This is a genomic window from Tahibacter soli (genome assembly GCF_025717065.2).
GTDB lineage: Bacteria > Pseudomonadota > Gammaproteobacteria > Xanthomonadales > Rhodanobacteraceae > Tahibacter > Tahibacter soli.
In genome coordinates, this window is sequence record NZ_JAOVZO020000003.1 from 742,706 (window position 1) to 972,767 (window position 230,062).

Consider the following 230,062-nt stretch of genomic DNA (forward strand, 5'->3'; position numbering starts at 1 on the left):
GGCGACGCGGCGCGACGCCACCACAGCGGCAGCGCTAGCACGGCGAGAAACGCGAACGGCACGCGCAGGTCGAGAAACCATTCTTCGGACACGATGCGCGGCGTATCCGCCCATGCGAGCGGATAGAACAGCCACTGCAGTGTGCCGCGCGGCAGGAAGCGATAGTCGCGCAGGTCGCCCGGCGGCGCGTACTCGCCGCCGAACCACGCGCCGAACAGCGGAAACACCGGATTGCCGTAGCGCTGCGCGAGTTCGAACATCCAGAAGCCGCCCGTCGCGAGAAAACCCGCGAGCGCCGCGAGCGCGGCACAGGCGAACAGCGCGATCGCGTCGCGGCGTCCGCTCGCCAGCAGCGGCAGCGCGATTACGATGCCGGCCGCGAACGGCGCGACGGTCAGCTTGATCCCGACCGCCGCGCCGGCGACGAGCCCGACGGCGATCGCGCGCGGGCGGTCGACGCGGCCCACGGCGAGGGCTATCGCACCGAGCAGCAACAATGTCAGAAGGTTGTCGCCGAACGTCGCGCCGAGTTCGCCGAGCTGCGTGGCACCGGTCGTGCCGACGCACGCGATGGCGACGACGAGCACGCGCGACCGCTCGGGCAGCAGCGCACGGGCGATGACGTAAATCAGCGCGAGGTTGAGCCCCTGCACGGCGCCGAGCGCGAACGTGCCGAGCGCCGGCGGCAGCGTCGACAGCAGCGCGTACTGCGCGGCCGGGAGCAGCGGATTGAAGTACGTCTGCAACTGCGCCGCGGCGAGGTCGGCGTCGCCGCGGCCGGTCAGCCATGCCCAGCCGTCGTACCAGTGGTAGTTGGCAAGATCCCAGTTGTCGCTTTGTCCCAGAAGATACGCCGCGAGACCGAACGCGAACGCGCCGATCGCGGCGAGCGCGACCGGCAGGCGATCGGCGATCGGCGGCGCCGCGTTTTCCACTCAGCGCGTCAGACGGCGGACGAGCCGTCTGGCGTACTGCATGACGTTCTGCAGCACCGGGCCGTTCGCGGTTTCGATCTGCTCGGTCAGCGCGGTGATGTCGCGGTACAGGCGCTGGTTGTGCTGGTCGCGGCGCGCCAGCAGGATGCGCAGCTCCTGCACGTCGTCGCCGCTCAGCGTGTAGCCGGGGCGGAATCGCTCGGGCAGCGGTCGGTCGACGTAGATCGTCGAGTGCGTCGGCGCGAGTTCGTCGGCGGGGCGCTCGACCGAATAGAAGTACAGCGCGATCGAGCGGCGCGTCAGGTCGGTACGGTCGGCCGGCAGCTGGATCGGCGGAAAGCCGTGCCAGCTCCATTCCGTCGTTTCGAAGATCACCGCGCGGTTGAACAGTGGCAGCACGTCGATTGTGCGATTGTCCGGCGACCGCGGATCGGAATGCAGCTGCAGCGTGCCGCCCCAGTCGAGTTCCCATTCGTGGTTGAAGTACACGATGAGGTTGAGGCGGCGATGCCACGGTTCGATCGGATGGCGGTTGAAGTCGACATGCGCGTCGAGATCCTGCCCGTTGCGGCTCTCGTGCGTGCCGCCGCCGAAGTACCACGGGTCGTACAAGAGGTTCGGAATGCCGGTGATGCGCGAAATCGTCTTGAGGAACGCGTCGGACTTGATTAGATCGTCGAGCGCGGCGTAGGCGCCGCCGAGCTCGCGGATCTTTTCAATCGTGGATTTGTTGCCGAGCGTCCCGTTTTCGGATCGCGCGTTGCCGCGCTCGAAATCGGGAAACTGCGCCAGCAGGCTGTCGGCGCTCTCGGGCGCGAAGAAGTTTTCGATGACGATGTGGCGAAACGGGTCGCGTTGCTTGAATTGCGCGGCGTATTCATCCGCGCGGGCGACTACGGTGGGGTCGAGCATGGCGGCGGTCGTCTCCGGTTTGCGGCGCGATGATGCCACAGGACCTCTGCGGCTCGGCGCGGCGTTTTACGACGACGCGCGACTGCGCAAGTTCCCCCGGTTCGCGCCGGCGAGCAGCGCGGCGATCTCGTCGTGGCTTTCGGCCTTGAGCAGGCGCGGGGCGAGCCGGCGCAGGCGCGTACGGTCGCAGCGCGCGAGCGCGTCGCGCACTTCGAGGATCGCGCCCGAATGCATGCTGAAATCGGTCAGGCCGAGCGCGACGAGCAGCGGCGTGAACGTCGTGTCCGAGGCCATCTCGCCGCACAGGCAGACCGGCTTGCCGGCCTTTTCGCCGCAGCGGATCGTGTCGGAGAGCAGTCTGAGCACCGCCGGATGCAGCGGGTCGTACAGGTCCGACACCGCGTCGTTGTTGCGGTCGGCCGCGAGCGTGTACTGCACGAGGTCGTTCGTGCCGATCGAGACGAAATCGACGAGGCGGATCAGCGCCGGCAGCGCGATCGCGGCGGCCGGCACTTCGACCATCGCGCCGAGTTCGAAGTGGTCGGCGATTTCGTGGCCTTCGCTGCGCAGGTCGCGCGCGCAGATTTCCATCAGCCGGCGCGTCGCGCGGATTTCCTCGGCGCGCGACACCATCGGCACGAGCACGCGGATCGGCCCGTAGGCCGAGGCGCGCAGGATCGCGCGCATCTGCGTCGCGAACAGCGCCGGCCGGCGTATCGACAGTCGTACGCCGCGCATGCCGAGCGCGGGATTCGGCTCGCGCGTGAGTGCAAGGCCGGTCGTGTCGGCCTTGTCGGCGCCCAGGTCGAGCGTGCGCACCGTGACCGGCAGGCCGCCCATGCCGAGCACGAGGTCGCGGTACGCGTGGAACTGCTCGTCCTCGTCCGGCAGATGATGGCGTTGTAGAAAAAGAAACTCGGTCCGGTACAGGCCGATACCGGCCGCGCCGTGCGCGCGCGCCTGCGCGACCTCGGCCGGCAGCTCGGCGTTCGCGTACAGGCGCATCGACGTGCCGCAGGCGGTGAGCGTCTGCGCGTGCGCGAGCTGCGCGAGGCGCTGGCCTTCGCGCTGCATGTCGCGCGCGTGCTGGCGGTAGCGCGCGAGATCCTGCGCGGTCGGATGCACGACGACTTCGCCGTGTTCGCCGTCGATCATGACGAGGTCGTCGTCGTGGATCTGCGCGAGCGCGTCGTGCGCGCCGACGACCATCGGCAGCCGCATGCTGCGCGAGAGGATCGCGCTGTGCGACAGCGGACTCGACCCGGTGCAGACGGTGCCGAGCACGCCCTGTTCGGCCAGGTGCGTCATTTCGGCCGGCGCGATCTGGTCGCTGACGAGGATCGTGCCGACGCGCGCGGCGATCTGGCGTTCGGCCGGACTCGTTTCGCGCGACAGCGCGGCCTGCACGCGGCCGATGACGTGGTCGATGTCTTCGCGGCGGCTGCGCAGGTACGGATCGTCCATCGCCTCGAACACCGCGGCGAGGCGGTCGCGCTGCATCTTGAGCGCCGCGCTGGCGCGGTAGCGTCCGCGCCGCACGAGGTCGAACAGCCCCGAGACGAGTTCGGGGTCGGACAGCAGCAGGCTGTGCGCGTCGATGAATTCGCCGATTTCGCGGGCGAGCGCGCCGTGCAGCTTCGCGCGGATCACCTTCAGTTCGGCGCGCGCGGTTTCCAGCGCGCCTTCCAGGCGGGTGGCCTCGGCGTCGATCTCGTTCGGTTCGAGCCGCGTCTCGTCGACCAGGAACTGGCTGGGCTGAACGAGGCGCGCGCGTCCCAAGGTCATGCCGCGCGAGGCGCCGATGCCTTTGAGGACGATGCGCATGCTCACCGGGGCCTGGCTCCTTGGTCTCTACGAGGGATGCGACGCGATTACTGGCCCTCGTCGAACTTGCGGTTGAAGAGGTCCGCGACCGCGTCGAGCGCGGCCGCTTCGTCGGGGCCTTCGGCCTTGAGTGTAACCGCAGTGCCGAGGCCTGCCGCGAGCATCATCACACCCATGATGCTCTTGGCGTTCACTTCGCGTCCGCGGCAGCGCAGCCAGACGGTCGACTGGTAGCTCTGCAGGAGGTGCACCAGCTTGGCGGAGGCGCGGGCGTGCAGCCCGAGCTTGTTGCTGATGACGACGTCGCGCTCAAGCATGATCGATGCAGATGCCGCCGCGGCCGCCGCTCGCGGCGGTCTGGGCGAGCTCGTCGAGATCCTGGTTCGGGTAGTTGAGCACGCGCAGCAGCATCGGCAGGTTCAGGCCCGACACGCAGTGCGTGCGAAAGCCCAGGCCCGACAGGCGTTGCGCGATATTGCACGGCGTCGCGCCGTACAGGTCGGACAGCACCAGCACGCCTTCGCCCTGGTCGAGCTCGCGCGCGCATTGCGACGCGTTGCCGAGCGCGGCGTCCGGGTCGGCGCTGGCCGGCACCTCGAGCACTTCGAGCGGCAGCGCGAACTGGCCCATCACATGGTGCGCCGCCGTGACCAGCGCGTCGCCCATCGCCTCGTGAGTCAACAGCAGGATGCCGACGCTCATGACAGTTTCACCGCCTTCCAGGGCTTACCGATCCCTACGCGACCTGCGCCGCGCTGGTCCCCCTCGTCGGTGTCGCGCTCGCTGCGCGAACCCATGTCAAACAGTGCCATCGCGTTACTCACGATAAAAAACGGAAACTGAAACTTCCCTGCAAGAAAGCTGCCGGGAAACCGCGGCTTCGTGCCGTCATTCTAACTCTCTGTGAAACGTCAGTACCTGTTCCCGCGTGCTGCGGAAATGTTCGGCCAGACGCTCGGCCAGATATACGGATCGATGTCGTCCGCCGCTGCAGCCGATACAAATCGTCACATAGGAACGGTTGTCGGCTTCGAAGCGCGGCAGCCATTCCTCGAGAAACCCCTTCAACTGCTCCAGAAAGCGCTCGACTTCCGGCTTGCCTTCGAGCCAGGCGCGCACGGCGGCGTCCTTGCCCGACAGCGGCCGCAGCGGCGCGTCCCAGTGCGGATTCGGCAGGCAGCGCGCGTCGAACACGAAATCGGCGTCGATCGGCAGGCCGCGCTTGTACGCGAACGATTCGAACAGCAGCGACAGCTCGCCGCCGACCATGCCGAGTTCGGTCGCGATCAGGCGGCGCAGCTGATGCACGTTCAACTCGCTCGAATCGACCACGCGGTCGGCGATCGCCGCGAGCGGGCGCAACAGCTTGCGTTCGAGCGCGATCGCGTCGTTCAGCGGCAGCCCGTCGGCCGACAGCGGGTGGCGCCGGCGCGTGTCGGAAAACCGCTTCACCAGCACGTCGTCGCGCGTGTCGAGAAAAATCAGCTGATAGTCGATGCCCAGGCGCGCGAGATCGGCCAGCACTTCGGGCAGGCGGTTCAGGTCTTCGGCGCGGTTGCGCACGTCGACGCCGACCGCGATGCGGCGATGCCCGCCGAGGCTCACCGCGTCGACCAGCGACGGCATCAGCGCCGCCGGCAGGTTGTCGACGCAGTAGAAATCGAAATCTTCCAATGTGCGCAAAGCGATCGTCTTGCCGGCGCCCGAAAGGCCGGAAAGCACGACGAGCCGGGTCTGCGCCGGCGCCGGATGGCCGGCCGCTTCGTCGCCGACTTTGATCACCATGGCGCTGTGCGTCTCAATTGATGGGCCTGCCGGTCCATGAACGTCTGGGCCGGGTCGATACCCTTGCTTTTCAGCATATGGCTGCGCACCGCGGCTTCCACAAGTACCGCCAGGTTGCGGCCCGGCGCGACCGGTATCGCGATCTGCGGAATGCGCACGTCGAGAATCTCGCGGTAGCCGACGTCGCCGGTCAGGCGCTTCATGCCGTCGAGGTCGTCAGCGGCGTTGAGCGGACGCAGGTGCACGACGAGGCGCAGGTATTTGGACGGCTTTACGGCCGTGTGGCCGAACATCTCGCGCACGTTGAGCACGCCCAGGCCGCGCACTTCGAGCAGATCCTGCAGCAGTTCCGGACAGTGGCCGTCGATGACGTCGGGTGCGATCTGCGTGAATTCCGGCGCGTCGTCGGCGACGAGGCGGTGACCGCGCGTCAGGAGTTCGAGCGCGAGCTCGCTCTTGCCCGAGCCCGACTCGCCGGTGATCAGCACGCCGATCGAATACACCTCCATGAACACGCCGTGCAGGGTTTCCTTGCGCGCCAGCAGCCGCGCGAGGTGGTACTGCAGATAGGTGAAGATCTCGTGGCCGCGCTTGGGGCTGTGCCACAGCGGCGTATCGGATTCGTTGGCGGCGTCGCGCAGGTCGCTCGGAATCGGCTGGTCTTTCGTGACGATCAGCGCGGTCGGGCGGTAGTTGATGATCTTCTGGACCGTTTCCCAGCGCTGGCGCGAATCGAGGCTGTCGAGGTAGTTCAGTTCCTCGGTGCCGATGATCTGCACCTTGTTCGGGTAGATCACGTTGAGATAGCCGACCAGCGACGGGCGCCGCGCGTGGTTGTCGCCGGGCTCGATCGCGCGTTCGTCGCCGCGCACGCCGGCGACCCAGCGCATGGCCATGCGTTCGCTCAGGCTTTCGTACAGCTGGCGGGCGGTGAGTCGGTCCATCGGACGGCTAATGGCGGCCTTTCGCTGCAAAATCGTTCGAACGTTCGCGTCCCGCGGCCGGCAGGTGCCGGGCCGGCGCGAGCGCGATAGTACCCACTATCGGGCGCGACAGGGTCATCGTGCGTTCATCGACGTTCCGAAGTCTCATCAGTTCGCGTGCCCCCAGCGGGCGAGTTCGGCGCGCAGCGCGGCGGCGTCGGGCGCGCGGCGCAGCCGCTCGACGCTCGCGGCGTCGGACGCGCGCGTGGCGATGTCGGCCAGCAGCGACAGGTGCGCGGCGGTGAAATGCGTCGGCGTGACGATCGCGGCGACGAGATCGACGGGCGGGCCGCCGTCGCCGAACGGAATCGGCCGGGCAAGTCGCACGAACGCGCCGGCGGGTTCGGCCAGCTCCGCGCAGCGGCCGTGCGGCAGTGCGATGCCGTTGCCGAGCGCGGTGGAGCCGAGCGACTCGCGTTCGGTCAGCGCTTCGAGCACGGCGAGATCGGCGCCGGCCGGCGCCACGAGGCGCGCCAGTGCTTCGAGCAGCGCATGACGCGACGTGACGCGCAGGTCCGCGACGATGCTGTCCGGGCGCAGGAGGTCGGTAAAACGCATGCCGCCGGGTATCGGGTAGCCGAAAGGCGGCGATTCTACAGCGGGGAAAGTGGAGCGGGGCGACTAAATGTTGCTTTGCAACACCCGACCAAGGTCCAGGGGCGCTTTGCGGTGCCGCGGCGCGCGATCGGTGCGGGTTTTGCAACACCCCGGCGAAGGTCCGGGAGCGGATCGTTCGCCGGGGTGCCTGAATCTCGAAGGGACTTGGACTGCCGGCGATCAGCCCGCCATGCGCGCGGCCTGGAGGACGGCGTCGCTCTTGTGGTGGTCGGTCAGCTTTTCCTTGTGCTTGCGGATCTGGCCGTCGAGCTTGTCGGCGAGCGCGTCGATCGCGGCATACATGTCCTCGGCGATCGCCTCGGCATGGATTACCTTGCCCGCGGCGGCGTGCAGGTTGGCATCGGCCTTGTGCGTCAGCTTCTCGACGCTGAGCGTGACGCTCACGCCGTGAAGATGGTCGAAGTGGCGCAGGATGCGTTCGAACTTGCTTTCAACATAGCTCCTGAGTGCCGGGGTGACGTCGACCTTGAGCCCGCTGACGTTGATCTGCATGGTGCTTCTCCTCGTTGTTGCCGGACCGTCAAGCCTGCGGCTCCTGCCGCGGGCTCGAGAATCGCGCAGGGATGCTGCGCTACCGCGTTCCCTCCCTGGACCGCACCGCCGCGTCGCCGACGCGGCGGCCGCGCTCGCCGTGGGGAGGCGGCGCGAAATTCGATGGTGAAGGCATGGACATGGTCTGATCGTGAGGGTTCCCCGGCCGGATGCAAGACCTCAACTGATGCGACAACGCTCGTTCGACGCGGCGATGTTCATCGCCTCGCGGTACTTCGCGACCGTACGGCGCGCCACGTTGATGCCGCGGCGATTGAGCTCCTCGGCGAGCACCTGGTCGGACAGCGGCTTGTGCGACGGCTCGCCCTCGATCAGCTTCTTGATCATGGCCTGGATCGCCGTCGCCGACGCGCTGCCGCCGTCGACCGTCGAGACGCCGCTCGAGAAGAAGTGCTTGAACTCGAACGTGCCGCGCGGCGTGTACAGGAACTTGCGCGTGGTGACGCGCGAAACCGTCGATTCGTGCATGCCGATCTCCTCGGCCACGTCCTTGAGCACCAGCGGGCGCATCGCTTCGGGGCCGTAGTCGAGGAACGCGCTCTGCGCCTGCACGATCGCCTGGGCCACCTTGAGGATCGTCTCCGCGCGCGTCTTCAGGCTCTTGATCAGCCAGCGGGCCTCCTGCAGCTGCCCGCGCAGGTACGACGCGTCGTCGCGCTGCGCGCGCGCGATCAGCGATTCGTAGTGCCGGTTGATCGCCAGGTGCGGCTGGCAGCCGGGCGCGAGGCTGACCTGCCAGCGGCCCTGCGAGCGGAACGCGTACGCGTCGGGCGCGACGTACTCGGGCGCGGCGCTCGACACGCTGGCGCCCGGTTTCGGGTCGAGCGCGCGGATCAGTTGCACCGCGGTGTCGATCTGCTCCGGCGACGCCTTGACCGCCCGCGCGAGCTTGGCGCGGTCGTTCTTGGCGAGGCTTTCCAGGTGGTCGGCGACGATCGCGCGGGCGATCGCGAGGCAGTCGACGTCGGGCTCGAACGCGTCGAGCTGCACGAGCAGGCATTCGCGCAGGTTGCGGCTGGCGACGCCGATCGGATCGAACCGCTGGATGCGATGGCGCACCGCCTCGATTTCGTCGGCCTCGACCGCGTACAGCATGGCCAGGCCCTGCTGGATCGCCTCGACCGGTTCGTGGAAGTAGCCGTCGTCGTCGATCGCCTCGATCAGCGCGACCGCGATCGCGCCGTCGCGCGCCGACATCGGGGTCAGGTTCAGCTGCCACAGCAGGTGATCGCGCAGATCCTGGCGTTCGGGCTCCTGCGGTTCGAAATCGTCGTCCGAAGCCGGGCCGCGCGGCATGCTGTCGAACGAGCCGTCGAGCGCCTCGTAGCGATCTTCCTCGCGGTCGCGATCGGGCGCCTCGGTCGTCGGGGCTTCGGATTCGCCGGTCGCGCGCGGCGGCTCGTATTCGGTACTGCCGTTGCCGTCGGCGCTGCCGTTTGCCGGCGCGTCGCCGTTCGGGGCGGATTCCTGCTGCTCATCCGGCAGCTCCAACAGCGGGTTGGATTCGAGCGCTTCGCGCAATTCCATTTCCAGCTCGACGCTGGACAGCTGCAACAGGCGAATCGCCTGTTGCAATTGCGGCGTCAGCGCGAGCTGCTGATTCAGACGAAGGTTTAACGCAGGCTTCATGTTCTTCCCAAGTCTGAGCGCGTGTGAACCCGCCCCCGTAGGCATTCACACCCGACTCACGCCCCCATCCTAATGCGGAAATCGCCGCGCGGGAACCGGGCGACCGAACCGCGTGTTGCGCAACGCGTCGCATAACGCACGACGCCCGGCATCGGCCGGGCGTCCTGGGGCTCAAACGAACGTTCGCGCGGTGCCGCGCTACATGCGAAATTCCTTGCCGAGGTATACTTCGCGAACTTTTTCATTCGCCAGCACCGTGGCCGGCGCGCCTTTGGCAAGAACGCCGCCTTCGCTCAAGATATACGCGCGGTCGCAGATGCCGAGCGTTTCGCGCACGTTGTGATCGGTGATCAGCACGCCGATCTTGCGTTCCTTCAGATGCCGGACGATGCGCTGGATTTCGCCGACCGAGATCGGATCGACGCCGGCGAACGGCTCGTCGAGCAGCATGAAGCGCGGCTCGGCCGCGAGCGCGCGCGCGATTTCGACACGGCGGCGCTCGCCGCCCGACAGGCTCTGGCCGCGCTGGCCCGCGATGTGCGAAATCTGCAGTTCGTCGAGCAGCTTTTCGAGTTCGGCCTCGCGCTGCCGCGGCGTCAGCGCCGCGCGCAGTTCGAGGATCGCCAGGATGTTGTCGGCGACGGTCAGGCGGCGGAACACCGACGCCTCCTGCGGCAGGTAGCCGACGCCCAGGCGCGCGCGCGCGTGCATCGGCAGGCCGGTGATGTCGGTTTCGTCGATGCGGATCGCGCCGGCGTCGGCCGCGACGAGGCCGACGATCATGTAGAAGCAGGTCGTCTTGCCGGCGCCGTTCGGACCGAGCAGGCCGACCACTTCGCCCTGTTCGACCTTGCAGCTGAAGTCGCGCACGACTTCGCGCTGCTTGTAGCGCTTCTTGAGGCCGGTGGCGGACAGCATCAGGGTTTCTTGTCGGGCGCCGCGGCGGGCTTGTCGGCGGCGGGCTTGTCGGCCGCCGGCTTCTTCGGCTGCGGCAGCGCCTGCATCGTCACGCGGCCGCCGCCTTCGACGCCGCCGGTGATCTCGCCCGATTCGGTGTTGTAGACGATCCGCTCGGCGCGGAACGTGCCGCGGCCTTCCTGGATGACGACCGCGTTGCCGGTGAGGATCGCCGTGCTCGTGCCGTTGTTGTAGTCGATGGTCGCGGCCGACGAGCGCATCATGCCGCCGTCGCCATCGAGCTTCTGGTCGAGCTTCGCCGGCTTGCCGTCGAGCACGACGCGGGTGATTTCGTTGTTCTCGTTCTGGTGCACCGTGCCCTTGTCGGCCTCGCCCTTGATCGAGCCCTGGTCGAGCTTGACCGCGCCGGTGAGCACCGTGACGTGCTTGGTCTGGTCGGTCTGGAACGTGTTCGACGAGACGTTGAGCGGCTGGTCGCGGTCGGTTTTCAGCGCGTGCGCGGCTGGCGCGGCCAGCGCGGCAGCCAGGATCAGACTAAGGCTTGCGCTTGGGCGCGAACGTGGCGTGGACATCGGCGAGCAGCTCCAGTTGGTGCGTGTTGAGATCGGCCTTCATGCCGGTGCCGCGCAGTATAGAGCCCGGCTGCGTGATCGTGGCAGGCGCTTGGGTTTCGAGCTTGTTCTGTTTCGGCCAGGCGGTGACGTCGTGCGTGTCGACCTGCGCCTGGCGCTTGGGATCTTCGGTGTCGCGGTGCATCTGCACCTTGCCCGCGAGCAGCATCTTCGTGCCGTCCTTGGTCACCCAGGCGGAATCGGAAACGCCTTTCCAGTTCTCGCTGCCGTCGTTGCTCGTGATCGTGAAGTTCGGCGCGTCGACCCACAGCGAGCCGTCGTCGTTGCGGCGCGCGAGCGCGGGCGCGACGATCGTGAACGACAGGCGGCCCTGGTCGTCGAGACTGTTCAACGTGAAATCGGCGAGCGAGTAGTTCGAGCGCGGCGGACCGACGAACGCCGGCGGCTCGGGCGTCGGACGCACGAGCCAGACGAGCGCCTGCGTCGCGATCGCACCGAGCGCGAGCAGCGCGACGAGAAGGACCGGACGTTCCGTCAAAGCCATTGCGCGAGCTCGGCCTCCGCCTTGCCTTGCGCGGCGATCACGAGGTCGCAGACCTCGCGCACGGCGCCATGGCCGCCGTCGCGGCGGGTGCGCCAGTGCGCATGCTCGCGCACCCACGGATGCGCGTCGGCGACCGCGATCGACAGGCCGACGTGGCGCATCGCGCGCAGGTCGGGCAGGTCGTCGCCGGTGTAGCTGACGGCGTCGAGCGCGAGTCCCAGCGCTTCGCACAATTGCCGCAAACACGCCAGTTTGTCTTTTTGACCCTGGTATACATGCGCGACGCCGAGCTCGGCCATGCGCTCGGTGACGAGATGGCTCATGCGCGCGGTGATGATCGCTACCTCCACGCCGTTCTCGAGCAGGCGCTTCAGGCCGAAGCCGTCGTGCACGTGGAACGCCTTGATCTGCCGCTGGTCCTCGGCGTACAGCAGCGTGCCGTCGGTCAGCACGCCGTCGACGTCGAACACGGCGAGCTTCACGCGCGCGGCGCGTTCGCGGATGTCTTGCGGCAGATCGTTCAGTGGCGAATAGGGCATGGCGCGGTCGGGACGCGGCGAAGGACGCGCCAGTGTAACGGCGATTGGGTGAACGGCGCCGCCCGTGAGGCGGCGCGATCGGTCAGACGACCCGGGCGCGCAGCAGGTCGTGAATGTTCAGCGCGCCGACGAGCGCGCCGGAAGCGTCGACGACGAGCAGCGCGTGGATCTTGAAGTCTTCCATCAGCCGGGCCGCCTCGATCGCGAGCTTGTCGGGCTGGATCGTCTTGGCGCGCGTCGTCATGAGATCGCCGAGCTTCGCGGCGCGCAGGTCGACCTCGTGGTCGTCGAGCGCACGGCGCAAGTCGCCGTCGGTGAACACGCCGAGCAGACGGTCGTCGGCGTCGACCACGGCGGTCATGCCCAGGCCCTTGCGCGTCATTTCCACGAGCGCCTCGGACAGGCTCGCGCCGATGCCGACCTTCGGAATCTTGTCGCCGGTGTGCATCACGTCGCTGATGTGCAGCAGCAGGCGGCGGCCGAGGCTGCCGGCCGGATGCGAGCGGGCGAAGTCTTCGGCGGTGAAGCCGCGCGCTTCGAGCAGCGCGATGGCGAGCGCGTCGCCCATGACGAGCGCGGCGGTCGTCGAGGCGGTGGGCGCAAGGCCCAGCGGGCACGCTTCGGCCGGCACGCTGACGTCGAGGTGCACGTCGGCGAGGCGCGCGAGCGACGACGAATCGTTGCCGCTCATGGCGATGAGCGGGATGCCCTGGCGCCGGATGACCGGCAGGATCATCAGAAGCTCGTCGGTTTCGCCGGAATTGGACAGCGCGATCACGACGTCCTTCTGCGTGATCATGCCGAGATCGCCGTGGCTGGCTTCGCCCGGGTGCACGAAGAACGCCGGCGTGCCGGTCGAGGCCAGGGTCGCGGCGATCTTGCGGCCGATGTGGCCCGACTTGCCCATGCCCGACACGACCACGCGGCCGGGACATTCGAACATCAGCTGGCAGGCGCGCAGAAAATTGTCGTCGATGCGCGATTTGAGCAGTTCGATCGCGCGGGCCTCGGTATCGACGACCTGCAGGGCGCTCGCGACGAGCGCGGCAGTATCGAGCAGGGGATGACTGATCGCGGAGCTGGTCAAGGGCAGGATTTGGGCGTTCATGAGCAGGGCGGGGTGGAGCAGGGAAACCGGACGGTCGTCGTCCGGCACGTTTTGGCGCCAGCGGATTTTCGGTACCATGCGCGACCCCTATTGTAGCCGGTTATGCCTTCCAGTCCGCTCTGGACGGGCGAAACCCGGCGATCGTCGCGCCCGCGCCCCGATCCGGATCGCGACTGCCCTCAAACCGCCATGGTTCCCGCCCCCTATGGATAGCCAGACCATCAAGAATCTGATCGAACAAGGCCTGCCGGGCGCTCGCGCCGAGGTCAACGGCGCCGACGGCGTGCATTTCGACGCGGTCGTCGTCGCCGCCGATTTCGCCGGCAAGCTGCCGCTCGCGCGCCATCGCATGGTCTATGCGACGCTGGGCGATCTCATGGGCGGCGCGATCCACGCGCTGGCGCTCAAGACCCTGACGCCGGGCGAAGCCGCCAAGGCGGGCTGAGCGGTTGATTTTCCGTTTCGCGAACCCGAACTGCGCGGAACCCTGACGGGACACAAGAAAAGATGGCCAAGATCGTAATTTCCGGCGGCGACGCCCTGAACGGCGACGTCTGGATTTCCGGCGCCAAGAACGCGGTGCTGCCGATCCTCGCCGCGACGCTGCTCGCCGACGAGCCGGTCAGCATCAGCAACGTGCCGCACCTGCACGACGTGACGACCACGATGGAGCTGCTCGGCCAGATGGGCGTGCAGCTCGTGCTCGACGAGCGCATGAAGATCCACGTCGACCCGCGCTCGACGAACAACCTGTCGGCGCCGTACGACCTCGTCAAGACGATGCGCGCGTCGATCCTCGTGCTCGGCCCGCTCGTGGCGCGCTACGGCGAGGCGAACGTGTCGCTGCCGGGCGGCTGCGCGATCGGTTCGCGCCCGGTCGACCTGCACATCAAGGGCCTGCAGGCGCTCGGCGCCGACGTCACGGTCGAAAACGGCTACATCCGCGCGCGCGCCAAGCGGCTCAAGGGCGCGCGGATCAACATGGACATCGTCACCGTCACCGGCACCGAAAACATCATGATGGCCGCGGCGCTCGCCTCGGGCACCACGGTCATCGAGAACGCGGCGCAGGAGCCCGAGGTCGTCGACCTCGCCAACTGCCTGAATGCGATGGGCGCGAAGGTCGAAGGCGCCGGCACGGCGACGATCACGATCGAAGGCGTCGAGCGCCTGCACGGCACCGACTACGAAGTGCTGCCGGACCGCATCGAAACCGGCACGTTCCTCGTGGCCGGCGCGATCACCGGCGGGCGCGTGCTGGCGAAGAAGGCGCGGCCCAAGACGCTCGACGCGGTGCTGGCGAAGCTCGAGGATGCCGGCGCGCACATCAACACGGGCGACGACTGGATCGAACTCGACATGCGCGGCAACCGACCGCGCGCGGTGAACATCACGACGGCGCCGTACCCGGCGTTCCCGACCGACATGCAGGCGCAGTTCACCGCGCTCAACTGCGTGGCCGAGGGTGTCGGCATCATCACCGAGACGGTGTTCGAAAACCGCTTCATGCACGCGCACGAACTGCAGCGGCTCGGCGCGGACATCCGGCTCGAAGGCAATACGGCGATCATCAAGGGCGTCAACAAGATGACCGGTGCGCCGCTGATGGCGACCGACCTGCGCGCATCGGCGTGCCTCGTGCTCGCCGGGCTCGTGGCCGACGGCGATACGACGGTGGACCGCGTCTACCATATAGACCGAGGCTACGAGTGCATCGAGGAAAAGCTCGGGACGCTCGGGGCTAAGATTCGGCGGTTGCCCTCGTAACGCTGCGCTGGGTTTTTTCTTCTGCTGTCGCCTCAGCGGACGCTGGGGTCCAGCTTGTGACTGTCGCTTTGTAGTTTTTGCCTGGCTTTGGACAAAGCGTTCCGCCCGCCTGCCGGCGGCCGTCCTGTTTTCTTTGTGATCGCCTCGCGTTGAACAAAGCGTTCCGCTCGCTGCCGCGAGCGGGCAGGGAGAGGTTGCTTGCCCAACCCCTCCCTGCACCCTCCAAGGGCACCCCGACGGCCGCGGTTTGCGGGCATCCGTGCCCGCAAACTCCGCGAGATCGCTCCGGGGTTCGTTGATGGGCCATCCATGGCCCGTCAACGAACTGCGCACATCCTGTGCGCACCCGCTGCGCGGGCTTTTCCTCCGCGATCTCGCCGCGACCGACGGGGCCCCGGGTGAAGCGGGCGGCTTCCTGCCGCCAGAAGCAACGGCCGATGCTCGGCGATTCCTGAGCTCGTCATTCCAGCGCAAGCTGGAATCCAGCTTTTGGGGCGTCAAGAACAACAGCAAAGGCTGGATCCCAGCTTTCGCTGGGATGACGAACGTGGGGATCGCCGCTTCTTGCTGTTGCCGTTGCTTCTGGCGGCAGGAAGCCGCCCGCTTTCCCCGGGGCCCCATCTGCCGCGAGCAAGTGCCCGGCGATCAGGCCCGACAGGGGACGCACAGGGATGTGCGTCGTCCGTCGTGGTCCATGGATGGACCATCGGCGGACCCCGCCGGGCGCTTGCGGTCCCCGCAGGGCAGTATGCCCGGAGGGGCGCGGCAGCTGGGGTGGCCTTCTTTGGTTACTTTCTTCGGCCAGTCGAAGAAAGTGACTCGGCCGCCGGCAGGCGGGCGAAACGCTTTGTCGAAAGCCGGGCGAAAACTACAAAGCGACGACAAGGTCAAAATTACCGGAACGAAAGAAGAACACCGGCGAGAGCCCGAGCGCAGCGACTACCTGATAGAAACCAACTCCATCACGATAGTCCCGCCGTCCCCCTGCACCTGCTCGATCTTCACCGGCGCCGGCACATCCGCCGAAATCCACGAACGCCCCTTGTTCGCGACGTCGACGCGATCGATGCGCCGCGCCGCATAGCTGCCCGCCGGCACCTTCACGTTCTCGTTCGCGGCGACCGTGAAGCGCTGGTCTTCCAGGTGGTCCTTCGTCGCGACGATCAGCGTCGTTTCCTTCGCCTCGCCCGCGAGCGCCTGCACCAGCGCGACGCCGACGGCGTGCCGGTCCATCGTGCCCGGCCGGATCGGATAGCGGAACTGTTCCTTGTTGTCGACGACGCGCACTTCGCCGGCCTTCCAGTCGAAATCGGTGTGGCGCTGCTTCGACTTGAACGTCGCATCCTGCTTGAAGTCGTATGCGACGCCTTCGGGTTTGCCGTCCTTCCAGCGGAAGTTCGACTCCTCCTTCACGTCGAGCCCGAGCATGCGCGCCATGCCGGCCGTGCCCTTCGTCTGGCTCGTCAGCGTCCACGTGCCGTCGCCGCGATCGGAGAGCGTCATCGTCGTTTCGCCGACGGGCTTACCGTTGCGTATGACGTTGTAGGTGGCCGCGAACGGTTTCGGCGCGGCATGGGCCGCGAGCGGCAGCAGGGCGGCCAGCAGCAGGGCGTATCGATCCAGGCGCATGAGGGTCTCCGAACGAATGGCGCGAGTCTGAACGTACTCGCCTGAACGTTTGCCGGAGCCCGCGGGTTTACACGACGAGCGGCGGAACGTCCCGCGCGACGCCGTCGACGTGCACGCGTTCGCCCGCGAGCGCGACCTTGCCGTCCGCGATCCACGCGACGCACTGCCGCAGCAGCCGATGCTCCAGCGGCAGCAGCCGCGTCGCGAGCGAGTCGGGCGTGTCGCCGGGTTCGATCGCGAGGTCGACCTGCGCGATCACCGGACCGCCGTCGAGTTCGGCGGTGACGTAGTGCACGCTCGCGCCGTGCCGCGCGTCGCCGGCCGCGAGTGCGCGCGCATGCGTCTTCAAGCCGGCATATTTCGGCAAAAGGGAAGGGTGGATATTGATGACGCGGCCGATCCACGGCGCCAGCGCGGCCGGATCGATCACGCGCATGAAGCCGGCGAGCACCACGAGATCCGGCGCGTACTCGCCCAATCGTTCGAAGAATTCGCGATCGTAGCCCGCGCGATCGGCGTAGCCCGCCGGATCGAGCGCGAATGTCGCGATGCCGGCCGCTTCGGCGCGGCGCAGTCCTTCGGCCGCGACCTTGTTGCTGCCGACGACGACGATGTCGACGGCCAGTTCCTTCGCCGCGACCGCGTCGATCAGCGCCTGCAGGTTCGAGCCGCGGCCCGATACGAGCACCGCGACGCGCAGCATGGTCAAGCGATCGACACGCGCTCGTCGCCGCTCGCCGCGACGATTTCGCCGATCTGGCGCGACGCAAGGCCCAGCGCCGCGAGCGCGGCGATCGTCGACTCGGCGTCGTCGCGCGCGACGATCACCGTATAGCCGATGCCGCAGTTGAACGTGCGCCACATTTCGTCCTGCGGCACCGCGCCTTCGCGCATGAGCCAGTCGAACAGCGGCGGCAGCGTCCAGCTCTTGGCGTCGAGCGCGATGCCGAGCGCCTCGGGCACCACGCGGATGATGTTTTCCTTCAGGCCGCCGCCGGTGATGTGCGCCATGCCCTTGATCGGGTGCGCCGCGAGCAGTTCGAGAATGGGTTTGACGTAGATCGTCGTCGGCGCGAGCAGCGCGTCGGCCAGTTTCACGCCGCCGACGTCGAGATCGAACGGGTTGCCGGCGCGCGCCACGATGCGGCGGATCAGCGAATAGCCGTTCGAATGCGCGCCCGACGAGTCGATGCCGATGATCGCGTCGCCGGCCACGAGCGAATCGCCGCTGACGAGCCTGGATTTTTCGACCGCGCCGACCGTGAAGCCGGCCAGATCGTATTCGCCGGGCGGATACATGTCGGGCATTTCCGCCGTTTCGCCGCCGATCAGCGCGCAGCCGGCGAGTTCGCAGCCCTTGGCGATGCCGCCGACGACCGCGACCGTGGTGTCGACGTGGAGCTTGCCGGTGGCGAAATAATCGAGGAAGAACAGCGGCTCGGCGCCCTGCACCAGCACGTCGTTGACGCACATGCCGACGAGGTCGATGCCGATCGTGTCGTGGCGGTCGAGCGTCTGCGCGAGCTTGAGCTTCGTGCCGACGCCGTCGGTGCCGGAGACGAGCACGGGCTCCTTGTAGCGCCCCGCCAGCTCGAACAGCGCGCCGAAACCGCCGAGGCCGGCCATCACTTCCTTGCGGAACGTGCGCGCGACCAGGGGTTTGATGCGCTCGACGACTTCGTTGCCGGCGTCGATGTCGACGCCCGCGTCGCGGTAGGTCAGGGCTTGCTTGTCGGCGGTCATTGCGTAGGGAAGGTCGCACAAAAGGGGCGCAATGATAGCAGCCGCGACGGCCTCGGGTTGGACGCCGCCCGGCGGTTTCGGCAGACTTGGCCCGCCCGCCCGCCGACCAGGGACTGTCCGTGCGTTATTTTCGACCGCTCGTTTTCGCCTTCGTCCTGCTCGCGCTCGGCCAGGGACTCGTGTTCGCGCAAGGCGCGACGAGCCTCTACGCCGGCGAGGTGCCGGTGACGGACCAGTCCGACGGGCAGCGCGTCGAGGCGCTCAAGAACGCGCTGGCGCAGGTCGTCGTGAAGCTCACCGGCGACAAGGGCGTGCTCGCGAACGAGGCCGTCGCGAAGGCCGTCGGCGAGGCCGAACGCTACGTGCAGCAGTACCAGTATCGCCAGGAAGTGGTCACCGAGAACGGTGCGCCGGCGATCCGCCTCTCCCTCATCGCGCAGTTCGATCGCGGCGCGGTCGACCGTCTCGTGCGCGAACGCGGCCTGAAAGTGTGGGCCACGGCCGCGCGCGCGCCGATACTCACCTGGATCGCGCTCGACGACGGCAACGGTCCGCGTCTCGTCGCCGACGCGAACGACGCCGGCGCCCGCGCGATGGCGCAGGCCGGCGAACGCCGCGGCGTAGCGCTCGCGTGGCCCGCGCTCGCCGACGACGCGCAGAACGCGCTCGCGACGCAGTCGGTCTGGGACGGCGACGTCGCCGGACTTTCCGCCAGCGCGTCGCGCTATCAGACCGACAGCATCCTGATCGGCCAGTTGCGCCGCGTCGGCGACACCTGGGTCGCACGCTGGACGCTCGCGATCGGCGGCGTGGCGCAGCCCTCGTGGGAGTCGCGCGACGCCGATCTTGCGACCGCGCTCGCCGTCGGCGCCGACGGCGCGGCCGACCGCGTCGGCGGCCGCAGCGCCGCGGTGCCGGAAGAACGCCGCATCACGTCGGCGCGCGTGTGGATCAGCGGCCTGCATTCGGCCCAGGACTACGCGCGCATGTACGAGGCGCTCGGCCGCAACGACCTCGTGCGCGAATTCGTGCCCGAGCAGGCGCGCGGCGACGGCCTGCTCGTCAAGATGACGCTGAACCTCTCGCTCGACCGCTGGATTTCATATCTGCCGCCCGACGGCGCGCTGCGCCTCGTCAGCGCGCAGCCGCCGGTCGATGGCGTGGAGGCCACCCTGGCGCTGAATCCGTAGGCATGCGTCACCTGCCCAACATTCTGACGTTCCTGCGCATACTGCTGACGGTGCCGCTCGCGTGGCTGTTGCGCGACGGGCGTTACGACGCGGCGCTCGCCGTCGCGCTCGTGGCGGGCCTGACCGACGCCCTCGACGGGTTTCTCGCCAAGCGCTTCGGCTGGCAGAGCTGGCTCGGCGGCGTGCTCGATCCGATCGCCGACAAGCTCCTGCTGTTCGTCTGCTTCATCGGCCTGGCGCACGTCGGCGCGCTGCCCGTGTGGCTCGCGTGGCTCGTCGTCGGCCGCGATGTCGTCATCGTCGCGGGCGCCGTTGCGTATCACAATCTGATCGGCCCGCTCACCGCGCAGCCGAGTTCGCTCTCCAAGCTCACCACCTGCCTGCAGATCGCGCTCGTGCTCGCGTGCCTCCTGCACCTGTCGCGTTTCGGCGACTGGCCGGCGTGGGTCAACACGGCGATGTTCTGGACGGTCGCCGCGGCGACCGTCGTCAGCGGCCTCGACTATGTCGTGCACTGGGGCACCAAGGCGTGGCGCGAAGGCCGCGCGTCTTCCGGAGACAAGCGATGAACGCTACCGAACGCTGGCAATGGATCTTCCTCGTTCTCGTGCTCGGCGGGCTCGTCTACCTGCTCGCGCCGGCGCTCACGCCGTTCGCGATCGCCGCATTGTTCGCCTACCTGTGGGACCCTGTCGTCGATCGCCTGGAGCGCCTGCGCGTATCGCGCGACTTCGCGGTGACGCTCGTGTTTCTTCTGATCATCGTGCTCGTCGTGCTGATCGTGCTGCTGCTGATTCCGTACCTCGAGCGGCAGGTCGCCAAGCTGATCGAACAGCTGCCGCGTTGGCTCGCGTGGGTGCAGGCCGAGGCCGCGCCGTGGGTCGAGCAGCGGTTCGGCGTGACGCTCGATTTCGCCGATCCGCAGAAGCTCATCGACATGCTGAGCGGCCATTGGCGCGAAGCCGGCGGTCTCGCCGCGACCGTGCTCGCGAAGGTGTCGAAGTCGGGCTTCACGGTGATCGGCTGGGTCGCGCAGCTCGTGCTGATTCCCGTCGTGACGTTCTACCTGCTGCGCGACTGGGACGTGCTCGTCTCGCGCGTGCACGAACTCTTGCCGCGCAAGGTCGAACCGACCATCGCGAAGCTCGCGCGCGAATCGGACGAAGTGCTCGGCGCGTTCCTGCGCGGGCAGCTGAGCGTGATGGTCGCGCTCGGCGTGCTGTACGGCGTCGGGCTGTGGCTCGTAGGCCTCGATGTTGGTCCGCTGATCGGCATGATCGCGGGTCTCATCAGCTTCGTGCCGTACCTGGGCGCGATCGTCGGCGTGGCGATGGCCCTCATCGCCGCGCTCGTGCAGTTCGGCGACTGGCAGCACGTCGTGATGGTGCTCGCCGTGTTCGGCGTCGGCCAGACGATCGAAGGCTACGTCCTCGTGCCCAAGCTCGTCGGCGACAAGATCGGCCTGCATCCGGTCGCCGTGATCTTCGCGATCCTCGCCGGCGGCGAACTGTTCGGCTTCCTCGGCGTGCTGCTCGCGCTGCCGGTCGCGGCGGTCGTCATGGTCGTGCTGCGCTACCTGCACGAACGCTACACCGCGAGCCACCTGTACAACGCGGGCGCCGCGCCGCCGGGCGAACTCGTGCCGACCGTGATCGTCGCCGGCCACGAAGCCGACGCGGCGCCCGCGCCGGCCGACATCGCGCTGATCACTGCCGATGCGCCGCCGCCCGCGGAAACCAGGCCGGTCGATTGACGTGCAGCAGTTACCGTTAGGCTGGCGCTGGCCGGCGCAACAGCGATTCGAGACGTTTCATGTCGGCGCGAACGGCATCGCCGTCGCGGCGATGACGCGCGCGGCGACCGAACCCGACGCACCGTGGCTGTTCCTGCACGGCCCGGAAGGCAGCGGTCGCACGCATCTGTTGATCGCCGCGTGCCAGGCCGCGAGCGAGGCCGGATCGAGCGCGCAATACCTGCCGCTCGCGGCGCTGCCCGCGCCGCGCGCCGACGCGATCCGCGGCTTCGGCGGCAGCGACCTGCTCGTGCTCGACGACGTCGACGCGATCGCCGGCGAACGCGAGGCCGAGCACGCGCTGTTCGATCTGTACAACCGCTGCCGCGCCGAACGCTCGACGCTCGTGTTCGCCGCGACCGCGCCGCCGGCGCAGATCGGCATCACGCTGCCCGATCTCGTTTCGCGGCTGTCCAGTTGTACCCAATTGCCATTGAAGACGCTCGACGACGCCGAGCGCCGCGACGTGCTGCGCGCGCGCGCCGAAGCGCGCGGCATTGCGCTCGACGAGGCGGTGCTCGATTTCCTGTTCACGCGCTACGCGCGCGACCTCGGCAGCCTTGGCGCGCTGCTCGACCGCGTCGACCGCGAATCGCTCGCGGCGCAGCGGCGCGTGACCGTGCCGTTTCTGCGGCAGCTGCTCAGGTCGTAGTTCAGGCTTCCGCGCGCGGCGCGGGACGGCTCAGCACGTACGCCGCGCACAGCACGAACACCGCGGTGCCGCCGATGCCGAGCCACAGGCCCGGCCGTGCGAAGAACCAGAACGAGGCGACGCCCAGTGCCATGCCGGCGCACGCGAGCGTCTTGCCGCGCGCACTGATCGCGCCTTGTTCGCGCCATTGCCGTATCGTGGGACCGAAGTGCGGATGCGCGAGCATCTTCGCTTCGAGGCGCGGCGAGCTGCGGCCGAAACACGCGGCCGCGAGGATCAGAAAAATCGTGGTCGGCATCAGCGGCAGTACGAGACCGATCACGCCGAGCGCGAGCAGGACGCAGCCGAGTACGAGATAGCCGATGCGCACCGCGCGGGCCGAATAAGACATGCGCGGCAGTGTATACGAACGGCCGCCGGGCTCCACCCGCCTTGCGGCGGGCGAGCCCGGGCCTCGCTCGACGATCAGCCCGCCTTGTCCTTCGCCGCCGGCTTCGGCGCGCCTTCGACGAGGATGAACTCGCGGTTGAGTTCGACCGTCTTTTCGCCGATGCCCTTGACGTTGACCAGGTCGTCGGCGGACTTGAACGCGCCGTTCGCTTCGCGGTACGCGACGATCGCCTCGGCCTTCGATTCGCCGACGCCGCGCAGCGCGGTGGCGAGCGTCGGCGCGTCGGCCGTGTTGATGTTGACCGGCTGCGCGGCGAAGGCCGGGAACGCGGCGGCGAGGGCGAGGGCGAGCGACGAGATCAGCTTGAACATGACGTTTCTCCTTGGGTTGGGTTGGTGTCGCACCGGGTTCGGTGCCGACGTGAACAGGTTAGTTTTCGCAGCTCCTTCGCGCGTCGGGCGAATGCCGCTTCGTTGCCTGCGAAACCGCCGCGACGTCGCCTCGGATTTCTCCGAAAGCCGCGCCGGGACTACAATCGCGGCCTTTGCTTCGGTACGGATGGAAACCGCATGAACCACGAACAGCTCGCCGCCTTCGTTTCGGCCAAGTGGGACGACGACATCGTTCCGCGTCTCGTCGACTACATCCGCATCCCGAACAAGTCGCCGATGTTCGACGCCGACTGGCAAAAGCACGGCTACATGGACCAGGCGGTGGAACTGCTCGCCGGCTGGGCGAAGGCGCAGAGCGTGCCGGGCATGACCGTCGACGTCGTGCGCCTGGAAGGCCGCACGCCGCTGATCTTCATCGACGTGCCGGGGCAGGGCGACGACTGCGTCGTGCTGTACGGCCACCTCGACAAGCAGCCGGAAATGACCGGCTGGGCCGACGACCTCGGCCCGTGGAAGCCGGTGATCAAGGGCGACAAGCTGTACGGCCGCGGCGGCGCCGACGACGGCTACGCGATCTTCGGCTCGCTCGCGGCGATCCTCGCGCTGCAGGCGCAGGGCATCCCGCACGCGCGCTGCGTCGTCATGATCGAGGCGTGCGAAGAATCGGGCAGCTACGACCTGCCGTACTACGTCGACCATCTGGCCGACCGCATCGGCAAGCCGTCGCTCGTCGTGTGCCTCGACTCGGGCTGCGGCAACTACGACCAGTTGTGGCTCACCACGAGCCTGCGCGGCCTCACCGGCGGCAACCTCACGGTGCAGGTGCTGACCGAGGGCGTGCATTCGGGCGACGCGTCCGGCGTCGTCGCCTCGAGCTTCCGCGTGTTGCGCAAGCTGCTCACGCGCCTGGAAGACGAAACCAGCGGCAAGATCCGCGTCGACGATTTCTACGTCGACATTCCCGCGCAGCGCGTGGAACAGGCGAAGGCCTCGGCCGGCGTGCTCGGCGATGCGGTGTATTCCAAATTTCCGTTCGTGGACGGCATGCATCCGATGAACGACGATCTTGCCGAACTCGTGCTCAATCGCACGTGGCGGCCGGCGCTGTCGGTCACCGGCATCGGCGGCATGCCGGCGCTCGACTCGGCCGGCAACGTGCTGCGCCCGTTCACCGCGGTGAAGCTGTCGTTGCGCATTCCGCCGACGCTCGAAGGTCATGCGGCCGGCGAGGCATTGAAGGCGCTGCTCGAACGCGATCCGCCGTACGGCTGCAAGGTGACGTTCGATCTGGAAAAAGCATCGACCGGCTGGAACGCGCCGCAGCTGTCGCCGTGGCTCGAGGCGTCGGTCGACGGCGCGTCGAAGGCGTTCTTCGGTCCGGCGCCGGCGTACATGGGCGAAGGCGGCACGATTCCGTTCATGGGCATGCTCGGCGAGAAGTTCCCGGGCGCGCAGTTCCTCATCACCGGCGTGCTCGGCCCGCACTCGAACGCGCACGGCCCGAACGAGTTCCTGCACATTCCGACCGGCAAGCGCGTGACGCAGTGCGTGGCGAAGGTCATCGCCGATCACTATGTGGCGAGCGGTCAGGGACTGACGACCGGCGTCGCGGCGAGCGCGGCGCATACGCAGCACGGCGATCACGGCTGCTGTTGAGATGAATCGCGCCGTCGTCACCGACAACTGGTCGCGCCGCCTCGTTGTCGGTGTCGCGGCGCTCGCGCTGCTGGGGCTCGCCGTCTCGTCGCTGCTCGCCGAGGGCGGCGGCCATGCGTTCGACCGCGCGATCATGCTCGCGCTGCGCACGCCGGGCGCGATCGACGATCCGATCGGGCCGAACTGGTTCGAAGACGTGATGCGCGACATGACGGCGCTCGGCGGCATCGCGGTGGTCGTCGGCGCGGGGCTGGTGTTCGCGGGCTATCTCGCGTTGCGGCGGCGACTCGCCGACGTCGCGATACTCGCGGCGAGTCTCGCCGGCGCGCAGGCGATCAGCGCGATCGCGAAGTTTCTGATCTCGCGGCCGCGGCCCGATCTCGTATCGCACGAGGCGGAGATCTACAGCGCGAGTTTTCCGAGCGGGCATACGCTGATGGCGACGGTGGCTTATGTCACGTTCGCGATGTTGATCGCTGCGGATTTTTCCGATCGTCGCGTTCGCGATTATCTGCTCGTTGTCGCTTGGGTGGTCGCCTTGGCGGTTGGCGCGAGCCGTATTTATCTTGGCGTGCATTGGCCCAGCGATGTTTTGGCGGGGTGGGCTGTCGGCGCTTTGTGGATGATTGCGCTCCGCTCCTGGGTGCCGCGGTTGCGGGGGACGTTTGCGCACGCTCGCGCGTAGTTGTTGCTCGTCACCCCAGCGCAAGCTGGGGTCCAGCTTTTTCTTTGTCGCTTTGTAGCTAACGCATCGTGTTGAACAAAGCGTTCCGCTCGCTGCCGCGAGCGGGCAAGGAGAGGTTGCTTGCCCAACCCCTCCCTGCACCCTCCAAGGGCACCCCGACGGCCGCGGTCTTAAGGGCATCCTGCCCTCCGACTCCGCGAGCTTGCTCCGGGGTTCGTTGATGGGCCATCCATGGCCCGTCAACGAACTGCGCGCATCCCTGCGCGCACCCGCTACGCGGGCTGATCCTCCGCAATCTCGCCGCGGCCGACGGGGCCCCGGTGAAGCGGGCGGCTTCCTGCCGCCAGAAGCGACGGCAACGGCCGAAGCGTGGCATTTCTACTCCAGAAGCGACGGCAACGGCCGAAGCGCGGCATTTCTACAAAGCCGTCATACCGGCGAAGGCCGGTATCCAGCTTTTTGTGCAAAGTAAACACGTGGACGACAAGCTGCGCCGTGCATAGCCCTCTCCCCCAAAAGCTTTTGGGGGAGAGGGTTGGGTGAGGGGGCGACGCGTCGGTCTTCGTTGTCGTTTCGTCCGGCGAGAAGCCGAAGCTCGCGACGTTGAGCTCAATACAAAGCTCGCTGCGGTCGTCTCAGCCTGGCACCGTGCTCAGGCCGTCAAGGACTGCGCAAGTTCGATAAGACCGAATCCTTGACGGCCTTCCGCGCGGTGCTCTCTGAAAGTCGCCCGCAGCGACCAATTGCTCAAAGGCAAAGCGCGAACGGCGTGTCTCACCACGCCGTTCGCTAACCACAACCCACTTCTCTACAGGTGGATCATGGTCAAGCGCCAGCATAAATCATCCGCATCTTCCACAAAGCGCATCCGCATCGGTACGTCACTCTATTCCACCAACGGCGGCTTCACCGAACGTCTCGTCCCCTACATCCGATTGCGTGGCGACTGGTTGTCGAACGCCGGCTTCGAACCGAATGAAGACGTCGTCATCCGCATCACGCGCGGCCGCCTCGTCATCACTCCCGCCTGACGCATTTCCAGCGGAAGCCTCGGCTTCGAGGCTTCCGCCGGCCACCCGAATCGACACCGCTACACCCCCTTCAATATTTCTTCGACGAACTCCACGAACGCCCGCACCTTCGCCGCGCGATGCAGCCGCGACGGCGTCACCGCGTACAGCGGAAACCGCTCGTCCGACCACTCCGGCAACAGCTCGATCAGCCGACCGCTGCGCAACAAGTGCTTGCAGCCGATCTCCAGGATCTGCGCGATGCCGGCACCCGCTTCGCACGCGGCGATGAGCGTCGCCGAATCGGCCGTCATCAATCGCCCGCGTACGCGCAGCGGCACTACGTGTTTGCCGCGCCGCATCTCCCACGCGTACGGCTGTCCGTGGGCCGCGTCGTAGAAGTCGATGCAGTCGAATCGCTCGATGTCCTTCGGGTTTTTCGGCCGGCCGTGTTTCTTGACGAAGCCCGGCGACGCGACCGTGATCACGCGCGTCTCGCTGAGCTTGCGCGCGACGAGCGAACCGACCGGCGGCTCGTCGAAGCGCACCGCGAGATCGAAGCCGTCGGCCACGAGGTCGCCGACCGACGCGCGCATGATGAGTTCGAGCGACAGTTCCGGATGCCGCGCGAGAAACGTGCCCAGATGCGGTGCGAGCACCGCGCGCGAGAAGTGCGCGTCGAGATTGACGCGCAGCCGCCCGCGCACCTTGCTCGTCGACCCGGCGACGTCGATCGTCGCTTCCTCGATGCCGGCCAGATGCGGACCGACCTGTTCGTAGAAGCGCCGCCCTTCGTCGGTCAGCGACAGCGAACGCGTCGTGCGCGCGAGCAGTCTTGCGCCGACGCGCGCTTCGAGACGCGCGAGCGCGCGGCTCACGCCCGACGGCGACACGCCGAGCGCTTCGGCCGCCCGCGCGATCGTGCCGGCTTCGACGACCGCGAAGAACACCGAAACGCCGGAAAGCAGCCTGCTGTCGAAGGTCATCGCGATTCCTGCCGATTTGTCATGATTGTAAGCACAGAAGCGCTGTTGAAGCACGAATGCGTCGCGCCGAAGATGCCGCCACGCCGCCGCCCGGCGGCACCTTCGGAGATTTGCGATGAATCGTCCTTTTGCGATTACCGGCATCACCGGCAAGGTTGGCGGTGCTGTTGCGCGCACGCTGCTCGACACAGGACTTCGTGTACGCGCAGTCGTGCGCGACGCCGCGAAAGCGCACGACTGGGCCGCGCGCGGCTGCGACGTCGCGGTCGCCGACATGACCGACGCCGCCGCGCTGGCGGCCGCGTTCGACGGCACGGCCGGCGTATTCGTGCTGCCGCCGCCGGAATTCGATCCGGCGCCGGGCTTTCCCGAAGCGCGCGCGACGATCGACGCGCTCGTCGCAGCGATCGAGCGCGCACGGCCGCCGAAGGTGGTCTGCCTCTCGACGATCGGCGCGCAGGCGGGCGAGACGAACCTCCTGACCCAGCGCACGCTGCTCGAACGCGCGCTGTCCGCACTCGATCTGCCGGTCGCGTTCCTGCGTCCGGCGTGGTTCCTCGAGAACTATGCGTGGGACGTCGCGTCGGCGCGCGGCGGCGTCATCGACAGCTTTCTGCAGCCGCTCGACCGGCAGATTCCGATGGTCGCGACCGTCGACGTCGGTCGCGTCGCCGCGGAACTCCTGCAACAGACGTGGACCAGCGTGCGCGTCGTCGAACTCGAAGGCCCGCAACGCGTCGCGCCGCGCGATGCCGCCGCGGCGTTCGCGCGCGTGCTCGGCCATGCGGTCGACGTGCGCGCGGTGCCGCGCACGTCGTGGGAGGCGCTGTTCGTCGCGCAGGGCATGCGCCATCCGCAGCCGCGCCTGCGCATGCTCGACGGCTTCAACGAAGGCTGGATCGCGTTCGAGGGCGATGCGTCGACGGTGCGCAAAGGCTCGACCGGCCTCGAATCGGTGCTGCGCGATCTCGTCGCGCGCGCCACGTGAAGCGAGCGCATCGGCCGATGCAGGAGCCGATTCATGGACCTCGTGCACAATGCTCCCGCGACCCGCCGCCCGCGTTCGCTCCGCACGAACCGCATCGAAGGAAACCGCATGGCCCTGTTCGAAAGCCTCCTGCTTCTGCTGCTGCTCGCGATCGTCTCGCTGCAGCTGTCGCGCCGCCTGCGCGTTCCGTATCCGGCGATGCTCGCGGTCGCCGGCATCGGCGTCGCGATGCTGCCGGGGGCGCCGCATATCGCACTCGATCCGCATCTCGTGATGGCCCTCTTCATCGCGCCGGCGATCCTCAACGCCGCGTTCGATTTTCCGCCGCGCACGCTGCGCCGGCACTGGCTGCCGCTCGTCGCGCTCGCGGTCGTCGCGGTGCTGCTGACGACGGCGGCGGTCGCCTGGGTCGGCGTCGCGTTCGCCGGACTGCCGCTCGCCGCGGCCGTCGCGCTCGGTGCGATCGTTGCGCCGCCCGATGCGGCCGCCGCCGCGGCGATGCTCGACCGCGACGGCATGCCGCGAACGACCGCGACCGTGCTCAAGGGCGAAAGTCTTCTCAACGATGCCGTCGCACTGCTCGTGTTCAGCGCTGCGCTGCGCTTCGTCGAGGCCGGCGACGAGGTGCTCGCCGTCGTGCCGCAGATCGCGCTCGCCATTCCCGGCGGCCTCGTCTTCGGCATCGCGATGGGGCGCATCGCCGCCGTGGTGCAGCCGCTGCTCGCCGGCACGCTCGGCGGCATCGCGCTGCAGTTCGTGTGGACTTTCGCGACCTGGATATTCGCCGAACGCCTCGGGCTGTCGGCGATTCTCGCGATCGTCGCCGCCGCGATGACGGTCGCGCACTACGACCGCCAGTCGGCGCGCGACCGCGTGCACGCGTTCGTCGCGTGGGATTTCGTCGTGTTCGTGCTGAACGTGCTCGCGTTCCTGTTCATCGGCCTCGAGGCGCGCACGATCGTGCTCGCGCTCGACGGTCCGCAGCTGCGCCATGCGGCGGCTTTCGCGGGGCTCGTGCTCGCGACCGTCATCGGGGTGCGCATCGTGTGGACGCTGATCTACAACCGCCTCGTGCAGCCGGTGTACCGGCGGCTCGGACGCGGCGACGCACCGACGCTCAAGCAGGGCATCGTCGCATCGTGGTGCGGCATGCGCGGCATGGTGACGCTCGGCGTCGCGCTCGCGCTGCCGGCGTCGTTTCCGCAGCGCGACCTCGTCGTGCTCGCCGCGCTCGCGGTCGTGCTCGGCACGCTCGTGATCCAGGGGGCGACGCTCGAACCGCTGATCCGGCTGCTGCGCTTTCCGCCGGACGATTCGCACGGCGAGGCGCTGATGCGCACGCGCGAACGGCTCGCCGACGTCGCGTGCGCGGTGCTCGCCGATCGCGACGACCGCGCGGCGCGGACGGTACGCGACGAACTCGACGCCGAGCGCCGCGAAGCGCATGCCGATCCGGCGAGGCTCGCCGACATCGACAAGCTGCGCCTCGCGACGATCCGCGCGCGACGCGAAGCGCTCGAAACGCTGCGGCGCGACGGCGACGTCGACGACGACGTGTACATCGAACTGCAGCAGGAACTCGATCTGAGCGAGATCGCCGCGCTGCGGCGCAAGGCGTTCGATCTCGCGAACGGCTGATCGCGCCGCTCAGCGCGGCGCGTCGACGATCGAGAACCCGTTCGCGGTTGCCGCGATCCACGCGACGCGCGCCGGCGGCTCGCCGCGCGGCGCGAGGTTCGCCGTATAGACGGTGTCGGTCGGGCGTCGTTCGGCATCGACGAACGGCAGTTGCCGGATCGCATCGATTTTCAACGGTTCCGCGCGGTCGGCGCCGAGGTTCAACGCCCAGTCGTCGGGTTCGTGCACCGCCTCGGGCGGCTGCGGAATGCCGAGCAGCACGCGTTGCTCGCCGTCGCGGCGCACGATGAACGACGTGTTGTGCCGGTCGCCGGTAAACGTCAGTTCGCCCGTCAGCGCGATGCTGTCGCCGTCGGCATGGATCAGCATCGCGTGCACCGCCATCATGCCGCCGCCCCACGACGACCAGCCGAGCAGCACGACGTCGTGCTCGCCGACCGGATGCTGCGGCCCCGGCACCGGCCGCAGCACGCCTTCGGCCGCGTTCGACGTCAGCACGAGTTCGGCGCCGCCGTAGCGCAGGCCGAGCCGGTCGACGTAGTGCATCGTCCCGGTGTTCTGGTCCGTCATCTGCGTTTCGACCCGCAGCTCCGGTGGCGCGGCCGTCGCACCGACGCAAAAGCCACACAACCACAGCGCGAGTCGACGCATCGCAGATGTCCGTCCGGTGAGCCGTGACGATCAACGCCGCAAGGCACGGCGGCCGAACACGCTCAGTCTCGCCGCCCGAACCGCGCCATGCTGCCGAACACGCCGTCGCGCCGCACCCATGCGTGAAACAGCGCCGCGGCAACGTGCAGCAGCACCGTCGCGAACAGCAGCCGCGCGGCCCAGCCGTGCGCGTCGCGCAACCATGCGTACAGCGCGGGGTCCTGCGGCGCGATCGCCGGCAGGTGCACGCCGCCGAACAGCACGATGGGATAGCCGCCGGCCGACAGCATCGCCCAGCCGGCGAGCGGCATCGCGAGCATCAGCGCGTACAGCAGCCAGTGCGACGCGAGCGCGGCGAGCACCTGCCAGCGCGGCAGGTCGGCCGGCAGCGGCGGCGGCCGGTGACGCAGACGGTTGACGAGCCGCACGACGACGAGCACGAGGATCGCGATGCCGAGCGGGCGGTGAAGGTCGATCAGCCACGGCCGGTTCGCGACCGACGCCACCATGCCGACGCCGACGAACAGCATCGCGACGATCAGCGGCGCCATCGTCCAGTGCAGCACGCGCGCGGTCAGGTTGAAACGCTCGTGGCCGTTCATTGCGCACCTCCCCGGCCGGTCGCTTCCGGCGCGCGGCCGTGCGCGATCTCGCGCTCGCGGCGGTTGAACGACTGCGAATAGACGGCCGAACGTGCGGCGAGGATCGGGTCGTCAGATCCGGCGATACCGGTCGGCAGTATCAGTGGGTCGTAGTTCACATCGCGGCATCGCCCGCTCGCCTGCGGTTCGGCGCGCGTGAGTTCCAGCGTGCCGGCGACGACGCGCTCGCGATCGTCGGGCCACGCCTGCGAGGCGTCGTTCACCGCGTCGCCGGGCGCGGCGATCGTCAGCACCATGTCCCAGGCGAGCGGCGCCGCGATCAGCCGCGCGTTGAGATCGTCCGCGAGAAAATCGGCGTCGGCCTGGTCGCGCTGCGCGGATTCGAGCGGCGCGAACGGCAGCTGCGGGCGCATCGACCAGCGCACGTAGCGCGCGCTGCCGTCGGCCGCGGTGAAGACAAACGCGTTGACGCCGTTGTACTCGGTATTGCCCCAGCTGTTCGACCACGGCGCCGACGCGGCCCATGCCTGGAATTTTTTCACTTCGGGATATTGCGCAACGAACGCGGCGAGCTTCGCCGGGTCGGGCTTGCCGGTCTTGGGGTCGGGCGCGGACGCGAGCGACTGCGCGTGGAAGCCTTCCGGCGTCGCGACCGGAAAGAACGGAAAACTGTTCATCGCCGTGCGCCATTCCTGCCCGTCGTCGGTGCGCAGGAGCAGCGCGAGGCTGCGCACGCGCGCCTTCGCGTCGGCGCCGTGCGGATCGCCGCCGGCGATCGAGAATCGGCCGAGCACCGGCGTTTCCTTCTGCGCGAACACGCGCGCCGACGACAGCGCGACGGCCGCGCCATTCGCGCGAAACGTGCCGTACACGCACACGCCTTTCGCATGCGCGCGGCGAAAACCCGGGTGCGGCGCGCCGATCGCTTCGATCGCGTCGGTCATGCGCTGCGCGGTGAGGCCGCCGCCGATCCAGCCGGCCGTCCAGGCGAGCGCGCCGGCCGCGGCGAGCACGATCGCGCCGATGCCGAGCAGGGCGGGAGCGGGATTCGGCGAACCCGGCGGCGCGCTTTCGTCGGGCACGGCCGCGGGCGAGGCGTCGACGGGCGGCGGGGCTGCGGGCACATCGGGATCGGTCGGCAACGACGGCGGATCGGGCTCGTGCATGGCGGATTCCTCTCGCGGGCGGTGGCAGATAGACCCTGGCGGAACGTGATGTCTTTCAGGAAGCCATCGTAGCGCGCGGCCGCGCTTCAGGGGCGAGCTATGTCTGCTCCGGCATCCATGTCTACGGAAGTCCGGCTTCGCTGGAAAGACGTTCGCGAGCGCGGCCTTTCAACCAAGCCGTCATACCGGCGAAGGCCGGTATGACGGGCAAGAGCGAAGCCAAAGTTCTTCGAACGCAACTTCAACTTCAGACGATCGCGTTGGCGGCGCACCCGGAACGAAACCAAGAGTTCAAACCCGGCTACGAGAAGTTGCGACACCCAAGGATGCTCAGCTCCCGCTTTATGACCTGGCGTACCGTTTCACCGCTTATCGAGTCGATGACGGCATGATCGACGACCGGGAGGCGCTGACGGTCCGCAGATTTTCAAACAATCTTCTCAATGTAAAGATGGAGACATTATTGCGATTCAGGGGCTGGCGATTGCATGACCTGGTAGCGGTCAGTGCTTCTTCTGTTTCTACGTTACGACGCAGTACCGAAATCTTGCTTCGATGCCCCTCCGTCTCCTCCATTCTCGGCCTCAGACCACTGCGCCGTCGCCACCAGCCCATTCGCCAGCAAGAACTCCCGAAAGTCCGTCTCGGCATGATCCCCGACGAGCTGCCGTTCCCAATGCTGCACCAGCGCAGGCAGTTCCGCCTCGCGTCCAAGCAGCGTCGCCAGGGCCACGACCTTCATCGCGCGAACGCCGAGCGACGGTGCGTGCAGCGAAACGGTCGGATGGTCGAACGACAGCAGATCGAACGCCGCTTGCGGGTCCGAATAGGTCGCCCAGTACGACAATGCGTAGCGTTCGACGCCGTCGACGATCGCCTCGACGGTCGGCGTGACGTCGGCGGCTTCGAACACCGGATGGCTGGCCCAGGCTCCGAGCGCGAGATTGCCGAGTTCGATGCCCAGCGTCGATGTCTCCTTGCTGCGCGCATCGATCAGTCGCGTGGGATGCGCGGCGATGTACTGCATCACCGCGTCGAGCCGGATCGACGCCGCGACGTTGACGGTGAAGTAGCCCGCGTAGTTGGCGATCAGGATATGCAGCACCTGCCTGCCGCCTGGCGTCTTGCGATAGCACGCGCGTGACTTCGGCCGGAGCACGAATCCGTACGGCGCGACGCCACGGCCGATGCCTTCGACGACGGCATCGCGCAGTTCCTTCAGCGACACGGGCGGCTCCTCGCTTCGACGTTTGGTGTTTACCCCGATCGACTCAGTGCGCGAAGAACCCGAGCAGCAACATGACGGGCACGATAGCCGCGATCAACGCGAAGAGTGCGAAAAGCACCAGTACGACGGTCTGCATCGACGAGCGTTCCAGCGCCGTACGAACTATTCGCTCGAAGAGGTATTCAATCATGGTTGTGCAGGTGCGCAGTCGTCGGCATGGCGGGCACAGTGCCAGTCCGGGACGACTGCAGCAAGCCTCGTCGCTGCCGATGCCGCGAGCCTTGGCTTCGCGCAAATTGGAGTTGCAACGACGACGCAGGCGGCGGATCGCGCCCTGGCGTTCCGCCGGGCCGGCAAGCAGAATCGTCCGCAGCCGATCTACGCCACGAGCCTTCGCCATGTCCCGCGCCATCGCCCCCGCACAAATTGCCGATTCCCTCACCGAGCTGTGGTCGCCGCGCGTGGTCGCGGAACTCGACGACTCGTACGTCAAGGTCGCCAAGGTCCACGGCGCGATCGGGTGGCACAGCCACGAGCACGAGGACGAATTGTTCGTCGTGCTCAAGGGCCATCTGCGCATCGACATGGAAGACGGGCCGGTGGATCTGCGCGACGGTGAGCTGTTCGTCGTGCCCAAAGGCGTGCGCCACAATCCGAGCGCGCAGGAGATATGCCTCGTCATGCTGATCGAGCGCAAGACGACGCTGCATACGGGCGATGTCGTCAACGACAAGACGCGCTCGCTCGCAGAGCAGTTGCGGCCGGTGTAGACGCGGGATTGCGGCGAATGCCGCGCATGCGCATGGCCGTCATGTAGCGCCGCGATGATGGCGCCCGACATGACGGCGCGCGGGGGGCGCATGAAACCGGCAAAGTATCGATGGTTCGCGGCGTCGGCGTTCGCGCTGGCCGGTTCTGTGGCGACGGCCGCCGACCACATCGTCGAAGTCGGCCGCGACGGGCTGACGTTTACGCCGGGGCTGCTGACGATTCGCCGCGGCGACACGGTGACCTTCGTCAACATCATCGGCAACCACAACGTGGTCGCGTCGAGCGGCGCGTTCCGCTGCGCGAACGGCTGCGACGGCGCCGGCGGCAACGGCAATCTGTCGGTTGACCTATGGCGCGCGACGGTGCAGTTCGATCGCGTCGGCACGTTCGGCTATTACTGCCAGGCGCACGGCGATCCCGACGGCGGCGGCATGTACGGTTCGATCACCGTGGTCGACGACGCCCCGGCGTTCGCGATCACGCCGGCGATCACCGGCAACTGGTACGACCCGGCGCAGAACGGCCACGGCTTCCAGCTGGAGATGATCTCGCCGACGCTGGTCACGGCGTTCTGGTTCACGTTCGACAACGCGGGCAATCCCGCGTGGCTCGTCGGCAGCGGCACGGTGGACGGCGATCGCATCGTCATGGCCGTGAACCGTTCGACGGGCGGCCGTTTTCCGCCGAACTTCGACGCGGCGGCGATCGTGAATCGGCCTTGGGGCACGTGGACGTTGACGTTCGGCGGGTGCGACGCGGGAAGGGTGGAGTGGGTGACGAGCGATCCGTCGTTTACGACGCCGGGGGTGTTGTCGTTGAAGCGGCTGACGCAAATTCAAGGGGTGGGTTGTTTGTAGTCGTCTCGCCGGTATGACGAGCCGGGCAAATGCACGATCGAGCGCTGGATTCCGGCGTTCAAGACCAAGGCGTCACGGTAGCGACGAAAACCAAAACTCGACGAGATCATGCGCGCCGCCCCCTCATCCCAACCTTCTCCCCCAACGCGGTTGGGGGAGAAGGCGCCGAGGATTCAGGCGTCGCGGTGCTTTAGCCCTCTCCTCCAAGCTTGCTTGGGGGAGAGGGTTGGGACAGGGGGCGACGCCGAAGTCTTCGTTGCTCTGACGGAAAAATACACTCGCCGCCACTGTGAACATTTATTCCGGACGGCAGTGGGTTTTTGCCGGGATGACGAGCTAAGAAAAGTCGATTTAAAAAAGGCGATATGGATTCCTCCATATCGCCTCATTGTTTACCCGGATAAAGCGACGGCCTGGATCGCTCGCCTCCTGCGCTGCCGCACCCCGCCTGCAACCACCAGCCCCAGCACCAGCATCATCAACCCGAACGTTCCGAGCCCCGGCACCGCCGTGACGTTGTTCGCCGGAATCATCGGGGTCGTGTCGGTCGCGCTGTTGTCGGTCGGGTCCGGGTCCGGCGTGTCGCTGGTCGCCGTCGCCGTGTTCGTGACCGTGAGGCCGCCCGTGTAGCTCATCGGCACTTCGTACACCGCGCTGATCGTGGCGGTGGCGCCCGCCGCCAGCGTGCCGAGCGTGCATGGGAATCCGGCATTGCACGGCGCGCTCGCCGAGACGAACGTCAGGCCCGCCGGCGTCGGGTCGGCGATGCGCGCGTTCAGCGCGTCCGACGGTCCCGCGTTCGACACCGTCACCGTGTACGTCACACGACCGCCCTGCCGCACCGTCACGCCGCCGTCCGATTTGGTCACCGTGAGGTTCGCCGAACCCGTGCCGAGCGGCGTCGGAATCGTGCCGCTGTTGTTGTTCGGGTTCGGGTCGGTCGTCGGGCTCGTGACGTTCGCCGTGTTCACGATCGGGTTCGGGCCCGTGTACGACGCCGGCACCCCGAGCACGAGGGCGATCGTGCTGCTCGCGCCGTTCGCGAACGTCGCCCGCGTGCACGTCAGCGTCGTGCCCGCGACGCCGCACGACCAGCCCGCGCCCGTCGCGCTGACGTAGGTGAGCCCGGCCGGGAACGGATCGACGACGCTCACGTTCGACGCGTCGCTCGGTCCCGCGTTCGACACGGTCAGCGTGTACGCGATCGTGCCGCCGGGGCCTGCCACGCCGTTGCCGTCGTCCTTGACGATCGAGAGGTCGGCCGCTTCGCCCACCGGCACGTCGACCGTGCCGCTGCAGTGCGTCGCCTGCGGACAGCTCGCGTCGCCGCCGCCGGTGACGGTCGCGGTGTTCGTCACCACGCCGACGGCCGAGGCGATCGGCGTCACCGGAATCGTGAAGCTCACGCTCGCGCCGGCGGCGAGGCCGGCCGGTATCACGCACGTCACGCTCTGGCCGGTCGCGGTGCAGCCTTGCGGCGTCGCGCCGATCGCGAGCGACGCCGGCACCGGATCGGTCACGCTCGCCGCGGCCGTGGTCGCGGCGCTGCCGGCGTTCGTCACGACGATCGTGTAGCTCGCCGCTTCGCCGACGGTGAAGTTCGCCACGCTCGCGGTCTTGACGATGTTGAGCAGCGGCGCGTCGACCGGTGTCGCCGTGTCGCTCGCGCAGTGCGCTTCCTGCGGGCAGCTCGGATCGCCGCCGCCCGACACCTGCGCGACGTTGACGAGCACGCTGCCGCTCGCGGCCGGCGTCGGCGTCACCGGGATGACGAACGCGACCGGCGCATTCGGCGCGAGGCCGGCGGCGATCGTGCACGTCACCTGCTGGCCGCTCGCGCCGCAGCCGGCCGGTATCGCGCCGAGCGCGAGGCTGCTCGGGACGTTGTCGGTCACCGTGGCGATCTGCGTCGTCGGCGCGCTGCCGGTGTTCGTCACGGTCAGCGTGTAGCTCGCGGGCGTGCCGACGACGAAGACGCCGGCGCTCGCGGTCTTGACGATCGTGAGCTGCGCCGCGTCGACCGGCACCGTGACCGAACCGGAGCAGTGCGCCGCGGCAGGGCAGGTGGGATCGCCGCCGCCCGACACGCTCGCGACGTTGACGACGCTCGTGCCGCTCGCCGCGGCCGTCGGCGTCACCGTCAGCGTGAAGCTCGCGCTCGCGTTGGGCACGAGGCCCGCCGCGATCGTGCACGTCACCTGCTGGCCGCTCGCGCCGCAGCCGGCCGGCACGTTGCCGATCGTCAGCGTGCCCGGCACGTTGTCGGTGACCGTCGCCGCCGCGGTGGTCGCCGCGGAGCCGACGTTCGTCACGACGATCGTGTAGCTCGCGCCCTGGCCGACGACGAACGCGTTGGCGCTCGCGGTCTTCGTCACGTTCAACTGCGGCGCGTCGACCGGCACGTCGATGCTGCCGCTGCAATGCGCCGCGGCCGGGCACGTCGGATCGCCGCCGCCCGAAACCGTCGCGGTGTTCGCCACCGTCGTACCGCTCGCGGCGGCCGTCGGCGTCACCGGTATCACGAAGCTCACCGGGCTGTTCGTCGCCAGGCCCGCGGCGATCGTACAGGTGACCGTCTGGCCCGCGGCGGTGCAGCCGGTCGGCAGCGTGCCGATCGCGAGCGACGCGGCGATCGTGTCGCTGATCGTCGCGGGCGCGGTGGTCGCGGCGCTGCCGGTGTTGGTCACGGTCAGCGTGTAGCTCGCCGCCGCGCCGACGACGAACACGCCGCCGCTCGCGGTCTTGACGAGCGTCAGCTGCGGCGCGTCGACCGGCGTGTCGACCGTGCTCGAACACGTCGCCGCGCCCGGGCACGTCGGATCGCCGCCGCCGGTCACCGTCGCGGTGTTCGTCAGCGTCGAACCGCTCGCGGCGGCCGTCGCGGTCACGGGGATCGTGAACACCACCGGCGTGTTCGTCGGCAGGCCCGCGGCGATCGTGCAGGTAACCTGCGAACCCGTCGCCGTGCAGTTGGACGGCAAAGTACCCAATGTCAAATTGGCAGGAATATTGTCGCCGACCGTGATCGCCGTCGTGGTCGCGGCGGTGCCGGTGTTCGTCACCGTGAGGCTGTAGCTCGCCGGCACGCCGACCACGAAATTGTTGCTGCTCGCGGTCTTCACGATCGTCACGCGCGGCGCGTTGACCGGCGCGACGACCGTGCTCGAACAGCGCGCGGCGGCCGGGCAGCCCGGATCGCCGCCGCCGTTGACCGTGGCGGTGTTCGAGAGCGTCGAGCCGCTCGCGGCGGCCGTCGGCGTCACGGCGATCGTGAACGCGACCGGCGAGCCCGTCGCGAGACCCGCGGCGATCGTGCACGTGACCGTCTGACCCGCGACCGCGCAATCGGGCGACACCGCGCCGATCGTCAGGTTGCCCGGCACCGTGTCGCTGACCGTCGCGGCCTGCGTCGTCGCGGCGCTGCCGGTGTTCGTCACCGTCAGCGTGTACGAGGCCGGTACGCCGACGACGAAGCTCGGTGCGCTCGCGGTCTTGACGATCGTGAGCGCCGGCGCGTTGACCGGCGTCGTGACCGTGCTCGTGCAGTGCGACGCGCCCGGACAGCTCGGATCGCCGCCGCCGTTGACGGTCGCGGTGTTGACGAGCTGCTGGCCGTTCGCGGCGGCGGTCGGCGTGACCGGAATCGTGAAGCTCGCCGGCGTGCCGGTCGCGAAGCCCGCGGCGATCGTGCACGTCACGGTCTGGCCCGACGCGGTGCAGCCGGCCGGCAGCGTGCCGATGACGAGGTCTGCCGGAATCGTGTCGCTGACGGTGGCCGCGCTCGTCGTCGCCGCCGAACCGGTGTTCGTCACCGTGAGGATGTAGTCGCCGGGCACGCCGACGACGAAGTTCGTCGGATTCGCGGTTTTCACGAGCGTCAGTTGCGCGGCGTTGACCGGCGTCGTCACCGTGCCCTGGCAGCGCGTCGCGAGCGGACCGCCGGTCGGGCAGCCCGGATCGCCGCCGCCGGACACGGTCGCATCGTTCGTCACCGACAGGCCGTTCAAGCTCGCCTGCGGCGTGACCGGAATGTCGAACGTCACCGGCGCACCGCTCGCCAGGCCCGCGGCGATGGTGCACGTCACGGTCTGCGCGACCGCGCTGCAGGCGGCCGGCAGCGTGCCGATCGTCAGGCCGCCCGGCAGCGTGTCGCCGATCGTCGCGACGGTCGTGGTCGCCGCCGTGCCGTTGTTCGTCACGGTGAGGCGGTACGCAGCCGGCACGCCGACGACGAACGTCGACGGCAGTGCGGTCTTGACGATCGCGAGCTGCGGCGCCGACACGGTGTTCGACGTCGTGCCGGTGCAATGCGCGTCGATCGGACACGTCGCGTCGCCGCCGCCGTTCGCGACGGCGCTGTTGGTCAGGTTCTGACCGTCGACGCTCGCCTGCGGCGTGACCGGAATCGTGTACGTCAGTGCGTTGCCCGGCGAGACGCCGGCCGGAATCGCGCACGTCACGACCTGGCCGATGCTCGTGCATTCGGCCGGCAGGATGCCGAGCGTGAGGCCGGTCGGAATCGTGTCGGTCACGGTGCCCGCGAGCGTGTCGGCCTGGCCGTTGTTCGTCACGGTGATGACGTACGTCGTCTGCACGCCGACGACGAAGCTGCCGGTGAGCGTCTTCGTCACGTCGAGACGCGGCGCGTTGACCGGCGTCGTGACGGACGCCGAACAGTGCGCGGCGGCCGGGCAGGTGGCGTCGCCGCCGCCCGAGGCCGTGGCCGTGTTGACGGCCGGCGAAGGCGTGCCCGGCGCGATGGCCACCGGCACGCCGATCGGTTGCGCGTTCGAACCCGGCAGCAGCACCACGTTCGACGTGCACGACACATTCGTCGTCGTGCTCGCCGCGCAGTTCCAGCCGGCGCCCGTCGGCGTGCCGCTCGCGGTGATGCCGGCCGGCAGCGGATCGTCGATCGTTATCGCGCCGCTCGTGCTCGACGTGCCGGCGTTGCGCACCTGCAGCGTGTAGCTCGCCGGCTGGCCGACGGCGAACGTCGTCGGCGTGGTCGTCTTGGTCACGGCGAGCTGCGGTGCGCCGCTGTCGCTGTTCGTGACGGTCGAGCTGCGCGTGCACGGCGGCGCGGTGCATGTCGCCGTCGCCGGCGGCGTGACCGTCGCGGTGTTCGCGATCGTGCCGGTGGCCGACAGGTCGACCGTGCCGTTGATCGCGATGGCGAGGCTGTCGCCCGCGCCGAGCGCGACGTTCGCCAGCGCGATGGCGTTGCCGGTACCGGTCGCGCCGGTGCCGCTCGCCGTCGTGTCGCAGTCGGCGCCCGTGCCGGTCGCCGTGCACGTCCAGCCGCTGACCGCGACGATGCCGGGCACCGTGTCGACGACGCCGACGCCCGCGAGCGGACTCGGCCCGTTGTTCACGACGCTGATCGTGTACGAGATCGCCTGGCCCGGCAGGTACGTGCCGTTCGGCGTCGCGGTCTTGGTGATGACGAGATCGGCGACGACCGTCACCGGCACGTCGACGCTCGAGCCGCAGTGCGCCGCGCCGGGGCACGACGGATCGCCGCCGCCGGCGACGGTCGCGCTGTTCGTCAGCGTCGTGTTGCCGGCAGCCGCGGTCGCGGTGACCGGCAGCGTGAAGCTGGCCGACGCACCGACGGCGAGGCCTGCCGGAATCGTGCACGTCACGGTCGCGCCGGCGTTCGTGCAGCCGGCCGGCAGCGTGCCGAGCGTGAGGTTCGCCGGCAGCGTGTCGGTGACCGTCGCGGCGGCGTTCGTCGCGGCCGTGCCGTTGTTCGTCGCGGTCAGCACGTAGCTCGCCGGCACGCCGACGACGAACGTCGTCGGGTTCGCGGTCTTGACGAGGTCGAGGCGCGGCGCGACGACCGGTGTCGTGGTCGTGCTCGTGCAGTGCGCGGCGGCCGGGCAGCCCGGATCGCCGCCGCCGGAGACCGTCGCGGTGTTGCTGAGCGACTGGCCGTTCGCGGCGGCGGTCGGCGTGACCGGGATGACGAATGCCGTGTTCGCACCGGCCGCGAAGCCGCTCGCGATCGTGCAGGTGACGACGTTGCCGGCGTTGCTGCAACCCGCGGGCATCGCGCCGAGCAGAAGCGTGCCGGGAACGGTGTCGCTGATCGTCGCGGCCTGCGTCGTGGCGGCCGTGCCGCTGTTCGTGACGGTCAGCGTGTAGCTCGCCGGTACGCCGACGACAAAAGTTCCACTACTGGCGGTTTTGACGATATCCAGTTGTGGCGCATTGGTCGGTGTCGTCGTGGTGCTGGTGCAGTGGCCGGCGCCGGGGCAGGTCGGATCGCCGCCGCCGGAGACGGTCGCGGTGTTGGTCAGCGTCGTGCCGTTGGCGGCGGGCGTCGGCGTGACCGGGATGACGAAGCTCGTGTTCGCGCCGGCGGCGAAGCCCGCGGCGATCGTGCAGGTGACGGTCTGTCCCGCGGCAGAGCAGCCGGCCGGCATCGTGCCGAGCGTGAGCGAACCGGGAACGGTGTCGCTGACGGTCACTGTCGCAGTGGTCGCGGCGGTGCCGGTGTTCGTTACCGACAAGGTGTACGACGCCGGCACGCCGACGACGAAGTTCGCCGCGCTCGCGGTCTTGACGATCGTGAGCTGCGCGGCCTGCACCGGCGTGTTGACGGTGCTGGTGCAGCGCGTCGCGGCGGGGCAGGTCGGATCGCCGCCGCCCGAAGCGGTTGCGGTGTTGGTCAGCGTCGTACCGTTCGCGGCGGCGGTCGGCGTCACGGGAATCACGAAGCTCGTGCTCGCACCGGTGGCGAGACCCGCGGCGATCGTGCAGGTGACGTTCTGGCCGGCATTGGTGCAGCCGGCCGGGATCGCGCCGAGCGTGAGGTTCGTCGGGATCGTGTCGCTGACCGTCGTCGCGGCAGTCGTCGCCGCGGTGCCGTTGTTCGTGACGGTCAACGTGTAACTCGCCGGCACGCCGACGACGAAGTTCGGCGCGCTCGCGGTCTTGGTGATCGTCAGCGCAGGCGAGTTGACGGGGGTATTGGTCGTGCTGGTGCAGCTCGGGTCGCCGGGGCAACCCGGATCGCCGCCGCCGGAGACCGTCGCGGTGTTCGACAGCGACTGGTTGTTGGCCGCGGGCGTCGGCGTGACCGGGATGACGAAGCTGACCGGCGTGCCGGTCGCAAGGCCCGCGGGGATCGTGCAGGTGACGAGATTGCCGGTGGCCGTGCAGCCGGCCGGTAGCGTGCCGAGCGTCAGCGACGCCGGCACGTTGTCGGTGATCGTCGTCGCGGCGGTCGTCGGCGCGGTGCCGTTGTTGGTGACGGTCAGCGTGTAGCTGCCCGGCACGCCGACGACGAAGTTGCCGCTCGCGGTTTTGACGAGGGTCAGTCGCGGCGCCTGGACCGGCGTGTTGGTGGTGTCGGTGCAGCGCGCGTCGGCCGGGCAGGTCGGATCGCCGCCACCGTTCACCGTCGCGGTGTTCGTCAGCGTCGTGCCGTTCGCGGCGGCGGTCGGCGTGACCGGAATGACGAAGCTGACCGGCGTGCCGGTCGCGAGACCCGCCGGGATCGTGCAGGTGACGACGTTACCGGCGGCGGTACAGCCGGCGGGCAGCGTGCCGAGCGTGAGCGTGGCCGGGACGTTGTCGGTGACCGTCGTGGCGGCCGTGGTCGCGGCCGTACCCGTGTTCGTGACGGTCAGCGTGTAGCTCGCCGGCACACCGACGACGAAGTTCGAACCGCTGGCCGACTTGTCGATCGAGAGCGCGGGTGCGTCGACCGGCGTCGTCGTGGTGCTCGAGCAATGCGGCTGGCCCGGGCAGCTCGGATCGCCGCCGCCCGACACCGATGCGGTGTTCGACAGGTTCTGGCCGATCGCGGCAGCGGTCGGCGTCACCGGAATCACGAACGACGTGCTCGCACCGTTCGCAAGACCCGCGGCGATCGTGCACGTCACGGTCTGGCCGGTGCGCGTGCAGCCGGCCGGCAAGGTGCCGATGACGAGATCGCCGGGGACGACGTCGCTGACGGTCGCGGCCGAGGTCGTCGGTGCCGTGCCGTTATTCGTGACGGTCAGCGTGTAGGTGCCTTGCACGCCGACGACGAAGTTGCCGCTGGCGGTCTTGACGATGTCGAGGCGCGGCGCGTTGACCGGCGTGGTGACGCTCGGCGTGCAGCGCGACGCGAACGGACCGCCGGTCGGACAGCTCGGATCGCCGCCGCCGGACGCCGTCGCGGTGTTGTTGACCGACAGGCCGTTGACGCTCGCGTCCGGCGTGACCGGGATCGCGAACGCGACCGGCGCGCCGGTGGCGAGACCCGCAGGCACGGTGCACGTGACGACCTGGCCCGCAGCGCTACAGCCGGCCGGCAGCGTGCCGATCGAAAGACCGGTCGGGATCGTGTCGGTGATCGTCGTGATCGCGGTGGTTGCCGCGGTACCCGTGTTCGTCAGCGTCAGCGTGTAGTTCGCCTGGACGCCGACGACGAAGGTGCTCGGCGCGCTCTTGGCGAGCGTGAGCTGCGGCGCGTCGACGGTGTCGGTCGTCGTGCCGTGGCAGTGCGCCGCGGCCGGGCAGGACGGATCGCCGCCGCCGTTGACGACGGCGTTGTTCGACACGCTCTGGCCGGTGATCGAGGTCTGCGGCGTGATCGGAATCGTGTACGACACCGAACCGCCGACCGAGATGCCGGCCGGGATCTGGCAGGTGACGACTTGTCCCGCACTCGTGCAGCCGGCCGGCAACACACCGAGCGTCAGGCCGTTCGGCACGGTATCGGTGATCGTGCCGGCAAGCGTGTCGGCGAGACCGTTGTTGGTGACGGTCAGCACATAGTTCGTTGGTACACCGACGATCAGGTTGCCTTGCAGGGTCTTCACGAGATCCAGGCGCGGCGCGTTGATCGGCGTCGTGACGGAGCCTTGGCAATGTGCAGCAGCCGGGCACGTCGCATCGCCGCCGCCCGACGCGGTCGCGGTGTTGACCGACGGTTGCGCGGCGCCGGCGTTGACCATGACCGGCACGCTGATGACCGGCGCGCTCGACCCCGGCGGCAGCACGGCCGTCGTGGAGCACGAGACGGTGGTCGTGGTGCTCGCGGCGCAGTTCCAGCCGGTGCCGCTCGGCGTCGCGGTGATCACGATGCTCGCGGGCATCGGATCGTTCACGCTGATGGTGCCCGACGTGCTCGACGTGCCGGTGTTGGACACCTGGATCGAGTACGTGCCGGCCTGGCCGATGGCGAAGGTCGTCGGCGTCGCGGTCTTGACCAGCGACAACTGCGGCGTGCCGCCGTCGCTGTTCGTCGTCGTGGACGTGCGCGTGCAGGGTGGCGTCGTGCAGCTCGCCCCCGCCGGCGGCGTCGCGGTCGCGGTGTTGACGATATTGCCGGTCGTCGTCAGCGCGACGGTGCCGTTGACGGTGATCGTCGCGGCGGCGCCGGCGGCGAGTGCCACATTGTTCAAAGCGATGCCGTTGCCGGAACCGCTCGCGCCGGTGCCGGCCGCGGTCGTGTCGCAGTCGGAACCCGCCGGGGCCGCGCAGGTCCACGTCGTGCCGGTGACCGACGCCGGCACGGTGTCGGCGATCGATACGCCGCTCACGGCCGCCGCGCCGGTGTTCGTCACGACGATCGACCAACTGATCGGCTGACCGGCGAGATAGGTGCCGCTCGGCGTCGCGGTCTTCGTGATGGACAAATCCACGAGTGCGGTATTGGTAAACGTACACGCGATGGTCGCGCCGGCCGCGATCGCGGCGGCGTTCAGCGCGACGCTGCGCGTACCGAGGTTCGGCGTCGCGGTGCCGCCGCCGAGGCCGGTGCAGCTGATGCCCGACAGCGTGAAGCCCGGCGTCGCCGTTTCGGTGATCGTCGTCGCCGTGCCGACCGCGGCGAGCGTCTGCGTCGCGCCGGCGACGCCGGTGCCCGGCGTCACGGTCGTGATCGTCTGCGTCGCAAAGCCGTTGGTGCCGGTGAAGGGGAACGCGCCGACGCCGCCGTTGCTCACTTTCGTGATCGTCACGCGCGGCAGGCGCGTATTCGTGAACGTGCAGGTGACGTTCGAGCCCGGCATCGTGAACGAACCCGACGCGCTGGTACCCGACCCCGCGCCGCCGGTGCACGACCAGCTCGACGCGTAGTCGGCGAGCGAGGTCGCGGTGCCGGCGACCTCGGCGATCGTCACGGTCGCGCCGGCCGGGATGTTGTTGAGCGTGCCGGTGCCGCTGTTGCCGACGTTCGTGGCTACCGTCGTGCCGTTGACCGACAGTGTGAACACGCCGGTGTCGGTGGTCGGCGCGAGCGTCTTGACGAGCGTGACGTTGCCGACGCGGCCGTTGGTGTAGGTACAGGTGTAGTCGGTGCCGGGCGTGACGCTGCCGGCCGGAATCGTGTACGTCGTGCCGCTGAGCGAACCGACCGTCGCGACGCCGTCGCTGCACGTCGCGGTCGCGAGCAGGAAGCCCGCCGGAATCGCCGTTTCGTTGATCGTGATCGCGGTGCCCGGCGCGCTGACGCCGTAGGGCTGCGTGCCGGCCGCAGCGTTGCCGTCGACCTGCACCGGCGTGCCGGCGGTCGCGGTCGTCGCGGTGCCGGCGGCCTGCGCGGTGTTCGTCAGTGCAAAAGTGAACGGGCCGCCGGTGCCGCCGACGGTGGTCTTGCTCAGCGTCAGGCAGCCGGGGTCGATCGCCACGCTCGCGCTGTTGTTCGCGCTGCCGCCCGGGGCCGGCGTGGTGAAGCCGGCCTGCGCCGAGTTGCCTTCGGCGAAGACGCCGGTCAGCGTCGCCGATGCGGTGTTGGTGGTCGCCGCGCACGCCGACGTGCCGACGGTACCGGTGATCGTATAGGTCAGCGTGCCGCCGGCCGCGCCGGCGTTGCCGGCCGGCAGGATCGCGGCCGCGCCGATCGCGCCGGTGCCGCTCGCCGCGGGGCAGGTGGGCGCGGGCGTGCCGGTCGCGGCGCACGTCCACGAGAATGCGGTGAAGCCGGCCGGCAGCGCGTCGGCGAGCGTGACCGTCGCGTCGTGCGCGGTGAGGTCGCCGGTGGTCGGGCGCGCGGTGTGGTTGCGGTACGTCACGGTGAACGTCGTGGTGCCGCCCGGCGCCGGGTTTGCGTTCGACGCGCTCTTGGTCGTGCGCACGTCGACGTCGTTGTCGAGGATGACGACCGTGGCGGTCGCCTGCGCCGCCGCGTTGCACGTCGTCGTCGAGCTGAGCACGTAGCCCGGCGAGGTGCCGACCGTGAGGTTGATCGTTTCGTTGTCTTCGACGACGTCGTCGTCGAGCACGTCGAGCACGCCGGTCAGCGGGATCGCGGTCGGCGTCGAATAGCTGCCGGCCGGGATCGTGAACGCGGTGTTCGCGGTGAAGTCGGTGCCGAGCGTCGCGGTGCCCGCGGCGACGTTGATCACGAGCGGCAGTCCGCCGGCCGGTACGGTGCCGACGATCGTGATCGTCGGCTGGGTCGTCGGCTGGCCTTCGCGCGTCGTGAACGTCGACGACGTGAGCTGCAGCACGGGTTTGAGCGTGATGTCGATGTCGTCGAGGAAGTTGCCGACGGTGACGTCGCCGCTGCCGGTGCTGATCGATTCGAAACCGACGCTGTGGTTGCCGGTCGTGCCGGTGAACGTGAACGTGCCGGTGTAGCGGCGCCAGCCGTTGCCGGCGGTCGCCGACGAGCACGACGGCGACGCGATGGTGCCGTCATTCGCCCCGCTGACCGGCCCGTTCGTCGCGGCCATCGTCGTGCCGCCGCACTGCGTGACGCCGCCGGTGCCGTTGGACGTCGTGCTCGCGCGCAGCACCGAGTTGGCGTTGCTGTCGATGTTGAACTCGGCGACGTCGACGACGGAGGTGCTGCCGCGACCGCGGTGGCCGAGCGTGAAGCCGACCGATTCGCCGTTGATCATGCAGACGGTCTGGAACAGGCGCGAACTCGCGCTGGCGTTCAGTTCCGCGTGCTGCAGGCCGGCCAGCGAGGTGACGCCGTTGAAGCCGCCGGACCAGACTTCGATCTGGCCGCCGGTCGTGACGCCCGGCGTCGCGGCCGTGATGTTCGGCGCGCAATAGTTGTTCGTGCCCGGCGCCGGATGCGTCGACGACCAGCCGTTGATCGCGTCGCCGCCGACGATGAAGAAGCAGCTCGTCGCGGCGGCGGGCTGTTCGAAGCTCAGGTTGACGAAGCTGCGTTGGATCTGGGCCGAGGCCGGCAACGCCAGCGCGAGCGCGGCGAATGCGGCCAGGCATCGTGCCGAGCGGGATCGCAGGGCGTGACGCGGGGTTCCCGAAAAAAACGCAAAACCCCACCGAGCCGCCGGCTTTGCGCCGGAGCTGTTGCAAGAATCCAACATTGGTCACCCCTGATTTGACCAGTCCGTCCGTGTCGACGTGCCACCCGCCATGGCGGATTGCGTGCCAACCGTGCGCACAGGTTTGTATTGCCCGCGTGGCGCGGAGCCTACCGAATGGGCAGACAGGAGCGAATGGATTTGAGGTAACACATTGCGCCGGATCTGTGACTTTTTGTGAACTGGATCACAGCATGAGCCGTTTCACAGAATTTGCACGCTGAGCGTCACGATTCGATGTCGCAAAGTGACCGGGGCGGGCTCGCCCCGGTCAAAAACGGTCACGCGGCGACCGCTACGATTTCACGCCGGAGCGCCAGGCGAACACGGCGGCCTGCGTGCGGTCGTCGAGGTCGAGTTTCGCCAGCACGTTGCTGACGTGCGTCTTGACGGTTTTCTCGCCGATGCCCATGCGCGTGGCGATGACCTGGTTCGACAGGCCGTCGGCCATCAGCTCGAGCACTTCGCGTTCGCGCTGCGACAGGCGGTCGAGCGCGGTCGGCTGGGCGTCGCCGCCGGGCGAGCGTACGGCCTGGATCAGGCGGGTGGCCACGCGCGGATGCAGGATCGACTCGCCGCGGGCGGTGCGCCGGATCGCGTCGACGAGCGTATCGGCGTCGGCGTCCTTGAGGAGGTACGACAGTGCGCCGGCCTGGATCGCCTGCACGATCTGGCCGTCGTCCTCGTAGCTCGTCAGCACGAGTACCTGCGTCGCCGGGCTTTGCGCGCGGATCAGGCGCGTGGCTTCGACGCCGCCGCCGGGCATGACGAGATCGACGAGCGCGACGTCGGGCGAGAGCTCGACGCAGGTGGCGGCGGCCGACTCGGCACTGTCGGCCTCGCCGACGATGGCGAGGTCTTCGCAGGTGTCGAGGAAGGCGCGGATGCCGCGTCGGACCAGAACGTGATCGTCAGCCACGATGACACGGATCGGGGAGTTCATGTAGGCAACCTGAGCATAGGGGGAGATCAACGAAGACGCGGCGCCGCGCTGTGCGGACCCGTGCCTTCCCCGTGCGGCGCGCATCCTCGATGCGCTGCTGCATTGACCCGTCGCGGCCTGCGGCCCCGCGGGCGTCCGCCGCGCGGCGACGCCGCGCGTACGTCTGCGCATGCCGCCGTCGGCATGCTAACCATTGCACCGTACTTGCACGACGGTACCGACACCGGGCGCGCTGTCGAGTTCAAAACGGCCGCCCGGGAGGCGCTCGGCGCGCTCGCGCATGTTCGCAAGGCCCATGCCGCCGCTCGAATCGGCGCCGCCGACGCCGTTGTCGGACAGGCGAAACGCGATCTTGTCGTCGCGCCGCTGCAGCGAAATGGTCACCTTGCCGGCACCGCTGTGGCGCAACACGTTGGCGAGCGCCTCCTCGGCGATCAGCATCAGCGCCTCGCCGTAGACCGCGCCGTCGGGCACGTGTTCGTCGAGGTCGAGCTCGACGTCGAGCCCGTTCGAGCGCGCCCAGCGCTCGGCGAGTTCGCGCAGACGCGGCGCGAGAAAGCCGCGCGGCGCGTTCGGCGTGCGCAGCTCGTCGAGCACGAGCGCCAGCTCGCGCTGGATTTCGCTGATCAGGCGCGCCGACTCGTCGAGCCGCGCCGACGCCGGATGCGGACTCGCGCCGTTGCCGAGCAGGCGCCGCGCCGCGCCGATCTGCAGGTTCAGCGCGAACGCCTTCTGCTTGACGGTGTCGTGCAGATCGCGCGCCAGGCGCTGGCGCTCCTGCAAGGTGGCGAGGTCGGCGCGCGAGCGCATCAGGCTTTTGAGTTCCTGCGCCATGCGGTTGAGGTCGCGCGACAACAGGCCGAGCTCGTCCTGCGTATCGTCCGGTATCAGCGTCGAAAAATCGCCGCGGCTCCAGGCGGTGGCCGCATCGGCGATCGTATTGAGCCGGCGCGTGACCCAGCGCACCAGAAACAGCGCCGATGCGATGCTGAAGACGATGAGATACAAGAGCAGGATCGGCCACTCGAAGCTGGCTTCGCCGAGCATGCGCCGAAGCGGTGTCGGCACGCGGATTTCCGCGAGCAGGTAGCCGCGCGCCTGGCCGTTCGCATCGTGGATCGCCGCGAGCGAGCGACGTACTTTCTGCGGCGAATCGGCGCCGGGCAGGTCGATCGCGCCTTCGATGATCGCGTTGCGCCAGACCGCGTCGCCGGGCGCCGGCGCCTGCGCGCGCCAGCCTTCTTCGGGCGCCTGCGCCATCAGCTTGCCGTCGGCGTCGAACACGCTGATCGCGACCGGCGCGAGCGCCAGCTCCAGCAGCACGTACGACGAACCCGGCGAAAGTCCGTCCTGCGGCCGCTCCAGCTGCAGGACGAGCGCTTCGGCGCGCGTGGCGAGTTCGGTGTGGCTCGGCGGCTCGGCGTCCTGCCAGCGCCGGCCGATGCCGTCGGCGGCGCTTTTCGTCATCTGCGCCAGGCGGCCGCGATCGACCGCGGCGAACAGCTCATGGAATTCGAACGCGACGATGCTCCATTCGACCAGAACCAGGGCCGGCAGCGACAGCGCGACGTAGAACAGCGCGAGCTTGAACGTGAGGCCCTGAAGCGGGTGACGGCGTTGGGTCATCGAGCGGACTGCGGCGGACGGTACCGGAAGCGGCCAAGTGTGCCGCGAGACGGCGGCTGGCGGTAGTCCGGCCCGTTGCGCCGTACGGATCGCCTCAAGGCGGAGCCGCGATCGGTCCCGGGGCGCAGCGGTAGCGCGGCCTCCGCCCGTCGAGCTTTTGTACGAAGCGCAAGAATTTCATCGCGATCAGCGCGTCTGCGCGTCGGCGTCGGCCGGCGGCAGCGCGTTCGCGTGCTCCGGCAGGTTGTCGACGAGGCGCACGCCTGCGCTGCGCAGCGCGCCGTTGCCGACGTTGACGACCGCGTAGGCGTCGCGCATGTCGTCGGGTTCGGCACGCGCGCTGTTGCCTTCGATCGTCACGTCCGACAGCTGCGCGTCGCCGAGATTGAGCAGCGCCGAGGCCGTGACCACCGACGCGCGGCGGCCGGTGACGGTGTTGCCCGCAAGGCGCGTGCGCGCAAGGTCGATGCGGCCGTAGTTGAGCACGATGCCGGCGTCGCGCGCGGCGGCGAGCACGGCGTTGTGGCTGATTTCGCTGTCGACGCCGCGCAGCGTGCCGTAGTTGACGACGATCGCGTTGGCGCCGTCCGCGGTCGAATCGGTGACGCGCACGCGGTCGACGTGCAGCACGCCGCGATTGACGATCGCGCCTTGCGCCGCTTCGGCCAGCGCGAGGTTTTCGAGCGCGAGCTTGCCGCCGCGCGCGATGCCGACCAGCGCGAACTCGGCGTCGGAATAGCGGCGTATCTCGGCGCCGTTGCCGGCGATCGTGATCGCGGTGCGCACGAGCGGCAGCGCGTAGCGGCCCTCGCCGCCGGCCGCGTCGCGCATGAGGTACATGCCGTGCGGCGCAAGTTCGATGCGATCGGGCTCGGGCGTCGCCTCCGCCTGTTCGATCGCGCGGACGAGTCCGGCGGCGTCGTGGTCGGCGACGACGAACGTCGCGGCGGACGCGGTGCCGGCGAGCGCGGCGGTCAGGGCGAGGACGGTGTGTGCGAGTCGAAGCATGGTGTTCCCCCGGTGCGGCGCCGCGGTTACGCTGCGCTCGCGAAATAGAGCAGTCGATCTACGGCCTCGGCGGACGTGCGTACGTCCAACCCGTTGAGCGGCCGGGATTTGCTACTCGGCCCGGCGGGCGCGAGCAGGTCGGCGCCGGGCGAACGAGCCGACGAACGGCGCAAACGGCCGCGCGAACGCGCGACAGCAAGGGAGCAGACCGCATGTATACGTTGTACGGCGCGCGCGGCTGCGGTTCGGCCGCGGTCGAAGCGGTGCTGGCGTTGGCCGGCATCGACTACGCACTCGTCGAGGCGTCGCCATGGGAACGCGGCCCCGGCTTCGAGGCGCTGTGCCGCGTCAGCCCGCTGCCGCGCATTCCGACGCTCGTGCTCGACGACGGCACGGTGCTGACGGAGAGTGCCGCGATACTCGCCTGGCTGGTCGAACGCGGCGGCGCCCGTGCGCTCGGCGCCACCGGCGACGCGGCGCGCGCGGCCGAGCTGCGCTGGACCGTGCATCTCGCCTGCAATGTTTACAACGCAATAAGTATTCGCGATTTTCCGGAGCGCTGGATCGGCGATCCCGCGCGGCACGAGGATCTGCGCGAGCACGGCCTCGCTCGCCTGCGCGAAGCGTGGAGCGCGATGGCGGGCCAGCTGACGCCGGCGCCGTATCTCGTCGGCGAGCGCCTGGGCGTGCTCGACGTCTACGCCGCGATGATGAGCCGCTGGTCCGACACGCGCGCGTGGCTGCGGCAGGCGCATCCGCACGTCGAGGCGTCGCTCGCGCTGACCGAGCGCGACGCGACCGTCGCACGCGTGTGGGCGCGACATTTCGATTGAGGCGCGGCGCGCACGGCGGCACAATCGACGGATTGCCACGCAAGAGCAAGCCATGTCCCGCCGTATCGTCTCCCGCCGCTCGCCGATCCACGGCAACGGCGTTTTCGCCGCCGTCGATATTCCCGCCTTCACCACGCTGATCGAATACAAAGGGCGTCTCCTGACGCACGTGCAGGCCGACCGCCTGTATCCGGACAACGCCGATTCCGGCCACACGTTCCTGTTCACGCTCAACGAGCGCTACGTGCTCGACGCGAACGTCGACGGCAACATCGCGCGCTGGATCAACCACAGCTGCGATCCGAACTGCCGCGCGCTCGTCGCCGAGGATGCGCAGGGCCGCGCGAAGCGCGACCGCATCCTCATCGAATCGATCCGCGACATCCGCGCGGGCGAGGAGCTCGCCTACGACTACGGCATCGTGCTGGCGCAGCCGCATACGAAAAAGCTCAAGGCGATCTGGCAATGCCGCTGCGGCAGCCCGCATTGCACCGGCACGATGCTCAAGCCGAAGAACGGCCGCGGCGGCTGAGTCCGCCCCCTCGTCGCTGCGGCGGGCGCGCCGCGTGATCGTTCGCGGCGCCGCTTGACGCTACGAAAAGCGATGGGCGCCGCGTTGCCGTGATACGGCGGCGGCGCCGCAGGAGTAAGATCGCTGCGCGGGGACGCATCGGCCGACCGGCCGGCAGACGAGAGGAACGGGGGAAGCCATGCCAGTCGACAAGAATCTGGTAGTCATCGGTGCGTCCGATGAAGAAACCGCGCACTTGCGCCTCCTGATCCGCAAGGCCGGCGGAAAGCTGACGCACCGCTGGCGCTGGGGCAGCGAGGCGGGCGCCGATCTCGTCGTGGTCGATCCCGAGGCGTTCGCCGGGCAGATGGCGCGTACCCGCGCGCTGGCCGGCGGCCTGCGCTGCGCCGTGATCGTCGATGAAATGCCGCCGTCGAGCGAGCTGGTGCTGCGCCGACCGCTGCGCGAGGAAAACGTCGTCGACGTGCTCAACCGCGCCGGCGGGGCGATGTCGATGGCGCCGCCGCTCGAAAAGGGGCGGGGCCACCTGTACCTCGACGACGACGCGCACGACGGTGCCGACATCGTCACGCGCATGTTCGAAGACGGCATCGCGTCGCATCCGCCGCTGACGCCGCGCTCGACCGAGCCGCCGGCGCTCGGCTTCGACGAAGTGTTCAGGCGCGACGAAGCGGCCGAAAAGCCGATGTTCCGCGTGCCTTTGAGTCTCGACGGCGACACGCGACTGGAAGTGACCGACGCGCCGAGCGCGCGCAGCGAGGCGCGCTGGGGCGAATCGGTCGACGCGCTCGCGCCGCAGCCGCGCGGGGCGGGGCCGAACGTCGCGTTGCCGGGCGTCAAGCGTGCCGCCGCCGACGGCAGCCGGCATGCGCTGCGCGCGTTCGTCGACCAGCCGCTGCTCGGCGGTCCGGCGCAGATCGTGCTCGAAGGCGTGCCGGCGCTCACGCTCGACCCGAAGCATGCGACGTTCTACACGGTCGCGACGCTCGCCGAACTCGAACGTTACCTGCGCGAACCGCTCGCGCGCGCCGACTGGCGTGCGCTGACGACGGCGGAACTCGGCCAGGTGCGCGATACGCAGCCGGGTTGGCCGTACCGGCGGCTGGTGTGGCTCGACGTGCTGGTCAACTCCGACGGGAGGCTTGCATCGCAGCTCGATCCGGGCGGCACGTACCGGCTCAAGCAGCGCCTGGAGGTCGGCGCCGACCACCGCGGCCACGAACGCATCGTCCGCGCGATGGCCGAGCCCGCGCGGCTCAACGAGATCGCCGCGAAAGCCGGCGTGCCGATGGGCGCGGTGTTCGACGTCGTCAACGCGTATCACGCGATCGGCGAGGTCGAGTGGCAGTCGCGCGCGTCGCTGCGGGTGCCGGTGAAGCCGGAGGACAAGGGCGGGTTGTTGTCGCGGTTGAAGCGACCGTTCGGGCTGTAGCGCGGCGGTGGCGTTGCCGGACGCCGAGCAGGCGCGCGCGATCGCGCTGCGGATCGTGCGAGAGTTGTCCGGCCCGGACCAGAAACCGTTCGAGCTGATGCCGGAACGCACCCAAAGTCTCGACGACGGCTGGGTGTTCTTCTACCAGTCGGCGGAATTCGTGCGAACCGGCGATCCGCTGTCGGCGCTCGCCGGCAACTGCCCGATCTTCGTCATGCGTGACGGAACGGTGCATCTGTTGCCGACGTATTGGACATGGGAGCGGGGCGTCGAAAGCGTTCGTCGCGGCGGATGACGCTGCCTGTTGCGTCAAAAGATCCAGCCGTCCGGCTTCTTGCCGATGTGCTTTGTAACATAATGAATAGTATGGATAAGAATACTTGTTCCTGAGGATGCCGAATCGCATGCTTGGGCGCGCCTCGCTCAACCGCAGTTTTCGCGAGGTACAGCGTCAATTCGATTGCGTGCGGTATGGCTTTCTTTTGGAGCAAGGAATCCAACGATGAAAAGCTTTTTTTCGATTGCGACTTTGGCTGCTTTTTTGTTTGCGTTCAGTTCCGCCACAGCGGTGCCAAGCAGCGCTTCCTTTAGCGAGACCGCCGAGTTCGTCGCTGAAAAGGAGCGTGATGCGAGAGTTGGCGAGAGCCTGCTCTCGCCGATCCGCACGAGCGCGGAATTAAGTGCGTATTTGCAATTGCACAAGACAAGCCCGTTCAATGCGCTCAGCAAGCGTTCGCAGCAACTCTTCGTTGAAAGCTTGGTTTTTACCGAGAATGGATTGGCGAGCTACCGCTATCGCGAACTCGAGTCCGAACTCACTCCTCGGCAGGCGTTCGAATTGTTGAGTTTGTTCGGTGCACAGAAAACGCTCGGTTATCTTCAGTTCGCGCAAGCCTCAAGCGAAGAGAGCAACGCGGCGGCGAAGTTGGCGCCAGTCCTCCTGGACGACCACAAAGGCTACAGGTGCGTGCCGCCGGCGACGTGCCAGTCTTCGATGGACCACATTTGTATCGGCGCAAATTGCGGCATGTATCCGTGGTAGACGCTGGGTAGTGGAATCCTGCGCACTGCCGGTTGAGTAGTGCGCTTTCGCAGGAGGCCGAATGCATCTCTCTGTTCTATTTGCGCTGGTTGCCGCAATCGCATCTTCGCCGCCATGTCTGTCGGCCGAAGTGTTCGAAGCGCCGCTCCGACAAATGAGACGGATAGACGCCGAGTTCGCCGAACCGTCGCAGAAAGCGCCGCTGCTCGAAAAAGAACTGACGTCGATCGTCGCGACCGCGGAAAGCAAAGGACTCGCAGCGCTCGGCGACGACGACGCGCGCGATCTCTACGACGCGGCGCGGATGGCCGCGTACTACGGCTACGGAGCGCGCGCGGCATCGACGATGCGCCGCGCGTGGGACGAACTCGCTCGCCGGCGCATCGCGCCCCCGGGCTCGGCCGACGAGGTCGTCGAGACGCATGTCGCGGCCCGTCTGTTCGACGACGCGAGCGTCTTTCATCGTCGGCATACCCAAGCGGTGACGATTCCGCTGCCGGCGTTCGTCGACCTGCGCGCCCGACCTCGCGGGCCGACACTGCTCGAAGTGGCAGACGACGGTTCGACCTTGCGTCGACGAGAGTTTCCCGGCGCGGCGGTCGTCGTCGTGGGATCGCCGTGGTGCGGGTTTTCGCGTGCGGCCACTACGGCGATCGAAGACGACCGCGAACTCGCGACGGTCATGGCCGGGCATGCCAGATGGCTGATCCCGCAGCAGATCGTTCGCGACGTACGCGCCGTCGCGCGCTGGAACCGCGAACACCCGACGGCTGCCATGGCGATGATCTATCGTCGGAGCGAATGGCCTTACATCCGGTCGAGCGCGACGCCGGCGTTCTATTTTTTCCGCGACGGACAACTCGTCTCGTCGTTCAGCGGCTGGGCCGGTGCGGAGCAGAAGGCCGCGCTGCTCGCGGGGTTGCGGGCGGCGGGCGTCGTCTCAGGCGCGGAGTCGACGCAAGCCGACTGACGCGGCCGCCGCCTACCGCTTCGCGAACCGATAATGCGCCACCTTCCACTCTTCCCCGTTGCGATAACCGAACAATTCGGCGCACGACATCCAGAACATGCGCCAGCGCTGCGCCCATAGCGCGGCGCCCGCGCGGCCGTACGCCGCTTCGAGCACCTTGAGCACCTCGCCGCGGTGCGCGTCCTGGTTCGCGAGCCAGTGGTTCGCCGTGTTGCGGTAGTGCAGCCCCGACAGTTCCCATTGCGCGTCGAGCGCCAGGTCGTGCTGGAACCGCGACAGCGTCGCGACCGACGGCATCAGGCCGCCGGTGAAGAAATGGCGGCCCATCCAGTTGTCGTCGCCCGCCGTCTCGAACGGATACATCAGGTCGCGGTGGCAGAAGATGTGCACGAACAGGTTGCCGCCAGGCGCCAGCCACGACGCGATGCGCGCCAGCAGCGTCCGGTAGTTGCGCATGTGCTCGAACATCTCGATCGACACGGCGCGGTCGTAGCGTGCGGCGTCGAGGGTCAGCCGGTTGACGTCCTGCGTGATCACCGCGACGTTGTCGATGCCGAGCGCGCGGCAGCGCGCCTCGATGAATTCGCGCTGCGGCCGCGAGTTGGATACCGCCGTGATGCGCGCATACGGATGGCGCTGCGCCATCCACAGCGTCAGCGAGCCCCAGCCGCAGCCGAGCTCGAGAATCTCCTGGCCGTCGGCGAGTCCCGCGCGCTCGCCGTACAGCGCGAGCATCGCGTCTTCGGCCTGCGCGAGCGTCTCATCGCCGCGCGGGTAGTACGCGCTCGAGTATTTCAGGCGCGGCCCGAGGCACAGCTCGAAGAACCGGGCCGGCAGTTCGTAGTGCTGCTCGTTCGCCGCATCGGTGTGCAGCGCGAGCGGGCTGCGGTCGAGTTCGGCCAGTCGCGCCTCGAAGCGCGCGCGCACCGCCTCGTCGCCGCCTTCGCGCTCTTCGCGCAGGCGCTGCGCGCAGCGGCGGCGGATGCCCAGGCGCGTCATCGCGTCGGGCAGGTAGCCGCGTTCGCACAGGCCGAGCAGTCCCGCCGCCGGCCGGTCTTTCGCCAGTTGCCGCAATGCCGCGTTCGCGCTGTGCGTCATGACGCCCTCCGCTTCGGAAACCAGGGAACGAAGATGCTGGTGCGGCGCTGGTAATCGCGGTAGTCGTCGCCGCGCGAACGCAGCGCCTGCGCCTCGACGAACGGTATCCCCGTGATCCAGCATAGCGCGACGAGCATCAGCGCGGGGCCGAGCCACGCCAGCCACGCGTGCGGCGCCCCGACCGCGAGGCAGACGTACGCGAACCAGTGCAGCCACTCGAAGAAGTAGTTCGGGTGCCGCGAATAGCGCCACAGGCCGGCGCGGCACGTTCTGCCGCGGTTGCGCGGATCGCGGCGGAACTGCGCCAGCTGCATGTCGGCGACGGTTTCGCCGCTGACCGCGAGCGCCCACACGACGACGCCGGCGGCGATCCACGGCGTGACGTACGCGTCCGGGTTGCCGGCGGCGGCGAGAAACGGCAGCGAGAACAGCGCGACGAGCACCGCCTGGAACTGAAAAAAGAAAAAGAACTTCAGCTGATCGTCGCGCCAGTGCCGGCGCAGGTGGCGGTAGCGGCCGTCCTCGTGTTCCGTGAGCACGCGCGCGAGCACGTGCATGCACAGGCGAAAGCCCCAGAAGCCGCCGAGCACGGCGACCGCGAAGCGCGCGACGACGCCGCCCTCGGCGACGCCGGCGTAGAACAGCGCGGCGAAGCTCATGCACGCGGCCCACACCGCGTCGACGACGCCGGCGTTGCGCGTGCGCCGCTGCAGCAGCCAGGCCGCGAGCATCGCGACGGCCGACACGGCCCAGACGACGGCGACGGGCTCGAAGTTCACGCGCGCGCCAGCCCCGGTACGAACGCCTCGCGCCGGTTGCCCGGCCGCGCGAGCAGCATCTGCGCCGTGCCGATCGAACGTTCGCGAAAACCGCCCTCGCAGTACGCGAGGTAGTACTCCCACAACCGGATGAAGCGCTCGTCGAAGCCTTGCGCGCGCACGTCGGCCAGACGCGACATGAAACGCTCCCGCCACGCCTTGAGCGTCAGCGCGTAGCTGGTGCCGATGTCCTCGAGGTTGACGAGCCGCAGGTCGCCGGTGCGCGAGAGCGCGCCGACGATCGCGCCGACCGACGGGATGAAGCTGCCGGGAAACACATAGCGCTTGATGAAATCGACCGACCTCAACGCCTGCGCGTAGCGGTGCTCTTCGATCGTGATCGCCTGGATCAGCGCGAGGCCGTGCGGTTCGAGCCGGTCGACGAGGCGGCGGCAGTAGGTATCGAGATACTGGTGGCCGATCGCTTCGATCATTTCGATCGACACGAGCTTGTCGTAGCGGCCTTCGAGTTCGCGATAGTCGCGATTGAGCACGGTCACGCGATCGGCGAGGCCGGCCGCGGCGACGCGCGCGACGGCGAGCTCGTACTGCTCGCGCGAGATCGTCGTCGTCGTGACGTGGCAGCCGTGGCGCGCCGCCGCGTGCAGGGCGAAGCCGCCCCAGCCGGTGCCGATCTCGAGCACGCGGTCGCCGGGTTTCAGGTCGAGCTTGGCGCAGATGCGGTCGAGCTTGCGCGTCGACGCGGTGTCGATCGATTCGTCTTCGTGCGCGAACAGCGCCGATGAATACATGAGATCGTCGGACAGGAACAGCCGGAAGAACGCGTTGCCGAGGTCGTAGTGCGCCGCGATGTTGCGCCGGCTGCCGGCGTGCGTGTTGCGCCTGAGCGCGTTCCACGCGCGCATCATGAGGCCGCCCCAGCGTGCGAGCCCCGTTTCCATCGCGTCGAGATGGTCGCGGTTGCGCACGAGCATGCGCACGAGCGCGACGAGATCGTCGCACTCCCACAGCCCGTCGATGTACGCCTCGGCGGCGCCGACGCTGCCGTTCGCGGCGACGCAACGATAGAACGCCGGGTCGTGCACGCGGACGCGCGCCCGCAGCGTGTCGGCGCCGGCCGGCGCGTCCACGCCGAGTTCGGCGACGCCGAGCGCGTCGGTCATCGTCAGTCGCGATTGCGAGAGCGTACCCATCTGTTGCAGCAGCCGGTGGCGGAGCGAGCGGTCGAATGCGCCGTAGCGCGTCGAAAATGCAACGGCGGCGACCTTCGTGGTGTCGTTCATGCACGCTCCTGCGATTTGGCGGGGTGAGGGTAAACCGGATTGCGTCGTAGAAAGATCAAGAGCGCCTGCCAGTGGATCGCCGCGACCACGCGCAGCGTCATCGCCGGAAACCGCCACAGCACGCGGCGCAGGTTCGCCGCGGTCCACGGGCGGCGCTCGAGCACGAGCGTCGCGTCGAATTCGCGTTCGCCGCCGTCGGTCACGTTCATGTGCACGCGCAGCATCTCGCCAGGCTCGGTGAAGCGCCATGCGTAGTCGCGTGCGAGCGGAAGGAACGGCGAGACGTGGAACGCCTTGCCGAAATCCCAGCGCAGCGCGCTGCCGCGGCGATCGGCCGCGTCGACCGCGAGCACGTAGCTGTGACGTTCGCGCCACGGCGTGTTCGTGATTTCGGCGACGATGCAGCGCAGCAAACCGGCCTTGTCATAGCAATAGTAGAAAGTCACCGGATTGAAGCAATGTCCCAAATAGCGCAGATGCGTGAGCATTCGAATCACGCCGTCGGGCCGCGCGCCGGTCGCTTCAAAAACGCGCTGCCGCACGGCTTCGTCCAGCGGCACGGCCGGGTCGCCGAGGTAGTCGGCGCGGCGAAACTCGACGACGTTGCGCCGGCCGACCGAGAACAACCGGCGCTGCGCGAACAGCGCGTCGATTTCGGCGAGGTCGAGGTACATCAGGCACAGGCGATAGCGGAACGCGTGCGGGTGCGGCGCGTAGCGGCGATGGCGCACCCAGCCTTCGTAGACGGCGCTGGCGGGCGTCTTGCCGGCGTCGCTGCGATCGTTGCGGCTGTTCTCGTTCACGGTCATCGCCCGCTCGCGAACTCCTCGGCGACGGCGTGCGCGCTGCGCATGCCGTCTTCGTGAAAGCCCCAGCCCCAGTATGCGCCCGCGAACCACGTGCGGCGGCGCCCCTGGATCTCGTGCAGGCGCGCCTGCGCCGCGACCGCGCCGGCGTCGAACACCGGATGCGCGTAGCGCATGCGCGCGATGACCTGCGCCGGATCGATCGCGTCGGTGCGGTTGAGCGTGACGACGAGCGGACGCGGCGAGTCGATGCCTTGCAGGAGGTTCATGCAGTAGCTGACGGTGCAGTGTTCGCCCGGCCGCGCCGGCACGAACGCGTTCCAGGCGGCCCAGGCGCGACGGCGACGCGGCAGCAGGCGCGCGTCGGTGTGCAGCACCGTGTCGTTCGTCTGCCAGCCGATCGCGCCGAGAATCTCGCGCTCGCGCGCGTCCGCGTCGGCGAGCAGCGCGAGCGCCTCGTCGCTGTGGCAGGCGAGCACGACGCGGTCGTAGCGCTCGTCGCCGGCCGCGCTGGCGACCGTGACACCGGCGTCGTCGCGGCGCACCGCGCGGACCGGACAGCCGACGCGTTCGGCCACGCGCCAGCGCGCGCGCAGCGCGCGCACGTAGGTCGACGAACCGCCGCGCACGACGCGCCACTGCGGCCGCTCGTCGACCTGCAGCATGCGGTGGTTGGCCATGAACGCGACGAGATGGCGCATCGGAAATTCGAGGATGCGCGAGGCCGGCGACGACCACAGCGCGCTCGCCATCGGCACGAGGTGATCGTCGCGGAACGCCGCGCCGTAGCGGCGCGCGACGAGCCAGTCGCCGAGCGACGGTCCCGGGCCGGCGCCGTTGGCGCCGAGCAGCACCGGCGCTTCGCGGTAGAAGCGCAGGATGTCGCGCACCATGCCCCAGAAGCGCGGGCTGACGAGGTTGCGCCGCTGCACGAACAACCGGTTCATGTCGGTCGCGTTGTATTCGAGCCCGCTCGCCTCGTTGCGCACGGCGAAGCTCATCGTCGTGGGCTGCGAGGCGACGCCCAGTTCGTCGAACCAGCGGCACAGCAGCGGATAGTTTTCGGGGTTGAACACGATGAAGCCGGTGTCGACCGCGTAGCGCATGCCGTCGAGTTCGACGTCGTGCGTGTGCGTGTGGCCGCCGAGACGGTCGTTCGCCTCGAACAGCGTGACGTCGTGTTCGCGCGAGAGCAGCCACGCGCTCGCCATGCCCGCGACGCCGCCGCCGACGACGGCGATCTTCATCGCGTCACCCGGCGCAGGCCGGCCGGCACGGGCTTGAGATCCCACACGAGGCCCATCGCCGCGAGCGCGCGCAGGCCGCAGTAGGTGAGGTCGAACTCCCACCACGCGAAACCCTGGCGCGCCGAACCGGGAAAGTGGTGGTGATTGTTGTGCCAGCCTTCGCCGAACGTGATCAGCGCGAGCCACACGTTGTTGCGGCTGTCGTCGTCCGTGTCGAAGCGGCGCGTGCCGTAGCGGTGGGCGAGCGAGTTGATCGTCACCGTGGCATGGAACAGCACGACGGTCGAGACGAAGAAACCCCAGATCAGCAGCTGCGCGGCGCTCGTGCCCGACGCCGGATGATGCCGTTCGAGCCAGCCGCCGAGGACGAACAGCCCGGTTGCGAGCGCGATCGGCACGAATACGTCGTAGCGGTCGAGCAGGCGCAGTTCGGGATAGCGCGCGAGGTCGGGGATGCGGTCGAAATCGGTGCGAAAACCGCGACGCGTCAGGAACCAGCCGACGTGGCTGCGCCAGAAGCCGAGCCGGCGCGGCGAATGCGGATCGTGCTCGGTATCGGCGTGGCGATGGTGGTTGCGGTGGTGCGCGGCCCACCACAGCGGCCCGCGCTGCACGCTCGCGGCGCCGACGAGCGCGAACGCGAACTGCAGCGCGCGCGACGTGCGAAACGCGCGGTGCGAGAAATAGCGGTGGTAGAAGCCGGTGATCGCGAACATGCGCACCGCGTACAGCGCGAGCGCCGTCCACAGCGCGAACGGCGAGACGCCGACGAAGAACACGCCCAGGCACATGACGTGCATGCCGAGAAACGGCACGACGCGCAGCCAGTCGATCGCGCGGTCGTCGCCGCCGGCGGCGTCGGCGCCGGTCGTGTCGGTACCCGTGGTGTCGAACCAGCGCGAAAGCGCGAGCGCGGCGCGGCGCCACCAGGGACTTTCCGTTGTACGTTCGACAGACGACATGCGTTGCTCCCCGGGTGCTTGAACCCTCTCCCCCAAGCTTGCTTGGGGGAGAGGGCAGGGTGAGGGGGAAGCGCCTGGCGCCGCCGTGAGCCCGACGTAGCGCCACGCGCTTCCCCTCACCCTGCCCTCTCCCCCGCGCGAGCGCGGGGGAGAGGGAGTCGTCAGGCTTACGCGTGTCGCGGGCGTTTCGGATGCACCATTCCCCGTTGGTCGCAATGGGCAACTGCACTTCTTTACTTGTCGAATTTACAGTTTCAGCTCGACCTTCGTCGTTACCGAGTTCGCGATAAAGCACGCCGCGTGCGCGCGCTCGTGGAACTTCGCGTAGTCGTCGGCGCCCGGCTGCTTGTCGCCCGCGAACGTCACCGTCGGCGCGAGCACCGCGCGCGTCACGGCCATCTTGCCGTCGGCGTTCTTGTCGAGGATCGCCACGGCGTCGTCGGCATAGCTGTCGACGACATAGCCGCGATTGGCCACGACCGCGAGAAACGTCAGCATGTGGCAGGTCGACAGCGCGGCGAGCAGCAGCTCCTCGGGATTGCTCGCGGCCGCGTCGCCGCCGTATTCGGGCGCGGCGGAGTTGCGCACGGCCTGGCCGCCCTCGAAGCGCACTTCGTGTTCGCGCGGATAGTTGCCGCGTTCGAACGCGGCGTCGTTGCGCCGCCAGCGGACGCTGACGCGATGGTCGGACATGGATCGATCCTCTTTGACTGCGAGCGACGGATGCGGCAGCGTTCGCCGATGCCCCGAAAGTATCCCGATTCGCGTTCCGCCCCAAGACTTGACGAGCCGCGCCACGGCGTGGCCCGCGCGATTTCCCGGCGAGGCTGGTGCTCGCGCAGCGCCGCGGCCGAACTCGTGCGCGCCGGCCGCGTCGCCGTGAACGGTCGCGCCGTGCGCGATCCGGAACATCCGACGTCGCCGCGCGACCGCATCGCCGTCGACGGCGTCGAGGTCGCCGCCGCGCCAACCGTCTGGCTGATGCTCAACAAGCCGCGCGGCTACGTCACGACGGCATCGGACGAGCGCGGCCGCGACACCGTCTACGCGCTGATCGACGACCCGGCGCTGCCGTGGCTCGCGCCGGTCGGCCGGCTCGATCAGGCGAGCGAGGGATTGCTGCTGTTCACGAACGACAGCGCCGCCGCGGCGCGGCTCGCGGCGCCGGAAAGCCACGTCGACAAGACCTACCACGTGCAGGTCGACCGCATCCCCGACGAGGCGCTCCTCGCGCGCCTGACCGACCGCGCGACCGACGGCGCGGCGAAGACATGCCGCGTGCTGCGCGCCGGCGAGAAGAACGCGTGGCTCGAAATCGTGCTCGACGAGGGCCGCAACCGGCAGATCCGGCGCCTGCTCGGCGCGCACGGCGTGGCCGTGCTGCGGCTCGTGCGCGTCGCGATCGGCGGCCTCGCACTCGGCGATCTGCCGAAGGCGCGGTGGCGCGCGCTTGACGACGCCGACCTCGCGTTACTGAAATAAGCCGGAGGAAATCGCGCCGCGTTGCGTATCCCGTCGTCGCCACCGGTCCGGTGGCGTCAACGGAAGGCGGCAATGAAAAGGATGCGGGTCATTTTCTGCGCGGCGCTGGCCGCGCTCGGGCTGAGCACGGCGGCGTTCGCGCGCAGCGAAATCGACGAGACGTTCGGCTACGTCGGATTCATCCGCTATGGCTTCGGCGCGGTACCGGGCGGCACGCTCGACGACCGCGGCGTCGTCGCGTGTCCGGGACCGCTCGGCAGTCTCTACGTCGCGGGCACGGCGTCGGGCGACCGGCGCATCGTCAGCGCCTGGCTCGACGAGAGCGGCGGCCTCGATACGCGCTTCTCGGACGATGGCAAGGAGTCGTTCGACCTGCCGCCCGCGGTGCGCACCGCGTACGGCGAAACGGGGCTGTGCCAGAGCGACGGCAAGGTCGTCGTCGCGATGGAATTCGCCGACGCGAACGACGTCGGCACGCTGATGCTCGTCAAGCTCGACCCGGCCACGGGCAAGCCCGACCCGGCGTTCGGCGCGGCCGGCTGGGTGTCGTTCGACGTCAGCGCGCAGGTCGGCGGGCTGAACAAGATCGAAGTGCCGACGCTCGTCAGTCCCGGCCGCGACGGCGACATCCTCGTCGGGGGCTGGTACGACGACGTGCGCGGCCTGCGGCACGGCTATCTCGTGCGCGTGACGCGCAACGGCGTCGTCGCGGCGTTCGCGTCGGCCGCGGCGTTCGACGTCACCGCGTCGATGTTCGGCGCGGCGGTCGCGTCGCCGGACGGCGCGATCTGGGCGGCGACCGTGCATGCATCGTACCCGGGCATGCCGTCGACGCTCGTCAGGCTCGACTACGCGACGTTGAAGTTTCAGGAAAAACTGCAGGCGTCGCTCGGCGCGGGTTTCGTGCCGCGCAGCGGCCGGCTCGTCGACGACGCGCTGGTGCTCGCCGGCGCGACCGGTACGACGCCGGTCGTGTCGATCGTGCGCGAGCGCGGCTACACGCAGACGCCGCTGCCGGCGATTCCGGGCGCGAACGCCGTACGGTCGGCGCAGGTCGTGCCGCGCGCGAACGGCAATCTCCTCGTTGCCGCGCACGTGCTCGACGCGCGCGATTTCGGCTTCGGCTACTACTTCGCCTCGCTCGTGCGCGCACCCGACGACGCGCTGGCGCCCGATCCTGCGTTCGGCGTCGGCGGCGTGTCGTTCACGACGCCGACGATCGTGACCGGCTGCACGCCGGTCGGTCCGCAGTTCGCGCGCATGACGCTGTGGAACGACCGCCCGGTATGGGTCGGTTCGGCCACCGTGTGCGATCCGGGCCGTCCGGCGCACCTCGACTATCTCGTCCTGCGCCTGAAGGCGCCGGGGGCCTGACGCTGCGCGCCGCCGCCGTTCGCGGCGGCGGCGCCTGGGAGACGAACATGCAAAAGTTCATCGTATACCTGTGGCTTCTCGCCGCCGGCACCGCGGGCGCCGCGAGCGACCCCGACCTGTCGTTCGGCAGTTCCGGCGTGATGCGCTACGGCTTCGACGCCGTCGGCGGCGGTCGCAACGATCGCGCCGGTGTCGCGTGCCCCGGACCGCGCGGCAGCCTGTTCGCGGTCGGCACGGCGTCGAGCGACCGCCGCGTCGTCAGCGTCTGGCTCGCCGAGAACGGCGCGCTCGACCCGAGCTTCTCGGACGACGGCAAGCAGTCGTTCGACCTGCCGGCCGCCTGGCCTACTCTCTACGGCGAAACGGGCCTGTGCGGCAGCGACGGCAAGGTGACGTTCGCGTTCGAAAGCGCCGATGCGAACGACGAGGGCCGGCTGACCCTGCTGCGCATCAATCCGGCCGACGGCCTGCCCGACGCGTCGTTCGGCACCGGCGGTCGCGTCGACGTCGATCTCGACGCGTACGCGACGGGGCTCGGCGAGATCGAATCGATCGTCGCGGTGAACCCGGGCCGCGACGGCGATCTGATCGTCACGGGCTGGTACGACCGGCCGGGTGACGCGTCGAGCGGTTTCGTCGTGCGGATCACGGCGACCGGCGGCGTCGCGGCGGTCGCGTTCGCCGAAGCGTTCGATGCGACGAGCCACCAGTTCGTCGCGGCGATGCCGTCGCCCGACGGCGCGCTGTGGGTCGCCGGCACCACCGACGGCGCGCCGCGCGGCGGGCGCGTGTACCGGCTCGACTACGCGACGCTCGCCTGGCTCGGCACGGCCGCGACGCTGCCCGCGGGTTTCGAACCGCGCAGCGGGCGCGCGCTCGACGCCGGCGCGTTCGCGCTCGCCGGCCGCATCGACGAGGCGGTGCCGGCCGTCGCGCTGTTGACCGCGTCCGGGGCGAGCGCGTTGGCGCTGCCGCCGGTGCCGAGCGCGCACCTCGTGGTCGACGCGCAGATCGTGCCGTTGTCGAACGGCACCTACGCGGTGGCGGCCGACGTCGTCAACGCCTCGAATCTGCGCTTCGGCTTCTACTTCGCCGGCGTGCGCCGCGCCGGCGGCGCGTTCGCGCTCGAGACGACGTTCGGCGAGGACGGCTCGCGGCTCGTACCCGCGGGCTTCGGCACGGGCTGCGGGTTCGCGGCGTTCGATCTCGGACGCGTGACGGTCTGGCGCGACCGGCCGGTCTGGTTCGGCACCGCGCAGGTGTGCGACACGATCTCGCAGCACAACGACTATCTGTTCTTGCGCCTGACGCGTTCGGACCTGATTTTCCGCGACGGTTTTCAATGAGCGGCGCGCGCGTCGCGCCGACGCGCGGTGTCGTATGCTGGAGCGATGAACCATGACGACATCACCGGAATGCTCAAGGCGTGGTCCGCCGGCGATGCCGCCGCGCGCGACGCGGTGTTCGAACGCATGTACGCGCAGTTGAAGCGCCTCGCGGTCGGCGCGCTGCGCGCGCAGGCGGGGCAGGCGACGTTCGAGCCGACCGTGCTGCTCAACGACGCGCTGCTCAAGCTCGTCGGCAGCGAGGCGCCGCGGGCGCACGATCGCGGCCATTTCGCCGGCATCGTCGCGCGCGCGATGCGGCAGGTGCTCGTCGACCGCAGCCGCCGCCGCCTCGCCGACAAGCGCGGCGCCGGCCAGCGCCCGCTGTCGCTCGACGAGGCGCACGACCTGCCGGCCGCGACGCCCGAGTCGGTGCTCGGCTTCGACCGCGTGCTCGACGAATTCGCCGACCTCGATCCGCAGGCCGCCGAAGTCGTGCACCTGCGCGTGTTCGCGGGCCTGACGATCGACGAAACCGCGCAGGCGCTCGGCCTGCACCCCTCGTCGGTCAATCGCGAATGGGCGCATGCGCGCGCGTGGCTCAAGGAGCGTCTCGACCATGGCGGCGGATGACGCGGCGCGCGCCGCGTACCGCGCGCAAAAAGAGGCGCTGCAGGCACTGCTCGCGCTGACCGGCGAGGAACGCGCCGCCGCGCTCGCGGCGCTCGCGGCGCGCGACGCGGCGCTCGCGCGCATCGTCGAGGCGCGGCTCGCCGCGGCCGGCGAACCCGAGCCTGCGAACGATCGCGAACGCGAAGCGGCGCCGCCGTCGATCGCGCGCTACCGCGTGCACGGAGAGATCGGCCGCGGCGGCATGGGCCGCGTCTGGCTCGCGCAGCGCGCCGACGACGCCGACGCGCAGAAGCTCGCGATCAAGCAGGTGCGCGCCGACCTGTCGGATGCCGAAACGCAGCGGCGCTTCGAGGCCGAGCGGCGCATCCTGTCGCGCCTGGATCATCCGCACATCGTGCCGCTCGTCGATGCGGGCCGCGACGCCGACGGACGGCCGTTTCTCGTCACGCCGTACGTCGAAGGCACGACGATCGACGCGTACGCCGATGCGCACGCGCTCGACGTGCGCGCACGCGTCGCGCTCGTGCGCGACGTCGTGGCGGCGCTCGCGCACGCACACGAACATCTCATCGTGCATCGCGATCTGAAACCGGCCAACGTGCTCGTCGACACGACGGGCCGCGTGCGCCTGCTCGACTTCGGCATCGCCAAGATGCTCGACGCCGCGACCGAGCCGACCGCGGCCGGGCATTCGCTGATGACGCTGCGCTACGCGGCGCCCGAGCAGATCGCGGGCGACCGGCTCGGCGTCGGCTGCGACCTGTACGCGGCCGGCGTGCTGCTGTACGAACTCCTCGCCGGCCATTCGCCTTATGCGCAGCATCGCGAGCCGGCCGCGCTGATCCACGCGATCGCGAACACGCCGGCGCCGCCGCTGCCGCGGCGCGACCGGCGCGGCGAACGCCTGCCGCGCGATCTTGCCGCGATCGTCGAAAAACTCCTGCGCAAGCGGCCCGAGGAACGCTACCGCTCGGCCGAATCGCTCGCCGACGAACTCGATCGCTGGCTCGCGGGGCAACCGGTACAGGCGCTCGCGGGCGAGCGCGGCTACCGCGCGCAGCGCTGGCTGCGGCGGCGCTGGCCGTGGGTCGCCGCGGCGGCGATTCTGCTCGGCCTCGGCATTTTCCACACGGTGCGGCTCGACCGGCAGCTCGCCGTGACGCAGCGCGAGCGCGACAAGGCGAACGCGATCGCCGAGTTCTTCTATTCGCTGTTCAAGGATGCCGCGCCGAAGGCCGCGCGCGACGGCGAGATCACCGCGCGCGCGCTGCTCGATGTCGGCGACGCGCGTCTCGACGCATTGGAACGCGAATCGAAATCGCCGCAGGCCGTTGCCGCGCTGATGGTCGAAGTGGCGCGCGCGCGCAACCATCTCGGGCAGCCGGCGCGGACGGTCGACCTCGGCGAGCGCGCCGCGGCGATCCTGCGCCGCGAGGACGCGCCGGTCGCGCTCGCCGACGCGCTGCGCGCCGCGGCGGTGGGCCACTACAAGCTGGACCACAAGCGCGAATACCTCGAACGCTCGCGCGAGGCGCTGGCCGTGCTCGAAGGCGCCGGCGCCACCGACGACAAGTTGTACGCCGGGCTGCTCGGCAACGTCGGGCTCGCGCACTTCATGCTCGGCGAGTACGACGCCGCCTGGCGCTATGCCGACCGCACGGTCGCGCTCGCGGGCGAGAAGCTGCCGGAGGGCCGTTCGGCGTACGTCAACGCGCTGGCGAACGCCGGCGGCATGGCGATGGTGGCCGGCGATCAGGCGCGCGCGTATCGCCTGCTCGAAGTGGCCGAGCGAGAGGCGCGCCTGATCGAGCCGCGCGCGCCCGACCAGGAGCTGTTCGTCGCGCGCAATCTCGCGGCGGTCGCGCGCGAATCGGGAAAGCTCGACGAGGCGCGCGAGCGCTACGACACGCTGGTCGCCGGTTCGCGTGCGTTTCACGGCGAAGGCCACGCGGATCTCATCAGCGCGCTGATGGGCCGCGGCGAGACGGCGCTCGCGCAGGCGCGCCACGACGATGCCGCGCGCGATCTCGACGACGCGCGCGCGCAAGGCGCGCGCGCGTACCCGGCCGGGCACGGGCAGCTGCTCGACATCGACGGGCTGCGCGCGTTCGTGCTGCTCGAACGCGGCGACCTCGCGGCGGCGCGCGCGCTGCTCGAGGCGAATGCGACGGCGCGCGCGGGCGAGGCGATCGTCGAGGCGCAGCCGCGGCTCGAAGCGGTGGCGCTGGCGCGCACGCGGTGCGCAAGTGCGTCGAACGAGGAGATGAAGGCGGCGTTCGCCGGACTGGAGGCGGCGAAGAATATTTCGGCGTGGCAGAAGGCGATGGCGCAGCGGTGGCGCGATGCCTGCGTCCCGAACCCTCTCCCCCGAGCTCGCCTTGGGGAGAGGGCAGGGTGAGAGGGCGACGCCTCCGACCGTGATGCGTTCCGATTGTCGCGCGGGCGTCTTGCGATAAACGAATCACGCGGGAAACCGACGCGTCGCCCCCTCACCCCGACCCTCTCCCCCGACGGCGTCGGGGGAGAGGGAGTCCGTCGTCGAACGTCGCGTCAATCCTTCAACACGCCGAGCTTCTTCCCGACCTTCACGAACGCCTCCACCGCGCGATCGATCTGCTCGAACGTATGCGCCGCGCTCATCTGCGTGCGGATGCGCGCCTGGCCCTGCGGCACCACCGGGTAGAAGAAGCCGATCACGTAGATGCCCTCGTCGAGCAGCTCCTTCGCGAACGCCTGCGCGAGCTTCGCGTCGTACAGCATCACCGGCACGATCGCATGCTGGCCGGGCCGCAGATCGAAGCCCGCCGCCGTCATGCGCTCGCGGAAACGCGCGGCGTTCGCTTCGACGCGGTCGCGCAGCTCGGTCGAGCGCGTCAGCATTTCGAACACCTTGAGCGACGCGGCCACCAGCGGCGGCGGCAGCGTGTTCGAGAACAGATACGGGCGCGAGCGCTGGCGCAGCAGATCGACGATTTCGCGCCGGCCGGTCGTGAAGCCGCCCGAGCCGCCGCCGAGCGCCTTGCCGAGCGTCGAGGTGAACACGTCCACCTTGTCCATCACGCCGTGCAGCTCGGCCGAACCGCGGCCGGTCCGGCCGACGAAGCCGGTCGCGTGCGAGTCGTCGACCATCAGCAGCGCGCCGTACTTTTCCTTGAGGCGCACGATCTCGTCGAGCTTGGCGATATAGCCGTCCATCGAGAACACGCCGTCGGTGGCGATCAGGCGCGTGCGCTTTTCTTGCGTTTCAGCGAGGTGCTTTTCGAGTTCGGCCATGTCGCCGTTCGCGTAGCGGCGGCGCTCGGCCTTGCACAGCCGGATGCCGTCGATGATCGAGGCGTGGTTGAGCGCGTCGGAGATGACGGCGTCTTCGTCGGAGAGGATCGTCTCGAACAGCCCGCCGTTCGCGTCGAAGCAGCTCGTGTAGAGAATGGTGTCGTCGGTGCCGAAGAACTCGCTGATGCGCGCTTCGAGCGACTTGTGCAGGTCCTGCGTGCCGCAGATGAAGCGCACCGAGGCGAGGCCGAAGCCGTGCGTGTCGAGCGCTTCTTTCGCCGCGTCGATGATCTCACGGTTGTCGGCGAGACCGAGGTAATTGTTCGCGCAGAAGTTCAGCACTTCGCGGCCGTCGCCGGTCTTGATCGCGGCCGACTGCGGCGTGGTGATGATGCGTTCGGTCTTGTACAGGCCTTGATCGCGGATCGCGTCGAGTTCGGTCGCGATTCGCTCGCGGGCGGCGTAGTCCATGGCGGTGTCTCGGCAGGCGGGAAGAACGCGATTGTGCGCCATGACGTACGCCGCGGGCCACCCGTCGGCTATGCTGCGCGCTTTGCCGGGACCGGGGACGACCCATGCGCAAGTACTGCCTCGTATTGCTGATCGCCGCCTTCGGCGTCGCGCATGCCGCGCCGCGCACCGTGCCGCCCGAAGTGCTCGCGACGATCGTCGACGACGTGCCGTATCCGCTGCCGCGCGGCCTGTCGGCCGACGAGGTGCGCGGGTTCGTGCTGCCCGACGCGCTCGCGACGCCGTTCGCGCCGCCCGCGGGCGCGGTCCGCGCGCAGGCCGAGTACGAGGACAACAGCGGCATCCTCGTGCGCTGGGGCTCGTTCAACGCGCTGCTGACGCAGATGACCGTGGCGATCACGACCGGCGATCCCGACGCCCGCGTCTACGTCGTCGTCACCGGCACGACGCAGCAGGCGAGCGCGACATCGACGCTCGCCGGCGCCGGCGCCGACATGACGCGCGTCGCGTTCATCACGCAAAACTGCACCGGTTCGACGTGCAGTACGTGGATGCGCGACTACGGTCCTCGCTTCATCGACGACGCCGGCCGCCGCGCCGCGGTCGACCACGTCTACAACCGTCCGGGGCGCACGGCCGACGATGCGTTTCCGGGCGTCTGGCGCACCTACTCGGGCGAGCCGAAGTACGACATCCCGCTCGTGCACGGCGGTGGCAATTTCCACTTGTTTCGCAATCGCGACGCGTTCATGACGCGTCTCATCGTCAACGAAAATCCGAGCCTGAGCGAGCAGCAGATCAAGGACTACTACCTCGCGTACCAGGGCCTCGACGTCACGCTCGTCGATCCGTTTCCGACGAGCTACGACTCGACCCAGCACATCGACATGTGGATGCTGCCGCTCGCCGACGGCAAGGTGCTCGTGAGCAGGCATGCCTCGACCGACGGCGTGCCGTACACCGTTACCGAAAGCACCGCGACGCTGCTCGCCGGCCGCGGCTACGACGTCGTACGCACGCCGGCGTGGCGCGCCGGCGGCGCGCACTACACGTACGCGAACGCGGTGCTGCTCAACAAGGTCGCGCTCGTGTGCCAGTTCAACGGATACGCGACGCAGAACGCGGAAGCGCTCGCGACGTTCACCGCCGCGCTGCCCGAGCGCAGCGTGGTCGGCGTCGACTGCTCGGACATCATCGGCCTCGCCGGCGCGATCCACTGCATCGTGATGCACGTGCCCGACCTTCTGTTCCGGTCGGGCAACGACTGACGCGTCAGCAGCCCTGCGGCGGCTGCGAGCCGCTGCACAGCTCCACCGGCAGCACGATGTCCTCCTGCGACGTGCGGAAGATCACGTCGTCGTCGACGAACACCGGTGTTTCGAGATAGCCGACGACGGCGATCGCGGGGTTCAGGCGCCAGCGGATCTTCTGGTCGCCGTTCTGCACGACGCTCGACTTGAGCGGCACGAAGATCTCCATCCACGAGCCTTGCCGCATCGCCCATCCGCCGCCGCCGGCACCGCCGCGCGGCGCGCGTACGGCGAGGCCTTCCAGGCCCTGGGGCAGCGTCTGCGGGCAGCCGTACGTCGCCTCGTTCGCGTAGTTGAACAGCACGTTGTTCGGCGTGATGCCGAAGCAGAACACCGGATCGGTCGTCGAGATCGCGGTCTGGATGCCGGGCGGCAGGATCAGCTCGAGGCCGACGACGCTGCCGCCGCACGGATTGCCGGGGTGGCTCACCAGCACGTGCGTGTAGAACACTTCGCCGACGCCCGGCGGATTGCTCGGCGGCAGGTACGAAAAGCCCGCGTAGCCGGACGTGCGCACCTGGAAGATCGGCGGATCGGAAATGCACGCGGTGTTGGTGCCGACGTTGACGAGGCCGCCGTTGAACCAGCGCACGACGACGTTGGGGGTCACCGCCGAATCGGCGGCGGGTATCGAGGAATCGACGCTCGCGCCGGTCGCGAGCAGGGCGGCGAACAACAGGGTTTGCATGAGGCGCTCCGCAGGTTTCATCTGCGCGCCAAGGACGTAAAGCGGCGACGCAAACCCTCGCGGGGCGGCGCGATGCGCAACGAGCGCTACTCGAGACCGCTGCCGAACACGTGATCCGACTCGTACGCGCCGACGTCGCAGCGGCCGTGCGTTCGACGCGACGGACGCGTCAACAGCCCTGCGCGATCGGCGTGACCGTGCAGATATCGAGCGTCAGCAGGTTGTTTTCGTTCGACGTGCGAAACAGCACGTCGCCGTTGACCTGCGGGCCGACCGACGCGTACGCGACGACGCCGACGTCCGGATTGATGCGCCAGCGGATCTGGCCGGTGCCGTTCTGCGGCGAGGTCGCGCGCAGCGGTACGAGAAACTCCTGGAAGAAGCCGCGCGCCGCGCCCCAGAGGCCGGCGCCGATGCCGCCGCGCGGTGCCGCGAAGCGCAAGCCTTCGAGGCCCTGCGAGAACGTCTGCGGGCAGCCGTAGTCGATGTCGGTGCCGAGGTCGATCAGGCGCGGGCCGTTCGGCAGACGCGCGAAGCAGAACACCGGGTCGGCCGCCGACACGGCGGTCTGCACGCCCGGCGGCAGGATCAGCTCGAGGCTGATCGCGCTGCCGACGCACGGATTGCCGGGGTGGCTCATGACGAGATGCGTGTAGAACACCTCGCCGACGGCCGGCGTCAGGTTCGGCGGCAGGTACGAGAAGCCGGCGTAGCCCTGCACGCGGATCTCGACGATCGGCGGATCGGTCAGGCACGCGATGTTCGTGCCGGCGTTCGTGATCGCGCCGTTGAACCACGGCAGCACGAGGTCGGGCGAGACGGGCGAGTCTACGGTGGGGACGACCGCCGCCGAGGCGGACGTGGCGGCGAACACGGCGAGAGCGAGCATCAGGTGTTTCATGGTTTTCCCCGCGGCCTTCATGGCCTCGTGCTTCCTTACGCAGAAGCGCGGCGAAAACCCGAAGCGTCGTTCAATCGCAGATCGCGGCGCTCTCCTGGAACCCGCGTTTGTCGCCGGGGCCGACACGCGGGTCGGCGACGAGTTCGGACAACGCCTTGCGCATCAACGCTGCGCCCTCGTCGCGCTGCCCGTGCGCGCACAGCGCGCGCGCGAGCGCGTGACGCGCGGCGGCCTGCGCGCGCGCGGTGGGCTCCTTGTCGGCGTCGCGCAGCGCGACGGCCTCGCGCAACAGCGCGATACCGCGTTTCGCGTCGCCATGCGCGGCTTCGCGTTCACCGGCCGTCTGTACGGTCAGCGGACACGACGTGCGGTCGCCGCCGAAGCTCGCGTCGCAGCGTGCGAGCGCCGAATCGAGCAAGGGCTTGGCCTTCGCGGGTTCGCCCAGGCGCAGCCAGGCGCGCGCGAGCGACGTTTCGGTGTTCGTCAGGCGCCGGTCGTTCGCGGCGAGCAGGCCGCGCTGTCCGTCGAGCACGGCGACGTACGCGTCGCGCGCGGCGTCGGGGTGTCCGCGCATCAGTTGCAGCGACGCCGCGTACGCGCCGACCGACAGCGTCGTCGGATGCCGCTCGCCGTTGAGCGCCGCGAACGCCGCGCGCGCCTGCCCGGCCGTCTGCTGCGCCTCGTCCCAGCGGCCCTGCGCTTCGCGCACGTGCGCGAGGTTGTCGAGCGCGTAGGCGCGGTGTTCGGTTTCGCGCGCGCCGGTGCGCGGCAGCAGCGCGAGCACGCGTTCGAGCGCGGCGGCGGCCTCGTCGGTGCGGTCGAGCCATTTGAGCGCCATCGCGCGCGTGTTTTCGAGATCGACGCGCAGGTCGGGATCGTCGTCGGCGATCGCGTCGAGTTCGGCGATGGCGCGGTCGCTCGCGGCGAGCGACGCGGTGCGGTCGCCGCGCCGCGCGCGGATGCTCGCGAGCAGCGACAGGCGTTCCGCGCGCAGCCGCACCGTCGCGCGGTCGGTGCCGGTCGTCGCGTCGAGCGAGGCCTGCATCAAGGGTTCGGCACGCTCGTACTCGGCGAGGCCGCGCATCGCGTCGGCGAGCGTCGCGAGCATGGCGGCGCGGAGGTCGGGCTGGTCTTTCAGTTCGGTATCCACGCGTGCCGCGCCGCGTTCGAGCAGCGCGCGCGCGTCGAGCTGTTCGCCGCGGTTGACGTTCGGGTCGGCGAGCCGGAACAGCGATACGAGAAACCCGTTGATCGCGTCGGCGCGCGCGTTTTCGCGCCGCGCGTCGGCGAGCGCCTGGGCGGCTGCGGTCTCGGCCGCGAGCGCGCGCCGGCGCTCGGCGTCGAGCTGCCAGACGAACGCCGCAGCGAGCGCGAGCGCGAGCATGGCGAGCGAGGCGGCGATGCGGTGGCGTTGTATAAATTTGCTCAAGCGATAGCGCCGCGTGTCCGCGGCCGCGCGCACCGGCCGGCCTTCGCGATAGCGCGCGAGATCGTCGGCGAACGCCTCGGCGCTCGCGTAGCGCGCGGTCGGATCGGTCGCGGTGGCCTTCGCGACGATGCCGCGCAGCTCGGCGTCGAGCGGCGGCGCGTCGCCGGCCAGCAGCACCTCGTGCAGCAGCACACCGGCGCTGTACAGGTCGCTCGCGGTCGTGATCGGACGGCCGGCCTGCTGTTCGGGGCTCGCGTAGGCCGGCGTCATCACGCGCGTCGACGTCTCGCGCGCGTCGCCGGTTTCGATCAGCTTGGCGATGCCGAAATCGAGCAGCTTCGGCGTGCAGTCGTCGCGCACGAGAATGTTCGCGGGCTTCAGATCGCGATGCACCACGAGCCGCTGGTGCGCGTGCTGGATCGCCTCGAGCAGACGTTCGGCGAACGCGAGGCGCGCCGCGCGACTCGGCGCGCGCGCCTTGATCCAGGCCGCGAGCGGCAGGCCGTCGACGTGTTCGAGCACGAGATACGGCTGGCCGTGCGTCGTCTCGCCGCCGTCGATCAGGCGCGCGATGCCGGGATGGTCGAGCGTCGCTAGAATCTGCCGCTCGCGGCGCAGGCGGCGCATACCGTCGGCGGTCGGAAAGCCGCGCAAGAGCTTGATCGCGACGTGCTGCGTATACGCGCCGTCGGCGCGCTCGGCGAGAAACACGGTGCCCATGCCGCCGCTGCCCAGTTCGCGCAGCAGGCGGTACGGGCCGAGCGCCTCGATCTCGCGTTCGGGTTCGACGAGCCGGTGCATCGCGGCGTCGACCGCACCGGCGACGGGATCGTGGCGCGTCGCGTCGGCGTCGACGAGCCGTTCGACGAGCACGCGAAAATCGCGGCCGGATTCGTTTTCGTAGCGGTCGAGCAGGGCGGCGCGCGCGGCGGGATCGGCGTCGGCGAGCGCCGCGAACGCGTCGGCGACGCGATCGGGGTCGTGTCGGTTCATGCGGTTGGCGTCACGCGGTCAGCGCTTGCTTGAGCCAGGCGCGCGCCAGGCGCAGGTCGCGATCGACGGTGCCTTCGGACACCGCGAGCGCCGCGGCGATTTCCTCGCGCGAGAAGCCGCCGAAGTAGGCGAGTTCGACGGTGCGCGCGCGGCGCTCGTCGCTGCGCGCGAGTTCGGACAGCGCGGCGTCGACGCGCAAGAGGTCGGCGTCGGAATCGTTCGCGGCGACGTGCGCGGCGGCTTCGATCGCGATGTGTTCGGCCGCGCCGCCGCGCTTGTCGGCATGGCGCCGGCGCGCGGCGTCGACGAGCACCTGGCGCGTGGCCTGCGCGACGACGTGAAAGAAATGCCGGCGGTCGTGCCAGTTGCCGTCGCCGCCGATGAGGCGCAACAGGGCTTCGTGTGCGATCTCGGTGGGCGTCAATGTCGCGCCCGGCGCGTGGCGCAGCGAACTGGCCGCGATCGCGCGCACGTTGCTGTAGACGAGCGTGAGCAGCGCTTCGCGCGCGCCGCCGTCGCCGCCGCGCCATGCGTGCAGCAGTTGCGTGATGTCGTGGTTTTCCAGCGCCGCAGCCATATCGCCCCCCGATCCGCCGGGTCGCAGTATGCCGCCGCGGCGGGCGACGTTGCCTCGACGGGGCGGCAGACGGGGTGTGACGGGCGTCACAGAGTGGGGTTTGGGCGGAGGTTTCGGGTGTGGCGGCTGGGGTCGGTCGGTGCGGCGGGGCGAAACGCGGGGGCGGCCGGCCGGAAGCGCGGGTGAAGGGCAGTCGCGTTGCAGTGACGGAGTGGAGCGTCGCGCCGGCAGGTTCCGTGCGCCGCCGGAAAATCTGGACACCCCGCCGGAAAATCCAAAGAAAATCTGGACACCCAGAATTCAGCAGACCGAAAAACTGGACACCAGAAAATCTGGACACCCGGAAAACTGGACACCCCAATTTCAGTAGCAAAAGACTGCGAAAAACTGGACACCCGAATTCCAGTAGACAGCCACGAGAAACGCCGAGCGTCGATCGAGTCGCGGCTCTTCCTGAAGTTTCGTTGCGGCTGCTCCGGGCTACGCGATGATTTCGCCGGCAAGCGGAACCTGGAGCCGGCGCGGAAAGGAAGTCGTAGACACCGGGGAAGGGAAAACGCCGGCAGCATCTGTCGCTTGCGGGCTAGGCGACTTTCAACTGCCTCGCAAACATCACGCCTTTGAGCCACCGCTGCTGCAGCTCCTCTGCCTTGTCGACCAGCGCCTCGACCAACCCGATCGCCCGCCGGTAGCGCGATTGCGTGCCTTGCACTTGCAACAGCCACGCGTTTTCTGACAGGCCTATCCGTCGAACGATCGACGGCAACGCGCGATCGATGACGCCGGGTTTGCTGGCATGAAGCAGGCGACCCGTTTCGTCGACGAGCGTGAGATATTCGCGTTCGCTGACGCCGAGCACCGAGCCCGGTCCGGCAATCGGTGCGAGCGGCTCAACCGCTTCGCGGCGCACTCTTGCCCGATCGACTCGCCGCCGGAACGACACGTGTTCGGCCGTTTCCGGCGCGGTCACGACCTTGGCGCGCACGGGATTGAGGTCCACGTACGTCATTGCGCTGAGCACCGCCGCGTCGTCGAGCAGTGCCTGGCAACGGAACCGTCCCTCCCAGAAGCGTCCCTTGCAGCCGTCTTCCGCATTGGCGGTGCGCGCGATCGATTCGTTGAGAAACCGCATGAACCAGCTCAGGTTGCTCAGGCGCAGGCGGTACTCGGCAACCAGCGCGGTGTTGCCGGACGAGGCAAGTACGCGCTGCTCGATCGACGCGTCGTTATCGGCCTTGCGGCGCGATACCGAGAACCAACGGCGCAGGACGTCGAGATCGCTCCAGGCTTCGGTGAGCTCCGGTGCGGTTCTAACGACCAGATGAACGTGATTGCTCATCACCGCATACGCGTAGACGCCGATCGCAAACTGGGTTGCGAGTGCAGCGATACGGTCCTCTATCCGGCGCTTGCGGTGCGAGAAGTCGCGGCCGGTGACCGGATCACGGCCGCACAGCCAAGCCTGCCGAACGCATCGCGAAACGACATGAAAGGTGCCGCTGGCACACGGATCGACGGTATGGAAGCGGGGGATGGTCATGACGGCAAGCATCGGCCTGCGAGGCGCCGATTGCTTCAGTCGTACGCCGGGAAACATGTCGGAATTGGCTGATCGTTTCGTTGACGCTACGAAAGTCGGGTGTCCGAATTTGAGAAGTTGGATGACTTAAGTTGGGTGTCCAAGTTTGAGAGGCTGGATGACCCGGCGCTTCCGCAGTTCGGCCTTCGGTCCGTTCGCTGCTCGGATGTTTGCTTCGGCATCCATGCCTGCGCAGGCCGACCTCTGCCGCGATGACGTGCAAAAGAGAAAAGCAGAAAAATAAAAAAATGGATCTCAGCGTTCGCTGGGACAACGAGCTAAGACCGAGGCGAGAATAGAGCGGAGATTGGGCCAAAATTCCGGCGTCGCCTCAAAGACACCCCGAAGTCTCCGCCACATCGCCGACGCATAGTTGCACTGCCGGTTCGTCGGCCGCGCGACGCAATCCTTGCGAGATATCTTCCGCATACGCCGGCGCGCCGTCGTACGCCGCGCGCACATCGGTCGTCCAGCCGCGCGCCGTGAGTTCGCGCAGCGCAGTCATCGACGCGTCGCCGCCGATCAGGAGCGTCTTGTCCTTCTCGCGCCACTGCGGCAGCTCGAAGAACGCGTCGATCGCGTCGGTCCAGCTCAGCCAGTCGACCGGCAGCGGCAGGTACAGCTGTCCGTCCGGCGCGCGCCACGCGATCGCCGCGCCCGCGACGACGAGCTTGCCGCCCGGCGCGCCGGCGTGGCGGCGGATCAGTTTCAGCGCGTTGACGAGAAAGCGCGCTTCGAGTTCGGTGCGCGTGCCGGCGCCGATCTCGACGAGGTCGTTGCAGCCGGCCGCGGGTTTGAGCGCATCGAGTTCGTCGGCGAGGCTCGTGCGCAGGCTGTCGTTGAAGCCGCCGCGGCGCAGGAACTGCCGCAGCGCGAAATCGTCGCTGCACCAGTTCGCGATGCGCACGCGGTTTTTCTCGCGCAGGTTTTCCGGATCGAGCTGCCACACCATCGCGTTGAGCTGCCCGGTGGTTTCGATCACCGTTTCGGCCGTGCCGCCGATCGCGTCGAGCGCCATGCCGGCCGAGAAGTTGCCCCACACCGCGGCCCACGCGAGCGCGTCGAGCCGCGCGTTGACGTACGGGTTGCTCGTGTACGGATCGATGCCGAGGTGGCGCGCCATTTCGCGGCGCATCTTGTTGTAGTCGAGCTGCCGGCGCACTTCGCGGCCCACTTCCTTGCCGACGCGCTCGTACCACGCCTTGCTCTCTTTCGGCGGCACGGGTTCGCCCGGCACCGGCTCGCGCGTCGCGCCGAGCGGCGCCTGCGGCGTTTTGAACGGGTCGCCATCGGCGCCGAACGTGCGCGCGGCGCGGTCGGACGCCGACTGCGCGCGGCTGCCCCAGCTGTCGAGCTTCTTGCCGAAGTAGCGCGCGACGCCTTCGGGCAGGCCGATCAGCGTGTCGACCGGATTCGTCACCACTTGCCACACCGCGTTGCCCGTTTTCTTCGCGCGCTCCGCGAGTGCGTGCGCGAACGCCTCGGATTTCGCCGCGCGTTCGAGCGCTTCGATCGCCGGCAGTTCGGCCGCGCGCACCGCGAGCATTTCGACGCTCGGCGCCGTCAGCGCGCCGAACGGCGTGGTCACCTCGAAGCGCGCCATGAAGCCGTGCACCTGCGCCTGCGGCGCGACCGAGTAGCCCGGGCCGGACAACAGCGACGGCTGCACGATCGCGGCGGCGTCGAGCACCGGTTCGGTTTCGCCCGCGGCGGCATGGCCTGCGAGCGCGGCGAGGAGGAGGGCGTAAAGCGGACGCAACGGCGGGACTCTTTCGGCGGTGTGCCTGGGATGCGCGAACGCGCGCGGCGGTTTGAAGACCGGCGATTATCCCCAAAAATCCCGCCGGCGCCGAATTGGCCGCTATTCGTTCAGTTCGGCGCCACGCGCGCGGTACCGATTCGCGGGCGGTCGCGTCCGGCAGCCGTTGCGAGGCCATCGGGGCGCGCGTTAGCGCAGGCTCGTCGCGTGCGGCTCTGTCGCGTGAAATTCATCAGAATTGCCATTGTGGCAATGGCTGCTTTTTTGCGTGGCGCCAGCCGCCGGGCCCGCCCGTTCGCGTCGAACCGGCGCGCGCGTCGGTCGCGCGCCGGCTTGATCGAGGTCAGTTCCAGCTGCAGACCACCTTGCCGCAGTTGCCCTGATCCATGAGGTCGAAACCCTTCTGAAAGTCGTCGATGTGAATCTGGTGCGTGAGCACCTTGGCGAGCGGGAAGCCCGTCAGCACCATCTGCGTCATCTTGTACCAGGTCTCGTACATGCGACGGCCGTAGATGCCCTGCAGCGTGAGGCCCTTGAAGATGACCTTGTCCCAGTCGATGCCGGCGCCCTTGGGCAGGATGCCGAGCAGCGCGATCTTGCCGCCGTGGTACATGCAGTCGAGCATGTCGCTGAACGCGCGCTGGTTGCCGCTCATTTCCAGGCCCACGTCGAAGCCTTCGATGTGCAGTTCGCTGACGACTTCCTTGAGCGACTGCTTGGAGACGTTGACGACGCGCGTCGCGCCCATTTCGGCGGCGAGCTTCAGGCGGTAGTCGTTGACGTCGGTGACGACCACGTTGCGCGCGCCGACGTGCTTGCAGATGCCGGCGGCGATGATGCCGATCGGGCCGGCGCCGGTGATCAGCACGTCTTCGCCGATCACGTCGAATTCGAGCGCGCAGTGCGCGGCGTTGCCGTACGGGTCGAAGAACGCGGCGAGTTCGGACGGAATCTGGTCGGGAATCGGCCACAGGTTGGAGGCCGGCATCGCGATGTACTCGGCGAACGCGCCGGCGCGATTGACGCCGATGCCGACCGTGTTCGGGCACAGGTGCTGGCGGCCGGCGCGGCAGTTGCGGCAGACGCCGCAGACGATGTGGCCTTCGGCCGACACGCGCTGGCCGATCGTGTAGCCGCGCACGCCCGGGCCCATGTCGACGATGCGGCCAACGAATTCGTGGCCGATCACGAGACCGGGCTTGATCACGCGCTGCGACCACTCGTCCCACTTGTAGATGTGCAGGTCGGTGCCGCAGATCGCGGTCTTTTCGAGCTTGACCAGGACGTCGTTCGGGCCGATTTCCGGCACCGGCACTTCCTCCATCCAGATTCCCTTGGCCGCTTCGCGTTTGACCAGGGCTTTCATCGTCTTCGACATGGCTTACCTCGGTGGTGAAGCCGCGATTATAAGTGCAGTCGCGTCACCGGACGGTGTCCGCAAGACAAGGCCGGTGCTGTGCCTGACGACGGATTGTGAGCCAGTTCGTGCCCGTATAGTATCGAGCGTTCTATGCGACGGGGGGCCGTTCGCAGTCATAGCAGTACGGGGGTATAAGTGAAAAAGTTTTTAGTATTGGCCGCGGGTATCGCGGTTGCGTTGGCGGGTACGGCGCAGGCGGCCAAGCCGTCCGGCGACGGTTTCATGTTCAAGAACGCCAGGGGCCAGCACGTGGTTTCCGCGCGCGGCAGCTTCGTTCCTTCGGGCAGCGTTCCCTGCCTGAGCGCCGCCGGCAAGACGTCGAACGGTGCGTTCGCGTCGGGTGATGCCAACAACTCGGTGGTCCAGCTGAACATCGGCGCGGGCAACTCGCTGACCGGCGTCGCCGTCGACGCGAGCGTCACCGCGAACGATCCGAGCTGGCTCGCCGAAGCGCAGATCACGTTCTCGAGCTCGGACACGAAGGATCCGAACGCGATCACCTTCACCGCGTCGCAGACCGAAGATCCGGGCACCGAGGAAGTGACGACCGACGGCGTCATCATGTTCGCCGACGTTCCGCTCGGCGACATCCCGGTCGGCGCGGACGGCATCCTGCGCATCGAATGGCACGAGGATTTCGACGACACGTCTGTCGATCCCGACGCCAACTGGGCGGCCGCGGCCGCGCCGACCGTGTGCCAGGGCCTGCGCCTGATCTGCACGAACCAGTCCGCGTGCGACGTCACCGTGCCGGTGTCGCTGCAGCAGTTCAGCATCGACTGATACCCGGTAGGGTTTCGCGTGACGAAGACGCCGGCATTGCCGGCGTCTTTTTTTATGCACTAGTTTTTATGCACCAGACAGCGCCGCGACGATCGCCGGCAGTACGCGTGCCGCCGTGTCGGCGACGACGAGGTCGGCGCCGTCCGACAATGCCGTGCGCTGAGGATTGATCTCGGCGAACCACGCGCCGTTGCGCTGCGCCTCGCCGGGCAGTCCGGCGGCCGGATGCACCATGCCCGACGTGCCGATCGACAGCACCACGTCGCAGCGCCGCGCCGCGGCGAGCGCGGCATCGAGCGCATCCTGCGGCAGGTTTTCGCCGAACCAAACGACGCCGGGCCGCGCGTAGCCGTCCGGATGATGCGGCGACGGCGGCGGTTCCTCGTCGCCGTGCGCGGCGATCCATTCCGGCTCGATCGCAAGCCGCGTGATCGAACAGATGTTGCGGAACAGATCGCCGTGCAGGCAGATCGTGCCGGGCGAGCCCGCGCGTTGGTGCATGCCGTCGACGTTCTGCGTCACGAGCGTCAGCGACACCCGCCGCGCCAGATCCGCCAACGCGCGATGGCCGGCGTTCGGCGCGGCCGCGGCGACGAGACCGCGCCGCCATTCGTACCAGCGCCAGATCAGCGCCGGATCGCGGCGAAACGCTTCGGGCGTGGCGAGGTCTTCGGGGCGGTAGCGCGACCACAGGCCGGTCTGGGCATCGCGGAACGTCGGTACGCCCGATTCGGCCGAGATGCCGGCGCCGGTCAGAACGAGGGTGTGGCGCGCGCGTGCGATGCGCGCGGCGACAATGGCGGCGGATTGCATGCGCGCAGTGTCGCACAGGCGTTCCGTAAGCCGGCGGCCGGGATGCGCCATGACTTTCGGGGCTGGCCCCGGCGTGCACCGCTCAGGCATAAGCGCCGTTTCTTCTGTCTCATGGGGAGACATCGATCGTGCGCAGAATCCTCTTTACCGCTGTCGTTTGCGCCCTGGCCGGCGCCGCCCACGCCGACGAGGGCATGTGGCAGCCGGCCCAACTGCCGTCGATCGCCGGACAGCTCAAGGAGCGCGGGCTCGAACTCGACCCGTCGCAGCTGACCGATCTCGCCGGCCCGACCATGGGCGCCATCGTCAGTCTGGGCTTCTGCACGGCGTCGTTCGTCTCGCCGCAGGGTCTCGTCGTGACGAACCACCACTGCGCGTACGGCGCGATCCAGTACAACTCGACCGCCGAGCGCAATCTGATCGAGCAGGGCTTTCTCGCCAAGTCGATCGCCGAGGAGCTGCCGGGCGATCCGAACCTGCGCGTCTACGTGACCGAGGAAATCCGCGACGTCACGCGCGAAATCGTCGGCAAGATCAAGCCCGACGTCGGCGGCCTCGCGCGCTACGACGCGATCGACGCGGCCGAGAAGGCGCTCGTCAAGAAATGCGAAAAACCGGGCATCCGCTGCGATGTGTACAACTTCCACGGCGGCTACAGCTTCCAGCTCGTGCGCCAGCGCGAAATCAAGGACGTGCGCCTCGTCTACGCGCCGCCCGACGCGATCGGCAAGTTCGGCGGCGACGTCGACAACTGGATGTGGCCGCGCCACACCGGCGATTTTTCGTTCCTGCGCGCGTACGTCGCCAAAGACGGCAGCTCCAAGCCGTATTCGAAGGACAACGTGCCGTACAAGCCCAAGCACTTCCTGCCGGTGAACGCCGACGGCGTGAACGCGGGCGACTACGTGATGGTGACGGGCTATCCCGGCCGCACGAACCGCTATCGCCTCGCCGAGGAGACGAACGACGCGATCGCCTGGTCGTATCCGACGAACATCGCGTGGTACACCGAGATTCTCGACATCGTCAACGCGGCCGGCGCGAAGGATCCGGGCGTCGCGGTGAAGTACGCGAGCGCCGTCGCGAGCTACAACAATTATCTGAAGAACTTCCGCGGCCAGCTCGAAGGCCTCGCGAAGGCCGACGCCGTGGTCTACAAGACGGCGAAGGAGAAAGCGCTGACCGACTGGCTCGCGCAGGCGGGCGGCACCAACGCGGCGCTCGCCGGCGACATCGACGCGCTGCGCGGCGTGCTGGCGAGACAGCGCGCGACGCGCGACCGCGACCTCACGCTCGGCTATCTCGCGCGCACCGGCCTGTACAGCGCCGCGTACACGATCTACCGCACGGCGAGCGAACGCACCAAGCCCGATATGCAGCGCGAGGCGGGGTTCCAGCAACGCGACGAGGCGAAGCTCGAAGGCAACCTCAAGCAGCTCGAACGCCGGATGGACCCGAAGGTCGACCAGCAGCTGCTCACGCGCTTCGCGCAGCACTACGTGAAGCTGCCGGCCGCGCAGCGCGTGGCCGGTCTCGACGCGTGGCTCGGCACCGGCGAAGTCGCCGACGACGCCGTCGCGCAGAAAGTGGCCGCGCTCTATGCCGGCACGAAGCTGACCGATACGACCGAACGCCTGACGTGGTTCAAGGCGTCGAAGAAGGACGTGGAAGCCTCGAACGACACGGCGCTCAGGTTCATGGTCGCGCTGATGCCCGACCTTCTCGCGCTCGAGCGGGCCAAGAAGGAGCGCCAGGGCGACGAGCTGCGTCTGCGCCCGCGCTTCATGCAGGCGATGATCGCGTACAACCAGGCGCAGGGGCAGCCGGTCTATCCCGACGCGAACAGCTCGCTGCGCGTGACGTTCGGCAAGGTGCAGGGGTTCAAGAAGGACGGCGTGGAATTCCTGCCGTTCACGACCGGCGAGGGCATCGTCGCCAAGACGACCGGCGAGGATCCGTTCAACACGCCGAAATCGGAATACGATGCGCTCAAGTCGCGCGACTACGGCCGCTACGCGGCGAAGTCGATCGGCACGCTGCCGGTCAACTTCCTCGCCGACCTCGACATCACCGGCGGCAATTCCGGTTCGCCGACGCTCGATGCGAAGGGCCGTCTGGTCGGTCTTGCGTTCGACGGCAACTGGGACAGCGTCAGCGCGGACTGGATTTTCGACAAGGGGCTGACGCGCTCGATCCAGGTCGACGTGCGCTACATGCTGTGGATCATGGATAAGATCGACCACGCCCGGAATCTGCTCGACGAGATGGGCGTCGCGCCGTAGGCGCCGGCCGGCCCGGCGCGCCTGCGCGCCGGGCCGGATCTGGTCGATCCGAGGTGTCACGATCGGTGCTCGACATGTTGCGATTGGGTTTGCTGCTCGCGTTGCTGTGGTGCGCGATACCGGCCGAGGCCGGCGAACTGCGGGGATTCCTGCAGTCGCCGGGCAGCCGTGCGTGGGGCGACCTGCGCCGCACGACCGACGTGCAGGCGCAGCCGTGCGACTGCCGGTGCGCGCTGTTCAAGTTCGGCCCGGCGTGGACGGTGTACCGCCGACCGAAGCTCGACGATCTGCGTCCCGAGGTCGACGCCGACACGTACCTGCGCAACCTCGCGCGCAATCTCGAACTGCGCCAGGCCGAACTGTCGAGCTGCGACCTCGCCGAGCTGCGCGCGGTGCACGACGTGCTCGAAGCGAACGCGATCGATCCGGAGATGACCGAGGCGATCGGCGCCTATCTCGACGGGCGCACGCCGACCGACCTTGCGACCGCCGACGGCGTGGTGCGCGGTTTCTACGCGTTCGTGCTGACGCAGAAGCCGAGCGGCCTTCTCAATCCCGCCGAGCAGGAAATCGTCAAGAAATACCTGTCGCCGACGCTCGCGGACCTGCTCGCGCGCGCCTGGACCATCGAAACGGCCTGTGCGGCAAAGACGCCGCGCGATCTGAAGCCGCCATTGTTCGAAGGCAGCCAGCTCGTCGGCAACTACGAAGGCGCGACGGAGGTGGTCGTCGGCCCGATCAAGACGCGTTCGGGCCGGGCGACGGTCGAATCGCGCCTGTTCGACATCAATCCGGACTATCCGAAAGGCCACGAATACCGCGCGTACACCTGGACCGACGAACTCAAGCTCAGCATGGAAAGCGGACACTGGGCGATCGACGACGTGCTGCGCGGTTCGGTGCACGACGACGGCAGCACTTCGCTCGCGCGCGGCCTGCGCAAGTTCATTCGCGAGACGACGGCATGCGCGGAAGGACGCCAATAGCTCGCCGGCCTTAACGACATCGCGCGGCCCGCTACAATCGCGCGATGCCTGCCGACCGCCGACCGCTCGCGATTCTCCTGATGGGCCCGACCGCGTCGGGCAAGACCGCGCTCGCGTGCGCGCTGGCCGACAGGTTCGCGGTCGATCTCGTCAGCGTCGATTCGGCGCTCGTCTATCGCGGACTCGACATCGGCAGCGCGAAACCCGACGCGGCGACGCTCGCGCGCTGGCCGCACCGCCTGATCGACATCCGCGAACCGGACGCGCCTTATTCGGCCGGCGATTTTCGCGAAGACGCGCTGCGCGAAATGGCGGACATCGTCGCCGCGGGCCGCACGCCGCTGCTCGTCGGCGGCACGGGTCTGTATTTCCGCGCGCTGACGACGGGATTTTCCGACCTGCCGCCGGCCGACCCCGACGTGCGTGCGCGCCTGGCTGGCGAGCTCGACCGCGACGGCCTCGCGGCGCTGCACGCGCGGCTAGCGGCGCGCGATCCGGCCGCCGCCTTGCGCATCCGGGCCAGCGACACGCAGCGCGTGCTGCGCGCGCTCGAAGTGATCGCCGTGTCGGGCCGGCCGCTGTCGGAACTGCACGGTACGCGCGGCGAGCGGCCGCCGTACCGGTTTCTCAAGCTCGCGCTGATGCCGCGCGACCGGGCGCCGCTGCATGCGCGCATTGCGCAGCGCTTCGAGGCGATGCTGGCAATGGGATTTCTGGACGAAGTAAAAAAGCTGCGTTCCCGCGGCGACCTGCACGCCGACCTGCCGGCGATGCGCGCCGTGGGCTACCGGCAGGCGTGGCAGCATCTGGACGGCGAGCTCGACGCGCGCGAATTCGCCGAGCGCGGGGTTTTCGCGACGCGCCAGCTCGCCAAGCGGCAGATCACCATGCTGCGCGCCGAGATCGACGCGCTGGCGCTTGATCCGGAACGAACCGACCTCATTGATCAGGCCGTGCGAGCCGTTGCGGCGTTTCTTCCCGAGTGAATCGAGTCGGGAAACGCGATGGTTGCGACGCGTCGCCGGCCACCCTTCGGCGGCGATGCGCGCGTCTACGTCGGTTTCATGACGCAACCGACATTCTCGCAACGTTCAAGACCGGTTAATATTGATTTCGTTTGGACCGGGGCGCCGGGTTGGCGATTCGTCGCAAAGGATGCGACGGCTTTCACCGACGGTTCCCAGCGGCTTTTTTTCCGGTTCGCTTTCAGGAGAACACCAATGTCAAAAGGGCAGTCCTTGCAAGACCCGTTTCTGAACGCGCTGCGCCGCGAACGCGTGCCGGTGTCGATCTATCTCGTCAACGGCATCAAGCTGCAGGGCACGATCGAATCGTTCGACCAGTTCGTCGTGCTGTTGCGCAACACCGTCAGTCAGATGGTCTACAAGCACGCGATCTCGACCGTCGTGCCGAGCCGCAACGTGCGCATCACCGACAACGGCCATCACGGCCACGGCCACGCGACGCCGGCTGACAGCACCGAAGCCGAGCACGCGGACCATACGGAAGGCTAAATCTCCTGTTCGAACGATCTAAGAAAGGCGAGCGCGCGGTCATCGTCCAGCCGGCGTGGGTCGGCGAGGGCGATGCCGCCGCGGCGCTCGATGAATTCGCCGAGCTTGCGCGTTCGGCCGGCGCCACCGTCGTCGGCACGCTCAACGCGCGCATCGAAAAACCCAACCCGCGTTTCTTCATCGGCACCGGCAAGGCCGAGGAGCTCAAAACGCTCAAGACGGTGAACGAGGCCGACCTCATTCTCGTCAATCACGCGCTGAGTCCTGTACAAGAGCGCAATCTGGAAAAATTCTGCGAATGTCGCGTGGTCGGCCGCACCGGCCTGATCCTCGACATCTTCGCGCAGCGCGCGCGCTCGCACGAAGGCAAACTGCAGGTCGAGCTCGCGCAGTTGAAGCACATGTCCACGCGCCTCGTGCGCGGCTGGACGCATCTCGAGCGGCAGCGCGGCGGCGCGATCGGCCTGCGCGGTCCCGGCGAAACGCAGCTCGAAATCGACCGTCGCCTGCTCGCCGACAAGGTGAAGGTGCTCGAGCAGCGCCTGGAAAAGGTCAACGTGCAGCGCGAGCAGGCGCGCCGCGGCCGGCTGCGCAACGCGGTGCCGCTCGTGTCGCTCGTGGGCTATACCAACGCGGGCAAGTCGACTTTGTTCAATCGCATCACCGGCGCGGGCGTCTACGCGGCCGACCAGCTGTTCGCGACGCTCGACCCGACGCTGCGCCGCATCGAAGGGCTGCCTTGCGGCCCGTTCGTGCTGGCCGACACGGTCGGCTTCATCCGCGATCTGCCGCACGACCTGATCGCCGCGTTCAAGTCGACGCTCGCCGAGACGCGCGACGCCGACCTGCTGCTGCACGTCATCGACGTATCCGATCCCGAGCGCGACCAGCGCGTCGCCGACGTCGAAGCGGTGCTGGCGGAGATCGGCGCGCAGGACGTGCCGCAGGTCGTCGTGTTCAACAAGCTCGATCGCGTCGAAGGTGCGGCGCCGCGGCTCGAATGGATCGACGGCGGGCGCGTGGCGCGCGTGTGGGTGTCGGCGGCCGAAGGCATCGGCATCGACCTGCTCGGCCAGGCGATCGCCGACTCGCTCGGCCGCGAACGCGTGCAGACGCGGCTCGACCTGTCGACGGCGCAGGGACGGCTGCGTTCGCGGCTGTTCGCCGCGGGCGTCGTGTCCGGCGAAACGAGCGACGAGGACGGCTGGCACCTCGACATCGACGCGCCGATGTCCCGGTTGCAGCCGTTGTTCGGTCTGCCGGACGGGGACGGCTCGTTCTTGAAGTCCGCCCTCGGCGACGCCAGCTAAGGCTGACTGCCGTGGCGGCGGAGAGAAAAAACGCGAATGGCCCCTGTACAATCCGGTCGCAACCCGCCTTCGACGACGCAACGCGTCCGTCCTTCGCGGTTGCCGGAAACGACAACCGCGCAATATTTGCTTCAGTGCTCTCCATGTACGTACGGCGCACGCGGCAAGCGCGATAACAACGAGGTTAAAACCCATGGCGTGGAATGAGCCGGGCAAGCGTGACCCCTGGCGCGGCAACCAGAAAGGCCCCGATCTCGACGAGACGTTGCGCCGGCTGAAAGAACGCTTCGGCGGCCTGTTCGGCGGCGGCGGATCCGACAGCGGCAGCAGCAGTGGCGGCAGCGGCGGTTTTGCGATCGTCGTCATCGCGCTCGTGCTCGCGTGGGTCGCGCTCGACAGCTGGAGCGTCATCAACGCGCGCGAGGTCGGCGTCGTGCAGCGCTTCGGCCAGAAGACGCGCGTGCTGCCGCCGGGCTTCAACCTGAAGTGGCCGCGCCCGATCGAGACCGTCACCAAGGTCGAGATCACCAAGATCCGCGCGCTCGAAGACAAGGTGCGCATGCTGACGATGGACGAGAACATCGTCGAGATCAGCTTCAACGTGCAGTACCAGGTCGGCGACGCCGAGAAGTATTTGTTCCGCGTCAAGGAGCCGGAGGCCACGCTCAAGCAGGCGGCCGAAAGCGCCGTGCGTCAGGTGATCGGCGGCAGCGAGATGGACACGATCCTCTCGGGCCAGGGCTCCGAACTCGTCAGCGAGACGAAGAAGGTGCTGCAGGAAACGCTCGAATCGTACGAGACGGGCCTGCTCGTCACCGAAGTGAATTTCCAGGTCGTCGCGCCGCCGCACGAAGTGAAAGAGGCGTTCGACGACGTGACCAACGCGCGCGAGAACAAGCAGCAGATCGAGAACGAGGCGCAGGCCTACGCGAACCAGGTGATTCCTGAAGCGCGCGGCCAGGCCGCGCGCATCAAGGCGCAGGCCGAAGGCTTTCGCGCCGAGCGCATCGCGATCGCGCAGGGCGAGGCCGAGCGCTTCAACCTGCTGGTGGCGCAGTACAAGGCGTCGCCCGAACTGATGCGCCGCCGCCTGTACCTCGAAACGATGCAGCAGGTGCTCGCCGACAGCGTGAAAGTGCTCGACGGCAGCAACGGCCGCAACATCCTCAACCTGCCGCTCGACCGCTTCAATACGCCGACCGGCACGCTGCAGCCGGGTACCGGCGTGCTGCTGCAGGCGCTGCCGGACGACGCGCGCGCCAAACGGGAGATCGCTCGATGAAAACCGTGATCGCCCTGATTGTCGCGCTCGCGCTGCTGGTCGGCGTCAATTCGGCGTTCGTCGTGCGCGAAGGCCAGACCGCGCTGCTGCTGCAGTTCGGCCGCATCGTGCAGACCGACTACAAGCCCGGCCTGCACTGGAAGCTGCCGTTCATCCAGCAGGTGCTGCCGTTCGACAAGCGCATCCTCGGCCTCGATTCGCAGCCCGAGCGGTACCTCACGTCCGAGAAGAAGAGCGTGCTCGTCGACTTCTACGTGAAGTGGCGCATCGACGACCTGTCGAAGTACTACGGCGCGTCGGCCGGCGAGGAAGCGCAGGCGAACCAGCGACTGACGCCGATCGTGAAGGACGCGCTGCGATTCGAGTTCAACGCGCGCCCGCTGCACGAGCTGATCGCCGACGGCCGCGTCGACATCACCAAGCACGTGCGCGACCAGGCGAACCGCGCGACCAAGTCGTCGCTCGGCATCGAAATCGTCGACGTGCGCATCAGCGGCATCAACTTCCCCGAGGAAGGCACGGTGCTCGGGTCGGTGTACGACCGCATGCGCGCCGAGCGCAAGCAGGTGGCCAACGACCTGCGCGCGCGCGGCAAGGAAGCCGGCGAAACGATCCAGGCCGACGCCGACCGCCAGCGCCAGGTGCTGCTCGCCGAAGCGAACAAGACCGCGCAGCAGGTACGCGGCGAGGGCGACGCGAAGGCGGCCGAGATCTACGCGCAGGCGTACAGCAAGGATCCGGAGTTCTACGCGTTCTCGCGCAGCCTCGATGCGTACCGCGAGTCGTTCCGTGAGCGCAACGGCGTGCTCGTGCTCGATCCGAAGTCGGAGTTCTTCCGGTACTTCAACGAAAGCAAGTGACCCGCCGCGCGGCATGCGACTCGCATGCCGCGCCGCTGCCGCCGCGCCGGCGAGCCGATCCGCGGTCTACGGCGAACGTCGATTAGGCCGACGGCAACAGTTCCCGTACAATTTCGCACCGGTCGTGTCAGCCAGCGCCGCCATCCTCGATGGCCGGCGCGCTGTCGCGTGCGTCGTCGGCCAGCGGGCCGGCGATCCATCGGTTTTTTTCCGGAGCGATATCCACATGGGCAAGTCAGTAGTCATTCTCGGCGCGCAGTGGGGCGACGAAGGCAAGGGCAAGATCGTCGACCTTCTGACCGAGCAGGTGGGCGCCGTCGTGCGCTTCCAGGGCGGCCACAACGCCGGCCACACGCTCGTGATCGGCGGCAAGAAGACCGTGCTGCACCTGATTCCGTCCGGCATCCTGCGCGACGACGCGCTGTGCCTGATCGGCAACGGCGTGGTGCTGTCCCCGGCCGCGCTGCGCACCGAAATCGGCGAACTCGAAGCGCAGGGCGTCGACGTGCGCTCGCGCCTGAAGATCTCGCCGGCGACGCCGCTGATCATGCCGTACCACATCGCCGTCGATCAGGCGCGCGAGAAGGCGTCGGGCGCCAAGGCGATCGGCACGACCGGCCGCGGCATCGGCCCCGCCTACGAGGACAAGGTCGCCCGCCGCGGCGTGCGCGTCGCGGATCTCTTCTATCCCGACCAGCTCGCCGAAAAGCTGCGCGACGCGATGGACTATCACAACTTCGTGCTCGAGCACTGGCTCAAGGCGCCGACGGTCGATTGCCAGCAGGTGCTCGACGAAGCGCTCGAATTCGGCGCGTACGTCAAGCCGATGGTCGACGACGTCTCGACCGTGCTGTACGACCTGCGCCGCGCCGGCAAGCGCATCCTGTTCGAAGGCGCGCAGGGTTCGCTGCTCGACATCGATCACGGCACGTATCCGTACGTCACCTCGTCGAACACCACGGTCGGCGGCGCGTACGCCGGCAGCGGCGTCGGCGCGAGCGACATCGACTACGTGCTCGGCATCGCCAAGGCCTACGCGACGCGCGTCGGCGGCGGCCCGTTCCCGACCGAGCTCGACGACGACATGGGCGAGCTCCTGCGCAAGCGCGGCAACGAATTCGGCGCGACCACCGGCCGTCCGCGCCGCTGCGGCTGGATCGACCTCGTGGCGCTCAAGCGCGCCGTGCAGGTGAGCGGCATCAACGGCCTTGCGATCACCAAGCTCGACGTGCTCGACGGCCTGCCGTCGATCAAGGTGTGCATCGCGTACGAGTACCGTGGCAAGCAGCGCACGCTCGCGCCGCTCGACGCCGCCGGCTGGGACGAATGCAAGCCGGTCTATCTCGAATTTCCGGGCTGGCAGGAACCGACCTCCGGCGTGCGGGAATTCAGCAAGCTGCCGCCGGCGGCGCGCGCGTATCTGCGCGCGGTCGAGGAGCTCGCCGAGTGTCCGCTCGCGCTCGTGGCGACCGGTGCCGATCGCGACGACACGATCATCCTGCGAGATCCGTTCGCATGACGCATCCGATCGCGCTGCGCGAGATCGATCACATCGTGCTGCGCGCGGTCGACCAGGCGGCGCTCGCGCGCTTCTATTGCGACGTGCTCGGCTGCACGATCGAACGCGACCAGGCGGCGATCGGCCTCCTGCAGTTGCGCGCGGGCAGCTCGCTGATCGACCTCGTGTCGATCGACGGCAAGCTCGGGCGCATGGGCGGCGCGGCGCCCGGGCGCGAAGGCCGCAACCTCGATCACTTCTGCCTGCGCGTCGAGCCGTTCGATGTCGACGCGATCCGCGCGCATCTTCAGGCGCACGGCGTCGCGATCGGCGAATTCGGCTCGCGCTACGGCGCGGAAGGCGAGGGGCCGTCGCTGTATCTGGAAGACCCCGAAGGCAATACGGTCGAGCTCAAGGGCCCGCCGTACGAGTCGCAGGACGCCGGCGCGCGATGACGCACGAGGCGACCGGCGCCGCGAAAGAGACGACGCTGCCGCGCACGCTCGCCGCGCGCGCGTGGCGTCAGCCGGCGCTGCTCTTGAGCTTCGCGTACTTCGCGACGTCGGCGATCGGGCTGTGGTCGAGCTACTGGTACTACCGCGCGTTCGGCGTGCCGGTGCTCGAGTTCATGGCGGTCACCGACTTTCTCGCGGCGGGCCTGCGAGATCCGGCGTTTCTCTTCATCATCGTCTTCGCCGTCGCGCTGAGCTGGGTGCTCGGCATGCCCGAGCGGTGGGCGGCGCGCAATCCCGAACGCGTCGATGCGCTGATGCAGCGCTGGTGGTGGCGATGGATCGTCGCGCCGCATTGGCAGGCGAGGGTGCGCGACCGCATCGGGTTCGTCACGGGCGAAGGATGGCTCGCCGTCGGTATCGTCTGGATGAGCCTGTGGATACTCTTCGCCTACGTCACCGGCCAGGCGAAGGACATCATCAAGCGCGACGGCGGGCGCGTCGTGGCGTTCAGCGCCGACGCCGAGGTGCGTGCGGGGCTCTGCGCCAAGCCGCGCCTGATCGGAACGACGAGTCTTTATGTATTTCTGTACTGCGGCGAGTCGCGCACGGTCGAAGTCGTGCCGGTCGAAAGCGTCGGCCGGCTGACGTTCGCGCTCGCGGCGCCGGACAAGGCGACTTCGGAGGCCGTGCCGTGAATTCGTATCTCGCGTTCTGCGCCGCGGCGCTCGCCGTTACGCTGGCGCCGGGGCCCGACACGTTTCTCGTGATCGGCAACGCGGTCAAGAACGGCGCGCGCGGCGGTCTGGCGACCGTTGCCGGCATCACGAGCGGCGGCGTCGTGCCGATGGCGCTGTTCGCCGGCGGGCTCGCGCAACTGCTCGTGTATTCGGCCGCGGCGTTTCTCGTCGTGAAGACGCTCGGCGCGCTGTATCTTCTGTGGATCGGCGCGAACGCGCTGCGCGGCGCGTTCGCGCCGGCGCGCGACATCGACGCCGCGGCGGCCGGCAGCGTGCAGCCGTCGCTGCGTCGCGCGTACTGGCAGGGTGTGCTGACGAACGCGCTGAACCCGAAGATCGCGCTGTTCTACCTTGCTTTCCTGCCGCAGTTCATGGACCCGGCGCAGCCGGTCGCGCTGCAGTCGGTGCTCCTGATCGGCACGCACTATGCGATGGGGCTGGCGTGGCTTTCGCTCGTCGCGCTCGCGGCGGCGCGCCTGGGCGGCTGGCTCTCGCGCGGTCGCGTGCGGCGCTGGCTCGACGGCGTCGTCGGCGCGGTGATGCTCGGTTTCGGTATACGGCTTGCTTTTGCGACGAAATAGCGCGGCAGCCTCAGCGCGGCAGGTCGTCGAGCACCTGCTGCAGGTACGTCAGCACGTCGCGCGCATTCGGGTTGTCGCGCAGCCACGTCTGCAGTTCGCGCGCGCGGTCGTAGTCGTCGCCGAGGCGGTCGGCCCAGCGTTCTTCGGCGCGGCGTTCGGCCTCGACGTGGCGTACGTGCAGCTGCCACGGCTGCGTGAACACGCGCGTGAGCGATCCGGCGAGCGCAAGGCGGTCGATCAGGTGCCACTCGCCGTTGTCGAGCCACACCTCGTCGCAGTGCACGCACAGGTCGACGTGGTTGCGCGTGTCGGCGGTCAGGCGGAACTTCGACATGAAGCGGTCGCACTTGGGACACTGCAGCGCGAGCGGCGTGTCCTTCACTTCGATCGGCGCGTCGGCGGTCGCGTCATCCTGCGCGGGCTGGCGCTCGCGCCAGTGGCGATAGCTCACCAGCGACAGCAGCGTGCCGCCGCAGTGCTCGCAGCCGAGCGCGGGCAGGCTCTGTTCGATGCGGGTCGGGTTGAGTTCGCGATCCTTGCAGTACGGACACAGACTGGCCATGACGACTCCGCAACGCGTAAAAAACGAAGGCCCGCACTAGGCGGGCCTTCATCGAATTTGGTGCCCAAGAGAGGACTCGAACCTCCACGGGTCGCCCCGCTAGTACCTGAAACTAGTGCGTCTACCAATTCCGCCACCTGGGCAGGTGCTTCACGATGGTGTCACCGCGAAGGGCGCGAACTGTACTGATCGGGCACAACCTTGTCAACGCTTGGCTTGCAATCTCTACCGCCGTGTACGAGTCTGCGCCCACTCAACGAGAGAACACATGAAGAAAACCAGGAACACATCTACGCGTCGCGGCACCAACAAGCCGCAACGTCCGGCCTGGATGCCGGAAATCCCCGAGTCTCCGCGCGGCCGTTCCGCGGCGGCGAAACCTGCTGCGAAAAAGACGCCGGCGCAGTCCGGCTCGGTCGCCGATCCCTACGCCGATCGCGAAAAGCAGCGCTACGAACACCCGATTCCGAGCCGCGAGGCGATCCTCGCGTTTCTCGACGAACGCGGCCAGCTGATGAATGCCGAAGCGATCGCGCGCGAACTCGATCTTGCGCACGAACGCGATTTCGAAGCGCTGACCAAGCGCCTCGCCGCGATGCTGCGCGACGGCCAGCTGATCCAGAACCGCCGCGGCGGCTACGGCGTCGCGCAGAAGCTCGACCTCGTGCCGGGCGTGGTCATCGCCAATCCCGACGGCTACGGCTTTCTCAAGCCCGACGTCGGCGGTGAAGATTTGTACTTGTCGCCTTTCGAAATGCGCAAGGTGCTGCACGGCGACCGCGTGCTCGGCAGCATCGTCGGCGTCGACCGCCGCGGCCGCCGCCAGGGCGCGATCGTCGAAGTGCTCGAACGGCGCTCGTCGCGGCTCGTCGGCCGCGTCGTCGAGAAGGACGGCCTCGTGCTCGTCGCGCCGGACGACCGCCGTCTGCATCAGGACATCCTGATCCCGCCCGGCAAGGACCAGGGCGCGCGTTCGGGCCAGATCGTCGTCGCCGAGATCACCGATCCGCCGGAGCTGCATCGCGGGCCGGTCGGCAAGATCGTCGCCGTGCTCGGCGAACGCCTGTCGCCGTCGCTCGTCGTCGAAATGGCGATCGCCAGTCACGGCATCCCGCACGAATGGCCCGACAAGGCGCTGCGCGAAGCGGCGGACGTCGAACCGGAAGTCACGCGCGAGGAGATCGACGGCCGCAAGGACCTGCGCGGCCTGCCGCTCGTGACGATCGACGGCGAGGATGCGCGCGACTTCGACGATGCCGTGTACGCCGAACCGACCGAGACCGGTTTCCGCCTCGTCGTCGCGATCGCCGACGTGTCGCACTACGTGCGGCCGGAAACGGCGCTCGACGAGGAAGCGTACAAGCGCGCCACGTCGGTGTATTTCCCCGGCTTCGTCGTGCCGATGCTGCCCGAGACGCTGTCCAACGGCATCTGCTCGCTCAACCCGAAGGTCGAGCGGCTGTGCATGGTGTGCGACATGCGCATCGACCGCGAAGGCGAGGTCGTGAAGTCGACCTTCTATCCAGCCGTGATGCGCTCGCATGCGCGCCTGACCTACAACCGCGTGTGGCAGGCGATCGGCGAGAAGAACGCCGACGCGCGCGCCGAGATCGGCAGCCTGATGCCGCACGTCGAGCATCTGCACCAGCTGTACAAGGTGCTGGCGAAGGCGCGCAAGAAGCGCGGCGCGATCGACTTCGAAAGCGCCGAGGTGAAGTTCCGCCTCGCGCCGTCGGGCGAGGTGGTGCAGCTCGGCACCGAGCCGCGCAACGACGCGCACAAGCTGATCGAAGAGTGCATGATCGCCGCGAACGTCGAAGCCGCGAAGTTCCTGCACAAGCGCCGCATTCCGGCGCTGTACCGCGTGCACGAGTCGCCGCCCGAGGGCAAGTACCAGGATCTGCTGGAGTTTCTCAAGGACTTCAGCCTGAAGATGCCGCCGGCGGCCGAAGTGGTGCCGGGCGACTATGCCGCATTGATCAAAAAGGTACAAAAGCGCCCGGACGCGAGCCTGATCGAATCGGTGCTGCTGCGCTCGCAGGCGCTCGCGGTGTATCAGCCGGAATGCCACGGCCATTTCGGCCTCGCGCTCGACGCGTACGCGCATTTCACGTCGCCGATCCGGCGCTATCCGGACCTGCTCGTGCATCGCGCGATCCGCCACGCGATCGCCAAGGGCAAGCCCGCGGATTACCTGTACACGCCCAACGCGATGGGCGCGATGGCGGTGCACTGCTCCAACTGCGGCCGGCGCGCCGAGGAAGCCGAGCGCGACGTCGACGAGCGCTACAAGTGCGCGTGGATGGAGAAGCACGTCGGCAGCGAATTCGACGGTATCGTCTCGGGCGTCACGTCGTTCGGCCTGTTCGTCGAACTCGTCGATTCGAAGGTGACCGGCCTCGTGCACATCACGCAGCTGCCGAACGACTATTATCATTTCGATCCGATCCGCCATCTGCTGTCCGGCGAGCGCCGCGGTCTGAAGTTCCGTCTCGGCGACGCCGTGCGCGTGCAGGTGCTGCGCGCGAGCCTGGAAGACCGCAAGATCGATTTCCGCCTGGTTGCCGAAGAACCCGCAGGGAGCAAGCGTCGATGAGTCACGAGTTGTTGTTCGGCATCAATTCCGTCGATGCCGCACTGAGCCACGATCCCGGCAATATCGTCGAACTCTTCATCGAAACCGGCACGACGAACGCGCGACTGAAGGAGCTTTCCGAACGCGCGCGCGATCTCGGCGTGAAGCCGCACGGCCGTACGCGCGAACTGCTCGATCGCATGACCGGCGGCGCGCGGCACCAGGGCGTGGTCGCGCAATACCGCGCGGCGCCGCCGCGCACCGAGGCCGACCTCAAGGCGCTGGTCGAAGCGGCGGGGCAGGGCGCGCTCGTGGTCGTCCTCGACGGCGTGACCGATCCGCACAACCTCGGCGCGTGCCTGCGCAGCGCCGAAGCCGCAGGCGCGACCGCGGTCGTCGTGACGAAGGACAAGGCGGTCGGCATCACGCCGATCGTGCGCCGCGCGTCGGCCGGCGCGGCCGACCGCGTGCCGTTCATCGCGGCGACGAATCTCGCGCGCACGCTGCGTTCGTTGAAAGACATGGGCGTTTGGCTCGTCGGCCTCGCCGGCGACGTCGACGCCGATTTCTACGGCGTCGATCTGGCCGGTCCGATCGCGCTCGTGATCGGCAGCGAAGGCGAGGGCCTGCGCCGCCTGACGCGCGAGCAGTGCGACTTTCTCGTGCGCATTCCGATGCGCGGCAGCGTCGAGAGCCTGAACGTGTCGGTAGCCACCGGCGTCACACTGTTCGAAGCGCTGCGGCAGCGCGCCGCGCGCAAGCCTTAAGCCGGTTCGCGATGGCCTGGCACGGCGTGCCGGGCCTCGTCGGCATCGCGGTAGCGATTCGCGCCTGCGCCTGCCGCGATCGGGCCGCCTCTGCGGATATGCGCTCGCGTGCCTGCGGATGAACGCAGCAGTGCGATCGCGGCGACGATCTCGCAGTACTCGCGCTTTCCGCGTTCGTCACGCAGGCGATGCGGCTGGCAGTCAGTGCATGGGGAATGGAGCGAGGACGGCGCGCGCAGCGCTGCGCGGCTCGTTTTCGGGCGGGAACAGCGAGTGGAGCGTCAGATGCCGTCGCGGGCGAGCAAGGTCGTACCGGGGCCGGCGACCGCGTGTGCGGTGGCCTGCGCAGCGGCCGGGCAGCCGCGCAGCGTCTGCGTCGCGGTTTCGACGTAGCCGGCGGGCGCGACGACGGTAACGGCGACGGCGCCGTAGCGGCCCGCCACGCAATCGATGCGACGGCTCGGATCGGCCGACGCGCCGCTCTCGGACACGCGCATATTGCCGACGGTGTTCCAGTAGTAGGTGTAGCGCTCGCCGCGCGGCCAGGCTTCGCAACGGTAGCCGTCGGCGGTTGCCGCGCAGTCGACGCCGGCAGCCGACGCGACGTTGGCGGCGGCGAACAGGGCGACTATCGAAATCAGACGCGGGGAACGCATAGAAGAGACCGTCATCCGCCGAGGGCGCAGGCGGGGCCTGCGATCAAGGCCGGCAACGCAGCCGCCGTGTTCAGGGGGCGCGGCGGCTGCGTTACGGCAGGGCGGTTGCCGCCCCATATTTACTACTCGCGGATCGAGGGGGGACCGGCTCACGGTCCCCTAAAAAAGTCGCTTATGGCGTGGTGGGACAGGTCACGCTCTCGGTCTGGCTCTTCGAGGCGCCGCTCGGACTGTAAGCGATGACAGTGATCGTGCCCTGCGTGCCCGGCGTGCAGCTGAAGCCGCGGACCGGGTTGGCGGAGCCGGAACCGCTGTCCGGCACAAAGCTGCCGCCGGAGGACCACGAGTACGTGATGCTGTCGCCTTGCGGCCAGGCTTCGCAATAGTGATGACCGTCTACGTTCGCGCAGTCCAGCGAAACGGGCCCTGGCGCGGAGGCGAGAGGTATCTTGAAGCCGATGTAGTCATTGGTGGTGTCTTCGCTGATCGGACAGCCTTCCGTGACTAGCACTTGTCCGCTGCCTGAGGCAGGTAAATCAGCGGCTTTCAGCCTTGACGTGTAGCAACCGTTCGCGCATTTCACGAGTTCGCACAGTTCGGCGGCGACGGCGGAATTGCCTGCGGTCCAGCCGACGGCAGCTAACGCGAATGCTATGGATAGCGGATGAAGCGTTCTCATGGTCAATTCCTCATGGTATTCGCGGTGATGACGGTTTCACCGGAGAGATCGGGGCCGGCCTCAATTCTTGGCTGCCAAATGAGGACGTATTTCGGGATCATAAGACAGACGGATTTGCGAGGCTGAAAGGCTCAAGGCTATTGTAAATTCCCAGGCGAATGTGCAGCGGTCTGCGTTTGCTTCGTCAGCTCGAGAACGGCGGCGCAATCGGTTGGCGGGTCAACCGCGAGCTTGTCGTCGCAGCCACAGGCGTTCGCTGCTTCCTGCAATATTTTGGTGAAATCGTCGACGGTTCGCCCGCTCGCGAGCTTCAATTGCTCCGTACTCTCAGGACTGACGAGTTGCGCAAGCGCGGCTGGTGCCCGCCCGCGATCCAACAGGAACCGCGCAAAGCTGATGCGCCAGAACACGAGCGTCGAACGCAAAGTCTCGGCCTGCTTGCCGCCCCGAACGAGCACATCCCGGTACAGCCCTTCAATTTCTTCATCGTGGCTGCCGAGTTCGACGAGCAGCTGTGCAAGATTGAACGCCAGGCGCAACGTATTCTGATGGTCGTCGCCCACGGACGCGCGCGATGCTTCAAGAGCGTGTCGAAATGATTCCGCCGCATCCTCTGCCTGCTTGTTTTCGTTTTGCGCATTCCCAAGTGCGGCGTATGCAATCGCCGTTACCGAATTGCGCGATCCAAATACGCGGAGCACTTGTTGCAACACCGCGGGCGCTTCCGCCAGCGCTTCGTTGTTGCGATCCGCACGCCGCAGTGCATCGATCCGGTAGATACGGGTCAGAGTCAAGCGAGGGTGGTCGGGTTTGAGCTGCTGTCGTTGCCAACGTAGTGTTTCGTCCAGCAAGGTAACCGCTTCGTTCTGGCGATTGACCCGGCCCAGGGCCTGGGCGAGCTGCAGGCGAGCGAGATTGGCCGTCTCATCGGTAGCAGGGCGCCCGTTTGTCTCATCCACGGCCTGTTGTAAGGGTGACACCGATTCGCGCGCCTGACTGGTGTGTTGCAACAGGTTTCCTTGCACAAGTTTCCACTCCGGGGTGGTCGCAAACCCGGCGTCCGCAGCTTGATGCAGTCTGGCTTTCGCGTTGTCGTAGTCGCCGGCGGCGATGAGTGCGCGCGCTTCGGTTATCAGGAGCGAGCCGATTTGCTTGTCGTCGAATCCTGCCGCGCGTGCCGCTAACGTCGCTCGTCGCGCAAGTTCGCTGGCTTGTTGACCGAGACCGACCGAAAGTTCGACTTCAGCCAACGTTTCGCCGAGTTCGGCGTAGACGTCGGGCTGAGTCTCGAAGGTAGCTTCAAGACTCGGCCGTGCGGCGTCCAGAACTTGTCTGGCGGTTACGTTGGCACCGTTGATCTGCATCGGATTGGCCGCCGCGAATGCGCTCTTAAGCAGCCCTACCGCACGCTGCGCCCGATCGCGCTCATGCGCGATGGCAATCGTCTGCCGCGCGATCGCCGTGATCGCCAGCAGGATCGTCACGAACAGCGCCGCGACCAGCCCCGACGCCACCTTGTGCCGCGCCACGAACTTGCGCCACCGGTACCATCGGTCGCTCTGCCGTTCGCGGATCGGCCGGCCTTCGAGCACGTGCTCGACATCGCTGTCGAGCTGATCGATCGTGCCGTAGCGTTCGTCCGGCCGCTTGCGCAGGCAGCGCTGCACGATGTGTTCGAGGTCGCCGCGCAGCTCGGCGCGCAGGTCGCGTACGCTCGTCAGGCCGCGCTGTTTCGCCGCTTCGAGATCGGCGTCGGCGACGCGGCTCGCCATCGGCGGCGGCGCGACGTGGCGGATCGCGTTTTCGATTTCGCCCGGCGTCATCGTGTCGAACGCGAACGGCTGGCGGCCGCAGAGCAGTTCGTACAGCAGCATGCCGATCGCGTGGATGTCGCAGGCGATCGTGATCGCGCCCGCTTCGAGCTGTTCCGGCGCCGCGCTGCGCGGCGTCAGAAACCGTTCGGCGGTCACGGTCGCATCGGTATTGCCGATGCGGCCCAGCGGCTTGGCGATGCCGAAGTCGAGCAGCCGCGTCTCGCCCTCGTCGGTGACGAGCACGTTCGATGATTTGATGTCGCGATGCACGACGAGATTGCGGTGCGCGTGCGCGACCGCGGCGAGCACCTTGCGCACCAGTTTCAGGCGCGCCTCGATCGTCAGCTGGTGCGCGTTGCACCATTCGACGATCGGCCGGCCGCGCACGAATTCCATGACGACGAACGGCGTGCCGTCGGTCGTCGTCGCGGCGTCGATCAGGCGCGAGATGCCGGGATGGTCGAGCGCGGCGAGAATCGCGCGCTCGGTCGAAAAGCGCTTGAGCAGCGCCGGGTGCACGAGGTCGCGGCGGACGAATTTGATCGCGACTTCCTGCGAGAAATCCGGGCCGATGCGCGTCGCGCGGAACACGCGGCCCATGCCGCCTTCGCCGACTTCTTCCTCGAGCCGGTAGCTGCCGACGACGACGCCCGGCTTGAGCGCGTCCGGTTCGGTCGCGTCGAGGCTCACCTCGACGATGCCGACGGCCGACTGCGTCTTCGAACCGATCAGGCGCTGGTCGCGCAGGACCAGGCGCTCGAGTTCGGCGCCGATCTCGGTGTCCTCGTCCATGCAGCGCTTGACGAATGCCTCGCGCGCGAGCGGATCGAGGTCGAGCGCCTCGTCGAACAAGGCGCCGAGCCGGCGGATGCGGTCAGGGTTCGTCTTCATCGCCGGGCACGATATCCAGTCGCTCGGCGAGCCATGCGCGCGCGAAACGCCACTGGCGTCCGACGGTCGCGCGCGACGAGCCGCAGACTTCGGCGATTTCTTCTTTCGTGAGGCCCGAGAACAGGCGCAGCTCGACCACGCGCGCGGCGTCGGGCTGCGCTTCGGCGAATTCGGTCAGCGCCTGATCGACGGCGAGCCAGTCGACCTGGTCGCCCTGGAACGGCGCGTCGCGCTGCTGCACTTCGTCGAGCGCGACGAACAACTGGCCGCCGCCGCGCTTTTCTGCCGTACGGTTGCGCAGGTAGTCGACGACGACGCGGCGCATCAGCGTGGCCGCGATCGCATGGAAGTGGCTGCGGTTCTGCCAGTCGACGCCCTGCTGCAGATGCAGGCGCTCGTACGCCTCGTTCGCAAGCTCCGTCGCGCGCAGCGTGAGCACGCCGCCGTGACGCCGGATCTGCGTACGCGCAAGTTCGCGCAACACCGGATAGATGTCGGTCGCTAGCGCATCTTCGACACTGCGGTCGCCGCGCTTCCAGCGATCCAGCAGCTCGGTGATCGTGGACATCGAGGATCCCCTGAATTGCGAGGTGGAGTGTAGCCTCATGCCGGACCTTCGGGGATAGGTTTCGGGCGCTTTCGGTGCGCGTGAAGCGGTAACAATCGTTTCGCGGCGGCGCCGTGCGAGCGGCGCCGGCCGCGACGAAAACGTTTACGCCACTACCAGGTCGGCACGATCCCAACCCGCCTTCGGGGCGAAGCGCGCACCGTAGCGCGCCGCGAGCGCTTCGAGCTGCGCGCGCACCTTGTCGGCGCCCTCGCTGCGGATGTGCTGGATCGGGCCGCCGCGGAACGGCGCGAAGCCGGTGCCGAAGATCACGCCGGCGTCGAGCAGCTCGGCGTTTTCCACGACGCCTTCGGCGAGGCACGCGACCGATTCGTTGAGCATCGGCAGGATCATGCGATCGGTGATGTCGTCGGGCGCCTTGTAGTTCGGATCGACCTCGGGCTTTACCGGTTTGCCGTCCTGCCAGACGTAGAAACCCTGGCCGTCCTTCTTGCCGCGCTTGCCCGATTCGAGCAGCGGCGCGAGCCCCGGCGGCACGTCCAGGCCGAGGAATTCGGCCAGGATCTTGCCGACCGACGCGGCCACGTCGAGCCCGACGGTGTCGGCCAGTTCGATCGGCCCCATCGGCATGCCGAACTTCTTCGCCGCCTTGTCGAGCACCGGACCCGGCACGCCCTCGCTGTACAGCGTGATCGCTTCGAGCAGGTACGGCATCAGGATGCGATTGACGAGGAAGCCCGGCGAACTCTTCACCGGCACCGGCAGCTTGTCGATCGCCTTGCAGAACGCGAGCGCGCGCTTCACCGCGTCGGGGTCGACCGCCTCGTGCGTCACGACTTCGACCAGCGGCATCATCGCGACCGGATTGAAGAAGTGCAGGCCGAGAAACTGTCCCGGCCGCGCGACCGCCGTGCGCAGCGCGTCGAGCGGGATGCTCGAGGTGTTCGTCGCGAGCAGTTCGCCTTCGTGCAACTGCGCTTCGACCTTGCGATACAGCTCGTGCTTGGCCTCGAGATTCTCGTAGATCGCCTCGATCACGAGATCGGCCTTGGCCACGCCCGTGCCTTCGACATCGGCGCGCAGGCGATCGAGCGCCGGGTTGATGCGTTCGGGCGTTTTCAGACGTTTGGCGTACAGCTCGCGCGCGCGGTCGAGCGCGGGCTGCACGTACTTCATTTCGCGGTCCTGCAGCGTCACGTCGAAGCCGCGCAGCGCGCACCACGCGGCGATGTCGCCGCCCATGACGCCGGCGCCGACGACGTGCACGTGCTCGATGCCGTGCTCGACGCCGCCGCCGAGACCCTTCAGCTGTTCCTGCAGGAAGAACACGCGAATGAGGTTGCGTGCGGTCGGCCCCTGCGCGAGCTTGGCGACCGCGCGCGCTTCGTTCTTCAGGCGCGTGCCGATCGGTCCGCCGCGGCGCCAGGTTTCGATCAGCGCGAACGGGGCCGGGTAGTGCGACGGGCTGGCCTTCGCCGCGGTCTGCTTGCTGACGATCGGCGCCAGAATCTGACGCACCGGCCAGATATTCGTCGCCCAGGCCGTCGCGCGCTGCAGCAGGGGGCGCTGCGGCGGGTGCAGGATCAGTTCCTTGGCCTTCTCGACGAGGAGTTCGGGCGACGCCAGCGCGTCGACGAGCCCGATCGCCCGCGCGTTTTCGGCCGAGGCCGTGCGGCCCGACAGCATGAATTCGAGCGCCTTGGGCGCGCCGATGAGATACGGCAGGCGGGCGCTGCCGCCCCAGCCCGGGAAAATGCCGAGTTTCACCTCGGGCAGGCCGATGCGCGTCGACGGATCGCGGCTCGCGACGCGGTAGCGGCAGGCGAGCGACAGCTCGGTGCCGCCGCCCATGCAGTGGCCGTGGATGGCGGCGACGGTGCGGCAGGGCAGCCGCGCCAGGCGCTCGAACACGCGCTGGCCGTTCTCGATCGCATCGAGCACGCTGCCGGACTTCTCGTACTGCTCGAATTCGCGGATGTCGGCCCCGGCGATGAATCCGGCGGCCTTGGCCGAGCGGATCACCACGCCCTTCGGCGGTTCGATGGCCAGGCGCTCGATGATTTCGGCGAGCTCGTCGAGGACGGCGCGCGCCAGCGTATTGACCGACGAGCCGGCGCGGTCGAAGCTCAGGACGACGATGCCGTCAGTGCCGCGTTCGGTCTTCCAATGGGAAAAACGGAGTCCTTCGAACATGGCGCGAAGATTGCCTGCAAGGTGGGCGGGCTATAATCCGTGCTGGTCGCGCCTCTGGTCAATCCATCAGCGTGCGGCTATGTTCGTCGCTTCAGACCGAGGTTCAAAAAATCGCTCGTGGCCGTTGAATCCAGCGACATTTCTGTCAGCAATCGACTCTTCGACCGCGTTCTGGCGTCGAAACAGAACCTCGTCGTCGTCGAAACGTCCGACGTCGGCGACGTCGTCACGCAGTTTCGTCAGTTCGCGCTGCGCAGCGGCCAGTCGATCTACCAGTGGCAGGACGACGTCGGCATCAGCTCGCTGCGCGAGTCGGAGGTCCGCGTGCCGGGCTCCAAGCGCATGGCCGATGCGCTGCGCTACATCCTGCAAAGCATGCATTTCGGCATTTATCTGTTCACCGACTACGTCGGCCATCTGCGCCCGCCGAACACCGGCCTGCTGCGCCAGATCGGCCGTTCGCGCGGCGGCAACGAGCGCAAGGTCGTGTTCATCGGCGGCGCGATCGTGCTGCCCGAGAGCCTCGACGAAGTGTCCGAGCACCTGACCCACGAGCGCGTCGCGCCGACCCGGCTGCGTCTGCGCGACGGGCGTTGGGTGACGTGATGGCGCGCGACGACAAGGGGCACGGCTCGGTCCTCATCGTTGCGACGAATCGCGACGACCGGCGCGTGCTGTTCGATACGCTCGACGGCCAGAACTTCGACGCGATCTACACCGCGAAGGATCTGCAGCAGGCGCTCGCGTTCCTGAACCAGGATCCGGACATCGACGTCGTGCTGATCGAGTTTCTCGGCGCGGCGAAGGAAGCGGTCGCGTTCTGCATGCAATTGAAGGGCGATGCGCGGCTGGCGCGCGTGCCGGTCATCGGCCTCCTGCCGGCGCTGCCCGCGGAACGGCAATGGGACTGGGCGCGCACGCCGCCGGGCGTCGTCGACTGGCTGCGTTCGCCGGTCGACGGCGGCGAGGCGCTCGCGCGTATTCGCCAGGTGCTCGGCGGGCAGCGCGCCGGCGGCGACGCGGCGCCGCGCGCGGCGGGCGGCGACCGCTACCAGTTCGTGTTCGAAGGCAGCCTCGACGAACTGGTGATTTCCGATCCGAAGACCGGCCGCATCCTCGAAGTCAATCCGGTGTTCGAGCAGCGCTCGGGCATCCAGGCCGCGCAGGCGGTGGGTCAGCCGCTCGACGGGATCAGCCGCAGCCACACGCGCGAGCAGCGCGCCGAGATCATGGCGCGGCTGATGCGCGAGGGCAGCGTGCGCTACCGCTGCCAGAAGCCGCGCGCCGACGGCGGCAGCTATCCGGTCGAAGTGTTCTCGCGGCTCGCGGTACGCGCCGGCAAGCTGGTGCACTTCACGATCGTGCGCGAACAGGGCGAACTCGGGCGCCTGCAGCAGTCGCTGGGCCTGCTCGCCGAAGCGATCGAAGTCGGCGCCGGCGACGAGGGCGTCAAGCAGATCGTGCGCCTGCTCGTCGACTGGCTCGAGCTCGACTACGTCATGCTCGTCTCGGTGCGGCCGGACCAGCCCGTCGAAGTCCAGCCGATCACGCAGTACCAGCGCGTGGGCCTGCCGGCCGACGCGCCCGACCTGCTCAAGCAGCCGACCCTGCGCCAGGTGCTCGACGGCGTCGGCGTGATCCATCTTTCCGACGCGTGGAAGCGCATCGAAAAAGACACCTTCCTCAACTTCACCCGGTTCGAGGCGTTCGTGGCGCTGCCGCTGCGCGACGAGCGCCGGACCGTGCTCGGCGCGCTGCTGCTCGGCCGGCGCACGGCGCTGCCGGAGTCGTCGACGATCGTCGACACGCTGCGCGTCGCCGCGGGGCGGCTCGCGCTCGAACTCGAACTGCGCCGGTCGCGCGAGCAGGGCAAGGCCAAGGCGCTGCAGGACGCGCTCACCGGCCTGCCGAACCGCCTGCTGTTCAACGACCGCCTCGAAACGACGATCAGCGAAGCGCATCGCACCGGCGAAATGTTCGCCGTGCTGTTCGTCGACCTCGACCGCTTCAAGACGATCAACGATTCGCTCGGCCACAGCGTCGGCGACCAGGTGCTCGACGCGGTTTCCAAGCGCCTGCGCGCGTCGGTGCGCGCGTCGGACACGGTCGCGCGCTACGCCGGCGACGAGTTCACGCTGATCCTGCGCCACATCGTGCAGCGCGACGACGTGATGCGCGTGGCCGAAAAGATCGTGCGCGTGATGGAAGTGCCGCTGACGCTCGAGGACGGCTCCGAACTGCACATCACCGCATCGCTCGGCATCAGCTTCTACCCCGACGACGCGACGACCGCCGAACGCCTGCTCAAGCACGCGGACGTGGCGATGTACAGCGCCAAGGGCATGGGCCGCAACAACTTCCAGACCTACGTCGCGGTGCCGGAAGAATCGCACCAGCAGCGCATCGCGCTGGAAACCAAGCTGCGCGTGGCCGAACGCAACAACGAACTGCGCGTGTACTACCAGCCGCAGGTCGATTCTCGCAGCGAGGACATCGTCGGGATGGAGGCGCTGATCCGCTGGGAGCACCCCGAACTCGGCATGATCAGCCCCGGCTTCTTCATTCCGATCGCCGAGGAAACCGGCCTCATCGTGTCGATCGGCGAGTGGGTGCTACGCACCGCGTGCATCGAAACCAAGCGCTGGCAGACGCGCTTCGGTCTGCCGCTGCGCATCAGCGTCAACCTGTCGGCGCTGCAGCTGCGCCAGCCCAATCTCGTGGACATCGTGCGCAACGTGCTGACCGAGACGAATCTGGAGCCGAGCCTGCTCGACCTTGAAGTCACCGAAAGCATCAGCGTCAAGTCGATTCCGAACCTGCTCGAAACCCTGCAGTCGATCCGCGACCTCGGCTGCCGCATTTCGATCGACGATTTCGGCACCGGGCAGTCGTCGCTCGACTACATCCGGCGCTTTCCGGCCGACAAGATCAAGATCGACCAGGTGTTCGTGCGCAACATCGGCGTGGACCCCGACGACGAGGCGATCGTGCGCGCGACGATCAACATGGCGCACAGCCTGAAGCTCGGCGTCGTCGCCGAAGGCGTCGAGATCGAACAGCACTACACGTTCCTGCGCGACCACGGCTGCGAGGAACTGCAGGGCTATCTGTTCTGCCGGCCGCTTGCGCCGGTCAGTTTCGAAAACATGCTGGCGGAGCGCGAACGCCTGTTCCGCGGCATGACGATGGAAACCGCCGCCGGCTGAGTCCGGCACGGTACGCCCGACGGAACTTCTCGGCGGGCGCCGGGTCTTGATGCGGACGCAGCCGCAACAGCAGCCGAGGCGGGGTAGCATGCAAGCGATAATCGAATTGGGAACCGGCCTCGCGGCCTGGACAAGAGAGGCAGCGCCGGAGCGACGCACCGGGCAGGCCGCGGCTCCGAAGGAAGTGCCGCGGGCCACAGCAGGGAGTACTGCCCGGATGGGCGAACCAGAAACCGACCACATGCTGGTCGAGCGCGTGCAGAAGGGCGACAAGCGCGCCTTCGACCTGCTCGTGCGCCGCTACCAGCACAAGGTCGTCAGCGTCATCTCGCGCTACATCTCCGACTGGTCCGAATGCCAGGACGTCGCACAGGAAGCGTTCATCCGCGCGTACCGCGCGATCGGCGCGTTCCGCGGCGACAGTGCGTTCTATACGTGGGTCTACCGCATCGCGATCAATACCGCGAAGAACCATCTCGTTTCCCAGGGCCGCCGCCCGCCGACCGACGACGTCTCCATCGATGACGCGGTGCAGCTCGACGCCGGCATCCGCCTGAAAGACAGTGCGACGCCGGAACGCGAACTGCTGCGCGAAGAAATTGAACGAACCGTATTCGCCACGGTCGAACAGCTGCCGGAAGAACTCCGTAAGGCAATCACCCTGCGCGAAGTCGACGGGTTGTCGTACGAGGAAATCGCCGAACAGATGCAATGCCCGATCGGAACGGTGCGTTCGCGCATCTTCCGGGCGCGCGAAGCGATCGATACCCAACTGCGTCCGTTGTTGACGGAGAACGAGGTTTCCAGGTCATGAACACCGAGATGAAAGAACAGCTTTCCGCGCTGATGGACGGGCAGGCCGATCGCGACGCGATGCGTTTCGTCCTGCGCGCGACCGACGCCGACCCGGCCTTGCGCGACGCGTGGTCGCGCTATCACGTCGCCCGCGACGTGCTGCGCCGCCAGCCGGTCATGCTCGCCGGCGAAGGCTTCGGCGCCGCGCTGATGGCGCGCCTGGACGCCGAAGACGCCGCGGTCGCCGAACGCCGAGGCGGTTCGATCGGACGCTGGGTGCGCTATGCCTCCGGCGGCGCGGTCGCCGCGGCGGTCGCCGTCGTCGCGCTGCTCGCGTCGGCGCCGAATACGCGCCAGCAGCCGCAGTCCGAAGCGCTCGTCGCGCGCACCGCGCCGACCGCGAGCGAACCGGCGCGGGCGAGCGACATGGCGCGTGCGGTGAACTTCACGAACGATCCGATCCTGGTGCAGTCGCCGCTCGTGCGGCCGGTTTCGGCGACGCTCTCGCCGTCCGGCTACGGCTACGATCCGCGCTTGCCGCAGTCGCCGTGGCGTCACGAAGGCTTCGGCGCGCAGCGGCAGGGTCCCGCACCGTACGTGCTGATGATCGTCCCGCCCGGCGCCGCCGAAGCGCAGCGTCCGCACTGAACGAAAAGTTTCCGCAAAAGCGCGCCGCCTCCGCGGCGCGCTTTTTCGTTGCAGAATACGTTTCTATACAACGCTTGCCCGAAGCTGAACAACCTGAACGAGCGCCGGAACTTCGGTCCGGCGGCAGTCTCCAAGCCGCATCCGCCCGCGCGGAGAACAGCTTGGCGCGCTGCGCCCAACCCAACAAAGGTAGACCCATGAGCAAGATCAAGGCATTCGCGATCTCGGCCGCCTTGGCCGTCGTATGCGTGGTGCAGGCGGTGCCTGCGGCTGAGTTGCCCGACTTCACTGCCCTGGTGGAAAAGAACGGGCCGGCCGTCGTCAACGTGCAGGCCAGCGTCAACGCGAAGGGCGACGAAGCCGCCGACCAGACCGGCGGTGAAGGCCCCTCCGACGAGGAAATGCCGGAAATCTTCCGCCGCTTCTTCGGCGTTCCGGGCATGCCCGGCGGCCCTGGTGGCCCCGGCCCGCGCGGCCCCCGCGGCGGCGGCACCTCGCTCGGCTCGGGCTTCATCATTTCGGCCGACGGCTACATCCTGACGAACAATCACGTCGTCGACGGCGCCGATACCGTGACCGTGCGCCTGTCCGACCGCCGCGAGCTCGACGCGAAAGTCGTCGGCTCCGACGCGCAGTACGACATCGCGCTGCTCAAGGTCACCGCTGACAGCCTCCCGGTCGTCACGATCGGCGACTCCAAGAAGCTCAAGGCCGGCCAGTGGGTGCTCGCGATCGGCTCGCCGTTCGGCTTCGACCACTCGGTGACCTCGGGCATCGTCAGCGCCGTCAGCCGCGCCTTCGGCGGTCGCGACCAGCAGTACGTGCCGTTCATCCAGACCGACGTCGCGATCAACCGCGGCAATTCGGGCGGCCCGCTGTTCAACCTCGACGGCGAAGTCGTCGGCATCAACTCGCAGATCTTCTCCAATACCGGCGGGTTCATGGGCGTGTCGTTCGCGATTCCGATCGATACCGCGATGAGCGCCGTCAAGCAGATCAAGGACAAGGGCTTCGTCTCGCGCGGCATGATCGGCGTGCAGATCCAGGACGTGAACCGCGACCTCGCGCAGAGCCTGGGCCTCGCGCGCACCGGCGGCGCGCTCGTCAATTCGATGACCGAAGGCAGCGCGGCCGAGAAGGCCGGCATCAAGGTCGGCGATGTGATCACCGCGTTCGCGGGCATGGACATCGTGCGCTCGTCCGACCTGCCGCCGATGGTCGGCGCCACGGCGCCGGGCACCAAGGCCGACGTCAGCGTGTTCCGCGACGGCAAGACGATCACGATTCCGGTGACGGTCGGCGAACTGCCGCGCGACGCGACCGCGTCGGCGAATCCGGCCGCGCCGGCCGCCGCGGCGGCCAATCCGCTCGGCATCGTCGTCGAGGAACCGACCGCCGAGCAGCGCAAGCAGCTCGAAATCAAGGACGAGGGCGTCATCATCAAGCGCATCACCGGCGTGCCGGCGCGCCGCGCCGGCCTGCAGCCGGACGACGTCGTGCTGATGGTCGGCCGCACCAAGGTCAAGACGCCGGCCGAGTTCAATACGGCGGTCAAGGGCGTGCAGCCGGGCGACTCGGTCATGCTGCTCGTGCGCCGCGCCGGCACCAGCCTGTTCCTCGCGGTCAACGTGCCGAAGAAAACGGGCTGATCGGCCCCGAAAACGCCAAACGGGCCGCGGAACCGGGGGTTCCGCGGCTTTTTTGTTTGCAGCCAATGATCTACGGCCAAGCTGTGCGATAATGCCGCCCTTTGCCAGGACCTCGCCGGGGAGCGAGTCCGGCCCCTGCTTTGGCGCACGATGGAACTCATCCGAAATTTCTCGATCATCGCCCACGTCGATCACGGCAAGTCGACGCTGGCCGATCGCATCATTCAGCTTTGCGGCGGCCTTGAAGCGCGCGAAATGGAAGCGCAGGTGCTCGATTCGAATCCGATCGAGCGCGAGCGCGGCATCACGATCAAGGCGCAGAGCGTGTCCTTGCCGTACAAGGCCAAGGATGGAAAGGTATACCAGTTGAACTTCATCGACACGCCGGGTCACGTCGACTTCAGCTACGAGGTGAGCCGATCGCTCGCCGCGTGCGAAGGCGCGCTGCTCGTCGTCGACGCCGCGCAAGGCGTCGAGGCGCAGTCGGTCGCCAACTGCTACACCGCGGTCGAGCAGGGCCTGGAAGTCATTCCGGTGCTCAACAAGATCGACCTGCCGACCGCCGACATCGAACGCGCCAAGTCGGAGATCGAAGCCGTCATCGGCATCGACGCGACCGACGCGATTCCGATCAGCGCCAAGACGGGCCAGAACATCGTCGACGTGCTCGAGGCGATCGTCGCGCGCATCCCGCCGCCGAAGCCGCGCGACACCGACAAGCTGCAGGCGCTGATCATCGACTCGTGGTTCGACAACTACCTGGGCGTCGTGTCGCTCGTGCGCGTGATGCAGGGCGAGATCAAGCCGAAGGACAAGATCCTCGTCATGTCGACCGGCCGCTGGCACGAAGTCGACCAGGTCGGCGTGTTCACGCCCAAGCGCAAGGTCATGCCCAAGCTCGGCGCCGGCGACGTGGGCTGGATCTGCGCGTCGATCAAGGACGTCCACGGCGCGCCGGTCGGCGATACGCTGACCTTGAACGCCGATCCCGCGCCGGGTCCGCTGCCGGGCTTCCAGAAGATGCAGTCGCGCGTGTTCGCGGGCCTGTTTCCGACCGTCGCCGACGACTACGGTTCGCTGCGCGAGGCGCTCGACAAGCTCAAGCTCAACGACGCCGCGCTGAACTTCGAACCGGAAAGCTCCGAAGCGATGGGCTTCGGCTTCCGCTGCGGCTTCCTCGGCCTCCTGCACATGGACATCATCCAGGAGCGGCTCGAGCGCGAATACGATCTCGACCTCATCACCACGGCGCCGACCGTCGTCTACGAGGTGCTGCAGACCGACGGCAGCGTGCTCTCGCTCGACAATCCGGCGAAGCTGCCGGCGACGCAGTACGTCGAAGAGGTGCGCGAGCCGATCATCGTCGCCGACATCCTCACGCCGCCGGAATACGTCGGCAACGTGATCAGCCTGTGCGAAGAAAAGCGCGGCGTGCAGCGCTCGATCAACTACGTCTCGACGCAGGTCAAGATCAGCTACGAGCTGCCGCTGGCCGAAGTCGTGCTCGACTTCTTCGACAAGTTGAAGTCGGTGTCGCGCGGCTACGCGTCGATGGACTACCACTTCCTGGAGTTCCGCGCCGGCCCGTTCGTGCGCCTGGACGTGCTGATCAACGGCGACCGCGTCGACGCGTTGAGCCTGATCGTGCACCGCAATCTCGCCGACCGCCGCGGCCGCGACCTCGTCGAGAAGATGAAGGAGCTGATTCCGCGCCAGCAGTTCGACGTCGCCGTGCAGGCCGCGATCGGTTCGCAGGTCATCGCGCGTTCGACCGTCAAGGCGCTGCGCAAGAACGTACTCGCCAAGTGCTACGGCGGCGACGTGTCGCGCAAGCGCAAGCTGCTGGAGAAGCAGAAGGAAGGCAAGAAGCGCATGAAGCAGGTCGGCAGCGTCGACATTCCGCAGGAGGCGTTCCTCGCCGTCCTGCAGATGGACAAGTAGCGCAAGCCGCGTCGTCGGCAACACCCGAGAAGATGCGCAGGCTCCGCTTGCGCCGTTCGATTGAGAAACAGGCACGAAGCCTGTTTCCCGACATACTGTGAGGAGCAGGGGATGCATCTAGATTTCGCCGCGGTCCTGGTCGCGCTGACGTTTCTGACCGGCGTGATTTGGGGGTTGGACACGCTGCTGTTCGCCAAGGACCGCGCGGCGCGCACGCCGGCGGGCGAACTGCCGCGCGAGCCGCTCCTCGTCGAGTACTCGCGCTCGTTCTTTCCGGTCATCCTGATCGTGCTGCTGTTTCGCTCGTTTCTCGCCGAACCGTTCCGTATCCCGTCCGGATCGATGATGCCGACGCTGCTCGTCGGCGATTTCATCCTTGTTAACAAATTTTCCTACGGCATCCGGTTGCCGGTGATCGACAAGAAGATCATCCCGATCGGAGAGCCCCAGCGCGGCGACGTCGTCGTGTTCCGCTACCCCGGCGATCCGAAGCTCGGCGCGAGCGATCCGAACCTCGGCAACGACTACATCAAGCGCATCGTCGGCCTGCCGGGCGACGAGATCGCATATCGCGACAACACGTTGTTCGTCAACGGCGAACAGGTCGCGACGACCTATCTGCAGCCGTATGTCGAATCCAAGGAAATGCGCTGGGACGGCAAGCTGCGCTCGAGCCTGAGCGCCTCGGACACCGAAGACCGCAAGCTCGCGAGCGGCCAGGCGGTCGTGTCGCTCGAGCATCTGCCGGGCGCCGAGCATCGCGTCATCGACATTCCGAACGTGACCTCGACGACCGACAACGTGTGGCGCGTGCCGCCGGGCCACTATTTCGCGATGGGCGATAATCGCGATAATAGCGCCGACAGCCGCGTGTGGGGGTTCGTTCCCGAGGAAAACCTCGTGGGCAAGGCGTTTGTCATCTGGATGAGCTGGCGGGGGCTGGACAACGGCGTGATCGACTTCAGTCGACTCGGCACCTTGATCAAGTAAGAGGAGAGTTTCGCCATGGTAAAGCAGCGCGGCATCACCCTCATCGGTTTTGCCATCCTCCTGGTCGTCCTCGGCTTCTTCGCCTACGCGGGAATGAAGCTCGTACCGGTCTATTCCGAGTACATGGGCGTCGTCAAATCGATGAACCTCCTCAAGGCGGAGCAGGGCATCGGCGAGAAGTCGGTCGAAGAAATCCGCCACATGCTCAACGTCAAGTTCGACACGCAATACGTCGACGACGCGGCGATTCCGCCGCAGAACATCCAGCTGCGCAAACAGGGCGGCGCGACGAGTCTGCGGATCTTCTACGACCGTCGCATCGACTTCATCTACAACGTCGATCTTCTCGTCAGCTTCGACAAGACCGTCGATCTGACCGGCCAGTCGTCCTATTGAAGCCAAACTTTCCCCACCGCTTCCGCAACGAGGGTCTGTACGAACAGGCCCTCACGCATCGCAGCGCGGCGCGGCTCAACAACGAACGACTCGAATTTCTCGGCGACTCGCTGGTCAACATGCTCGTCGCCGAAATGCTGTACGAGACGCATCCGCGCGCCGACGAAGGCGTGCTGACGCGGCTGCGCGCGCAGCTCGTGCGCGGCTCGACGCTCGCGGAAATCGCGCGCGAACTCGACCTCGGCGACGCGCTCGTCCTCGGTAGCGGCGAGTTGAAGAGCGGCGGCTTCCGCCGCGATTCGATACTCGCCGACGCGCTCGAAGCGCTGATCGCCGCGACCTATCTCGACGCCGGCTGGCAGGCGTGCCGCGACGTCGTGCGTACGCTCTACGCCTCGCGAATCGCGACGCTGGGCGTCTCCGAGAAAGATCCGAAAACGCGCCTGCAGGAATTTCTGCAGGCCAACGGCCTGCCGTTGCCGCAGTACGAGCTCGTCGCCAGCACCGGCGAAGACCACGCCAAGCTGTTCGACGTCGAATGCGTCGTGGCCGATCCGGCGCTGCGCCTGCCGGGGCACGGCACGAGCCGTCGCGCGGCGGAACAGATGGCGGCCGAAGCCGCATTGAACGAAATCAAAGGAATTCTTCGCGCATGAGCGACGACACCGCGCTCGACCCGGGCAAGCCCACGGACCCGCAGCATCGTTGCGGCCTGGTCGCGCTGCTCGGCCGGCCCAACGTCGGCAAATCGACGCTGCTCAACGCGCTGATCGGTTTTCGCGTCAGCATCGTGAGTCCCAAACCGCAGACGACGCGCCATCGCATTCTCGGCATCGCGACGCGACCCGGCGCGCAGCTCCTGTTCGTCGATACGCCCGGCATGCACTCGGGCGCCAAGCGCGCGATTAACCGCCAGCTCAACCGCGCGGCGCGCCACGCGATCGAAGAGGTCGACGTGCTCGTGCACGTGATCGAAGCGGGCCGCTACGCCGACGAAGACGAGCAGGTGTGGAAGGCCATGCGCGCGAGCGGCAAGCCGTGCGTGCTCGCGATCAACAAGGTCGACGCGCTCAAGAACCGCGAAACGCTGCTGCCGTTCATCGCGCAGCTGACGCGCGAGCACGACTACGCCGCGGTCGTCATCGTCTCGGCGCGCAAGCGCGACGGTCTCGATGCGCTCGAACGCGAGATCGTCGCGCGCCTGCCGCTGGCCCCGCCGACGTACGGCGAAGACGAAATCACCGACCGCAGCGAGCGCTTCCTCGCGGCCGAACTCGTGCGCGAGCAGCTGATGCGCCAGCTCGGCCAGGAGCTGCCGTATTCCTGCACCGTCGAGATCGAACAGTTCGCCGAACGCGAGGACGGCGTCGCCGAAGTCGGCGCGGTGATCTGGGTCGAACGCCAGGGCCAGAAAGCGATCGTGATCGGCGCGGCCGGACAACGGCTCAAGGACGTCGGCACCGCCGCGCGCCTCGCGATGGAGCGCCTGTTCGAACGCAAGGTGTTCCTGAAACTCTGGGTGCGCGTGCGCGAAAACTGGTCGGACGACGAAGCGGCGCTCAAGCGCTTCGGCTACGAGGGCTGATGCGCGTCGACGGCGCGCCGGGCTGGGTCCTGCACGCGCGGCCGTACCGCGAGACGAGTCTTCTCGTCGAATGCTTCACGCGCGACCACGGCCGGCTCGGTCTCGTCGCGCGCGGCGTGCGGCGCGAACGTCCGCGTTTCGCGCGCGCCTTGCTGCAGCCGCTGACGCCGCTCGAACTCGGCTGGGTCGGGCAGGGCGAGCTGGCGACGCTCGCGGCGATCGAGGCCGCCGGCCAGCCGCTCGCGCCCGGCGGCGAAGCGCGCCTGTGCGCGCTGTACGTCAACGAACTCGTACTGCGTCTGACGCCGCGGCTCGACGCGCAGCCCGACCTGTACGCGGCCTATGTCGATACGCTCGAACGCCTCGCGTCGAACCGTTCGCACGCGTGGACCTTGCGGCGTTTCGAGCGCGACCTGCTCGGCCAGACCGGCTACGGCCTCGTTCTCGACGTCGACGCCGACAGCGGCGAGCCGCTGGTGGCCGACGGCGAATACAGCTACGTGCCCGAACACGGCGTGATCGCCTGGAACGGCAAGGCCGGCACGCTATGCCTGAGCGGCAGCACACTGATCGCGCTCGCCGACGACGTCGAACCGGCCGCGCGCGACCTCGTCGCGCTCAAGCGTCTGATGCGCGCGCTGATCAGCCACCAGCTCGGCGGCGCGTCGCTGCGTTCGTGGGGGCTCGTCGGCACGCGCGCGAACGAACCTCAAAGCTGACCGCGCAGCGCCGCGAGCGTCGCCGCCGCGGTCGAGCGCAGTTCCTGCATCGCCGCGCCCTGTACCGACGTGCCGAGCACGCGCCGCAGGCTGCGCGCCGCTTCGTCGAGCCTGCCCGCGCCGCAGAAGCCGCACGACGCGCGCAGGCGATGCAGGCGGTCGGCGAGGCCGGCGTCGTCGTCGCGCGCGAGAAAGCCGTCGAGTTCGTCCGACAGCGTGTCGAGTTCGTCGACGAACATCGCGCGCAGCGAAGCGACGACGGCGATGTCGCCGCACGCCGTGATCGCCGCCGCATCGTCGAGCAGACCGCTGCCGGTCGCATAGACCGCACGCGTTTCGGCGACGCGCGAGCGCGGCGCGAGCAGCGCGCGCAGCAGATCGTCGAGTTCGGCCAGCGTCGCCGGCTTGCCGAGCACCGCGTCGAAACCTTGCGCGACGAGCGCCGTGCGGCGCACCGCGTCGAGTTCGGCGCTCGTCGCGACGAGCCGTGCGCCGGCGGACGCCGCCGTCGTGCTCGCGCGCAGCCGCGCGTACACCTGCGTACCCGAAAGATGCGGCATGTCGAGGTCGAGCAGCAGCGCGTCGTAGCGGCGTTCGTTCGCGAGCGCGAGCGCCTGGGCGCCGTCTTCGGCGCAGTCGCATTGATGGCCCAGGCCGCGCAGCGCTTCGGCGAAAAAACGCAGCGAAAGCGGGTTGTCGTCGGCGACGAGGATGCGAGGCATGACGATTCAGGCGCGAATCGGCAGAATGGCGCGAGTTTCCGCGGAGCCGCCCGTGTTGCGAACTGCGCTTGCCGCCATGCTCGCCCTCTCGTTCGCCCCGGTCGCCGATGCGCGCGTCGCGCGCGTCAGGCTCGATCGCCTGGAAACCGCATCGATTATTGCACAAGGCATCGAAGTGAAACTCGCCGGCGACGCGCCGCGACTGACGCTCGACGTCGCGCGTCTCTCGGCGCCGACGTTGTCCGGCGCGGAGGTTGCGCTGCATGCCGAATGCGCGTTGGCGAAGACCGACGTGGGCTGGCGCTGCGCCGGCGACGCGTCGTCGCAAGCGGGCAAGGCGTCCGCCAAGGCCGGCTTCGACGCGACGATAGCGAACGGCCGGCTCGCGCTCGCCGTCGAACGCAAACCGGCGAAGCTGCGCGTCGCGCAGGGCGACGCCGGCGCGTGGCGATTCACGCTCGACGGCCTGCCGCTCGCGTGGTTCGAGGCGCAGCTCGCGGCGCAATGGCCCGATGCGAAACCGCCTGCCGGCACGCTCGGCGCCGATCTCGCGTGGCGCGCCGACGAACCGGCGCGCGTCCGCGGCAGCTATCGCATCGCCGGTTTCGGCTTCGACGCGAACGGCGGGCGCATCGCCGCGGCGAACCTCGCGTTCGGAGGCAAGCTCGACGTCGACGCGCGTGCCGCGCCGCCGGTCGTGTCGCATGCCGGCGCGATCGACGGCGGCGAAATCCTCGTCGGCGACTTCTACGCGAAGTTCGCCGACGCGCGCACCGCGCTCGACTTCACGCTGACCGGCGGCGGCGGGCGCTGGACGCTCAAGTCGATGCGCTTCGACGACCCCGGCGTGCTGCGCGTGGCGGGTTCCGCGCAGATCGACCTTGCCGCGTCGCCGCCGCTCGCCGCGCTCGCGCTCGATACGGTCGAGGCGACCTTGCCGGCCGCGTTCGAGCGTTACGCCAAGAGCGCGCTCGCGCCGCGCTCGTTCGGCGAGCTGGCGACCGGCGGTTCGCTGCGCGGCTCGCTGCGCGTCGATGCCGCGGGCCTCGCCGCTTTCTCGATCGCCGCGCGGCAGGTCGACGCGGTCGACGCGCAGCAGCGGTTCGCGCTGCGCGGCGTCGACGGCGCGGTGGCGTGGTCGCGCGACGGTGCAACGGAACCGTCGCCGCTCGCGTGGCGGTCGATCGAGCTGTACAAGTTGACTTTTGATGAAACGCGCACGGTCTGGCGCAGCCGCGACGGCGTGCTCGGCCTCGCCGAACCCGCGCGCCTGCCGCTGTTCGGCGGCGCGATCGAGGTGTCGCGCCTGGACGTGCGTCCCGATGCCGCGCGCAACGAACGTCTCGCCGCCGGCTTCGCGGTGCACGACGTCGACATGGCGCGCCTGTCGGCCGCGTTCGGCTGGCCGAGCTTCGGCGGCAAGCTCGGCGGCGCGGTGCCGCAGATCCGCTACGCCGGCGAGCGTGCCGAACTCGACGGCGGCCTGATGCTCAACGTGTTCGACGGCACGATCAACGTCACCGGACTCGCGCTCGAACGTCCGTTCGGCGTCGCGCCGACGCTGGCGGCCGACATCGCGTTCTCGGGGCTCGACCTGTCGCTCCTGACCGGCACGTTCGACTTCGGCGAAATCTCCGGGCGGCTGTCCGGTTCGATCGCCGCATTGCGGCTCGTCGACTGGTCGCCGGTGTCGTTCGACGCGCAGATGCATGCGCTGGACGGCGGCAAGATCAGCCAGCGCGCGGTCAACTCGCTGTCGTCGGTCGGCGGCGGCGGATTCGTGGCCGGCCTGCAGGCGAGCGTGCTGCGCATCTTCGACACGTTCGGCTACGCGCGGCTCGGCCTCGGCTGCCGGCTCGAAAACAACGTCTGCCGCATGCGCGGACTCGATTCATCGCCGCAAGGCTACACTCTCGTCGACGGTCGCGGCCTGCCGCGCATCCGCATCGTCGGGCATCAGGCGCAGGTCGACTGGCCGGTGCTCGTCGAGCGGCTCAAGGCGGCGACGTCGGGAACAAAACCAGTAATAAACTAATGGAGCGTCGCATGCGCAAATTCGCCTGGTTCCTCGCCGCGCTGTCGCTGAGCCTCATGTCGGCCTGCGTCACGATCAACGTGTATTTTCCGGCCGCCGCGGCCGAGAAGGCCGCCGAGCAGTTCATCGGCAAGGTCATCGGCGACGAGGCCGCCAAGTCCGGCGACGTCAAGCCCGAGCCGCCGGCGCCGCCGCAGCGCCCGCAGGCGAGCGTGCTCGATTTCTTCATCGGCGCGGCGCACGCGGCCGAGCCCGACCTCAACATCCAGACGCCGGCCGTGCGCGAAATCCAGGCGCGCATGAAGCAGCGCTTCGACGCGACGCTCGTGCGCGCGTTCGGCGCGGGCACGATCGGCCTGACGCGCGACGGCCTCGTCGCCGTGCGCGACGCCTCGGCCGTGCCGCTCGCCGAGCGCGCGGGGCTGAACCAGGCCGTCGCCGACGAAAACCGCGACCGCAAGGCCGTCTACCGCGAAATCGCGGTCGGCAACGGCCATCCGGAGTGGGAAGGGCAGATCCAGGGCACGTTCGCCAAACAGTGGATCGAGCAGGCGCGCGCCGGCTGGTATCATCAGGATCCGTCCGGCGCCTGGAAGCAGAAGTAGGCGCGGGCGTTTCCCCCAGCCGACGCAAGGTTTTCGCGCCCGGGTCGCCGCAAGCCGTCCCGGGCGTCGTTCATTGATGAAAAAAGACATCACGTTCGACATCACGATCGCCGACCTGTCGCATGACGGCCGCGGCGTCGCCCACCGCGACGGCAAGGCCGTCTTCGTCGCCGGCGGTCTGCCCGGCGAGGCGGTCACCGCGCGCCTGACGCAGCGCAGCCGGCACTACGACGAGGCCGTCGTCGAAACGCTGCACAGCCGTTCGCCCGACCGCGTCGATCCGCGCTGCGCGCATTTCGGCACGTGCGGCGGCTGCGCGCTGCAGCACCTGTCGCCGCCGGCGCAGATCGCCGCCAAGCAGCACGTGCTCGCCGAAAACTTCGAGCGCATCGGCAAGGTCACCCCGAAACGCTGGCTCGAACCCCTCTCGGGCGAGCCGTGGGGCTATCGGCGCAAGGGCCGGCTGTCGGTCAAATACGTCGACAAGAAGGGTCGCGCGCTCGTCGGTTTTCGCGAAGCGAACGGCCGCTACGTCGCCGACATCGCGCGCTGCGAGGTGCTCGTGCCCGCCGTCGGCGAGCGTGTCGCCGCGATCGGCGAACTCGTCGGCCGGCTCGATGCCGTGCGCGAAATTCCGCAGATCGAAATCGCCGCCGGCGACGACACGGTCGCGCTGATCTTCCGCCATCTGTCGCCGCTGTCCGAGCACGATCGCGCGGCGCTCGTCGCGTTCGCGCAGGCGCACGGCTTTGCCGTGTACCTGCAGCCCGGCGGCAACGACAGCGTGCATCCGCTGTGGCCCGAATCGCCGCGGCTCGCGTTCGCGATTCCGTCCGCGAACGTCGAACTCGAATTCCGGCCGCTCGATTTCATCCAGGTCAACGCGCGCATGAACGAGCGCATGATCGCGCACGCGCTCGCGCTGCTCGACCCGCAGCCGGCCGAGAGCGTGCTCGACCTGTTCTGCGGCCTCGGCAACTTCACGTTTCCGCTCGCGCGGCAATGCGCGCACGTCGTCGGCGTCGAAGGCGAGCACGGCCTCGTCGAACGCGCCAAGGCCGGCGCCGTCGCCAACGGCATCGCGAACGTCGAATACCACGTGGCGAACCTGCTCGACGACCAGCGCGACACGCCGTGGGCGCGCGCGTCGTTCGACAAGATCCTGCTCGATCCGCCGCGCTCGGGCGCCGCGGCCGTGTTCGACTACCTGCCGCGCAAGGGCACGAACCGCATCGTGTACGTGTCGTGCCATCCCGGCTCGCTCGCGCGCGACGCGGGCATCCTGGTCGAAAAGCACGGCTTCAAGCTCAAGGCCGCCGGCGTGATGGACATGTTTCCGCATACCGCGCATGTCGAATCGATCGCCTTGTTCGAACGCTGATACGGGAGCGCGCATGGGCACCGAAATCGAACGCAAGTTCCTGCTCACGTCCGACGCCTGGCGCGCCGAGGTGTCGCGCTCGCGACGCATGGTGCAGGGTTATCTGATCGCGGCTTCCGCAGTCACGAGCGGCACGTCGAAAAGCTCGGTGCGCGTGCGCGTTTCGGGCGACGAGGCGTGGCTCAACATCAAGTCGTCGACGCTCGGCGTCGAGCGGCAGGAATACGAATATGCCGTTCCGCTCGCCGACGGCGAGGCGATGCTCGCGCAGCTGTGCGACGGCGTCGTCGAGAAGATCCGCCACTACGTCGCGCGCGGCGATCACGAATTCGAGATCGACGAATTCTTCGGCGCGAACGACGGCCTCGTCGTCGCCGAAGTCGAGCTCGACGCCGCCGACGAGGCATTCGAACGCCCGGCGTGGCTTGGCCGCGACGTCAGCCATCTGCCGCGCTACTACAATCTGAACCTGATCGGACGTCCGTTTTCCGCGTGGACGGCCGCCGAGCGCGAAGGAAGCGACTGATGCTCATCATCGGAATTTCGGGCAAGGAACTGACGGACGCCGAGCGCGAGCACATCGCGGCGCCGGAAGTCAGCGGCGTGATCCTGTTCTCGCGCAACTACGCATCGCGCGAACAGGTGACCGCGCTCGTCGACGACATCCGCACGCTGCGGCCCGATCCGTTTCTGCTGTGCGTCGACCAGGAAGGCGGCCCGGTGCAGCGGTTTCGCGAAGGCGTGACGCGTCTGCCGGCGCTCTCCAAGCTCGGCGCGGTCTACGATGAAGATCCGCAGCGCGCGATCGCGCTGGCCGAGGAGCACGCGTGGGTCATGGCGAGCGAAATGCGCGCGCTCGACGTCGACATCAGCTTCGCGCCGGTCGTCGATCTCGCGCGCGGCAACCGCGCGATCGGCGTGCGCGCGCTGCATGCCGATCCGGCCGTCGTCTCGGCGCTCGGCCTCGCCTACCTGCGCGGCATGCGGCTCGGCGGCATGGCGGCGACGATCAAGCACTTCCCGGGCCACGGTTCGGTGCTCGAAGACACGCACTTCGACAACGCCGCCGATCCGCGCACGCTCGACGAACTGCGCGAAACCGATCTGGTGCCGTTCGCCGACGCGATCGCCGCGGGCGCCGAAGCGGTGATGCTCGCCCACGTCGCGTATCCCGCCGTCGACGCCGCGCCCGCCGGCTATTCGCGCGTGTGGATCGAAGACGTCCTGCGCGGAGAGCTGGGTTTTCGCGGCGTCGTGTTCAGCGACGACATCGGCATGGCCGCGGCCGAGTCGGCCGGCGGCGTCGCGGCGCGCATCGACGCGCATCTCGCCGCGGGCTGCGATCTCGTACTCGCGTGCAGTCCCGCGCTGGCGGCCGATTCGATCGCCGCGGTGCGCGGACGCCCGTCATGTTCCGCCGACAAACTCGTCGCGCTGCGCGGCATGGTCGCCTCGACGTGGGAATCGCTCGTCGACAATCCGCAGCGTTCCCGTTTTCTCGCGCGGCTCGCCGCGCTCGACAGCTGATACCGACATGACCCAAGAAACGCTCGCCGACGCGCTCGCTCGTGCCGACCTGATTCACGACACGCCGGCGCTCGACGCCGCCATCGCGCGCGTCGCCGCCGAACTCGACGCGGCGCTGGCCGGCGAGCGCGCCGTGTTCCTCACGGTGATGCACGGCGGCATGCTGTTCGCGGCAAAGCTCGCGCTGGCGATGAAGACCGACATGGAATTCGACTACGTGCACGCGACGCGCTATCGCGGCGCGACGTCCGGCGCCGACCTGCACTGGATGCGTCAGCCCGCCGCGACGCTCGCCGGGCGCACGGTGGTGCTCGCCGACGACATCCTCGACGAAGGCCGCACGCTGAAAGCGATCCGCGACTTCTGCCGCGACCGCGGCGCGCGGCGCGTGATCGTCGCCGTGCTGTGCGAGAAGCGCCACGGCCGCTGCGTCGACGGCATCGTCGCCGACGCCTGCGGCGTCGAAGTGCCCGACCGCTACGTGTTCGGCTACGGCATGGACTTCCACGAGCAGGGCCGCAACCTGCCGGCGATCTGGGCGATTTGAATCACTGCACGGATATACAACGCATGAGTTATGACCTCGCGATCATCGGCGGCACCGGCCTGTACCAGTTTCCGGGCCTGGAAAACATCGAGCGTACGGCCGTCGACACGCCGTTCGGGCCGACGTCGGCGCCGGTCGTCTCCGGCACGTTCGCGGGCCGCCGCATCGCGTTTCTCGCGCGTCACGGCGAAGGTCACAGCGTGCCGCCGCACCGCGTGAACTACCGCGCCAACGTGTGGGCGCTGCATCATGTCGGCGCGCGCCGCGTGATCGGCGTCAACGCCGTCGGCGGCATTCGCGACGACATGGGGCCGCGCGTGGTCGCCGTGCCCGACCAGGTGATCGACTACACGCACGGCCGCTACACGAGCTTTTGCGACGTCGACGGCGCCGAGGTCAAGCACATCGACTTCTCCGAGCCGTACACGGCGAGCCTGCGCGCGGACGTCCTCGCCGCGACCGCGCGCGCCGGCGTGCCCGTCGTTGACGGCGGCTGCTACGGCGCGACGCAGGGGCCGCGCCTGGAAACGCGTGCCGAGATCGCGCGCATGCGCCGCGACGGCTGCGATCTCGTCGGCATGACCGGCATGCCCGAAGCCGCGCTCGCGCGCGAACTCGAACTCGACTACGCGTGCATCGCGCTGATCGCGAACTGGGCCGCCGGCTGCGGCGACGAAGCCGAGATCAGCCTGCCGGAAATCTTCGAGAACCTGCGCGTCGCAACGGCGCAGGTGCCGAAGATCGTCGCGGCGATGCTTGGCTGAGATTCAGTGCGTCGCGCCGCCGCCGATCCGGCGGTCGGCGCGCGTCGCGAGCGCCGTCGCCAGCATCACGCGCAGCGCGCGCGTCACGTCTTCCTGCGCCAGACTCGGCGCGCCCGCGTGCCGCGCAGCCTGCGCCGGCAGAAACGGGATGTGCACGAAGCCGCCGCGCACGTTCGGGGTCGCCGCGAGCGCATGCATCAGGCCGTAGAACACGTGATTGCAGACGAACGTGCCGGCCGTCTGCGAAATCTCGGCCGGCACGCCCGCGTCGGCGAGCGCCGCGCGCATCGCCTTGATCGGCAATGTGGAAAAATACGCTGCCGGCCCGTCGCGCGCGATCGCGCGGTCGACCGGCTGTTTGCCGGCATTGTCGGGAATCCGCGCGTCGTCGACGTTGATCGCGACGCGTTCGAGCGACAGCTGCGGTCGCCCGCCGGCCTGGCCGACGCAGATCACGACATCGGGCCGGAAGCGTTTGAGCGCCGCGCGCAGCACCGTCAGCGAGCGGCCGAATACGGTCGGCAGCTGCACCGCGCGAATCGTGCGGCCGGCGACGATCTCGCCGTCGAGCGCGCGCACGGCTTCCCACGACGGATTGATCGTCTCGCCGCCGAACGGATCGAAGCCGGTCAACAGCACGTTGGCGGTCGGTTTCATCGGAAGGCCAGAAAATACATCAGCACGGTGTTGACGAACGCGAGCACGATCGCCGTCGGCCACTGCTCGCGGATCACGCCGTACTGGCTCTTGAGTTCGAGCAGCACGGCCGGAACGATGTTGAAGTTCGCCGCCATCGGCGTCAGCAGCGTGCCGCAGTAGCCCGTCAGCATGCCGAGCGAGCCGATGACGGCCGGATCGGCGCCGTGCTGCTTGACGAGGAGCGGCAGGCCGATGCCGCCGGCCATGACCGGGAACGCCGCGAACGCGTTGCCCATGATCACGGTGAAGACGATCATGCCGAGCGCGTAGGCGACGAGACACGCGACGCGGCTGTCGGTGGGAATGATCATGCCGACGAGGCTCGCGACCGCGTCGCCCACGCCGGTCGCCGCGAACACCGCGCCGAGCGCGGCGAGCAGCATCGGCAGCACGACGGCCCAGCTCAGCGCGTCGAGCAGCCGGCTCGATTCGCGCAGCGCCTGGGTCGGCGCCGAGCGCGTGATCATGGTCGCCGCGACGAGCGCGACCGAGCAGCCGACGGCGAGCGCGACGAGCGACGCCTGCTTCGTCTCGACGAGCAGGGGCCCGAGCGGCGGAACGTACTTTGCGACGATGTACACAAGCGCCGTCACCGCCGGAATCAGCAGCGCCGGCCCGAACAATCGATGCCCGAGCCGCGCGGCCTGCGACGTCGCCGCGTCGACGTTCGCCGTCGACGCGCGCGGCATGATGCCGGTGCCGGCGATCAGCGCGAGCACGACCACGGCCGCGCCGACGATCTGCGTCGGCAACCGGTTGCCGGCCTGGTGCGCCGCGAGGATCGCGTCGCCGCCGGCGAACACGACGGTCATGATCGCCCAGAACGTCGCATTGGCCCAGCGTCGGTGGCGCGCATCGAAGAACGCCGCCGCGCCGAGAATAATCGCCGCGAGCCACCAGACGTGCGCGAGCTTAAGCATCGTTCGTCTCGCGCGCCGCCGCGAGCCGCCCCTGGAAGCGCGCGAGCCGCACCGCGTGGATCGCGAACGCCGCGATCGCGGTCGGCAGCGCCCACAGCGCGATGTGCAGCGGCTCGAGCACGATGCCGCTCTTGGCGAGAAAGCCCTGGATCAGGAGCACCGCGCCGAACGCGAGGAATACGTCTTCGCCGAAGAACAGGCCGACGTTGTCGGTGGCCGCGGCCATGGCGCGCGTGCGCTCGCGCGTCGGCGCGTCGAGCGCGGCCCGCGTTTTTTCGGCCGCGGCCTCGGCCATCGGCGCGATCAGCGGCCGGACCGTCTGCGCATGGCCGCACACCGTCGTCAGGCCGAACATCGCCAGCAGCTGGCGCAGTCCGAGATAGGTCGTCAGCAGGCGAAAGACGTTCATGCCGCGCAGTCCCAGGATCCACCGGTGCGCGTGTTCGCGCAGGCCCGCGCGTTCGAGCAGGCCGATCACCGGCAGCGTCAGGATCACGAGCATCGGCATGCGGTTGGACACGAACGATTCGCCGACGAGCGCGAGCAGGTCCGGTATCGACAGGCCGGCCGCGACGCCGCTCGCGAAACCGGCCGCGACGACGACGAGCATCGGATTCAGGCGGGCGAGAAACCCGGCGACGACGACCGCGACGCCGATCAGCGGCCAGTAGTTCATCGGTAGATCTCCCGGTGCGGCGCGGCGACGACGATGCCGGCCGCGACGAGCGCGGCGCGCAGCCGCTGCGCGAACTCGGCCGCGTTCGGCTTGTCGCCGTGCACGCACAGCGTGTTCGCGGCGATGTGCAGCGCGCTGCCGTCGCGCGCGGCGATGTCGCCGCTCGTCGCGAGCGCGACGGCCTGCGCGACCGCCAGCGCCGGATCGCCGATCACGGCGCCGGGTTCGCGCCGCGGCGACAGCGTGCCGTCGGCCTCGTACGCGCGGTCGCAGAACGCTTCGTGCAGCACGGCGAGACCCATTCGCTCGCCGGCGCGCGTCAGTTCGCTGTCGGCGAGGCCGACGAGAAACAGGTTGGCGTCGACGTCGCGTACCGCTTGCGCGATCGCGTCGGCGAGCGCGGCGTCGCGCGCGGCCATGTTGTACAGCGCGCCGTGCGGCTTGACGTGCGCGACGCGCGTGCGCTCGGCGGTCGCGAACGCCTGCAGCGCACCGGTCTGGTACACGACGAGCGCATACGCCTCGTTCGGCGCGATCGCCATTTCTCGGCGGCCGAAGCCGGCGAGGTCGGGAAGCGACGGATGCGCGCCGATCGCGACGCCGCGGTCGCGCGCGAGGCGCACGGTGCGGCGCATCGTGTCGGGATCGCCGGCGTGAAAGCCGCAGGCGACGTTCGCGGAACTGACGTGGGCGAGTACCTGCGCGTCCTGGCCCATGGTCCAGGCGCCGTACGATTCGCCCATGTCGCAGTTGAGGTCGATGGTCGGCATGGTCGCCGATGGTCGCCTAAAGCGCGCGCAGGCGATAGTCGCACTCGTACTCGATGCATTGCAGCATCGATTCGCGCGCGCGTCGCGCGGCGTCGGCCTCGCGCGGGTCGCACCACGCGAAGCGCACCGCATCGCCGGGCCGGCGCTGCGCGAGCCGCGCGCGGTCGACCGCGATCAGGTGCGCGATGCGCGGATAGCCGCCGGTCGTCGGATGTTCGGCCGCGAGCGCGATCGGCTGTCCGCCGGGCGGCAGCTGCAGCGTGCCGGCGGCGACGGCTTCGGATACCAGTTCGAGCGGGTGGGCGAGTTCCAGGCGCGGTCCGTCGAGGCGAAAACCGACGCGATTCGAGTCGGCCGCGACGCGGAATTCGCGCGTCGCCAGCGCCGCACGCGATGCTTCGGTCAGCGCGCCGGTGTGCGCGCCGTCGACGAGCCGCAGCGGCAGCGGCGACGCCGGATCGAACCAGCGCGGCGAGGCGATCGACCATGCCGGCGCGCGGCTTGGCAAGGTGCGCCGCGGTCGGCCGAGCGGCAACAGGTCGCCGGCCGCGAGCGCGCGGCCGCCGAACGGGCCGATCGCGGCGTTGAGGTCGGTGCTGCGGCTGCCGAGCACGGGCGCGACGTCGATGCCGCCGGCGAACGCGAGATAGGCGCGCGCGCCGCGACGCATGCCGCCGCAGACGACGACGCTGCCGCGCACGAGCGGCACCGGCCGCCACGCCGGCAACGGCGCGCCGTCGACGCGCGCGTCGAGTTCGGCGCCGGTCAGCGCGACGACGGTGTCGGTTTCGCAGCGCAGCGTCGGGCCCGTCAGGGTGATTTCGAGCAGCGCGTCGTCGCGCGCGTTGCCGACGAGCGCGTTCGCGAGCCGCGCGGCGACGTCGTCCATCGCGCCGGCATGACCGACGCCGAGTCCGGCGATGCCGTAGCGGCCGCGGTCCTGCACGCTGGTCAGAAATCCGGGCTTGACGACGGCGATCACGCGGAATTCTTTGTGCACAAGGTTTCAAATTCTTCATGGTCGATCGCGCGAAAGCGCACGCGATCGCCGGGCGCGACGAGGTTCGGCGGCGTGCGCGAAAGATCGAACAGCGCGAGCGGCGTGCGGCCGATCAGGTTCCAGCCGCCGGGCAGCGTCTGCGGATAGACGGCCGTCTGCGCGCCGCCGATCGCGACCGACCCGGGCGGCACGCGCGTGCGGGGCGTCGCGCGGCGCGGCGTATGCAGCGCGGGGTCGAGGCCGAGCAGGTAGGGAAAGCCCGGCGCGAAGCCGAGCATCGCGACGGTGTAGTCGCCGGCCGCGTGGCGCGCGGCGGCTTCGGTTGCGGTCAGGCCAGCGCGCCGGGCGACGTCGTCGAGGTCGGGGCCGTCGTAGCGCACGGGGATGTCGACGATGCGCGGCTTCGAAACCATCGCCGATGCATTTTCTTCGATCGTGCCGCGCAAGGTTTCGACGATGCGCTCGTACGCGAACGCCTGCCGATCGTCTGCCCGGAACGCCCCGTCGCAGATCACGCCGAGGCTCGCATAGCCCGGCACGAGGTCGAGAATGCCGGGAATGTCCATGGCGGCGATGCGCGCCGCCGCCGCGTGCACGCGCGCGCTGAGCGCCGCGTCGATGCCCGCGCCGAAGCGAATCAGCACGGCGTCGTCGCCGAGCGGCTCGAACGTCGGCGCCTCGCTCATTCCGCGGCCGGCGCGAGCGCGGCGCGCAACAGGCCCAGCACGCGGGCGCGTTCGTCGGCCGTGTACGGCACGCGCTCGCCGATGCCCCACACGGGCCGCGGCCACGCCGCGTCGCCGACGAAGCGCGCGATCACGTGCACGTGCAGCTGCGGCACGACGTTGCCGAGCGCGGCGATGTTGAGCTTGTCGGGCTTGGCGATCGCATGCAGCACGTGCGCGACGCGGTTGATCTCGTCGAGCAGCGCGTGCTGGTCGTCGCGCGCGAGTTCCGTCAGCTCGCGCAGTCCGGGCATGCGCGGCACGAGGATCAGCCACGGAAATCGCATGTCGTCCATCAGCAGCGCGCGCGACAGTGGCAGTTCGAGCACCGCATGCGTGTCGGCGGCGAGGCGCGGATCGAGCGCGAAGGCGGTCTCGTTCATCGCCCACCCGCCACGTGTTCGTCGAAGAACGCGAGCGTGCGTTCGAGCGCGAGCGCGGCCGACGGCGCGTCGTAGTCGGCGCGCCTGTCGCAGTTGAAGCCGTGGCCGGCCGGGTAGACGTGAATCTGCGCCTGCGGCTGCAGTTCGCGATGCTTGTCGCGCGCCTCGGCAGGAATGATCGGATCGCGTTCGCCGAAGTGGAACATCAGCGGCGCCTTCGCGCGCTCGTGGAGAAACGGCACGCTGCGGCCGCCGTAGTAGACGACGGTCGGCAAAGCGAGGCGGGTGTTCGACAGGAACGTGACGGTGCCGCCCCAGCAGTAGCCGACGACGCCGATCTTTCCGGCCGACGCGATCGCCTCGGCCGCGCTGGCAACTGCGGCGACCGCGCGTTCGAACCCGACTTCCGCGGCGAGCTTGCGTCCGCGTTCGACGCCGGCTTCGTCGTAGCCGAGTTCGACGCCCGATTCGACGAAGTCGAAGATCGCCGGCGCGACCGCGACGTAGCCGGCCCGCGCGTAGCCGTCGGCGACGCTGCGGATATGCGCGTTGACGCCGAAGATTTCCTGCACGACGACGATGCCGCCGCGCGGCGCGCCGGCCGGGTCGGCGCGGTAGCCGCCGATGCACTGCATCGCGCCGGTCGGCAGGTTGACGGTCTGTCCCATGGCGCATCCTCGCTGCGTTTCTCGCGACGAGCGTAGTCGCACCGGCGCGCGTGTCAACCGCGCAGAGGTTCCACAATGCGACAATGCCGCATCATGCCGCGTACGGAACGACGCGGTTGCGTCCGTCGGCCTTGGCGCGGTAGACGGCCGCGTCGGCGGCGCTCAGCAGGCCTTCGAGCGTCGTTTCGCCCGAGCGCTTGAGGCTCGCAAGGCCGATGCTGATCGTCAGCGGGCGCGGCGCGCCGGTCAGCGGCGTCAGCGCGAACTCCACCTTGTCGCGCAGCCGTTCGGCGATCGCGTGCGCCTGCGCGTCGTCGCGGCCGGGCAGCACGGCGATGAATTCCTCGCCGCCGTAACGGCCGAGCATGTCGCCGGGTTCGAGCCACTGCCGCATGATCTGCACGCCGCTCGCGAGCACGCGGTCGCCGAACTGGTGGCCGTGCTCGTCGTTGATGCGCTTGAAGTGGTCGAAGTCGATCATCAGCAGCGCGAGGTCGCGGCCGTCGCGCAGCGCGTGGCGCATCTGCTCGTCGAGCTGGCGCATGAGATGACCGCGGTTGTACGCGCCGGTCAGCGGATCGGTGATCGCGGCCTGGTACAGCTCGGCCGCCTGCGTGCTGAGTTTGGCGTTGACGTTCTGCAGGACGCTTTCCTGCGCGCTGATCTCGGCGTTCTTGCGTTCGAGTTCGCGGTTCAGGCGACGCGACGTGCGATAGCGGTTGAACAGCACGACCAGCAGCGCGGCAAGGCCCAGGCCCACACCGATGCCGATGTTGCGCAGCAGCGCCTGTTCGCGCAGCCGCAGCGACTGCACCTCGTTGTCGAGGCTGAGCAGACGGATGCGCTGGTCGGCTTCCGCGCGCTCGTAGCGCGACTTGAGCGCGGCGAGCTGGCGCCCCGAGCGCGTGCCGAGGAGTTCCTCGCGCAGGTCGTTGCGGCGGTGCGCGTAGGCCAGCGCGCTGCCGAGTTCGCCGCGCGCCTGCGCGACTTCTTCGCGCGCGCCGTAGGCTTCGGACAGCGGCGCCTTGAGCTTTGCCTCGGTCAGCACCGAGATCGCCTCGTCGAGCCGCTCGCGCGCGGTTTTCTCGTCGCCGGCGCGCAGCGCGAGGCGGCCGAGGTACAGCAGCGCGTTGCCGACGATTTCGCGGTGACGCAGGTCGCGTCCGATCGCGAGCGCCTGTTCCAGCGGCGCGATCGCTTCGCTGTCGCGGCCGAGCTTGATCAGCGCGCGCGCGATTTCCACTTGTTCGAGGCCGATGTACGGCCGGTTGCCGAGGCTCGCGTCGATCGCGAGCGCCTGGCGCGCCATCGCGAGCGCCGATTCGGCGTCGCCGATGTCGTTGCTGAAGCTGGCGTAGCTGCCGAGCGCGGCGGCGAGCGACTGCGGGTCGTGCCGTGCCATCGACGCGGCGAGCGCGGCCTTGAAGTTCGTCTTGGCCTGCTCGGTGTCTTCGATTTCGCGGTAGAGCAGGGCGATGTTGCGGTACGACAGGTCGAGCCGTTCGGCGCCGCCGAGCGTCTTGCGCAGATCGAGCGCGTCGAGCTGCAGTTCGAGCGCGCGCGCGTAGTCGCCGAGGTCGCGATGCACCGTGCCGAGATTCATCAGCACCTGCGCTTCGCCGGAGCGGTCGCGCAGCGCGCGGCGCAGCGACAGCGCGGTTTCCTGGTGCGCGCGGGCCGACTCGAGCTGGCCGCGGCGGCGCGCGAAGACGCCGAGATAACCCTCGGCGGCGGCCTGCGCCGCGACGTCGCCGGTGGCGCGCGCGCGGTCGAGCAGGAGGCCCGCGTGCGCGTTCGCGGCGTCGTAGTCGCCCTGGACCAGCGCGAGTGCGGTCGCCTCGTCGAGCGCCAGGATCATCGCGCCGGCGTCGCCGAGCCGCTCGGCGAACGCCGCGACGCGCTTCCAGGCGATGGCCGACTGGCGCGGCGCGCCGAGCGCCTGCTGCAGTTCGCCCACCGCTTCGGCGTACAGCATGCGGCCGCGCGGACCGATCAGCGGTGCGACCAGGTTGTCGGTGGTTTCCCATGCCGAATCAATGGCTTGGGCAACGGTTTGCGCGCTGGCGGCAAGCTTGCCGGCGCTGGACGGCGTGAGATCGTCGGCGTACAGGCCGTCGACGAGGCCGAAACCGGAGACGAGCGCCGCCAGCACGAGCGCTGTCAGCGGGCGGGGGCCGTGCTTGGCGGATCGGTGGTAAGACGGCATCGTCGATCGAACCCCTGCGTTCAATCCGTCCCTGTATGTGGCGAATTGTGCCTTACCGTAAAGCGATGTGAAGTAAACGATTGTGTGGGCCGTTTTGCCCCCGAAAGCGGCTCCGGCGTTATAAAATCCCGCTCTTGCCCGTTTCGAGCCCGTGCCATGTCCCGCCAGAATCCCAAGGTCGGCTTCGTCAGTCTCGGCTGCCCCAAGGCGCTGGTCGACTCCGAACGCATCCTCACGCAGCTGCGCGTCGAAGGCTACGACATCGTGCAGACGTACGACGACGCCGACGTCGTGGTCGTCAACACGTGCGGTTTCATCGACGCCGCGGTCGAGGAATCGCTCGACGCGATCGGCGAGGCGATGGCCGAGAACGGCAAGGTCATCGTCACCGGCTGTCTCGGCGCGAAGGCCGACGTGATCCGCGAGGCGCATCCCGACGTGTTGTCGATCTCCGGCCCGCAGGACTACGCGAGCGTGATGACCGCGGTGCACAAGCAGCTGCCGCCCAGGCACGATCCGTTTCTCGATCTGGTGCCGCCGCAGGGTCTGAAGCTCACGCCGAAGCACTACGCGTACCTCAAGATTTCCGAAGGCTGCAATCACCGCTGCTCGTTCTGCATCATCCCGTCGATGCGCGGCGACCTCGTTTCGCGACCCGTCGACCAGGTGCTCGCCGAGGCCGAAAAGCTGGTCAAGGGCGGCGTCAAGGAGCTGCTCGTGATCTCGCAGGACACGAGCGCCTACGGCGTCGACCTGCGCTATGCCGAGCGCGAATGGCGCGGCCGTTCGTACCGCACGCGCATGACCGAACTGTGCGAGGGCCTGTCCGAACTCGGCGCGTGGACGCGCCTGCACTACGTCTACCCGTATCCGCACGTCGACGAAGTCGTGCCGCTGATGGCGCAGGGCAAGGTGCTGCCTTATCTCGACATCCCGTTCCAGCACGCGAGTCCGCGCATCCTGAAGCTCATGAAGCGTCCGGGCGCGGTCGACAAGGTGCTGGCGCGCGTGAAGAACTGGCGCGAGATCTGCCCCGATCTGACGATCCGCTCGACGTTCATCGTCGGCTTTCCGGGCGAGACCGACGCCGAGTTCGAAGAGCTGCTCGACTTTTTGCGCGAGGCGCAGCTCGACCGCGTCGGCGCGTTCGCGTATTCGCCGGTCGACGGCGCGAAGGCGAACGATCTGCCCGATCCGGTCGACGACGACGTCAAGGAAGAGCGCCTCGAACGCTTCATGGAAGTCCAGGCGGAAATCAGCGCGCTGCGCCTGGAGCGCAAGATCGGTACGCGCATCAAGGTGCTCGTCGACCACGTCGACGCCGACGGCGCGGTCGCGCGTTCGGCCGCCGACGCGCCGGAAATCGACGGCGTCGTGCACGTCGACGACGGGCAGAAGCTCAGGCCCGGCGCGTTCGTCGAGGTCGAAGTGATCAACGCCGACCAGCACGATCTGTTCGCGCGCGTGGCGACCGCGAAACACTGATGCGTTTCGTGGCGCCGGCGCGCGCGGCGATACCGCGCTCGGTCTACGCGCAGGCGCCGCTCGCGGCGTGGCACGAATACGAGCGGTGGCTCGCGCGCGACGATTTCCCGCCGGTCGACGAACTCAACGACGGCTGGGCCGACGCCGGCGGACGCCGCTTCGTCGAACAGACGCCGGAACTGCTCGCCGACGGTCTGCACTACGAAACGCGCATCGCGCAGCACGGCCGGATCGCGACGCGCGCCGGCAACTGGCACGATTTCTTCAACGCGCTGGTGTGGCGCCGCTACCCCGCGATCAAGGCGTCGCTCAACGCGCGGCAGGTCGCCGAGATCGGCGTGATGGGCGACAAGACGCGCAGCCGCGCGCAGTGCGCGCTGACGCATTTCGACGAAGGCGGCGTGATCGTCGTCGTGCGCGATCCGGCGCTGGTCGGCCTGTGGGACGCGCACGACTGGCACGGCCTGTTCTGGCGCGAACGCGCGGCGTGGAACGACGGACGCATCGAGGCGCAAGTGTTCGGCCATGCGCTGCTGGAAATGGCGCTCGTGCCGGACACGGTGATCACCGGCAAGGCGCTCGCGATCGCCGATACCGTCTCGGCGATACCGGCCGTCGCGGCGGCGGTCGAGGCGGGGCTGGCGTTGAACGATCCGCAGGAACTTCGACCGCTGCCGATCTCGGGCATCCCCGGCTGGCACCGCGACAACGCGAGGGAGGCGTTCTACCGCGACGCGCCGTGCTTCAAACCGCTGCGGCCGGGACGTACCTATCCTGCGGTCCTATCAAGATCTTGAGAAACAGGCTTCCTGCCTGTTTCCCAATCGAACGGCGCAAGCAGAGCTTGCGCACCTTCTCCGAGCATCAACCGCTCACGCGATTGATGCTCGGGCGATCCATCCCTGGATCGCTGCAGCAGGTTTCTTTTCAACGGTTTATCGGTAGCGCAGCTATTGGGCGCGCGCGCAGTTCTCGAGCCACACGGTGTGGCGGAACTGGTCGTACTTCGAGAACTTGCCGGTCAACGCGATCTTGTTGCCCTCGCGCAGCGACAGCGTATACGCGGTCTGGTTCTTCGCCATCAGGCAGCTCACGCCGACCTTGAACTGCGGGTCCATCGGACCCGGCTTGATCAGCATGTCGCCGGGCTCGGGAATGTCGTAGCCGATGTTGTAGACGTCGCCGTCCTCCATGATGAACGCGGCACGGCCGTTCAGCGTGAACAGGCGGTCCTTGTAGCGCGCGTTGATGGTCGACTGATTTTCCTTCGCCTGGCGCGCGATCATCAGCGAGAACATCAGCGCCTCCATCTTCTCCGGCGCGTCCGACGTCGCGTCGTTCTTCTGCTTGACGACGAGGTCGCCTGCTGCGCCGGCCTGCACCTGCGTGAGCATCTTGCAGATTTCGGTCTTGATGCTTTCGGCCTTCGCGAACGCGCCGGCGTTGAGCTTCACCTCCATCTGCACCGTCGTCGCGCCGCGCTCGTTCGCCGCGGTGACGATCATCGGAATCGGCTTGTGCGAAAACGATTCGGGCTCTTCGATCAGGAGGCTGCCGCCTTCCGTGTCGGCCGCGAGCACGGTCATCTTCTGCGACTTGGCGATCGCCTGCATCTGGTTGATCGCGCTCGCGACCGTGAGATCGGCGAGCGCGACCGACGAGCGGTACGTCGTACCCGTGAACGCGTTGCCCTGCTTGTTGAAGTTCGATTCGCAGGTGCCGGCGAAAGCGTGCCCGGAGGCGAGCGCGCCGGCGAGCGACACGGAAGAGAGGAAGGCATTTCTATATTTTTTTGCAGTCATGTCGTTCGGGGCGCATTTGTCGACGGCGTGATTCAAGCACACGACGAAGCGCTTCATGACAACACGGCGACGCGCTTTCGGCGCATCCGGGACGAACGGCACGATGCGATACGCAAACCGCATCGCGACCGCCGCGAACGCGCGGCCGTCGCCCGGCGTCATTGCCAGATCTGGCCCGCGACCTGCCGCACCGTCGGCACCGCGCCCACCGTGCGCAGACGAAAGCTGCGCGCCAAGATGTCGGCGAACGGCGGAATCGGCGTCACGCCTTCCTCGTAGCAGGCGAGCCACGGGTAGATCGCGCGGATGCAGGCGGCGCGCACGGCGACACGGGTTTCGTGCGTCGGGCGTTGCAAGGCGGTGCCCCGGTGATGGCCCCGGGCATGGCTAGGGCGTCGCGACCGGCGCATGCAACTGCGAGACCGCGCGTGCGGCGAGGTCCTGCGCCATAGAGAACCGCAGCGGCAATTCGACGCGCACCACCGAGCGCGCGTCGTCGCCGGTATGCAGCGTCAGCGACCACCGGTCGCCGTACAGACAGCGCAGGCGCGAGCGCGTGTTCGCGAGACCGATGCCGCTGCCGGTGTCGCGTTGCGGCGCGTCGGCGGCGCTGCCGTCGTCGCTGACTTCGACGACGAGCGTCGCGCGCGTGCGCCGTATCGCGATCTCGACGACGCCCGGTGCGCGCCGCCGCGCGATGCCGTGGACGATCGCGTTTTCGGCGAGCGGCTGCAGCATCAGCGTCGGCACCAGCGCATGCAGACAGTCGGGATCGACCGCCCAGCGCACGCCGAGGCGATCGCCCAGGCGGATCTGCTCGATCGACAGGTATTGCCCGACGAGCGCGACTTCGTCGCGCACGGCGACTTCGTGGCCGGGGCTGGCGAGGCTGCGGCGCAGCAGGGCCGAGAGCGCGACGAGCATGCGGTCGGCGGCATCCTGGTCGATATGGATCAGCTCCGCGATCGAATTGAGTGCGTTGAAAAGAAAATGCGGATTCAACTGCGCCGAGAGCGTGTCCAGCCGCGCGCGGGACAGGCCCGATTCGAGCTCGGCGATGCGCAGGCGATTCTCGAACGTGTTCTGCATGCGCACCCACGCATAGCAGACGGCGAGCAGCATCAGCGTGCGCACGACGTTGAAGCGAAAGCTGCGCGCAAGCTGCGTCGCGAACGACGGCGCGGGTTCGATCGGGTCGGGCGCCCACGCGTCGAGCCACGGACCGATCGCGGCGAAATACGCCGCGTGCAGCACGAGCACGACGACGACCGCGGCGGCGAGCTTGACGGCGCTCGCTCCGAGCGTGCGGCGGCTCGGCACGACGCGCCGCGCCACCGCGACGAGAAACAGCGTGATCGGAATCCAGCACGCGAGCAGCGTGACGAACGTGTATGCGAACGCCTGCGGCCACGTCAGGCGCGGGTCGGACGCGTCGGGCAGCAGCGCGAGCTCGTCGGCGTAGACGAGGCCGTAGACGGTCCACAGGATCGTCGCCGCGGCGACCGTCGCGAGCATGCGCCGCGTGGCGCCGCGCAGTCCGGAAAAATACCGCCGGCCGACGCCTGCCGGCGTCGCGCTCATTCGTCGGCCGGCACGGCGAGGCCGAACGCCTGCCGCACGGGATCGCGATAGCTGCGTCCCGTCATCACCGTTTCGCCGTTCGCGAGACTCAGCCGGAACCGCGCCGACGGCAGCGGTTCGATCGCCGTGACGGCGTCGATGCGCACGACGATCGAGCGATGCACGCGCGCGAACAGCTTCGGGTCGAGTTCGTCCTGCACCGTGCTGAGCGGCTTGCGCAGCACGAAGCTGCGCGCGCCCGCGCGGATCTCGACGTAGTTCGCCTGCGCCTCGATGCAGTCGATCGTGTCGACGTCGACGAGCTGGATGCGCCGTCCGATCGGCAGCGCGAGCCGTTCGGGATACGCGGTGCCGCCCGCAGCCGGCGCCGTCGCGGCGCGCGCCTGGCGCACGCGGTCGAGCGCGACCAGCAGGCGCTCGGGCGCGACCGGCTTGACGAGGTAGTCGGTGGCCGCGACGTCGAACGCGCGCACCGCGTGTTCGGCGTATGCCGTGACGAACACGACCTGCGCGCACGGCGGATCCAGAAGCGCGAATGCCGAAAAGCCGTCCATCTCGGGCATTTCGATGTCGAGGAAGACGACGTCGGCGGGTCGGCCGGGCCACGCCTCGATCAGCGCATGCGCGTCGGCGTACTCGCCGACGAGTTCGACGTCGGGCTGCAGCGCGAGCAGGCGCTTCAACCGCGCGCGGGCGAGCGGTTCGTCGTCGACGACGGCGGCGCGCAGGGGAGTCATCGTGCGAGCGCTCCGATCGGTTCGGCGGCGACGTCGTTCGCCGCGGCCAGAAAGCGCAGCGGCAGCTCGACGCGTACGACCGACTGCTCGCCGCTGCCGGTATGCAGCGTCAGCGCCCAGTTTTCGCCGTACAGGCAGCGCAGCCGGGCCTGCGTGTTGTTGAGGCCGATGCCGGTGCCGCCCTCGCGCGGCGGCGCGTCGGTCGAGCGGCCGTCGTCGCGCACTTCGAGCACGAGCATGTCGGCCGCGCGCCGGATCGCGATGTGCACCGTGCCCGGCGCACGGCGCCTGGCGATGCCGTGGACGATCGCGTTCTCCGCGAGCGGCTGCAGGATCAGCGCCGGCACGAGCGCCTGCGCGCAGTCCGGATCGACCGTCCAGCGCACGTCGAGGCGGTCGCCCAGGCGGATCTTTTCGATCGCGAGGTATTGCGCGACGAGCGCGGTTTCCTCGTCGACGCGCACCTCGTGTTCGGGACTGACGAGACTGAAGCGCAGGAGCGCCGACAGCGCGACCAGCATGCGGTCGGCCGCGTCCGGATCGACATGGATGAGTTCCGCGATCGAATTGAGCGCGTTGAACAGAAAGTGCGGATTCAACTGCGCCGACAGCGCGTCGAGACGCGCGCGCGTCAGGCTCGCTTCGAGCTCGGCGATGCGCAGCCGGTTCGCCTGCACGTTCTGCCAGTAGCCCCAGCCGTAGGCGAGGCCGACGATCAGCCACGTCATCATGAAATTGAAGCGCACGCTGTGCCAGAACACTTCGGAAAACGCCGGCGTCGCGTCGTACCAGTAGCGCAGCACCGGATCGAGCGCCCATACGTACAGCGCGCGCAGCGCCAACACGGCGGCGACCAGGACGCACAGTTTCGCGGCGCCCGCGATGCGCATGCCGCGCGACAGCGGGATGCGGCGCACCGCCGCGACGATGAAGATCGTCAGCGGAATCCAACAGGCGACCAGGCCGATGAGGCTGTGCTCGAGCGCGAGCGCCCACGTCACGCGCTCGTCGCGCGGCGCCTGGAGATTGACGAGCTGCTCGGCGTAGATCAGCCCGTAGATCAGCCACAGCGCCGTCGTGACGATCAAGGTGGTGGCGGTTCGATGCATCCGACGAACGCTAGACGACGCCGCGACGGTATACAAGGGCAGTGCGTACGTTCGAGCACGCCACGGTGCCGTTCATCCCTCGACGGGTGCGATCGGGCGCACGGACGCCGCTTCGCGCGCCGCCGGCGCGAATCGCAGCGGCAGTTCGATGCGCACGGTCGAGCGTTCGTCGTCGCCGGTCGAAAAATGCAGCGCCCACGCGTCGCCGTAAAGACAGCGCAGCCGATCCTGCGTGTTGGAAAGCCCGATGCCGCTGCCGCCGGTGCGCGGCGGCGACTGCGCCGCGCGCCCGTCGTTGCGCACTTCGATGACGAGGCGTTCGCCGGCGCGCGCTATCGTCAGCGCGAGCGTGCCCGGCGCGCGCCGCCGCGCGATGCCGTGCACGATCGCGTTCTCGGCCAGGGGCTGCAGCATCAGCGCCGGTACCAGCGCCTGGGCGCACGTCGGGTCGATCGACCAGGCCACGTCGAGCCGTTCGCCCAGACGGATCTTTTCGATCGCGAGGTATTGGGCGACGAGCGCGGTTTCCTCGGCGACGGTGATCTCGTGTTCGGGGCTGGCGAGGCTGTAGCGCAAGAGGCCGCCGAGCGCGACCAGCATGCGGTCGGCGGCGTCGGCGTCGTGGTGAATGAGTTCGGCGATCGAGTTCAGCGCGTTGAACAGGAAATGCGGATGCAGCTGCGCGGCGAGCGCATCGAGCCGCGCGCGCGTGAGGCGCGTTTCGAGTTCGGCGATGCGCACGCGGTTCTGGTGCGTCTTTTCCAGATGTACAAAGAGATAGCAGACGAAGACGATCAGGAGAATCTTCGTGTGGCTGTAGAAGAACGCCTGCTTGAGGAGCATGCCCGGCGGCGGCAGCGGTTCGTGCCAGGGCGCGTAGATGCCGTCGACGAGCGGATGCGCGAGCCACGAGAACGCCGCGCGCGCGAGCACGGCCGTGGCGACGGCGGCGGCGAGGGTCAGGCCGCTCGAAAGCCACGTTTCGCGCGTCAGCGGCACGCGCCGCGCGAGCGCGAGAAACGCGAGCGTCAGCGGCGTCCAGTACAGGAGCGCGCCGGGCAGCAGCAGCTCGAGGCACATCGCATACGTGACGTTCGGGTCGTTCGCCGTCTCCAGACCGTGCACCTGCGCCGCGTTGACGAGCGCGTAGGCGAACCACACCAGCGTGACGACGGCTACGGCGGCGGCGTTCTTTCTGAGTCGGGGCATGGCGTCGTTCATGCGATAGGCGGGGCGGCGCGCGGCGGTCTCGCCTGCGTCGGCGTGTCGTGCAGCGGCAGTTCGATGCGCACCAGATACCGCTCGTCGCGCAGGCCCTGCGTCAGCGTCCACGCGTCGCCGTACAGGCAGCTTAGCCGATCCCGGGCGTTCGCAATCCCGACGCCGTGGCCCGGCGCGGGCGGCGCGGGCGCCGAGGGCGCGTCGTTGCCCACTTCGGCGACGAGCATCGCGCCCGAACGCCGGACGGCGATACTGACGGTGCCGGCCGCGCGCCGCCGCGCGATGCCGTGCACGACCGCGTTCTCGGCGAGCGGCTGCAGGATCAGCGCCGGCACGAGCGCGTCGGCGCAGTCGGCGTCGACCGACCAGCGCACGTCGAGGCGATCGCCGTAGCGGATCTTTTCGATCGACAGGAAATGCGCCGCGAGCGCGATTTCCTCGCCGACGCGAATCTCGTCGCGCGGATTGGCGAGGCTGAAGCGCAGAAGCGTCGCGAGCGCCTTGAGCATGTGCCCGGCCGCCTGCGCGTCGCGATGGATCAGCTCGGCGATCGAGTTCAGCGCGTTGAAAAGAAAGTGCGGATTCAATTGCGCCGACAGCGCGTCGAGGCGCGCGCGCGCCAGGCGCGTTTCGAGTTCGGCGATGCGCAGGCGGTTTTCGTGCGTGCGCCGGATCTGCACCCACGCAAAGCACAGGCAGACGACCAGCAGCACCTTGGTCTGCTGCAGGTAGATCGCACGCAGCAAGCCGTCCGGCAACGGCGGCAGCGGATCGAACGGCGAATACGCCTCGGCGAAGATCGGTTCGATCAGATAGCCGTACGCGGCGCGCGCGACGACCGCGGCCACCGTCGCCGCGACGAGTTTGGCGACGCCCCACGGCCACAGCGCGCCGGCGAGCGGCAGGCGTCGCGACAGCGCGAGAAATGCAAGCGTCAGCGGCGTCCAGAACACGAGCGCGTCGGGCACGTCGTTCAGCGCATGCAGCGAGAACGACTGATACGGCTCGCCGGGCATCCGCAGAAGGTACGCGTGCAGCGCGTCGGTCAGCGCGTAGACGGTCCAGCCGGCCGCGACCACGACCCATTCCCGGACGATCGCGCGACGGGCGGTCATGCGTCGGCCGGCCGCGTTTCGGGCGCGCGTTTTCCAGGCGCCTGCGTTTCGGGCGCGATGCGCAACGGCAGTTCGACGCGGACGGTGCGGCGGCCGGCCGCATCGATGCCCGCCGAGAGCACGTGATCGCCGCCGTGGAGGCCGCGCAGCCGCTCCAGGACGTCGGCCGGCGGCGCGGCGTGCGCGGCGTGCGGCGCGACCGGTTCGGCGCGAACCTCGATCGCGAGCCGTTCGCCGCGCGCCGCGATCGCGACATGCAGCGCAACGCGGTGCGCGTGCAGGACGTATTCGGCCAGCGCCTGCACGATCAGCGCAGGCACCAGCGCTCGCCCGCTGCCGGCATCGACCGACCAGCGCACGTCGAAACCGTGGCCGCGCGCGCGTTCGATCGCGAAGTAGTCGGTCGCGAGCGCGACTTCCGCGTCGACGGTGGTCTCGTGCGCGGCGCTCGCGAGATTGAAGCGCAGCAGCGTCGACAGCGACATCAGCGCGCGGTCGGCCGCGTCGGCATCGCGGTGCGCGAGCGTCGCGATGAGGTCGAGCGCGTCGAAGAGGAAACGCGGCTGCAACTGCGCCGAGAGCGCGTCGAGACGCGCGCCGGCCACGCTCCGTTCGAGTTCGGCGATGCGCAGACGGCTCTCGTGGGTCACGCGCAGATGCGTCCACGCGTAGCACACGAAAGCGATCACGCAGAGTTCGAAATGATAGCCGGCGAGGCTCCGCGCGAGATGTCGCGCCAGCGGTGCGGCCGGCGCGTTCCAGCCGGCGTAGAAGGCCGGCCGCCAGTGATTGGTCAGCCACAGCAGCGAATCCTGCGCGACCAGCGCGATCGCCAGCACCGCCGCGAGCCTGATCGCGCCGCGCGGCCACAGGTCGTGCGTCAGCGGCACGCGCCGCGCGACGGCGAAAAACGCGAACGTCAGCGGAATCCAGATCGCGAGCGTCCGAACCATCAGCATCTGCAGCACCGCGAGATACGTCAGGCCCGGGAACTCGTCGATCCACAACGCGCGGTATTGCAGCGCGTCGAGCAGCGTATAGGCGAACCACGCCGCGCAGATCGCGATCGAACGCCTGACGGCGGCCGGCCGCTCGCGGTTCATCGGCCGGCGCCGGACGCCGCGCGGACGGCCGGCGAACGCGACCGGTGCGCACGGCGGCTGCGCGACGTGCGTTCAGGCACCGTCCGGCGCCTCGTACGACACCGCGACGACGACGAACGTCGCGCGGCCGGAGGGCAGCATCGCCTCGAATTCGTCGTCGACGCGTTTTTTCAGCACCGCGCGCGCGAGCGGCGAATCGATGCTGATGAAGCCGCGCGCGGCGTCCGTTTCGTCGGGGCCGACGATGCGATAGCGGTGCACGGCGCCGTCGTCGTCCTCCACGTCGATCCACGCGCCGAAGAATACGGCGCTGCGGTCGGTCGGCGCGCCGTCGGCGATTTTCAGCGTCTGCAGGCGCTTGGTGAGATAGCGCACGCGCCGGTCGATCTCGCCGAGTTGCTTTTTGCGATAGATATACTCGGCGTTTTCGGAGCGGTCGCCCTCGGCCGCGGCGGCGCTGAGCGCCTGCACCACTTCGGGCCGCAGCTTGCGCCACAGGTACTCGAACTCCTCGCGCAGGCGCGCGTTGCCCTCGCGCGTGATGATCGCGGTCGAAGCGGCTTGCGGCGGACGCCAACGGCTCATGGCGGAATCGTCGTACGGAACGGGCGGCGATTGTAGCGGCGCGCGCGCCGGCCGATACAATATTCGCGTACCCGGGGGAACGCCTTGCTGATACTGCCGCTGCATCGCCGCCTTACGCGGCGCAATTTTCCGTTCGTCACGCTGGCGCTCGTGCTGGCGAATTTCTTCGTGTTCTTCGCGCTGCAGAGCCAGGACGGCGCTGCCACGCGCCGCGCGCTCGCGTTCTACGGCGACAGCGGCCTGGCGCAGGTCGAGTTTCCGGCGTACCGCGACTGGCTGCGCGCGCACGGCGGCAAGGATGCGGCCGAGCGTGCCGCGTTCGTCGAGCAGGCGCTCGCGGCCGGCAGCACCATGGCGGTGCTCGTGCTGCAGTCCGACCAGCCGTTTCTCTCGGCGCTGCGCAGCGGGACGGTCGTCACGCCGCAGGCCGAAAACTACGAGTCGTGGAAAAAAGAGCGCACGGAATTCGACGCGCTGTGGGGGCGGCGCTTTACGGATTCGCACGCGCTGAACTACCAGGAACTGAGCCCGTCGCGCATCCTCTGGGCGATGTTCATGCACGGAGGCATCGGGCATCTCGTCGGCAACATGGTGTTTCTGGTGATCCTTGGCCTCCTCGTCGAAGGCGCGCTCGGCGAAGCGCTGTTCGCGGCGGTGTACCTGCTCGGCGGCGTCGGCGCGTCGCTCGTGAGCCTGATGCTGCGCTGGGGCGATCCGGGCTATCTCGTCGGCGCGTCGGGCGCGATCGCCGCGCTGATGGGCGCGTACTGCGTGCTGTGGGGCATGCGCAAGGTGCGCTTCTTCTATTGGTTCGTCGTCGTGTTCGACTACGTGCGCGCGCCGGCGCTCGTGCTGCTGCCGGTGTGGCTCGGCTGGGAAGTGTTCCAATGGCTGTTCGCGGAAGGCAGCAACGTTGCGTTCGATGCGCACGCCGGCGGCATCGTCAGCGGCGCGCTGCTCGCGTTCGGTGTGCGCACGCTGCGCTGGGAGCGGCGCGATTTTCTCGACGAGGACGAAAAAGCCGAGCAGGTCAAACAGGTGCAGACCGATCTGGCGCAGGCGCTCGGGCACCTGGGCAAGCTCGAAATCGCGCAGGCGCGCGCCATCCTCGAAAAGCTCGACTCGGCCGGGCCGCCGTCGCCGGACGTGCGGATCGCGCTGTACCGCTGCGCGCGCTACGCGAACGATCTCGACGGGATGCACAAGGCCGCGCGGCACGCGCTGTCGCTGCCGCAGTCCGGACCCGTCGTGCACAAGCTCAAGGAACTGTTCGACGACTATCGCAAGGCGACGGGCGACCGCGTGCGTCTGGAGCCCGCGCTGATGCTCGTCCTCGCGCGCGCCTGGACGCGCATCGGCGCCGATGCCGACGCGCGTCTCGTGCTGCGGGCGCTCGCCGCGCGGCACAGCGCGCTGCCGGGCCTGCCCGACGCGCTGCTGGATCTGGCGCGGCGCCATCCCGAATCGTCGCCGCCGTGGCGCGACGACCTCGCGTTCGTGATCGAGAAGTTTCCGGCCAGTCCGGTCGCGCAGAAGGCGACTTTTCTGCTCGCGCAGGCCGGCTGACCGGTTCGAAGGGCGCCGGACCGGCGCTCGCGGCCTACGCCTGGCGGCCGAGAGGGGCCTCCTGCGGCAAGACGCCGATGATAGACTCCGCCGCTGCCAACAGGAGCGGGGAAGGGAGCGGCAATGGCCGGCAAAGCAGATTCCGTCAAGACGATTTTCTACGCGCTCGGCGCGAACTTCGCGATCTTCGTCGCCAAGCTGTTCGCCGCGATCGTAACGGGTTCGGGTTCGATGCTCGCCGAAGCGGTGCACTCGCTTGCCGACTGCGGCAACCAGGGGCTCCTGCTCCTGGGCTTGAAGCGCGCCAAGCAGCCGCCGTCGCCGGATTTTCCGCTCGGCTACGGCAAGGCGATCTATTTCTGGTCGTTCCTCGTCGCGCTGATGCTGTTCAGCGTCGGCGGCATTTTTTCGATTTATGAAGGAATCCACAAGCTGCACTCGCACGAGCCGCTCAAGTGGGCGTGGCTCGCGGTCGGCGTGCTGTCGTTCGGCATCGTCGCCGAGGCGTTCTCGATGTGGGGCTGCGTGCGCGAGGTGAACAAGGCGCGCGGCTCGCAGAGCCTGTGGCGCTGGTTCCGCGAAAGCCGCCAGAGCGAACTGATCGTGATCTTCGGCGAAGACCTCGCGGCGCTGCTCGGTCTCGTCTTCGCGCTGGTCGCCGTCATCGCGACGATGATCACCGGCAATCCGGTGTACGACGCGATCGGTTCGATCGGCATCGGCGTGCTGCTCATCGTCATCGCGGTGTTCATCGCGGTCGAGGTCAAGGCGCTCTTGATCGGGCAGGGCGTCGAACCGCGGGTCAAGGAAGAGATGCTGAAGTTCCTCGGCGAGCGGCCCGAGATCAAGAAGGTCTACAACCTCCTGACGCTGCAGCTCGGCCCCGATGTGATGGTCGCGATCAAGGCCGAGATGAGCCGTTTCCTGTCGCCCAGGGACATGATCGACGACATCAACCGCGTCGAGGCCGCGCTGCGCGCGCAGTTCCCGGACGTGCGCTGGTGCTTCTTCGAGCCCGACGCGGCCGACTGATGTCGGTGCCCCGGTCCGCGAACCGGGGCGCTTCAGCGGATTCCGATGCCGACGCCCACGCCGACGCGCCACGTCGGCTGGTCGAACTGGTAGCCCGCCGGCCAGCGGTGCACGTGTTCGGCGCGCACGAGCGGATAGACGTATTCGCTGTCCTGCACGCGCCCGACGCGCGTGCCGGCGAGGCTGCCGGTCGCGGTGACGAACAGGCCGTCGGGGTAGTCGTGACGCTCGGCGTAGCCGGGCAGCACGAGGATGAAGCGGCCCTGCGTCGCCGCGCGCGGCACCGGGCGCTGGGCGCGGTCGAGCGGATAGCCGAGCACCGTGACTTCCGTGCTGTCGGCGAGGTTCGACACCGCGAGTATCATGCCGCCCCACAGCACGGTCTGGTCGGCGTAGTTTTCGGGCGTCGCGGCCACTTCGTGCGGCATCGCGGCGACGGGCGGCGATGCGGGCATCAGCACGGGGCCGGTCGTCGCGCAGGCGGCGAGCGCAAGGCAGGACAGGGCGGCGGCGAGTCGGGCGGTCGTATTCATCGGCGGTTTCGACGGGGCGAATGGCCGACTATTGTCCGCCATCGCTGAACGGGGATTTAGCGACGGGTGTCATCGCGATGCGATGATGCTGCAACAATCGCGTTACTTCCGGCATTTTGCACTTTCGCGCGGGCTGCGAGACTGTCCCGCGACAACGCATCATCACGCAACATCATCAAGGGTCTTGGGGAATCCTATGAAACGCCTGTTCAAATGGCTCGGCATTCTGCTGCTCGTGCTCGTCGTCGGCATCGGCGCGCTGTTCGTGCACGTGTGGTACTTCAAGCCGGCGAAGATCGACTGGTTCTACGGCCGCGTGTTCGCGAAGTTCGCGGTGTCGAGCCCCGAAATGCTCTCGTCGATGCGCATCCTGCCGACCTGGCTCGATTTCTACAGCGACGATCTCGCCGACGCGTCGCCGGCCGAGGACCAGCGCCAGTTCGAGCTGGTCAAGGAAAGCCACGACACGCTGCTCTCGTACGACCGCAACGCGCTCGACGACAAGGGCAAGCTCTCGTACGACGTGCTCGAATACTTCCTGCGCCTGCAGGTGGAAGGCGACAAGTTCCGCGGCTACGGCTTCCCGGTCAACCAGATGTTCGGCATCCAGAGCGCGCTGCCGAACTTCATGGCCGACCAGCACCCGGTCACGAACGCCGGCGAGGCGAAGAACTACGTCACGCGCCTGGGCAAGTTCCCGGCGAAGTTCGACCAGGTCATCGAAGGCCTCGACCTGTACGAAGGCAAGGGCATCGTGCCGCCGCAGTTCACGGTCGAGAAGGTGCTCACGCAGATGCGCGACTTCTCGGGCAAGCCGGCGAAGGAGAACACGCTCTACGTCACGTTCAAGGAAAAGCTCGACAAGATTCCGGCCGACCAGATGGACCCCGCCACGCGCGAGCGTTTCCTCGGCGAAGTCGAGGGCGCGATCAACGCGTCGGTCTATCCGTCGTACAAGAAGCTGATCGCGCATTTCGAAGCGCTCGCGCCCAAGGCGCAGGGCAACTTCGGCGCGTGGCATCTGCCGAACGGCGACGCGTACTACGAATGGTGCGTGCGCCAGCACACGACGACCGAAATGAAGCCCGATCAGATCCATGAGATCGGCCTCGCCGAAGTCGCGCGCATCAGCGGCGAGATGGACGCGATCCTGAAGAGCCAGGGTCTTGCCGAAGGTACGATCGGCGACCGCGTGCGCGAGCTGACCAAGCGTCCGGACCAGCTGTTCCCGGATACGCCGGAAGGCAAGCAGGAACTGATCAAGCGCTTCCAGGACATCCTCAACGACATCGACGGCAAGCTTGGTCCCGCGTTCGACGTGCGCCCGAAAGTGGGCGTCGAAGTGCGTCCGGTGCCGGAGTTCTCGCAGGCGACCGCGCCCGGCGCGTACTACCAGCCCGGCGCGTTCGACGGCTCGCGTCCCGGCGTGTTCTACGCCAATTTGCGCAATGTAGCGGAAATGCCGAAGTTCACGATGCGCACGCTCGCGTATCACGAAGGCATTCCGGGCCATCACTTCCAGATCACGATCGCGCAGGAACTCACGGGCCTGCCGTTCTTCCGCCGCGTGCTGCCGTTCACTGCGTATGCGGAAGGCTGGGCGCTGTACACCGAGCGCCTCGCGTGGGAACTCGGCTTCGAGAACGATCCGCTCGACAACCTCGGCCGCCTGCGCGACGAAATGATGCGCGCCGTGCGCCTCGTCGTCGACACCGGCATCCACGCGAAGAAGTGGACGCGCGAACAGGCCGTGGCCTACATGCTCGAGAACACCGGCATGGTCGAAACCGACGTCGTCGCCGAGATCGAACGCTACTTCGTCATGCCGGGCCAGGCGCTCGGCTACAAGGTCGGCATGTTGAAGATCCTCGAGCTGCGCGAGCGCGCGAAGGCGGCGCTCGGTCCGAAGTTCGACATCCGCCAGTTCCACAACCAGGTGCTGACGGTCGGCTCGCTGCCGATGGTGCTGCTCGAACGCGTGATCGACGACTGGATCGCCAAGTCGAAGGGCGCGTAACCTCGGGCGATGACGCGCCGCGCCGCTGCGCGCGGCGCGTCATTCGCCGACGATCCACTCCACGCCGTGCTGGCCGAAGCGGCCCTGCGCCATGTGCTGCGTCAGTACCGGCAGCAGTTCTTCGAGCTGCTGGTCGAACTTCCACGGCGCGTTGACGACGACCATGCCGGTGCCGTTGAGCCGAAGCGCCGAATTGTCCGGATGCAGCAGGAGCTCAGCGGCGAGCACCTTGGTGAAGCCCGAGGTCTTGAGCCAGCGATAGAACGGCTGCAGATGCTGGCGCAGCTTGATCGGATACCAGATCGCGTAGACGCCGTTCGGCCAGCGCGTGCGCGCCGCGGCGAGCGCCGCTTCGATCACGCGAAATTCCGAATCCTGCGCCTCGAACGGCGGATCGATCAGCACGAGCCCGCGTTTTTCCTTCGGCGGCAGCATCGCCTTGAGCGCGGCGTAGCCGTCGCGCTCGTGCACGGCGACGCGCGCGTCGCCGCGAAACAGTTCCCTGAGCCGCGCGCATTCGTCCGGCTGCAGCTCGCACAGCTGCGCGCGGTCGTTTTCGCGCATCAGGAGGCTCGCGATCAGCGGCGAGCCGGGATAGACCGACAGATCGTGCGCCGGCCGATGGGCGTTGAGCGCGCGCACGAGGTTCAGGTACACGTGCAGCGCGGCGGGCAGGCGCGTGGCTTCGAGCAGGCGCAGCACGCCGTCGGCGTGTTCGCCGGTCTTGAGCGCTTCTTCGCCGCGCAGGTCGTAGCGGCCGCTGCCGGCGTGCGTGTCGATGTAGCAGAACGGCGTCGCCTTCTGCTTGAGCGCTTCGATCAGGCCGACCAGCACGCTGTGCTTGAGCACGTCCGCGAAATTCCCTGCGTGATAGGCGTGGCGGTAGTTCATGACGCGCTCCGTTGCGTTGCGGACATCAGTATGGGGAACGGCGTTGTGGCGGACAACGCTTGACGGACGGCATCCAACCTTCCGGCGCATTCGCGCATCCATGACTTCCGGCACCTACCCGCGGGTGCCGGCTGCGCGAGTGTCCGCGAGCCCATCGGGGAACATCCATTCGGAGCTGCACATGAAACGCGTGTTCAAGTGGCTCGGTATTCTGCTGTCCGTGCTGATCGTCGGCGTCGGCGCGCTGTTCGTGCACGTGTGGTACTTCAAGCCGGCGAAGATCGACTGGTTCTACGGCCGCGCGTTCGCGAAGTTCGCGCTGGAAAGTCCGGAAATGCTGTCGGACCTGCGCATCGTGCCGCCGTGGCTCGACTTCTACGGCGACGATCTCGACGATGCGTCGCCCGCCGGCGTGCAGCGCGCGTTCGACCTGACGAAAGACACATACGACATGCTGCGCTCGTACGACCGCGGCGCGATCGACGAGAAGGCACGGCTGTCGTACGACGCGCTCGAGTATTTTCTGCGCCTGCAGATCGAAGGCGACGCGTTTCGCGGCTACGAATTTCCGGTCAACCAGATGTTCGGCGTGCAGAGCACGCTGCCGAACTTCATGGCCGAGACGCATCAGGTGACGAACGCTCGCGAAGCGAAGGATTACCTCGCGCGCCTTTCGAAGTTTCCGGTGAAGTTCGACCAGGTGATCGAAAGCCTGACCGGCTACGAGGCCAAGGGCGTGATCCCGCCGCAGTTCACCGTCGAGAAGGTGCTCGTGCAGATGCGCGAGTTCGCCGCGACGCCGGCGAGGCAGAACGTGCTGTATGCGACGTTCAAGGAAAAGCTCGACAAGATTCCGGCCGGCGAGATGGACGCCGCCACGCGCGAGCGCTTCCTCGGCGACGTCGAGAACGCCGTCAACGCGTCGGTCTATCCGTCGTACAAGAAGCTGATCGCGCATTTCGAAGCGCTCGCGCCGAAGGCGCAGGGCAACTTCGGCGCATGGCACCTGCCCAACGGCGACGCGTACTACGCGTGGTGCGTGCGCCAGCACACCACCACCGACATGAAGCCCGAGGCGATCCACGAGATCGGCCTCGCCGACGTGGCGCGCGTCGGCGCTGAAATGGATGCGATCCTGCGCGATCAGGGCCTCGCCGAGGGCACGATCGGCGACCGCGTGCGCGAGATCGGACGCCGGCCGGACCAGCTGTTCGCGAACACCCCTGAAGGTCGCCGCGAGATGATCGCGCGCTTCCAGCAGATCCTCGACGAGATCGACAAGGGGCTCGGCTCCGCGTTCGACGTGCGGCCGAAGCTCGGCGTCGACGTGCGCGCCATCCCGGAGTATTCGCAGGCGACCGCGCCGATCGGCTATTACATGTCGGGCGCGTTCGACGGCTCGCGGCCGGGCGTGTTCTACGCGAACACGCGCGACACCGCCGAGGTGCCGAAATTCATCATGCGCAGCCTCGCGTATCACGAGGGCACGCCGGGCCACCACTTCCAGATCACGATCGCGCAGGAACTCACCGACCTGCCGTTTTTCCGGCGCATCCTCGGATTCACCGCGTTCGCCGAAGGCTGGGGCCTCTATGCCGAGCGGCTCGCGTGGGAGCTCGGCTTCGAGAACGATCCGCTCGACAACCTCGGCCGCCTGCGCTTTGAAATGGTGCGCGCGGTGCGGCTCGTCGTCGACACCGGCATCCATGCAAAAAAGTGGACGCGCGAGCAGGCCATCGCGTACATGCGCGACAACACCGGCATGGCCGAGGCCGACGTGGTCGCGGAGATCGAACGCTATTTCGTGTTCCCGGGACAGGCGCTCGCCTATAAAATCGGCATGCTGAAGATCCTGGAGCTGCGCGAGCGCGCGAAGGCCGCGCTGGGCTCGAAGTTCGACCTGCGGCAGTTCCACAACCAGGTGCTCACGAACGGCGAGCTGCCGCTCGTGCTGCTCGAAGGCGTGATCGACGGCTGGATCGCGCGAACGAAGGCGGGCTGATCGGGAAACATGCTCAGGGTAGAAACGTATACCGGCGCGCACGTCGCGCCGCATCTCGACCGCGTCGCGGCGCTGCGCATCGCCGTGTTCCGCGACTGGCCGTATCTGTACGACGGCGACGCGGCCTACGAAGCGACGTATCTGGCGACGTATACGCGCTCGGCGCGCAGCCTGTTCGTGCTCGTCTTCGACGGCGACGCGGTCGTCGGCGCGTCGACCGCGCTGCCGCTCGCCGACGAGACCGACGCGTTCCGGGCGCCGTTCGCCGCGCACGGCATCGGCGTCGACGACGTGTTCTATTTCGGCGAATCGGTGCTGCTGCCGGCGTATCGCGGGCGCGGTCTCGGCCACGCGTTCTTCGACCGCCGCGAGGCGCATGCGCGCGCTTGCGGCGGCTTTCGCACGACCGCGTTCTGCGCCGTGCAGCGCGACGCGAACGATCCGCGCCGGCCGCCGGGCCATCGCGACAACGACGCGTTCTGGACGAAGCGCGGCTACGCGCGGCGCGACGATCTCGCGTGCGAACTGCCGTGGAACGAACTCGACCGCGGCGAGACGCCGCACCGCCTGGCGTTCTGGCTGCGCGCGCTGGAGCCGGCATGAGCCTGCGCCTCGCGCTCGCGCAGTGGCGCATCGGCGAACCGGCGACGTTCGACGCGTTCGCCGCGCGCGTGCGCGCCGAACTGGACGCCGCTGCCGACGAGGGCGCCGCGCTCGCGGTGCTGCCGGAATACCTGTCGCTCGAACTCGCCGCGACGTTCGATGCGGACATCCGCGGCGACTTCGTGCGCTCGCTCGCCGCGCTGCAATCGCTGTACGATGACTGGCTCGCGCTGTTCGCCGATGCCGCGCGCACGACCGGCATGCACGTCGTCGCCGGCACGTTTCTCGCGCGGCAGGACAACGGCCGCTATCGCAACCGCGCGTGGCTGTTCGCGCCGGACGGCCGCCGCGTGTTCCAGGACAAGCTGAGCCTGACCGGCTTCGAGCGCGGCAGCGGCGTCGTCGAAGCCGGCGACGCGTTGAAGACGTTCGATACGCCGTTCGGCCGCGTCGGCATCGCGATCTGCTACGACAGCGAATTTCCGCTGTACGCACGCGCGCAGTGCGAAGCGGGCGCGCGGCTGATCCTCGTGCCGAGCTGCACCGACACCGATGCCGGCGCGACGCGCGTGCGCGTCGGGTGCATGGCGCGTGCGCTCGAGAACCAGGTGTACGTCGCGCAGTCGGTAACGGCCGGCGAAGCGCCATGGAGTCCGGCGCTCGACGTCAACACCGGCGTCGCGGCGCTGTATGCGCCGAGCGATCGCGGTCTGCCGCCCGACGGCGTCGTCGCGCGCGCCGAGACGGGGCCGACGTGGCTGATCGCCGATCTCGATCCCGAACGCCTCGCGACTGTGCGACAAACGGGACAAGTCGCAAACGCGGCAGACTGGGACGATCAGCTGCGGCCGAGCGTGCGCGTTGCCAAGGTCGAGAAACTGTCCGACGAAGCCGCGTCGGAGCCCCCTTGAGTCAAGGGGCGGCCAAGCGATTGCGAAGCAAGCGCTTGGCGGGGATGTGGGAAGCACGCGGCCTATCCAGAAATGCGGCGTCGACGGTTGCCCGTAGTTTTCCGATTGGCGATCAACTGCGCCCGAACGTACGGGCGGCGATCGTCGAATCGATCAGGCGAACAGACTGACGCCGCGCACCAGCCACAGCGAGAAGCCCGCGAGGCCGCTGGCGATCATCGCGGCGGCCAGCACGTCACTCGGAAAGTGCAGGCCGAGCACCACGCGCGAGGCCGCCACCAGCAGCGTGAACGGCACCAGCACCGCCGCGAGCCACGGGAAGTACGCGCAGGCCACCAGCGTGAAACTCACCGCGTGCAGCGTGTGGCCGGACGGAAAACTGTACTCGTCCAACGGTGGAATATGTGCCACGATGCCTTCGTGCGCGCGGAACGGGCGCGGCCGGCGCGTATGCTTTTTCAGCGCGCGGTAGATCAGGAGCGCGGCGATGCCGGTCGCGGCCATGTGCGCGGCGGCCTGCGCGCCGCGCGCGCCGAGCGTCAGCGCGAGCACGCCCATCAGCGTGTACCAGAACACGCCGTCGCCGAGACGGCTGACCACGCCGAAGAACCGCGCGATCGCGCGGCGCGTGCCCCAGCGGTTGGCGGCCAGGCACAGACGCCACTCGCCGCTTTTCACTTCCAGGCGGTTCCAGCGTTCGATCGCGTTCATGGTCGGTTTCTCCCGGACAGCGCGGCCAGCAGTTCGGCGAAGTGGTCGGTAACGGATTGCGGACTGAGCGGCAGCATCGCCTCGCGTCCGGCGGCGGCCATCGCGCGGCGCGCGTCGGATGCGCGCGCAAGGTCGAGCGCGGCGGCGACGAACGCGTCGGCGTCGCCCGGCGCGATGCGGCGGCCGGTGCGGCCGTCGTCGATGTGTTCCTTCGCCGCGCCGTAGTCGAACGCGACGGTCGCGACGCCGCTCGCCATCGCTTCGAGCGTGACGTTGCCGAACGTTTCGGTGAGGCTGGCGAACAGGAACAGGTCGCCGCACGCGAAGTGGCGCGCGAGCGCCTCGCCGCGGAGCGAACCGGTGAAGATGAAGTCGGGGTTCGCGGCGGCGAGCGCGGCGCGCGCCGGACCGTCGCCGACGAACACGTAGCGCGCGTGCGGCAGTTCGCTTTGGATCGCGCGGAACGCGCGCACGCCGAGATCGAGGTTCTTTTCCGGCGCGATCCGGCCGACGTAGATGACCGCGAGATCGTCCGGCGTCAGACCCCAGCGGCGGCGCAGTTCGGCATCGCGGCGCGCGGGATCGAACAGATGGGTGTCGACCGCGCGGCGCAGCAGGCGCACGTCGCCGAAGTCGCGTTCGCGCAGAAAGCGCGCCAGTTCGTCGGTCGGCACCAGCGTCGCGGCGGCGAGGCGATGGAAATGCCGCAGCCAGGCGAACACGAGCGGCGTCAGGAAGCCCACGCCGTAGTGGCGCGCGAAGTCGTCGAAGCGCGTGTGGAAACCGGTGCTCGCGGCGATGCCGAGACGGCGCGCGGCGCGCAGGGCGGAGTGTCCGAGCGGGCCCTCGGTCGCGACGTAGATCGCGTCGGGCCGCTGTGCGCGCCACAGCGCTTCGAGCCGGCGCCGCGCCGGCAGGCCGAAACGCAGGCCCGGATAGCGCGGGATCGCCGCGCCGCGCATGAGAACGTCTTCGGCCACGCCGTCCGCACTGCTCGGCTGGGCCTGGTGCGGCCGGATCAGCTGCACGGCATGGCCGCTGCCGCCGAGTCCCTGGGCGAGCGCCTGCACGGTCAACGCGACGCCGTTGATTTCGGGCGGGTAGGTCTCGGTGACGATCGCAATGCGCACGGCGGGCGGCCTGGTGGTTTGCGCAAGCCTGCGGGCCGGCGTTTGCGCGGCCGTTGCCGGCAGGTGACAGGTCAATGACGGCGCCGCCGGTCATGTAACATGACTGTCACAAACACGTCCCAGCATGCGCCGATGCCCGTTTCCGCTACCGCCGCGCCGTTGGCTGCGCGCGCCCTTGCCCGATTGCCGTCACGATTGCGTCGCGAACGCCTGCTCGGCGTTTTCGTGACGGGCGCGGCCGTCGTCGTGATTGCGGCCGTGCTCGGCATTCCCGCGTTTCTGCTGCTCGACGCCGGCGTCGAGCCCGTGCGGTTCGATCGCCTGTGGCCGCTCCTGGCCGGCAGCTTCAAGGCCGCGCTGTTCGCGCTCGCTTTCGCGTTTCCGCTCGCGCTCGCGGCTGCCGCGTGGTGCGCGCGCTTCGCGCGGCCCCGGCTGCGCGCGTGGCTCAAACCGCTGTTCGAACTGTTCGAAGCCGTGCCGGCCGTCGTGCTGGGGCTCGTCGCCGCCGTGACGCTGGCGCCGTGGCTCGCCCGGCACGTGCTGGCCTTTGCCGCGTTTCTCGCGCTCGCGCCGCCGGCGCTCGCGCTGGCCGGCATCGCATGGCAGGCGTTCGCGCCGCGCGCGTGGCAGCGTCGCTGCGACGGCCGCGAGGCATGGCTCGCTGTGCCGGCGTTGATTGCGGTGGCGCTCGTTGCCGCCGCGCTCGGCGGTCCGCTCGCGGCGGTGCTGCCGGCCGCGCTGTCGCAGCCGGCGACGCCCTGGAACGCGCTCGTCGTCGGCGTCGTGCTCGGTCTTGCGGTGATGCCGACGATGTTCACGCTCGCCGAGGACGCGCTGTTCGCGGTGCCGGCGAGTCTCTCCGACGGCGCGTACGCGCTCGGCGCGACGCGCTGGCAGGCGCTGGCCGGGTTGATCCTGCGCGCCGCGAGTCCGGGCATCGCCGCGGCCGTGCTGCTCGGTTTCAGCCGCGCGCTCGGCGAAACGATGATCGTGCTGATGGCGAGCGGCAACACGCCGCTGTCCGACGCCGACCCGCTCTCCGGCCTGCGTTCGATCGCCGCGAACCTCGCACTCGAAGCGCCGGAGGCCGTACCTGGCGGCGCACACTACCGGCTGCTGCTGACGTCCGCGCTGTGGCTGTTCGGCGCGTGCTTCGTGCTCAATTCGATCGCCGAGGGCGTGCGCGGTCGCCTGCGCCGCCGCTACACGGCGCTGTGACCGTGGCTCGCGCACGCAACGCGCGGCGTACCGACGCCGCCGGGCTCTGGCTCGCCGCCGCGGGCATCGCGATCAGCCTCGCCGCGCTCGTCGGCCTCGTCGCGCTGCTCGCGTCGCAGGCGTTGTCGGGTTTCGCCGTCAGGCCGATCGAAGAAATCCGCTGGCGCGAAGTCGACATCGTGCGTCAGGAGCTCGCCGCGCTCGTCGCCGACGACGGCGCGCATCTCGTCGTGCGCGGCAGCGAGACGGAGCGTGCCGGCGGCGCGTATCGGCGCGTCGCGCTGGCCGACGTCGTCTCGCGCGAACGGCCGCGCGACGCGGTAAGTCTGCGCCTGGCCGACGGCCGCGAACTCGTCGCGCGCGGCGACGTCGCCGCGTGGCTCGCGCTGGAGAACGCCGCGACGATCGCCGCGCCGGGACTGCCGCCCGGCCTGCGTCGCGCCGACGTCGTCGAAGCGATCGCGCCGAATGCGCTCGGTCTCGGCGCGCGCGCCGCCGTCGTCGCGTCGCGCGCGTGGCAGTTCGTTGCCGGCGACGAGCGCCGCGACGACGGCCTGTTCGCGGCGCTCGTGGGCACGGTCGTGCTGGTGTTCGCGATGAGCATTCTCGTCATGCCGCTCGGCGTGCTCGCGGCGCTGTGGCTGCACGAATATGCGGGCGACGGCATCGGCGCGCGCGCGATCCGCGCCGCCGTCGCGAATCTGGCCGGCGTGCCGGCCGTGATCTACGGCCTGTTCGGCCTCGTGCTGTTCGTGCACACCGTCGGCGCGAATCTCGACGCGTGGCTGTTCGCCGACGCGCTGCCGTCGCCGACGTTCGGCAGCGGCGGTCTGATGTGGGCGTCGATGACGCTCGCGCTGCTGACGCTGCCGGTGGTCGTCACCGCGACCGAGGAAGGGCTCGCGCGCGTGCCGCAGGGATTGCGTCAGGCGGCGCTCGCGCTCGGCGCGACGCGCGCGGAGCTGATCCGGCGCGTCGTGCTGCCGGTCGCGCGGCCGGCGCTTTTGACCGGCCTGATTCTCGCGATCGCGCGCGCGGCCGGCGAAGTCGCGCCGCTGATGCTCGTCGGCGTCGTCAAATACGCGCCGGCGCTGCCGGTCGACGGCGAGTTTCCGTATCTGCACGCGTCGCGGCAGTTCATGCACCTGGGCTATACGGTGTACGACCGCGCGCTGGCCGGCGGCGACGCGCTGCGCTCGACGCCGCAAGCCTATGCCGCGGCGCTGCTGCTCGTCGCGGTGGTCGCGATCCTCAACCTGTCGGCGATCGTCGTGCGCAATCGCCTGCGCGAATCGACGCGGGGCCTTGCATGAACGTACCGACGCCGGCGATGACGCCGGATCTGCTCGACGGACTGGAACTCGCGCTGTCGGCGCGCGGCGTCGTCGTCGACTACGCGGGCCGGCGCGCGCTCGACGGCGTCGATCTCGACGTGCCGCGGCAGCGCGTCACGGCGCTGGTCGGTCCGTCCGGCTGCGGCAAGTCGAGCCTGCTGCGCTGCTTCAACCGTTTGAACGACGAGATCGCCGATTGCCGCGTCGCGGGCGAGGTGCGCCTGTTCGGCGAGGACGCGTACGCGGACGGCGTCGCGCTGCCGGACCTGCGCCGCCGCGTCGGCATGGTGTTCCAGAAACCCAATCCGTTTCCGCTGTCGGTGTCCGACAACGTCGCGTTCGGGCTGCGCCTGGCCGGCCTGCGTTCGCGCCGCGAGATCGAGCAGCGCGTCGAAGCGGCGCTGCGCGCCGCCGCGTTGTGGGACGAGGTGCGCGACCGTCTCGGCGACAGCGCGCTCGCGCTGTCGGCCGGCCAGCAGCAGCGGCTCGTCATCGCGCGCGCGATCGCGGTCGAACCGGACGTGCTGCTGATGGACGAACCGGCCTCGATGCTCGACCCGATCTCGACGCTGCGGTTCGAGGAACTCGTCGTCGCGCTGGCCGAGCGATACACGGTGCTCGTCGTCACGCACAACATGCAGCAGGCCGCGCGCGTCGCCGACTACACCGCGTTCATGCGCGGCGGACGGGTGCTCGAAGTGGACCGTACGGAAGCGATCTTCACGAACCCGCGGCTGCGCGAAACGGAAGACTACATCACCGGTCGATCGCGCACCGGTTAGGCGTACTATCGACCTTGCCGCAGAGGAATGTTTTTGTTGCGCTGCGGCGACGATCGCGCCCGAGAGACGCCGGCGAATCGTACGAAGTGTAACGTGATAAAAGTATCGTAAAGTTCCGTCGAGCCTCGAAACCCGAAGAAGCGCAATGGATCGTCTGCACCTCAGCCAGCATATTTCGCAGCAGTTCAACACCGAACTTGCGGCCCTGACGCGCCAGGTGCTGGCGATGGGCGGTCTCGTCGAAGCGCAGCTGGCGACCGCGCTCGAAGCGCTCGCCGAGCGCGACGCGCGGCGTTCGGCCGACGTCATCGCGCGCGAGGACGCGGTCAACGCCGCCGAACTCGAAATCGACGCGCGCTGCACGCAGATTCTCGCGCGGCGCCAGCCGGCGGCGTCGGACCTGCGCCTCGTGCTCGCGGTGGTGCGCATGGTCGCGAATCTCGAGCGCATCGGCGACGAGGCCGAGCGCATCGCCAAGCTCGCCGAAAAACTCGGCAACACCGTGGAACTGGCCGAAAGCTACGTCTTCAAGCTGACGCAGATGGGCGCGCTCGTGCGCGACCAGTTGCGCGGCACGCTCGACACGTTCGCGCGCATGGACGAAACGCGCGCGCTCGAACGCTTGCGGCGCGATCGCGAGGTCGACGTTCTGTACAAGGAACTCGCCGCGATGCTCGTGACGCTGATGCAGCGCGAGTCCGAACGCGTGCCGGCGGCGCTCGACCTGCTCTGGTGCGCGCGTTCGCTCGAACGCATCGGCGACCGCTGCAAGAACCTGTGCGAGCAGGTGATCTATCTCGTGCGCGGCAAGGACGTGCGGCATACGGGGCTGGCGAAGTCCACCACACCGCCGGAAAACTAGACTCCCTCTCCCCCAAGCGAGCTTGGGGGAGAGGGCTTGAGCGCTACCGTCCGAACGGATTGCGCAACCGCGAGAGCATGCCGCCCTTCGCGTCGAGGGCTTCGCCGAAGCGCGGCTTGTCGCTTTCGACGAAGCCGATCGCGTAGTACGCGTTGACGTAGTCGACGACGTCGCCAAGCGGCGCGCCGCTCGCGTCGCTGATGTCGGCGAGCGTGGCGTAGTCTTTCATCATGAACGTCGCGATGCGGAAGTGCTTGGCGAACTCGCGCTCGCTCTGCGGGTACTTCGCGAGCTTGAACTTCGCGCCGCGGTCGAGGCCGGGCAGCAGTTCGCCCTTCGAGCGGTTGACCGTGTAGAACCACAGGAGCCGGCTGTACGGCTGCGGGTTCGCGCTCTTGGCGGCCGCGAACTCGGCCGGCGAGAGCTCCTGCCAATCCGATACTTTGATCGTTCGTGAACAATGCGGCGCCAGCGCCCGCAGGCCGGTCGCGGCGCTGTGCCACGTCTGCGAGGCCGGATCGAGCACGAGGTCGGGCGCGTCGGGCGTGACGAGCCGCGACGGCGCCGCGAGCGGCGTGCTCGTGAGGTAGTCGACGAGCGTCAGCTCGCGCGGCGGCGCGACGGCCGGCGCGGGCGGGGGCGGTGCGGGCGCCGGTGCGGTCGGGCGCGGCGGCGCCGGCTGGCGGATCAGTTCGGACACCGGCCGCACCGGCTCGCGCGGCGCGGGCACCGGCGTCGGCGCCGCCACGGGGGCGGGTGCGGGCTCGTTCGGCGGTTCGTAGGTGTTCGCGTAGCCGGCGTTCGCGTTGCCGACCTCGAGCGCGAACATCGCGAGCACGCCGGCGACGCCGTCGAGCGTCAACGGGCGCGGCAGCAGCAGGTCGGATTCGCGCGCCGAATCGCGCGCGGTGAACGCCGCGGTGCGCGTGCCCGAAGCGCTGGCCTTGAGCCAGGCCATGTGGCCGAACACCGAGTCGACGTCGACCACGACCAGGTCGGCGTCGCCTTCGGTGCCGATGTCCCAGCGCTGGCGCAGGCGCGAGGCCGCCGCTCCGACGAGATTGCGGAACTCGGTCTCCTCGGCCGGGCTTGCGCCGACCAGGACGATCTTATAGGCCATCCGGATGCTCCCCTAAGAGCGGCGCCGGTGCGGAACGCACGGCGAGTGACGGTGATGTTGCCCCAATTGTCGCGAACGCGGCGGGGGCGTCAACTGGCACGCGTCATGCCGGCGCCGGCTCGGGCGCCGCCGGTCGCGCTTCGCGCTGCTGCATCGTCCACAGCGCCGCATAGCGGCCATGGGCGGCGAGCAGGCTCGCGTGGTCGCCGCGTTCGACGATGCGGCCCTGGTCCAGCACGACGATTTCGTCCGCGTCCACGATCGTGGAGAGCCGGTGCGCGATGACGAGCGTCGTGCGGTCGCGCGCGATTTCGGCCAGCTCGGCCTGGATGATCTTCTCGGTGCGCGTGTCGAGCGCGCTGGTCGCCTCGTCGAACACGAGCAGCGCGGGATTCTTGAGCAGCGTGCGCGCGATCGCGACGCGCTGCTTCTCGCCGCCGGACAGCTTCAGTCCGCGCTCGCCGACGGTCGCGTCGTAGCCCTGCGGCAGCGACACGATGAAATCGTGGATATGTGCCGAACGCGCCGCGGCGATCACTTCCTCGCGCGTCGCCTCGGGTCGGCCGTAGGCGATGTTGTAGTAGATCGTGTCGTTGAACAGGACCGTGTCCTGCGGAACGATGCCGATCGCCGTGCGCAGCGAATCCTGGCTGACCTGCCGGATGTCCTGGCCGTCGATGCGGATCGCGCCGCCGCTGACGTCGTAGAAGCGGTACAACAGGCGCGCCAGCGTCGATTTGCCGGCGCCGGTCGTGCCGACGACCGCGAGCGTCTTGCCGGGCGGGATGCGGAAATCGACGTCGTGCAGGATCGGCCGCGCGGGGTCGTAGTGAAAGTCGACGTGTTCGAACGACAGTTCGGCGCCGGTCACGGCGAGCGGCGGCGCATCGGGCGCGTCGCGCACTTCCTGCGGCTCGTCGAGCAGCGCGAACATGCGCTGGATGTTCGTCAGCGCCTGCTTGACCTCGCGATAGACCATGCCGAGATAGCTCAGCGGAATCGACAGCTGGATCAGGAACGCGTTGACGAGCACGAGGTCGCCGATCGCCATGCGGCCTTCCGCGACGCCGACGGCGGCGCGCCACAACAGGAGCGTCAGGCCGATCGCGACGATGCCGGCCTGGCCGATGTTGAGCACGGCGAGCGTCTTGAGGCTCTTGACCGTCGCGTTTTCGAGTTTCGTCAGCGCCGAGTCGAAGCGGCGCTGTTCGTGTTCTTCATTATTGAAATATTTGACCGTCTCGTAGTTGAGCAGAGAATCGACGTTGCGTGCGTTCGCCTCGGTGTCGGCCTCGTTCGCGGCGCGGTAGTAGCGCAGGCGCCATTCGGTGACCGAGAACGTGAACGCGATGTAGGCGACCAGCGTGCCGAGCGTGATCACGGCGAAGCTCGCGTCGTAGCGCGTGACGAGAATGATCGCGACGACGGCGATTTCGAACAGCGTCGGCAGGATCGTGTACAGCGTCCAGTCGAGCAGGTCGGAAACGGCGGTCATGCCGCGTTCGACGTCGCGGGCGACGCCGCCGGTCTTGCGGTCGAGATGAAAGCGCAGGCTCAGCCCGTGCAGGTGGCGGAACACGGCGAGCGTGATCTTGCGCGACGTGCGCGCCATGACGCGCGCGAACACGATCTGGCGCAGCTCCTGGAACAGCGACGAGGCCAGGCGCAGCGCGCCGTACGCGACGAGCGGAACGAGCGGCAGCAACAGCAGCGACGGCTTCACGTCGAGCGCGTCGATGAGGTCCTTGAGCGTCAGCGGCACGGCGATCGTCGCGAGCTTCGCGGCGATCAGGCAGCCGATCGCGAACGCGACGCGCCCGCGGTACGGCCAGATGTGCGGCAGCATCAGCCGCAGCATGGCGAAGAGCGAACGTTCCTGGGGCGGTGCTGGGCTCATGCGCGGGGCCGATGGATGCGGAAGGGGCATATGGGTGCGTATCGTGGCTGCGCAAGGCGCGCCGGCGTGCGCGTATCATCGTCGTCCTCACCCCGAAAGACGAGGAACCGCCATGTTCAAGACTCTTGCCGCCATCGCGCTCGCCGCGGCGTGCACCGTCGCCGTCGCGCAGGACGCCGCCAAGCCGTCCGGCCTGCCGCGCACGAAAGCGGTCGCCGGCACCGAACTGTATTTCATCGCGCCGGCCGACGGCGCGACGGTCGAGAAAACGTTCACCGTGCGCTTCGGCCTGAAGGGCATGGGCGTGGCGCCGGCCGGCGTGGTCAAGGACGGCACCGGCCACCACCACCTCCTGATCGACGTGAAAGACCTGCCGCCGATGGATCTGCCGCTGCCGAACGACGATACGCACAAGCACTACGGCCTCGGCCAGACCGAAACGACGGTCACGCTGCCGCCGGGCGAGCACACGCTGCAGCTCGTGCTCGGCGACGCGGCGCATATCCCGCTCGATCCGCCGGTGCTGTCGAAGAAGATCACGGTACACGTCAAGTAGCCCGGTTTCGAGGCGGTCCGCGCGGCGCGGATCGCCTCGGTTAACATACGCGCCCCAAGGAAACCGAATCATCGCAATGACCGTACGTACGCGCTTCGCCCCGAGTCCCACCGGCTACCTCCACATCGGCGGGGCGCGCACCGCGCTGTATTGCTGGCTCGAATCGCGCCATCGCGGCGGCGAGTTCATCCTGCGCATCGAAGACACCGACCGCGAGCGCTCGACCGACGCCGCGGTGCAGGCGATTCTCGACGGCATGCGCTGGCTCGATCTCGGCCACGACGAAGGCCCGTACTACCAGACGCTGCGCATGGAGCGCTATCGCCAGGTCGCCGAAGATCTCGTGCGCGCCGGCAAGGCGTACTACGCGTACGAGACGAAGGAAGAACTCGAAGCGATGCGTTCGCAGCAGATGGCCGCGAACGTCAAGCCGCGCTACAACGGCGCGTATCGCGACCGCGCCGAACCGCTGCGCGACGATCCGAATCGCGTGATCCGCTTCAAGAACCCGACGGCGGGTTCGGTCGTGTTCAACGACAAGGTCAAGGGCCGCATCGAGTGGAGCAACGAGGAACTGGACGACCTCGTGATCTTCCGGTCGGACGGCTTTCCGACGTACAACTTCGCCGTCGTCGTCGACGACATCGACATGAAGATCACCGACGTGATCCGCGGCGACGACCACGTCAACAACACGCCGCGCCAGATCAACATCTACAACGCGCTTGGCGCCGCCGCGCCGGCGTTCGCGCACCTGCCGATGATTCTCGGGCCGGACGGCCAGAAGCTGTCCAAGCGCCACGGCGCGGTCAGCGTGATGCAGTACCGCGACGACGGTTTTCTGCCGCACGCGGTGCTCAACTATCTCGTGCGGCTGGGCTGGTCGCACGGCGACCAGGAAATCTTCTCGCGCCGGGAAATGATCGATCTGTTCGACGTCGCCGACGTCAACGTGTCGGCCGCGCGCTTCGACGTCGAGAAGCTCTCGTGGCTGAACCAGCAATACCTCAAGAACGACGATCCGGCCGAACTCGTGCCGCATTTTCTGTGGCATCTCGACGCCGCCGGCTACGACGTCGCGAGCGGCCCGGCACCGGCCGACGTGATCGTCGCGCTGCGCGACCGTGCGCGGACGCTCAAGGAAATGGCCGAGAAGGCGGCCGTGTGGTACGGACCGATCAGGGAATGGGACGACGCGGCGGTCGCCAAGCACCTGAAATCGGCGACGGCGGTACCGGCGCTCAAGGCCGTGCACGCGCGGCTCGCCGCGGTCGCCGAATGGAACGTGGAAAACGTGCACAAAGCGATCGAAGCCGCCGCGGCCGCGATCGGCGAAGGCATGGGCAAGGTCGCGCAGCCGCTGCGCGTGGCGATGACCGGCACGCAGGTGTCGCCGTCGATCGATCACACGGTGTTTCTCGCCGGGCAGTCGCGCGCGGTCGCGCGCGTGGAAGAAGCGCTCAAACGCATCGGAGAATAAGTTCCGACCCTCATGGACTCGCTGATCCGGCAACTGCTAGACGGCGTCGACCTGTCCGACCCGGACGCGGTGTGGACCGTGTTCTGGCGGCTGATGGACATGGTCGACTGGTGGCTGCTGATCGCGATAACGCTCGTCGGCATCGTCGGCGGCGGACTGATCGGTTGGCGTCGCGGCACGTTCTGGCGTGACGTCGCGCTCGGCGCGGCGCTCGGACCGCTCGGCTGGATCGTATCGTTCGTCCTGCCCGCGCGCGTGCGTACGTGCCTTGCGTGCGGGCACCGCAATTCGGCGGGCAGCGCGACATGCACGCGCTGCGGAGACGCGTTGCCGCCGGTGCGCTGAGGCCGCCGCTGTGGTCGTTGCGCGCAATCGCAACGATGACTTTCGTTACCCAACGTTTAGCGGTTGAATGCGCGGGGCGCGGAGCCCAATCTGTACATGCGTTCCCCAAGGAGAGCCCGCATGAACATCGATCAAGCCAGCCCCGACGTCCTGCCGCCGAGCCCGCCGCCGCCGCAGGCAGGTCCGACCGCGGACGAAAAGCAGTGGGCGATGCTGGCGCATCTGTCGGCGCTCGTCGGCGGCCTCCTGACCGGCTGGGCCGGCGGGTGGGGCGTCTTCGTCGGTCCGTTGGCGGTCTGGCTGCTGAAGAAAGACACAATGCCCTTTGTGGACGACCAGGGCAAGGAAGCGCTGAATTTCAACATCACGGTGGCGCTGGTGTGCGTGGGCCTGCTGCTGTTCTCGGTCATCACGATCGGCATCGGCCTCATCGTCGCGATCCCGGCGTGGCTGGTGCTGTGCATTGCGTGGCTGGTGGCGACGGTGGTCGGCGCGCTCAAGGCGAGCGAGGGCATGGCATACCGGTATCCGCTGACGCTGCGGCTGGTGAAGTGACGTTCGCGTAAGCGGCCCATGCTCGTCATTCCAGCGAAAGCTGGAATCCAGCTTCTCGGGGCGCTGAGAGCAACGGCTGGATCCCAGCTTTGGCTGGGATGACGAGCGAGAGCAGAAGCTGGGTAAGAGCAGGGCGAAGCGCTCTACGAAACCCGCTCCGCGACGAACCGCGCCAGCGCCATCAAATCGTCGCCGCGCGACCCGAGCGGCGCCAGCTGCGCCACGGCCTCGGCGGTCAACGCCGCCAGCAGCCGACGCGACTCGGTCATGCCGTGGATCGCCGGATACGTCGGCTTGTCGTTCGCCGCGTCCTTGCCCGCCGTCTTGCCGATGACGTGGCTTTCGCCCTCGATGTCCAGGATGTCGTCGCGGATCTGGAACGCGAGGCCGACGCAGTGGCCGTAGCGTTCGAGCCGCGCGAGCAGCTCCGCGTCGCGGCAGCCGGCCGCCAGCGCGCCCAGGCGCACCGAGGCACGGATCAAAGCGCCGGTCTTGTGTACGTGCATGCGTTCGAGTTCGGCGACATCGAGGGTCTGGCCGACCGCCGCGAGATCGAGCGCCTGGCCGCCGGCCATGCCGTGGGAACCGCACGCCGCGCCGAGCACACGCAGCATCTCCACGCGCGTGCCGGCATCGACCGGCGCGGCGACGTCGGCCGCGAGCAGCTCGAACGCCAGCGCCTGCAGCGCGTCGCCGGCGAGGATCGCCATCGCTTCGCCGAACACGATGTGGCACGTCGGTCGGCCGCGACGCAGGTCGTCGTCGTCCATCGCCGGCAGGTCGTCGTGCACGAGCGAGTACGCGTGAATGATTTCGACCGCTGCCGCCGACGCGTCGAGTGCTTCGGATGACGCGGCGAGCGCCGCGCCCGTTGCGTAGACGAGCATCGGCCGCAGGCGCTTGCCGCCGCCGAGCACCGCGTAGCGCATCGCCCGGTGCAGCTCGACCGGCGCCTGCGACTCGGGCGGCAGAAAGCCGGAAAGAACGGTCTCGGCGCGCGCCGAATACGCGAGCAGGCGCGCCGGCAGCTCGATACGGCTGCCGTTGCCGTCGTCGCGGATCGTCACGGCACGTCGGGGTGGAACGGCGCGGCGCTGTCGGGGCGGTCCGGATCGAGCAGCAGCTTCACGCGCAGTTCGGCCTGTTCGAGCGCCGTCTGGCAGTTGCGGTAGAGGGCGACGCCGCGCTCGAACGATTTGAGCGAATCGTCGAGCCCGAGGTCGCCCTGCTCCATACGGGAAACCAGTTGTTCGAGTTCGTCCAGCGACTTCTCGAACTCGGCGATCTGATTCGGCGTTTCGGTAGGGGTGTTCGACATGGCGCGAAAGCTAACGCGTCGCCCCGCAAGGGTCAATCGCAACGTGCGCGTTTTGACGGTTGGGTCTCGCCGCTCCAGACGACGCGCAGGCGTTGTCGCCCGAGCCATGCCGCGCCGTCCTCGCTCAGCCAGTAGTCGCCGACCGCGACGAGCGTGTCGCCGAGCGACACGAGCGGAACGCGTCCGCGCCGCCACGGCGGCATGCCGGCGTGCTGCATGAGATCGCGCAGCTCGCGCGTATGACGATCGCCCGCGGGCCGCAGACGCTCGCCGCCGCGGCGAAACGCGACGGTCAGCGCGACGCCGTCCGGCCGGGCGGCGTGGGCGTCGACGGGTTCGAGCGACAGCCGGCCGCAGCCGGCGGGCAGGGCGAGCGGCGAGCCGTCCCAGGCGTCGACGCGCCAGTCGACCGGCGGGGCTTGCAGCGGCGCCATCGCATGGATGTGGTCGCGGTAGCGGCGGATTTCGGTGCCGGCCCACGCGACGCACGGCAGCTTGTCCGACTCGGCCCGCGCGAGCTGCCGCTCCAATTGTTCGATGTGCAGAATTTCTGGTGTGGACAAATCAAGGTCGCGCAGCCACAGGCGCAGCGCGTTGGCGCGCAGCGCGTCGGGCAATGCCAGCCATTCGCGCCAGCGCAGCGTTGCCGGATCGACGCCGCGCAGCGGCGCGAGCGCGGCATGCGCCGCCTCGTCGAGATATTCGGCGGCCTGCGCGAGCCAGCGCGCGCTGTGCGCGATCGCGGCGTCGGCCTGCGCCCAGCGCCGGCGCACGAGCGGCAGCACGTCGGCGCGCAGGAAGTTGCGCGCGTGGCGCGTGTCGGCGTTGCTCGGGTCGTCGACGACGGCGAGTCCGTGCGCGTGCGCGTAGGCGCGCAGCGCGTCGCGCGGCACGTCGAGCAGCGGTCGCCACAAGTGTCCCGCACCACACGCGCGCAGCGCGCGCATGCCGGCAAGCCCTTCGGGTCCGGCGCCGCGCAGCAGCTTGAGCAGCACGGTTTCGGTCTGATCGTCGCGATGGTGCGCGAGCGCGAGCAGTTCGCCCGGCGCCAGCGCCGTGGCGAACGCCGCGTGACGCGCGGTGCGCGCGACCGCTTCGAGCCCGAGTCCGCGCGCGGCGCCGACGGCCACGCGCTCGACGGTCAGCGGCACGTCGAGCGCCGCGGCGAACCGACGGCAGTGTCCGGCCCACGCGGCGCTGTCGGCATGCAGTGCGTGATCGATGTGCAGCGCGCGCAGGCCGCGCGCGCGCGCGGCGTCGGACGCGGCGAGCGCGTGCAGCAGCACGGTCGAATCGAGGCCGCCGGAAAATCCGACGCAGATCGCGCCGTAAGGCGCGCCGGCCAGCGCGCGCTGCAGCCAGCCGGCGGTCGTCGGCGTCACACGCCCTTGTACGCGCCGTACTTGCGCAGGCGCTGGTAGCGCTGTTCGAGCAGCGTCGGCGCGTCGACGCGTTCGAGAATGTCGAGCTGACCGAGCAGTACCTGCTTGAGCTTTTCGGCCATCGCCGGCGGATCGCGGTGCGCGCCGCCGAGCGGTTCGGCGACGATCTGGTCGACGAGCCCGAGTTCGGACAGGCGCGGCGCGGTGAGACCGAGCGCCTCGGCGGCATCCTTGGCTTTTTCGGCACTTCTCCACAAAATCGACGCGCAGCCTTCCGGCGTGATGACGGAATACGTCGCGTATTCGAGCATCAGCGTACGGTCGCCGACGCCAATCGCCAGCGCGCCGCCCGAGCCGCCTTCGCCGATCACGGTGCAGATCACCGGTACGCGCAGTTCGCTCATTTCCAGGAGATTGCGCGCGATCGCCTCGGACTGCCCGCGCTCTTCGGCGCCGACGCCGGGATAGGCGCCGGGCGTGTCGATCAGCGTGAGGATCGGCAGGCGAAAGCGTTCGGCGAGCTTCATCAGGCGCAGCGCCTTGCGATAGCCCTCGGGGCGCGGCATGCCGAAGTTGCGGCGGATCTTGGTCTTGGTGTCGCGGCCTTTCTGGTGGCCGATTATGACGACCGAACGGCCGTCGATACGGCCGACGCCGCCGACGATCGCGGCGTCTTCCGCATAGGCGCGGTCGCCGGCGAGCTCGTGGAATTCCTCGCACATCGCGCCGATGTAGTCGAGCGTGTACGGACGCGACGGGTGCCGCGCGAGCTGCGACACCTGCCAGGGCGTCAGCGCCTTGAAGATCTCGGCGGTCTTGAGCTTGAGCTTGTCCTTCAGCCGCGCGATTTCTTCGTCGATATTGAAGGCCTGACCGTGGCTGGCGTGACGCAGCTCCTGGATCTTGGCCTCCAGTTCGGCGATCGGCTGTTCGAAGTCGAGGAAGTTCGGATTCATTCGCTGCAGATGGCCGGACAAAGGCGCGCAGTATAGCGGCTCGCTGCGGCCGGAGTATGGGTCGGCGCCGACAAAATCGACGCACGAAGTAAGGAGTTGGCGTTCAATTGGCGGAACTGGCGCGCGTTAGCAGCAGTTCGGCGGACTTCACGCCGGGCAGCCGGTTCAAGGCGCGCATCAGATCCGGACCTGCCCGTACGCGCCACTCGCTGCCGAGGTCGAGTTCGGCGCGGCCGGCAGCCGATGCGTAGGCAAGGCGCAGCGGCGTCTGCCCGCCGCGGTAGGCGAGCAGGGCGGTACGCAGGCTGTCGACGAACGTCGGCCCCACGCCGTTGAGGACGATGCGGATCGACCGCGCGAAGCGTTCCAGCGCCTGGTCGAGCGTCACGACGCTGCGCGCGCGCAGCTGGTGCGCGTTCGAAAAGTCGTCGAACGACAGGCCGCCTTCGATCACGAGGATCGCGTCGCGCGTCAGGAGCGGCCCGAATTCGACGAACGCGTCGCGGAAGAAGCTCGCTTCGATGCGGCCGCTCCAGTCCTCGATCTGCACGAACGCCATCGTGTCGCCGCGCTTGCGCAGGCCGACCACCTGGCCCGCGATCGTCCACGGCGTGTCGGGGCCGCGGCGGAAGCGGTTGTCGCCGTCGTCGTCCTTGCGCGGACGCATCTTCGGCGGCTGGTATTTCTGCTCGATGTCGCCGAGCGGACACGTCGCGAGCTGCAGCAGCTGCGGCTTCCACGAATCGGTCGGGTGCCCCGACAGATAGTGCCCGAGCGTTTCGCGCTCGCCGGCGAGCAATTGCTCGAGCGGCCATTCCTCGACGACGGGCAGGTCGAGCTTCGGCGCGACGGGACTCGACGCGCCGAACATGTCGTTCTGGCCCGCGAGCCGGTCGCGCGCGGCCTGCTCGGCGGCTCTGACGACCTCCGGCAGCTGTGCGGCGAGCGTGGCGCGTGTGGGCGCCAGATCGTCGAGCGCGCCGGAATGGATCAGCGCCTCGAGCACGCGCTTGTTGATCTTCTGCGCGTCGATGCGCTGGCAGAAATCCAGAAGATCGACGTAGCGGCCGCCGCGCTCGCGCTCGGCGACGATGTTTTCGCATGCGCCCTTGCCGGCGCCCTTGATCGCGCCCAGGCCGTAGCGGATCGTGCCGTCGTCGCGCGCGTGGAACATGTATACCGAGTCGTTGACGTTCGGCGGCAGCACGCGAATCTTGAGCGCGCGCGCCTCGTCGAGGAAGGTCACCACCTTGTCGGTGTTGTCCATGTCCGACGACAGCACCGCGGCCATGAACTCGGCCTTGTAGTGCACTTTCAGCCACGCGGTCTGGTAGGCGACCAGCGCGTAGGCGGCCGAATGCGACTTGTTGAAGCCGTACTCGGCGAATTTTTCCATCAGGTCGAAAATGGAACTGGCGAGGTTCGCGTCGACGCCGCGCTCGGACGCGCCGCTCTCGAACTTGACGCGCTCCTTCGCCATCTCCTCGGGCTTTTTCTTGCCCATCGCGCGGCGCAAGAGGTCGGCGCCGCCGAGCGAGTAGCCGGCGAGCACCTGGGCGATCTGCATCACCTGTTCCTGGTACACGATCACGCCGTAGGTCGGCGCGAGCACGGGTTCCAGCGACGGATGCGGATACGTCACGGCCGCGTTGCCGTGCTTGCGGTCGACCCAGTCCTTGTCCATCCCCGATCCGAGCGGGCCGGGGCGGAACAGCGCGGCGAGCGCGATGATGTCTTCGAAGCGGTCGGGCTTCGCGCGCTTGAGCAGCTCGCGCATGCCGCGCGATTCGAACTGGAACACCGCGACCGTGTCGCCGCGCGCGAACAGCGCATAGCTTTCGGCGTCGTCGAGCGGCAGCGCGGTGATGTCGAGCGGCGCCTCGCCCTTGCGCGCGCGGCGCCCGTTGATCGCCTTGACCGCCCAGTCGATGATCGTGAGCGTGCGCAGGCCGAGGAAGTCGAACTTGACGAGGCCGACCGCCTCGACGTCGTCCTTGTCGAACTGCGTGACGACGCCGTGGCCGCCGGCTTCGCAGTACAGCGGCGCGAAGTCGGTGAGCTTGGACGGAGCGATGACGACGCCGCCGGCGTGCTTGCCGGCGTTGCGCGTGAGGTCTTCGAGTTCGAGCGCGAGATCGAGCAGCGCCTTGACCTCTTCCTCTTCGTTGTAGCGCTGGATCAGTTCGGACGAGCTGAGCGAAGAATCCTTCTTCGCCGCGGCCGAGCGGCCGAGCGCGTCTTCGAGCGACACGCCGAGCGTCATCGGAATCAGCTTGGCGATGCCGTCGACGAAGCCGTAGGGATGGCCGAGCACGCGACCGCAGTCGCGCACGGCGGCCTTCGCGGCCATTGTGCCGTACGTGATGATCTGGCTGACGTGGTCGCGGCCGTACGCGGTCGCGACGTAGTCGATCACCTCGTCGCGGCGGTCCATGCAGAAGTCGACGTCGAAGTCGGGCATCGACACGCGTTCGGGATTCAAGAATCGCTCGAACAGCAGGTCGTACGGCAGCGGGTCGAGATCGGTGATGCCGAGCGAGTAGGCGACGAGCGAGCCTGCGCCCGAGCCGCGGCCGGGGCCGACCGGAATGTCGTTCTGCTTGGCCCAGTTGATGAAGTCGGCGACGATGAGAAAGTAGCCGGGAAAGCCCATCTTGACGATGACGTCGACTTCGATTTCCAGGCGCGATTCGTAGTCGTCGCGCGTGCGCTCGGGCGCGGGGCCGTGCTTGGCCAGGCGCGTGGCGAGGCCTTCACGCGCCTGCTCGCGGATGTACGTGTCGAGCGTATGGCCGGGCGGCACCGGAAACGCCGGCAGGTAGTAGGTGCCGAACGACAATTCCAGATTGCAGCGTTTGGCGATTTCTACACTGTTGGCGAGCGCTTCGGGCAGATCGGCGAACAGCGCCTCCATCTCGGCCGGCGATTTCAGGTACTGCTCGGTGGTGTAGTCCTTCGGGCGCTTGGGGTCGCCGAGCACGCGGCCCTGGTGGATGCACACGCGCGCCTCGTGCGCGAGAAAGTCGTCGCGTTCGAGAAAGCGCACGTCGTTGGTCGCGACGACCGGACAGTCGAGCGCCGGCGACAGCGCGATCGCCGCGTCGTTGAACGCCGCCTCGTTCGCGGCGCCGACGCGCGTGAGTTCGAAATAGCAGCGCCCTGGGAACAGCGCGAGCCATTGACCGCAGCGCGCCGCCGCGGCGTCGTGCTTGCCGGCGACGAGCAGATGGCCGACGTCGCTGTCGCGACCGATCAGCGCGATGAGGCCCGCGGAAAGGCCGTTGAACCACGCCGGTTCGATCTGCGCGTAGTCGCCGTGCTGGCCTTCGGTGTACGCGCGCGAAATCAGGCGCGACAGGTTGAGATAGCCGTCGCGGTTCTGAGCGAGCAGCGTCAGCCGCGTCGGCTTGTTGCGGTCGGCCGGATTGGCGACCCACAGGTCGGCGCCGGCGATCGGCTTGATGCCGGCCTTTTCGGCGTCCTTGTAGAACTTGACGAGGGCGAACAGGTTGACCTGGTCGGTCAGGGCGAGCGCAGGCAGATCCGCCTTCGCGCACGCCGAGACGAGCGAGCCGATGCGAATGGTCGAGTCCACCAGCGAGTATTCGCTGTGGACGTGCAGGTGGACGAAGCGTGCGGTCATGACTTCCGGGTCCGGTGGGGCAGGTTACGGACATGGGCGGGCAGGGACAAGGCTTGACATGCTCGACCCGGCAGCGGCTGCCGTTCGCGGCGTATGGCGTGTGATCATTGCGCGCACCAATCCGGGACAGAAAAACGCGCGCGCATGCGCCGTCGCAACGATGCCGACGCTGATTCTGAGTCCGAGATATACCGACGATACCCAGGCGCTGTGGCGCGCCGCGACCGCGGCCGGCTGGCAGGTCGAACGCCTCGCCGGCTGGCGCGTGCCGCCGCATCTGCGCGAACGGCGCGACGTCGTGCTGCACGTCGAGGCGCTGTTCGCGCCGATGCTGGCCGAGGCTTTCGGCCTCGCGCTGTCGAGTCCGCCCGAAGACTGGCTCGTGCGCCTGCCGGCGGAATACCGCCGGCGCGAGATTCGTCTGGCGACGCTCGGCGAGGCGCGGTCGCTCGCCGCGCCCGCGTTCGTCAAACCGCCGAACGACAAGAGCTTTCCGGCCGCCGTGTATGCCGGCGGCGATCTGCCGCGCGACTACGACGACGCGATGACCGTGCTCGTATCCGAGATCGTGGCGTGGGAACAGGAATATCGCTGTTTCGTACTGGATCGCCGCCCGATGACGTTCTCGATCTACAGCCGCCACGGAGAACCGCAGCAGGATGCCGGCTTTCGCAGCGATGCCGCCGAAGACGACGCGATGCGTACGTTCGTCGATGTCGTGCTCGCCGATCCGCGTGTCGACCTGCCGCGCGCGGCGGTGCTCGACGTCGGCCTGATCGCCGGTCGCGGCTGGGCCTGCGTCGAACAGAACGCGGCCTGGGGCGCGGGCATCTACGGCTGCGATCCGCGCAGCGTGCTCGAGGTGATTCGCCACGCGGTCATGCCGCGCGACTAGCGGATGTAGCGCGCGTTGCCGATCGTCAGATGCAGCGCCGGACTCGGTTCCCGCGCAAGACCGAGCCGTTCGCGCAGATCGAGCATCGCCGCGCATTCGACCGGATACCAGACGTAGCCGTCGGTCTCGCGCGCGTTCGGGGCGTAGTCGAATTCGATCGTCGCGCCGTCGAGTTCGCCCCAGGCGCGCACGTCGTGCGGTTCTTCGCCGCGGATGACCGAGATATGCGGCCCCCACAGCGGCGCCTGCAGCGTGCGCGTGCGGCGTTTTTCGATCGTATACAAATGCCGAAGATAGCGGCCGAGCTCGGGATCGCAGTCGACGATGAGCCACCAGCGGGTCGTGCCGCCGTCGCGGCGCGTGTGCACGCCGGCGCGCAGCGCCGGACTGTAGCGCAGCGTGCCGAGCGAGCGGATCACGGTCGCAGCGCGAGCGCGGAACCCGAGAACGGCAGCACGGCGGCATACGTCGGCGACGGCGGCGCGATCGGCGTTTCGGCGGCCGTGCCGAATTGCGTGACGCCGGCGCCGAGGAGTTCGCGCAGGTCGTAGCGGCGGCCCTGGAACTCGAACGGCGTCGCGTCGACGAAACGCGCCGAGAAGACGTTCGACGCGAGGATCGGCGTCGTTCCGGTATCGACCGTCGTGCCGACGACGACGCTGACCCGGCGCAATGTCGCGATGCGCTCACCCTGCGCGAAGGATGCGGGATCGTCGAAGTTGCCGCCCGGCGTGCGCTGCAGGTAGATCGAGAATTCGCCGACCGGATCGAGGCCCAGGCTCAGCGCACCGTTGGTGACGCCCTTTTTCAACGCGAACGGTTGCGCGGCGAACGTGAAATGCGCGGTCGTCTCGCTTTTCGCGCCATTGAACAACTCGGCGTCGATGCCGGCCAGATGCAGGAAATAGCCGTAGTCGGCGACGGTGGTCGACGTCGCGTAGAAACGGCCGGTGACGTACCAGGCGAGTTCGGCGGACAGCAGCGTGGTCATGGACGAATCCGGTTTGCGGGAATCGCCCGATTGTAGAGGCCGCGTTGTGGAATCGCGCAAGATGCGAAAGGATCAGCGCCGCGGACGCATCGCCCCATGGGTCGGGTGATAGATCCCGCTGTGCACGTAGGACTCGATGCCGTGCTCGCGCAGGTTCGCCTCGATCGTATCGTGCGCATGCGCGAGCTGCTCGCGCGTCAGCTTGAACTCGTGCAGGAAGGCCGAGGGTGCCGCTTCGATCGTTGGTACCACGAGATCGGGGCTGCGAGCGCCGAGGTTGTACAACAGTGTGAACACTTTCGGCGGTGCCTCAAGCGTGGGACCTGCAAACCGCAGACCGAAATCGTTGGCGTCGAAGTGCAGATCTGGATTGGCTCTGATCATGTTCACGGGCCGAACTTAACACATCCGATATTGACGTCAGGTTAAAGGGTTGCGTACTCCCATAGATGGCGATCGATATACGTGGCCGAAATTTCGCCATAGCCAGGGCGGGGTGCGAGCTGCCCCGGCGAAGGGAGTTCGTAGCCCCACGCCGCAGACCAGCTGTTGCGAAAGATGAATGTGCCGCCGAGCAGGTCCAGCGGGTTCGGCACATAGCCGACGAGTAGCACAGCATGGCCTCCGCTGACGACCGACCGCGGCGGCGGATTCATTACGGCGCCGAATCTTTCGCCGCCGGGCATGTTCCAGTTGTCTCGGCTGCTGAGCGCGTCATGGAACACCGGCACTGAAACAGCGACCGGGCATCCCTTGCGCAGCAACGCAAGTATCGGCGCGGCGTTACCGCTGCGTGCACCTGCGACGTGGTTATGGCCTGCGACGCGCCGCCGGCTCGCGTCGAACTTTGCGGACAGGCTCGGATTCGCGGCGTCGCCTTGCGACGGATTGCCGACGAGTGGCACCGGGTTGTAGGGCCATTCGCTTTCCAGGCAGATGCCGCGATTCGTCAACGCCGCGAGTGCATCGGCGCAACTGGTGCCCTCGCGCGTCGGCCAGCGATCCCCGTTCATCTTGATAGCCCACTGCAGAAACTGTTCGGACAGATCGACGGCGCCTTGGCCGGCCTTGCACAGCGCGTGTTCGTACAGGGCGGTTACGGCGTGCACGACGCAGGTGCCGCGCTGTCCCTGCGAACGCACGGGCCAGTCGCCGCATCGGTCGATGCCGACGTCGACCTCGCCGTCGAGCGACGCCCGAGCCGTTGTGCCGTCGAGTTCCAGTGGTACGAGATCGCCCTCCTGCCAGTACGCGGCAACCGGCGCCGTAGCGCCGAATTCATGCGGCGGCAGCTTGCGATATTGCTCGGCGTATTCGGTGTAGCGTTCGACGGCCGGATCGCCGCTCGCGTAGAGCGCCGAACTGATTTCGGCGGCATCGAGCAACCCGGCCTCGGCGAGCGACGGGAAGTTGTCGAGCACGCTGAGGATGGCCGTGACGTCGTGTGCGCCGGCCTGGTGCAGTACGAGCAGCGCTTCGCGCGGAATGCCGCCGTCGCGCAGGTAGCGGTACAGCGGCACGGCGTCGACGATGTCGACGGCCGGTTGGGACGACGAGTTCGGGAACATCGCGCCTCCGTGCGTGACGCGATTGCGACGGCGTCAGGCTAGCGGCGGATTCGACGGGTGCGAAATAATACCTTCAGGTACGTTGCAACAATGTCGCATCCGGCGAGAGCGCGTCGAACAGCCCCGGCTCGAGCAGCGCGCGCACCGGGGCGAAACTGCGCCGGTGCTGCGCGCACGGCCCGAGGCGCTTGAGCGCATCGAGATGTTCCGGCGTGCCGTAGCCCTTGTGCTGCGCGAAGCCGTAGCCGGGATGCCGCGCGTCGAGTTCGCGCATGTGCCGATCGCGCGCGACCTTGGCGAGAATGGATGCGGCGCTGATCGCCGGTTCGCGCGCGTCGCCGTCGACGATCGCGCGCGCGTCGCAGCGCAGCGACTTCGGCAGTCGGTTGCCGTCGATCAGCGCGAGCGCCGGCGCGAGCGCGAGCGCGTCGAGCGCGCGCCGCATGCCGAGCATCGTCGCCTGGAAGATGTTGACGCGGTCGATGTCGTCGACGTCGATCGCGACGACGCTGTAGGCGAGCGCGCGTTCGCGGATCTTCGCGTCGAGTTCGTCGCGCCGCGCTTCGGGCAGCTGCTTGGAATCGTCGAGCCCCGCGAGCGCGCGGCGGCTGCGGTCGAGGATGACCGCGGCGACGTAGACCGGTCCCGCGAGCGGCCCGCGCCCGGCTTCGTCGACGCCGGCGACGAGCACGTTCGCGTCGAGTCGGGCGGCGGCGCTCTGAGGTCGTCTAGTCCTTGAGCGCATGCAGCGTGCCGTAGACGTAGTCGTGGTACGACTCGAGAATCTTCGGATCGGGGCAGTCGAAATAGCGGCCCTTGCAGCGGTCGCGCAGCAGGGTGTTGGCTTCGTAGAAGTCGTCCTTGCGCAAGTCGGCGACGTCGAGCAGCAGCGATCCGAGGTAGATGATGTCGAGTACCGGAAAGTTGAGCTTGCGGCGTAGTGGAAAATTTGACTTGAGCATGTAGTACGTGACCTTGGTCGGGTCGGACACGCCCTCGGGCACGACTTTCTGCAACGCGTTGATCGCGCCGTCGAACGACGGCTGGTGGTCGCCGAAGTGCAGCAGCACCGTGCGGCGGTCGGTCGCGAACAGCTTCTGCTCGAGTTCGGCCATCGCCTGCTCGGACTGTTCCAGGCGCGCCAGATAGTTGGCGAGGTTGAGGTTGAGCCACGCGTCGAGCTTCTTCGGAAAGAGCGTCTTGTTGTACGGCGACGGCAGCTGCGACAGCTGCGTCATGTGCGGGCCGTGCTGGCGCAGCGTCAGCATGAACACGAACAGCGGCGTGCCGGGATGTTCGGCGCGCTCCTGCGCGTAGATGCGGTCGAACACCTTCAGGAGGTCGAAGTCGGTCGCCTCCCACGAGAGGCCGTAGTCGGGGCCGTCGTAGAAGCGGTCGAAGCCGTAGAAGCCGTAGGCGTTGCGCGCATTGATGAACGTACCGGACATCGGGTAGATGACGACCGTGCGATAGCCGTTCGCCTTGAGCACGCGCGGCAGGCTGTACTCCACGCGCGGCGCGAGGTTGAACGGCGCGTACAGGCCGGCGTTGCCGAACAGGATGTGCGCCATGCTCGTGAGGAACGCGAACTCGCTCGTCCACGTGCCGCCGCCCCAGGTGTGCACCTGCAGGTAGCCGGTCGCGCGCGTGCGCGCGTCGCTCTTGAACATCTTGCGCTTGCACAGCGGCAGGTTGCAGGCCGCGAGCATCGTCGGATCGAACGTCGATTCCTCGAGCACCGCGACGATGTCCGGGCGCTGGCGCGGATCGCCGATGCTGGCGACCTGCTCGTTCCAGACGAGCCGTTCGGCCGCGCCTTCGACGAGCACCGGCGGTTCGATCTGCGTCGAATAGAACGAGATGAAGAAGTCGGTGATGTAGCTCTTGTCGTTCATCGCCGCCCACATGCCCTTGCCGTAGATGTCGGCGAACGGGCCGGTCGGCACGAGCACGGCGGCGAGCGCGCCGCACGAGACGAGCGTGCCGAGCGCGAACAGGCTGCGGCGCAGCCAAGGCCTGAGCGAGGCGAAGAAGGTCGGCCGGTCGATGCGCCAGATGCCGACCAGCGCGAGCGGCAGGATCACGAGGCCGATGAACGAGGCGATCATCAGGAGCGGGTAGCGCGCGATCACCTCGAGCGTGTCCGCGTTGACGAAATAGACGAGATCGGGCGCGAGCAGCGGCGTCGTCAGATACGTCACCTTGAGCACGCTGCTGGTCAGGATCAGGCTGAACAGGCCCGCGGTGGCGATCAGGCTGAACGCGATCCGGCGCGTCAGGAACACGAACAGCGCGCAGACGCTGCCGGAAAGCACCACGGTGTAGACGCGCTCGTGCGCCGTGCCTTCGCTCAAAGGGCCGTTGACCAGCATCGCGACATAGGCCAGGACCGCCAGCACGTGCAACAGCAGGCTGCGTCGGTCGAGCGCGGGGAGGAAGGGCATCGCGGCTATCGGCGGGCGTCGGTGGCGCGCATGTTGAGGTGCGCGCGCGGGAGGGTCAATGGGGCTCGCGCGGCGCGGCGTCGCCGCGGTCGCGCGCAAGCAGTTCGTCGACCGCCGCGGCGGCGCCGCGATCGCCGTCGCCTTTGAGCAGTTCGTGCAGGCGTTCGAATTCGGCGACGAGCGTCACCCGCGCGGCCGTGTCGCGGAACAGCTTGAGCACCGCCTCGGCGAGCGCCGCGGGCGTGCAGTCGTCCTGCAGGATTTCCGGCACGAGATCGCGCCCGGCGAGCACGTTCGGCAGCGAGTAGCGCGTCGTGCGCATCAGCTTGAACCAGGTGACGATGCGATACGTCCACGGCGCGATCTTGTACGCGACCACCATCGGACGCTTCGCGAGCATCGCCTCGAGCGCGGCGGTACCCGAGGCGAGCAGCACGACGTCGGCCGCGACGAGCGCGGCGTGCGCGTCGCCGTCGATCAGCTTGATCGACGCGCGCGGCGCGGCGTCGAGATCGGTTGCGGCCTCGGCCTGCGCGTCGGCCGTGCCGACGCCGAGCGTCGCCGCTTCGGCTTCGACGAGCGCACGGCAGGCCGGCGTCGCCATCGGCGCGACGACCTGCAATTCGGGCAGCGCGGCCTGGCAGCGTCTGGCCGCGTCGAGAAAAACGGTGCCGAGCCGGCGGATTTCGCCGAGACGGCTGCCGGGCAGCACCGCGAGCACCGGCGCATCGTGGCGCAGGCCGAGCCGGTCGCGCGCGGCGCCGCGGTCGGTGACGCGCGAGAAACGGTCGGCGAGCGGATGGCCGACGAAGCGGGCGTCGACGCCGTATTTTTCGTAGATCGCCGGCTCCATCGGAAACAGGCACAGCACGAGATCGGCGCTGCGGCCGATCTTCGCGGCGCGGTTTTCGCGCCACGCCCAGACCGACGGGCTGACGTAGTGCACGGTGCGGATGCCGGCGTCCTTGAACGCGCGCTCGAGCTTCAGGTTGAAGTCGGGCGCGTCGATGCCGATGAACACGTCGGGCTTGAGCGCGAGCACGCGCCTGCGCACGTCGGCGCGAATGCGCAGCAGCTCCGGCAGGTGCCGCAGCACTTCGACGAGCCCCATGACCGACAGCTTTTCGGCCGGATGCCAGGCTTCGAGTCCGGCCTCGACCATCAGCGGGCCGCCGATGCCGACGAAGCGCGCGTCCGGATGGCGTTCGCGCAGCGCGTGGATCAGTCCCGCGCCGAGCAGATCGCCCGACGCTTCGCCGGCGACGAGCGCGAACAGCGGTGCGTCGGCCACGCCGTCAGCGCACCAGCGAGCGCTGGCTGCGTTCGATGAAGTCGAGCATCAGCTTGACGTCCGGCGCGTCCGACGCCGCGCGCGCGAGTTCCTCGCGCGCCTCGGCGAGCGGCAGACCGGACTTGTACAGCGTGCGGTACGCGCGCTTGATCGACAGGATGCGGTCGCTGCCGAAGCCGCGGCGGCGCAGGCCCTCGCTGTTGATGCCCTTGGGTTCGGCGAAGCTGCCGGCCACGGTGACGTATGGAGGCACGTCGCGGTTGATGATCGAGCCCATCGACGTGAACGCGTGCGCGCCGATCTGGCAGAACTGGTGCACGAGCGTGAAGCCGCCGAGGATCACCCAGTCGTCGACGATGACGTGCCCGGCGAGCGACGCGGCATTGGCGAAGATCACGTTGTTGCCGACGATGCAGTCGTGCGCGAGGTGCACGTACGCCATCAGCCAGTTGTCGTTCCCCACGCGCGTGACGCCGCCGCCGTCGTCGGTGCCGCGGTTGAACGTCACGAATTCGCGGATGACGTTGCGGTCGCCGATTTCCAGCAGCGAGTTCTCGCCGTGGAATTTCTTGTCCTGCGGATCGGCGCCGAGCGACGCGAACTGCCAGATGCGGTTGTCGCGGCCGATGCGGGTCGGGCCTTCGATCACGACGTGCGGACCGATCCAGGTGTTGTCGCCGATCTCGACGTCGGCGCCGATCACGCTGAACGCGCCGACGCTGACGTTGTGGCCGAGCTTCGCGGCCGGGTCGATCAATGCGCTCGGGTGGATCATCAGTCGTTGCGCTCCGCGCACAGCAGTTCGGCCTCGGCCACGGGCTGGCCGTCCACGAGCGCCTGGCACCAGAACTGGCCCATGCGCCGGATCATGCGTTTCTGTTCGACGTTGAGCACGAGCTGGTCGCCCGGCGCGACGATGCGCGCGAAGCGCGCCTTGTCGACCTTGACGAGGTAGAACAGCGGATGCTGGCTCGGATCGAGTTCCGACGACAGCTGCACGAGCAGGCCCGACGCCTGCGCCAGCGCCTCGATGATCAGCACGCCCGGCATCACCGGGTGGCCCGGAAAGTGGCCCTGGAAGAACGGCTCGTTGATCGTGACGTTCTTGAGCGCCTTCAGGCGCTTGCCGGCTTCGAACTCGACGACGCGATCGACCAGCAGGAACGGATAGCGGTGCGGCAACAGGTCGAGGATGCGGCGCACGTCCAGCGGCTTGTCCAGGCTGGAGGTCGAGTCGTTCATGTGAAGCTGTCCTTTTTTCTTTTTCCAAGGCTTTCAGGCGACGCGCCATGTCGTCCAGATTGCGGAAACGGGCGGCGTTCCGGCGCCAGGCGCGATTCTCCTGGATCGGCGTTCCCGAAGAGTATTCGCCCGGCGCATGGATCGAATGGGTGACGAGACTCATCGCCGTGACGGTGACCCGGTCGGCGACGGTCAAGTGGCCTAGGATACCGGCTGCGCCGCCGATGAGACAGTAACGGCCGATTTTGGCCGAGCCTGCGACCGCCGAGCAGCCCGCCATGGCGGTGTGCGCCCCGATCACGACGTTGTGGGCGATCTGGATCTGGTTGTCCAGGCGCACGTCTTCCTCGAGCACGGTGTCTTCGAGCGCGCCTCGGTCGATCGTCGAGTTCGCGCCGATCTCGCAATCGTCGCCGATGCGCACGCCGCCGAGCTGCGGCACCTTGATCCAGCGGTCGCGCTCGAACGCGAGGCCGAAGCCGTCCGAACCGATCACCACGCCCGGGTGCACGAGCACGCGTAGGCCGAGCGTGACCCGCGTGACCAGCGTCACGCGGGCGACCAGCCGCGAACCCGCGCCGATCGTGCAGTCGGGGCCGACGATCGAACCGGGTCCGACGATCGCGCCGGCCTCGACGACCGCGCCGGCTTCGATCACGCAGTGCGGGCCGACGCTCGCGTCGGCCGCGACGTGCGCGTCCGGCGAGACGACCGCGGTCGGGTGGATGCCGGGCGCCGCGACCGGCGGCGGTTCGAACAGCGCGGCGATCTTCGCGTAGGCGACGTACGGGTCGTGCGCGACCAGCGCGGCGCCGTTGCGCAGCGGCGCGTCGTCGGCGCGCAGCACCACGACGCCGGCGGCCGACGCCTGCATCTGCGCGCGATACAGCGGGTTGGACAGAAAGCTCAGCTGGTCGGCGCCGGCGCCGGCCAGCGTCGCGACGCCGCGGACGACGAAGTCGCCGTCGCCGCGGCGCTCAAGGCCGAAGCGCTCGGCCAGATCGGCGAGCCGCCAGGAGGTAAGGGTCTTGCTCATGGTTTGGGCGTCGGGGCGGTATAGGTGCGGCGCAGGCGTTCGAGCACGCGATCGGTGATGTCGATGCGCGGGTCGGCGTAGACGACGGGGCTCGGCACGACGAGGTCGAGCCCCTGTTCGCGAGCGTACTCGACGACGACGTTGTTGATTTCCTGCCAGCTCTTGTCGAGCTCGGCGTCGCTGCGGGTCTTGAGTTCGGTGCGCAATTCGTCGCGAACGCGCTTGATCGACCGGTCGAGCGCGTCGATTTCGCGCTTGCGCGCGTCGGCGTCGGCCTTGGACAGGAGCGGGGCGTCGCGGTCGTAGGCTTTCTTCAGTTCGGCCAGCCGCGTCTCGTCGGCCTTGAGCGCCGTGTCGCGGCCCGCGAACTCGCGCTGCAGGCGTTCGCGGCCGGCCTGTACCTGCGGCGCGCTGTCGAGCAGGCGTTTCATGTCGACGTAGCCGAGCTTGCCCTGTGCGGACGCGACGACGGGCAGCAGCGCGAGCGCCGCCGTCAAAGCCCATCGTCCGTTTGCACGCTGGCTCACGCATCCTCCGAAGGAAAGCCCGGGTCGCCCCGCAGCCGTGAGCCCTATCATGCCAGTTCCGCACCGCCGAATGGCTGCGACGCAAAGTCTAAACAAGTGGCCGCAAGTGTTTGTCCCTTAGATGTTAAATCGAAGGGCAGGGCGATGCTGCCGTAGGGCGCGGGTCGGCGTAAAGTCTGACGACGCGGCCCGGCGCCGAACCGTCGCGAAGACGGCAAGGGAGATGGCGCTGTTGCCGTTGCTCGCCAGGGGCCCCCAGGCCAACGGGCGGCTCCGGCCAGGGGCGTGGGTGCCTGCGGCGCTACCGAACGCGCGGCGATCACGCGAGCGGCCGGAGAACCCGGCCGCTCAATATTGACGTTGCATTATTGACGTTGCGTCGCCGACGAAGCGCGGCGGATCAGAACTGCGTACCGAACGAAAACTGAATCGTCTCGGTGCGATCGCCGTCCTTCTTGCGGATCGGCCGCGCGAGGTTGACCGTGATCGGACCGACCGGCGCCTGCCACTGCAGGGCGAGACCGGTCGACGCGCGCAGTTCGCTCGCTTCGAAATCGTTGTAGCTCTTGTACACGTTGCCGACGTCGAGGAACGCGGAGATGCGCACCGAGTCCGAATCCTTCGCGAACGGCGTCGGCAGGATCAGTTCGGCCGTGCCGAGCACCTTGAAGCCGCCGCCGAGCGGCTGGCAGTAGCTCTTGAGGTCGGCCGGGTTGTAGCGCACGCAGGGCCCGAGCGTGTTGTCCTCGAAGCCGCGCACGTCGCGCACGCCGCCGGCGTAGAAGTTTTCGAAGAACGGCAGGCCCGACAGGCGTACGCGCTGGTCCTTGATCGGCGAGTCGGGATCGACGCGGCCGATCGCGTCCTTGTACGTGTCGCCGTAGCCGAGGTTGCCGGACAGCAGGAACGTCAGCTTGTCCGCGATCGGGAAGTAGTGCGCGCCCTGGTAGTAGATCTTGTAGTACTCGATCGTCGAACCCGGCAGCGCGATTTCCGCCGAGATCGACTGCAGGCCGCCGCGCGTCGGCGTGAAGTACTTGTTGCGCGTGTCGTGCGCCCACGACGCCGTGAGGTTCCACGTGTGGATCGTGCGGCGGTCGAGGTCGGTGATGTATTCGACGATGCTCGGCGGCGTGTAGGCCGGATTCGTGTTGATCTCGGTCTTGTTCAGGCCGAACTGGAACTGGATGCCGTCGGTTTCGCCGATCGGCACGCCGACGAACGTCGAGAACGCCGTGGTGTCGGTCGAGTAGTCGGCGATGTTCGCCTCGCCCTGGTTGATGTTGCGCACCGACAGGTTGTAGCCGAGGCTGACCGCGCTGTCGGTCAGGTACGGCTGCGCGTAGCTGACGTCGTAGCGCTTGAGATAGCCCGAGCGCTGGATCGTCGTGGAGATGCGGTCGCCGGTGCCGAGGAAGTTGTTCTGCGACACCGAGATGCTCGCGATGATGCCCTGCACCTGCGAGTAGCCCAGGCCGAACAGCAGGCTGCCGGACGGCTGCTCTTCGACCGTCACCTGCATGTCGACCTGATCTTCGCTGCCGGCGACGCGCGGCGTGTCGATCTCGACCTTCTTGAAGAAGCCCAGGCGCTGCAGGCGCACCTTCGAGCGGTCGATCGCGGCTTGCGAATACCACGAGCCTTCGAGCTGGCGCATTTCGCGGCGCAGCACTTCGTCTTCGGTGCGCGTATTGCCCTTGAACGTGATGCGGTTGACGTACACGCGCTTGCCCGGCTCGACGAAGAACGTGATTTCGACCGTGCGTTTTTCCTTGTCGATCTTCGGCACCGGCGTCACTTCGGCGAACGCGTAGCCGATGTTCGACAGCACCGCGGTCATCGCGCGCGCGCTGCGCTCGAGCTTGTGGCGCGAGAACTGGTCGCCGTCCTTGGTCTGCAGGAGCTTGCGCAGCGTTTCTTCCGGCAGGATCAGGTCGCCCAGCAGCTTGATGTCGGAAATCGTGTACAACTCGCCTTCGTGGATATTGGCGCTGACGTAGATGTTGCGCTTGTCCGGGCTGATCGACACTTCGGTCGAGTCGACGTTGAAGTCGGCGTAGCCGCGGTCGAGGTAGTACGACGACAGCTTTTCAAGATCGCCCGAGAGCTTTTCGCGCGAGTACTGGTCGTCGCGCGAGTACCACGAGGTCCAGTTCGTCGTGTCCGATTCGAATTCGTCGCGGATGTCGTCGTCGCTGAACGCGGTGTTGCCGACGACGTTGATCTGCTTGATCTTCGAGGCCTTGCCCTCGGCGATCACGATGTTGATGTTGACGCGGTTGCGGTCGAGCTGGGTGACCTTCGGGTCGATCGTGACGTTGTACTTGCCGCGGTTGTGGTACTGGCGCGTCAGTTCCTGCGTCACGCGGTCGAGCTGCAGGCGGTCGAACGTCGCGCCTTCTTCGAGGCCGATGCCCTTCAAGCCCTTGCGCAGTTCTTCTTCCTTGAGCTCCTTGTTGCCCTTGAGCGTGATCTTGGAGATCGCCGGGCGCTCGACGACGTTGACGACGAGGATGTCGCCCTGGCGCGTCATCGTCACGTCCGAGAAGAAGCCGGTCTTGAACAACGCGCGTATCGCCTTTTCGGCCGCGTCGGTGGTCAGGCGATCGCCCTTCTCGACGGGCAGATAGGTGAACACCGTGCCGGGCGCGATGCGCTGCAGGCCGTCGATGCGGATGTCCGAGACGACGAAGGACTCGAACGCGTGGGCCTCGGCGGCGAGGCAGGCAAGCAGGAGCAGTGCGGCGATACGCTTCATCGTCAATCCGTGGGTTTTGTTATTCGGAAAGTCTTCACAAGTCCACCCTTGGCCTTGTTCGGACTTGCGGGGCGGGCCGGACCGGCCCCGTTTCTCACCGGCCGCGCGCTGTCGCACGCGGCCGGCGGGCAAAGCATTACGTTCGGGCGCGAATCAAGACGGAAGCTGACGCATGATGTCGTTGAACAGCGCAAGCCCCATCAGCGCGGCCAGAAGCACGAGCCCGGCATATTGGCCGGCGATCAGAACGCGCTCGCTGACCGGGCTGCCCTTGATGGATTCGATAAGGTAATACACGAGGTGTCCGCCGTCCAAGATCGGAATCGGCAGCAGGTTCATGATGCACAGGCTCAGCGAGATCAGCGCGAGGAACTGGATGAACCAGGCGATGCCCTTCTGTGCCGAGACATTGGCGTATTCGGCGATCGAAATCACGCCCGACAGGTTGTTCAGCGACGCCGTGCCGATCAGCATGCGCTTGAGCATCCCCAGCGTCTGCGTCGTGAGATTCACGGTTTCGCGCCAGGCGGCCGGGATCGCGTCGAGCGGGCCGTAGCGCAGCAGCGCGTCGTACGGTGCGTCGGCCGGGGCGCCCAGGCCCAGGCGCCAGACCTTTTCGCCGTTCTTTTCGGTGTCCTGGCGCGCCTGGACGGAGAGATTCACCGTCTCGTCGCCGCGCCGGACGGTCAGCGCGAGCGGCGCTCCGGCGCTCGATTCGCCGCGGATAGCCAGGACCATCGCTTCCCAGTCGGGCGTCGGCTTGCCGTTGACCGCGCGAATCTCGTCGCGCACCTGCAGGCCTGCCTTTTCGGCCGGGCCGTTCTTTTCCAGCGTGCCGACGATCGGCATCTGGAACTGCTTGGGCACGAGCCCGGTCGCGCGCATCGCGGCGGTTTCGTTCTTGCCGGCTTCGATCTTCGACAGGTCGAGACGGCGCGTCTGCGGACTGCCCGACGGGTCGATCACCTTGACGTCGACGGGGTGGCGGTCGATCGCGGCGGTCACCAGCGTCAGCGTCGCGTCGGTCCAGGTGGTGACCGGCGTGGCGCCGATCTGCACGAGGCGGTCGCCGTCGACGAAGCCGCTCTGCGCCGCGATGCCCTGGACGCGGCCGACGATCGGCTGGTAGTCGGGCTTGCCGATCACGAACATCGCCCACAGCGCGACCAGCGTGAACAACAGGTTCGCGGCCGGGCCGGCGATCGTGATCGCGGCGCGCTTCCAGACGGGTTTCTTGTTGAAGTCCTGCGCGATTTCGTCGCCGACGAGCTCGGTTTCGCGCGAGTCGAGGAATTTGACGTAGCCGCCGAGCGGAATCGCGGCGATCACGTATTCGGTGCCGTCCTTGCCGATGCGCTTCCACAGCGGCTTGCCGAAGCCGATCGAGAACCGCAGCACCTTCACGCCGAGGCGGCGCGCAACCCAGAAATGGCCGAATTCGTGGAAGGTGACCAGGATGCCCAAGGTCACCAGAAGCCACCAGATCGAGCCGAAGAAGTTGATCATCGCGTGTTTTCAGGGTTGTCCGGGGCGCCGGCCGCCAGGGGCCGGGGCGAGGTTAGCAGTGCCGGCGCATCATACGTTGGGCTGTATGACGCGCGGTTAAGTCCGTCTGAATAAGCTGTTCCACGTCCCGAACGGGTTCCGGCGGCAACGCGTCCAGCGTCGCCTCGATGATCTCGGCGATCGCCAGAAACGGCAACAGGCCGTCCAGAAACGCCGCGACCGCCACCTCGTTCGCCGCGTTCAGGACGGTCGGCGCGGTGCCGCCGGCGCGCAGCACGGCGTAGGCGAGCGCGAGGCAGCGGAACGTATCGAGGTCGGGACGCTCGAAATCGAGCCGCGCGAGCGCGACGAGATCGAGCGGTTTCACGCCCGCGTCGACGCGCTCGGGCCATGCCAGCGCGTGCGCGAGCGCCGTGCGCATGTCCGGATTGCCGAGCTGGGCGAGCACCGAGCCGTCGGCGTATTCGACCAGCGAATGCACGATGCTCTGCGGATGTACCACGACGTCGATCGCATCGGGCGCCGCGCCGAACAGATGGTGCGCCTCGATCACTTCGAGGCCCTTGTTCATCAGCGTGGCCGAATCGACCGAGATCTTGCGGCCCATGCGCCAGTTCGGATGCGCCACCGCCTGTTCCGGCGTGATGCCGGCGAGGTCGGCGCGCGTACGGCCGCGGAACGGTCCGCCCGACGCGGTCAGCAGCAGGCGCCGCACGCCGGCGCGCGCGAGGTCCGGCCGGCCGCCCGGCAGGCACTGGAACAGCGCGTTGTGTTCGGAATCGATAGGTATCAGCTCGCCGCCGCCGCGCCCGAGCGCGTCGAGCAGCAGGCTGCCGGCCATGACGATCGACTCCTTGTTGGCGAGCAGGAGGCGCTTGCCGGCCGCGGCGGCCGCGAGCGTCGAATCGAGGCCGGCCGCGCCGACGATCGCCGCGACGACGGTGTCGCACAGGCTCGAACGCACCGCCTCGCACAGCGCCGCGTCGCCGCTCGCGACGCGCGTGGGCAGACCCGCCGAACGGATGCGCGCGGCGAGATCGGCTTCGCAGGCGGGGTCGGCGACGATCGCCAGATCGGGCCGGAAGCGTTCGCACAGCACGGCGAGCGCTTCGGAGTTGCGATGTGCCGCGAGCACGCTTGCGCGGAAACGGTCGGGATGCCGCGCGACGACGTCGAGCGCGCTCGTACCGATCGAGCCGGTAGCGCCGAGGACCGCGACATTCTTCATAGCGACAGCAGCGCCAGGCCGCCGGCCCAGACCGGCAGCGCGGCGAACACGCTGTCGAGCCGGTCGAACATGCCGCCGTGGCCGGGAAACAGGTCGCCGGAATCCTTCACGTTCGCGTGCCGCTTGATCAGGCTTTCGAACAGGTCGCCGACGATCGAGCAGACGACGGTGAGCATAGCGAGGACGAACACGCCGGCGAGCGCGAGCCCGCGCACGCCGAGCAGCCACGCGCCGGCGATGCCGACGAGGGCTGAGCTTGCGATCGCGCCGTAGACGCCGACCCACGTCTTGCCCGGGCTGATGCGCGGCGCGAGCTTGGCGCGGCCCGCGCCCCAGCGGCTGCCGGCGAGGTACGCGCCGCTGTCGGCGACCCAGATCAGCAGCAGTCCGAACAGCGCCCACCACGGTCCGCGTTCGCCACCGCCGTGCACCGCGATCAGCGCGGCCCAGGCCGGTACGACGATGAACGTGCCCGCGACGAGCTTGCGTGCGACGTTCTCGCGCGTCGGCGCGGCGCCGTACGAATAGTGGCGCAGCCACAGCGCCGCGACTGGCCACCAGGCGACGCCGAGCGCGATCGCGATCCACCACGCGGCCGAACCGCGCGCGAACCACAGCAGCACCAGCAGCATCGCGTGCGCCGCGACCACGGCCGCGCGCGAACCTTCGCCGCGCAGGCCGAGCATGCGCGTCCATTCCCAGGTCGCGAACAGGAACGCCGCGGCGGCGACGACGGCGAGCAGCGCGGTCGGCGCGAACACGATCAGCGCGACGGCCAGCGGCGCGAGCGTCAGGGCGGTCAGGGTTCGCTGTTTGAGCATGCGGCGTTCGCGCCCGAAGGAAGGAGAGGGATCATGCGCCGGCCGCGACCTGCGCGCTCGTCTTGCCGTAGCGGCGTTCGCGCGCGGCGTAGTCGGCGAGCGCCGCGTCGAATGCGGCGACATCGAAATCGGGCCACAGGACCTGCGTGAAATAGAGTTCCGCGTAGGCGATCTGCCACAGCAGGAAATTGCTGACGCGCTGCTCGCCGCCGGTACGAATGAACAAATCCACCGGCGGCTGGTCGGCCAGCATGCAATGCGCCGCAAGCGCGCGCTCGTCGATCGCGGCCGGGTCGATCTCGCCGCGTGCCGCGGCCTGCGCGAGTCGTCGCGCGGCCTGCGCGATGTCCCAGCGGCCGCCGTAGTTGACGGCGATGTTCAGCGCGAGCTTGGCGTTCGCCTGCGTGCGTTCCATCGCGCCGAGCATGCGCGCGCGCAGCGCCGGCGCGAACGCGTCGAGTTCGCCGATGAAGCGGATGCGCACGCCGTAGCCGTCGAGCTCGGCCACTTCGCGGTCGAGCGCCTTCAAGAACAGTTCCATCAGCGCGCCGACCTCGTCGCTCGGGCGCTGCCAGTTCTCGCTCGAAAACGCGAACAGGGTCAGCGCGCCGATGCCGCGGCGCAGGCAGAACTCGATGGTCGCGCGCACGGCTTTCTGTCCGGCGTGATGGCCGAACGTGCGCGGGCGCAGGCGCTTCTTCGCCCAGCGGCCGTTGCCGTCCATGACGATGGCGACATGGTGCGGCAATCGCGCGGGCGGGGCGCCCGGTGCGGGGCCGGGCGCGGAGGTCACGGTTTCCAGGATCGACTCCGTTGGCGCTTACAGCGCCATCAGTTCGTCTTCCTTGGCCTTGACGACGACGTCGACGTCCTTGATCGCCTTGTCGGTCAGCTTCTGGATGTCTTCCTCGGCCTTGCGCTCTTCGTCTTCGGTGATCTTGCGCTCTTTGAGCAGTTCCTTGACGTGCTGCATGGCGTCGCGGCGCACGTTGCGCACGGCGACCTTCGCGTTTTCGCCCTCGTGGTGCACGTGCTTGGAGAGTTCCTTGCGGCGCTCTTCGGTCAGCGCGGGCAGGTTGATGCGGATGACCGTGCCGGCCGTGTTCGGCGTCAGGCCGAGGTTCGATGCGAGGATCGCCTTTTCGATCGGCGCGACCATGGTCTTTTCCCACGGCGTGATCGTCAGCGAACGCGAATCCTGCACGGCGACCGTGGCGACCTGCGACAGCGGCGTATCCGAACCGTAGTAGTTCACGCGCAGATGGTCGACGAGCGCGGTGGAGGCGCGGCCGGTGCGCAGCATCTGCAGTTCGTGCTTGAGCGCTTCCACGCTCTTGGCCATGCGGGTCTGGGCGTCTTGTTTGATGTTGTTGATCATGGCGGCGAAATCCTGAGCCGGAAGAGAGCGGCGGAAGTATAACAGCGTGGCCGGCGGCCCATTCGGGGCCGCCGGCCGGCGAAAGCGGTGCGGCCGACCGGCCGGCTTCGGGCGGATCGTCTACGCGACGAGCGTGCCGACCGGTTCGCCCTTGATGATGCGCAGCAGGCCGCCCGCGGCGCCCATGTCGTAGACGCGCAGCGGAATCTTGTTGTCGCGGCACAGCGCGATGGCGGTCGTGTCCATCACCTGCAGGTTGCGCTGGATCACTTCGGCGTAGCTGAGCTTGTCGTAGCGCTGCGCGGTCGGATCCTTCTTCGGGTCGGCGCTGTACACGCCGTCGACCTTGGTGGCCTTGAGCAGGAGATCGGCGCCGACTTCGATCGCGCGCAGCGCGGCGGCGGAGTCGGTGGTGAAGAACGGGTTGCCGGTGCCGGCCGCGAACAGCACGATGCGGCCTTTTTCGAGATGGCGGATCGCGCGGCGGCGGATGAAGTCCTCGCACACGTCGTGGATCTGGATCGCGCTCATGACGCGCGCGTAGGCGCCGGCCTTTTCGATGGCGTCCTGCATCGCCAGCGCGTTCATGACGGTCGCGAGCATGCCCATGTGGTCGCCGGTGACGCGGTCCATGCCGCTCGCGGCGAGGCCTTCGCCGCGGAAGATGTTGCCGCCGCCGATGACCACGCCGACCTGCACGCCGGCCTTCTGCACTTCGATGACTTCGCGGGCGAGGCGCGAGATCACCTTCGGATCGATGCCGTAGTCGGCCGCGCCCATCAGGGCTTCGCCGGAAAGCTTGAGGAGGATGCGTTTGTATTTGATATCGGATGGCATGACGGGCTCCTCGTGCGGTGTGTTTCCAGCGCTTAAAAAAAAGCCGCAGATTTCTGCGGCTCTTTTCTTTATCTACTTCATGCGAATCAGGCGAGTCCCGCCTGCTTCATGACTTCGGCGGCGAAGTCGTCTTCCTTCTTCTCGATGCCTTCGCCGACCGCCAGACGCTGGAAGCCGAGCGCCTCGGCGCCTTCCTTCTTGAGCGCCGCTTCGACGGTGACGTTCGAATCGAGCGCGTAGACTTGGCCGGTCAGCGTGATTTCGGAGACGATCTTGTTGACCTTGCCCGAGACGATCTTTTCGAGGATGTCGGCCGGCTTGGCCTTTTCCTTGTCGGTCATCTGGCCGAGCGCGATGTCCTTTTCCTTCGCGACGAACTCGGTCGGAACCTTGTCGGCGTTGAGGTACTGCGGGTTCATCGCCGCGACGTGCATGGCGATGCCGCGGGCGAGTTCGTCCGAACCGCCCTTGAGTTCCACCAGCACGCCGATGCGGCCGCCGTGGACGTAGCCGCCGACGCGGTTGTCGCTCTTGACGACGGCGAGACGGCGCACCTGGACGTTCTCGCCGACCTTGGCGACGAGCGCCTGGCGCGCTTCTTCGACCGTGCCGCCGCCCGGATAGGCGGCCGCCTTGAGCGCTTCGACGTCGGACACGCCGGCGTCCAGCGCGACCTGCGCGACGTTGCCCGCGAACTTGACGAAATTCTCGTCCTTGCCGACGAAGTCGGTTTCGGAGTTGACCTCGACCAGCACGGCGCCGGCGCCGTTCTGCGCGATCACGATGCGGCCTTCCGCGGCGACGCGGCCGGCCTTCTTGTCGGCCTTGGCGAGGCCGGTCTTGCGCAGGTGTTCCATCGCCGCTTCGATGTCGCCTGCGTTTTCGGTGAGCGCCTTCTTGCACTCCATCATGCCGGCGCCCGAGCGCTCGCGCAGTTCCTTGACCAGACCAGCGGTGATTTCCATCGTAAACCTCGGTAGTTGCGGCGGACGGCTGAACCGTCCGGGAGGAATGAGTCTGTTGCCGCGCCGCGACAGAGCCGTGACGCTGCGCGGCGACGTGGCGTCGCCGCGCGGTTGTTGCAAGTCGTACTTACTGCGCCGGACGACCGCCGCCCGGACCGCCACGGCGCTGGCCGTCGCGACCGCCCGGGCCGCCCGGACCGCGCTTGGCGCCCGGCTTGCCGCGCGGCGGACCCGGCTTGCGGCCGCGCGGGGCGTCCGGATCGGTCGAGGCCTTGACGTTGCCTTCGGCGTCGAGTTCGACGAACTCGTCCTTTTCGCTGACCGCGACCTGCGGAGCGGCGGCGCGGCCTTCGAGCACGGCGTCGGCGGCGGCGCGCACGTACAGCTGCACGGCGCGGATCGCGTCGTCGTTGCCCGGGATCGCGTAGTCGACGAGGCTCGGGTCGTAGTTGGTATCGACCACCGCGATGACCGGAATGCCGAGCTTCTTGGCTTCCTTGATCGCGATGTCTTCATGGCCGATGTCGATGACGAACAGCGCGTCCGGCAGGCGGTTCATGTTCTTGATGCCGCCGAGCGAGATGTTGAGCTTTTCCGATTCGCGCTGCAGGCCGAGCACTTCGCGCTTGACCAGGCGCTCGAAACGGCCGTCGGTGGCCATCGCTTCGAGTTCCTTCAGGCGCGCGACCGACTGCTTGACGGTGCGGAAGTTCGTCAGCGTGCCGCCGAGCCAGCGGGCCGACACGTGCGGCATGCCGCAGCGTTCGGCTTCGTCCTTGACCGCTTCGCGCGCCGAGCGCTTGGTGCCGACGAACAGGATGGTGCCGCGCTTCTGCGCGAGGCCCGAGAGGAAGTTCATCGCGTCGGTGAACAGCGGAACCGTCTTCTCGAGGTTGATGATGTGGATCTTGCCGCGCGCGCCGAAAATGTACGGCGACATCTTCGGGTTCCAGTAGCGGGTCTGGTGGCCGAAGTGGACGCCCGCTTCGAGCATCTGGCGCATGGTGACTTGAGGCATGGTGTTGCTCCATAGCGAGGGCGAACGCCGTCCCTTGAGGATCGGTCGATGCCCGGGGTTGGACCTCCACGTACCCCCGCGTTCGACCCTTTGACGGGCACCCCGAGGCGGTGACGGTACGTGTGCGGATTCGGCACGATTGCCGTTGGGGCCGGTAATTTTCGGCCCGATCTGCAAGCCCCGAAGGCGATGCCGGGGCGAACAAATCCGCGAGATTCTAGCCCGTGCGGCGAGGGCGGGGCAAGCGCGCCGTACACGGGAGCTTGCCGGACGCGGGCGTGCGGACGCGGCTTCGACCGGTCGCGCTGCGCCGGCAGCTTTGAGGCCGGACGTCGCGATGTCTGCCGGACATGCGCATTTTCCTTCGTGAAATCAGCAGCGTACTTGGCTTTTTAACGAGCAGGCTACACTTACGGGCCGGCGACGCGTGTCGCCGTCCCGTCGCAATACGAAGGGTTCCGCACCCGAGGAAGTCATGCCCGTTACGATCAAGACCCCTGCCGAAGTCGAGAAAATGCGCGTCGCGGGCAAACTCGCCGCCGAAGTGCTCGAAATGATCGGTGAATACGTCAAGCCCGGCGTCAGCACCGACGAGCTCGACCGCATCTGCCACGATCACATCGTCAAGGTGCAGCAGGCGATCCCGGCGAACCTCGGCTACCGCGGCTTCCCCAAGACGATCTGCACGTCGGTCAACCACGTGATCTGCCACGGCATTCCCGACGCCCGCAAGATTCTGAAAGACGGCGACATCATCAACATCGACGTCACCGTGATCCGCGACGGCTGGCACGGTGACACCAGCCGCATGTACTACGTCGGCAAACCCGAAGTGCGCGCGCAGCGCCTGTGCACCGTCGCGTACGAATCGATGATGCTCGGCATCGCGCAAGTGCGCCCGGGCGCCACGCTCGGCGACATCGGCTACGCGATCCAGAAGCACGCCGAAGCCGCCGGCTTCTCGGTCGTGCGCGAATACTGCGGCCACGGCATCGGACGCATCTATCACGAAGACCCGCAGATCCTGCATCACGGCAAGCCCGGTCTGGGCATGCCGCTCAAGACCGGCATGTGCTTCACGGTCGAACCGATGATCAATGCCGGCAAGCCCGGCACGCGCCTGATGCCGGACGGCTGGACCGTCGTCACGCGCGATCATTCGCTGTCGGCGCAGTGGGAACACACCGTCACGGTCACCGACGACGGCGTCGAAATCCTGACGCCCTGGCCGAAGGCCGCCTGACGCCATGCACGACGCGGGCGCGCCGACGGTCGCGCTGCCGCGGCTGCCCGCGGCGATTCCGCGTTCCGGCATTTCCGACACCGCGCGGCTCGCGCTGCGCCAGTGGCTGGGCGACGTCGATCGCCGCATCGCGGACGCCTTTCGCGAAGGCGTCGACGCCGACACGCTCGTACGCGCGCGCAGCGCGGCGGTGCAAAAGCTATTGGTGCACGTGTGGACGGCGATCGTCGGCGAGCCGCCGACACTCGCGCTGTACGCGGTCGGCGGCTTCGGCCGCGGAGAGCTGTTTCCGCATTCCGACGTCGACGTGCTCGTGCTGACCGCGGCGCCGCCGCAAGGCTCGCTCGCGCGCTCGCTCGAAACGCTGTTCACGCATCTGTGGGATCTCGGCCTCAAGCCCGGCCACGCGGTGCGCACGCTCGGGCAATGCCGCGAACTCGCGGCCGGCGACCTGTCGGTGTACACGAGCCTGCTCGATGCGCGCCGCATCGCCGGCGCCGACGCGTTCGACGCGGCGCTCGGCGACCTGCTGACCGACGACGCGCTGTGGCCGCGCGCGCGCTATTTCGCGGCGAAGCGCGACGAACAGGTTCAGCGCCACGCGCGCTACAACGACACCGCGTACAACCTCGAGCCGAACCTCAAGGACGGCCCCGGCGGTCTGCGCAGCCTGCACCTGATCGGCTGGCTCGGCCTGCGGCTGTTCGGCGCGCGCGACCTGCGCGCGCTCGCCCGGCAGGACCTCATGAGCCGCGCCGAAATGCTCGCGCTCGACGCCGCGCGCGCGACGCTCTGGCGCACGCGCTTCGCGCTGCACCTGCTCGCGCGGCGGCCCGAGGAGCGCCTGCTGTTCGACTACCAGCGCGAACTGGCGCGCCGGCTCGGCTACGAGGACGAACACGCGCAGAACCTCGGCGTCGAACAGTTCATGCAGAACTACTATCGCGCCGCGATCGCGATCGAACGTACGAGTTCGGCGTTCCTGCAGCGTTGCGACGAGGCGTTGTCCGAGCCGGTGCTGCTCGGCGCCGAACCGATCGGCGACGACTTCCTCGCGATCGGCAATCGCATCGATACGCGCGACCCCGATCTGTTCGAGCGGCGGCCGGCCGCATTGATCGAGGTGTTCGTCGCGCTCGCGCAGAACCCCGAACTGACCGGCCTGCGCGCGCAGGCGCTGTGTCAGCTGCAGGCGGCCGTCGAGGCGCACGGCGAGCGTCTGCGAGAAGATCCCGACGTGCACGCGGCGTTCCTGCGCCTGCTCAAGCTCGGCGCGCCGGCCGTCGAAGCGCTCGCGCGCATGAGCCGGCACGGCCTGCTCGCGCAGTACCTGCCGGCGTTCGGCAAAGTGGTCGGGCGCATGCAGTACGATCTTTTCCACGTGTATACGGTCGACGAGCACACGCTGCGCGTGCTGCGCATCGTCGCGCGCTACGCGCACGCCGAGACGAGCCGCGAATTCGCGCTCGGCCACGCGCTGTTCGCGCGGCTCGCGCAGCCCGAGCTGCTGCTGCTGGCCGCGCTGTTCCACGACATCGCCAAGGGCCGCGGCGGAGATCACTCCGAGCTCGGCGAGCACGACGCGCGCGCGTTCTGCGGCAAGCTCGGACTGCCCGCCAGCGACATCGACATGGTCGCGTGGCTCGTGCGCTGGCACCTCGTCATGAGCGTGACCGCGCAGCGCCAGGACATCACCGATCCCGACGTCGTGCACCGCTTCGCGGCGCAAGTGGGCGAGTGGGAGCGGCTCGATCTGCTATACCTGCTCACTTGCGCCGACATCGCCGGCACCAGTCCGAAATTGTGGAATTCGTGGAAAGATCGCCTGCTGGCCGACCTGTACGTCGCCGCGCGCTACGTACTGCGCTCGGGCCTGGAGCGGCCGGCGCACGCGCAGGACCGCGCGCGCGACACGCAGGCGCAGGCGCGGCGGCTGCTCGTCGACGCGGGCATCGCGCCGAGCGCGATCGACCGCATCTGGGCCGACTTTCCCGAGCACGTGTTCGTGCGCTACCGGCCCGAGCAGATCGCGTGGCAGACGCGCGGCATCGCGCAGACCGCGCGCGCGGCGCTGCCGCTCGTCATGGTGCAGTCGGACGGCGTGCGCGGCGGCACGGAGATCTTCGTCTACGCGGCCGATCGCGACGGCCTGTTCGCGACCGTCACCGCGACGCTCGACCGCCTGCACCTGTCGGTGCAGGAGGCGCGCATTCTCACGTCGCATTCGGGCATGAGCATCGACACGTTTCTCGTGCTCGACGCGCACGGCCAGGCGCTGGCCGACGCCGAGCGCATCGACGCCGTGCAGGAAGAACTGCGCCGCGCGCTGCTGCAGAACCCGTACCGGCCGCAGCTCGCGAAGCGGTCGATCGCGCGGTCGCTGCGTCATTTCCATATACCCGCACGCATCGTGTTTCGTAGCGATGCGGCGCGCACGCAGCTGTCGCTGGTCTGTTCCGACCGGCCGGGGCTGATCGCGCTCGTCGCGCAAGTCTTTCGCGAGCGCCGGGTGCGCGTGCATGATGCGCGCATCGCGACGTTCGGCGAACGCGCGGAAGATTTTTTCCAGATCACCGACCAACACGACCGGCCGCTGACGCCCGACGCCGAAGCCGCGCTGCAGCAGGCGCTCTCGGCCCGGCTCAATATGGCGCAGCCGGCGCCGGCCCCCAAGGAGAACCATGCAAGAGCTTGAATCCCTGATCGACGCGGCGTGGGAACGCCGCGCCGAGCTGAGTCCCGCCGCCGTCGATCCGGCCGTGCACGCGGCCGTCGAAAACGCGCTCGCGCTGCTCGAAGCGGGCGAGCGCCGCGTCGCCGAACCCGACGGCGCCGGCGGCTGGCGCGTCAACCAATGGCTGAAAAAAGCGGTACTTCTGTACTTTCGCCTGAACGGCAACCAGGTGATGCCGGCCGATCCCGCGCCGTACTACGACAAGGTGCCGCTGCGCTTCGAAGGCTTCGACGAGGCGCGCTTTCGCGCGCTCGGCGCGCGCGCGGTGCCCGGCGCGATCGTGCGCCGCGGCGCGCATATCGGCCGCGACGTCGTGCTGATGCCGAGCTTCGTCAACATCGGCGCGTCGGTCGGCGACGGCACGATGGTCGACACCTGGGCGACGGTCGGTTCGTGCGCGCAGATCGGCAAGGGCGTGCATCTGTCCGGCGGCGCGGGCGTCGGCGGCGTGCTCGAACCGCTGCAGGCCGGCCCCACGATCATCGAGGACGGCTGCTTCATCGGCGCGCGTTCGGAAGTCGTCGAGGGCGTCGTCGTCGAACGCGGCAGCGTCATCGGCATGGGCGTGTTTATCGGCCAGTCGACGCGCATCTACCATCGCGAAACCGGAGAAATCCTGTACGGCCGCGTGCCGGCCGGCAGCGTCGTCGTCTCCGGCTCGCTGCCGGCGAAGGACGGCAGCCACAGCCTGTACGCGGCGGTGATCGTCAAGCAGGTCGACGAAAAAACGCGCGGCAAGACATCGGTCAACGAACTGCTGCGCGGCGATTGAGAAGGGATCCGCAATGACGGTAAAAGTGTACGGTTTGAATGCCTGCGACACGTGCAAGAAGGCGCGCAACTGGCTCGACCGCAAAAAAGTCGCCTACGAATTCGTCGACTATCGCGACCATCGCGTGCCGGCCGAAACGCTCAAGGCGTGGGCCGCCGCGGTCGGCGGCTGGGACAAGCTCGTCAATCGCGCGTCGACGACGTGGCGCGGTCTGCCCGAGGCGCGCAAGTCGCCCGAGTCGGCGCCGGAGTGGACGCTCCTGATCAAGGAATATCCGCCGCTGGTGAAGCGTCCGGTCGTCGTGCGCGACGACGGTTCGGTCAGCGTCGGCTTCAACGACAAGCTGTTCGCGTCGCTGTTCGCGGGCTGATCGACGTGGCGGGCGTCGTCGAACTCACCTGCGAACTGATCCGCCGCGTTTCGGTGACGCCGGTCGACGAGGGCTGTCAGGCGCTGCTCGCCCAGCGCCTCGCGCACGCCGGCTTCACGATCGAACACCTGCGCTACGGCGACGTCGACAACCTGTGGGCGACGCACGGCAGCGGCGGACCGGTGCTCGTGTTTCTCGGTCACACGGACGTCGTGCCGAGCGGGCCGTTCGAGGACTGGACGTCGAACCCGTTCGTACCGGTCGTGCGCGACGGGCACCTTTACGGCCGCGGCGCGGCCGACATGAAAGGTTCGGTCGCGGCGATGACGCTCGCGCTCGAAGCGTTCGTGCGCGAGTGGCCGGCGCATGCCGGCACGGTCGCGCTGCTGCTCACGAGCGACGAGGAAGGCGTCGCGCACGACGGCGTCAAGCGCGTGGTCGAAACTTTCCGCACGCGCGGGCAGCGCATCGACTGGTGCGTCGTCGGCGAGCCGTCGTCGCTCGCGACGCTCGGCGACCAGATCCGCATCGGCCGCCGCGGTTCGCTGTCGGGCCATCTCACGGTCAACGGCGTGCAGGGGCACGTGGCGTATCCGCACAAAGTGAAGAATCCGATACACCTGGCAGCGCCCGCGCTCGCCGAACTCGCCGCGACGCGGTGGGACGACGGCAACGACGCGTTTCCGCCGACGTCGTTCCAGATCTCGAACATCCGCGCCGGCACCGGTGCCAACAACGTCGTGCCGGGCGCCTTGCACGCGAGTTTCAATTTCCGTTTTTCCACCGAATGCACGGCGCAAGGCCTGCGCGAACGCACCGAGGCGATCTTCGCCCGGCACGGACTCGACTACGACGTGGTCTGGGAACTCTCCGGCGAGCCGTTCCTGACGCGCGACGGCGCGCTGCGCCGCGCGACGCTCACGGCGATCGAGTCGGTCTGCGGCGTCGCGGTCGACGCGAACACCGGCGGCGGCACGTCGGACGGACGCTTCGTCGCGCCGCTCGGCGCCGAAGTGGTCGAGCTCGGACCGGTCAACGCGACGATCCACAAGGTCGACGAGTGTGTAAACGTCGACGATCTCGAACGGCTGCCGCTCTTGTATCGCGAGATCGCGGAGCGGCTGCTCGGGGCGAACGGGTGAGCGTCTTGGCGCGCATGCTCAAAGCCCTCTCCCCCAAGCTCGCTTGGGGGAGAGGGTGGGGTGAGGGGGCGACTCTCGGGTCTTCCTCGATCTCGACGAAGTGTGACGCGCCGCCCCCTCACCCCATCCCTCTCCCCCAACGTGGTTGGGGGAGAGGGAGTCTTGCGGCTTTTGCAATTTTGCTGCTTGTTCCGCTAACGGGCGTCGCCGCCGACGACGCCCGCCTCTGGCACAACGCCGGCGGCACCACGACGCTCTGGTTCAACCGCGGCGCGATCGGTCCGCTCGGCATCGCGATCGCGCGCACCGGCGGCGACCTCGGCCGCGGCGACGTCGGCGGCGACTATCTCGAACTGCGCTACGCGATCGCCGACGGTTCGGGTCTGTCGTTCCGCCAGGCGCGCGGCGTGTTCTCGCGCCTGGAAGCCGGCGCCGCCACGCACCGCGGCGGACCGGTGCTGCGCGTGCGCGACGTCGAGATCGATCTCGCCGGCTTTCGCGTCGAACGGCGCGGCGCGGGTCGCGTCGGACTCGTGCTCGCTGACCGGCACGGCACCGCCTGGTTCCGCCTCGATCACGCGCAGCATCATGTGGAAAAAGATGCGTTGTCGATCCGCCATCTCGACCTGCGCATCGCCCCGGCGCTCGCCGCGAAACTCGGGCGGCCGGAATGGGCCGGCATCGTCGTCGGCGGCGCCGCGATCGACGCCGCGCACGCCTCGCCCGCGCTGTCCGCGTCGCCCGAGAAGGCGCAGGCCGCCGTATGCAGCGCGATCTGGCCGTCGCCGGTCGCGCGGCCCGACGTGCGCATGATCCGGCTCGCCGAAAACTGGGAAGAGCGCCAGCCCGACGGCGTCAACGCGTATCGCTGCGGTCGCGCGGACGGTGCCGGCGGCCACACGCTGCCGTGCACGCAGGGCAGTCTCGACGGCCTCGTCGTGCTGTCGCCCGACGCGAGCCTGCGCAACGAAGGCAATGCGTCGGTCGCATGGCACCCGAAATTCAGCCCGCCGTCGCCGCCGTACGACAACGACCAGCATCCGTATCTGGTGTGGAACCTGTATCGGCGCGACGCCGACGGCAGCATGCGCCAGATCGCGGCCTCGGGCGTCAAGCACGCGTTTCACACGATCAACGCGGCGTGCGGCTGCGAAGGCGGGCAGATCCTCTATCCCGGCTGCGAAGACACCTACGGCGGTTTCAGCAACGACTTCCCGCTCGCGCTCGGGCCGCGTGCCGAAGTGATTCCGTATACCGGCGAGTGGGCGCGCTGCGGCTCGGTGTTCGACGCCGACTGCGACGGCCGGGCCGACGACGGCGGCTCTTCGGCCGATCCGTACGATCCGACCCGGCGCATGGTCGTGCGCGAGGCGCAGATCGCCGCGTCGCAGCATCCCGGCGCGCGCTGGTTTCTCGAATACGGCTACGTCGTGCGCGACGACGCCGACCCTTACAACACGACGGCCGTGTTCGAAATCGTGCCGCGCAAGGAACCGGGGCAGGGCGCCGACCCGAATGCGTGGATCTGGCGCTTCGATGCGACGAGCTTCGCCAACGGCACGCTCGTAGAAGCCTGGGCGAGCGGCCGCGGCGACGACGTCGGCACGGCGCTCGATCGCTTCGAAACCGCGCACGGCCGCGGCGCGCTGGGCACGCGCGTCGTCGACCTGGGCAACGGCCGCTGGCGCTACGACTACCTGCTGTTCAATCTCGATTTCACGGTCGCGCAGACGCAAGGCAGCGGCGCGACGCTACGCATGCTCGCGAGCCGCGGTTTCGGCGCGGTGTCGCTGCCGGTCGCCGCGAACGTTCCGGTCGATGCGATCGCGTCGAGCCTGTACGACCCGGCCGGCGAACGCGGCTGGACCGGCGCGCGCGTCGCGGGCCGTCTGGATTTCACCGCCGGCACCGCGCCGACGCTCGACTGGGGGCGTTCGCTGCGCCTGTCGTTCGAGAGCCCGCGTCCGCCGCTGCGAACCCGCGTCGTCGTCTACGATGCGACCGGCAACGCGGTCGCGACGCCGTTCGCGCTGGTACCGACCGACCCGCCTGGCGTACGGCGGCGGATACCGAGGTAGCGGACTGTACGAATCCTTAGGCGGAACACAGTACCGGCCTCCGGCGGCGTGGTAACTTTGCAAGAGCAACATCCGCAACGTTCAGGGGACGACATGCGCAAGGCGATGAAGTGGGTATTCGTGCTCGCGGCGACGGCCGCTTCCGGAATGGCGCCGGCGAGCCAGCCGCTCGTGCCGCCAAACAATCCGGCGCAGTTCGGCACCTGGCTCGTCTGGGGCGGCGACATCGAAGTGCAGTTCAATCCCGACGCGCTGCAGGGGCTCGAGCTTGCGGTCGATCGCGTCGACGGCGCGAAGTCGCGCGTCGTGGGCAAGCCGGGCGTGCGCTACGAATCGATGACGTTCCGCGCGCGCGACGACGCGACGCTCGAAGTGCGCCGCAACGGCAACAAGGTCCACGCGATCGGCGGCGGCGCGCTGCGCACCGACGCCGGCTTCGTACTGACGCACGGCGGCGAGCGCTACGACCTCGTCGGCTTCGGGGTGCGAGCCGCTGCGGGCACCTTGTTCGAATTGGAAATCGTGGACAAATCGGGCCTGGCGCTGTTCACCGCCGATCACGCGCACTACGGTTTCGTCGACGCCGCGCGCACGCGCTTCGGCATGCGCAACATGAACCTGCGCATCTCGGCGAACCTTGCGGCGAAACTCGGCAAGCCGGAACTCGCGGGCCGTCCGATCGGCGGCATGTCGCTGGTCGCGCAGGGCACCGAAGACTCGCCCGGGCCGCAGCCCGAGGGCGGCGTCTGCAACGCGCCGTTCCCGACCGCGGGCATGACGACCGACATCCAGACCGTCTTCCGGCTCGGCCCGCAGAACTGGACGGGTGCCGACGACGGCGTCGACTTCAAGCGCTGCAAGCTGCCGAGCGGTTCGGCGTGCAGCGCCGGCAGCACGACCGGCAGCGTCGTGTTCGCGCCCGATTCGAGCCTCGTCAACATCGGCGAGACCGCGGTCGCGTGGCACCAGATGTTCACCGGCAACTCGGCGCCGTACAACAACGACCAGCACCCGTTCCTGATCTGGAACCTGTACCGCATCGACGGTGACGGACGCCTGCGCCAGATCGGCGCGTCGGGCGTCAAGCACGCCTTCATCACGATCAACTTCGCGTGCGCCTGCGGCGAGGGCCACATCATCTACCCGACCTGCGAAGACACCTACGCCTCGTACAACAACGATACGAGCGAAGTGCTCGGGCCGCGCCGCGAAATCGTGCCGGTCAGCGCCACGTGGGCACGCTGCGGCTCGATCTACGACGCCAACTGCGACGGCAATCGCGACAACGGCAACCCGAACGACCTTTACGCGCAGCGCATGACCGTGACCGAGAGCGAAATGCTCCCGCCGGTCTCCGACGGCGCAAAGTACTATTTTGAATACTGGTACATCGTGCGCGACGATCAGAACATCTACAACACGATGGGCTACCGGCAGATCGCGCCCACGAAGAACGGCGCGAACTGGTCGGCCAATCTCGTCAACAACGTCGCGCCGAACTACGATTTCTACCAGGGTCCGGTGATCAACTACTGGGTCGATCCGGCCGCGCCCGGCGCGAACGCCGCGAACGAGGAACTGGTCACCCCGCTCGGCCGCGCGCGCGTCGCGGTGCGCGCGACCGACCTCGGCGGCGGGCAGTGGCGCTATCGCTATGCCGTGATGAATTTCGAGTATGCGCACGTCGACATCGACCCGGCGCATCCGAACGAGCCGAATCTCAAAGTGGCCGCGACCGTCGGGTTCGACCGGTTCGCGGTGCCGCTCTCGGTCGCCGCGACCGACGTGCGGTTCTTCGACGCCGACGGCAACGCGGCGAACGACTGGACCGCGTCGACGACCGGCGGGCAGATCGTGTGGACCGCGCCGGCCGGGACGAGCCTCGGATGGGGAACGCTCGCGCAGTTCGAGTTCACGACGACCGTCGCGCCGGCGGCGTCGACCGTCACGCTGCGCGGCGCCGCGACACCGACCAAGACGGCGATCGATTACAGCCGCACCTTGCTCGGCCCGACGGCGTCGGACGTTATCTTTGCGGACGACTTCGAGTAAGGTTGCGTACTTCGAAGAATGTTTCGCGGCGCGATCGATGGCGCGCGCCGCCGGCATCACGGATCGAGGAACGGGCGGAAGCCCGTTCCTCGACGTAGACAAGGGGCGGCGGCTGCGAAGGGATGCTCGCGGGGAGCGAGCGGTGCGCAGCCGGAGTTGGCATGCCAGGGAGCGGCCTGATCCGGGATTCGACGTGGTTCGTGCAGCACGTTTCATCGTTCTCTGTTGGCTGGTTTCCAGCTTCTTCGTCGCGACGCCGGCGCGTGCCGACCTGCCCGTCTGGGCCGCGGTCGCCGGCACGCTCGACGTCACGCCGCACGGTACGCAGCCGGGCCTCGCGCACGATCTGATCGGCGCGCAGAACTGCGGCTTCTGCCACCGCGGCGCCGACCCGGGCGACGAAAACATCATGCCGGCGAACACCTGGCGCGGCTCGATGATGGCCAACGCGACGCGCGATCCGGTGTTCTGGGCCGCGCTCGACGTCGCCAACAACGACGGCGCGTCGATCGGCGTGCCGAACATCGGCGACTACTGCCTGCGCTGCCATACGCCGAAAGGCTGGTACGGCCAGCGCGTCAAACCGGGCGGCAGCAATACGCTCAACGGCGCGAACGGCTGCCTGCTGCAGGGCGACTACGACGACGACGACACCGGCACGAACGACTACGGCGGCGAAAGCTGCCACTTCTGCCACCGCCTGATGAACCAGGGGCCGCAAGGCCAGCCGGCGTATCTGGAAAATGCCAACGCATGGCTCGACGACGGCGACTGCAACGGCGCCGGCGGACCGTGCCGGCGCGGTCCGTACACGTACGAGGACGGCAGCGGGCCGCCGCACGAATGGGCGTATTCGCAGTACCACGAATCCAGCGAAATCTGCGGCCTTTGCCACAATGTAACGACGCCCGACACGAGCGAGGGACCGCTGCGCACGCTGCGCGACGCGGCCGGCGTCGATACCGGCGTGCCGTTTCCGATCGAGCGCACCTTCAGCGAATGGAAGATGAGCGACTTCGGCGACCGCGACCGCATCTTCCGGAACGGTTTCGGCACGCGTCTTGAGCCCTCTTCGCAGATCGCCAGTGCGCAGGAATGCCAGCACTGCCACATGCCCAACAGCGACGACCCGGCCGCGCGCGCATGCGTGTTCGACGAGCCGGGCGCGCGCACCGGCAACCTCGCGACGCATCAGTTCGCGGGCGGCAACGCCTGGGTGCCGAACATCCTGAAGGGCCAGTACGGCCAGCAGCTCGAACGCGAATTCGAGTTCAACCAGACGATCGCCTGGGCGCGCGCCATGCTCGCGGCGAGCGCCGAAGTGCAGGCGACGCGCACCTCGTACGTCGCGCCGACGCCGACGGTCGCGGGCAGCCTCGGCCTTGCCGTCAAGGTCATCAACCTGTCGGGCCACAAGCTGCCGACCGGCTACGGCGAGGGCCGGCGGATGTGGCTCAACGTCAAGGTAACGGGCGGCAACGGCGCGACCGTGTTCGAAAGCGGCGCCTACAACCCGACCACGGCGGTGCTGACGGCCGATCCGCAGGCCAAGGTCTACGAGATCCTTCAGGGCATCTGGGACGCCGGCACGTCGACCTGCAAACACACCGACGCGGGCGGCGCCGAGCAGTTCCATTTCGTGCTGAACAACTGCGTCGCGAAAGACAACCGCATTCCGCCGCTCGGCTTCACCGGCGGCACCAACCTCGAAGTGAAACCGGTCGGCTACACGTATCCGACGGTCCCCGGCTCGACGCGTCTCGTCAACTACGACACGACGAACTACACGGCGACGCTCCCGGCCGGCGCGCAGCCGCCGTTCACGGTCATCGCGACGCTGCACTACCAGACCGCGAGCCGCGAATACATCGAGTTCCTGCGCGACGAAGCCCTCGACCACGGCTTCCCCGGCGAGAACGCGATGTGCAGTACGGCGCCTTATACACGCACGCCGTTCACGGTCGGGCCGCAGGCGAAGACGCGCGGGCAGTATCTGTACGACCTGTGGAACGACCCGGCCTACGGCAAGTCGCCTCCCGAAGTGATCGACAATGCGTCAATCATTGTGACGAACTGATTTGTCCATGAAGGACAGCGCCATACTGGCGTTGTCCTTGTTGCTTTGCACAACGATACGGCTTAGTTTGGTGATAGGCTTAATCGTTATATCGCAAAGCCGTAGTCCACTGCAGCGCCGGGGGTGTTTATGTCAGGGGTGTCTTTGCGCGGTGTACTTTTCGCCGCGTTGTTAACTTTTCCAACTGTAGGCATTTATGCGCAGTCGGAGTCGGGCGAAACGCCTGCGACCGCGCAGGTCTGGACCGCCTGGGGAGGCGATCTCGGCTTCATCTGGAACGAAGATCTTCTGGCCGATCTCGGCGCGCGTCTCGACGGCGCCGACGGTACGAGCCCACAGGACGCGCGAGGTTTCATCCCCGTATCGCTGCGTGAAACGGGCGGTCTCACGTTCGCCGTCACGAGTACGAACTTCGATCACTTCACCGGCGGCAGCCTCGGTCTGCGCGGCGGCTTCAGGCTGCGCGTGCCCGACGGCGAACTCTCGCTCGTCGATGCGAGCCTGCGCCCGCGCGCCGGCGATCCGCAGACGCTCGATCTCGTCTCCGCCGACGGCAAGACGTGGTTCTATCTCGACAAGCTGATGTATTCGATCGGCCAGAAGGGCCGGGTGCTCGACGTGCAGACGATGGATCTGCGCATCCATCCGGCGCTCGCGGAACGGCTCGGCAAGCCGCAGGTGGCGAACTGGGCGATCGCGCAGCTGCGCATGACGCTCGACGTGCTCGCGCGCAACGGCGAATACATCGAGATCGTCGAAGGCGGCCCGGTCTGGCCGAACACGGAAGTGCCCGGCGTGCCCGGCGCGTTCTACCAGGGCGACGTCTTCATGACGAACTTCAACGCCCAGTACTCGCGCTGCACGAACAACCTCTCGTGTACGAGCGGCTGCGCGTGCGACGGCCCCGGCGGCGCGACGAACGGTTTCGCCGTGTTCACGCCGTCGTCGACGCTGCGCAACAACGTCAACAACGGGACGGCGACGGCGACCGTGGCGGGCGATCCGCTCGGCACCAGCACCGCTTTGTATACCGCCGATATCGCGTGGTACCGCAAGTTCACCGGCTCGTTCCCGCCGTACGACAACGACCAGCATCCGAACCTGATCTGGAACCTGTACCGCATCGACGGCAACGGCCGCATCGAACAGATCGGCCGCTCGGGCGTCAAGCACGCGTTCGTCACGACGAACGGCGGCTGCTCGTCGGGCCCGGGCAGCGGCGGTTCCACCGGCACGATTCTCGGCCGCTCGTGTTCCGACACGTACGGCACGAGCAACAACGACAGCAATCCCGATCTCGGTCCGCGCAGCGAAATCGTGCCGAACGGCGATCTGTGGGGGCGCTGCGGTTCGATCTTCGATACGAACTGCGACCGCACCGCCGAGGCCAGCAACGGCAACACGAACTACAGCCAGCGCATGATCGTGCGCGAGTCGCAGCTCGAAGCGACCACGCCGGCCAGCACGTATCTGTTCGAGTCGTGGTACATCGTGCGCGACGACATCAACGTCTACAACACGATGGCGACGCGGCCGGTGTCGTTCAGCTACGCGGGCGGCGGCCCGTGGGTCATCACCAACAGCAATCCGTATCTGCTCGGCCCCGCGATCGACCGCTGGGTCAGCCCGACGTCGTCGAACCCGAACCAGAAAAACGTCGAGATCGCGAACGAGGAAGGCCACACGAAGGTCGCGGTCAAGGCGACCGACCTTGGCGACGGCACGTGGCGCTACGATTATGTCGTGATGAACGTCGACTTCGCGCGCGCGTTCACGCAGGGCACGAACAAGTACGGCGACGACGCCGACCCGGCGCAGCGCTTCCGTGTAGTCCACAACTTCGGCTTCGACCGCTTCAGCGTTCCGGTGCCGACCGACGCCGCGCCGACCGCGATCGAGTTCAACGACGGCGATCTCGACACGGCGAACAACTGGACCGGCGCGGTCGCCGACGGCGTGCTGACGTGGACGGCCCCGGCGAATCCGTCGCCGCCGGCCAACGTGCCGGCCGTGCTGAACGCGCTGAACTGGGGCACGATGTTCCGCTTCTCGTTCGTGTCGACGCGTCCGCCGGTCGCGGCCGATATCGCGCTGCACGTCGCACAGGCGGGCAAGCCGGAATCGTATTCGGCGACGATCGTCGGACCGCAGGTGCAGCCGGACGGCATCTTCGAGGACGACTTCGAAGTGCCCGCGGGCAACTAAGCGGAACGCGACACGCGCAACAGCAGTACCGATCCGCTCCCCGGCCTTGGCCGGGGAGTGCGCCAGCCGCGGCCTACGGCGACGCCGGCTTCAGTTCCAATCGATACACGGTCTTGCCCGGCAGCAGCGGCGTCGGCCGGCCGCGCACCCAGTCCTCGTGCCCCGCACCGTGGAACGGCGACAGCGGATGGCCGCTCTGGCCGCCCGGCATCATCAGATAGCTTTCGTTTTCGTGCCCCGGCGAGATCGCGAAGCGCTCCGACGCGCCGAACGCCGGACCCTGCACGCGCGGCATGTTCTTGTCGCCCGGCAGCGGCTGGGCCGGCATGTCGAGGTGCCGCGCGAGAAAACCCGGCAGCGCGCGCGACAGCGGATGGCGGATGCTCGCGACATTGCGCGCGCCCCACGTTTCGCCGGCGACGCGCGTGGCCGCGTCGCGTGCCGCGGCCAGCAGCAGATCGTTCCAGTCGGCATAGCGCGGATCGAGCAGATGCGCCGGCCGTTCGGTCACGAGTGCCCATACCGGCGCCTCGTACGTCTGCGCCGACGGCAGTTCGAATTTCGCGTCGCTCTTCCTGCCGAGCGCCTCGAACGGCGCGAGCGCGGCCGCAATGGTGCGCACCCGGAATTCGCGGACCAGCGCGTACTGCGCGTCGTCGACCGCGGCGTAGCCGTCCCAGGCCGCGTCGGCGTGCCGCAGCGTTTCGAATGCCGCATCGGTCGTGCCGGCGACGGTTTTTCTCAGCAGTTCGCGCCACGGGGCCAGAAACAGGGCGCGGTCGTCGAGCTGTACCGAGAGCATCTCGGCCGCAGTGAAACGTTCGTGCGAGCGCAGGCCGTCGCGGATCTGCCGCGCGCGCGCGCCGAGGTCGTAGCCGCCGTCGCCGACGAGCGCGAGCGCGTCGCCGTCGATGACGCGCGCGTTCGCGCTCCACAACCGCGCGTCGGGCGGATTGAACACGCGCGGAAACTCGGCGGCGTCGACCCAGCCGGTCCAGCCGACGCCGGCCCGGCTCCAGTCCGCCGGCAGCGTCGGATCGTAGCCGGCGCGGCGCGGCAGCGCGTTGCCGGTCAGCGTCCAGCCGATCATGCCGTCGCCGTCGCCGACGACGAAGTTCTGCACCGGCATGCCCATGCTCGGCGCGAGCGCCAGCGCGCCGCGCGCGGTGTTCACCTGTTCCAGTTGCATCAGGTCGAGGTTGAAGACGCGCGGGTCGTGCGCGGTCCACGCGAGCGCGAGCGGCGTGCCGTCGACGTCGGCGGCCATGATCGGACCCCAGCGCGTCTCCTCGACGGTGAGCGCGACGTCGGCCGCGCCTTTGACGCGGATCGTCTCGGCGTGCTTTTCGATCGCCGCATCGCCGTCGCTCGTGCGATAGCGCGCAGGGTCGGCGGGGTCGCGCACGACGCGCACCCAGTCGGTCCAGTCGCCGTAGCTGTTGGTGTAGCCCCAGGCGATGCGGCCGTTCGAGCCGGCGAGCAGCGCCGGCGCGCCGGGCAGCGTGACGCCGTTGAGGTCGACGGTGCGCGCGGGATCGTTCGGATCGGGATAGCGCAGCCGCGCGCGGTACCAGATGTTCGGCACTCGCAGGCCCAGGTGCATGTCGTCGGCGACGAGCGCCGCGCCGTTCACGGTCAGCGCGCCGCCGACCGCGAAGTTGTTGCTGCCGGGCTTTTCGCCGAGGTCCTCGCGCGACAGCGTCGCGAAGCGGGGCAGGTCGGGCGGCAGCTCGAGCATCGCGGTGCGCAGGTCGAACACCTCTTGCCCCGGAATCGCGACCGGCGGCAGCGGTTCGCCGCGGATCGGCGCGTCCCACGGCGAACCCGGCTGCACGAGAAAGCGGTACAGCGGTTCGGGCACCTGCGCCTTCAGGCGCGCGAGGTTGAGCTCGCGCGCGTTCTCGCCGTCGCCGTTCAGGTCGAGGAACATCGCGTAGATCGCGAGCGCGGAGTCTTCGCTGCGCCACGGCGCCGGCGGCGAGCGCAGCAGCAGGTATTCCCACGGCCGCACGGCGAGATCGGCGAGGCCCGCGTTGACGCCGTCGCGATAGCGCTCGACGATTTCGCGCTGTCCGGCCGGCAGCGCGGCGATTGCGGTCGCCGCACGCGCCCGGAAGCGGTGCAGGCGATGGCGCTTGTCGACGTCGAGCGCGACCGTGCCGAACAGCTCGGCGAGTTCGCCGGCCGCGACGCGGCGCAAGAGGTCCATCTGGAAATAGCGCTCCTGGCCGTGGAGGTAGCCGAGCGCGTAGACGAGGTCGGCGCGGTTCTCGCCCGAAATCGTCGCGGTGCCGAGCGCGTCGCGTTCGACGGTCACCTTCGCCTGGACGCCGCCTTCGACGACGCCGTCGAGGCGCGCGACGCTGCCGCGCAGCGCGAACCATGCCGCGAGCGCGGCGAGCGCCGCGAGCACGAGCAGCCAGACGAGAAGCTTGCGGATCAGTCGCATCGTTGTTCCCCGGGATTCAAACCTGCGGCGCGCGCTGCCGGCGACGGCGCTTGGCGCCGACGAGCGCATCGTCGGCGACCGCCGTTGCAAGGTCGAGACCGACGCGATTGACGGTCATCAGCGATTCGCTGTGCGTCGTCAGCGTGTCGATGACGGCCTGGTGCAGGCGCGTGTAGTAAGGCTGTCGATGGTAGTGCAGAAACACCGGCACCTCGTAGGGGCGAAACCCCGGCACGACGCGCACCGGCATCGACGGATCGAGCAGGTGCACCGGTACGACCGCGCGGCCGAGGCCTTCGCCGACCGCGTCGATCAGCCCGTAGATGTCGTCGAAGTACGAGCGCTCCATGCGCGGCACGGTGCTGCCGGTCTGCGACAGGAAGAACTTCTCGGTGAAGTTGTCGCGCGGGTCGTGGTCGATGTAGCACGTTTCGCGGTTCGTGTGGCGCGACGATTCGATCAGCACGTCGCGCTCGACGCCGAGCGGCACGTTCTCGATGCCGGCGCGCTCGCATTCCGACAGCGAAATGCAGAAATCCACCTTGCCGTCGATCAGCATGTCGTGCAGCACCTCGACCTCGGCCTTGAACAGCTGGCACATCACCTTCGGATGGTCGCGCATCAGGTGCGCGAGCGCCGGCAGCACGACCGAGCGCAGCGCCGACGAATACGTGACGAAGCGGAAGAATCCGGCGAGCGGCCCCGAGCGCGATCCGCCGACGAGGCTTTGCAGCAGTTCGTGCTCCTGGTGCTCGAGCGCGGCGCCGTAGCGCTGCAGGATGCGGCCCGGCTCGGTCAGCTCCAGCGCGCCGTACTGGCGGATCAGCAGGGGCTGGCCGAGCAGCGCCTCGAGATTCTGGATGCGCTTGGTCAGCGCCGGCTGCGTGATGTGCAGAAGGTCGGCGGCGCGAGAGAAATTGAGCTCTCGTGCCAGAACAAGAAAGGATTCCAGGAGCGGCGAGGAGAGTGGGGAGCGCACGGGTTCGCGGTTCCTGCATGAACTCGCGCACACTATAACCTGGAGTTATCGTCGGATGTACAAGTTTCATTGGCCAGCGGCAGGTTGGCGCCGTAACGTGCACACAGGGATGAAGGGATGGGGTCGCATATGGGCGTCGCAGGTGTCGTGAGGGTTCTTCCGTTCGGCCGTCGCGAGAGCGCTCGACCGATCGTGGTTTCGCCGGCCGCCGAGCCGACCGAAGTGCTGATCCGCCGTGTCCGCGCAGGCGAGAATCCTGCCCGCGACGCCCTGGTCCGCCGCTTCCTGCCGCTCTTGCGCCAGTGGGCGCACGGTCGCCTGCCGCGTGCGGCGCGCGATCTGCACGAAACCGAAGACCTCGTGCAATTGGCGCTGATGCGCGCTTTGAAACAAATCAACAGTTTCGAAAGCGAAGGTCCGGGCAGCTTCCTCGCCTACCTGCGCCAGATTCTCCTGAACCAGGTGCGCGACGAAGTGCGCCGTCTGATGCGCCGGCCCGAGTCGTCCGAGATCGATCCGGAACTGGCCGACACCGAACTGCCGTCGCCGGTCGAACAACTCGTCGGCCACGAGCGCCTGCGCGCCTACGAGGCCGCGCTCGCGAGCCTGCCCAAGCGCCAGCAGGGCCTCATCGTCATGCGCCTGGAATTCGGCATGAGCTACCCGGAGATCGCCGCGGAAGTGGCGAGCAGCCCGGACGCCGTGCGCGTGATGGTCGCCCGCGCGCTCGTGCAGCTCGCGTCCGCCTTGAAGCCGCTGCAAGCGTAAGCTTCGCAGCGCGCGCCGCCGTCCGGATCCCGCATGTTCTGATGGCCAGGTCGCCGTCGTTACATGATCAAACGCCCGCACAGCACGGGCAGGGGAATCCGATGACAGGCGACGACAAAGACCTGGAGCGCATCGCCGCGGGCATCGCCGACGACGCCGCGCTCGACTGGCGCGCGCTCGCCAAGCTCGACCCGCAATCGACCGACACCGGCGACGGGCTGCGCGAACTGTCGCAGCTCGCCAACATTTTCCGCAGCCTGCAGTTGAAGCCCGAGCGCGCCGCGTCGGTCAAGGCGCAGTTCCGCTTCGCCGGCCTCGACGTGATCGAAAAACTGGGGCAGGGCGCGCACGGCGAAGTCTGGCGCGCGTACGACCCGATGCTCGACCAGGAAGTCGCGCTGAAATTGAAGCGCGTCGATTGCGACGAGCTGTCGCACCAGTTTCTCGCCGAGGCGCGGCGCCTCGCCAAGGTGCGTCAGCAGAACGTGGTCAGCGTGTACGGCGCCGCGGCCCAGGACGGCCGCGTGGGCCTGTGGACCGAACTCGTGCGCGGACGGTCGCTCGCCGACGTGCTGGCCGAGCAGGGGCCGCTGCCGGCCGAGGAAGTCGCGCAGATCGGCATCGAACTGTGCCGCGGCCTCGCCGCCGTGCACCGGCACGGGCTGACGCACGGCGACGTCAAGGCCGAAAACGTGCTGCGCGAAGTCAGCGGGCGCGTCGTGCTGGCCGATTTCGGCACCGCGCGCGAACTCGGCTGCGGCACCCGCTTCGAACCGATCTCGGGCACGCGCCACTATCTCGCGCCGGAAATGCTCGACGGCGAACCGTCGTCGGCGGCGACCGACCAGTACGCGCTCGGCGTGCTGCTGTACCGCCTGCTGACCGGCCAGTACCCCTATGCCGCCGACGATCTCGACGCGATGCGCAGCGCCGAACTCGCCGAGGCGCGCAAGCCGCTGCGCGAGGCGCGGCCGACGCTGTCGCGCGCGTTCGCGCGCGCGATCGAACGCGCGCTGGCGCCCGATCCCGCGCGGCGTCATGCCGGCGTGCTCGCGATGCTCGTGGCGATCGAAAACTCGCAGCGTCCGCATCGCCTGAACGGCCTGCACTGGGCGCTCGCCGCCGCGATCGTCGCCGCGATCGCGGCCGGCGGGTACGCGCTGCGGCCGGTGGCGCCGCAGTTGAACGTCGACGCGGCGTTCTATCGCGACGGCGCGCGCGGTCGCGAACGCCTCGTCGACGGCGCGACGATCGAACTCGGCGACCGCCTGCGCCTCGAGCTGTCGAGCAACCGTCGGACCTGGCTGTACGTGCTCAACGACGACGGATCGATCGCCCCGACCGTGCTGTTTCCGCTGCCGGGCATCCAGCCGGTCAACCCGCTGGGCCACGGCGTGCGCTGGCAGCTGCCCGGCAAGGACGGCCTGACCGAGCTGTCGTGGCAGGTCGACGCCGAAGCCGAGCGCGAAACGTTCGTCGTCGTCGCGTCGGCGACGCCGCTCGCCGCGCTCGAAGACGGCATCGCGCAATGGCGCCACGCCGCGACGCCGGACAACGCGCTCGTCATGCGCGGCGTCGGACGGCTGGTGCCGGCGACGCCCGAACCGGTGCGGCAGCGCGGCAGCCTCGACGCGCTGCTCGGCCGCATCGGCTGCGACTCGGCACCGACCGAGCTGCGCTGCCTGCATTTCGTGTTTCCGCATAAGAATCCGTAGGCGGCCGGCTGTCCCCCGGACAGCCGGGCTCCGCGACGACGTTCCCGAGTACACTCGCGACGCAACAAATCCGGGGGAGACGGAATGCGTCGCGTCGTGTGGTTCTTCGTGGGACTTTCGTTCGCAGCGGCGGCGTCGGCGGCCGATATCGCCGGGCGCGTCGGCGTGCTGCTCGCGCCGGAAAAATACGCCGACGCCAAGGCGATCGTCGTGGCCGCGCTCGCCGATCCGCGCACGCACGACGCGGCGTTGCCGGTCGCGTTCAACCTCGTCGTCGAAAGCGCGCGCGACTTTGGCGAAGACGAATGGACGCCGTGGGTCGCCGAGCTCGAACGCGTGCGCGTCGCGAAGGGCGGCGACGACGCGCGTTCGCTCGCGCCGATCGCCGCGTGGCGCGCCGAGGTCGCCTGGCGCAAGCAGGACGCCGACGGCGCCAACGCGCAACTGGCGCGCGTGCGCACGCTGCTCGACGCGGGCCGCGGCGCGATCGACCCGGCCGAGCGCGCGTACGCGCTGTCGGTGCTGGCGCAGATCGGCGGCATGCAGGGCGGCTACGCGCAGGCGCAGGCCGCGGCGAAAACCGCAGTCGACACGCTCGCCGCGCCGCGCACGCCGCTGGAACGCGCGCGGCGCCTGCGCGCGCTGTATTTCTACGCGTTGTTCCAGGATCGACAAGGCGAATATGCCGGCGCACTCGCCACCGCGCGCACCGGCATCGCCGAAGCCGAGGCGTTCGGCGGGTCGACGAACGGCTACCGCCGGCGTCTCGTCGGCGCGCTGACCGAATCGTTGATCTCGATCGGCGAATTCGCGCAGGTGCGCGACCTCATGCGGCCCGAACTCGAACGGCTGCGTGCGCAGCCGCAACCGTCGCCGCGCGAAATGGCGATGACGCTCGGTCATCTCGCCGAAGCGCAGCGCCAGCTCGGCGACCGCGAAGGCGCGCTCGCGCTGTACCGCGAATCGGCGCAGAACGCGGCGAAGGACCCCGGGCTCGTCGCCTCCGGCAGCTACGCCGCGATCGTCGGCAATCTCGGCGCGCTCGCCTACGACCTGCGCCGCTACGACGAAGCCGACGCGGCGATGGCGCAGAACCTCGCCCTGCTCGAAGAAAAATTCGGGCCCGACAGCGCGCGCGTGGTGCCGCCGCTGACGAACGCCGGCGAAGTCGCGCTCGAGCGCGGCCTCGTCGACGACGCCGACGCGCGGTTCCGCCGCGCGCTGGCGATCGTCGCGACGCAGCTCGGCCCCGAACATCCCGACGGCGCGCCGGCGCTGCGCGGACTCGCGCGTGTCGCGCTCGCGCGCGGCGACGCCGCCGGCGCGCGCAAGCTGCTCGACGGCGCGCTCGCGCAGCGCAGCGCGAGCATCGGCGAAAACCATCCCGAACTGCTGACGTGGCGCTGCGAACGCGCGCGCGCCGCGCTCGCGGCCGGCGACCCCGACGCGGCGTTCGCCGACGCGCTCGTCGTCGAGGCGACGCGCACGCGGCTCGTCGCCACGGTCGCGCCGGTGCTCGGCGAAACGCAGGCGCTCGAATTCAAGCGAGGCCTCGCGACGTGCGCCGCGCCGCTGCTCGCGATCGCGGCGCAGCGCAACGACGCGGCGACCACGGCCGCGGCGTGGCGCGAAATCGCCGCCGCGCGCGGTCTTGCCACGCACATCGGCGCGGCGCGCCTCGCCGCCGCGCGCCAGGCCGCGACGGCCGAGCAGAAAGCGAGCTGGGACGCCTGGAGCCGCGCCGCGCAGGACTACGCGAAAGCGCTGCGCGAAGGCGCGCCGGCGCAGGTGCTCGACGCGCTGCGCGCGAGCGTCGACGCGGCGGTCGAAAAGCTCGGCACGAGCGCCGGCACGACGCGGCCGCCGCTCGCGGCGCTGCTCGCCGCGATGCCGGACGGCGGGCGGCTCGTCGCGTACGTCGCGACGCCTCCGGCGCCGAACGAAAAAAGCAAACTGTATGCTTTTGTCGCCGCGGCCGGCGCCGCGCCCCGTCTCGTCGATCTTGGCGACGAGGCCGCGCTCGACGCGCTCGCGCAGCGCTGGCAGGGCCTCGTCGTCGACGCGCACAGCGACGCCGCGGCGCTGCGCGAGGCCGGCGCGGCACTGCGCCGGCGCGTGTTCGACCCGCTCTCGCTCGCGCCGTCGGGCCGCACGTTCGTCGTCGCCGACGGCGGTCTGCACCGGCTGAACTTCGCCGCGCTGCCGGACGGCGACGGCTATCTGATCGAACGCGGCCTGCGCATGCACACGCTCGAAACCGAACACGATCTCGCGCCGGCCCGCTCGCCCGACGCCGGCAGCGTGCTGCTCGTCGGCGCGCCGCGCTTCGCGCGCGAGACGCCGGCGCTCGCGCGTCTGCGCGGCGCATGTCCCGAACTCGATGCGCTCGCGCCGCTGCCCGGCGCCGCGCGCGAAATCGCCGCACTGTCGCGGCTTGCCCGCGACGCCGGCCGCGGCGGCGTGAAAACGCTGACCGGCGACGCCGCGACGAGCGCCGCGCTGCGCGATTCGATCGCCGGTGCCGACACGATCCACTTCGCCACGCACGCGCTCGAACTCGGCGCCGGCTGCGTGCCGGCGCTCGCGCAGGGTCGCCGCGGCGTCGGCGTGCGCCGTGCCGATACCGACCGCGCCGCGGATGCGAAAACCGCGCTCGCTTCCGAAGCGGGCCTGGTGCTCGCCGGCGACGGCCTGCTGACGTCGGCGCAGGTCGCGACGATGCCGCTCGATCGCGCGCGCTGGGTCGTGCTGTCGGCGTGCGACACGGGCCTGGGCCGGCGCCTCGGCGACGAGGGCGTGTTCGGACTGCGCCGCGCGTTTCGCCTCGCCGGCGCGCGCACGGTCGTCATGAGTCTGTGGCCGGTCGACGACGCGGCGACGGCGGGTTGGATGGAAGCGTTGTACACATCGCGCTTCATGGACAAAGCCGATACCGTCGACGCGATGGCCGCGGCGAGTCTCGCGACGCTCGCCGCGCGGCGCGAGCGCGGCGAGACCGCGCATCCGTTCTACTGGGCCGGCTTCGTCGCGTCGGGCGACTGGCGCTGACGTATCCGCGGCCCCGTCCGAACGGGGCCGCGGGCGGTTCGAGGGTTACGGCTGCTCGAAGCCGTTCCTGAAGATCAGGTCGGTGTTGGTGTAGCTGCCGGTGATCGCCTGGTTCGTCAGCGGCGAATACGCGAGCACGATCGCCAGATACGTGCCGGGCTGCGGCGCCGCGATAGTGCACGTTTCGTTCGCCGTCGCGCCGGCCGATTCGCAGACGATGTCTTCGCCGAGCTTCACCGTGAGATCGGCGTCCTCGTTGGCGGGGCCGGTCGTTACGAACGACAGGTTCGTCGCGCCCGGCGGCACGACGAGGGTGTAGCGCAACTCGTCGTTCTGCGCGGCGCTCTGGCCCGACACGGTCACGCCGTTGGTCAGCGGCACCGGCGGCGCGCGCAGGCGCGCGACGCGCGAGTAGCTCGCGCCGGTGCCGTCGTCGTCGGTGACCGTCAGGCGCACCGTGTAACTGCCGTAGGCCGCGTAGGTATGCGACGCGCTCGCCGTGGTCGCGGCCGGACTGCCGTCGCCGAAGTCCCAGCTGTACGACGCGACCGTGCCGTCGAAGTCGAGCGACGTGCTCGCAACGTCGATGTCGCGATCGTCGATCGCGAGATCGAAATCCGGCGTCGGCGGCGCGTTCGTCGCGCTCGCGCCGAGCACGATGCGCCACGCGCCGCGGCTGTACGAGCCGGCGGTCAGCACGTGCGGATCGTCGTCTATTTCCAGGTCGACCACGACGAGGCCGAGCGGCATGCCGGCCGAATACGCCGTGAAGTTGTCGCCGCCGTCGACGCTTTCGTACACGCCGACGTCGGTCGCGACGAACAGCCGGTTCGTGTTCGCCGGGTCGATGACGACGCTGTTCGCCGGCACGTTCGGCAGGCCGGCGCCGACCGCCGCCCACGTCGTACCGCCGGTCGTCGAGCGATACAGCCGCGACGCGCCGAAGCCCGCACGCGTGACGAACACGCGCTGCGCGTTGGTCGGATCCATCGCGATGTCGGAGACGCGACCGCCGGGATAGTCGCCGGTGACGTTCGCGAACACCGGCGTCGGCGCGTTGGCGTCGGCGCTCGACCAGATGCGTCCGCCGGCCGTGCCGACGTAGGTCGGCATCATGACGCCGATCAGCTGCGGCGTGATCACGCTTGCCGCGCCGCCCAGGTTCGGCGACAGCGCGGTCCACGCGTTGCCGTCGGTCGTCGTGCGATACAGGATGTTCGACGCCGTGAACAGGCGATTGCCGGCCACGGCGAGCGGCGTGACCCACGGAAAGCTGGCGCTCGCGGTCAGGCCGGTGGTCGGCATGCGTTCGAAACTGTCGAGGCTGCCGTCCTGTTCGGAGCGGACGATATAAGGCAGGTTGCTGCTCGGATAGCTCGTCTGGAACACGCGCGACGGCAGCGTCGGGTCGACCGCGTTCATGAAGCCGTCGCCGCTCGCGAACGTGAGATTCCACTGCAGGCTGGTGCGGCGCGACGACGAGCCGTTGTCCTGCGCGCCGCCGAACACGATGTTGACGTCGGCGGGATGCACCGCGATGTCGTAGAACTGCGTGATGTTGAGATTGGCGTTCATGTTGACGTACGACACGCCGCCGTCGTCGGTACGCCAGAGGCCGCCGTCGGTGCCGACCCAGAAGCGGTTCGGGTTCGTCGCCGAGTAGCGCACGACGTGCGTGTCCTGATGGACTTTCTGCGACTTGCCCCAAGTGCTCGTCATTGGCGTGAGCGTCGCGCCGGCGTCGGTCGCGCGGTGATGGCGGATCGTGCCGACGAGCACCGTCGACGGATCCGTCGGATGCACCGCGAGCGTCAGGTTGTACGAGCACTGGCCTTCGCACGCCGCCGCGTTTTTCTGCGTCCAGCTCGTACCGCCGTTCACGGTCTGGTGCAGGCGCGACACGTTGGTGTTCGAACCGGTCAGCGCATACAGCGTGTTCGGGTCGCTCGGAGACAGCGCGAGGCGCAGGCGGCTGCCCGAGGCGTTGAGGCCGGTGCTGACGCTCGTCCACGTCGCGCCGCCGTCGGTCGACTTCGATACGCCCGAGCCGATGAGTCCCGCGTAGACCGTGTTCGTGCCGGGCACGAACAGGATGTCTTCGACGTTCGTGCTGAGCACGCGCGTCCAAGTCAGGCCGCGGTCGGTCGAGCGGAACACGCCGGCGCCCGACAGCGTGCCGGTCGCGCCGCAGGTGCCCGCGCCGCCGGCGAGAATCACGTTGCTGTCGGTCGGCTGCACGGCCACCGCGTTGACGATCGACAACGGCATTGCCGTCGCGCCCGCGCCGTTGCGCGCGTTCCATGTCGCGCCGGCGTCTTCGGACAGAAACACGCCGAGCCCGAAATACTCGGCGCAGCCGCCGGCGTTCTTGTCGCCGGTACCGACCCACACCGCGTTCGCGTCGTTCGGATCGAGCGTCACCGCGCCGATCGGCAGTGTGCCGACGTTGTCGAAGACCGGCGTCCAGCTCGCGCCCGCGTCGGTCGTCTTCCACACGCCGCCCGCGGCCGCGCCGACGTAGACGGTGTCCTCGTTGCCGGGTACCGGTGCGATGGCGTTGAGGCGGCCGGATACTTTTCCCATCGTCCACGAATTCATCGTCATCGACGACGGGCCGACCGGCTGCCACACCTCGCCCGCGCGCGCGAGCTGCGGGTCCTTGGCCCGGCGCTCAGCCTTGAGCGATTCGGCGGCCTGCGCGCGCAGGCGTGCCGCGTCCGGCACCGTGCGCAGCGCGTGCGTCTGTTCGAACCACAACTGGCGCTGCTCGATCTGCCAGCTTTCCTCGCGGCCTTCGCCTTCGCCCTCGTCTTTCGCTTCGAGGTGATCGGCTTCTTCGTGCCACGCCGGCGCCGGAGCGGCCGGCAACAACACCATCGCCAGCGCGCCGAACGCGCGCCAACCGCAAATTTGAATCGACATCGTGCCTCCCGTGAGCCCCTGATCCCGTCTGTAAGCGGGTGGTAATCAATCTTAAGGCTGATCATGCATGCGCCTATAGATCGAAATCGGCGCTTTGTTCAGCGGAGGCGCCAACTCTCACGTAGGGAAACGGCGGATCAGCCGTCGCGCTCGAAGCCTTCGATCGTCGCGAGCCGTGTGCGCGCCGCGGCGAGATTCGCGCCGACCACGTCGTTGCGCAGCCGCCGCCAGAACGCGCGGGACGAGAAATGCCGGCCCAGGGCGACGAGCGCGAGCAGTGCCACGACGCCGAACGCGAACTGTGCCGCGACGAACGGAACGCCGAAGGCCACGTACGCGTCGATGCCGAGCAGCCCCTTTGTGCCGACGATGAGCAACAGCGGCCAGACGAGCGGCACGGCGAGCAGGATCGCGCGGGTTTTTGCCAGGCGCAGCGCGGCGAGGCGTTCGACGTCGCGCTGGATCGCGACGACCGGCGCGTCGTAGTCGATGCCGGCGGCGAGCGCGAGCTGGCGCAGTCCGACCGCGACGAGCGCGATCCCCCCGACGAGAAGCGCGAGGCCCGGCGCGAGCATCGCCGCCTCGCGCCAGTGGTCGCCGACGAAACTGCCGAACAGCAGCACGAGAATCGCGTCGCAGACGAGTTCGAACAGCGGCAGCGCGGCCGAGCGGCGCACCGCCTTGCGCGTGCGGTCGAGTTCGAGCGCCCGCGCGACGTGCAGGTTCAGCGCGACGCTCGCGTCGAGCTTGCGTTCGTGTTCCCGCCAGGCGGCCTTGAGTGCGTCGAGTTCCATGTCAGTGCTCCAGTTGCGCGCGCAGCTTGTGCTTGGCGCGGTTGATTTTCGTGGCGACGTTCGTTTCGCTGATGCCGAGAATCTCGGCGATCTCGCGATAGCTGCGGTCTTCGAGATACAAGAGCATCAGCGCGCGATTGAGCGGGTCGAGGCCGGCGATGAAGCCGCGCAGCCGCGCCAGCGCCTCGTCGCGTTCCGGTTCGCCGCCGTCGTCGCCGATTACATCGCCGGCGGCGTCGAGGGCGTCGAGGCCGTCGCGCCAGCCTTCGCTGCGCACCGCCGAAATCGCGACGTTCAAGGCAATGCGATACGCCCATGTCGCGAACGCGCGAGCCGCGTCGTAGGCGGGAAATGCTTTCCACAACTGCGCGACGATGTCCTGCTCCAGGTCGCGCCGGTCTTCGGCGCGGCGGCCGTACATCGCGGCGACCTTGCGCACGACGCCCGCGTGCGCCGTGATGAGCGCGACGAAGTCGTCGTGTCGTGCCGATCCGCTCATGCCCGCCCCCCGTTGCCCGTTCGATGTGGAGTGATTCGCACGGGCGCGCCGAAAATCACAGCGCCCGTCCGACTGTACGAACGCGTACGACTTTAGCCCGATGCGCGCCGCCGACGTTCGGGGCAAGACTGCGCCGTCGTCCGTTCGTTGCCGCCGTCTCTTGATCCGCACCAATCCGCTTCGCCCGCGCGGCTTGTTCGTCAAGCTGTTCCTGACGTTTCTCGTCGTATCGTTCGCGACGCTGTTCGGCGTCGCCTTCGTCGATTCGCTGCTGTCGAGCTGGCGCTTCGAGCGCGACGTGCGCGGCCTGCTAGGCGGCATCGAGCAGCGCTCGGCCGACGTCGTCGCCGCCCGCGGCGATCTCGCCGATCCGCTCGTCTGCCGGAGGCTGGCGCAAGCGCTGTTCTGGCGAACCGTCGAAATCGGCACCGCGGAAATCTCCGACTTCGACGAAGTGCTGTCGTACTTCTACACCGGCCGCCTGCACGTGCGCATCGTCCGCGACGGCAAGGCCCTGTGCGCGAGCTCGCCCGATGCCGCGCCGCTCGTCGCCGGCGCGCTCGACGCCGCCGCCGCGTCGCGCGAGCGCGACGGCTTCGCGCGGCACGGCGACGACTGGACCGCCACCACGCGCTTCGCGATCGATCCGGCGCACGACGCGCTCGTCGGCGTGCAGTTCTGGCGCGGCTGGTCGATCAACACCGCGACGACGTACGACGTGATCCGCTCGATCAGCTTCGTCGGCGGCATCGGCGTTTCTTTCGCGGCCGTGCTGACGTGGCTGCTCGTGCGGCGCGTGCGCCGCGCGACCGACGCGGCCGACCGCTGGGCCGCCGGCGACTTCGGCGCGCGCATCGACGATCGCTCCCACGACGAATTCGGACGCCTCGCCGAGCGCTTCAACCGCATGGCCGACGCGCTGGCAAAAATGCTCGAAGTGGAAAAAGCACTGGTCGTCTCGAACGAGCGCCACCGCATCGCGCGCGACCTGCACGACACCGCCAAGCAGCGCTGCTTCGTGCTGGGCCTGAAACTGACCGAGCTGCAGTACGAGGCGCGGGACAGCGCCCCGCTGCTCGCGGCGGTCGCCGACGCGCGGCGCATCGCCGACCAGTTGCAGCAGGATCTCGTCAACGTCGTTTCGGGCTACAGCCTGCCGGCCGTGACCGAACTCGGACTGCGCGAAGCGCTCGCGCGCGCCGTCGCCGATCTGTTGTGCGGCTCGGGCATCGCGTTCACGCTCGACCTGCCGCCGGGCGAGGAGAACCGCCTGCGCGACGCGCCGATCGTCGCGCAGGAACTGCTGATGATCACGCACGAGGCGGTCGCGAACGCGCGCCGCCACAGCGGCTGCCGGCGCATCCACATCGGCTGCCATCGTCACGGCCGCACCTATTGGACGATCGAGGACGACGGCACCGGCTTCGATCCCGACCGCGCGCCGCTCGGCATGGGGCTTGCCAACCTGCGCTGGCGCGCGACCGCGCTGCCCGAGGGCGACCTCTTCATCGACTCGGGCGCCTCCGGCACGTGCGTGGTCGTTTCGTTTTCACTGCCCGATCGCGGCGCCTGACGCCGGCTGCGCCGCGGCGATGCCGGCCGCGCGCCGGATCGCGTCGACGCGGCCGTCGTCGAAGCCGTCGCGCGAAAACACGTCGAACGTCGTTCGCGGCGGGATGCCGGTCGCCTCGTACACGCGGCCCTGCGCGTCGCGCGTGACTTCGGTCGGAAAGCCGGCCTCCCGGCCGTTCGGCAAACCGTGCGGAAACGCGCCCGACACCGCGCCCCGCGTGCGCGTGCCGACGTGCACGACGTGCGGCAGCGCGCGCATGAACAAAGTGAACAATTCGCCCGCGCTGACCGTGAGATCGGACGTCGGCAGCACGACCGGTTTCGCGTAGCGCACCGCGCCCGACGGAATCGCGTGGAACGCACGCGGCGCCGCGCGGCGAACGCCGCGCGCCTGCTTGGTACAGGCGAGGCGTCGGCGATCGGCGAAGCGGCCGGCGATGTCGCTCGACACCCTGCCGATGCCGCCGCCGTTCGCGCCGACGTCGACGACGATCGCACCAGGCCACGCTGTCGCCGAATACGCGGCGGCGCGTCGCCGGGTCGAGCAGCGCGTCGATCTTCGCGTTCTGATCGGCCGCCCGCTGCGCGAGCCATGCGTTGAAATCGTCCGCGCCGGATGCGGCGAAACGCTCGCGCAGCAGCGCGATCGTCGGTTCGCCGCGCCGTTGTCCGAGTTCGATCCTCCGACCGTCGACCCACACATTGGCGCCGGTATGCGGATCGTCGAAGCCGGCGACGAATTCGGCGAACACCGCCGCGAGTTCGGCGTCGTCGCGCGCCGCGGCGGCGAGCGGCCGCAATTGCGCTTGCGCTGCACGACGTCGACGCCGCGCTAGGCCGCGTACGGGCAGCAGTCGATGAACAGATTCGCCATCGCCGCGGAGTGGCTTTGCGCTACAGCACCTGCGCCGCGTCCGCGCGCGCGACGGCTTCCCGCACGTAGTCGGTCAGCGTCGGATACGCGCGCTGTGCGTGCAGGTCGAGTATTCGTGCAGCCGCCTCCGCCTCCGGGCACCACAGCAAGGCCGGCGAATCGGCCTCGCGACCCGGCGCGCCGCCGACGACGTGACAGCCGGCAAGCGCGTTCGCGTCGGCCGGGAACCGCGGCGAGCGGCGCGAGTATGGCGTCAGGGGCGCGCCTTCGAGAATCGCGGAAATCGCCTCGCCGTGCCGCGAAAGATCGAGCGGTCGCACCGACTCGACGGGGAATATGCGCAACGCCATCTCGCCGTTCTGCAGCGCGTAGATCGCGCGAAGATCGTCGGGCAACGGTCTGCCGATGCGACGCTCCGCTTCCGCGATCGCCGCCGCCGCCGCCGGTATCGCGGGCGTCGGTATACGTTTAAACAAGGGATGCGACGGTTCCGTTCGCGCGCGCTCGGCAAGCAGCGCCGGCATCGCGAGCGCCGCGAGCCGGGTCCTTGCCGCGTCCACCGCCGCATCGAAGCGCGCCATGCGCGCGGCCTGCCGCGTCAGCCGGACGTGCACGCCCTCGAGCCAGTCGCGCAGGTCGCGATACGCCGTGACGCCGTCGCCGCCGTCGGTTTCGTACAGGCGATAGCCCGCCGCCGCCGGTGTTGCGCCGGCGTCGTACAGCAGCAGCGACGCCACTCGCGGCGGCGTCAATACGAGCCAGCGGCCGGCCGCGTCGACCGGCACGGTCAGCGGTTGCGCGGCTTCGCCTGCCTGCGGCCAGGCGACAATTTCGCCGTCCTGCGCGATCTCGTCGAGGTGGATATCCGATCGCGCCCGGGCACGAACCAGGGCCGACAGCGGCACGATATGGACGGCCGGCACGCCGTCGGCGGCGCGATACAGCCCGACGATTTCTTCCGGCAGCGCCGTGCCGTTGCGCGCCTGCGCGGCCGAAATGTCGTCGTCCGTTGCCGGTCCCGGCGCGGGCGGCGCGGTTGCGGCGACGTCGCGTACAAGTTTCGCAAAATCCAGCTTTTGCACTTCGGCTTCGCGCATGCTCAGATCCTCGTCGTGGGGGTGCGGCGCCGTCATTCGCGGACTGTCGATGCGTATCGATCCGGCCGCCTGGCACGTCGCCGCGCGGTGCGCGCGCATCGCGCTCTCGCCCGGCATGGCGAGGCTCGCCAGCATCAACAGAAGGATCATGCGAACGGCGCTCCGGCAGGCATCGGTCCGGGCTCTTGCCCGCCGGCATCAAACGACGTCGCGTGTGCCGGCCGAACACCGCGTGCCGCGCTCGGGGCTGCGCATTTGGTCTTGCTCAAAAAGCACGGGGCGCGACATGCGCGCCCCGTGCGTTCGATCGACCGCGATGGAAGGCTTATGCCGTCGTTTCCAATCGTTCCACGCGCTGCAGCCCGCGCGGCAGCAGGCCGCCGCGGCCGGCGCGGTTGCCGCCGTATTCGACGAGGTCGGCCCAGCGCAGCGTGAGCTTGCGCGCGCCCGCGTACAGCGTGATTTCGCCCGAACCTTCCGTGACGACCGTGATGCCCGCGACGCGCTCGCCGCCGCCGAGCTTCGCCTTCGGGATTTCGATCAGCTTGTTGCCCTTGCCGCCGTTTTCGAGTTCCGGCAGTTCGGCCACCGAGAACATCAGCAGATGACCGGCGTTCGTCGCGACGACGATGCGGTCGCGCGCCGGATCGTTGACGTAGCCCGGCGCGAGCACGTGCGCCTTGTCGTCGAGGTTGAGAATCTGCTTGCCGGCCTTCTTGTTGCCGACGAGGCTGCCGAACTTCGTGACGAAGCCGTAGCCGAAGTCCGATGCCAGCACGATGCGCGTGTCGGCGTCGGCCATCGCGACCGCCTCGAACACGGCGCCCGCCGGCGGCGCGAAGCGGCCGGTCAGCGGTTCGCCGTTGCCGCGCGCGCTCGGCAGCGTGTGCGCCGGCGTCGAATACGCGCGGCCGGTCGAGTCGACGAACGCGACCTGTTGCGTGGTTTTTCCGAAGGCCGCGGCCTGGCAGCCGTCGCCTTCGCGGTAGTTGAGACCGTTCGGATCGATGTGGCCTTTCGCCGCGCGCACCCAGCCTTTCTGCGACAGCACGACCGTCGTCGGTTCGCTCGCCACGAGCGCCGATTCGTCGAGCGCCTGCGCGGCCTGTCGTTCGACGATCGGCGAGCGGCGCTCGTCGCCGTATTTCTTCGCGTCGTCCTTGAGCTCGTCCTTGATCAGCGTCTTCAGGCGCTGCTTGGAGTTCAACGTGACGCTGATGCGCGCGCGCTCTTCCTCGAGCTTGTCGCGCTCCTCGTTGATCTTCATTTCTTCCAGGCGCGCCAATTGCCGCAGGCGCGTCTCGAGGATGTAGTCGGCTTGTTCCTCGCTCAGCCGGAAGCGCTTCATCAGCACCGGCCTGGGCTCGTCCTCGGTGCGGACGATGCGGATCACCTCGTCGAGGTTGAGGTACGCGATGTGCAGGCCTTCGAGCAGGTGCAGGCGGCGCTCGACCTTGTCCAGGCGATGCTGCAGGCGGCGCGTCACGGTGTCGTGGCGGAAGCGCAGCCACTCGTTGAGGATCTGCTTGAGGTTCTTGACCTGCGGCCGGCCGTCGAGGCCGATGATGTTCATGTTGATACGGAAGCTCTTTTCGAGATCCGTCGTCGCGAACAGGTGCTGCATCGTCTCGTCGACGTCGATGCGGTTGGAGCGCGGGATCAGCACCAGGCGGATCGGATTTTCGTGATCCGATTCGTCGCGGATGTCCTCGATCATCGGCAGCTTTTTCAGGCGCATCTGTTCTGCGACCTGCGCCGAGATCTTCGCCGGGGACACCTGGTACGGCAGCGCCGTGATGACGATGTTGTTGTCTTCCTTCACGTACACGGCGCGCGCGCGCACGCTGCCGACGCCGGTTTCGTACATCGTCTGCAGGTCGGCGCGCGAGGAGATGATTTCGGCGCGGGTCGGAAAATCCGGGCCGCGCACGTGTTCGCACAGGTCGCGCACGGTCGCGTCGGGATCGTCGAGCAGGCGGATGCACGCGCTCGCGATTTCGCGCAGGTTGTGCGGCGGGATGTCGGTGGCCATGCCGACCGCGATGCCGGTCGAACCGTTGAGCAGCACGTGCGGCACGCGCGCGGGCAGCCATGACGGCTCCTGCAGCGTGCCGTCGAAGTTCGGCGTGAAGTCGACGGTGCCCTGGCCGAGTTCGGCGAGCAGCAGCTCGGCCATCGGCGTGAGCTTCGATTCGGTGTAGCGCATCGCCGCGAACGATTTCGGATCGTCGGGCGAGCCGAAGTTGCCCTGGCCCTCGATCAGCGGATAGCGGTACGAGAACGGCTGCGCCATCAGCACCATCGCTTCATACGCGGCGCTGTCGCCGTGCGGATGGAATTTGCCGATGACGTCGCCGATCGTGCGCGCGGACTTCTTCGGCTTGGAGCCGGCGTCGAGGCCGAGCTCGCTCATCGCATAGACGATGCGACGCTGTACCGGCTTCAATCCGTCTCCGACGAAGGGCAGGGCGCGATCGAGCACGACGTACATCGAGTAGTCGAGGTACGCGCGCTCGGCGTATTCCTTGAGCGGGATCTGTTCGTAGTTGGCTTGCAGGCTCATCGTGGCTACCGGCAGGGCGCGGACGCGTCCGCGCAAAGGGGTTATTGTGCCGTATCCGCCGGTCCGGGACGAATCGCGCCGCCTGCCGCATACTTCGAGGGTCTGGGGAGAGCGGCAGTCGAGGAATCTTCCATGTTCGAACCGAAAACCATCGATGTGATCACGACGCACGTCGACGAGGACGAGGGCCGGGTCAGCGTCGCGGGCCGCGCGCTCGTCTGCGCGCATTGCGGCGGCGACCGCTTCGACAGCCGCAGCGCGAAGCTCAACACCACTTTCGCGGAATTGTTCGATCTCGCCTGGGCCAATCGCAGCGCCACGTGCTTCGTGTGCCGCGGCTGCACGCGCATCGAGTGGTTCCTGGGTCCGCGAACCGAGTAGCGCGGACCGAACGACCTGAGGCGCAAGCGCACGACCGAATGCTTTCGAAGTCGACGATCCACAGCTTCGGTCGATTCCGGCTGAACCCCGCGTCGCGCGAACTGACGCGCGACGGCGAGCCCGTGTCGTGTCCGCGGCGCGTGTTCGATCTGCTCGTGTATCTCGTCGAGCAGCGCGAGCGCGCCGTCGGCCGCGACGAGCTCGCGTCGGCCGTGTACGGCCGCGTCGACGTGACCGACGTGCAGCTCGGCCAGCTCGTGCTGCGCGCGCGCCGCGCGGTCGACGACGACGGCACCGCGCAGCATTCGATAGCGACGGTGCCGGGCTTCGGCTATCGCTGGGTCGCAGCGACGCAGGCGATCGCCCTGGTCCTCGCCGACCCCATTCCCGATGACGTCAGGAAAGGTCTCGCCGATCCTTCGCTCGCGCCGATGGCGGGGCCGGACGGCTTCGTCGTCGAACTGCCGCCGCAGTCGCCGCCGCCGTCCGCGGGGCCTGGCCCGCGCGTCGCACTGGTCGTCGCGATCGCCGCCATGCTCGTCGTCGCGGGGCTGTGGCGATTCTTCGCGTCGCGCGTGCGCGAGGCGCCGGCTGCGCCCGCGGTACGCACCGCGACGCTGCATCCCGCGCGCGCGCAAGCCGCGCTGGTGCTGCCGCTGACCGGATCGGACCGCTCCGAACAGGCGTGGGTGCGGCTCGGCGGCATGGATCTCGTCGCCGAGCGCCTGCGCGCCGGCGGCATCGCGGTGCCCACGAGCGAAAGCGTGCTCGCGGTGCTGCGCCAGGCCGGCGACGACACCGACGCGCAGCGCGACGCGCTGCGCGAGGCGTTCGGCGACGTCGCGGTGATCATGGGCGACGCCGCGGCCGATCGCGACGGGCAATGGACGTTCAGCCTGCGCACGCGTGCGGACGGCGGCGTGCCGCGCGTCACGACGGCGAGTCGGGCCGATCCGATCGCCGCGGCGCGCGCGGCGTCGGATGCGATGATCGCGATGCTCGGCGGCGAGCCGCCGTCCGATCCGACCGGCACGCTCGACATCGAGGAAGACTGGCGCCGCGCGCGCCGCGCTGCTCGCGAACGAAACCGAAACGGCGCGGCGCATCCTGACGACGTCGAGCCGCCTCGCGCGCGAGCCCGACGAACTCGCGGTGCGGCTCGCGCAGGTCGACTATCGCGAAGGCAAGCTCGCCGACGCCGATGCGGCGATGACCGCTTTGCTCGCGCGGCTGACGCCCGGCACGAACGATCTGTTGCGCGGGCGCGCGCTGATCGTGCGCGGATCGACGCGTTCGCGCCTCGGCGATTTCGGCGCGGCGTACGTCGACTTCGACGCCGCGCTCGCCGCGCTGCCGCGCGACGCGCCGCCGGTCGAGCGCGCGCGGGCGCTGTCGGGGCGCGGTTCGTCGGGCGTGCCCTCGCACCGGTTCGATGCGGCGCTCGCCGACATGGGCGAGGCGCGCAGCCTGTTCGCCGCGGCCGGCGACGCGTTCGGCACGGCGCGCGTCGATGCGAATCTCGGCATGCTCGAGCTGTATCGCTCGCGGCCCGGCGCCGCGCTGCCGTACCTCGACGCCGCGGCGACGGGGCTCGCCGCGGTCGGCGCGCAGCACGAATGGCAGGTCGTGCTGACCGCGCAGATCGAGGCGCAGCTGTCGCTGCTGCAGCCCGAACAGGCCGCCGCGATCGCCGAGCGTGCCTGGCGCGAGCGCGAGCGCAGCAAGGATCCGGAGCAGCGCGTCGACCTCGCGCTCGACCGCGCGCACGTGCTGGTCGCGACCGGCCGCTATCGCGACGCCGCCGCGCTGCTGGCCGATCCGGCGAACGATGCAGTGCAGGGCGCCGTGTTGCGCGCGCGCGTCGCGGCGCTGCGCGCCGATCTGGCGCTGCGGCAACGCCGATGGAACGATGCCGCGGCGCTCGCGCATGCGGCGCTCGCGGACTGGCCCGCGCAAGGCGGCGCGCGCGACCGCGAGGCCGTCGCGCTGATCGAACTGCGTGCGCGTCTCGCGCTGTCGCAGACGGCGGCGGCACGCGAACTCGCGCAGCGCCTGCCGGCCGCCGATGTTCCGCCGACCGACGCACTGCCGGCCGACGGCGTGTTCCGCGAACTGCGCCGCGCCGAGTGGCGCGTGGCGCAAGGCGACGTCGACGGTGCCGCCGCGGCGTTTCGCGACGCGCTCGCGGCGGCCGAACAGGGCGGTGTGCCGGCGTCGATCGCCGGCGTCGCCGCCTCGGCCGTGCCGTGGCTGATCGAGCACGGGCGGCTCGACGACGCGCGCGCGCTGGCCGGCCGTGTCGCGCCGTGGGCGCCGCGCGACTTCGACTGCGCGCTCGTGCAGGTGCGCGTGCTGCACGCCGGCGGCGCCGTCGAGGCGTGGCGCGCGGCGCTCGACGCGGCGCACGCGCTGGCCGGCGAACGCGAGATTCCCCCGGCGCTGACGCAGGCGCCGGCGGCGCGCCGAGGCGAATCTCACGGCGCTGTTGGCCGTTTCTAACGCGTTTGGAATGCCTGCGCCGGCGGGCGCCGGGACACTGGTCCGGCCGCACCAACGTCTCTGCCGGAGAACCCGATGAAAGCGATTTACCGCGGCGCGATGCTCGCGCCGATCCTGAGCCTTGCCTCTTTCGCGGCGTGTGCCGCCGACGTCGTCAGCCTGGTCGAACTGCCCGCGCCCGACTTCGCCGGCACGGCCGGCGTGTCGAACATCGCCGCCGACGGCACCGTGGTCGGCACCGGCTGGCCCGACGGCGTGGTCGTGCGCTGGAAGCCGGGGCAGGCGGCCGAGAACCTCGGCGGCGACACGTTCACGCTCGAAAACATCATGCCGCTGATTTCGGCCGACGGTTCGACGATCGTCGCCGGTTCGTACTTCTCGCCGGCCGACCCGAACGATCCCGACGCGCTGCCGGTCAGCCAGCCCGGCATCTGGCGCGGCGGCACGACGTGGGAGGCGATCGGCGGTACCGTGCTCGAGCAGGCGACGCCGTTCGCGATCTCGGACAACGGGCAGTTTCTCGGCGGCAGCGGCGTGACGACCGCCAATCCGCCGCCGGGCACCAAGGTCTACAGCCAGGCGTGGACATGGTCGGCCGCGGGCGGCCAGCACGTGCTCGGCGCCGTGGCGGGCTACAGCGGCACGCACGCGTGGGCGATTTCCGACGACGGCCGCCTCGCGGCCGGCTACGGCGACAACGTGCCGGACGACTTCACGCGCCGCGGCGTGCTGTGGGACGACGGTGTACCGGTCGTGCTGACCGACGGCGAAGGCCGCCCGGTCGGGCAGGCGATCTCGTGCAACAGCGACTGCTCGATCGTCGTCGGCGCCGGCTTCACGGCCGAGGGCGGTTCGAACCAGGCGTGGCGCTGGACCGCGAAAACCGGCGTGCAGTACCTCGGCGAAGTGCCGGGCGCGCCCGAAGGCGTCACGTACTACGCGTTCGACACCACCGAGGACGGTTCGAAGATCGTCGGTTCGTATCCGGTGTTCGATCCGGCGCAGGGCCC

199 protein-coding genes, 1 tRNA gene and 2 pseudogenes (2 of these 202 cut by a window edge) are annotated in these 230,062 nt (G+C 68.7%); 91 read left to right on the forward strand and 111 right to left on the reverse strand.

Annotated elements, in window-relative coordinates; genetic code table 11:
* From OD750_RS05715 to OD750_RS05785, 15 genes are all read right to left on the reverse strand, one after another.
* Nucleotides 1-935, reverse strand: partial view of a hypothetical protein gene (locus OD750_RS05715; protein ID WP_263543301.1) — the 5' portion only. Its footprint begins 658 nt before the window's first position; the window shows 935 of its 1,593 coding nt (coding positions 1-935); the start codon lies at nt 933-935; its stop codon lies beyond the left edge, outside the window.
* Nucleotides 936-1,847, reverse strand: a complete 912-nt coding sequence (locus tag OD750_RS05720) for a 2OG-Fe(II) oxygenase (protein ID WP_263543302.1) — start codon at nt 1,845-1,847, stop codon at nt 936-938.
* A gap of 66 nt (nt 1,848-1,913) precedes the next feature.
* Nucleotides 1,914-3,671: a phosphoenolpyruvate--protein phosphotransferase gene (gene ptsP / locus OD750_RS05725; protein WP_263543522.1), complete on the reverse strand. Its 1,758-nt coding sequence runs from the start codon at nt 3,669-3,671 to the stop codon at nt 1,914-1,916.
* 47 nt (nt 3,672-3,718) lie between these two features.
* Complete coding sequence (locus OD750_RS05730) at nt 3,719-3,988, reverse strand: HPr family phosphocarrier protein (protein WP_263543303.1); 270 nt, start codon at nt 3,986-3,988, stop codon at nt 3,719-3,721.
* Nucleotides 3,981-4,373 (reverse strand): PTS sugar transporter subunit IIA, encoded by a 393-nt coding sequence (locus OD750_RS05735; protein ID WP_263543304.1) that lies wholly within the window; start codon nt 4,371-4,373, stop codon nt 3,981-3,983. Before OD750_RS05735 ends, OD750_RS05730 begins: the two co-directional genes overlap by 8 nt.
* A gap of 186 nt (nt 4,374-4,559) precedes the next feature.
* Nucleotides 4,560-5,456: an RNase adapter RapZ gene (gene rapZ / locus OD750_RS05740; protein WP_263543305.1), complete on the reverse strand. Its 897-nt coding sequence runs from the start codon at nt 5,454-5,456 to the stop codon at nt 4,560-4,562.
* Complete coding sequence (hprK, locus tag OD750_RS05745) at nt 5,450-6,400, reverse strand: HPr(Ser) kinase/phosphatase (RefSeq protein ID WP_263543306.1); 951 nt, start codon at nt 6,398-6,400, stop codon at nt 5,450-5,452. The genes rapZ and hprK overlap by 7 nt, the downstream gene beginning before the upstream one ends.
* A 147-nt stretch (nt 6,401-6,547) precedes the next feature.
* Nucleotides 6,548-6,997 (reverse strand): PTS sugar transporter subunit IIA, encoded by a 450-nt coding sequence (locus OD750_RS05750; RefSeq protein ID WP_263543307.1) that lies wholly within the window; start codon nt 6,995-6,997, stop codon nt 6,548-6,550.
* Between the two features lie 219 nt (nt 6,998-7,216).
* A complete protein-coding gene (gene hpf / locus OD750_RS05755) occupies nt 7,217-7,549 on the reverse strand; it encodes a ribosome hibernation-promoting factor, HPF/YfiA family (RefSeq protein WP_263543308.1) in 333 nt (110 codons plus the stop codon).
* 219 nt (nt 7,550-7,768) lie between these two features.
* Nucleotides 7,769-9,238 carry an RNA polymerase factor sigma-54 gene (locus OD750_RS05760; RefSeq protein ID WP_263543309.1) on the reverse strand — a complete coding sequence of 490 codons (1,470 nt, stop codon included), beginning with the start codon at nt 9,236-9,238 and terminating at the stop codon, nt 7,769-7,771.
* A gap of 198 nt (nt 9,239-9,436) precedes the next feature.
* On the reverse strand, nt 9,437-10,156 hold the full coding sequence (gene lptB, locus OD750_RS05765) for an LPS export ABC transporter ATP-binding protein (RefSeq protein WP_263543310.1): 720 nt from the start codon (nt 10,154-10,156) through the stop codon (nt 9,437-9,439).
* Nucleotides 10,156-10,728, reverse strand: a complete 573-nt coding sequence (gene lptA, locus OD750_RS05770) for a lipopolysaccharide transport periplasmic protein LptA (RefSeq protein ID WP_263543311.1) — start codon at nt 10,726-10,728, stop codon at nt 10,156-10,158. The genes lptB and lptA overlap by 1 nt, the downstream gene beginning before the upstream one ends.
* On the reverse strand, nt 10,691-11,272 hold the full coding sequence (gene lptC, locus OD750_RS05775; protein ID WP_263543312.1) for an LPS export ABC transporter periplasmic protein LptC: 582 nt from the start codon (nt 11,270-11,272) through the stop codon (nt 10,691-10,693). The genes lptA and lptC overlap by 38 nt, the downstream gene beginning before the upstream one ends.
* A complete protein-coding gene (locus OD750_RS05780; protein WP_263543313.1) occupies nt 11,263-11,811 on the reverse strand; it encodes a KdsC family phosphatase in 549 nt (182 codons plus the stop codon). Before OD750_RS05780 ends, lptC begins: the two co-directional genes overlap by 10 nt.
* A gap of 82 nt (nt 11,812-11,893) precedes the next feature.
* Nucleotides 11,894-12,919, reverse strand: a complete 1,026-nt coding sequence (locus OD750_RS05785; RefSeq protein WP_263543314.1) for a KpsF/GutQ family sugar-phosphate isomerase — start codon at nt 12,917-12,919, stop codon at nt 11,894-11,896.
* A 205-nt stretch (nt 12,920-13,124) separates the two neighbouring features.
* Between OD750_RS05785 and OD750_RS05790 the strand changes: the two genes are divergently transcribed.
* Together OD750_RS05790 and murA are read left to right on the forward strand one after the other, a co-directional pair.
* A complete protein-coding gene (locus tag OD750_RS05790) occupies nt 13,125-13,364 on the forward strand; it encodes a BolA family protein (protein WP_263543315.1) in 240 nt (79 codons plus the stop codon).
* 62 nt (nt 13,365-13,426) lie between these two features.
* Nucleotides 13,427-14,686: a UDP-N-acetylglucosamine 1-carboxyvinyltransferase gene (murA, locus tag OD750_RS05795; protein WP_263543316.1), complete on the forward strand. Its 1,260-nt coding sequence runs from the start codon at nt 13,427-13,429 to the stop codon at nt 14,684-14,686.
* 939 nt (nt 14,687-15,625) lie between these two features.
* On the opposite strand, the gene OD750_RS05800 is transcribed toward murA, so the two are convergent.
* The 3 genes from OD750_RS05800 to purM form a co-directional block, all read right to left on the reverse strand.
* Entirely contained in the window at nt 15,626-16,315 is a 690-nt protein-coding gene (locus OD750_RS05800) for a DUF3108 domain-containing protein (protein ID WP_263543317.1), read from the reverse strand.
* A 67-nt stretch (nt 16,316-16,382) separates the two neighbouring features.
* Nucleotides 16,383-17,018 carry a phosphoribosylglycinamide formyltransferase gene (gene purN, locus OD750_RS05805; RefSeq protein ID WP_263543318.1) on the reverse strand — a complete coding sequence of 212 codons (636 nt, stop codon included), beginning with the start codon at nt 17,016-17,018 and terminating at the stop codon, nt 16,383-16,385.
* A gap of 2 nt (nt 17,019-17,020) precedes the next feature.
* Nucleotides 17,021-18,058: a phosphoribosylformylglycinamidine cyclo-ligase gene (purM, locus tag OD750_RS05810; RefSeq protein ID WP_263543319.1), complete on the reverse strand. Its 1,038-nt coding sequence runs from the start codon at nt 18,056-18,058 to the stop codon at nt 17,021-17,023.
* Between the two features lie 119 nt (nt 18,059-18,177).
* Here purM and OD750_RS05815 point away from each other — a divergent pair, with 119 nt between their 5' ends.
* The 4 genes from OD750_RS05815 to hda are packed head-to-tail and all read left to right on the forward strand — an operon-like array spanning nt 18,178 to nt 21,692.
* Nucleotides 18,178-19,248, forward strand: a complete 1,071-nt coding sequence (locus OD750_RS05815; protein WP_263543320.1) for a DUF2066 domain-containing protein — start codon at nt 18,178-18,180, stop codon at nt 19,246-19,248.
* A 2-nt stretch (nt 19,249-19,250) separates the two neighbouring features.
* Entirely contained in the window at nt 19,251-19,817 is a 567-nt protein-coding gene (locus tag OD750_RS05820; protein WP_263543321.1) for a CDP-alcohol phosphatidyltransferase family protein, read from the forward strand.
* Entirely contained in the window at nt 19,814-21,001 is a 1,188-nt protein-coding gene (locus OD750_RS05825; RefSeq protein WP_263543322.1) for an AI-2E family transporter, read from the forward strand. The genes OD750_RS05820 and OD750_RS05825 overlap by 4 nt, the downstream gene beginning before the upstream one ends.
* Entirely contained in the window at nt 20,964-21,692 is a 729-nt protein-coding gene (hda, locus tag OD750_RS05830; RefSeq protein WP_263543323.1) for a DnaA regulatory inactivator Hda, read from the forward strand. The genes OD750_RS05825 and hda overlap by 38 nt, the downstream gene beginning before the upstream one ends.
* Nucleotide 21,693: 1 nt before the next feature.
* Here hda and OD750_RS05835 read toward each other — a convergent pair whose 3' ends face one another.
* Nucleotides 21,694-22,083: a YbaN family protein gene (locus OD750_RS05835; RefSeq protein ID WP_263543324.1), complete on the reverse strand. Its 390-nt coding sequence runs from the start codon at nt 22,081-22,083 to the stop codon at nt 21,694-21,696.
* Nucleotides 22,084-22,157: 74 nt separating this feature from the next.
* Complete coding sequence (locus OD750_RS05840) at nt 22,158-22,454, reverse strand: ComEA family DNA-binding protein (RefSeq protein ID WP_263543325.1); 297 nt, start codon at nt 22,452-22,454, stop codon at nt 22,158-22,160.
* Nucleotides 22,455-22,652: 198 nt separating this feature from the next.
* On the opposite strand from OD750_RS05840, the gene OD750_RS05845 reads away from it, so the two are divergent.
* The 3 genes from OD750_RS05845 to OD750_RS05855 all read left to right on the forward strand — a co-directional run bounded on the left by OD750_RS05845 (nt 22,653) and on the right by OD750_RS05855 (nt 25,847).
* Nucleotides 22,653-24,131, forward strand: coding sequence for a M20 family metallopeptidase (locus tag OD750_RS05845; RefSeq protein ID WP_263543326.1), 1,479 nt, complete (start codon nt 22,653-22,655; stop codon nt 24,129-24,131).
* A 133-nt stretch (nt 24,132-24,264) separates the two neighbouring features.
* Entirely contained in the window at nt 24,265-24,816 is a 552-nt protein-coding gene (locus OD750_RS05850) for a phosphatase PAP2 family protein (protein WP_272841814.1), read from the forward strand.
* Between the two features lie 821 nt (nt 24,817-25,637).
* Complete coding sequence (locus tag OD750_RS05855; RefSeq protein ID WP_263543327.1) at nt 25,638-25,847, forward strand: SymE family type I addiction module toxin; 210 nt, start codon at nt 25,638-25,640, stop codon at nt 25,845-25,847.
* Nucleotides 25,848-25,906: 59 nt separating this feature from the next.
* Here OD750_RS05855 and OD750_RS05860 read toward each other — a convergent pair whose 3' ends face one another.
* Nucleotides 25,907-26,812: a LysR family transcriptional regulator gene (locus OD750_RS05860; RefSeq protein ID WP_263543328.1), complete on the reverse strand. Its 906-nt coding sequence runs from the start codon at nt 26,810-26,812 to the stop codon at nt 25,907-25,909.
* 115 nt (nt 26,813-26,927) lie between these two features.
* Between OD750_RS05860 and OD750_RS05865 the strand changes: the two genes are divergently transcribed.
* Nucleotides 26,928-27,800 carry an NmrA family NAD(P)-binding protein gene (locus OD750_RS05865; protein ID WP_263543329.1) on the forward strand — a complete coding sequence of 291 codons (873 nt, stop codon included), beginning with the start codon at nt 26,928-26,930 and terminating at the stop codon, nt 27,798-27,800.
* Nucleotides 27,801-27,908: 108 nt separating this feature from the next.
* The gene (locus tag OD750_RS05870; RefSeq protein WP_263543330.1) at nt 27,909-29,438 is read left to right on the forward strand and encodes a cation:proton antiporter; all 1,530 of its coding nucleotides are present in this window, start codon (nt 27,909-27,911) and stop codon (nt 29,436-29,438) included.
* Between the two features lie 9 nt (nt 29,439-29,447).
* On the opposite strand, the gene OD750_RS05875 is transcribed toward OD750_RS05870, so the two are convergent.
* The 5 genes from OD750_RS05875 to OD750_RS05895 all read right to left on the reverse strand — a co-directional run bounded on the left by OD750_RS05875 (nt 29,448) and on the right by OD750_RS05895 (nt 33,485).
* Complete coding sequence (locus OD750_RS05875) at nt 29,448-30,008, reverse strand: hypothetical protein (RefSeq protein ID WP_263543331.1); 561 nt, start codon at nt 30,006-30,008, stop codon at nt 29,448-29,450.
* A 143-nt stretch (nt 30,009-30,151) separates the two neighbouring features.
* Nucleotides 30,152-30,691: a cytochrome b gene (locus OD750_RS05880; protein ID WP_263543332.1), complete on the reverse strand. Its 540-nt coding sequence runs from the start codon at nt 30,689-30,691 to the stop codon at nt 30,152-30,154.
* Nucleotides 30,688-31,857, reverse strand: a complete 1,170-nt coding sequence (locus OD750_RS05885) for a catalase family peroxidase (RefSeq protein ID WP_263543333.1) — start codon at nt 31,855-31,857, stop codon at nt 30,688-30,690. Before OD750_RS05885 ends, OD750_RS05880 begins: the two co-directional genes overlap by 4 nt.
* Nucleotides 31,858-32,383: 526 nt before the next feature.
* Entirely contained in the window at nt 32,384-33,085 is a 702-nt protein-coding gene (locus tag OD750_RS05890) for a hypothetical protein (protein ID WP_263543334.1), read from the reverse strand.
* Between the two features lie 43 nt (nt 33,086-33,128).
* Nucleotides 33,129-33,485: a hypothetical protein gene (locus OD750_RS05895; protein WP_263543335.1), complete on the reverse strand. Its 357-nt coding sequence runs from the start codon at nt 33,483-33,485 to the stop codon at nt 33,129-33,131.
* Between OD750_RS05895 and OD750_RS05900 the strand changes: the two genes are divergently transcribed.
* Together OD750_RS05900 and OD750_RS05905 are read left to right on the forward strand one after the other, a co-directional pair.
* Nucleotides 33,484-33,855 carry a cupin domain-containing protein gene (locus OD750_RS05900; RefSeq protein ID WP_263543336.1) on the forward strand — a complete coding sequence of 124 codons (372 nt, stop codon included), beginning with the start codon at nt 33,484-33,486 and terminating at the stop codon, nt 33,853-33,855. The genes OD750_RS05895 and OD750_RS05900 overlap by 2 nt on opposite strands.
* A gap of 90 nt (nt 33,856-33,945) precedes the next feature.
* Nucleotides 33,946-34,713, forward strand: coding sequence for a plastocyanin/azurin family copper-binding protein (locus OD750_RS05905; protein WP_263543337.1), 768 nt, complete (start codon nt 33,946-33,948; stop codon nt 34,711-34,713).
* A gap of 392 nt (nt 34,714-35,105) precedes the next feature.
* Here OD750_RS05905 and OD750_RS05910 read toward each other — a convergent pair whose 3' ends face one another.
* From OD750_RS05910 to OD750_RS05925, 4 genes are all read right to left on the reverse strand, one after another.
* Complete coding sequence (locus OD750_RS05910) at nt 35,106-46,859, reverse strand: DUF11 domain-containing protein (RefSeq protein ID WP_263543338.1); 11,754 nt, start codon at nt 46,857-46,859, stop codon at nt 35,106-35,108.
* Between the two features lie 430 nt (nt 46,860-47,289).
* Entirely contained in the window at nt 47,290-47,937 is a 648-nt protein-coding gene (locus OD750_RS05915; protein WP_263543339.1) for a response regulator, read from the reverse strand.
* A gap of 186 nt (nt 47,938-48,123) precedes the next feature.
* Nucleotides 48,124-49,563, reverse strand: coding sequence for a sensor histidine kinase (locus tag OD750_RS05920; RefSeq protein ID WP_263543340.1), 1,440 nt, complete (start codon nt 49,561-49,563; stop codon nt 48,124-48,126).
* Between the two features lie 186 nt (nt 49,564-49,749).
* On the reverse strand, nt 49,750-50,571 hold the full coding sequence (locus OD750_RS05925) for a hypothetical protein (protein WP_263543341.1): 822 nt from the start codon (nt 50,569-50,571) through the stop codon (nt 49,750-49,752).
* 212 nt (nt 50,572-50,783) lie between these two features.
* Between OD750_RS05925 and OD750_RS05930 the strand changes: the two genes are divergently transcribed.
* From OD750_RS05930 to OD750_RS05955, 6 genes are all read left to right on the forward strand, one after another.
* On the forward strand, nt 50,784-51,404 hold the full coding sequence (locus tag OD750_RS05930) for a glutathione S-transferase family protein (RefSeq protein WP_263543342.1): 621 nt from the start codon (nt 50,784-50,786) through the stop codon (nt 51,402-51,404).
* Nucleotides 51,405-51,456: 52 nt separating this feature from the next.
* On the forward strand, nt 51,457-51,936 hold the full coding sequence (locus OD750_RS05935; protein ID WP_263543343.1) for an SET domain-containing protein: 480 nt from the start codon (nt 51,457-51,459) through the stop codon (nt 51,934-51,936).
* 178 nt (nt 51,937-52,114) lie between these two features.
* Nucleotides 52,115-53,368: a hypothetical protein gene (locus tag OD750_RS05940; RefSeq protein ID WP_263543344.1), complete on the forward strand. Its 1,254-nt coding sequence runs from the start codon at nt 52,115-52,117 to the stop codon at nt 53,366-53,368.
* Nucleotides 53,369-53,375: 7 nt separating this feature from the next.
* Nucleotides 53,376-53,663: a YrhB family protein gene (locus OD750_RS05945; RefSeq protein WP_263543345.1), complete on the forward strand. Its 288-nt coding sequence runs from the start codon at nt 53,376-53,378 to the stop codon at nt 53,661-53,663.
* 207 nt (nt 53,664-53,870) lie between these two features.
* Nucleotides 53,871-54,410: a hypothetical protein gene (locus tag OD750_RS05950; protein ID WP_263543346.1), complete on the forward strand. Its 540-nt coding sequence runs from the start codon at nt 53,871-53,873 to the stop codon at nt 54,408-54,410.
* Between the two features lie 154 nt (nt 54,411-54,564).
* Nucleotides 54,565-55,380, forward strand: coding sequence for a YbbN family protein (locus OD750_RS05955; RefSeq protein WP_263543347.1), 816 nt, complete (start codon nt 54,565-54,567; stop codon nt 55,378-55,380).
* 12 nt (nt 55,381-55,392) lie between these two features.
* On the opposite strand, the gene OD750_RS05960 is transcribed toward OD750_RS05955, so the two are convergent.
* The 7 genes from OD750_RS05960 to OD750_RS05990 all read right to left on the reverse strand — a co-directional run bounded on the left by OD750_RS05960 (nt 55,393) and on the right by OD750_RS05990 (nt 62,248).
* The gene (locus OD750_RS05960) at nt 55,393-56,478 is read right to left on the reverse strand and encodes an SAM-dependent methyltransferase (protein WP_272841817.1); all 1,086 of its coding nucleotides are present in this window, start codon (nt 56,476-56,478) and stop codon (nt 55,393-55,395) included.
* Nucleotides 56,475-57,209, reverse strand: coding sequence for a DUF1295 domain-containing protein (locus OD750_RS05965; protein ID WP_263543524.1), 735 nt, complete (start codon nt 57,207-57,209; stop codon nt 56,475-56,477). Before OD750_RS05965 ends, OD750_RS05960 begins: the two co-directional genes overlap by 4 nt.
* 44 nt (nt 57,210-57,253) lie before the next feature.
* Nucleotides 57,254-58,540, reverse strand: coding sequence for an SAM-dependent methyltransferase (locus OD750_RS05970; RefSeq protein ID WP_263543349.1), 1,287 nt, complete (start codon nt 58,538-58,540; stop codon nt 57,254-57,256).
* Nucleotides 58,537-59,349: a DUF1365 domain-containing protein gene (locus tag OD750_RS05975; protein ID WP_263543350.1), complete on the reverse strand. Its 813-nt coding sequence runs from the start codon at nt 59,347-59,349 to the stop codon at nt 58,537-58,539. Before OD750_RS05975 ends, OD750_RS05970 begins: the two co-directional genes overlap by 4 nt.
* A complete protein-coding gene (locus tag OD750_RS05980) occupies nt 59,346-60,593 on the reverse strand; it encodes an NAD(P)/FAD-dependent oxidoreductase (protein WP_263543351.1) in 1,248 nt (415 codons plus the stop codon). Before OD750_RS05980 ends, OD750_RS05975 begins: the two co-directional genes overlap by 4 nt.
* The gene (locus OD750_RS05985) at nt 60,590-61,555 is read right to left on the reverse strand and encodes an acyl-CoA desaturase (protein ID WP_263543352.1); all 966 of its coding nucleotides are present in this window, start codon (nt 61,553-61,555) and stop codon (nt 60,590-60,592) included. The genes OD750_RS05980 and OD750_RS05985 overlap by 4 nt, the downstream gene beginning before the upstream one ends.
* Before the next feature lie 246 nt (nt 61,556-61,801).
* The gene (locus OD750_RS05990; protein ID WP_263543353.1) at nt 61,802-62,248 is read right to left on the reverse strand and encodes an OsmC family protein; all 447 of its coding nucleotides are present in this window, start codon (nt 62,246-62,248) and stop codon (nt 61,802-61,804) included.
* A gap of 48 nt (nt 62,249-62,296) precedes the next feature.
* On the opposite strand from OD750_RS05990, the gene OD750_RS05995 reads away from it, so the two are divergent.
* From OD750_RS05995 to OD750_RS06015, 5 genes are all read left to right on the forward strand, one after another.
* A complete protein-coding gene (locus tag OD750_RS05995; RefSeq protein ID WP_263543525.1) occupies nt 62,297-63,037 on the forward strand; it encodes a pseudouridine synthase in 741 nt (246 codons plus the stop codon).
* Between the two features lie 72 nt (nt 63,038-63,109).
* Entirely contained in the window at nt 63,110-64,411 is a 1,302-nt protein-coding gene (locus tag OD750_RS06000) for a hypothetical protein (RefSeq protein WP_263543354.1), read from the forward strand.
* A 47-nt stretch (nt 64,412-64,458) separates the two neighbouring features.
* Entirely contained in the window at nt 64,459-65,757 is a 1,299-nt protein-coding gene (locus OD750_RS06005; RefSeq protein WP_263543355.1) for a hypothetical protein, read from the forward strand.
* A 45-nt stretch (nt 65,758-65,802) separates the two neighbouring features.
* Nucleotides 65,803-66,369 (forward strand): ECF-type sigma factor, encoded by a 567-nt coding sequence (locus tag OD750_RS06010; RefSeq protein ID WP_263543356.1) that lies wholly within the window; start codon nt 65,803-65,805, stop codon nt 66,367-66,369.
* Complete coding sequence (locus tag OD750_RS06015) at nt 66,356-68,767, forward strand: serine/threonine-protein kinase (protein WP_263543357.1); 2,412 nt, start codon at nt 66,356-66,358, stop codon at nt 68,765-68,767. The genes OD750_RS06010 and OD750_RS06015 overlap by 14 nt, the downstream gene beginning before the upstream one ends.
* Nucleotides 68,768-68,919: 152 nt before the next feature.
* Here OD750_RS06015 and kbl read toward each other — a convergent pair whose 3' ends face one another.
* Nucleotides 68,920-70,113, reverse strand: coding sequence for a glycine C-acetyltransferase (kbl, locus tag OD750_RS06020; protein ID WP_263543358.1), 1,194 nt, complete (start codon nt 70,111-70,113; stop codon nt 68,920-68,922).
* A 104-nt stretch (nt 70,114-70,217) separates the two neighbouring features.
* Here kbl and OD750_RS06025 point away from each other — a divergent pair, with 104 nt between their 5' ends.
* Nucleotides 70,218-71,381 (forward strand): agmatine deiminase family protein, encoded by a 1,164-nt coding sequence (locus OD750_RS06025; protein ID WP_263543359.1) that lies wholly within the window; start codon nt 70,218-70,220, stop codon nt 71,379-71,381.
* 4 nt (nt 71,382-71,385) lie between these two features.
* On the opposite strand, the gene OD750_RS06030 is transcribed toward OD750_RS06025, so the two are convergent.
* The 7 genes from OD750_RS06030 to tdh form a co-directional block, all read right to left on the reverse strand.
* Nucleotides 71,386-72,111 carry a hypothetical protein gene (locus OD750_RS06030; RefSeq protein ID WP_263543360.1) on the reverse strand — a complete coding sequence of 242 codons (726 nt, stop codon included), beginning with the start codon at nt 72,109-72,111 and terminating at the stop codon, nt 71,386-71,388.
* A gap of 169 nt (nt 72,112-72,280) precedes the next feature.
* Nucleotides 72,281-73,012, reverse strand: a complete 732-nt coding sequence (locus tag OD750_RS06035) for a hypothetical protein (RefSeq protein WP_263543361.1) — start codon at nt 73,010-73,012, stop codon at nt 72,281-72,283.
* Between the two features lie 70 nt (nt 73,013-73,082).
* The gene (locus OD750_RS06040; protein ID WP_263543362.1) at nt 73,083-75,434 is read right to left on the reverse strand and encodes a serine/threonine-protein kinase; all 2,352 of its coding nucleotides are present in this window, start codon (nt 75,432-75,434) and stop codon (nt 73,083-73,085) included.
* Nucleotides 75,435-75,444: 10 nt separating this feature from the next.
* Complete coding sequence (locus tag OD750_RS06045; RefSeq protein WP_263543363.1) at nt 75,445-76,011, reverse strand: ECF-type sigma factor; 567 nt, start codon at nt 76,009-76,011, stop codon at nt 75,445-75,447.
* Between the two features lie 583 nt (nt 76,012-76,594).
* A complete protein-coding gene (locus OD750_RS06050; RefSeq protein WP_263543364.1) occupies nt 76,595-77,551 on the reverse strand; it encodes a transposase in 957 nt (318 codons plus the stop codon).
* A gap of 370 nt (nt 77,552-77,921) precedes the next feature.
* Nucleotides 77,922-79,349 carry a hypothetical protein gene (locus OD750_RS06055; protein ID WP_263543365.1) on the reverse strand — a complete coding sequence of 476 codons (1,428 nt, stop codon included), beginning with the start codon at nt 79,347-79,349 and terminating at the stop codon, nt 77,922-77,924.
* A gap of 343 nt (nt 79,350-79,692) precedes the next feature.
* A complete protein-coding gene (tdh, locus tag OD750_RS06060; protein ID WP_272841831.1) occupies nt 79,693-80,715 on the reverse strand; it encodes an L-threonine 3-dehydrogenase in 1,023 nt (340 codons plus the stop codon).
* A gap of 189 nt (nt 80,716-80,904) precedes the next feature.
* On the opposite strand from tdh, the gene OD750_RS06065 reads away from it, so the two are divergent.
* On the forward strand, nt 80,905-81,552 hold the full coding sequence (locus OD750_RS06065; RefSeq protein ID WP_263543366.1) for a hypothetical protein: 648 nt from the start codon (nt 80,905-80,907) through the stop codon (nt 81,550-81,552).
* A gap of 66 nt (nt 81,553-81,618) precedes the next feature.
* On the opposite strand, the gene OD750_RS06070 is transcribed toward OD750_RS06065, so the two are convergent.
* Nucleotides 81,619-82,365 carry an SIR2 family NAD-dependent protein deacylase gene (locus tag OD750_RS06070; protein ID WP_263543367.1) on the reverse strand — a complete coding sequence of 249 codons (747 nt, stop codon included), beginning with the start codon at nt 82,363-82,365 and terminating at the stop codon, nt 81,619-81,621.
* 128 nt (nt 82,366-82,493) lie between these two features.
* Between OD750_RS06070 and OD750_RS06075 the strand changes: the two genes are divergently transcribed.
* The 11 genes from OD750_RS06075 (at nt 82,494) to OD750_RS06125 (ending at nt 93,870) form a co-directional block, all read left to right on the forward strand.
* Nucleotides 82,494-84,647, forward strand: a complete 2,154-nt coding sequence (locus tag OD750_RS06075) for a S46 family peptidase (RefSeq protein WP_425508210.1) — start codon at nt 82,494-82,496, stop codon at nt 84,645-84,647.
* A 74-nt stretch (nt 84,648-84,721) separates the two neighbouring features.
* Nucleotides 84,722-85,633 (forward strand): hypothetical protein, encoded by a 912-nt coding sequence (locus tag OD750_RS06080; RefSeq protein WP_263543368.1) that lies wholly within the window; start codon nt 84,722-84,724, stop codon nt 85,631-85,633.
* 44 nt (nt 85,634-85,677) lie between these two features.
* The gene (gene miaA, locus OD750_RS06085) at nt 85,678-86,619 is read left to right on the forward strand and encodes a tRNA (adenosine(37)-N6)-dimethylallyltransferase MiaA (RefSeq protein WP_263543369.1); all 942 of its coding nucleotides are present in this window, start codon (nt 85,678-85,680) and stop codon (nt 86,617-86,619) included.
* A gap of 234 nt (nt 86,620-86,853) precedes the next feature.
* Complete coding sequence (hfq, locus tag OD750_RS06090) at nt 86,854-87,147, forward strand: RNA chaperone Hfq (protein WP_263543370.1); 294 nt, start codon at nt 86,854-86,856, stop codon at nt 87,145-87,147.
* Nucleotides 87,148-87,152: 5 nt separating this feature from the next.
* A complete protein-coding gene (gene hflX / locus OD750_RS06095; RefSeq protein WP_263543528.1) occupies nt 87,153-88,457 on the forward strand; it encodes a ribosome rescue GTPase HflX in 1,305 nt (434 codons plus the stop codon).
* A gap of 193 nt (nt 88,458-88,650) precedes the next feature.
* The gene (hflK, locus tag OD750_RS06100) at nt 88,651-89,739 is read left to right on the forward strand and encodes an FtsH protease activity modulator HflK (RefSeq protein ID WP_263543371.1); all 1,089 of its coding nucleotides are present in this window, start codon (nt 88,651-88,653) and stop codon (nt 89,737-89,739) included.
* Nucleotides 89,736-90,599 carry a protease modulator HflC gene (hflC, locus tag OD750_RS06105; protein ID WP_263543372.1) on the forward strand — a complete coding sequence of 288 codons (864 nt, stop codon included), beginning with the start codon at nt 89,736-89,738 and terminating at the stop codon, nt 90,597-90,599. Before hflK ends, hflC begins: the two co-directional genes overlap by 4 nt.
* Before the next feature lie 226 nt (nt 90,600-90,825).
* Nucleotides 90,826-92,118, forward strand: a complete 1,293-nt coding sequence (locus OD750_RS06110; protein WP_263543373.1) for an adenylosuccinate synthase — start codon at nt 90,826-90,828, stop codon at nt 92,116-92,118.
* A complete protein-coding gene (locus OD750_RS06115) occupies nt 92,115-92,552 on the forward strand; it encodes a VOC family protein (RefSeq protein ID WP_263543374.1) in 438 nt (145 codons plus the stop codon). Before OD750_RS06110 ends, OD750_RS06115 begins: the two co-directional genes overlap by 4 nt.
* Nucleotides 92,549-93,247 (forward strand): hypothetical protein, encoded by a 699-nt coding sequence (locus tag OD750_RS06120; protein ID WP_263543375.1) that lies wholly within the window; start codon nt 92,549-92,551, stop codon nt 93,245-93,247. The genes OD750_RS06115 and OD750_RS06120 overlap by 4 nt, the downstream gene beginning before the upstream one ends.
* On the forward strand, nt 93,244-93,870 hold the full coding sequence (locus OD750_RS06125) for a LysE family translocator (RefSeq protein ID WP_263543376.1): 627 nt from the start codon (nt 93,244-93,246) through the stop codon (nt 93,868-93,870). The genes OD750_RS06120 and OD750_RS06125 overlap by 4 nt, the downstream gene beginning before the upstream one ends.
* 10 nt (nt 93,871-93,880) lie before the next feature.
* Here the strand turns inward: OD750_RS06125 and OD750_RS06130 are convergent, their stop codons facing one another.
* Nucleotides 93,881-94,432, reverse strand: a complete 552-nt coding sequence (locus OD750_RS06130; RefSeq protein ID WP_263543377.1) for a TFIIB-type zinc ribbon-containing protein — start codon at nt 94,430-94,432, stop codon at nt 93,881-93,883.
* A 58-nt stretch (nt 94,433-94,490) separates the two neighbouring features.
* A tRNA-Leu gene (locus OD750_RS06135) sits at nt 94,491-94,575 on the reverse strand.
* A gap of 125 nt (nt 94,576-94,700) precedes the next feature.
* On the opposite strand from OD750_RS06135, the gene rnr reads away from it, so the two are divergent.
* Both rnr and rlmB read left to right on the forward strand, forming a co-directional pair.
* Nucleotides 94,701-97,028, forward strand: coding sequence for a ribonuclease R (gene rnr / locus OD750_RS06140; protein WP_425508211.1), 2,328 nt, complete (start codon nt 94,701-94,703; stop codon nt 97,026-97,028).
* Nucleotides 97,025-97,774 carry a 23S rRNA (guanosine(2251)-2'-O)-methyltransferase RlmB gene (rlmB, locus tag OD750_RS06145; RefSeq protein WP_263543378.1) on the forward strand — a complete coding sequence of 250 codons (750 nt, stop codon included), beginning with the start codon at nt 97,025-97,027 and terminating at the stop codon, nt 97,772-97,774. The genes rnr and rlmB overlap by 4 nt, the downstream gene beginning before the upstream one ends.
* A 281-nt stretch (nt 97,775-98,055) precedes the next feature.
* Here rlmB and OD750_RS06150 read toward each other — a convergent pair whose 3' ends face one another.
* The 5 genes from OD750_RS06150 to OD750_RS06170 all read right to left on the reverse strand — a co-directional run bounded on the left by OD750_RS06150 (nt 98,056) and on the right by OD750_RS06170 (nt 104,575).
* On the reverse strand, nt 98,056-98,430 hold the full coding sequence (locus OD750_RS06150; protein ID WP_263543379.1) for a hypothetical protein: 375 nt from the start codon (nt 98,428-98,430) through the stop codon (nt 98,056-98,058).
* 172 nt (nt 98,431-98,602) lie between these two features.
* Nucleotides 98,603-99,109: a hypothetical protein gene (locus tag OD750_RS06155; protein ID WP_263543380.1), complete on the reverse strand. Its 507-nt coding sequence runs from the start codon at nt 99,107-99,109 to the stop codon at nt 98,603-98,605.
* A 137-nt stretch (nt 99,110-99,246) separates the two neighbouring features.
* The gene (locus tag OD750_RS06160; protein ID WP_263543381.1) at nt 99,247-101,775 is read right to left on the reverse strand and encodes a serine/threonine-protein kinase; all 2,529 of its coding nucleotides are present in this window, start codon (nt 101,773-101,775) and stop codon (nt 99,247-99,249) included.
* A 22-nt stretch (nt 101,776-101,797) separates the two neighbouring features.
* A complete protein-coding gene (locus OD750_RS06165; protein WP_263543382.1) occupies nt 101,798-102,382 on the reverse strand; it encodes an ECF-type sigma factor in 585 nt (194 codons plus the stop codon).
* Nucleotides 102,383-102,526: 144 nt separating this feature from the next.
* Nucleotides 102,527-104,575, reverse strand: coding sequence for a 3-hydroxyacyl-CoA dehydrogenase NAD-binding domain-containing protein (locus OD750_RS06170; RefSeq protein WP_263543383.1), 2,049 nt, complete (start codon nt 104,573-104,575; stop codon nt 102,527-102,529).
* A gap of 117 nt (nt 104,576-104,692) precedes the next feature.
* Between OD750_RS06170 and OD750_RS06175 the strand changes: the two genes are divergently transcribed.
* The 11 genes from OD750_RS06175 to recO all read left to right on the forward strand — a co-directional run bounded on the left by OD750_RS06175 (nt 104,693) and on the right by recO (nt 116,504).
* Nucleotides 104,693-105,181 (forward strand): hypothetical protein, encoded by a 489-nt coding sequence (locus tag OD750_RS06175; RefSeq protein ID WP_263543384.1) that lies wholly within the window; start codon nt 104,693-104,695, stop codon nt 105,179-105,181.
* Nucleotides 105,181-107,781: an EAL domain-containing protein gene (locus OD750_RS06180; protein ID WP_263543385.1), complete on the forward strand. Its 2,601-nt coding sequence runs from the start codon at nt 105,181-105,183 to the stop codon at nt 107,779-107,781. Before OD750_RS06175 ends, OD750_RS06180 begins: the two co-directional genes overlap by 1 nt.
* Nucleotides 107,782-107,998: 217 nt before the next feature.
* Nucleotides 107,999-108,595 (forward strand): RNA polymerase sigma factor RpoE, encoded by a 597-nt coding sequence (rpoE, locus tag OD750_RS06185; protein ID WP_263543530.1) that lies wholly within the window; start codon nt 107,999-108,001, stop codon nt 108,593-108,595.
* Nucleotides 108,592-109,224: a sigma-E factor negative regulatory protein gene (locus tag OD750_RS06190; protein WP_263543386.1), complete on the forward strand. Its 633-nt coding sequence runs from the start codon at nt 108,592-108,594 to the stop codon at nt 109,222-109,224. Before rpoE ends, OD750_RS06190 begins: the two co-directional genes overlap by 4 nt.
* Nucleotides 109,225-109,421: 197 nt before the next feature.
* The gene (locus OD750_RS06195) at nt 109,422-110,873 is read left to right on the forward strand and encodes a Do family serine endopeptidase (protein ID WP_263543387.1); all 1,452 of its coding nucleotides are present in this window, start codon (nt 109,422-109,424) and stop codon (nt 110,871-110,873) included.
* Between the two features lie 150 nt (nt 110,874-111,023).
* A complete protein-coding gene (lepA, locus tag OD750_RS06200; RefSeq protein ID WP_263543388.1) occupies nt 111,024-112,814 on the forward strand; it encodes a translation elongation factor 4 in 1,791 nt (596 codons plus the stop codon).
* 111 nt (nt 112,815-112,925) lie between these two features.
* Nucleotides 112,926-113,804: a signal peptidase I gene (gene lepB, locus OD750_RS06205; RefSeq protein ID WP_263543389.1), complete on the forward strand. Its 879-nt coding sequence runs from the start codon at nt 112,926-112,928 to the stop codon at nt 113,802-113,804.
* A gap of 15 nt (nt 113,805-113,819) precedes the next feature.
* Nucleotides 113,820-114,200 carry a DUF4845 domain-containing protein gene (locus OD750_RS06210; protein WP_263543390.1) on the forward strand — a complete coding sequence of 127 codons (381 nt, stop codon included), beginning with the start codon at nt 113,820-113,822 and terminating at the stop codon, nt 114,198-114,200.
* A complete protein-coding gene (gene rnc / locus OD750_RS06215) occupies nt 114,197-114,856 on the forward strand; it encodes a ribonuclease III (protein ID WP_272841820.1) in 660 nt (219 codons plus the stop codon). Before OD750_RS06210 ends, rnc begins: the two co-directional genes overlap by 4 nt.
* Nucleotides 114,853-115,785 carry a GTPase Era gene (gene era, locus OD750_RS06220; RefSeq protein ID WP_263543391.1) on the forward strand — a complete coding sequence of 311 codons (933 nt, stop codon included), beginning with the start codon at nt 114,853-114,855 and terminating at the stop codon, nt 115,783-115,785. Before rnc ends, era begins: the two co-directional genes overlap by 4 nt.
* Nucleotides 115,785-116,504, forward strand: coding sequence for a DNA repair protein RecO (recO, locus tag OD750_RS06225; RefSeq protein ID WP_263543392.1), 720 nt, complete (start codon nt 115,785-115,787; stop codon nt 116,502-116,504). Before era ends, recO begins: the two co-directional genes overlap by 1 nt.
* On the opposite strand, the gene OD750_RS06230 is transcribed toward recO, so the two are convergent.
* Nucleotides 116,495-117,226: an Hpt domain-containing response regulator gene (locus OD750_RS06230; RefSeq protein ID WP_263543393.1), complete on the reverse strand. Its 732-nt coding sequence runs from the start codon at nt 117,224-117,226 to the stop codon at nt 116,495-116,497. The two genes, recO and OD750_RS06230, sit on opposite strands and share 10 nt — an antisense overlap.
* A 52-nt stretch (nt 117,227-117,278) precedes the next feature.
* On the opposite strand from OD750_RS06230, the gene OD750_RS06235 reads away from it, so the two are divergent.
* The 7 genes from OD750_RS06235 to OD750_RS06265 all read left to right on the forward strand — a co-directional run bounded on the left by OD750_RS06235 (nt 117,279) and on the right by OD750_RS06265 (nt 124,085).
* The gene (locus tag OD750_RS06235; RefSeq protein ID WP_263543394.1) at nt 117,279-119,261 is read left to right on the forward strand and encodes a translocation/assembly module TamB domain-containing protein; all 1,983 of its coding nucleotides are present in this window, start codon (nt 117,279-117,281) and stop codon (nt 119,259-119,261) included.
* Between the two features lie 11 nt (nt 119,262-119,272).
* Complete coding sequence (locus OD750_RS06240; protein WP_263543395.1) at nt 119,273-119,866, forward strand: YdbL family probable chaperone protein; 594 nt, start codon at nt 119,273-119,275, stop codon at nt 119,864-119,866.
* A gap of 76 nt (nt 119,867-119,942) precedes the next feature.
* Nucleotides 119,943-121,247, forward strand: coding sequence for a 23S rRNA (uracil(1939)-C(5))-methyltransferase RlmD (gene rlmD / locus OD750_RS06245; protein WP_263543396.1), 1,305 nt, complete (start codon nt 119,943-119,945; stop codon nt 121,245-121,247).
* Between the two features lie 13 nt (nt 121,248-121,260).
* On the forward strand, nt 121,261-121,773 hold the full coding sequence (locus OD750_RS06250; protein ID WP_263543397.1) for a CYTH domain-containing protein: 513 nt from the start codon (nt 121,261-121,263) through the stop codon (nt 121,771-121,773).
* Nucleotides 121,773-122,774: a beta-N-acetylhexosaminidase gene (nagZ, locus tag OD750_RS06255; protein ID WP_263543398.1), complete on the forward strand. Its 1,002-nt coding sequence runs from the start codon at nt 121,773-121,775 to the stop codon at nt 122,772-122,774. The genes OD750_RS06250 and nagZ overlap by 1 nt, the downstream gene beginning before the upstream one ends.
* 7 nt (nt 122,775-122,781) lie before the next feature.
* Nucleotides 122,782-123,321, forward strand: coding sequence for a hypoxanthine-guanine phosphoribosyltransferase (locus tag OD750_RS06260; RefSeq protein ID WP_263543399.1), 540 nt, complete (start codon nt 122,782-122,784; stop codon nt 123,319-123,321).
* 23 nt (nt 123,322-123,344) lie between these two features.
* Nucleotides 123,345-124,085, forward strand: a complete 741-nt coding sequence (locus OD750_RS06265; protein ID WP_263543400.1) for an S-methyl-5'-thioinosine phosphorylase — start codon at nt 123,345-123,347, stop codon at nt 124,083-124,085.
* Between the two features lie 3 nt (nt 124,086-124,088).
* Here the strand turns inward: OD750_RS06265 and pcp are convergent, their stop codons facing one another.
* The 9 genes from pcp to OD750_RS06310 form a co-directional block, all read right to left on the reverse strand.
* On the reverse strand, nt 124,089-124,742 hold the full coding sequence (gene pcp, locus OD750_RS06270) for a pyroglutamyl-peptidase I (RefSeq protein WP_263543401.1): 654 nt from the start codon (nt 124,740-124,742) through the stop codon (nt 124,089-124,091).
* Entirely contained in the window at nt 124,739-125,704 is a 966-nt protein-coding gene (locus OD750_RS06275) for a DUF979 domain-containing protein (protein WP_263543402.1), read from the reverse strand. Before OD750_RS06275 ends, pcp begins: the two co-directional genes overlap by 4 nt.
* Nucleotides 125,697-126,380 (reverse strand): DUF969 domain-containing protein, encoded by a 684-nt coding sequence (locus tag OD750_RS06280; protein WP_263543403.1) that lies wholly within the window; start codon nt 126,378-126,380, stop codon nt 125,697-125,699. The genes OD750_RS06275 and OD750_RS06280 overlap by 8 nt, the downstream gene beginning before the upstream one ends.
* On the reverse strand, nt 126,377-127,150 hold the full coding sequence (locus OD750_RS06285) for a LamB/YcsF family protein (protein ID WP_263543404.1): 774 nt from the start codon (nt 127,148-127,150) through the stop codon (nt 126,377-126,379). The genes OD750_RS06280 and OD750_RS06285 overlap by 4 nt, the downstream gene beginning before the upstream one ends.
* A 16-nt stretch (nt 127,151-127,166) precedes the next feature.
* Nucleotides 127,167-128,150 carry a 5-oxoprolinase subunit C family protein gene (locus tag OD750_RS06290; RefSeq protein WP_263543405.1) on the reverse strand — a complete coding sequence of 328 codons (984 nt, stop codon included), beginning with the start codon at nt 128,148-128,150 and terminating at the stop codon, nt 127,167-127,169.
* On the reverse strand, nt 128,129-128,836 hold the full coding sequence (gene pxpB, locus OD750_RS06295) for a 5-oxoprolinase subunit PxpB (RefSeq protein WP_263543406.1): 708 nt from the start codon (nt 128,834-128,836) through the stop codon (nt 128,129-128,131). The genes OD750_RS06290 and pxpB overlap by 22 nt, the downstream gene beginning before the upstream one ends.
* Nucleotides 128,833-129,258 (reverse strand): HIT domain-containing protein, encoded by a 426-nt coding sequence (locus OD750_RS06300; protein ID WP_263543407.1) that lies wholly within the window; start codon nt 129,256-129,258, stop codon nt 128,833-128,835. The genes pxpB and OD750_RS06300 overlap by 4 nt, the downstream gene beginning before the upstream one ends.
* Nucleotides 129,255-129,926 carry a dienelactone hydrolase family protein gene (locus OD750_RS06305; RefSeq protein WP_263543408.1) on the reverse strand — a complete coding sequence of 224 codons (672 nt, stop codon included), beginning with the start codon at nt 129,924-129,926 and terminating at the stop codon, nt 129,255-129,257. The genes OD750_RS06300 and OD750_RS06305 overlap by 4 nt, the downstream gene beginning before the upstream one ends.
* Before the next feature lie 91 nt (nt 129,927-130,017).
* Complete coding sequence (locus OD750_RS06310) at nt 130,018-132,132, reverse strand: tetratricopeptide repeat-containing diguanylate cyclase (RefSeq protein WP_263543409.1); 2,115 nt, start codon at nt 132,130-132,132, stop codon at nt 130,018-130,020.
* Between the two features lie 156 nt (nt 132,133-132,288).
* On the opposite strand from OD750_RS06310, the gene rimO reads away from it, so the two are divergent.
* Together rimO and OD750_RS06320 are read left to right on the forward strand one after the other, a co-directional pair.
* Nucleotides 132,289-133,617 carry a 30S ribosomal protein S12 methylthiotransferase RimO gene (gene rimO / locus OD750_RS06315; protein WP_263543410.1) on the forward strand — a complete coding sequence of 443 codons (1,329 nt, stop codon included), beginning with the start codon at nt 132,289-132,291 and terminating at the stop codon, nt 133,615-133,617.
* Complete coding sequence (locus OD750_RS06320) at nt 133,617-134,414, forward strand: DUF3025 domain-containing protein (protein ID WP_263543411.1); 798 nt, start codon at nt 133,617-133,619, stop codon at nt 134,412-134,414. The genes rimO and OD750_RS06320 overlap by 1 nt, the downstream gene beginning before the upstream one ends.
* Before the next feature lie 153 nt (nt 134,415-134,567).
* On the opposite strand, the gene OD750_RS06325 is transcribed toward OD750_RS06320, so the two are convergent.
* The 9 genes from OD750_RS06325 to greB all read right to left on the reverse strand — a co-directional run bounded on the left by OD750_RS06325 (nt 134,568) and on the right by greB (nt 142,870).
* On the reverse strand, nt 134,568-135,581 hold the full coding sequence (locus OD750_RS06325; protein ID WP_263543412.1) for a hypothetical protein: 1,014 nt from the start codon (nt 135,579-135,581) through the stop codon (nt 134,568-134,570).
* On the reverse strand, nt 135,578-135,775 hold the full coding sequence (locus OD750_RS06330) for a hypothetical protein (protein WP_263543413.1): 198 nt from the start codon (nt 135,773-135,775) through the stop codon (nt 135,578-135,580). The genes OD750_RS06325 and OD750_RS06330 overlap by 4 nt, the downstream gene beginning before the upstream one ends.
* 31 nt (nt 135,776-135,806) lie before the next feature.
* On the reverse strand, nt 135,807-137,000 hold the full coding sequence (locus tag OD750_RS06335) for a sensor histidine kinase (RefSeq protein WP_263543414.1): 1,194 nt from the start codon (nt 136,998-137,000) through the stop codon (nt 135,807-135,809).
* Complete coding sequence (locus OD750_RS06340) at nt 136,997-137,737, reverse strand: LytR/AlgR family response regulator transcription factor (RefSeq protein WP_263543415.1); 741 nt, start codon at nt 137,735-137,737, stop codon at nt 136,997-136,999. Before OD750_RS06340 ends, OD750_RS06335 begins: the two co-directional genes overlap by 4 nt.
* On the reverse strand, nt 137,734-138,846 hold the full coding sequence (locus tag OD750_RS06345; protein ID WP_263543416.1) for a sensor histidine kinase: 1,113 nt from the start codon (nt 138,844-138,846) through the stop codon (nt 137,734-137,736). The genes OD750_RS06340 and OD750_RS06345 overlap by 4 nt, the downstream gene beginning before the upstream one ends.
* Nucleotides 138,847-138,918: 72 nt before the next feature.
* On the reverse strand, nt 138,919-140,055 hold the full coding sequence (locus tag OD750_RS06350) for a sensor histidine kinase (RefSeq protein WP_263543417.1): 1,137 nt from the start codon (nt 140,053-140,055) through the stop codon (nt 138,919-138,921).
* A gap of 8 nt (nt 140,056-140,063) precedes the next feature.
* Nucleotides 140,064-141,182: a sensor histidine kinase gene (locus tag OD750_RS06355; RefSeq protein WP_263543418.1), complete on the reverse strand. Its 1,119-nt coding sequence runs from the start codon at nt 141,180-141,182 to the stop codon at nt 140,064-140,066.
* The gene (locus OD750_RS06360; RefSeq protein WP_263543419.1) at nt 141,179-142,285 is read right to left on the reverse strand and encodes a sensor histidine kinase; all 1,107 of its coding nucleotides are present in this window, start codon (nt 142,283-142,285) and stop codon (nt 141,179-141,181) included. Before OD750_RS06360 ends, OD750_RS06355 begins: the two co-directional genes overlap by 4 nt.
* A gap of 72 nt (nt 142,286-142,357) precedes the next feature.
* Complete coding sequence (gene greB / locus OD750_RS06365) at nt 142,358-142,870, reverse strand: transcription elongation factor GreB (RefSeq protein ID WP_263543420.1); 513 nt, start codon at nt 142,868-142,870, stop codon at nt 142,358-142,360.
* Nucleotides 142,871-142,954: 84 nt separating this feature from the next.
* Between greB and OD750_RS06370 the strand changes: the two genes are divergently transcribed.
* Together OD750_RS06370 and OD750_RS06375 are read left to right on the forward strand one after the other, a co-directional pair.
* Nucleotides 142,955-144,436 carry a rhomboid family intramembrane serine protease gene (locus OD750_RS06370; RefSeq protein WP_263543421.1) on the forward strand — a complete coding sequence of 494 codons (1,482 nt, stop codon included), beginning with the start codon at nt 142,955-142,957 and terminating at the stop codon, nt 144,434-144,436.
* A 123-nt stretch (nt 144,437-144,559) separates the two neighbouring features.
* Nucleotides 144,560-145,468 carry a cation diffusion facilitator family transporter gene (locus OD750_RS06375; protein WP_263543422.1) on the forward strand — a complete coding sequence of 303 codons (909 nt, stop codon included), beginning with the start codon at nt 144,560-144,562 and terminating at the stop codon, nt 145,466-145,468.
* 32 nt (nt 145,469-145,500) lie between these two features.
* Here the strand turns inward: OD750_RS06375 and OD750_RS06380 are convergent, their stop codons facing one another.
* Nucleotides 145,501-146,001, reverse strand: coding sequence for a Slp family lipoprotein (locus OD750_RS06380; protein ID WP_263543423.1), 501 nt, complete (start codon nt 145,999-146,001; stop codon nt 145,501-145,503).
* 196 nt (nt 146,002-146,197) lie between these two features.
* Here OD750_RS06380 and OD750_RS06385 point away from each other — a divergent pair, with 196 nt between their 5' ends.
* Nucleotides 146,198-148,018 (forward strand): DUF885 domain-containing protein, encoded by a 1,821-nt coding sequence (locus OD750_RS06385; RefSeq protein WP_263543424.1) that lies wholly within the window; start codon nt 146,198-146,200, stop codon nt 148,016-148,018.
* A 39-nt stretch (nt 148,019-148,057) separates the two neighbouring features.
* On the opposite strand, the gene OD750_RS06390 is transcribed toward OD750_RS06385, so the two are convergent.
* Nucleotides 148,058-148,909 (reverse strand): 23S rRNA (adenine(2030)-N(6))-methyltransferase RlmJ, encoded by an 852-nt coding sequence (locus OD750_RS06390; RefSeq protein WP_263543425.1) that lies wholly within the window; start codon nt 148,907-148,909, stop codon nt 148,058-148,060.
* Nucleotides 148,910-149,090: 181 nt separating this feature from the next.
* Here OD750_RS06390 and OD750_RS06395 point away from each other — a divergent pair, with 181 nt between their 5' ends.
* The 3 genes from OD750_RS06395 to OD750_RS06405 are packed head-to-tail and all read left to right on the forward strand — an operon-like array spanning nt 149,091 to nt 152,425.
* A complete protein-coding gene (locus OD750_RS06395) occupies nt 149,091-150,911 on the forward strand; it encodes a DUF885 domain-containing protein (RefSeq protein WP_263543426.1) in 1,821 nt (606 codons plus the stop codon).
* Nucleotides 150,912-150,920: 9 nt separating this feature from the next.
* Nucleotides 150,921-151,514 (forward strand): GNAT family N-acetyltransferase, encoded by a 594-nt coding sequence (locus OD750_RS06400; protein WP_263543427.1) that lies wholly within the window; start codon nt 150,921-150,923, stop codon nt 151,512-151,514.
* Between the two features lie 2 nt (nt 151,515-151,516).
* A complete protein-coding gene (locus tag OD750_RS06405; RefSeq protein WP_263543531.1) occupies nt 151,517-152,425 on the forward strand; it encodes a carbon-nitrogen hydrolase family protein in 909 nt (302 codons plus the stop codon).
* 153 nt (nt 152,426-152,578) lie between these two features.
* Here OD750_RS06405 and OD750_RS06410 read toward each other — a convergent pair whose 3' ends face one another.
* Complete coding sequence (locus OD750_RS06410; RefSeq protein WP_263543428.1) at nt 152,579-153,136, reverse strand: phosphatase PAP2 family protein; 558 nt, start codon at nt 153,134-153,136, stop codon at nt 152,579-152,581.
* Nucleotides 153,133-154,266 (reverse strand): glycosyltransferase family 4 protein, encoded by a 1,134-nt coding sequence (locus tag OD750_RS06415; protein WP_263543429.1) that lies wholly within the window; start codon nt 154,264-154,266, stop codon nt 153,133-153,135. The genes OD750_RS06410 and OD750_RS06415 overlap by 4 nt, the downstream gene beginning before the upstream one ends.
* Nucleotides 154,267-154,398: 132 nt before the next feature.
* Here OD750_RS06415 and OD750_RS06420 point away from each other — a divergent pair, with 132 nt between their 5' ends.
* The 4 genes from OD750_RS06420 (at nt 154,399) to phoU (ending at nt 158,462) form a co-directional block, all read left to right on the forward strand.
* Nucleotides 154,399-155,484: an ABC transporter permease subunit gene (locus OD750_RS06420; RefSeq protein WP_263543430.1), complete on the forward strand. Its 1,086-nt coding sequence runs from the start codon at nt 154,399-154,401 to the stop codon at nt 155,482-155,484.
* A 2-nt stretch (nt 155,485-155,486) separates the two neighbouring features.
* On the forward strand, nt 155,487-156,797 hold the full coding sequence (gene pstA, locus OD750_RS06425; protein ID WP_263543431.1) for a phosphate ABC transporter permease PstA: 1,311 nt from the start codon (nt 155,487-155,489) through the stop codon (nt 156,795-156,797).
* Nucleotides 156,794-157,600, forward strand: coding sequence for a phosphate ABC transporter ATP-binding protein PstB (gene pstB, locus OD750_RS06430; protein WP_263543432.1), 807 nt, complete (start codon nt 156,794-156,796; stop codon nt 157,598-157,600). Before pstA ends, pstB begins: the two co-directional genes overlap by 4 nt.
* A 145-nt stretch (nt 157,601-157,745) precedes the next feature.
* Entirely contained in the window at nt 157,746-158,462 is a 717-nt protein-coding gene (phoU, locus tag OD750_RS06435; protein WP_263543433.1) for a phosphate signaling complex protein PhoU, read from the forward strand.
* Between the two features lie 43 nt (nt 158,463-158,505).
* Here phoU and OD750_RS06440 read toward each other — a convergent pair whose 3' ends face one another.
* The gene (locus OD750_RS06440; RefSeq protein WP_263543434.1) at nt 158,506-159,582 is read right to left on the reverse strand and encodes a hypothetical protein; all 1,077 of its coding nucleotides are present in this window, start codon (nt 159,580-159,582) and stop codon (nt 158,506-158,508) included.
* Between the two features lie 103 nt (nt 159,583-159,685).
* Nucleotides 159,686-161,479, reverse strand: a complete 1,794-nt coding sequence (locus OD750_RS06445) for an ABCB family ABC transporter ATP-binding protein/permease (RefSeq protein WP_263543435.1) — start codon at nt 161,477-161,479, stop codon at nt 159,686-159,688.
* 112 nt (nt 161,480-161,591) lie between these two features.
* On the opposite strand from OD750_RS06445, the gene OD750_RS06450 reads away from it, so the two are divergent.
* The 4 genes from OD750_RS06450 to OD750_RS06465 all read left to right on the forward strand — a co-directional run bounded on the left by OD750_RS06450 (nt 161,592) and on the right by OD750_RS06465 (nt 164,415).
* Nucleotides 161,592-162,035 carry a DUF4399 domain-containing protein gene (locus tag OD750_RS06450; RefSeq protein ID WP_263543436.1) on the forward strand — a complete coding sequence of 148 codons (444 nt, stop codon included), beginning with the start codon at nt 161,592-161,594 and terminating at the stop codon, nt 162,033-162,035.
* Nucleotides 162,036-162,111: 76 nt separating this feature from the next.
* Complete coding sequence (gene gltX / locus OD750_RS06455) at nt 162,112-163,515, forward strand: glutamate--tRNA ligase (RefSeq protein ID WP_263543437.1); 1,404 nt, start codon at nt 162,112-162,114, stop codon at nt 163,513-163,515.
* Between the two features lie 12 nt (nt 163,516-163,527).
* On the forward strand, nt 163,528-163,860 hold the full coding sequence (locus OD750_RS06460) for a hypothetical protein (protein WP_263543438.1): 333 nt from the start codon (nt 163,528-163,530) through the stop codon (nt 163,858-163,860).
* A 120-nt stretch (nt 163,861-163,980) separates the two neighbouring features.
* Complete coding sequence (locus tag OD750_RS06465) at nt 163,981-164,415, forward strand: DUF4870 domain-containing protein (RefSeq protein WP_263543439.1); 435 nt, start codon at nt 163,981-163,983, stop codon at nt 164,413-164,415.
* Nucleotides 164,416-164,558: 143 nt separating this feature from the next.
* On the opposite strand, the gene ispA is transcribed toward OD750_RS06465, so the two are convergent.
* The 5 genes from ispA to dnaE form a co-directional block, all read right to left on the reverse strand.
* A complete protein-coding gene (gene ispA, locus OD750_RS06470; protein WP_425508220.1) occupies nt 164,559-165,476 on the reverse strand; it encodes a (2E,6E)-farnesyl diphosphate synthase in 918 nt (305 codons plus the stop codon).
* 2 nt (nt 165,477-165,478) lie between these two features.
* Nucleotides 165,479-165,733: an exodeoxyribonuclease VII small subunit gene (locus tag OD750_RS06475; protein ID WP_263543440.1), complete on the reverse strand. Its 255-nt coding sequence runs from the start codon at nt 165,731-165,733 to the stop codon at nt 165,479-165,481.
* 32 nt (nt 165,734-165,765) lie between these two features.
* Entirely contained in the window at nt 165,766-167,115 is a 1,350-nt protein-coding gene (tilS, locus tag OD750_RS06480; protein ID WP_263543441.1) for a tRNA lysidine(34) synthetase TilS, read from the reverse strand.
* Complete coding sequence (locus tag OD750_RS06485; protein ID WP_263543442.1) at nt 167,112-168,071, reverse strand: acetyl-CoA carboxylase carboxyltransferase subunit alpha; 960 nt, start codon at nt 168,069-168,071, stop codon at nt 167,112-167,114. Before OD750_RS06485 ends, tilS begins: the two co-directional genes overlap by 4 nt.
* A gap of 103 nt (nt 168,072-168,174) precedes the next feature.
* Nucleotides 168,175-171,714, reverse strand: a complete 3,540-nt coding sequence (dnaE, locus tag OD750_RS06490; protein ID WP_263543443.1) for a DNA polymerase III subunit alpha — start codon at nt 171,712-171,714, stop codon at nt 168,175-168,177.
* A 160-nt stretch (nt 171,715-171,874) separates the two neighbouring features.
* On the opposite strand from dnaE, the gene OD750_RS06495 reads away from it, so the two are divergent.
* The gene (locus tag OD750_RS06495) at nt 171,875-172,609 is read left to right on the forward strand and encodes an ATP-grasp domain-containing protein (RefSeq protein WP_263543444.1); all 735 of its coding nucleotides are present in this window, start codon (nt 171,875-171,877) and stop codon (nt 172,607-172,609) included.
* Here the strand turns inward: OD750_RS06495 and OD750_RS06500 are convergent.
* The 20 genes and pseudogenes from OD750_RS06500 to rpsB form a co-directional block, all read right to left on the reverse strand.
* Nucleotides 172,606-173,028, reverse strand: a complete 423-nt coding sequence (locus OD750_RS06500) for a ubiquitin family protein (protein ID WP_263543445.1) — start codon at nt 173,026-173,028, stop codon at nt 172,606-172,608. The two genes, OD750_RS06495 and OD750_RS06500, sit on opposite strands and share 4 nt — an antisense overlap.
* The gene (locus OD750_RS06505) at nt 173,025-173,600 is read right to left on the reverse strand and encodes a hypothetical protein (protein ID WP_263543446.1); all 576 of its coding nucleotides are present in this window, start codon (nt 173,598-173,600) and stop codon (nt 173,025-173,027) included. Before OD750_RS06505 ends, OD750_RS06500 begins: the two co-directional genes overlap by 4 nt.
* Before the next feature lie 72 nt (nt 173,601-173,672).
* Nucleotides 173,673-173,984 (reverse strand): hypothetical protein, encoded by a 312-nt coding sequence (locus OD750_RS06510; RefSeq protein ID WP_263543447.1) that lies wholly within the window; start codon nt 173,982-173,984, stop codon nt 173,673-173,675.
* 41 nt (nt 173,985-174,025) lie between these two features.
* Nucleotides 174,026-175,120, reverse strand: a complete 1,095-nt coding sequence (locus OD750_RS06515) for a C1 family peptidase (protein WP_263543448.1) — start codon at nt 175,118-175,120, stop codon at nt 174,026-174,028.
* A 121-nt stretch (nt 175,121-175,241) separates the two neighbouring features.
* On the reverse strand, nt 175,242-175,913 hold the full coding sequence (gene rnhB / locus OD750_RS06520) for a ribonuclease HII (RefSeq protein ID WP_263543449.1): 672 nt from the start codon (nt 175,911-175,913) through the stop codon (nt 175,242-175,244).
* On the reverse strand, nt 175,897-177,612 hold the full coding sequence (locus OD750_RS06525) for an LTA synthase family protein (protein ID WP_263543450.1): 1,716 nt from the start codon (nt 177,610-177,612) through the stop codon (nt 175,897-175,899). Before OD750_RS06525 ends, rnhB begins: the two co-directional genes overlap by 17 nt.
* A gap of 55 nt (nt 177,613-177,667) precedes the next feature.
* On the reverse strand, nt 177,668-178,903 hold the full coding sequence (lpxB, locus tag OD750_RS06530; RefSeq protein WP_263543451.1) for a lipid-A-disaccharide synthase: 1,236 nt from the start codon (nt 178,901-178,903) through the stop codon (nt 177,668-177,670).
* Between the two features lie 4 nt (nt 178,904-178,907).
* On the reverse strand, nt 178,908-179,678 hold the full coding sequence (gene lpxA / locus OD750_RS06535; protein ID WP_263543533.1) for an acyl-ACP--UDP-N-acetylglucosamine O-acyltransferase: 771 nt from the start codon (nt 179,676-179,678) through the stop codon (nt 178,908-178,910).
* Complete coding sequence (gene fabZ, locus OD750_RS06540; RefSeq protein ID WP_263543534.1) at nt 179,678-180,145, reverse strand: 3-hydroxyacyl-ACP dehydratase FabZ; 468 nt, start codon at nt 180,143-180,145, stop codon at nt 179,678-179,680. The genes lpxA and fabZ overlap by 1 nt, the downstream gene beginning before the upstream one ends.
* Nucleotides 180,146-180,158: 13 nt before the next feature.
* Nucleotides 180,159-181,181, reverse strand: a pseudogene (lpxD, locus tag OD750_RS06545) (UDP-3-O-(3-hydroxymyristoyl)glucosamine N-acyltransferase); the annotation flags it as partial.
* The gene (locus tag OD750_RS06550; protein WP_263543452.1) at nt 181,178-181,708 is read right to left on the reverse strand and encodes an OmpH/Skp family outer membrane protein; all 531 of its coding nucleotides are present in this window, start codon (nt 181,706-181,708) and stop codon (nt 181,178-181,180) included. The pseudogene lpxD and the gene OD750_RS06550, both read right to left, overlap by 4 nt.
* Before the next feature lie 400 nt (nt 181,709-182,108).
* The gene (gene bamA / locus OD750_RS06555) at nt 182,109-184,466 is read right to left on the reverse strand and encodes an outer membrane protein assembly factor BamA (protein WP_263543453.1); all 2,358 of its coding nucleotides are present in this window, start codon (nt 184,464-184,466) and stop codon (nt 182,109-182,111) included.
* A gap of 153 nt (nt 184,467-184,619) precedes the next feature.
* Complete coding sequence (gene rseP / locus OD750_RS06560; protein ID WP_263543454.1) at nt 184,620-185,972, reverse strand: RIP metalloprotease RseP; 1,353 nt, start codon at nt 185,970-185,972, stop codon at nt 184,620-184,622.
* 52 nt (nt 185,973-186,024) lie between these two features.
* Nucleotides 186,025-187,200, reverse strand: a complete 1,176-nt coding sequence (locus tag OD750_RS06565) for a 1-deoxy-D-xylulose-5-phosphate reductoisomerase (RefSeq protein ID WP_263543455.1) — start codon at nt 187,198-187,200, stop codon at nt 186,025-186,027.
* A complete protein-coding gene (locus OD750_RS06570) occupies nt 187,197-188,021 on the reverse strand; it encodes a phosphatidate cytidylyltransferase (RefSeq protein WP_263543456.1) in 825 nt (274 codons plus the stop codon). Before OD750_RS06570 ends, OD750_RS06565 begins: the two co-directional genes overlap by 4 nt.
* A gap of 31 nt (nt 188,022-188,052) precedes the next feature.
* Nucleotides 188,053-188,814, reverse strand: coding sequence for a polyprenyl diphosphate synthase (gene uppS / locus OD750_RS06575; protein WP_263543457.1), 762 nt, complete (start codon nt 188,812-188,814; stop codon nt 188,053-188,055).
* A 27-nt stretch (nt 188,815-188,841) separates the two neighbouring features.
* Entirely contained in the window at nt 188,842-189,399 is a 558-nt protein-coding gene (gene frr / locus OD750_RS06580; protein ID WP_263543458.1) for a ribosome recycling factor, read from the reverse strand.
* 120 nt (nt 189,400-189,519) lie between these two features.
* Nucleotides 189,520-190,236: a UMP kinase gene (gene pyrH, locus OD750_RS06585; RefSeq protein WP_263543459.1), complete on the reverse strand. Its 717-nt coding sequence runs from the start codon at nt 190,234-190,236 to the stop codon at nt 189,520-189,522.
* An 86-nt stretch (nt 190,237-190,322) separates the two neighbouring features.
* The gene (gene tsf / locus OD750_RS06590) at nt 190,323-191,201 is read right to left on the reverse strand and encodes a translation elongation factor Ts (RefSeq protein ID WP_263543460.1); all 879 of its coding nucleotides are present in this window, start codon (nt 191,199-191,201) and stop codon (nt 190,323-190,325) included.
* A 127-nt stretch (nt 191,202-191,328) separates the two neighbouring features.
* Entirely contained in the window at nt 191,329-192,219 is an 891-nt protein-coding gene (gene rpsB / locus OD750_RS06595; protein WP_263543461.1) for a 30S ribosomal protein S2, read from the reverse strand.
* 475 nt (nt 192,220-192,694) lie between these two features.
* On the opposite strand from rpsB, the gene map reads away from it, so the two are divergent.
* The 9 genes from map (at nt 192,695) to OD750_RS06640 (ending at nt 206,892) form a co-directional block, all read left to right on the forward strand.
* The gene (map, locus tag OD750_RS06600; protein ID WP_263543462.1) at nt 192,695-193,462 is read left to right on the forward strand and encodes a type I methionyl aminopeptidase; all 768 of its coding nucleotides are present in this window, start codon (nt 192,695-192,697) and stop codon (nt 193,460-193,462) included.
* 4 nt (nt 193,463-193,466) lie between these two features.
* A complete protein-coding gene (gene glnD / locus OD750_RS06605; protein WP_263543463.1) occupies nt 193,467-196,157 on the forward strand; it encodes a [protein-PII] uridylyltransferase in 2,691 nt (896 codons plus the stop codon).
* On the forward strand, nt 196,144-196,968 hold the full coding sequence (gene dapD / locus OD750_RS06610; protein ID WP_263543464.1) for a 2,3,4,5-tetrahydropyridine-2,6-dicarboxylate N-succinyltransferase: 825 nt from the start codon (nt 196,144-196,146) through the stop codon (nt 196,966-196,968). The genes glnD and dapD overlap by 14 nt, the downstream gene beginning before the upstream one ends.
* Before the next feature lie 13 nt (nt 196,969-196,981).
* Entirely contained in the window at nt 196,982-197,338 is a 357-nt protein-coding gene (locus OD750_RS06615; protein ID WP_263543465.1) for a Spx/MgsR family RNA polymerase-binding regulatory protein, read from the forward strand.
* A 5-nt stretch (nt 197,339-197,343) separates the two neighbouring features.
* Nucleotides 197,344-198,480: a succinyl-diaminopimelate desuccinylase gene (gene dapE / locus OD750_RS06620; RefSeq protein WP_263543466.1), complete on the forward strand. Its 1,137-nt coding sequence runs from the start codon at nt 197,344-197,346 to the stop codon at nt 198,478-198,480.
* A gap of 179 nt (nt 198,481-198,659) precedes the next feature.
* On the forward strand, nt 198,660-200,558 hold the full coding sequence (locus OD750_RS06625) for a hypothetical protein (protein WP_263543467.1): 1,899 nt from the start codon (nt 198,660-198,662) through the stop codon (nt 200,556-200,558).
* A 93-nt stretch (nt 200,559-200,651) separates the two neighbouring features.
* The gene (locus tag OD750_RS06630; protein ID WP_263543468.1) at nt 200,652-202,610 is read left to right on the forward strand and encodes a hypothetical protein; all 1,959 of its coding nucleotides are present in this window, start codon (nt 200,652-200,654) and stop codon (nt 202,608-202,610) included.
* A 193-nt stretch (nt 202,611-202,803) separates the two neighbouring features.
* Nucleotides 202,804-204,687, forward strand: coding sequence for a hypothetical protein (locus OD750_RS06635; RefSeq protein ID WP_263543469.1), 1,884 nt, complete (start codon nt 202,804-202,806; stop codon nt 204,685-204,687).
* Nucleotides 204,688-204,831: 144 nt separating this feature from the next.
* Nucleotides 204,832-206,892 (forward strand): hypothetical protein, encoded by a 2,061-nt coding sequence (locus tag OD750_RS06640; RefSeq protein ID WP_263543470.1) that lies wholly within the window; start codon nt 204,832-204,834, stop codon nt 206,890-206,892.
* Between the two features lie 73 nt (nt 206,893-206,965).
* Here OD750_RS06640 and OD750_RS06645 read toward each other — a convergent pair whose 3' ends face one another.
* Together OD750_RS06645 and OD750_RS06650 are read right to left on the reverse strand one after the other, a co-directional pair.
* Nucleotides 206,966-209,341, reverse strand: a complete 2,376-nt coding sequence (locus OD750_RS06645; protein ID WP_263543471.1) for a penicillin acylase family protein — start codon at nt 209,339-209,341, stop codon at nt 206,966-206,968.
* 16 nt (nt 209,342-209,357) lie between these two features.
* Nucleotides 209,358-210,320: a LysR family transcriptional regulator gene (locus OD750_RS06650; RefSeq protein ID WP_263543472.1), complete on the reverse strand. Its 963-nt coding sequence runs from the start codon at nt 210,318-210,320 to the stop codon at nt 209,358-209,360.
* 192 nt (nt 210,321-210,512) lie between these two features.
* Between OD750_RS06650 and OD750_RS06655 the strand changes: the two genes are divergently transcribed.
* The 3 genes from OD750_RS06655 to OD750_RS06665 all read left to right on the forward strand — a co-directional run bounded on the left by OD750_RS06655 (nt 210,513) and on the right by OD750_RS06665 (nt 215,851).
* Entirely contained in the window at nt 210,513-211,088 is a 576-nt protein-coding gene (locus OD750_RS06655) for an RNA polymerase sigma factor (protein ID WP_263543473.1), read from the forward strand.
* Between the two features lie 101 nt (nt 211,089-211,189).
* Complete coding sequence (locus tag OD750_RS06660) at nt 211,190-212,803, forward strand: serine/threonine protein kinase (RefSeq protein WP_263543474.1); 1,614 nt, start codon at nt 211,190-211,192, stop codon at nt 212,801-212,803.
* Between the two features lie 84 nt (nt 212,804-212,887).
* Complete coding sequence (locus OD750_RS06665) at nt 212,888-215,851, forward strand: CHAT domain-containing protein (RefSeq protein ID WP_263543475.1); 2,964 nt, start codon at nt 212,888-212,890, stop codon at nt 215,849-215,851.
* A 45-nt stretch (nt 215,852-215,896) separates the two neighbouring features.
* Here OD750_RS06665 and OD750_RS06670 read toward each other — a convergent pair whose 3' ends face one another.
* From OD750_RS06670 to OD750_RS06680, 3 genes are all read right to left on the reverse strand, one after another.
* Nucleotides 215,897-218,773: a PKD domain-containing protein gene (locus OD750_RS06670; RefSeq protein ID WP_263543476.1), complete on the reverse strand. Its 2,877-nt coding sequence runs from the start codon at nt 218,771-218,773 to the stop codon at nt 215,897-215,899.
* Between the two features lie 137 nt (nt 218,774-218,910).
* Nucleotides 218,911-219,567, reverse strand: coding sequence for a hypothetical protein (locus OD750_RS06675; RefSeq protein WP_263543477.1), 657 nt, complete (start codon nt 219,565-219,567; stop codon nt 218,911-218,913).
* Between the two features lies 1 nt (nt 219,568).
* Nucleotides 219,569-220,066, reverse strand: coding sequence for an RNA polymerase sigma factor (locus OD750_RS06680; protein ID WP_263543478.1), 498 nt, complete (start codon nt 220,064-220,066; stop codon nt 219,569-219,571).
* Nucleotides 220,067-220,259: 193 nt separating this feature from the next.
* Between OD750_RS06680 and OD750_RS06685 the strand changes: the two genes are divergently transcribed.
* Nucleotides 220,260-221,639 carry a HAMP domain-containing sensor histidine kinase gene (locus OD750_RS06685; protein ID WP_263543479.1) on the forward strand — a complete coding sequence of 460 codons (1,380 nt, stop codon included), beginning with the start codon at nt 220,260-220,262 and terminating at the stop codon, nt 221,637-221,639.
* Here OD750_RS06685 and OD750_RS06690 read toward each other — a convergent pair.
* Nucleotides 221,616-222,089: a S41 family peptidase gene (locus OD750_RS06690; RefSeq protein WP_263543480.1), complete on the reverse strand. Its 474-nt coding sequence runs from the start codon at nt 222,087-222,089 to the stop codon at nt 221,616-221,618. The genes OD750_RS06685 and OD750_RS06690 overlap by 24 nt on opposite strands.
* On the opposite strand from OD750_RS06690, the gene OD750_RS06695 reads away from it, so the two are divergent.
* Nucleotides 222,076-222,474 (forward strand): hypothetical protein, encoded by a 399-nt coding sequence (locus OD750_RS06695; RefSeq protein ID WP_263543481.1) that lies wholly within the window; start codon nt 222,076-222,078, stop codon nt 222,472-222,474. The two genes, OD750_RS06690 and OD750_RS06695, sit on opposite strands and share 14 nt — an antisense overlap.
* 58 nt (nt 222,475-222,532) lie before the next feature.
* On the opposite strand, the gene OD750_RS06700 is transcribed toward OD750_RS06695, so the two are convergent.
* Both OD750_RS06700 and parC read right to left on the reverse strand, forming a co-directional pair.
* A complete protein-coding gene (locus OD750_RS06700) occupies nt 222,533-223,759 on the reverse strand; it encodes a hypothetical protein (RefSeq protein WP_263543482.1) in 1,227 nt (408 codons plus the stop codon).
* Nucleotides 223,760-223,934: 175 nt separating this feature from the next.
* On the reverse strand, nt 223,935-226,172 hold the full coding sequence (gene parC, locus OD750_RS06705) for a DNA topoisomerase IV subunit A (protein ID WP_263543483.1): 2,238 nt from the start codon (nt 226,170-226,172) through the stop codon (nt 223,935-223,937).
* A 419-nt stretch (nt 226,173-226,591) separates the two neighbouring features.
* On the opposite strand from parC, the pseudogene OD750_RS27490 reads away from it, so the two are divergent.
* From OD750_RS27490 to OD750_RS06720, 3 genes and pseudogenes are all read left to right on the forward strand, one after another.
* A pseudogene (locus OD750_RS27490) lies at nt 226,592-226,831 on the forward strand (winged helix-turn-helix domain-containing protein); the annotation flags it as partial.
* An 874-nt stretch (nt 226,832-227,705) separates the two neighbouring features.
* Nucleotides 227,706-229,052: an ATP-binding protein gene (locus OD750_RS06715; RefSeq protein ID WP_263543485.1), complete on the forward strand. Its 1,347-nt coding sequence runs from the start codon at nt 227,706-227,708 to the stop codon at nt 229,050-229,052.
* A gap of 75 nt (nt 229,053-229,127) precedes the next feature.
* Nucleotides 229,128-230,062, forward strand: partial view of a hypothetical protein gene (locus tag OD750_RS06720; protein WP_263543486.1) — the 5' portion only. 232 nt of this gene lie beyond the right edge of the window; only the first 935 of its 1,167 coding nucleotides appear in the window; its start codon is at nt 229,128-229,130; the stop codon falls past the right edge of the window.

Bases quoted from the DNA above. Each gene is read 5' to 3' on its own strand.
- OD750_RS05980 (WP_263543351.1), bottom strand. From the start codon at position 60,593: ATGAAGATCGCCGTCGTCGGCGGCGGCGTCGCGGGCATGGCGAGCGCG.
- OD750_RS06630 (WP_263543468.1), top strand. From the start codon at position 200,652: ATGCGCAAGGCGATGAAGTGGGTATTCGTGCTCGCGGCGACGGCCGCT.
- OD750_RS06045 (WP_263543363.1), bottom strand. From the start codon at position 76,011: ATGGCTGCGGCGCTGGAAAACCACGACATCACGCAACTGCTGCACGCA.
- frr (WP_263543458.1), bottom strand. From the start codon at position 189,399: ATGATCAACAACATCAAACAAGACGCCCAGACCCGCATGGCCAAGAGC.
- rapZ (WP_263543305.1), bottom strand. From the start codon at position 5,456: ATGGTGATCAAAGTCGGCGACGAAGCGGCCGGCCATCCGGCGCCGGCG.
- OD750_RS06280 (WP_263543403.1), bottom strand. From the start codon at position 126,380: ATGAACTACTGGCCGCTGATCGGCGTCGCGGTCGTCGTCGCCGGGTTT.
- OD750_RS06070 (WP_263543367.1), bottom strand. From the start codon at position 82,365: ATGCAATCCGCCGCCATTGTCGCCGCGCGCATCGCACGCGCGCGCCAC.
- OD750_RS06465 (WP_263543439.1), top strand. From the start codon at position 163,981: ATGAACATCGATCAAGCCAGCCCCGACGTCCTGCCGCCGAGCCCGCCG.
- OD750_RS05895 (WP_263543335.1), bottom strand. From the start codon at position 33,485: ATGGCGAAGGCTCGTGGCGTAGATCGGCTGCGGACGATTCTGCTTGCC.
- recO (WP_263543392.1), top strand. From the start codon at position 115,785: ATGCGCGTCGACGGCGCGCCGGGCTGGGTCCTGCACGCGCGGCCGTAC.
- gltX (WP_263543437.1), top strand. From the start codon at position 162,112: ATGACCGTACGTACGCGCTTCGCCCCGAGTCCCACCGGCTACCTCCAC.
- OD750_RS05735 (WP_263543304.1), bottom strand. From the start codon at position 4,373: ATGAGCGTCGGCATCCTGCTGTTGACTCACGAGGCGATGGGCGACGCG.
- OD750_RS06565 (WP_263543455.1), bottom strand. From the start codon at position 187,200: ATGAAGAATGTCGCGGTCCTCGGCGCTACCGGCTCGATCGGTACGAGC.
- OD750_RS06015 (WP_263543357.1), top strand. From the start codon at position 66,356: ATGGCGGCGGATGACGCGGCGCGCGCCGCGTACCGCGCGCAAAAAGAG.
- OD750_RS06285 (WP_263543404.1), bottom strand. From the start codon at position 127,150: ATGCCGACCATCGACCTCAACTGCGACATGGGCGAATCGTACGGCGCC.
- hflK (WP_263543371.1), top strand. From the start codon at position 88,651: ATGGCGTGGAATGAGCCGGGCAAGCGTGACCCCTGGCGCGGCAACCAG.
- OD750_RS06110 (WP_263543373.1), top strand. From the start codon at position 90,826: ATGGGCAAGTCAGTAGTCATTCTCGGCGCGCAGTGGGGCGACGAAGGC.
- purN (WP_263543318.1), bottom strand. From the start codon at position 17,018: ATGCTGCGCGTCGCGGTGCTCGTATCGGGCCGCGGCTCGAACCTGCAG.
- OD750_RS05950 (WP_263543346.1), top strand. From the start codon at position 53,871: ATGAAAAGCTTTTTTTCGATTGCGACTTTGGCTGCTTTTTTGTTTGCG.
- OD750_RS05720 (WP_263543302.1), bottom strand. From the start codon at position 1,847: ATGCTCGACCCCACCGTAGTCGCCCGCGCGGATGAATACGCCGCGCAA.
- OD750_RS05825 (WP_263543322.1), top strand. From the start codon at position 19,814: ATGAACGCTACCGAACGCTGGCAATGGATCTTCCTCGTTCTCGTGCTC.
- rnhB (WP_263543449.1), bottom strand. From the start codon at position 175,913: ATGCGCTCAAGGACTAGACGACCTCAGAGCGCCGCCGCCCGACTCGAC.
- OD750_RS06570 (WP_263543456.1), bottom strand. From the start codon at position 188,021: ATGCTCAAACAGCGAACCCTGACCGCCCTGACGCTCGCGCCGCTGGCC.
- lptC (WP_263543312.1), bottom strand. From the start codon at position 11,272: ATGGCTTTGACGGAACGTCCGGTCCTTCTCGTCGCGCTGCTCGCGCTC.
- hpf (WP_263543308.1), bottom strand. From the start codon at position 7,549: ATGCAGATCAACGTCAGCGGGCTCAAGGTCGACGTCACCCCGGCACTC.
- OD750_RS06680 (WP_263543478.1), bottom strand. From the start codon at position 220,066: ATGAGCGGATCGGCACGACACGACGACTTCGTCGCGCTCATCACGGCG.
- greB (WP_263543420.1), bottom strand. From the start codon at position 142,870: ATGAGCCGTTGGCGTCCGCCGCAAGCCGCTTCGACCGCGATCATCACG.
- rnr (WP_425508211.1), top strand. From the start codon at position 94,701: ATGAAGAAAACCAGGAACACATCTACGCGTCGCGGCACCAACAAGCCG.
- OD750_RS06460 (WP_263543438.1), top strand. From the start codon at position 163,528: ATGGACTCGCTGATCCGGCAACTGCTAGACGGCGTCGACCTGTCCGAC.
- OD750_RS06300 (WP_263543407.1), bottom strand. From the start codon at position 129,258: ATGAACGAGACCGCCTTCGCGCTCGATCCGCGCCTCGCCGCCGACACG.
- tdh (WP_272841831.1), bottom strand. From the start codon at position 80,715: ATGAAAGCCCTGGTCAAACGCGAAGCGGCCAAGGGAATCTGGATGGAG.
- OD750_RS06660 (WP_263543474.1), top strand. From the start codon at position 211,190: ATGACAGGCGACGACAAAGACCTGGAGCGCATCGCCGCGGGCATCGCC.
- OD750_RS05940 (WP_263543344.1), top strand. From the start codon at position 52,115: ATGCCAGTCGACAAGAATCTGGTAGTCATCGGTGCGTCCGATGAAGAA.
- lepA (WP_263543388.1), top strand. From the start codon at position 111,024: ATGGAACTCATCCGAAATTTCTCGATCATCGCCCACGTCGATCACGGC.
- OD750_RS05920 (WP_263543340.1), bottom strand. From the start codon at position 49,563: ATGACCCAACGCCGTCACCCGCTTCAGGGCCTCACGTTCAAGCTCGCG.
- nagZ (WP_263543398.1), top strand. From the start codon at position 121,773: ATGCTCATCATCGGAATTTCGGGCAAGGAACTGACGGACGCCGAGCGC.
- OD750_RS05955 (WP_263543347.1), top strand. From the start codon at position 54,565: ATGAGACGGATAGACGCCGAGTTCGCCGAACCGTCGCAGAAAGCGCCG.
- OD750_RS06440 (WP_263543434.1), bottom strand. From the start codon at position 159,582: ATGGCCTATAAGATCGTCCTGGTCGGCGCAAGCCCGGCCGAGGAGACC.
- OD750_RS06320 (WP_263543411.1), top strand. From the start codon at position 133,617: ATGCGTTTCGTGGCGCCGGCGCGCGCGGCGATACCGCGCTCGGTCTAC.
- OD750_RS06025 (WP_263543359.1), top strand. From the start codon at position 70,218: ATGCGCAAGTACTGCCTCGTATTGCTGATCGCCGCCTTCGGCGTCGCG.
- OD750_RS06250 (WP_263543397.1), top strand. From the start codon at position 121,261: ATGGGCACCGAAATCGAACGCAAGTTCCTGCTCACGTCCGACGCCTGG.
- map (WP_263543462.1), top strand. From the start codon at position 192,695: ATGCCCGTTACGATCAAGACCCCTGCCGAAGTCGAGAAAATGCGCGTC.
- OD750_RS05960 (WP_272841817.1), bottom strand. From the start codon at position 56,478: ATGACGCACAGCGCGAACGCGGCATTGCGGCAACTGGCGAAAGACCGG.
- rpoE (WP_263543530.1), top strand. From the start codon at position 107,999: ATGGGCGAACCAGAAACCGACCACATGCTGGTCGAGCGCGTGCAGAAG.
- OD750_RS05850 (WP_272841814.1), top strand. From the start codon at position 24,265: ATGCTCGCGCTGCGCACGCCGGGCGCGATCGACGATCCGATCGGGCCG.
- bamA (WP_263543453.1), bottom strand. From the start codon at position 184,466: ATGAAGCGTATCGCCGCACTGCTCCTGCTTGCCTGCCTCGCCGCCGAG.
- OD750_RS05885 (WP_263543333.1), bottom strand. From the start codon at position 31,857: ATGCACGAGCCCGATCCGCCGTCGTTGCCGACCGATCCCGATGTGCCC.
- OD750_RS06240 (WP_263543395.1), top strand. From the start codon at position 119,273: ATGCGCAAATTCGCCTGGTTCCTCGCCGCGCTGTCGCTGAGCCTCATG.
- ptsP (WP_263543522.1), bottom strand. From the start codon at position 3,671: ATGCGCATCGTCCTCAAAGGCATCGGCGCCTCGCGCGGCATGACCTTG.
- glnD (WP_263543463.1), top strand. From the start codon at position 193,467: ATGCACGACGCGGGCGCGCCGACGGTCGCGCTGCCGCGGCTGCCCGCG.
- OD750_RS06505 (WP_263543446.1), bottom strand. From the start codon at position 173,600: ATGACCACGCTGCTGTCCGCCGAACTCGCCTGGTACGTCACCGGCCGT.
- OD750_RS05840 (WP_263543325.1), bottom strand. From the start codon at position 22,454: ATGTTCAAGCTGATCTCGTCGCTCGCCCTCGCCCTCGCCGCCGCGTTC.
- OD750_RS06050 (WP_263543364.1), bottom strand. From the start codon at position 77,551: ATGACCATCCCCCGCTTCCATACCGTCGATCCGTGTGCCAGCGGCACC.
- OD750_RS06335 (WP_263543414.1), bottom strand. From the start codon at position 137,000: ATGAGCGCGACGCCGGCAGGCGTCGGCCGGCGGTATTTTTCCGGACTG.
- OD750_RS05900 (WP_263543336.1), top strand. From the start codon at position 33,484: ATGTCCCGCGCCATCGCCCCCGCACAAATTGCCGATTCCCTCACCGAG.
- tsf (WP_263543460.1), bottom strand. From the start codon at position 191,201: ATGGAAATCACCGCTGGTCTGGTCAAGGAACTGCGCGAGCGCTCGGGC.
- OD750_RS05965 (WP_263543524.1), bottom strand. From the start codon at position 57,209: ATGCTCGCGGCCTGGCTGCTGCAGCGGCGCACGCGCAACGCCGGCGTC.
- OD750_RS05860 (WP_263543328.1), bottom strand. From the start codon at position 26,812: ATGACCTTCGACAGCAGGCTGCTTTCCGGCGTTTCGGTGTTCTTCGCG.
- phoU (WP_263543433.1), top strand. From the start codon at position 157,746: ATGGATCGTCTGCACCTCAGCCAGCATATTTCGCAGCAGTTCAACACC.
- OD750_RS06340 (WP_263543415.1), bottom strand. From the start codon at position 137,737: ATGACTCCCCTGCGCGCCGCCGTCGTCGACGACGAACCGCTCGCCCGC.
- OD750_RS06375 (WP_263543422.1), top strand. From the start codon at position 144,560: ATGGCCGGCAAAGCAGATTCCGTCAAGACGATTTTCTACGCGCTCGGC.
- kbl (WP_263543358.1), bottom strand. From the start codon at position 70,113: ATGGACTACGCCGCCCGCGAGCGAATCGCGACCGAACTCGACGCGATC.
- pxpB (WP_263543406.1), bottom strand. From the start codon at position 128,836: ATGAGCGAGGCGCCGACGTTCGAGCCGCTCGGCGACGACGCCGTGCTG.
- era (WP_263543391.1), top strand. From the start codon at position 114,853: ATGAGCGACGACACCGCGCTCGACCCGGGCAAGCCCACGGACCCGCAG.
- OD750_RS06695 (WP_263543481.1), top strand. From the start codon at position 222,076: ATGTCGCTCGACACCCTGCCGATGCCGCCGCCGTTCGCGCCGACGTCG.
- OD750_RS06510 (WP_263543447.1), bottom strand. From the start codon at position 173,984: ATGATCAGAGCCAATCCAGATCTGCACTTCGACGCCAACGATTTCGGT.
- lptB (WP_263543310.1), bottom strand. From the start codon at position 10,156: ATGCTGTCCGCCACCGGCCTCAAGAAGCGCTACAAGCAGCGCGAAGTC.
- parC (WP_263543483.1), bottom strand. From the start codon at position 226,172: ATGAGCCTGCAAGCCAACTACGAACAGATCCCGCTCAAGGAATACGCC.
- OD750_RS05730 (WP_263543303.1), bottom strand. From the start codon at position 3,988: ATGCTTGAGCGCGACGTCGTCATCAGCAACAAGCTCGGGCTGCACGCC.
- miaA (WP_263543369.1), top strand. From the start codon at position 85,678: ATGCCTGCCGACCGCCGACCGCTCGCGATTCTCCTGATGGGCCCGACC.
- OD750_RS06665 (WP_263543475.1), top strand. From the start codon at position 212,888: ATGCGTCGCGTCGTGTGGTTCTTCGTGGGACTTTCGTTCGCAGCGGCG.
- OD750_RS05875 (WP_263543331.1), bottom strand. From the start codon at position 30,008: ATGACGGACCAGAACACCGGGACGATGCACTACGTCGACCGGCTCGGC.
- OD750_RS05905 (WP_263543337.1), top strand. From the start codon at position 33,946: ATGAAACCGGCAAAGTATCGATGGTTCGCGGCGTCGGCGTTCGCGCTG.
- hda (WP_263543323.1), top strand. From the start codon at position 20,964: ATGCGCCGCCGCCCGCGGAAACCAGGCCGGTCGATTGACGTGCAGCAG.
- OD750_RS06385 (WP_263543424.1), top strand. From the start codon at position 146,198: ATGAAACGCCTGTTCAAATGGCTCGGCATTCTGCTGCTCGTGCTCGTC.
- OD750_RS06325 (WP_263543412.1), bottom strand. From the start codon at position 135,581: ATGACGCCGGGCGACGGCCGCGCGTTCGCGGCGGTCGCGATGCGGTTT.
- OD750_RS05985 (WP_263543352.1), bottom strand. From the start codon at position 61,555: ATGTCGTCTGTCGAACGTACAACGGAAAGTCCCTGGTGGCGCCGCGCC.
- OD750_RS05865 (WP_263543329.1), top strand. From the start codon at position 26,928: ATGAATCGTCCTTTTGCGATTACCGGCATCACCGGCAAGGTTGGCGGT.
- OD750_RS06180 (WP_263543385.1), top strand. From the start codon at position 105,181: ATGGCGCGCGACGACAAGGGGCACGGCTCGGTCCTCATCGTTGCGACG.
- OD750_RS06310 (WP_263543409.1), bottom strand. From the start codon at position 132,132: ATGCCGTCTTACCACCGATCCGCCAAGCACGGCCCCCGCCCGCTGACA.
- pstB (WP_263543432.1), top strand. From the start codon at position 156,794: ATGAACGTACCGACGCCGGCGATGACGCCGGATCTGCTCGACGGACTG.
- hfq (WP_263543370.1), top strand. From the start codon at position 86,854: ATGTCAAAAGGGCAGTCCTTGCAAGACCCGTTTCTGAACGCGCTGCGC.
- murA (WP_263543316.1), top strand. From the start codon at position 13,427: ATGGCCAAGATCGTAATTTCCGGCGGCGACGCCCTGAACGGCGACGTC.
- OD750_RS06645 (WP_263543471.1), bottom strand. From the start codon at position 209,341: ATGCGACTGATCCGCAAGCTTCTCGTCTGGCTGCTCGTGCTCGCGGCG.
- rseP (WP_263543454.1), bottom strand. From the start codon at position 185,972: ATGATCAACTTCTTCGGCTCGATCTGGTGGCTTCTGGTGACCTTGGGC.
- OD750_RS05790 (WP_263543315.1), top strand. From the start codon at position 13,125: ATGGATAGCCAGACCATCAAGAATCTGATCGAACAAGGCCTGCCGGGC.
- OD750_RS06410 (WP_263543428.1), bottom strand. From the start codon at position 153,136: ATGAACGCGATCGAACGCTGGAACCGCCTGGAAGTGAAAAGCGGCGAG.
- OD750_RS06150 (WP_263543379.1), bottom strand. From the start codon at position 98,430: ATGCGTTCCCCGCGTCTGATTTCGATAGTCGCCCTGTTCGCCGCCGCC.
- OD750_RS06040 (WP_263543362.1), bottom strand. From the start codon at position 75,434: ATGAACCGACACGACCCCGATCGCGTCGCCGACGCGTTCGCGGCGCTC.
- OD750_RS06345 (WP_263543416.1), bottom strand. From the start codon at position 138,846: ATGCATCGAACCGCCACCACCTTGATCGTCACGACGGCGCTGTGGCTG.
- OD750_RS06445 (WP_263543435.1), bottom strand. From the start codon at position 161,479: ATGAGCCCAGCACCGCCCCAGGAACGTTCGCTCTTCGCCATGCTGCGG.
- OD750_RS06005 (WP_263543355.1), top strand. From the start codon at position 64,459: ATGCAAAAGTTCATCGTATACCTGTGGCTTCTCGCCGCCGGCACCGCG.
- OD750_RS06210 (WP_263543390.1), top strand. From the start codon at position 113,820: ATGGTAAAGCAGCGCGGCATCACCCTCATCGGTTTTGCCATCCTCCTG.
- OD750_RS06265 (WP_263543400.1), top strand. From the start codon at position 123,345: ATGAGTTATGACCTCGCGATCATCGGCGGCACCGGCCTGTACCAGTTT.
- OD750_RS06260 (WP_263543399.1), top strand. From the start codon at position 122,782: ATGACCCAAGAAACGCTCGCCGACGCGCTCGCTCGTGCCGACCTGATT.
- OD750_RS06115 (WP_263543374.1), top strand. From the start codon at position 92,115: ATGACGCATCCGATCGCGCTGCGCGAGATCGATCACATCGTGCTGCGC.
- OD750_RS05835 (WP_263543324.1), bottom strand. From the start codon at position 22,083: ATGTCTTATTCGGCCCGCGCGGTGCGCATCGGCTATCTCGTACTCGGC.
- OD750_RS06475 (WP_263543440.1), bottom strand. From the start codon at position 165,733: ATGTCGAACACCCCTACCGAAACGCCGAATCAGATCGCCGAGTTCGAG.
- OD750_RS06350 (WP_263543417.1), bottom strand. From the start codon at position 140,055: ATGCCCCGACTCAGAAAGAACGCCGCCGCCGTAGCCGTCGTCACGCTG.
- OD750_RS05995 (WP_263543525.1), top strand. From the start codon at position 62,297: ATGCCCCGAAAGTATCCCGATTCGCGTTCCGCCCCAAGACTTGACGAG.
- OD750_RS06130 (WP_263543377.1), bottom strand. From the start codon at position 94,432: ATGGCCAGTCTGTGTCCGTACTGCAAGGATCGCGAACTCAACCCGACC.
- OD750_RS06395 (WP_263543426.1), top strand. From the start codon at position 149,091: ATGAAACGCGTGTTCAAGTGGCTCGGTATTCTGCTGTCCGTGCTGATC.
- fabZ (WP_263543534.1), bottom strand. From the start codon at position 180,145: ATGAACGACTCGACCTCCAGCCTGGACAAGCCGCTGGACGTGCGCCGC.
- OD750_RS05855 (WP_263543327.1), top strand. From the start codon at position 25,638: ATGGTCAAGCGCCAGCATAAATCATCCGCATCTTCCACAAAGCGCATC.
- lpxA (WP_263543533.1), bottom strand. From the start codon at position 179,678: ATGATCCACCCGAGCGCATTGATCGACCCGGCCGCGAAGCTCGGCCAC.
- OD750_RS05820 (WP_263543321.1), top strand. From the start codon at position 19,251: ATGCGTCACCTGCCCAACATTCTGACGTTCCTGCGCATACTGCTGACG.
- OD750_RS05760 (WP_263543309.1), bottom strand. From the start codon at position 9,238: ATGAAGCCTGCGTTAAACCTTCGTCTGAATCAGCAGCTCGCGCTGACG.
- OD750_RS05800 (WP_263543317.1), bottom strand. From the start codon at position 16,315: ATGCGCCTGGATCGATACGCCCTGCTGCTGGCCGCCCTGCTGCCGCTC.
- OD750_RS06035 (WP_263543361.1), bottom strand. From the start codon at position 73,012: ATGAAACACCTGATGCTCGCTCTCGCCGTGTTCGCCGCCACGTCCGCC.
- OD750_RS06170 (WP_263543383.1), bottom strand. From the start codon at position 104,575: ATGTTCGAAGGACTCCGTTTTTCCCATTGGAAGACCGAACGCGGCACT.
- OD750_RS06165 (WP_263543382.1), bottom strand. From the start codon at position 102,382: ATGTCCACGATCACCGAGCTGCTGGATCGCTGGAAGCGCGGCGACCGC.
- OD750_RS05930 (WP_263543342.1), top strand. From the start codon at position 50,784: ATGTATACGTTGTACGGCGCGCGCGGCTGCGGTTCGGCCGCGGTCGAA.
- rlmB (WP_263543378.1), top strand. From the start codon at position 97,025: ATGAGTCACGAGTTGTTGTTCGGCATCAATTCCGTCGATGCCGCACTG.
- purM (WP_263543319.1), bottom strand. From the start codon at position 18,058: ATGACCGCCGACAAGCAAGCCCTGACCTACCGCGACGCGGGCGTCGAC.
- dnaE (WP_263543443.1), bottom strand. From the start codon at position 171,714: ATGACCGCACGCTTCGTCCACCTGCACGTCCACAGCGAATACTCGCTG.
- pcp (WP_263543401.1), bottom strand. From the start codon at position 124,742: ATGAAACCGACCGCCAACGTGCTGTTGACCGGCTTCGATCCGTTCGGC.
- rpsB (WP_263543461.1), bottom strand. From the start codon at position 192,219: ATGCCTCAAGTCACCATGCGCCAGATGCTCGAAGCGGGCGTCCACTTC.
- OD750_RS06380 (WP_263543423.1), bottom strand. From the start codon at position 146,001: ATGAATACGACCGCCCGACTCGCCGCCGCCCTGTCCTGCCTTGCGCTC.
- hflC (WP_263543372.1), top strand. From the start codon at position 89,736: ATGAAAACCGTGATCGCCCTGATTGTCGCGCTCGCGCTGCTGGTCGGC.
- OD750_RS06700 (WP_263543482.1), bottom strand. From the start codon at position 223,759: ATGATCCTTCTGTTGATGCTGGCGAGCCTCGCCATGCCGGGCGAGAGC.
- OD750_RS06010 (WP_263543356.1), top strand. From the start codon at position 65,803: ATGAACCATGACGACATCACCGGAATGCTCAAGGCGTGGTCCGCCGGC.
- OD750_RS06155 (WP_263543380.1), bottom strand. From the start codon at position 99,109: ATGAGAACGCTTCATCCGCTATCCATAGCATTCGCGTTAGCTGCCGTC.
- OD750_RS06485 (WP_263543442.1), bottom strand. From the start codon at position 168,071: ATGAATCCGAACTTCCTCGACTTCGAACAGCCGATCGCCGAACTGGAG.
- rimO (WP_263543410.1), top strand. From the start codon at position 132,289: ATGTCCCGCCAGAATCCCAAGGTCGGCTTCGTCAGTCTCGGCTGCCCC.
- OD750_RS05880 (WP_263543332.1), bottom strand. From the start codon at position 30,691: ATGAACGGCCACGAGCGTTTCAACCTGACCGCGCGCGTGCTGCACTGG.
- OD750_RS06400 (WP_263543427.1), top strand. From the start codon at position 150,921: ATGCTCAGGGTAGAAACGTATACCGGCGCGCACGTCGCGCCGCATCTC.
- OD750_RS06000 (WP_263543354.1), top strand. From the start codon at position 63,110: ATGAAAAGGATGCGGGTCATTTTCTGCGCGGCGCTGGCCGCGCTCGGG.
- OD750_RS05785 (WP_263543314.1), bottom strand. From the start codon at position 12,919: ATGAACGCCCAAATCCTGCCCTTGACCAGCTCCGCGATCAGTCATCCC.
- OD750_RS05750 (WP_263543307.1), bottom strand. From the start codon at position 6,997: ATGCGTTTTACCGACCTCCTGCGCCCGGACAGCATCGTCGCGGACCTG.
- OD750_RS05870 (WP_263543330.1), top strand. From the start codon at position 27,909: ATGGCCCTGTTCGAAAGCCTCCTGCTTCTGCTGCTGCTCGCGATCGTC.
- OD750_RS06190 (WP_263543386.1), top strand. From the start codon at position 108,592: ATGAACACCGAGATGAAAGAACAGCTTTCCGCGCTGATGGACGGGCAG.
- OD750_RS05935 (WP_263543343.1), top strand. From the start codon at position 51,457: ATGTCCCGCCGTATCGTCTCCCGCCGCTCGCCGATCCACGGCAACGGC.
- OD750_RS06275 (WP_263543402.1), bottom strand. From the start codon at position 125,704: ATGCTTAAGCTCGCGCACGTCTGGTGGCTCGCGGCGATTATTCTCGGC.
- OD750_RS06670 (WP_263543476.1), bottom strand. From the start codon at position 218,773: ATGTCGATTCAAATTTGCGGTTGGCGCGCGTTCGGCGCGCTGGCGATG.
- OD750_RS06495 (WP_263543444.1), top strand. From the start codon at position 171,875: ATGCCGACGCTGATTCTGAGTCCGAGATATACCGACGATACCCAGGCG.
- OD750_RS05915 (WP_263543339.1), bottom strand. From the start codon at position 47,937: ATGAACTCCCCGATCCGTGTCATCGTGGCTGACGATCACGTTCTGGTC.
- OD750_RS05970 (WP_263543349.1), bottom strand. From the start codon at position 58,540: ATGAACGACACCACGAAGGTCGCCGCCGTTGCATTTTCGACGCGCTAC.
- rlmD (WP_263543396.1), top strand. From the start codon at position 119,943: ATGAAAAAAGACATCACGTTCGACATCACGATCGCCGACCTGTCGCAT.
- OD750_RS05975 (WP_263543350.1), bottom strand. From the start codon at position 59,349: ATGACCGTGAACGAGAACAGCCGCAACGATCGCAGCGACGCCGGCAAG.
- OD750_RS06080 (WP_263543368.1), top strand. From the start codon at position 84,722: ATGTTGCGATTGGGTTTGCTGCTCGCGTTGCTGTGGTGCGCGATACCG.
- OD750_RS06195 (WP_263543387.1), top strand. From the start codon at position 109,422: ATGAGCAAGATCAAGGCATTCGCGATCTCGGCCGCCTTGGCCGTCGTA.
- OD750_RS06030 (WP_263543360.1), bottom strand. From the start codon at position 72,111: ATGCAAACCCTGTTGTTCGCCGCCCTGCTCGCGACCGGCGCGAGCGTC.
- lptA (WP_263543311.1), bottom strand. From the start codon at position 10,728: ATGTCCACGCCACGTTCGCGCCCAAGCGCAAGCCTTAGTCTGATCCTG.
- OD750_RS05990 (WP_263543353.1), bottom strand. From the start codon at position 62,248: ATGTCCGACCATCGCGTCAGCGTCCGCTGGCGGCGCAACGACGCCGCG.
- pyrH (WP_263543459.1), bottom strand. From the start codon at position 190,236: ATGCCATCCGATATCAAATACAAACGCATCCTCCTCAAGCTTTCCGGC.
- OD750_RS05780 (WP_263543313.1), bottom strand. From the start codon at position 11,811: ATGCCCTATTCGCCACTGAACGATCTGCCGCAAGACATCCGCGAACGC.
- OD750_RS06675 (WP_263543477.1), bottom strand. From the start codon at position 219,567: ATGGAACTCGACGCACTCAAGGCCGCCTGGCGGGAACACGAACGCAAG.
- OD750_RS06305 (WP_263543408.1), bottom strand. From the start codon at position 129,926: ATGGGACAGACCGTCAACCTGCCGACCGGCGCGATGCAGTGCATCGGC.
- OD750_RS05925 (WP_263543341.1), bottom strand. From the start codon at position 50,571: ATGCTTCGACTCGCACACACCGTCCTCGCCCTGACCGCCGCGCTCGCC.
- OD750_RS06120 (WP_263543375.1), top strand. From the start codon at position 92,549: ATGACGCACGAGGCGACCGGCGCCGCGAAAGAGACGACGCTGCCGCGC.
- OD750_RS05845 (WP_263543326.1), top strand. From the start codon at position 22,653: ATGAACCACGAACAGCTCGCCGCCTTCGTTTCGGCCAAGTGGGACGAC.
- OD750_RS06355 (WP_263543418.1), bottom strand. From the start codon at position 141,182: ATGACCGCCCGTCGCGCGATCGTCCGGGAATGGGTCGTGGTCGCGGCC.
- OD750_RS06615 (WP_263543465.1), top strand. From the start codon at position 196,982: ATGACGGTAAAAGTGTACGGTTTGAATGCCTGCGACACGTGCAAGAAG.
- OD750_RS06230 (WP_263543393.1), bottom strand. From the start codon at position 117,226: ATGCCTCGCATCCTCGTCGCCGACGACAACCCGCTTTCGCTGCGTTTT.
- dapD (WP_263543464.1), top strand. From the start codon at position 196,144: ATGCAAGAGCTTGAATCCCTGATCGACGCGGCGTGGGAACGCCGCGCC.
- OD750_RS06420 (WP_263543430.1), top strand. From the start codon at position 154,399: ATGCCCGTTTCCGCTACCGCCGCGCCGTTGGCTGCGCGCGCCCTTGCC.
- OD750_RS06525 (WP_263543450.1), bottom strand. From the start codon at position 177,612: ATGCCCTTCCTCCCCGCGCTCGACCGACGCAGCCTGCTGTTGCACGTG.
- lepB (WP_263543389.1), top strand. From the start codon at position 112,926: ATGCATCTAGATTTCGCCGCGGTCCTGGTCGCGCTGACGTTTCTGACC.
- OD750_RS06360 (WP_263543419.1), bottom strand. From the start codon at position 142,285: ATGAACCGCGAGCGGCCGGCCGCCGTCAGGCGTTCGATCGCGATCTGC.
- OD750_RS06390 (WP_263543425.1), bottom strand. From the start codon at position 148,909: ATGAACTACCGCCACGCCTATCACGCAGGGAATTTCGCGGACGTGCTC.
- hprK (WP_263543306.1), bottom strand. From the start codon at position 6,400: ATGGACCGACTCACCGCCCGCCAGCTGTACGAAAGCCTGAGCGAACGC.
- OD750_RS06450 (WP_263543436.1), top strand. From the start codon at position 161,592: ATGTTCAAGACTCTTGCCGCCATCGCGCTCGCCGCGGCGTGCACCGTC.